General features: G+C 71.6%; 206 protein-coding genes, 3 tRNA genes and 1 pseudogene (2 of these 210 running past the window's edge). 117 read left to right on the top strand and 93 right to left on the bottom strand.

What is annotated here, in order from left to right; genetic code table 11:
• Positions 1-884, top strand: partial view of a glycine--tRNA ligase gene (locus tag FLP10_RS07865; RefSeq protein WP_149160364.1) — the 3' portion only. It extends 502 nt beyond the left edge of the window; the window shows 884 of its 1,386 coding nt (coding positions 503-1,386); the start codon falls outside the window, past its left edge; the stop codon is at positions 882-884.
• A gap of 107 nt (positions 885-991) precedes the next feature.
• On the opposite strand, the gene FLP10_RS07860 is transcribed toward FLP10_RS07865, so the two are convergent.
• The 4 genes from FLP10_RS07860 to FLP10_RS07845 form a co-directional block, all read right to left on the bottom strand.
• A complete protein-coding gene (locus FLP10_RS07860) occupies positions 992-1,486 on the bottom strand; it encodes an FBP domain-containing protein (protein ID WP_149160363.1) in 495 nt (164 codons plus the stop codon).
• Positions 1,487-1,802: 316 nt separating this feature from the next.
• Positions 1,803-2,444 carry a GNAT family N-acetyltransferase gene (locus tag FLP10_RS07855; RefSeq protein ID WP_149160362.1) on the bottom strand — a complete coding sequence of 214 codons (642 nt, stop codon included), beginning with the start codon at positions 2,442-2,444 and terminating at the stop codon, positions 1,803-1,805.
• 164 nt (positions 2,445-2,608) lie between these two features.
• A complete protein-coding gene (locus FLP10_RS07850; RefSeq protein WP_149160361.1) occupies positions 2,609-3,976 on the bottom strand; it encodes a glutamyl-tRNA reductase in 1,368 nt (455 codons plus the stop codon).
• 51 nt (positions 3,977-4,027) lie between these two features.
• Positions 4,028-4,762 carry a hypothetical protein gene (locus FLP10_RS07845; RefSeq protein ID WP_149160360.1) on the bottom strand — a complete coding sequence of 245 codons (735 nt, stop codon included), beginning with the start codon at positions 4,760-4,762 and terminating at the stop codon, positions 4,028-4,030.
• Positions 4,763-4,915: 153 nt separating this feature from the next.
• On the opposite strand from FLP10_RS07845, the gene hemE reads away from it, so the two are divergent.
• The 6 genes from hemE to FLP10_RS07815 all read left to right on the top strand — a co-directional run bounded on the left by hemE (position 4,916) and on the right by FLP10_RS07815 (position 9,832).
• Positions 4,916-6,061 carry a uroporphyrinogen decarboxylase gene (hemE, locus tag FLP10_RS07840; RefSeq protein ID WP_168209134.1) on the top strand — a complete coding sequence of 382 codons (1,146 nt, stop codon included), beginning with the start codon at positions 4,916-4,918 and terminating at the stop codon, positions 6,059-6,061.
• Positions 6,058-7,677: a protoporphyrinogen/coproporphyrinogen oxidase gene (locus tag FLP10_RS07835; RefSeq protein WP_210418505.1), complete on the top strand. Its 1,620-nt coding sequence runs from the start codon at positions 6,058-6,060 to the stop codon at positions 7,675-7,677. Before hemE ends, FLP10_RS07835 begins: the two co-directional genes overlap by 4 nt.
• A 153-nt stretch (positions 7,678-7,830) precedes the next feature.
• Positions 7,831-8,334, top strand: coding sequence for a hypothetical protein (locus FLP10_RS17555; RefSeq protein WP_210418504.1), 504 nt, complete (start codon positions 7,831-7,833; stop codon positions 8,332-8,334).
• 72 nt (positions 8,335-8,406) lie between these two features.
• Positions 8,407-8,811 (top strand): phage holin family protein, encoded by a 405-nt coding sequence (locus FLP10_RS07825; protein WP_149160357.1) that lies wholly within the window; start codon positions 8,407-8,409, stop codon positions 8,809-8,811.
• Positions 8,798-9,115 carry a DUF3618 domain-containing protein gene (locus FLP10_RS07820; protein WP_149160356.1) on the top strand — a complete coding sequence of 106 codons (318 nt, stop codon included), beginning with the start codon at positions 8,798-8,800 and terminating at the stop codon, positions 9,113-9,115. The genes FLP10_RS07825 and FLP10_RS07820 overlap by 14 nt, the downstream gene beginning before the upstream one ends.
• A 9-nt stretch (positions 9,116-9,124) precedes the next feature.
• Positions 9,125-9,832: a GntR family transcriptional regulator gene (locus FLP10_RS07815; protein WP_149160355.1), complete on the top strand. Its 708-nt coding sequence runs from the start codon at positions 9,125-9,127 to the stop codon at positions 9,830-9,832.
• Positions 9,833-9,880: 48 nt separating this feature from the next.
• On the opposite strand, the gene FLP10_RS07810 is transcribed toward FLP10_RS07815, so the two are convergent.
• From FLP10_RS07810 to idi, 8 genes are all read right to left on the bottom strand, one after another.
• Positions 9,881-10,663, bottom strand: coding sequence for a CPBP family intramembrane glutamic endopeptidase (locus FLP10_RS07810; protein ID WP_168209133.1), 783 nt, complete (start codon positions 10,661-10,663; stop codon positions 9,881-9,883).
• A gap of 191 nt (positions 10,664-10,854) precedes the next feature.
• Positions 10,855-11,760, bottom strand: a complete 906-nt coding sequence (locus FLP10_RS07805) for a prenyltransferase (protein ID WP_149160353.1) — start codon at positions 11,758-11,760, stop codon at positions 10,855-10,857.
• On the bottom strand, positions 11,750-12,067 hold the full coding sequence (locus FLP10_RS07800; protein ID WP_149160352.1) for a lycopene cyclase domain-containing protein: 318 nt from the start codon (positions 12,065-12,067) through the stop codon (positions 11,750-11,752). Before FLP10_RS07800 ends, FLP10_RS07805 begins: the two co-directional genes overlap by 11 nt.
• A complete protein-coding gene (locus FLP10_RS07795) occupies positions 12,064-12,456 on the bottom strand; it encodes a lycopene cyclase domain-containing protein (RefSeq protein ID WP_149160351.1) in 393 nt (130 codons plus the stop codon). The genes FLP10_RS07800 and FLP10_RS07795 overlap by 4 nt, the downstream gene beginning before the upstream one ends.
• The gene (crtI, locus tag FLP10_RS07790; protein ID WP_149160350.1) at positions 12,453-14,021 is read right to left on the bottom strand and encodes a phytoene desaturase family protein; all 1,569 of its coding nucleotides are present in this window, start codon (positions 14,019-14,021) and stop codon (positions 12,453-12,455) included. The genes FLP10_RS07795 and crtI overlap by 4 nt, the downstream gene beginning before the upstream one ends.
• The gene (locus FLP10_RS07785; RefSeq protein ID WP_149160349.1) at positions 14,018-14,971 is read right to left on the bottom strand and encodes a phytoene/squalene synthase family protein; all 954 of its coding nucleotides are present in this window, start codon (positions 14,969-14,971) and stop codon (positions 14,018-14,020) included. Before FLP10_RS07785 ends, crtI begins: the two co-directional genes overlap by 4 nt.
• A complete protein-coding gene (locus FLP10_RS07780; protein WP_149160348.1) occupies positions 14,968-16,032 on the bottom strand; it encodes a polyprenyl synthetase family protein in 1,065 nt (354 codons plus the stop codon). The genes FLP10_RS07785 and FLP10_RS07780 overlap by 4 nt, the downstream gene beginning before the upstream one ends.
• Positions 16,029-16,634 (bottom strand): isopentenyl-diphosphate Delta-isomerase, encoded by a 606-nt coding sequence (idi, locus tag FLP10_RS07775; RefSeq protein WP_149160347.1) that lies wholly within the window; start codon positions 16,632-16,634, stop codon positions 16,029-16,031. The genes FLP10_RS07780 and idi overlap by 4 nt, the downstream gene beginning before the upstream one ends.
• A 91-nt stretch (positions 16,635-16,725) precedes the next feature.
• On the opposite strand from idi, the gene FLP10_RS07770 reads away from it, so the two are divergent.
• The 8 genes from FLP10_RS07770 to FLP10_RS07735 all read left to right on the top strand — a co-directional run bounded on the left by FLP10_RS07770 (position 16,726) and on the right by FLP10_RS07735 (position 24,156).
• Positions 16,726-17,277 (top strand): MarR family winged helix-turn-helix transcriptional regulator, encoded by a 552-nt coding sequence (locus tag FLP10_RS07770; protein WP_246150285.1) that lies wholly within the window; start codon positions 16,726-16,728, stop codon positions 17,275-17,277.
• A 74-nt stretch (positions 17,278-17,351) separates the two neighbouring features.
• On the top strand, positions 17,352-18,089 hold the full coding sequence (gene hemQ / locus FLP10_RS07765) for a hydrogen peroxide-dependent heme synthase (protein ID WP_149160346.1): 738 nt from the start codon (positions 17,352-17,354) through the stop codon (positions 18,087-18,089).
• Positions 18,089-19,171 carry a ferrochelatase gene (locus tag FLP10_RS07760; protein ID WP_149160345.1) on the top strand — a complete coding sequence of 361 codons (1,083 nt, stop codon included), beginning with the start codon at positions 18,089-18,091 and terminating at the stop codon, positions 19,169-19,171. Before hemQ ends, FLP10_RS07760 begins: the two co-directional genes overlap by 1 nt.
• Complete coding sequence (gene hemC, locus FLP10_RS07755; RefSeq protein ID WP_149160344.1) at positions 19,168-20,118, top strand: hydroxymethylbilane synthase; 951 nt, start codon at positions 19,168-19,170, stop codon at positions 20,116-20,118. The genes FLP10_RS07760 and hemC overlap by 4 nt, the downstream gene beginning before the upstream one ends.
• A 14-nt stretch (positions 20,119-20,132) precedes the next feature.
• Positions 20,133-20,930, top strand: a complete 798-nt coding sequence (locus tag FLP10_RS07750) for a uroporphyrinogen-III synthase (protein ID WP_149162150.1) — start codon at positions 20,133-20,135, stop codon at positions 20,928-20,930.
• A 247-nt stretch (positions 20,931-21,177) separates the two neighbouring features.
• Positions 21,178-22,173, top strand: coding sequence for a porphobilinogen synthase (gene hemB, locus FLP10_RS07745; protein WP_281286469.1), 996 nt, complete (start codon positions 21,178-21,180; stop codon positions 22,171-22,173).
• Positions 22,170-23,516, top strand: a complete 1,347-nt coding sequence (gene hemL, locus FLP10_RS07740; RefSeq protein WP_149160343.1) for a glutamate-1-semialdehyde 2,1-aminomutase — start codon at positions 22,170-22,172, stop codon at positions 23,514-23,516. Before hemB ends, hemL begins: the two co-directional genes overlap by 4 nt.
• A 265-nt stretch (positions 23,517-23,781) precedes the next feature.
• Positions 23,782-24,156 (top strand): hypothetical protein, encoded by a 375-nt coding sequence (locus FLP10_RS07735; RefSeq protein WP_149160342.1) that lies wholly within the window; start codon positions 23,782-23,784, stop codon positions 24,154-24,156.
• Between the two features lie 101 nt (positions 24,157-24,257).
• Here FLP10_RS07735 and FLP10_RS07730 read toward each other — a convergent pair whose 3' ends face one another.
• The 9 genes from FLP10_RS07730 to FLP10_RS07685 form a co-directional block, all read right to left on the bottom strand.
• The gene (locus FLP10_RS07730; RefSeq protein ID WP_149160341.1) at positions 24,258-24,638 is read right to left on the bottom strand and encodes a DUF1304 domain-containing protein; all 381 of its coding nucleotides are present in this window, start codon (positions 24,636-24,638) and stop codon (positions 24,258-24,260) included.
• Positions 24,639-24,724: 86 nt separating this feature from the next.
• Positions 24,725-26,167, bottom strand: a complete 1,443-nt coding sequence (locus FLP10_RS07725) for an MATE family efflux transporter (protein ID WP_149160340.1) — start codon at positions 26,165-26,167, stop codon at positions 24,725-24,727.
• Positions 26,168-26,254: 87 nt separating this feature from the next.
• Positions 26,255-26,719, bottom strand: coding sequence for a MarR family winged helix-turn-helix transcriptional regulator (locus FLP10_RS07720; protein WP_149160339.1), 465 nt, complete (start codon positions 26,717-26,719; stop codon positions 26,255-26,257).
• A 32-nt stretch (positions 26,720-26,751) separates the two neighbouring features.
• On the bottom strand, positions 26,752-27,888 hold the full coding sequence (locus FLP10_RS07715) for a winged helix DNA-binding domain-containing protein (RefSeq protein WP_168209132.1): 1,137 nt from the start codon (positions 27,886-27,888) through the stop codon (positions 26,752-26,754).
• Positions 27,889-27,975: 87 nt separating this feature from the next.
• Positions 27,976-28,806 carry an ABC-2 transporter permease gene (locus FLP10_RS07710; RefSeq protein ID WP_149160337.1) on the bottom strand — a complete coding sequence of 277 codons (831 nt, stop codon included), beginning with the start codon at positions 28,804-28,806 and terminating at the stop codon, positions 27,976-27,978.
• A gap of 1 nt (position 28,807) precedes the next feature.
• Positions 28,808-29,896, bottom strand: coding sequence for an ABC transporter ATP-binding protein (locus FLP10_RS07705; RefSeq protein WP_149160336.1), 1,089 nt, complete (start codon positions 29,894-29,896; stop codon positions 28,808-28,810).
• A 500-nt stretch (positions 29,897-30,396) separates the two neighbouring features.
• Positions 30,397-31,194 (bottom strand): isocitrate lyase/PEP mutase family protein, encoded by a 798-nt coding sequence (locus tag FLP10_RS07695; RefSeq protein WP_149160334.1) that lies wholly within the window; start codon positions 31,192-31,194, stop codon positions 30,397-30,399.
• Positions 31,191-32,408: a cysteine desulfurase-like protein gene (locus FLP10_RS07690; RefSeq protein ID WP_149160333.1), complete on the bottom strand. Its 1,218-nt coding sequence runs from the start codon at positions 32,406-32,408 to the stop codon at positions 31,191-31,193. The genes FLP10_RS07695 and FLP10_RS07690 overlap by 4 nt, the downstream gene beginning before the upstream one ends.
• Positions 32,409-32,521: 113 nt before the next feature.
• A complete protein-coding gene (locus FLP10_RS07685; protein WP_149160332.1) occupies positions 32,522-33,799 on the bottom strand; it encodes an FAD-dependent monooxygenase in 1,278 nt (425 codons plus the stop codon).
• 122 nt (positions 33,800-33,921) lie between these two features.
• On the opposite strand from FLP10_RS07685, the gene FLP10_RS07680 reads away from it, so the two are divergent.
• The 3 genes from FLP10_RS07680 to FLP10_RS07670 are packed head-to-tail and all read left to right on the top strand — an operon-like array spanning position 33,922 to position 35,981.
• Positions 33,922-34,506 carry a TetR/AcrR family transcriptional regulator gene (locus FLP10_RS07680; protein WP_149160331.1) on the top strand — a complete coding sequence of 195 codons (585 nt, stop codon included), beginning with the start codon at positions 33,922-33,924 and terminating at the stop codon, positions 34,504-34,506.
• A 9-nt stretch (positions 34,507-34,515) separates the two neighbouring features.
• Complete coding sequence (locus FLP10_RS07675) at positions 34,516-35,454, top strand: LssY C-terminal domain-containing protein (RefSeq protein ID WP_149160330.1); 939 nt, start codon at positions 34,516-34,518, stop codon at positions 35,452-35,454.
• On the top strand, positions 35,451-35,981 hold the full coding sequence (locus FLP10_RS07670; RefSeq protein WP_149160329.1) for a hypothetical protein: 531 nt from the start codon (positions 35,451-35,453) through the stop codon (positions 35,979-35,981). Before FLP10_RS07675 ends, FLP10_RS07670 begins: the two co-directional genes overlap by 4 nt.
• 231 nt (positions 35,982-36,212) lie before the next feature.
• Here the strand turns inward: FLP10_RS07670 and trhO are convergent, their stop codons facing one another.
• Positions 36,213-37,127, bottom strand: coding sequence for an oxygen-dependent tRNA uridine(34) hydroxylase TrhO (trhO, locus tag FLP10_RS07665; protein ID WP_149160328.1), 915 nt, complete (start codon positions 37,125-37,127; stop codon positions 36,213-36,215).
• Between the two features lie 113 nt (positions 37,128-37,240).
• On the opposite strand from trhO, the gene FLP10_RS07660 reads away from it, so the two are divergent.
• A complete protein-coding gene (locus FLP10_RS07660; RefSeq protein WP_149160327.1) occupies positions 37,241-37,786 on the top strand; it encodes a YbhB/YbcL family Raf kinase inhibitor-like protein in 546 nt (181 codons plus the stop codon).
• A 146-nt stretch (positions 37,787-37,932) separates the two neighbouring features.
• Here the strand turns inward: FLP10_RS07660 and FLP10_RS07655 are convergent, their stop codons facing one another.
• Complete coding sequence (locus FLP10_RS07655; protein ID WP_149160326.1) at positions 37,933-38,568, bottom strand: LysE family translocator; 636 nt, start codon at positions 38,566-38,568, stop codon at positions 37,933-37,935.
• A 176-nt stretch (positions 38,569-38,744) separates the two neighbouring features.
• Here FLP10_RS07655 and FLP10_RS07650 point away from each other — a divergent pair, with 176 nt between their 5' ends.
• Positions 38,745-39,791: an enoyl-CoA hydratase/isomerase family protein gene (locus FLP10_RS07650; protein ID WP_149160325.1), complete on the top strand. Its 1,047-nt coding sequence runs from the start codon at positions 38,745-38,747 to the stop codon at positions 39,789-39,791.
• Between the two features lie 18 nt (positions 39,792-39,809).
• On the opposite strand, the gene sufU is transcribed toward FLP10_RS07650, so the two are convergent.
• Both sufU and FLP10_RS07640 read right to left on the bottom strand, forming a co-directional pair.
• A complete protein-coding gene (gene sufU / locus FLP10_RS07645; protein ID WP_149160324.1) occupies positions 39,810-40,274 on the bottom strand; it encodes a Fe-S cluster assembly sulfur transfer protein SufU in 465 nt (154 codons plus the stop codon).
• Positions 40,271-41,566, bottom strand: coding sequence for an aminotransferase class V-fold PLP-dependent enzyme (locus FLP10_RS07640; RefSeq protein WP_246150276.1), 1,296 nt, complete (start codon positions 41,564-41,566; stop codon positions 40,271-40,273). The genes sufU and FLP10_RS07640 overlap by 4 nt, the downstream gene beginning before the upstream one ends.
• A gap of 78 nt (positions 41,567-41,644) precedes the next feature.
• On the opposite strand from FLP10_RS07640, the gene FLP10_RS07635 reads away from it, so the two are divergent.
• Positions 41,645-43,180 carry an MmgE/PrpD family protein gene (locus FLP10_RS07635; protein WP_149160322.1) on the top strand — a complete coding sequence of 512 codons (1,536 nt, stop codon included), beginning with the start codon at positions 41,645-41,647 and terminating at the stop codon, positions 43,178-43,180.
• 84 nt (positions 43,181-43,264) lie between these two features.
• Positions 43,265-44,164 carry a methylisocitrate lyase gene (gene prpB, locus FLP10_RS07630; protein ID WP_149160321.1) on the top strand — a complete coding sequence of 300 codons (900 nt, stop codon included), beginning with the start codon at positions 43,265-43,267 and terminating at the stop codon, positions 44,162-44,164.
• 121 nt (positions 44,165-44,285) lie between these two features.
• Here the strand turns inward: prpB and FLP10_RS07625 are convergent, their stop codons facing one another.
• Positions 44,286-45,158 (bottom strand): hypothetical protein, encoded by an 873-nt coding sequence (locus FLP10_RS07625; protein ID WP_149160320.1) that lies wholly within the window; start codon positions 45,156-45,158, stop codon positions 44,286-44,288.
• A gap of 365 nt (positions 45,159-45,523) precedes the next feature.
• Between FLP10_RS07625 and FLP10_RS07620 the strand changes: the two genes are divergently transcribed.
• The 3 genes from FLP10_RS07620 (at position 45,524) to FLP10_RS07610 (ending at position 48,125) form a co-directional block, all read left to right on the top strand.
• Positions 45,524-46,660, top strand: a complete 1,137-nt coding sequence (locus FLP10_RS07620; protein ID WP_149160319.1) for a bifunctional 2-methylcitrate synthase/citrate synthase — start codon at positions 45,524-45,526, stop codon at positions 46,658-46,660.
• A 119-nt stretch (positions 46,661-46,779) separates the two neighbouring features.
• Positions 46,780-47,499, top strand: a complete 720-nt coding sequence (locus tag FLP10_RS07615) for a hypothetical protein (RefSeq protein WP_246150275.1) — start codon at positions 46,780-46,782, stop codon at positions 47,497-47,499.
• Positions 47,496-48,125 carry a DUF4352 domain-containing protein gene (locus tag FLP10_RS07610; protein ID WP_210418503.1) on the top strand — a complete coding sequence of 210 codons (630 nt, stop codon included), beginning with the start codon at positions 47,496-47,498 and terminating at the stop codon, positions 48,123-48,125. Before FLP10_RS07615 ends, FLP10_RS07610 begins: the two co-directional genes overlap by 4 nt.
• A gap of 383 nt (positions 48,126-48,508) precedes the next feature.
• Here the strand turns inward: FLP10_RS07610 and FLP10_RS07605 are convergent, their stop codons facing one another.
• Positions 48,509-49,873, bottom strand: a complete 1,365-nt coding sequence (locus tag FLP10_RS07605) for a hypothetical protein (protein ID WP_149160318.1) — start codon at positions 49,871-49,873, stop codon at positions 48,509-48,511.
• A gap of 174 nt (positions 49,874-50,047) precedes the next feature.
• Between FLP10_RS07605 and FLP10_RS07600 the strand changes: the two genes are divergently transcribed.
• Positions 50,048-50,614, top strand: a complete 567-nt coding sequence (locus tag FLP10_RS07600) for an acyl-CoA thioesterase (RefSeq protein ID WP_149160317.1) — start codon at positions 50,048-50,050, stop codon at positions 50,612-50,614.
• A gap of 18 nt (positions 50,615-50,632) precedes the next feature.
• On the opposite strand, the gene FLP10_RS07595 is transcribed toward FLP10_RS07600, so the two are convergent.
• Complete coding sequence (locus FLP10_RS07595) at positions 50,633-51,238, bottom strand: TetR/AcrR family transcriptional regulator (RefSeq protein WP_149160316.1); 606 nt, start codon at positions 51,236-51,238, stop codon at positions 50,633-50,635.
• A gap of 106 nt (positions 51,239-51,344) precedes the next feature.
• On the opposite strand from FLP10_RS07595, the gene FLP10_RS07590 reads away from it, so the two are divergent.
• Positions 51,345-52,820: a DHA2 family efflux MFS transporter permease subunit gene (locus FLP10_RS07590; protein ID WP_149160315.1), complete on the top strand. Its 1,476-nt coding sequence runs from the start codon at positions 51,345-51,347 to the stop codon at positions 52,818-52,820.
• Positions 52,821-52,856: 36 nt separating this feature from the next.
• On the opposite strand, the gene FLP10_RS07585 is transcribed toward FLP10_RS07590, so the two are convergent.
• Entirely contained in the window at positions 52,857-53,951 is a 1,095-nt protein-coding gene (locus FLP10_RS07585) for an AI-2E family transporter (RefSeq protein WP_149160314.1), read from the bottom strand.
• The gene (locus FLP10_RS07580; protein ID WP_149160313.1) at positions 53,948-54,463 is read right to left on the bottom strand and encodes an SRPBCC domain-containing protein; all 516 of its coding nucleotides are present in this window, start codon (positions 54,461-54,463) and stop codon (positions 53,948-53,950) included. Before FLP10_RS07580 ends, FLP10_RS07585 begins: the two co-directional genes overlap by 4 nt.
• A gap of 72 nt (positions 54,464-54,535) precedes the next feature.
• Between FLP10_RS07580 and FLP10_RS07575 the strand changes: the two genes are divergently transcribed.
• Complete coding sequence (locus FLP10_RS07575; protein WP_149160312.1) at positions 54,536-54,904, top strand: hypothetical protein; 369 nt, start codon at positions 54,536-54,538, stop codon at positions 54,902-54,904.
• Positions 54,905-54,938: 34 nt separating this feature from the next.
• Here the strand turns inward: FLP10_RS07575 and FLP10_RS07570 are convergent, their stop codons facing one another.
• Positions 54,939-56,645: a phytoene desaturase family protein gene (locus FLP10_RS07570; RefSeq protein ID WP_149160311.1), complete on the bottom strand. Its 1,707-nt coding sequence runs from the start codon at positions 56,643-56,645 to the stop codon at positions 54,939-54,941.
• 312 nt (positions 56,646-56,957) lie between these two features.
• Here FLP10_RS07570 and FLP10_RS07565 point away from each other — a divergent pair, with 312 nt between their 5' ends.
• A complete protein-coding gene (locus FLP10_RS07565) occupies positions 56,958-59,816 on the top strand; it encodes an OmpL47-type beta-barrel domain-containing protein (protein ID WP_210418502.1) in 2,859 nt (952 codons plus the stop codon).
• Between the two features lie 97 nt (positions 59,817-59,913).
• Here the strand turns inward: FLP10_RS07565 and FLP10_RS17685 are convergent, their stop codons facing one another.
• Entirely contained in the window at positions 59,914-60,639 is a 726-nt protein-coding gene (locus FLP10_RS17685; RefSeq protein ID WP_246150274.1) for an META domain-containing protein, read from the bottom strand.
• 61 nt (positions 60,640-60,700) lie between these two features.
• A complete protein-coding gene (locus FLP10_RS07555) occupies positions 60,701-61,672 on the bottom strand; it encodes a LysR family transcriptional regulator (RefSeq protein ID WP_149160310.1) in 972 nt (323 codons plus the stop codon).
• Between the two features lie 169 nt (positions 61,673-61,841).
• On the opposite strand from FLP10_RS07555, the gene FLP10_RS07550 reads away from it, so the two are divergent.
• A complete protein-coding gene (locus FLP10_RS07550) occupies positions 61,842-65,528 on the top strand; it encodes a proline dehydrogenase family protein (RefSeq protein WP_149160309.1) in 3,687 nt (1,228 codons plus the stop codon).
• Between the two features lie 201 nt (positions 65,529-65,729).
• Here the strand turns inward: FLP10_RS07550 and FLP10_RS07545 are convergent, their stop codons facing one another.
• Both FLP10_RS07545 and FLP10_RS07540 read right to left on the bottom strand, forming a co-directional pair.
• Complete coding sequence (locus FLP10_RS07545; RefSeq protein WP_149160308.1) at positions 65,730-66,956, bottom strand: sensor histidine kinase; 1,227 nt, start codon at positions 66,954-66,956, stop codon at positions 65,730-65,732.
• Between the two features lie 2 nt (positions 66,957-66,958).
• Positions 66,959-67,618, bottom strand: a complete 660-nt coding sequence (locus FLP10_RS07540) for a response regulator transcription factor (RefSeq protein ID WP_149160307.1) — start codon at positions 67,616-67,618, stop codon at positions 66,959-66,961.
• Positions 67,619-67,743: 125 nt separating this feature from the next.
• Between FLP10_RS07540 and FLP10_RS07535 the strand changes: the two genes are divergently transcribed.
• The 4 genes from FLP10_RS07535 to FLP10_RS07520 are packed head-to-tail and all read left to right on the top strand — an operon-like array spanning position 67,744 to position 71,595.
• Positions 67,744-68,496, top strand: a complete 753-nt coding sequence (locus tag FLP10_RS07535) for a hypothetical protein (protein ID WP_149160306.1) — start codon at positions 67,744-67,746, stop codon at positions 68,494-68,496.
• Positions 68,496-69,671 (top strand): peptidoglycan-binding protein, encoded by a 1,176-nt coding sequence (locus FLP10_RS07530; RefSeq protein WP_149160305.1) that lies wholly within the window; start codon positions 68,496-68,498, stop codon positions 69,669-69,671. The genes FLP10_RS07535 and FLP10_RS07530 overlap by 1 nt, the downstream gene beginning before the upstream one ends.
• Positions 69,668-70,357 carry an ABC transporter ATP-binding protein gene (locus tag FLP10_RS07525; RefSeq protein ID WP_210418501.1) on the top strand — a complete coding sequence of 230 codons (690 nt, stop codon included), beginning with the start codon at positions 69,668-69,670 and terminating at the stop codon, positions 70,355-70,357. The genes FLP10_RS07530 and FLP10_RS07525 overlap by 4 nt, the downstream gene beginning before the upstream one ends.
• A complete protein-coding gene (locus tag FLP10_RS07520) occupies positions 70,354-71,595 on the top strand; it encodes an ABC transporter permease (protein ID WP_149160304.1) in 1,242 nt (413 codons plus the stop codon). Before FLP10_RS07525 ends, FLP10_RS07520 begins: the two co-directional genes overlap by 4 nt.
• An 87-nt stretch (positions 71,596-71,682) precedes the next feature.
• On the opposite strand, the gene FLP10_RS07515 is transcribed toward FLP10_RS07520, so the two are convergent.
• Positions 71,683-72,165, bottom strand: coding sequence for an ATP-dependent zinc protease family protein (locus FLP10_RS07515; protein ID WP_210418500.1), 483 nt, complete (start codon positions 72,163-72,165; stop codon positions 71,683-71,685).
• Positions 72,166-72,191: 26 nt separating this feature from the next.
• Here FLP10_RS07515 and FLP10_RS07510 point away from each other — a divergent pair, with 26 nt between their 5' ends.
• Positions 72,192-73,382, top strand: a complete 1,191-nt coding sequence (locus FLP10_RS07510) for a RimK family alpha-L-glutamate ligase (protein ID WP_149160302.1) — start codon at positions 72,192-72,194, stop codon at positions 73,380-73,382.
• A 153-nt stretch (positions 73,383-73,535) separates the two neighbouring features.
• Here the strand turns inward: FLP10_RS07510 and FLP10_RS07505 are convergent, their stop codons facing one another.
• Together FLP10_RS07505 and FLP10_RS07500 are read right to left on the bottom strand one after the other, a co-directional pair.
• On the bottom strand, positions 73,536-73,898 hold the full coding sequence (locus FLP10_RS07505) for a GntR family transcriptional regulator (protein ID WP_149160301.1): 363 nt from the start codon (positions 73,896-73,898) through the stop codon (positions 73,536-73,538).
• A 7-nt stretch (positions 73,899-73,905) separates the two neighbouring features.
• On the bottom strand, positions 73,906-74,343 hold the full coding sequence (locus FLP10_RS07500) for an Lrp/AsnC family transcriptional regulator (RefSeq protein WP_149160300.1): 438 nt from the start codon (positions 74,341-74,343) through the stop codon (positions 73,906-73,908).
• Positions 74,344-74,577: 234 nt separating this feature from the next.
• Between FLP10_RS07500 and FLP10_RS07495 the strand changes: the two genes are divergently transcribed.
• Positions 74,578-75,378 (top strand): LLM class F420-dependent oxidoreductase, encoded by an 801-nt coding sequence (locus tag FLP10_RS07495; protein ID WP_149160299.1) that lies wholly within the window; start codon positions 74,578-74,580, stop codon positions 75,376-75,378.
• A gap of 6 nt (positions 75,379-75,384) precedes the next feature.
• Here FLP10_RS07495 and FLP10_RS07490 read toward each other — a convergent pair whose 3' ends face one another.
• Complete coding sequence (locus FLP10_RS07490; RefSeq protein ID WP_149160298.1) at positions 75,385-76,125, bottom strand: DUF4097 family beta strand repeat-containing protein; 741 nt, start codon at positions 76,123-76,125, stop codon at positions 75,385-75,387.
• A 133-nt stretch (positions 76,126-76,258) separates the two neighbouring features.
• On the opposite strand from FLP10_RS07490, the gene FLP10_RS07485 reads away from it, so the two are divergent.
• The 3 genes from FLP10_RS07485 to FLP10_RS07475 all read left to right on the top strand — a co-directional run bounded on the left by FLP10_RS07485 (position 76,259) and on the right by FLP10_RS07475 (position 81,049).
• The gene (locus FLP10_RS07485; protein ID WP_425457634.1) at positions 76,259-77,749 is read left to right on the top strand and encodes a peptide MFS transporter; all 1,491 of its coding nucleotides are present in this window, start codon (positions 76,259-76,261) and stop codon (positions 77,747-77,749) included.
• Between the two features lie 96 nt (positions 77,750-77,845).
• Complete coding sequence (locus FLP10_RS07480; RefSeq protein WP_149160297.1) at positions 77,846-78,622, top strand: polyprenol monophosphomannose synthase; 777 nt, start codon at positions 77,846-77,848, stop codon at positions 78,620-78,622.
• 108 nt (positions 78,623-78,730) lie between these two features.
• Positions 78,731-81,049 carry a glycoside hydrolase family 3 C-terminal domain-containing protein gene (locus tag FLP10_RS07475; RefSeq protein ID WP_149160296.1) on the top strand — a complete coding sequence of 773 codons (2,319 nt, stop codon included), beginning with the start codon at positions 78,731-78,733 and terminating at the stop codon, positions 81,047-81,049.
• A gap of 20 nt (positions 81,050-81,069) precedes the next feature.
• Here the strand turns inward: FLP10_RS07475 and FLP10_RS07470 are convergent, their stop codons facing one another.
• The gene (locus FLP10_RS07470; protein ID WP_149160295.1) at positions 81,070-81,672 is read right to left on the bottom strand and encodes a TetR/AcrR family transcriptional regulator; all 603 of its coding nucleotides are present in this window, start codon (positions 81,670-81,672) and stop codon (positions 81,070-81,072) included.
• A 71-nt stretch (positions 81,673-81,743) separates the two neighbouring features.
• Between FLP10_RS07470 and FLP10_RS07465 the strand changes: the two genes are divergently transcribed.
• Positions 81,744-82,322 carry a dihydrofolate reductase family protein gene (locus FLP10_RS07465; RefSeq protein WP_342780560.1) on the top strand — a complete coding sequence of 193 codons (579 nt, stop codon included), beginning with the start codon at positions 81,744-81,746 and terminating at the stop codon, positions 82,320-82,322.
• Between the two features lie 13 nt (positions 82,323-82,335).
• Here FLP10_RS07465 and FLP10_RS07460 read toward each other — a convergent pair whose 3' ends face one another.
• Positions 82,336-83,565: an ROK family transcriptional regulator gene (locus FLP10_RS07460; protein ID WP_149160294.1), complete on the bottom strand. Its 1,230-nt coding sequence runs from the start codon at positions 83,563-83,565 to the stop codon at positions 82,336-82,338.
• A gap of 288 nt (positions 83,566-83,853) precedes the next feature.
• On the opposite strand from FLP10_RS07460, the gene FLP10_RS07455 reads away from it, so the two are divergent.
• The 3 genes from FLP10_RS07455 to FLP10_RS07445 all read left to right on the top strand — a co-directional run bounded on the left by FLP10_RS07455 (position 83,854) and on the right by FLP10_RS07445 (position 85,740).
• Positions 83,854-84,408, top strand: coding sequence for a hypothetical protein (locus FLP10_RS07455; RefSeq protein ID WP_149160293.1), 555 nt, complete (start codon positions 83,854-83,856; stop codon positions 84,406-84,408).
• A gap of 10 nt (positions 84,409-84,418) precedes the next feature.
• Positions 84,419-84,724, top strand: a complete 306-nt coding sequence (locus FLP10_RS07450) for a DUF6412 domain-containing protein (RefSeq protein WP_149160292.1) — start codon at positions 84,419-84,421, stop codon at positions 84,722-84,724.
• Between the two features lie 203 nt (positions 84,725-84,927).
• Entirely contained in the window at positions 84,928-85,740 is an 813-nt protein-coding gene (locus FLP10_RS07445; RefSeq protein WP_149160291.1) for a YidC/Oxa1 family membrane protein insertase, read from the top strand.
• Positions 85,741-85,874: 134 nt separating this feature from the next.
• On the opposite strand, the gene FLP10_RS07440 is transcribed toward FLP10_RS07445, so the two are convergent.
• Both FLP10_RS07440 and FLP10_RS07435 read right to left on the bottom strand, forming a co-directional pair.
• On the bottom strand, positions 85,875-87,278 hold the full coding sequence (locus FLP10_RS07440; RefSeq protein ID WP_149160290.1) for an alpha-hydroxy acid oxidase: 1,404 nt from the start codon (positions 87,276-87,278) through the stop codon (positions 85,875-85,877).
• A complete protein-coding gene (locus FLP10_RS07435; RefSeq protein ID WP_149160289.1) occupies positions 87,272-88,075 on the bottom strand; it encodes a FadR/GntR family transcriptional regulator in 804 nt (267 codons plus the stop codon). Before FLP10_RS07435 ends, FLP10_RS07440 begins: the two co-directional genes overlap by 7 nt.
• Positions 88,076-88,334: 259 nt before the next feature.
• Here FLP10_RS07435 and gdhA point away from each other — a divergent pair, with 259 nt between their 5' ends.
• Positions 88,335-89,690 carry an NADP-specific glutamate dehydrogenase gene (gene gdhA / locus FLP10_RS07430; RefSeq protein ID WP_149160288.1) on the top strand — a complete coding sequence of 452 codons (1,356 nt, stop codon included), beginning with the start codon at positions 88,335-88,337 and terminating at the stop codon, positions 89,688-89,690.
• A gap of 146 nt (positions 89,691-89,836) precedes the next feature.
• On the opposite strand, the gene FLP10_RS07425 is transcribed toward gdhA, so the two are convergent.
• Entirely contained in the window at positions 89,837-90,874 is a 1,038-nt protein-coding gene (locus FLP10_RS07425) for an NYN domain-containing protein (protein ID WP_149160287.1), read from the bottom strand.
• A gap of 65 nt (positions 90,875-90,939) precedes the next feature.
• On the opposite strand from FLP10_RS07425, the gene FLP10_RS07420 reads away from it, so the two are divergent.
• Positions 90,940-91,383 (top strand): DUF1707 SHOCT-like domain-containing protein, encoded by a 444-nt coding sequence (locus FLP10_RS07420; protein ID WP_149160286.1) that lies wholly within the window; start codon positions 90,940-90,942, stop codon positions 91,381-91,383.
• Positions 91,384-91,405: 22 nt separating this feature from the next.
• On the opposite strand, the gene FLP10_RS07415 is transcribed toward FLP10_RS07420, so the two are convergent.
• Entirely contained in the window at positions 91,406-91,981 is a 576-nt protein-coding gene (locus tag FLP10_RS07415) for a DJ-1/PfpI family protein (RefSeq protein WP_149160285.1), read from the bottom strand.
• Between the two features lie 136 nt (positions 91,982-92,117).
• Between FLP10_RS07415 and FLP10_RS07410 the strand changes: the two genes are divergently transcribed.
• Positions 92,118-92,888, top strand: coding sequence for an IclR family transcriptional regulator (locus FLP10_RS07410; RefSeq protein WP_168209131.1), 771 nt, complete (start codon positions 92,118-92,120; stop codon positions 92,886-92,888).
• 108 nt (positions 92,889-92,996) lie between these two features.
• Complete coding sequence (locus tag FLP10_RS07405; protein ID WP_149160283.1) at positions 92,997-93,965, top strand: aldo/keto reductase; 969 nt, start codon at positions 92,997-92,999, stop codon at positions 93,963-93,965.
• Between the two features lie 175 nt (positions 93,966-94,140).
• On the opposite strand, the gene FLP10_RS07400 is transcribed toward FLP10_RS07405, so the two are convergent.
• The 5 genes from FLP10_RS07400 to FLP10_RS07380 form a co-directional block, all read right to left on the bottom strand.
• Complete coding sequence (locus FLP10_RS07400; protein ID WP_149160282.1) at positions 94,141-95,256, bottom strand: ABC transporter ATP-binding protein; 1,116 nt, start codon at positions 95,254-95,256, stop codon at positions 94,141-94,143.
• Entirely contained in the window at positions 95,253-96,077 is an 825-nt protein-coding gene (locus tag FLP10_RS07395) for an ABC transporter permease (protein WP_246150273.1), read from the bottom strand. Before FLP10_RS07395 ends, FLP10_RS07400 begins: the two co-directional genes overlap by 4 nt.
• Entirely contained in the window at positions 96,065-96,988 is a 924-nt protein-coding gene (locus tag FLP10_RS07390) for an ABC transporter permease (protein ID WP_149160281.1), read from the bottom strand. Before FLP10_RS07390 ends, FLP10_RS07395 begins: the two co-directional genes overlap by 13 nt.
• Positions 96,988-98,118: an ABC transporter substrate-binding protein gene (locus tag FLP10_RS07385; RefSeq protein ID WP_149160280.1), complete on the bottom strand. Its 1,131-nt coding sequence runs from the start codon at positions 98,116-98,118 to the stop codon at positions 96,988-96,990. Before FLP10_RS07385 ends, FLP10_RS07390 begins: the two co-directional genes overlap by 1 nt.
• A gap of 176 nt (positions 98,119-98,294) precedes the next feature.
• On the bottom strand, positions 98,295-99,224 hold the full coding sequence (locus FLP10_RS07380; protein WP_149160279.1) for a 2-hydroxyacid dehydrogenase: 930 nt from the start codon (positions 99,222-99,224) through the stop codon (positions 98,295-98,297).
• A 61-nt stretch (positions 99,225-99,285) separates the two neighbouring features.
• Here FLP10_RS07380 and FLP10_RS07375 point away from each other — a divergent pair, with 61 nt between their 5' ends.
• From FLP10_RS07375 to FLP10_RS07365, 3 genes are all read left to right on the top strand, one after another.
• On the top strand, positions 99,286-100,239 hold the full coding sequence (locus FLP10_RS07375; protein WP_149160278.1) for a 1-phosphofructokinase family hexose kinase: 954 nt from the start codon (positions 99,286-99,288) through the stop codon (positions 100,237-100,239).
• Positions 100,240-100,431: 192 nt separating this feature from the next.
• The gene (locus FLP10_RS07370; RefSeq protein ID WP_149160277.1) at positions 100,432-100,713 is read left to right on the top strand and encodes a hypothetical protein; all 282 of its coding nucleotides are present in this window, start codon (positions 100,432-100,434) and stop codon (positions 100,711-100,713) included.
• Between the two features lie 157 nt (positions 100,714-100,870).
• Complete coding sequence (locus tag FLP10_RS07365) at positions 100,871-102,100, top strand: MFS transporter (RefSeq protein ID WP_149160276.1); 1,230 nt, start codon at positions 100,871-100,873, stop codon at positions 102,098-102,100.
• Positions 102,101-102,137: 37 nt separating this feature from the next.
• Here the strand turns inward: FLP10_RS07365 and FLP10_RS07360 are convergent, their stop codons facing one another.
• The 3 genes and pseudogenes from FLP10_RS07360 to FLP10_RS07350 form a co-directional block, all read right to left on the bottom strand.
• Positions 102,138-102,995, bottom strand: a complete 858-nt coding sequence (locus FLP10_RS07360) for a helix-turn-helix domain-containing protein (RefSeq protein WP_149160275.1) — start codon at positions 102,993-102,995, stop codon at positions 102,138-102,140.
• 79 nt (positions 102,996-103,074) lie between these two features.
• Positions 103,075-103,683 carry a histidine phosphatase family protein gene (locus FLP10_RS07355; protein ID WP_149160274.1) on the bottom strand — a complete coding sequence of 203 codons (609 nt, stop codon included), beginning with the start codon at positions 103,681-103,683 and terminating at the stop codon, positions 103,075-103,077.
• Positions 103,680-104,048 (bottom strand): annotated as a pseudogene (locus FLP10_RS07350) (FGGY-family carbohydrate kinase); the annotation flags it as partial. The gene FLP10_RS07355 and the pseudogene FLP10_RS07350, both read right to left, overlap by 4 nt.
• Before the next feature lie 35 nt (positions 104,049-104,083).
• Here FLP10_RS07350 and FLP10_RS07345 point away from each other — a divergent pair.
• Entirely contained in the window at positions 104,084-104,677 is a 594-nt protein-coding gene (locus FLP10_RS07345; protein WP_210418499.1) for an ABC transporter permease, read from the top strand.
• Positions 104,674-105,447: a class II aldolase/adducin family protein gene (locus FLP10_RS07340; RefSeq protein WP_149160271.1), complete on the top strand. Its 774-nt coding sequence runs from the start codon at positions 104,674-104,676 to the stop codon at positions 105,445-105,447. Before FLP10_RS07345 ends, FLP10_RS07340 begins: the two co-directional genes overlap by 4 nt.
• 21 nt (positions 105,448-105,468) lie before the next feature.
• Here the strand turns inward: FLP10_RS07340 and FLP10_RS07335 are convergent, their stop codons facing one another.
• Together FLP10_RS07335 and FLP10_RS07330 are read right to left on the bottom strand one after the other, a co-directional pair.
• The gene (locus tag FLP10_RS07335; protein ID WP_149162143.1) at positions 105,469-106,863 is read right to left on the bottom strand and encodes an MFS transporter; all 1,395 of its coding nucleotides are present in this window, start codon (positions 106,861-106,863) and stop codon (positions 105,469-105,471) included.
• A 5-nt stretch (positions 106,864-106,868) separates the two neighbouring features.
• The gene (locus FLP10_RS07330) at positions 106,869-107,306 is read right to left on the bottom strand and encodes a MarR family winged helix-turn-helix transcriptional regulator (protein WP_246150265.1); all 438 of its coding nucleotides are present in this window, start codon (positions 107,304-107,306) and stop codon (positions 106,869-106,871) included.
• Between the two features lie 210 nt (positions 107,307-107,516).
• Here FLP10_RS07330 and FLP10_RS07325 point away from each other — a divergent pair, with 210 nt between their 5' ends.
• Genes FLP10_RS07325 through FLP10_RS07310 form a run of 4 tightly spaced genes read left to right on the top strand, consistent with a single transcriptional unit; the run spans position 107,517 to position 111,927 of the window.
• Complete coding sequence (locus FLP10_RS07325) at positions 107,517-109,265, top strand: circularly permuted type 2 ATP-grasp protein (RefSeq protein ID WP_149160270.1); 1,749 nt, start codon at positions 107,517-107,519, stop codon at positions 109,263-109,265.
• Positions 109,259-110,188, top strand: a complete 930-nt coding sequence (locus FLP10_RS07320; protein ID WP_149160269.1) for an alpha-E domain-containing protein — start codon at positions 109,259-109,261, stop codon at positions 110,186-110,188. The genes FLP10_RS07325 and FLP10_RS07320 overlap by 7 nt, the downstream gene beginning before the upstream one ends.
• Entirely contained in the window at positions 110,185-111,033 is an 849-nt protein-coding gene (locus FLP10_RS07315) for a transglutaminase family protein (RefSeq protein ID WP_149160268.1), read from the top strand. The genes FLP10_RS07320 and FLP10_RS07315 overlap by 4 nt, the downstream gene beginning before the upstream one ends.
• 36 nt (positions 111,034-111,069) lie before the next feature.
• Positions 111,070-111,927 carry an alpha/beta fold hydrolase gene (locus FLP10_RS07310; protein WP_149160267.1) on the top strand — a complete coding sequence of 286 codons (858 nt, stop codon included), beginning with the start codon at positions 111,070-111,072 and terminating at the stop codon, positions 111,925-111,927.
• A 28-nt stretch (positions 111,928-111,955) separates the two neighbouring features.
• Here the strand turns inward: FLP10_RS07310 and FLP10_RS07305 are convergent, their stop codons facing one another.
• Positions 111,956-112,612 carry a histidine phosphatase family protein gene (locus tag FLP10_RS07305; protein ID WP_149160266.1) on the bottom strand — a complete coding sequence of 219 codons (657 nt, stop codon included), beginning with the start codon at positions 112,610-112,612 and terminating at the stop codon, positions 111,956-111,958.
• A gap of 194 nt (positions 112,613-112,806) precedes the next feature.
• Here FLP10_RS07305 and FLP10_RS07300 point away from each other — a divergent pair, with 194 nt between their 5' ends.
• Positions 112,807-114,369 carry a glycoside hydrolase family 6 protein gene (locus FLP10_RS07300; RefSeq protein ID WP_149160265.1) on the top strand — a complete coding sequence of 521 codons (1,563 nt, stop codon included), beginning with the start codon at positions 112,807-112,809 and terminating at the stop codon, positions 114,367-114,369.
• 186 nt (positions 114,370-114,555) lie between these two features.
• Here FLP10_RS07300 and FLP10_RS07295 read toward each other — a convergent pair whose 3' ends face one another.
• Positions 114,556-115,275, bottom strand: a complete 720-nt coding sequence (locus tag FLP10_RS07295) for a TetR/AcrR family transcriptional regulator (protein WP_149160264.1) — start codon at positions 115,273-115,275, stop codon at positions 114,556-114,558.
• A gap of 91 nt (positions 115,276-115,366) precedes the next feature.
• On the opposite strand from FLP10_RS07295, the gene FLP10_RS07290 reads away from it, so the two are divergent.
• From FLP10_RS07290 to FLP10_RS07280, 3 genes are all read left to right on the top strand, one after another.
• Complete coding sequence (locus FLP10_RS07290; RefSeq protein ID WP_149160263.1) at positions 115,367-116,602, top strand: FAD-dependent monooxygenase; 1,236 nt, start codon at positions 115,367-115,369, stop codon at positions 116,600-116,602.
• Positions 116,603-116,675: 73 nt separating this feature from the next.
• Positions 116,676-117,734 carry a lipoate-protein ligase LplAB gene (gene lplAB / locus FLP10_RS07285; RefSeq protein WP_149160262.1) on the top strand — a complete coding sequence of 353 codons (1,059 nt, stop codon included), beginning with the start codon at positions 116,676-116,678 and terminating at the stop codon, positions 117,732-117,734.
• Positions 117,735-117,894: 160 nt separating this feature from the next.
• Complete coding sequence (locus tag FLP10_RS07280) at positions 117,895-118,209, top strand: hypothetical protein (protein WP_149160261.1); 315 nt, start codon at positions 117,895-117,897, stop codon at positions 118,207-118,209.
• 26 nt (positions 118,210-118,235) lie between these two features.
• Here the strand turns inward: FLP10_RS07280 and FLP10_RS07275 are convergent, their stop codons facing one another.
• Together FLP10_RS07275 and FLP10_RS07270 are read right to left on the bottom strand one after the other, a co-directional pair.
• A complete protein-coding gene (locus FLP10_RS07275) occupies positions 118,236-118,748 on the bottom strand; it encodes a hypothetical protein (RefSeq protein ID WP_149160260.1) in 513 nt (170 codons plus the stop codon).
• Between the two features lie 28 nt (positions 118,749-118,776).
• Positions 118,777-119,328 carry a flavodoxin family protein gene (locus FLP10_RS07270; protein ID WP_246150262.1) on the bottom strand — a complete coding sequence of 184 codons (552 nt, stop codon included), beginning with the start codon at positions 119,326-119,328 and terminating at the stop codon, positions 118,777-118,779.
• Here FLP10_RS07270 and FLP10_RS07265 point away from each other — a divergent pair.
• Together FLP10_RS07265 and FLP10_RS07260 are read left to right on the top strand one after the other, a co-directional pair.
• Positions 119,322-120,278, top strand: coding sequence for a DNA-methyltransferase (locus tag FLP10_RS07265; protein WP_149160259.1), 957 nt, complete (start codon positions 119,322-119,324; stop codon positions 120,276-120,278). The two genes, FLP10_RS07270 and FLP10_RS07265, sit on opposite strands and share 7 nt — an antisense overlap.
• 175 nt (positions 120,279-120,453) lie before the next feature.
• Positions 120,454-121,374, top strand: coding sequence for an LLM class F420-dependent oxidoreductase (locus FLP10_RS07260; RefSeq protein ID WP_149160258.1), 921 nt, complete (start codon positions 120,454-120,456; stop codon positions 121,372-121,374).
• A gap of 119 nt (positions 121,375-121,493) precedes the next feature.
• Here the strand turns inward: FLP10_RS07260 and FLP10_RS07255 are convergent, their stop codons facing one another.
• From FLP10_RS07255 to FLP10_RS07235, 5 genes are all read right to left on the bottom strand, one after another.
• Positions 121,494-122,513, bottom strand: coding sequence for a LacI family DNA-binding transcriptional regulator (locus tag FLP10_RS07255; RefSeq protein ID WP_149160257.1), 1,020 nt, complete (start codon positions 122,511-122,513; stop codon positions 121,494-121,496).
• A gap of 24 nt (positions 122,514-122,537) precedes the next feature.
• Positions 122,538-124,010 carry a glycoside hydrolase family 1 protein gene (locus FLP10_RS07250; protein ID WP_149160256.1) on the bottom strand — a complete coding sequence of 491 codons (1,473 nt, stop codon included), beginning with the start codon at positions 124,008-124,010 and terminating at the stop codon, positions 122,538-122,540.
• An 8-nt stretch (positions 124,011-124,018) separates the two neighbouring features.
• Positions 124,019-124,978, bottom strand: a complete 960-nt coding sequence (locus tag FLP10_RS07245; RefSeq protein ID WP_149160255.1) for a carbohydrate ABC transporter permease — start codon at positions 124,976-124,978, stop codon at positions 124,019-124,021.
• Positions 124,975-126,015, bottom strand: coding sequence for a carbohydrate ABC transporter permease (locus tag FLP10_RS07240; RefSeq protein WP_149160254.1), 1,041 nt, complete (start codon positions 126,013-126,015; stop codon positions 124,975-124,977). The genes FLP10_RS07245 and FLP10_RS07240 overlap by 4 nt, the downstream gene beginning before the upstream one ends.
• Positions 126,016-126,106: 91 nt before the next feature.
• Positions 126,107-127,414, bottom strand: coding sequence for an ABC transporter substrate-binding protein (locus FLP10_RS07235; protein ID WP_149160253.1), 1,308 nt, complete (start codon positions 127,412-127,414; stop codon positions 126,107-126,109).
• 189 nt (positions 127,415-127,603) lie between these two features.
• Between FLP10_RS07235 and FLP10_RS07230 the strand changes: the two genes are divergently transcribed.
• From FLP10_RS07230 to FLP10_RS07220, 3 genes are all read left to right on the top strand, one after another.
• Positions 127,604-128,473, top strand: coding sequence for a M15 family metallopeptidase (locus tag FLP10_RS07230; protein WP_149160252.1), 870 nt, complete (start codon positions 127,604-127,606; stop codon positions 128,471-128,473).
• A 19-nt stretch (positions 128,474-128,492) separates the two neighbouring features.
• Positions 128,493-129,830, top strand: coding sequence for an MFS transporter (locus tag FLP10_RS07225; protein WP_149160251.1), 1,338 nt, complete (start codon positions 128,493-128,495; stop codon positions 129,828-129,830).
• Between the two features lie 106 nt (positions 129,831-129,936).
• Positions 129,937-131,334, top strand: coding sequence for an amidase domain-containing protein (locus FLP10_RS07220; RefSeq protein ID WP_149160250.1), 1,398 nt, complete (start codon positions 129,937-129,939; stop codon positions 131,332-131,334).
• Positions 131,335-131,508: 174 nt separating this feature from the next.
• Here the strand turns inward: FLP10_RS07220 and pgm are convergent, their stop codons facing one another.
• Both pgm and FLP10_RS07210 read right to left on the bottom strand, forming a co-directional pair.
• On the bottom strand, positions 131,509-133,137 hold the full coding sequence (gene pgm / locus FLP10_RS07215; RefSeq protein ID WP_149160249.1) for a phosphoglucomutase (alpha-D-glucose-1,6-bisphosphate-dependent): 1,629 nt from the start codon (positions 133,135-133,137) through the stop codon (positions 131,509-131,511).
• A gap of 151 nt (positions 133,138-133,288) precedes the next feature.
• Complete coding sequence (locus tag FLP10_RS07210) at positions 133,289-134,605, bottom strand: DUF445 domain-containing protein (RefSeq protein ID WP_149160248.1); 1,317 nt, start codon at positions 134,603-134,605, stop codon at positions 133,289-133,291.
• Between the two features lie 50 nt (positions 134,606-134,655).
• Here FLP10_RS07210 and pheA point away from each other — a divergent pair, with 50 nt between their 5' ends.
• The 8 genes from pheA to FLP10_RS07170 all read left to right on the top strand — a co-directional run bounded on the left by pheA (position 134,656) and on the right by FLP10_RS07170 (position 143,430).
• A complete protein-coding gene (pheA, locus tag FLP10_RS07205; RefSeq protein ID WP_149160247.1) occupies positions 134,656-135,615 on the top strand; it encodes a prephenate dehydratase in 960 nt (319 codons plus the stop codon).
• A 554-nt stretch (positions 135,616-136,169) separates the two neighbouring features.
• On the top strand, positions 136,170-137,492 hold the full coding sequence (locus FLP10_RS07200) for an extracellular solute-binding protein (RefSeq protein ID WP_149160246.1): 1,323 nt from the start codon (positions 136,170-136,172) through the stop codon (positions 137,490-137,492).
• Between the two features lie 4 nt (positions 137,493-137,496).
• Positions 137,497-138,564, top strand: a complete 1,068-nt coding sequence (locus tag FLP10_RS07195; RefSeq protein WP_210418498.1) for a carbohydrate ABC transporter permease — start codon at positions 137,497-137,499, stop codon at positions 138,562-138,564.
• The gene (locus FLP10_RS07190) at positions 138,561-139,442 is read left to right on the top strand and encodes a carbohydrate ABC transporter permease (protein ID WP_210418497.1); all 882 of its coding nucleotides are present in this window, start codon (positions 138,561-138,563) and stop codon (positions 139,440-139,442) included. The genes FLP10_RS07195 and FLP10_RS07190 overlap by 4 nt, the downstream gene beginning before the upstream one ends.
• A 3-nt stretch (positions 139,443-139,445) precedes the next feature.
• Entirely contained in the window at positions 139,446-141,104 is a 1,659-nt protein-coding gene (locus FLP10_RS07185; RefSeq protein ID WP_149160245.1) for a beta-N-acetylhexosaminidase, read from the top strand.
• A 59-nt stretch (positions 141,105-141,163) separates the two neighbouring features.
• Positions 141,164-142,288: an ROK family transcriptional regulator gene (locus FLP10_RS07180; RefSeq protein ID WP_168209130.1), complete on the top strand. Its 1,125-nt coding sequence runs from the start codon at positions 141,164-141,166 to the stop codon at positions 142,286-142,288.
• A gap of 51 nt (positions 142,289-142,339) precedes the next feature.
• Positions 142,340-143,050 carry a hypothetical protein gene (locus FLP10_RS07175; RefSeq protein WP_149160243.1) on the top strand — a complete coding sequence of 237 codons (711 nt, stop codon included), beginning with the start codon at positions 142,340-142,342 and terminating at the stop codon, positions 143,048-143,050.
• Positions 143,047-143,430, top strand: a complete 384-nt coding sequence (locus FLP10_RS07170; RefSeq protein WP_149160242.1) for a hypothetical protein — start codon at positions 143,047-143,049, stop codon at positions 143,428-143,430. Before FLP10_RS07175 ends, FLP10_RS07170 begins: the two co-directional genes overlap by 4 nt.
• Here the strand turns inward: FLP10_RS07170 and FLP10_RS07165 are convergent.
• Positions 143,408-144,415 carry a diacylglycerol/lipid kinase family protein gene (locus tag FLP10_RS07165; RefSeq protein WP_246150260.1) on the bottom strand — a complete coding sequence of 336 codons (1,008 nt, stop codon included), beginning with the start codon at positions 144,413-144,415 and terminating at the stop codon, positions 143,408-143,410. The two genes, FLP10_RS07170 and FLP10_RS07165, sit on opposite strands and share 23 nt — an antisense overlap.
• Positions 144,416-144,446: 31 nt before the next feature.
• Between FLP10_RS07165 and serS the strand changes: the two genes are divergently transcribed.
• The 13 genes from serS (at position 144,447) to FLP10_RS07100 (ending at position 159,216) form a co-directional block, all read left to right on the top strand.
• Positions 144,447-145,712: a serine--tRNA ligase gene (serS, locus tag FLP10_RS07160; protein WP_149160240.1), complete on the top strand. Its 1,266-nt coding sequence runs from the start codon at positions 144,447-144,449 to the stop codon at positions 145,710-145,712.
• On the top strand, positions 145,709-146,530 hold the full coding sequence (locus FLP10_RS07155) for an HAD family hydrolase (protein WP_149160239.1): 822 nt from the start codon (positions 145,709-145,711) through the stop codon (positions 146,528-146,530). The genes serS and FLP10_RS07155 overlap by 4 nt, the downstream gene beginning before the upstream one ends.
• A 150-nt stretch (positions 146,531-146,680) precedes the next feature.
• A tRNA-Ser gene (locus tag FLP10_RS07150) sits at positions 146,681-146,765 on the top strand.
• Between the two features lie 37 nt (positions 146,766-146,802).
• On the top strand, positions 146,803-148,116 hold the full coding sequence (locus FLP10_RS07145) for an LCP family protein (RefSeq protein WP_246150258.1): 1,314 nt from the start codon (positions 146,803-146,805) through the stop codon (positions 148,114-148,116).
• A 90-nt stretch (positions 148,117-148,206) separates the two neighbouring features.
• Positions 148,207-148,295: transfer RNA gene (locus FLP10_RS07140), tRNA-Ser, on the top strand.
• 272 nt (positions 148,296-148,567) lie between these two features.
• The gene (locus FLP10_RS07135; protein ID WP_149160237.1) at positions 148,568-149,509 is read left to right on the top strand and encodes an ABC transporter permease; all 942 of its coding nucleotides are present in this window, start codon (positions 148,568-148,570) and stop codon (positions 149,507-149,509) included.
• On the top strand, positions 149,496-150,479 hold the full coding sequence (locus FLP10_RS07130) for a carbohydrate ABC transporter permease (protein WP_149160236.1): 984 nt from the start codon (positions 149,496-149,498) through the stop codon (positions 150,477-150,479). Before FLP10_RS07135 ends, FLP10_RS07130 begins: the two co-directional genes overlap by 14 nt.
• Before the next feature lie 117 nt (positions 150,480-150,596).
• Complete coding sequence (locus FLP10_RS07125) at positions 150,597-152,150, top strand: ABC transporter substrate-binding protein (RefSeq protein ID WP_149160235.1); 1,554 nt, start codon at positions 150,597-150,599, stop codon at positions 152,148-152,150.
• A 136-nt stretch (positions 152,151-152,286) separates the two neighbouring features.
• A complete protein-coding gene (locus tag FLP10_RS07120) occupies positions 152,287-152,868 on the top strand; it encodes a YesL family protein (protein ID WP_168209129.1) in 582 nt (193 codons plus the stop codon).
• Between the two features lie 30 nt (positions 152,869-152,898).
• Positions 152,899-155,280: a glycoside hydrolase family 2 TIM barrel-domain containing protein gene (locus FLP10_RS07115; protein WP_210418496.1), complete on the top strand. Its 2,382-nt coding sequence runs from the start codon at positions 152,899-152,901 to the stop codon at positions 155,278-155,280.
• Between the two features lie 89 nt (positions 155,281-155,369).
• Positions 155,370-156,602, top strand: a complete 1,233-nt coding sequence (locus FLP10_RS07110; RefSeq protein ID WP_149160232.1) for an ROK family transcriptional regulator — start codon at positions 155,370-155,372, stop codon at positions 156,600-156,602.
• A gap of 91 nt (positions 156,603-156,693) precedes the next feature.
• Positions 156,694-157,707: a LacI family DNA-binding transcriptional regulator gene (locus FLP10_RS07105; protein ID WP_210418495.1), complete on the top strand. Its 1,014-nt coding sequence runs from the start codon at positions 156,694-156,696 to the stop codon at positions 157,705-157,707.
• Between the two features lie 48 nt (positions 157,708-157,755).
• On the top strand, positions 157,756-159,216 hold the full coding sequence (locus FLP10_RS07100; protein ID WP_246150255.1) for an alpha-N-arabinofuranosidase: 1,461 nt from the start codon (positions 157,756-157,758) through the stop codon (positions 159,214-159,216).
• A gap of 90 nt (positions 159,217-159,306) precedes the next feature.
• On the opposite strand, the gene FLP10_RS07095 is transcribed toward FLP10_RS07100, so the two are convergent.
• Positions 159,307-160,083, bottom strand: coding sequence for an ABC transporter permease (locus tag FLP10_RS07095; protein WP_149160230.1), 777 nt, complete (start codon positions 160,081-160,083; stop codon positions 159,307-159,309).
• Between the two features lie 61 nt (positions 160,084-160,144).
• Positions 160,145-161,878: a cation:proton antiporter gene (locus FLP10_RS07090; protein ID WP_149160229.1), complete on the bottom strand. Its 1,734-nt coding sequence runs from the start codon at positions 161,876-161,878 to the stop codon at positions 160,145-160,147.
• Between the two features lie 928 nt (positions 161,879-162,806).
• On the opposite strand from FLP10_RS07090, the gene FLP10_RS07085 reads away from it, so the two are divergent.
• The 3 genes from FLP10_RS07085 to FLP10_RS07075 all read left to right on the top strand — a co-directional run bounded on the left by FLP10_RS07085 (position 162,807) and on the right by FLP10_RS07075 (position 167,449).
• Complete coding sequence (locus tag FLP10_RS07085) at positions 162,807-165,509, top strand: beta-N-acetylhexosaminidase (protein WP_168209128.1); 2,703 nt, start codon at positions 162,807-162,809, stop codon at positions 165,507-165,509.
• A 138-nt stretch (positions 165,510-165,647) separates the two neighbouring features.
• Entirely contained in the window at positions 165,648-166,265 is a 618-nt protein-coding gene (locus tag FLP10_RS07080; RefSeq protein ID WP_149160227.1) for a hypothetical protein, read from the top strand.
• Between the two features lie 65 nt (positions 166,266-166,330).
• The gene (locus FLP10_RS07075) at positions 166,331-167,449 is read left to right on the top strand and encodes a DUF916 domain-containing protein (RefSeq protein WP_149160226.1); all 1,119 of its coding nucleotides are present in this window, start codon (positions 166,331-166,333) and stop codon (positions 167,447-167,449) included.
• Between the two features lie 76 nt (positions 167,450-167,525).
• Here the strand turns inward: FLP10_RS07075 and FLP10_RS07070 are convergent, their stop codons facing one another.
• Entirely contained in the window at positions 167,526-168,302 is a 777-nt protein-coding gene (locus tag FLP10_RS07070; protein ID WP_149160225.1) for a beta/alpha barrel domain-containing protein, read from the bottom strand.
• A gap of 378 nt (positions 168,303-168,680) precedes the next feature.
• Between FLP10_RS07070 and FLP10_RS07065 the strand changes: the two genes are divergently transcribed.
• The 3 genes from FLP10_RS07065 (at position 168,681) to FLP10_RS07055 (ending at position 173,257) form a co-directional block, all read left to right on the top strand.
• Positions 168,681-170,663, top strand: coding sequence for a glycosyl hydrolase family 18 protein (locus FLP10_RS07065; RefSeq protein ID WP_149160224.1), 1,983 nt, complete (start codon positions 168,681-168,683; stop codon positions 170,661-170,663).
• Between the two features lie 78 nt (positions 170,664-170,741).
• Positions 170,742-171,887: a hypothetical protein gene (locus FLP10_RS07060; protein ID WP_149160223.1), complete on the top strand. Its 1,146-nt coding sequence runs from the start codon at positions 170,742-170,744 to the stop codon at positions 171,885-171,887.
• A gap of 251 nt (positions 171,888-172,138) precedes the next feature.
• Entirely contained in the window at positions 172,139-173,257 is a 1,119-nt protein-coding gene (locus FLP10_RS07055) for an ROK family protein (protein WP_168209127.1), read from the top strand.
• An 89-nt stretch (positions 173,258-173,346) separates the two neighbouring features.
• Here the strand turns inward: FLP10_RS07055 and FLP10_RS07050 are convergent, their stop codons facing one another.
• Genes FLP10_RS07050 through FLP10_RS07040 form a run of 3 tightly spaced genes read right to left on the bottom strand, consistent with a single transcriptional unit; the run spans position 173,347 to position 176,574 of the window.
• Positions 173,347-174,255: a carbohydrate ABC transporter permease gene (locus FLP10_RS07050; RefSeq protein ID WP_210418494.1), complete on the bottom strand. Its 909-nt coding sequence runs from the start codon at positions 174,253-174,255 to the stop codon at positions 173,347-173,349.
• Positions 174,256-174,258: 3 nt separating this feature from the next.
• Entirely contained in the window at positions 174,259-175,272 is a 1,014-nt protein-coding gene (locus FLP10_RS07045) for a carbohydrate ABC transporter permease (protein ID WP_149160221.1), read from the bottom strand.
• A 51-nt stretch (positions 175,273-175,323) separates the two neighbouring features.
• Complete coding sequence (locus FLP10_RS07040; RefSeq protein ID WP_149160220.1) at positions 175,324-176,574, bottom strand: extracellular solute-binding protein; 1,251 nt, start codon at positions 176,572-176,574, stop codon at positions 175,324-175,326.
• A 333-nt stretch (positions 176,575-176,907) separates the two neighbouring features.
• Between FLP10_RS07040 and FLP10_RS07035 the strand changes: the two genes are divergently transcribed.
• From FLP10_RS07035 to FLP10_RS07010, 6 genes are all read left to right on the top strand, one after another.
• Positions 176,908-177,804 carry an SIS domain-containing protein gene (locus FLP10_RS07035; RefSeq protein WP_149160219.1) on the top strand — a complete coding sequence of 299 codons (897 nt, stop codon included), beginning with the start codon at positions 176,908-176,910 and terminating at the stop codon, positions 177,802-177,804.
• Entirely contained in the window at positions 177,801-178,751 is a 951-nt protein-coding gene (locus tag FLP10_RS07030) for an ROK family protein (protein ID WP_246150253.1), read from the top strand. The genes FLP10_RS07035 and FLP10_RS07030 overlap by 4 nt, the downstream gene beginning before the upstream one ends.
• Positions 178,748-179,743: a 1-phosphofructokinase family hexose kinase gene (locus FLP10_RS07025; RefSeq protein ID WP_149160218.1), complete on the top strand. Its 996-nt coding sequence runs from the start codon at positions 178,748-178,750 to the stop codon at positions 179,741-179,743. The genes FLP10_RS07030 and FLP10_RS07025 overlap by 4 nt, the downstream gene beginning before the upstream one ends.
• Positions 179,740-180,588, top strand: coding sequence for a class II fructose-bisphosphate aldolase (locus FLP10_RS07020; RefSeq protein ID WP_149160217.1), 849 nt, complete (start codon positions 179,740-179,742; stop codon positions 180,586-180,588). Before FLP10_RS07025 ends, FLP10_RS07020 begins: the two co-directional genes overlap by 4 nt.
• A complete protein-coding gene (locus tag FLP10_RS07015; protein ID WP_149160216.1) occupies positions 180,585-181,370 on the top strand; it encodes a DeoR/GlpR family DNA-binding transcription regulator in 786 nt (261 codons plus the stop codon). The genes FLP10_RS07020 and FLP10_RS07015 overlap by 4 nt, the downstream gene beginning before the upstream one ends.
• A gap of 130 nt (positions 181,371-181,500) precedes the next feature.
• On the top strand, positions 181,501-181,935 hold the full coding sequence (locus tag FLP10_RS07010) for a hypothetical protein (protein WP_149160215.1): 435 nt from the start codon (positions 181,501-181,503) through the stop codon (positions 181,933-181,935).
• A gap of 69 nt (positions 181,936-182,004) precedes the next feature.
• On the opposite strand, the gene ku is transcribed toward FLP10_RS07010, so the two are convergent.
• The gene (gene ku / locus FLP10_RS07005) at positions 182,005-182,964 is read right to left on the bottom strand and encodes a non-homologous end joining protein Ku (RefSeq protein ID WP_149160214.1); all 960 of its coding nucleotides are present in this window, start codon (positions 182,962-182,964) and stop codon (positions 182,005-182,007) included.
• Between the two features lie 198 nt (positions 182,965-183,162).
• Here ku and FLP10_RS07000 point away from each other — a divergent pair, with 198 nt between their 5' ends.
• Complete coding sequence (locus FLP10_RS07000) at positions 183,163-185,598, top strand: ATP-dependent DNA ligase (RefSeq protein ID WP_149160213.1); 2,436 nt, start codon at positions 183,163-183,165, stop codon at positions 185,596-185,598.
• 101 nt (positions 185,599-185,699) lie between these two features.
• Positions 185,700-186,101 carry a DUF7882 family protein gene (locus FLP10_RS06995; protein WP_246150251.1) on the top strand — a complete coding sequence of 134 codons (402 nt, stop codon included), beginning with the start codon at positions 185,700-185,702 and terminating at the stop codon, positions 186,099-186,101.
• A 22-nt stretch (positions 186,102-186,123) separates the two neighbouring features.
• Here FLP10_RS06995 and FLP10_RS06990 read toward each other — a convergent pair whose 3' ends face one another.
• The 3 genes from FLP10_RS06990 to FLP10_RS06980 are packed head-to-tail and all read right to left on the bottom strand — an operon-like array spanning position 186,124 to position 188,325.
• The gene (locus FLP10_RS06990; RefSeq protein WP_246150249.1) at positions 186,124-187,128 is read right to left on the bottom strand and encodes a DNA topoisomerase IB; all 1,005 of its coding nucleotides are present in this window, start codon (positions 187,126-187,128) and stop codon (positions 186,124-186,126) included.
• 4 nt (positions 187,129-187,132) lie between these two features.
• The gene (locus FLP10_RS06985) at positions 187,133-187,399 is read right to left on the bottom strand and encodes a DUF7218 family protein (protein WP_149160211.1); all 267 of its coding nucleotides are present in this window, start codon (positions 187,397-187,399) and stop codon (positions 187,133-187,135) included.
• Positions 187,400-187,440: 41 nt separating this feature from the next.
• Positions 187,441-188,325: an SDR family oxidoreductase gene (locus FLP10_RS06980; RefSeq protein WP_149160210.1), complete on the bottom strand. Its 885-nt coding sequence runs from the start codon at positions 188,323-188,325 to the stop codon at positions 187,441-187,443.
• A gap of 270 nt (positions 188,326-188,595) precedes the next feature.
• Between FLP10_RS06980 and FLP10_RS17385 the strand changes: the two genes are divergently transcribed.
• Positions 188,596-188,763 carry a hypothetical protein gene (locus FLP10_RS17385; protein WP_168209126.1) on the top strand — a complete coding sequence of 56 codons (168 nt, stop codon included), beginning with the start codon at positions 188,596-188,598 and terminating at the stop codon, positions 188,761-188,763.
• A 127-nt stretch (positions 188,764-188,890) separates the two neighbouring features.
• On the opposite strand, the gene FLP10_RS06975 is transcribed toward FLP10_RS17385, so the two are convergent.
• Positions 188,891-189,214, bottom strand: a complete 324-nt coding sequence (locus FLP10_RS06975; protein ID WP_149160209.1) for a DUF7882 family protein — start codon at positions 189,212-189,214, stop codon at positions 188,891-188,893.
• 108 nt (positions 189,215-189,322) lie between these two features.
• On the opposite strand from FLP10_RS06975, the gene FLP10_RS06970 reads away from it, so the two are divergent.
• From FLP10_RS06970 to FLP10_RS06945, 6 genes are all read left to right on the top strand, one after another.
• Positions 189,323-190,330 carry a LacI family DNA-binding transcriptional regulator gene (locus FLP10_RS06970; protein WP_246150247.1) on the top strand — a complete coding sequence of 336 codons (1,008 nt, stop codon included), beginning with the start codon at positions 189,323-189,325 and terminating at the stop codon, positions 190,328-190,330.
• Positions 190,331-190,731: 401 nt separating this feature from the next.
• The gene (locus FLP10_RS06965; RefSeq protein WP_149162135.1) at positions 190,732-192,411 is read left to right on the top strand and encodes a glycoside hydrolase family 13 protein; all 1,680 of its coding nucleotides are present in this window, start codon (positions 190,732-190,734) and stop codon (positions 192,409-192,411) included.
• Between the two features lie 72 nt (positions 192,412-192,483).
• Entirely contained in the window at positions 192,484-193,851 is a 1,368-nt protein-coding gene (locus FLP10_RS06960) for an ABC transporter substrate-binding protein (RefSeq protein WP_149160207.1), read from the top strand.
• Positions 193,852-193,926: 75 nt separating this feature from the next.
• Entirely contained in the window at positions 193,927-194,901 is a 975-nt protein-coding gene (locus tag FLP10_RS06955) for a carbohydrate ABC transporter permease (protein WP_210418493.1), read from the top strand.
• The gene (locus FLP10_RS06950; protein WP_149160206.1) at positions 194,898-195,890 is read left to right on the top strand and encodes a carbohydrate ABC transporter permease; all 993 of its coding nucleotides are present in this window, start codon (positions 194,898-194,900) and stop codon (positions 195,888-195,890) included. Before FLP10_RS06955 ends, FLP10_RS06950 begins: the two co-directional genes overlap by 4 nt.
• Before the next feature lie 271 nt (positions 195,891-196,161).
• Positions 196,162-196,234, top strand: a tRNA-Arg gene (locus tag FLP10_RS06945).
• 78 nt (positions 196,235-196,312) lie between these two features.
• On the opposite strand, the gene FLP10_RS06940 is transcribed toward FLP10_RS06945, so the two are convergent.
• Both FLP10_RS06940 and FLP10_RS06935 read right to left on the bottom strand, forming a co-directional pair.
• Positions 196,313-197,374: an acyltransferase family protein gene (locus FLP10_RS06940; protein WP_149160205.1), complete on the bottom strand. Its 1,062-nt coding sequence runs from the start codon at positions 197,372-197,374 to the stop codon at positions 196,313-196,315.
• A gap of 11 nt (positions 197,375-197,385) precedes the next feature.
• Positions 197,386-198,876, bottom strand: a complete 1,491-nt coding sequence (locus tag FLP10_RS06935) for a sugar transferase (RefSeq protein ID WP_246150245.1) — start codon at positions 198,874-198,876, stop codon at positions 197,386-197,388.
• Between the two features lie 264 nt (positions 198,877-199,140).
• On the opposite strand from FLP10_RS06935, the gene FLP10_RS06930 reads away from it, so the two are divergent.
• The 6 genes from FLP10_RS06930 (at position 199,141) to FLP10_RS06905 (ending at position 206,513) form a co-directional block, all read left to right on the top strand.
• Positions 199,141-200,064 carry an alpha/beta hydrolase gene (locus FLP10_RS06930; RefSeq protein ID WP_246150358.1) on the top strand — a complete coding sequence of 308 codons (924 nt, stop codon included), beginning with the start codon at positions 199,141-199,143 and terminating at the stop codon, positions 200,062-200,064.
• Positions 200,065-200,113: 49 nt separating this feature from the next.
• A complete protein-coding gene (locus FLP10_RS06925) occupies positions 200,114-201,496 on the top strand; it encodes a Wzz/FepE/Etk N-terminal domain-containing protein (RefSeq protein ID WP_149160203.1) in 1,383 nt (460 codons plus the stop codon).
• A gap of 13 nt (positions 201,497-201,509) precedes the next feature.
• Positions 201,510-203,051 carry a hypothetical protein gene (locus tag FLP10_RS06920; RefSeq protein ID WP_149160202.1) on the top strand — a complete coding sequence of 514 codons (1,542 nt, stop codon included), beginning with the start codon at positions 201,510-201,512 and terminating at the stop codon, positions 203,049-203,051.
• Between the two features lie 24 nt (positions 203,052-203,075).
• Entirely contained in the window at positions 203,076-204,755 is a 1,680-nt protein-coding gene (locus tag FLP10_RS06915; protein WP_149160201.1) for a pectate lyase family protein, read from the top strand.
• Entirely contained in the window at positions 204,752-205,258 is a 507-nt protein-coding gene (locus tag FLP10_RS06910; RefSeq protein ID WP_149160200.1) for a VanZ family protein, read from the top strand. Before FLP10_RS06915 ends, FLP10_RS06910 begins: the two co-directional genes overlap by 4 nt.
• A 106-nt stretch (positions 205,259-205,364) precedes the next feature.
• On the top strand, positions 205,365-206,513 hold the full coding sequence (locus tag FLP10_RS06905) for a hypothetical protein (protein ID WP_149160199.1): 1,149 nt from the start codon (positions 205,365-205,367) through the stop codon (positions 206,511-206,513).
• A gap of 65 nt (positions 206,514-206,578) precedes the next feature.
• Here FLP10_RS06905 and FLP10_RS06900 read toward each other — a convergent pair whose 3' ends face one another.
• Genes FLP10_RS06900 through FLP10_RS06880 form a run of 5 tightly spaced genes read right to left on the bottom strand, consistent with a single transcriptional unit; the run spans position 206,579 to position 212,104 of the window.
• Positions 206,579-207,730 (bottom strand): glycosyltransferase, encoded by a 1,152-nt coding sequence (locus FLP10_RS06900; protein ID WP_168209124.1) that lies wholly within the window; start codon positions 207,728-207,730, stop codon positions 206,579-206,581.
• Positions 207,727-209,028 (bottom strand): UDP-glucose dehydrogenase family protein, encoded by a 1,302-nt coding sequence (locus FLP10_RS06895; RefSeq protein ID WP_149160197.1) that lies wholly within the window; start codon positions 209,026-209,028, stop codon positions 207,727-207,729. Before FLP10_RS06895 ends, FLP10_RS06900 begins: the two co-directional genes overlap by 4 nt.
• The gene (locus FLP10_RS06890) at positions 209,025-210,044 is read right to left on the bottom strand and encodes a glycosyltransferase family 4 protein (protein WP_149160196.1); all 1,020 of its coding nucleotides are present in this window, start codon (positions 210,042-210,044) and stop codon (positions 209,025-209,027) included. Before FLP10_RS06890 ends, FLP10_RS06895 begins: the two co-directional genes overlap by 4 nt.
• Complete coding sequence (locus tag FLP10_RS06885; RefSeq protein ID WP_149160195.1) at positions 210,041-211,144, bottom strand: hypothetical protein; 1,104 nt, start codon at positions 211,142-211,144, stop codon at positions 210,041-210,043. Before FLP10_RS06885 ends, FLP10_RS06890 begins: the two co-directional genes overlap by 4 nt.
• On the bottom strand, positions 211,145-212,104 hold the full coding sequence (locus FLP10_RS06880; protein WP_168209123.1) for a glycosyltransferase: 960 nt from the start codon (positions 212,102-212,104) through the stop codon (positions 211,145-211,147). It abuts the gene before it with no gap.
• A gap of 202 nt (positions 212,105-212,306) precedes the next feature.
• On the opposite strand from FLP10_RS06880, the gene FLP10_RS06875 reads away from it, so the two are divergent.
• Positions 212,307-213,620 (top strand): LCP family protein, encoded by a 1,314-nt coding sequence (locus tag FLP10_RS06875; protein WP_149160193.1) that lies wholly within the window; start codon positions 212,307-212,309, stop codon positions 213,618-213,620.
• A gap of 39 nt (positions 213,621-213,659) precedes the next feature.
• On the opposite strand, the gene FLP10_RS06870 is transcribed toward FLP10_RS06875, so the two are convergent.
• Genes FLP10_RS06870 through FLP10_RS06840 form a run of 7 tightly spaced genes read right to left on the bottom strand, consistent with a single transcriptional unit; the run spans position 213,660 to position 221,751 of the window.
• Complete coding sequence (locus FLP10_RS06870) at positions 213,660-214,661, bottom strand: glycosyltransferase family 2 protein (protein ID WP_149160192.1); 1,002 nt, start codon at positions 214,659-214,661, stop codon at positions 213,660-213,662.
• A gap of 5 nt (positions 214,662-214,666) precedes the next feature.
• The gene (locus FLP10_RS06865; protein WP_342780566.1) at positions 214,667-215,743 is read right to left on the bottom strand and encodes a polysaccharide pyruvyl transferase family protein; all 1,077 of its coding nucleotides are present in this window, start codon (positions 215,741-215,743) and stop codon (positions 214,667-214,669) included.
• Entirely contained in the window at positions 215,743-216,846 is a 1,104-nt protein-coding gene (locus FLP10_RS06860; protein WP_149160190.1) for an acyltransferase family protein, read from the bottom strand. Before FLP10_RS06860 ends, FLP10_RS06865 begins: the two co-directional genes overlap by 1 nt.
• A gap of 1 nt (position 216,847) precedes the next feature.
• The gene (locus FLP10_RS06855; protein WP_149160189.1) at positions 216,848-217,744 is read right to left on the bottom strand and encodes a hypothetical protein; all 897 of its coding nucleotides are present in this window, start codon (positions 217,742-217,744) and stop codon (positions 216,848-216,850) included.
• Between the two features lie 16 nt (positions 217,745-217,760).
• The gene (locus FLP10_RS06850; RefSeq protein ID WP_149160188.1) at positions 217,761-219,188 is read right to left on the bottom strand and encodes a polysaccharide pyruvyl transferase family protein; all 1,428 of its coding nucleotides are present in this window, start codon (positions 219,186-219,188) and stop codon (positions 217,761-217,763) included.
• On the bottom strand, positions 219,185-220,684 hold the full coding sequence (locus tag FLP10_RS06845; protein ID WP_149160187.1) for a lipopolysaccharide biosynthesis protein: 1,500 nt from the start codon (positions 220,682-220,684) through the stop codon (positions 219,185-219,187). Before FLP10_RS06845 ends, FLP10_RS06850 begins: the two co-directional genes overlap by 4 nt.
• Positions 220,684-221,751 carry a glycosyltransferase gene (locus tag FLP10_RS06840; RefSeq protein ID WP_149160186.1) on the bottom strand — a complete coding sequence of 356 codons (1,068 nt, stop codon included), beginning with the start codon at positions 221,749-221,751 and terminating at the stop codon, positions 220,684-220,686. Before FLP10_RS06840 ends, FLP10_RS06845 begins: the two co-directional genes overlap by 1 nt.
• A gap of 220 nt (positions 221,752-221,971) precedes the next feature.
• Between FLP10_RS06840 and FLP10_RS06835 the strand changes: the two genes are divergently transcribed.
• The 3 genes from FLP10_RS06835 to FLP10_RS06825 all read left to right on the top strand — a co-directional run bounded on the left by FLP10_RS06835 (position 221,972) and on the right by FLP10_RS06825 (position 225,201).
• Positions 221,972-223,393 (top strand): Coenzyme F420 hydrogenase/dehydrogenase, beta subunit C-terminal domain, encoded by a 1,422-nt coding sequence (locus FLP10_RS06835; RefSeq protein WP_168209121.1) that lies wholly within the window; start codon positions 221,972-221,974, stop codon positions 223,391-223,393.
• 212 nt (positions 223,394-223,605) lie between these two features.
• Positions 223,606-224,829, top strand: a complete 1,224-nt coding sequence (locus FLP10_RS06830; RefSeq protein ID WP_149160184.1) for a DUF998 domain-containing protein — start codon at positions 223,606-223,608, stop codon at positions 224,827-224,829.
• A gap of 78 nt (positions 224,830-224,907) precedes the next feature.
• A complete protein-coding gene (locus FLP10_RS06825; protein ID WP_149160183.1) occupies positions 224,908-225,201 on the top strand; it encodes a GNAT family N-acetyltransferase in 294 nt (97 codons plus the stop codon).
• A 289-nt stretch (positions 225,202-225,490) separates the two neighbouring features.
• On the opposite strand, the gene FLP10_RS06820 is transcribed toward FLP10_RS06825, so the two are convergent.
• Positions 225,491-225,724, bottom strand: the 3' portion of a protein-coding gene (locus FLP10_RS06820; protein WP_425457633.1) for a MarR family winged helix-turn-helix transcriptional regulator. 216 nt of this gene lie beyond the right edge of the window; the window shows 234 of its 450 coding nt (coding positions 217-450); its start codon lies beyond the right edge, outside the window; its stop codon occupies positions 225,491-225,493.

Genomic DNA, 225,724 nt, shown 5'->3' with positions numbered 1-225,724 from the left:
TCTTCGTGAACTTCGCGAACGTGCTGCAGGCGGCGCGCATGAAGCCGCCGTTCGGCATCGGTCAGATCGGCAAGAGCTTCCGCAACGAGATCACGCCCGGCAATTTCATCTTCCGAACCCGCGAGTTCGAGCAGATGGAGATGGAGTTCTTCGTCGAACCCGGCACCGACGAACAGTGGCACCAGTACTGGATCGACCAGCGCTTCGCCTGGTACGTCGACCTCGGCATCGACCCCGAGAATCTGCGCCTCTTCGAGCACCCGAAAGAGAAGCTCAGCCACTACTCGAAGCGCACCGTCGACATCGAGTACAAATTCGGATTCGCCGGCGGCGACTGGGGCGAGCTCGAGGGTGTCGCGAACCGCACCGACTTCGACCTGACCACCCACTCGCAGCACTCGGGCAAAGACCTGTCGTACTTCGATCAGGCCAAGAACGAGCGCTGGGTGCCGTACGTGATCGAGCCCGCGGCGGGCCTGACCCGCTCGCTCATGGCGTTCCTCGTCGACGCGTATCACGTCGAGGAGGTGCCGAACGCGAAGGGCGGCACCGACACCCGCACCGTCTTGAAGCTCGACCCGCGCCTCGCGCCGGTGAAGGCGGCTGTGCTGCCGCTCAGCCGCAACGAGCGGCTCTCGCCGGTCGCCCGCGAGCTCGCCGCGAACCTGCGCAAGTACTGGAACGTCGACTTCGACGACGCCGGCGCGATCGGCCGCCGCTACCGCCGCCAAGACGAGATCGGCACCCCGTTCTGCATCACCGTCGACTTCGACTCGCTCGACGATCACGCGGTCACCGTGCGCGGCCGCGACACCATGCAGCAGGAGCGCGTGCCGCTCGACGGCCTGCAGGCCTTTCTCGCCACGCGCCTCATCGGCGCGTAGCGCGGCGGGGCGCCCCCGCCCGCGCGACGGAGGCAGATTTGCGCGACCGAGCCCGTTTCGTTCGAGCCTCAGTCGCGCAAATCTGCTTCAGTGCGGCACGTGCCCGCTCAGCGCACGCCGTCGCGCACGTCGCGCACGAACGCCGTGACATGCTCGCGCAGCGCCTCGATGCGCCGCTGCCGTGCCGCCTCGCGGTCGAACCCGGTGTACGCGAGCGGCGGCAGCTTGCGTACGTTGCGCGAGCACTCGAACCCGGCGCACACGAGCGTGCCGATGGTGTCGCCGCGGCGCCCGGCCTCGCCCGCGCGCCTCGCCGTGTAGAACACGACGTCGTTCGGCAGGTGCACGTCTTCGCACCACGAACACTGCGGCCGGGTGCGGATGCGGCCGTCGGCCAGCCGCAGCAGGATGCCGACCGGCTCGCCGTCGATGATCGCGACGACGTACGCCTGCTGCGGCAGCTTGCGGTCGCGCCAGCCGAGGTAGTCGAGTCGGTCCCACTCGAGTTCGGCGAAGCCCTCGGGCAGGGTCAGGATGCTGCGTTCGCGCTTGGAGGCGTTCACGAACGATGCGCGGATGGTCGCTTCGGTGATGGCGTGCATGGATGTCTCTCCGGCGGCCGTGGCGGCGCGCCTCTCTCTCGTCGGTCGGAAGGGATGCCCCGGCGCGGGCGTGCGGGCGCGCGGCGGGTACGCGAACGAGGCCGCGCCTCAGGCGCAGCCCCGGGGCGCGGTCATCTCAGGTCGGCGCGGACGCCGACGACCTCCTGACGAACGGATGCATGCACAGAGGAGACCCTACACGGCCGGCTGCACGGCCACCCTCGCAATCAAGGTCGATTTGTGCGACCGAGTGCCGGGCAGAGGCGCCTCGCTGACGCGAATCGACCTTGGTCGGGGGTGTGGGGCGGGGGTGGGGTCAGCGCCGGGGGAGCCACTCGCGGCGGAGGAGGGCGTAGACCGAGGTGTCCTCCCACTCGCCGTCGTGGTACTCCTCTTCGCGGAGGGTCGCCTCGTGCCGCATGCCGAGTCGTTCGCAGAGGCGCGCGGATGCCTCGTTGCGGGCGTCGAGCTGCGCGTGCACCCGGTGGGCGCGCAGATCTCGGAAGGCGATGTCGAGGATCGCGCCGGCCGCCTCGGCCGCCAACCCGCGGCCCTGGAAGTCGGGATGCACGACCCACCCGATCTCGAGCTGGGCGTGCTGCACGTTCGAGAGCCGCAGCATGACGTCGCCGATCACGCGGTCTCGGGCGGCGTCACCGGCGGCGGGGTCGGTCGTCGCCTCGCCGACGAGCTCCATCGCGAAGAACACGGCGTCTTCGTCGCGCTCGAGCCGGCGCACGCCTGCGCGCTTGGCGGTGTGGGCGAAGCCCTCGTCGCGGGTGCGCTCGGGCCACGGGATGTACCGCAGCACCTCGGGAAGCCGCTGGTACTGCCATACGTCCCATGCGTCGGATTCGCCGAGCGGGCGCAGCACGAGCCGTTCGGTGCGCAGCGGTGCCTCGAACAACACCGTCGCGTCGTAGGGCAGGCGCAGGTCGGGGGCGTCGGTCGAGGGCATCCCTCGACGCTACCGCGCACCGCCGACCCACGCGCCGCGGACCGCGCCGCGGCCCCCGCAGTTGCATCGCGCAGGAGATCAGGACCCAGGGGTGCTGCCCACCCAGGAAGCAGCCCGATCTCCTGCGCCAGGCAACGGCATGGGCGCGGGGCGAGCGCGGCGGGTCAGGAGGCGTCGCGGCGGGGGTGGCGGTCGGCTTGCTCGGATGCCTCGGCGGGGCCGGCGGCATCCGATTCGGCGGCGCGCACACCGAAGAGCGCCTCGACCGCGTCGATGAACGCCCGCTGCTCGCCGTCGCGCGCGTACTCGCGCGACCGCACCATCGGCGTGTGCAGCAGGCGGCCGGCCATATGCCGCAGTGCCTCTTCGACCCGGCCGTCGACGTCGCCGCGCGAGCGGGCGCGCTCGATCTCGCCGTCGAGCAGGTCGAACACGTGCGAGCGCAGCGCGACCACGGTGGGAGCGAGATCGAGCTCTTCGGCCACGTCGCCGAACTTGCGGGCGGCGCGGGTGACGATCTCGCGCGCCTCGTCGGTGGAGCCGAACTCCTCCATCGGGGCGTGGAACTTGATCGTCTCGAGGTCGAGCAGTTCGACGCCGACGATCTCGGCGATGTCGGCTGCGACGTTGCGGGGCAGACCGAGGTCGATCACGAGCTGGCGCCGTTCGATCTCGGGCGCGACGTCGACGGCGCCGATGGTGGGCAGCGACGTCTCGCGGGCGAGCAGTTCGCGGCCCTCGGCGAGGACGGCGCGGTCGAGCACGTGCGTGTCGGCGGTGGTGCAGGTGACGATCACCTCGGCCGCCGCGGCGGCGCGGGCGTAGTCGTCGGCGGCGACGACGGGCAGGTCGTGCGAGTGCGCGAACTTCGCACCGCGACCAGAGGGCGAGTACACCGAGACATCCGTGACCCCGCGATCGCGCAGCGCGGCCAGCGAGGCGCCCGCGTACCGGCCGGTTCCGACCAGCAGAACCCGGGTCTTCGCCCAGTCGGTGACCCGGCTCTCGGCGAGCTCGAGCGCGAGGCGCACGAGCGAGCGGCCCTCGCGGCCGATGCCGGTGCGGTTCTTCACCTTGCGCGAGGTCTGCGATGCGCGCTGGAACAGCCGCTCGAGTTCGGGCGTGGTCGTGCCGTCGCGGCGGGCGGACTCGAGCGAGCGGCGCACCTGGCCGGCGATCTCGCCCTCGCCGACGACGACGGACTCGAGCCCGGATGCCACGGCGAACAGATGCGCGGCGACGGCGTTGCCGTGCGCGAAGCCGAAGGTGGTTCGCAGCGCCTCGGCCTCGAGCCCTGCCGCCTCGCCGACGGCTCGGATGGCGCCGTGCACCGCGTCGACCGGCGACTCGCCTTCGGGGCGGTCGAGGTCGAGGTAGGCCTCGAACCGGTTGCAGGTCGCCACGACGACGGCGCCCTGCACCGCGTCGTGGCCGGTGACCATACGGCGCGCTGCGCCGTCTGCCGTCGCAGAGAGACGCTCGAGCAGATCGAACCCGGCGTTCTTGTGACTCGCGGTGAAGCAGATGAGCACCGGACGATTCTACAAGCTGTGGAAAGCGCTGCTGAACAGGGTCACGGCCGGTCAGCGACGCATGCCGCCGGCGGCGGCGGCCGCGAGCTGCTCGGGCGTGATGATCGGGATCGGCGACGTGAGCGGGGGCAGCTCGAGCCCCTCGGCGGCGAGCGCGGCGCGGTGCTCCGCCTTCCAGCCGCGAACGGTCGCGAAGAACGCCTCGTCGGGCAGGGCGAACCCGAACGCGCGTTCGCTCGCCAGCAGCAGTGGCACCTCGAGGCTCGAGCCGCCGCGACGGACGCGCAGCACGGCGACCGGTACGCTGCGGGCTCCGGCCGCGATGCGATCGCACCGGATGCTCCGGATCTCGCGCCACGCGAACGCGCCAACTCGGCGGGGGCGTCGGCCGCCGCGCCAGAACGCGATGCCCGTGGCATCCGCGACGATCGAGAAGTGCGGACCGACCCGGCCGTGCTCGCCCCCGAGCTCGTCGAGCGCGGCCGTGAGCATCGGGGTGCGCAGGCTGGTGGTGACGGTCGCGCCGAGCGACGATTCGAGCGCGCGACGGCGTGTGCGGTCGCGGGCGTGCAGCCGCAGCCGTCGCAGGGCGAGCAGCACGAGCACCAGGGCGGATGCCGCGACGAGCAGCAGGCCGACCCGGTTCGACGGCACGCCCGGAAGCTGGGCGATCGCCCGCTCGACGGTGGGGCCGGCTCCGATGAGCACGGCGATGAGCCCGGCAGCGGCCAGGCCGATGGCGATGACGGGCAATGCTCGTCGCGCGGGTGACACGTCTTCGGTCACGATGGTCTCCGGGGGATTCGGAGGCGCGCGGCTGGGGCGGCCGCACGTCGTCGTGTGGGGAGCACGACCTTCCCGACTGTAGACCCCTGAGGCCCGGTTCGTACACCTTCTCGACGAACTCGTGCTCTCAGCGCGGTAGGCGAGAATGTGCGGGTGATCCTTCCTCCGCAGCATCCGCTCTCGGCCGGCCTCACCTCGGATTCGCGACTCGTGCGCGCCTATCGCGGCGAGCGCAGCGACACGACCCCGGTCTGGTTCATGCGTCAGGCGGGCCGGTCGCTGCCCGAGTACCGCGACCTGCGGGTCGGCACGCGGATGCTCGACGCGTGCCTCGACCCGGCGATGGCGGCCGAGATCACGCTGCAGCCGGTGCGTCGGCACCGCGTCGATGCGGGCATCTTCTTCAGCGACATCGTGGTGCCCCTGAAGCTGGTCGGCGTCGACGTCGAGATCCAGCCGGGTCGCGGCCCGGTCTTCGGCACGGGCTACGCGGATGCCGCGGCGATCGCCGAACTCACCGCCATCGATCCGGCGAGCCTCGACGAGAAGGCCGCTCCGATCACCGAGGCCGTCGAGCGCACGATCGCCGAGCTGAACACGACGGCCCCCGCCGGTCGCGAGACCGGCGCGACGGCCCTGATCGGATTCGCGGGCGCCCCTTTCACCCTGGCCGCGTACCTCGTCGAGGGCGGGCCCTCGAAAGACCACCTCGCTGCCCGCACGCTCATGCACGCCGACCCGGGCGCGTGGCGCGACCTCATGCACTGGACTGCCGAGCTCACCGGTCGGTTCCTGCGCACCCAGGTGCTCGCCGGCGCCTCGGCTGCGCAACTCTTCGACTCGTGGGCCGGCGGGCTGTCGCTCGCCGACTACGAGCAGCACGTCGCACCCGCCTCGGCGCGGGCGCTCTCGTTCGTGCACGACCTCGCGTACGAGACGACGGATGCCTCGGGTGAGGCCATCACCCGGAACGTCCCCGTGATCCACTTCGGCGTCGGAACCGGCGAGCTGCTCGGTGCGATGCGCGGCGTCGGCGCCGATGCGGTCGGCGTCGACTACCGGGTGCCGCTCGATGTCGCCGCGTCACGTGTGGGCGACGGGGTCCCGCTGCAGGGCAACCTCGACCCGGCGCTGCTCGCCGCCCCGTGGCCGGTCCTCGACGCGGCGGTGCGCGATGTGCTGCGCCGCGGTCGGGTCGCCCCCGGCCACGTCTTCAATCTCGGGCACGGGGTGCCGCCCGAAACCGACCCGACCGTATTGACCCGGGTGGTCGAGCTCGTGCACGAGGCGGGCGCGTGAGCGAGGCATCCGAGGCATCCGACGCATCGCGGCCCGCCGAGCCGACTGAGCCCGCCGAGCCCGACCACCGCTCGGCCGACGTGGTCGTCGTGGGCGGCGGCGCTGCCGGCCTGGTCGCCGCGCTCGAGTGCGCGCGCATCGGGCTGCGTGTCACGGTGCTCGAGCGCCGCGACCGGCTGGGCGGATGCGTCGCGCGGATCGATCTCGACGGGCTCGCGCTCGACGCCGGCGCCGAGTCGTTCGCGACCCGCAACGGCTCGGTCGCCGAGCTCGTCGAACGTCTCGGTCTCGGCGGCCGGGTCGAGTCGCCGAACCCCGTGGGCGCCTGGCTGGTCTGGGGGCGCGGCGACGAGGTCGCTGCGGCGCCGCTGCCCAAGACGGGCATGCTCGGAATCCCGGCGAACCCGCTCGGCGACGACGTGCGGGCCATCATCGGCTGGGGCGGCGCGTGGCGCGCATATGCCGATCGGGTCATGCCGATCCTGCGGATCGGCCGTGCCCGCAGCCTCGGTCGACTCGTGCGCTCGCGCATGGGTGCGGCCGTGCTCGACCGCCTGGTGACGCCGATCTCAGCAGGCGTCTACTCGGCGAACCCCGACGACCTCGACCTCGACGTCGTCGCACCCGGACTCAACGAGGCGATGACCCGCACCGGGTCGCTCTCGGGCGGCGTCGCCCAGCTCGTCGCTTCACGCCGTGCGGGCAGCGCGGTGCTCGGGCTGCGAGGCGGCGTGCACACGCTCGTCGATGCGCTCGTGGCCGAGCTCGACCGGTTCGGCGTCGAGGTCGTCACCGGTGCCGAAGTCACGAGTCTCGAACGGCATCGAGGGGATGACGCGACCGCCGATGGCACGACCGAGGCCTCCGGCGGCACGAGCACGACCCGCGGCGCGGCGACCGCCCCCCGCGAGGCGGGCACCGCGTCGAACGCCGGGGCCGGGTGGCGCGTCCGCGCGATCGCGCCCGATCGCGATGTCGTCGTCGACGCGCGGTACGCGATCCTCGCCGCGCCCGCCCGAACCTCGCGGCGGCTCCTCACCGACGCGGTCGAGGGCTGGGCCGACGCGAGCGACTGGCCGGCCGCGGCATCCGTCGAGCTCGTGACCCTCGTGCTCGACGCGCCCGCCCTCGATTCCGCGCCGCGTGGAACCGGCGTGCTCGTCGCCGAGGGCACGCCCGGGGTCTCGGCCAAAGCGCTGACGCACGCTTCGGCGAAGTGGCCCTGGCTCGCCGAGGCCGCCGGCGGCCGCCAGGTCGTGCGCCTGTCGTACGGTCGCGCGGGCGGCGCGAACCCCCTCGACGGACTCGATGACGACGCCGTCGCCGCACTCGCGCTGGCCGACGCGTCGGCGCTGCTCGGCGTGCCGCTCGACGCCTCGATGCTGCGGGCATCGGGGCGCACCGCCTGGCGCGACGCGCTCTCGCACGCCGCACTCGGGCAGCGCGAACGCGTGCGCGCCCTCGAGGACGCGCTCGCCGCCGAGCCGGGCATCGAGGCGACGGGCTCGTGGATCTCGGGCACCGGGCTGGCCTCGGTGGTGCCGCACGCCCGCGAGGCGGCCGGGCGCATCCGTCAGCTCGCCGTGCAGGACGGCCACGCCCCGACCGCCGACTGACGCACGCGTACCCGCGAACGGCGCGCAGGGCGCGCACGGCGCGTGCATTGCCGCGGCGGCATATGAATCCGCGCAACCCCCTTGCACAGCGTGGTGCGGGGTCTACGCTGGAGAGACGTCGCCGTTCCCCTGGGCGGCGGGATTGGGGTGGACATGAAGGGCAAGATCCTCTTCGTCGTCGGGCTCGGCGTCGGGTACGTGCTCGGCACCCGAGCGGGCCGCGAACGCTACGAGCAGATCAAGCGCGCGGCCGAGGGCGTCTGGAACCAGCCCACCGTGCAGCAGGGCGTCGGCACGGTCAAAGACTTCGCGATGTCGAAGGTCGGCGACCTGAGCGACACCGTCCTCGACAACGTCAAGCAGCTCATCGGGGCGGCCACCAAGCCGAGCGGGGGCGGCGCCTCCGACTTCCGGCGCGCGGCCCAGAAGGCGGCCACGGGTGTGTCGGATGCCGCCACGCGCGCCGCCGACACCGTTTCGGATGCGGTCGAGGATGCCGCGGACGCGGTCGACGACGCTGCAGAAAAGGCAGAGAAGGCGCAGAAGGCGCAGAAGGCCAGGTCGACCGGCCGCTCCACCGCCTCGAAGTCCACGACGTCGTCGACGAGCAGCGCGAAGCGAACGAGCCGCGCCAAGCCCGCCGCATCCGACGGCTGACGCCCGAAGCTGGTTCACTGAGACATCCGCGATCCACTGACATCTGCGACCCAGACCACCGGAGGTGACCGCATGGCCGCACCCACCGAGGACGAGCGTTCGCTGTTCACACTGATCGGCGAGCTGCCCGACCGGGTGTCCACCCTCGTGCGCGCCGAGATCGATCAGATCAAGGCCGAGCTCAGCTACAAGGCGAAGCACTTCGGCATCGGCGCCGGTCTCATGGCCGCCGCCGCGTTCGTCGGCCTCTTCCTGCTCGGCACGCTCATCGCAACCGGCATCCTCGCCCTCGCCCTCGTGATGCCGGCTTGGGCGGCTGCGCTCACCGTCTCGGGCATCCTGCTGCTGATCATCGCCGTCCTCGTGTGGATCGGCATCGTCAGCTTCAAGCGCGGCGCCGAGCCGCTCGAGTCGATCGAATCGCTCAAGCGCGACGTCGACATGGTGAAGGGGGCGGGCGAGTATGACCACCGTTGACCGCGGTGCGGGCGCGGCGAACCTGCCCAAGCGCGACGCGAAGGCGCACGAACGCAACCTCACCCGGTTGCAGGCACGGCTGCAGGTCGAGCGGGCGCGCGCCGATTTCGCCGGCACGCTGAACGCGCTCGAAGACAAGCTGAACGTGCCGAAGCAGGTCGGTCGGGCGACCGATCGGGCCAGGGTGCGTCTGCGTCGGTTCGCGAACGAGCAGCCGGTCGCCGCCGCGGCGGCCGCGGTCGGCGTCGTGCTCGTCGCGGGCGGAATCGTGTGGCTCGTGGTGCGCAACGCCACCAAGTCCTGACCCGCCCGCATGCGTGCCGAGTCCCGCGGCCGCGCCGACCGCTCCACCGCGGTCGGACGCGTCGCGGCGCACCTGCGCGGTGAGATCCTGACCGGCGCACTCGATCCCGGCACCCCGCTGCGCGAAGAGCAACTCGCCGCCCGCTTCGGCGCCTCGCGGCACACGGTGCGCGCGGCGCTCGCCCGGCTGGCCGCCGAACGGCTCGCGGTCGCCGCCCCCTACCGGGGCGTGCGCGTGACGAGCTTCGACGGCGACGACATCCTCGCGCTGCAGCACCTGCGCATGGCGCTCGAGTGCGAGGCGGTGCGGCTCGCCGGCGAGCGGCACGGCTCGGTCTGGCCGGCCGAGGCGCTCGCCCCGGCGGAGGCGGCGCTCGACACGCTGGCGGCGCTGGCCGGGCAAGCCGGCCTCGATGCGGATGCCTCGGGCGAGTCGGACCCCGACTGGCTCGACGTCGAGACCGCCCACGCCGACTTCCACCGGGCGCTCGTCGAAGCATCCGGCAGCCCCCGCATCATCGAAGCGCACGCCGCGCTGGGCAGCGAGCTGCGCCTGTTCCTGCTGCACGTGCGCCCGCACTACACCGTCGACGCGCTGCTGGCCGAGCACCGCGACCTGCTCGAGGCGGTGCAGCGCCGCGGCGCCGAGGCGCTGCGCGAGCACCTCGCGCGCTCGGCCGCGCTGCTCGTCGACGGCCGCGCGTCGCCGTCGGCCTGAGCGCCCGGCCTGAGCGCCCGGTCGGTGCGGCCGGCTCGGCCGGGCCGGCTAGGCCGCAGCCGTCGTGCGCGCGGCCTTGTCGGCGCGGCTCTCCCTGCGGGTCAGGACGATGGCGACGATGACCGCCGCGATGCCGATGGCGAGACCGCCGAAGCCGGCGAAGTCGGTCGCCTTCGCGGCGGCGAAGGTCGAGAAATCCCACAGCCCGTGCAGCACCATCGCGAAGATGAGCGTGCCGCTGACGCGGCGCAGCAGGTAGAACACGCTGCCGATGAGGAAGGTGATGCCGACCTGCGAGATGCCCGCGACCCCCGTGCCGAACAGCGTGTTGGGCAGGTGGATCAAGCCGAAGAGCAGGGTGCTGAAGAACCACACGCCGAGTTCGCCGAACCGGCTGCGCAACGCGACGACGAGTTGCCCGCGGGTGACGAGCTCTTCGTTGAACCCCACGAGCACGCTGCCGGCGACGAGCAGCAGCAGCATGGTGGGCGTGAGACGCGAGGTGTCGCCCGCGAAGAGGTTGGCGACGGCGGCCAGGGCGAGCAGGCCCGGCAGGATCCACACCCACCCGGGAAGGCGCTTGCGGGTCTCGAAGAGCGAGGGACGCCACCAGCCGTAGATCGACACGACGATCGTGATCACGATCGTTCCCGCGAGCAGCGGAGCGAAGTACCACTTGAAGAGGGTGTCTTCGTCGTCGCCGATGTGCAGGTAGTCGATGCCGTTGAAGATCCAGACGCCGTAGAAGACGGCCAGGTAGATCACCAGCGCCAGTACGCCGAGCCAGACGCGGGGCGCGACGCGCAGGGTGGGTTCGGAAGTCGTCGTCATCGTTCGTTCCTCACGGGTTCGGGTGCCATCGAGTGGCTCCAGCGTGCTCGTGTTCGTGCTCGCGCAAACGCGACCCCCCGGCCCCAGCCGGATCGCCCCAGCGACTCCGGTCGTGAGCATCATCCTGTCGGACACCCGGGGGAGGGGGCAAGCACTCGGGCCGGGTCGCCGACGCATTCCTTCCGCTGGTCTTATTCGACCGGCGGAGTGAGCGCGGCGTACCAGACGAGCAGCATGGTGACGAGGAATCCGACCGCGTAGTTGATGCCCAGGAACCGGCGCCATCCGGCGTTCGCGGCCCCCGACGAGGCATCCGACACCCCGCGATACGGCCACGCCGTCGCGAGGTAGGGCAGCACCAGCACCGCGGCGAGCGGCCCGGGCCACGCGGTGACCAGCATGAGCAGCCCGGCAGCGCCCCAGGCAGCGATCGCGAAGCGCACGGTGGCGTGTGCTCCGAGCACGGTCGCGATCGAGGCGATGCCGCCCTCGCGGTCGGGCACCACGTCTTGCACGGCGCCGAACGCGTGGCTCGCGACGCCCCAGGCGAAGAACGCGGCGATGAGCGCGATCAGCTGCGGGGTGACGGATGCCCCCGCGAGTGCGAGCCCGTACACCGCGGGCGAGACGAAGTGCGTGCTCGAGGTGACCGAGTCGAGGAACGGCACCTCTTTGAACCGCAGGCCCGGCATCGAGTAGGCGGCGACCGCGAACAGGCTCACGGCGAGCACCAACCACGAGACCGGGCTGCCGAGCAGCACGAGCGCCACCACGAACGGCACGCACGCCGCGGGCGCCGCGATCAGCGTCGCACGGTGCCGCGCCGGGCCGAGCAGTGCGCCCTCGACGCCGCCCTTGCGCGGGTTCTGCGCGTCGGACGCGTAGTCGAACACGTCGTTGATGCCGTACATCGCGAGGTTGTACGGCACGAGGAAGAACAGTGTGCCGATCACGAGCGGCGCGTCGATCTCGCGGGTCGCGAGCAGGTAGGCGGCGGCGAACGGGAACGCGGTGTTGATCCAGCTCAGCGGGCGCGACGCGGTGAGCAGGTCGGCGGCCAGGCTGCGCGGCCGGGTGCGCGATCGGTCAACGGCCATCGGATGCCTCGGTTTCCGCCGGAACCAGCAGGTTCCACGCCGCGCTCGCGAGCAGCAGCGCGGCGATCGGGTAGGCGAAGTCCTCGATCGGGGCGAGCCCGAGGTGCGGCCCGGCGAGGTGCTCGTCGGCGTAGGCGAACAGGCCGGCTGCGATCATGACCGTGTCGAACACCGCGGTGAGTACGACGAGCGCCGCAGCCGCGATCGCGAGTGCGGCGGCGTGACCTCGGGGTGCGCGCGGCCAGGCGATCGCGGCCACGATTCCGGATGCCGCGAGGAACAGCAGGCACAGCGCGAGGTAGGTCATCGGGGGTTCCTCTCGGCGTGCTCTGCGGCATCCGACCGGGGTTGCGAAGCCCGGGTCGGCGCGGCCCGGCCCGCCCGCCGGGCGGCGAGCAGCCGCAGCGCGCCCGTGTACAGCACCATCGCGAGGTAGGCGAGGAACAGCAGGAACACCGGCTCCTCGAGGGGCAGCTCGGGCGCGAGCACGATGCCCGTCGAAATGGCGTTGTCGACCCGGAAGAAGACGCCCAGGGCGATGCCCGCGGCATCCCACCCGAGCAGGAACGCGAGGGTGATGCCGAGCACTGCTGCCGCCCGCCGGGGCGCACGCCACACGAACAACCGGAACCGCGCGTCGACTGTCGCCACCCCCGCGAGCGACACCGCGAGCGCGCTCAGGTAGACGACGCTCATGCGCCGACCCTTCGCACCACGGGCTCGGCCAGCGGGCCGCAGCTCGCGTCGCCGCGCACCGCCTTCGCGACGAGTTCGGCGCTGATCAGGCACATCGGCAGACCGATGCCGGGAATCGTCGTCGCGCCCGCGAAGTAGAGGCCGTCGGCGCTCGCCGACGCGGTGCGCCCGCGCAGGAACGCACTCTGGCGCAGGGTGTGCGCAGGGCCGAGCGCGCCGCCGCGGTCGGCATTGAACCAGGTCGCGAAGTCGTCGGGTCCGATGGTGCGGCGCACCACGATGCGTTCGGCGAGGTCGGGGATGCCGGCCCACGAGGCGAGCTGGGTGATCGCCGCGTCGGCCGTGCGCTCGACGAGCGGGTCGCCCTGGCCGTCGACGCCGCCGGCGCCGATCGACGGGTCGGCGGGTACCGGCACGAGCAGGAACAGGTTCTCGTGATCGGGCGGCGCGACCGACGGGTCGGTGGCGCTCGGCTTGCAGGCGTACATCGACGCCGGGTCGGGCACGCGCGGGGTCGCGCCGAAGATGTCGCCGAAGTTGCGGTTCCAGTCGGCGCTGAACAGCAGGTTGTGGTGGGCGAGCTGCGGCAGGCGTCCGCGCACGCCGAGCAGAGCGAGCACCGCGCCCGGCCCCGGGTCGCTGCGGGCCCAGGCCGCATCGGGCCGGGTGCGGTGCTGGGGCGGCAGCAGGTCGGCGTCGGTGTGGCGCCCGTCGGCGGCCGACACCACGAGGTCGGCGCGAAGCTCGCGTTCGGCGCCGGTCGCGGCATCCGTCACGTGCACCCCGACCGCACGCCCGCGCTCGACGAGGATGCGCGTGACCGGTGTACGCGTCTGCAGCGAGGCGCCCGCGCGTCGCGCGACGCGCGCGACCGCGTCGATGAGCTCGCCGAACCCGCCCATCGGGTAGCGCACGCCGTCGTCGAGGTCGTAGCGGCTCATCAGGTGGTACATGCTCGGCACCCTCGACGGCGAGGTGCCGAGGAACACCGCCGGATACCCGAGCACCTGCCGCAGCCGGCGGTCGGCGAAGCGGCGGCCGACGAACCGGTCGAGCGGCTGCAGCAGCAGCGTCGTGAGTCGGCCGACCCGCCGCAGCAGGTCGGGCGACAGCAGCGCGCGGGGCGACGCGAAGTCGGTGTAGAGGAAGCGTTGGAGTGCAAGGCGGGCGGTCTCGTCGGCCGAGTCGAGGTACGCGTCGAGCACGGCGCCGGCACCCGGCTCGATCGCCTCGAACGCGGCCATCGCGGCGGCGCGGTCGCTGCGCAGCTCGAGCGGATCGGGCTCGCCCTCGAAGAACACCCGGTACGCCGGGTCGAGCCGAACCAGGTCGAGCTCGGCCTCGGTCGACGTGCCCATCAGCCGGAAGAAGTGGTCGAAGACCTCGGGCATGAGGTACCAGGACGGGCCCGTGTCGAATCGGAACCCCGCAGCATCCCAGCGCCCCGCGCGACCGCCGAGCTGCGCGCGCGCCTCGAGCAGGGTGACCCGATGCCCGTCCCGCGCGAGCAGCGCGGCGGTCGCGAGGCCCGCGATGCCGCCCCCGACGACGATGGCGTCGCTCATGCGGGTGCCCCGCTCGCGCGCGATGCCCCGGTTCGGGTTGCACCCGCCTCGCGCGACGAGCGGTTCGGATGCCTCGGGCGCACGACCCGACCCGTCGACGCGCGCGCCAGCAGCACCAGCTTGCGGGCCGTCGGCACGCTCACCCGCGCGACGAGCAGGCCGTCGGCGGGGGTGCGACGGATGCGGGCGGCGAGCTCGCCGAACAGGGCGTGCGCCGCGGCGACCGCCCGGCGGCAGCCGGCGGGCAGTTCGGGGATGACCTCGCCGGCGATCCGCAGGTCGGCGTCGATGTCGTCGAGCAGGGCGTGCTTCTGCACCTCGGTGATCGCGTGCGGATCGACGCCCGGGAAGTACGAGCGGCCGAGCACGTCGGCGTCGGCGCCGAGGTCGCGCAGGAAGTTCACCTTCTGGAACGCGGCACCCAGGTGGCGGGCGCCGCGCTGCCAGCGTGCGTCGCGATCGGGATCGGCCCGCATGCCGAGCGTGAACGCACGCAGGCACATGAGCCCGACGACCTCGGCGGATCCGTGCACGTACTCGTCGAACTCGGCGCGGTCGGCGAAGTCCACGGGCGCCAGGTCGCGCCGCATCGACGCGAAGAACGGTCGCGTGCACTCGACGCCGAATCCCGTCGCGCGCGCGGTGCGCGCGAACGCGTGCACCACGAGGTTCGCGCTGTATCCGCTCGCCATCGCCCGCTCGGTCTCGGCCTCGAGTTCGTCGAGCAGTGCGCGGCGCTGCGCCGGACCGAGCCCGGCCTCCTCGGCCGGGCCGTCGACGAGCTCATCGGCGATGCGCACCAGCGCGTAGACGTCGGCCACATGGGTTCGGATGTCTCGCGAGCAGAGCCGGCTCGCCAAGCCGAACGACGTCGAATACGCGCCGATGAGGTGCGCCGACCCGCGGCGGGCGGTGCGATCGTACAGGGCGAGCCCGGTCGTCTCGGTCATCGCGCACGCTCGATCCCGGTGGCGACCAGCCGTGCGAGCACGGATTCGAGCCGCTCGGGCAGCGCGGCCGTGGCGATCGACTCGAGCGCGAGCCGCGCCTCGAGGCGGATGCGCCCCTCGACACGGCGTCGCGCACCGCTGGACTCGATCGCGGCGCGCAGCCGCTCGGCGCCCGGCTCGTCGAGGTCGGGCCGGCCGAACCCGTCGGATGCCGCCTGCCACGCGGCATCCGATCGCGCGTACGCCACCAGCAGCGTCGCCTTGCCCTCGCGCAGGTCGCCGATCGCGCTCTTGCCTGTGACCTGTTCGACGCCGAAGACGCCGAGCACGTCGTCGCGCAACTGGAACGCGATGCCGAGGTGGCGGCCGATCTCGCCGAGCCGCTCGACCGCGACCGGGTCGGCGCCGGCCAGCAGCGCGCCCGCCTGCAGCGGCGCGCTGAACGAGTACGACGCCGTCTTGTCTTCGATCACGGCGAGGATGTCGCGCTCCTCGGCCTGCACGCCGGTGGAGTGCCGCACGTCGGCGTGCTCGCCCGCGGCGGCCGCGAACACGCACCCGTCGACGACGTCGAGCACCGCCCGCCGGGTCGCGGCCGGAGCATCCAGGCTCGCCGCCACCGAGTACGCGCCCGCGATGAGGAGGTCGCCGGCGAGGATCGCCGAGGCCCGACCGTACTCGTCGGCCCGGGCGGGCGAAAGGCCGCGGCGCCCCGCGTCGAGCACGAACCGCCCCGCGACGTTCGGCTCGCCCCGGCGCACGAGGTCGTGGTCGATGACGTCGTCGTGCATGAGGAACGCCGTGTGCAGCAGTTCGAACGCGCCGGCGAGCCGAACCGCATCGGGCGACCGGCCGTCGGCCGTGAACGCGTCGTGCGCGGCGAGCACGAGTCGGGGGCGGATGCGCTTGCCGCCGTCGGCCGCGTCTCGTGCCGCCTCCCAGAGGAGGCGGTAGTCAGGCCCGTGCGCCTCGGCCCGGGCGACGGCGTCGGCGAAGAACGCGGCGAGGAACGCGTCGACGTCGCGATCGGTGCCGGTGGGCGCCTCGATCGCGAGGCTCATGACGCGAGCGCGATCGGGGCGGGCTGGGCGACCTGTGGTGCTTGGGCGGCCGGTGCCGCCTCGGCGCCCGGATGCCCGCCGAGGTACGGCAGCAGTCGTGCCTGGAGCACCAGCCACGGGCTGAACGCCCACGGCGCGCTGCGCAGCCCCTGCGCGAGGGTGTCGGGCGCGACCCACGCGAAGTCCATCACCTCGGCGGGATGGGGCACCGGGTCGGTGGCGACGCGGGCCGTATACACCGGGCAGATCTCGTTCTCGACGACGCCCGACGCATCGACCGCGCGGTAGCGGAAGAACGGCAGCACCGGCTCGATCTCGCGGAGCTCGAGGCCGAGCTCGAACTCGGCACGGCGGCGCAGCGCGTGCACGAGCGTCTCGGCAGGTTGCGGGTGACCGCAGAACGAATTGGTCCAGACGCCTGGCCAGGCCTGCTTGACGAGTGCGCGGCGCGTGACGAGCACGTCGCCGTCGTCGTTGAAGACGTGGCAGGAGAACGCCAGATGCAGCGCGGTGTCGGCGCCGTGCACGCTCGCCTTCGGCGCGGTCTCGATGGGTCGGCCGTCGGCGTCGAGCAGTACGACCAGTTCGGTCTCGGGCGGCATCGGCGGACCTCCTTCGTTGATCATCGATAATCACTTGCTTGGCTAGAGATTAGCTTAGCGAGATTCTTACGTCGAGGGCTAGAATCGCGACGTGGCAGACGACGGCGAGGGCGTGGCACAAGTGGCCGCGGGCATGCTCGACCCCCGCATCGCCGACCGCGACAGCGACCTCGTCGATCGCGCCGGCCTCGACGACGCAGACGTCGAGCAGATCGTGCACGTCATGCGCAGCCTGCAGGCGTGGCACCACGCGGCCGATCGCATGAGCGAGGCATCCCGTCGCTACATGAAGCTCAACCAGACCGACATGCGCGCCCTGCGATTCCTCATCGCGACCCGTGCGCAGGGGGTCATCGCGACGCCCGGTGCGATGTCGGAGTACCTCGGCATCTCGAGTGCGTCGACCACGAAACTGCTCGACCGGCTCGAGCGCGGCGGGCACATCGTGCGCTCGCCGCACCCGACCGACCGCCGCGCGCTCGCCATCGCGATCACCGACCACACGCGCCGCGACGCGCGAGAGACCGTCGGCCGTCAGCACGCTCGGCGGTTCGCGGTCGCCGCCGCGCTCAGCCCCGACGAGCGCGAGGTCGTGATCCGCTTCCTCGACGCGCTCGCCGCGACGGCCGACCCCGAGCAGTAGCGCCAGCCGGTCGCGCCGCCCCGCGGCATCCGGCCTGTTTTGGCCGATCAGCCGCGAAGGGGGAGACTGGAGGCATGTCTTCCCCCGCTGCTGAAGCGGCAGCCGACGCGCCCAGAACCGAATCCGACACCGCGCCCGAGCCCTCGGGCTTCACGCTCTTCGCGGTGTTCCGCCGCGACCCGGCACGACCCGACGACTTCGACGGGCACGACGTGCCGCGCGTCGTCAAAGACCTCGACGGGGTCGTCTCGCTCATCGAGGGCGAGGGCATCGTGGTGCGCGGCATCTACGACGTATCGGGCCTGCGCGCCGACGCCGACGTCATGCTGTGGCTGCACGGCGAAACCGCCGAGGGGCTGCAGTGGGCGCTGCGCGAGCTGCGTCGGGCGCGCCTGCTCAAGGCGCTGCTGCCGACCTGGAACGCGATGGGCGTGCACCGCGCCGCCGAGTTCAACCGCGCCCATGTCCCCGGATTCCTCCGGGGCATCGAGGCCAAGAACTGGCTCACGGTCTACCCGTTCAACCGGTCGTACGACTGGTACGTGCTCGACCCGGCCGAACGCAGCCGCATGCTCGCCGAGCACGGCCGCAAGGGCGCGGCCTTCCGCGGCGTGGTCGCCAACACCGTGGCCGCCTTCGCCCTCGGCGACTACGAGTGGCTGCTGCCCATGGAGGCCGACGAGCTCACCGACCTCGTCGACATGATGCGCGAGCTGCGCGCCACCGACGCGCGCCTGCATGTGCGCGAAGAGATTCCGTTCTACACCGGCCGGCGCATCACGACGGCCGAACTCGTGGAGGTCCTGCAGTAATGACGCACTACGACGCGATCCTGCTGTCGTCGTTCGGAGGTCCCGAGGGGCAAGACGACGTGATCCCGTTCCTGCGGAACGTCACCGCGGGTCGCGGCATCCCCGACGAGCGGCTCGAAGAGGTCGCCCACCACTACCGCCACTTCGGCGGTGTGAGCCCGATCAACGAGCAGAACCGGCAGCTGAAGGCCGCGCTCGAGGCCGAGCTCGCCGCGCGCGGCATCGACCTGCCGGTCTACTGGGGCAACCGCAACTGGGCGCCCTACTTCGGCGACGTGGTACGCGAAGCCGAGGCGAACGGGCACACCGAGCTGCTGGGCCTCGTCACCAGCGCCTACACGTCGTACTCGGGCGTCGGCCAGTACCGCGAGGACTTCGAGAAGGCCACGGATGGTACGGGCGTGTCGATCGACCGCATCCGCGAGTACTTCGACCACCCGGGCTTCGTGCAGCCGTTCGTCGAGGGCGTGACCGACGCGATCGCGTCGCTCGGCGCCGAGGGCGTCGCGCCCGAGCGCATCCACGTCATGTACGTGACGCACTCGATCCCGACGGCGGCGGCCGTGGCATCCGGTCCTGATTTCGGCGGGGGCGGCGCGTACGTCGCGCAGCACCTCGCCGTGGCATCCGTCATCAACGAGGCCGCCGCACCCGCCTCGCCCTGGTCGCTCAGCTACCAGTCGCGCTCGGGCGACCCCCGCACACCGTGGCTCGAGCCCGACATCAACGACGCGATCGCCGAGCTCGCCGCAGGCGGGCTCACCGACGCGATCGTGATCGTGCCGTTCGGCTTCGTCAGCGACCACATGGAGGTCATGTGGGACCTCGACAACGAGGCCGTCGAGACGGCCGGCGAGCACGGCCTGAAGGTGCGGCGCGCGCCGACGCCCGGGGTCCACCCGGCCTACGTCGCGGGCCTCGTCGACCTCGTGCTCGAGCGCGTGAACGACGTTCCCGACGCCGAGCGCCCCCACCTCACCGACCTCGGGCCCTGGCCCGACCACGCGCGCATCCGCTCGGGTGAAGAGGTCGCGGATGTCTCGGCCTCGGCGCCCTCGTCACCCGGAGCCGCAGCGCGATGAGCGTCATCAGGGTCGGCACGCGGGGCAGCGCCCTCGCGACGGCGCAGACGCGCTGGATCGCCGAGCGCATCGGCAAGGCCGCGAAGGCCGAGATCGAGCTCGTCGAGGTGACCACGCACGGCGACACGTCGAGGGCGTCGCTCAGCGAGATCGGCGGCGAGGGCGTGTTCGCCGCGGCGCTGCGCGAGACCCTGCTCGCGGGCGACTGCGACCTGATCGTGCACTCCCTGAAAGACCTGCCCACCGCCGACCTGCCCGGCCTGCGCCTCGGTGCCGTGCCCAAGCGCGCCGACGCGCGCGACGCGCTCTGCGCCCGAGACGCGCTCACGCTCGAGACGCTGCCCGAGGGTGCCCGCGTCGGCACCGGCTCGCCGCGTCGCATCGCGCAGCTGCGCGCCGCCCGCCCCGACCTCGAGGTCGTCGACCTGCGCGGCAACGTCGACACGCGTCTCGGCAAGGTCGCGTCGGGCGAGCTCGACGCGGTGCTCCTCGCGGCCGCGGGGCTCGGCCGGCTCGGCCGCAGCGAGGCGATCACCGAGTTGTTCGAGCTCGATGCCTGGCCCACCGCGCCCGGCCAGGGCGCGCTCGCCATCGAGGTGCGCAGCGGGCGGCTCGACCGGTCGCTCGAGCAGGCGCTCGAGGCCGTCGACCACCGGTCGACTCGCGCCGCGGTGCTCGCCGAGCGGCTGGTGCTCGCCGGCCTCGAGGCGGGCTGCACCGCCCCCGTCGCGGCACATGCCTTCATCGACGACGAACTGCTGTTCCTCTCGGCGACGGTGTACAGTGCCGATGGAACGCGGCGGGTGACGAGCTCGCACGCCGCGACCCCCGACAGCCGCTCGGCAGACGACCTCGCCGAGGCGGCACGCGACGTCGCATCCCGTGCCGTCGCGGAACTCCTCGGCAACGGTGCCGCCGACCTTGCACCCACCGAGGAGGCACCGTGACCGAATTCGAACCCATGACCGGCGCGATCAGCCTGCCCGGAAGCGTCGAGGGCAAGCCGCTCGCCGGGTGGCGCGTGCTCGTGCCGCGCGGCGGCCCCTGGGGCGACAGCGTCGCGGCGTCGCTGCGCGCCCGCGGCGCGTCGCCCGTCATCGCGCCCATGATCAACTTCGCGCCGACCGACGACCAGCCCGCCCTCGAAGAGGCGCTGCGCAAGCTCGCCGCCGGCGAATTCGACTGGCTCACGGTCACGAGCGCCACCACGGTCGACGTGCTCGCGTCCTACCACGCGGTGATTCCGGCGAGCACGAAGGTCGCCGCGGTCGGCGAGACCACAGCCGCGGCGCTCGTCGCTGCCGGGTACCGCGCCGACATCGTGCCGAGTGAAGACAACTCGGCCAAGGGCCTGCTCGAGGAGTGGGAGGCGGCGACCGAGGGGCAGAAGGGCCTGCGCGTGCTCGCGCTGCGGTCGGCGATCGCGAAGCAGATCCTGTCGGTCGGGCTCGCGCGCATCGGGCATCACGTCGAGGCGGTCGTCGCGTACCGCACCGTGGGTGTGCCCGTCGCGCAGAAGGTCGTCGACGATGTGCGCGCCGGTCGGGTGAACGCGGTGCTCGTCACCTCGGGCAGCGTCGCCGAGCAGGTGCAGTTGCAGCTCGGGCCGATCCCCGAGCACACGCTCATCGCCGCGATCGGCCCCCAGACCCAGAAGGATGCCGCGCACTTCGGCCTGCGCGTCGACGTGGTCGCAACCGAGCGCAGCGCCGAGTCGCTCATCGACGCGGTCGTGAACGCGGCGCTCGCCAGCGCCTGACGCCGCTCCGCGGCATCCGCTCGTTGCGCTGTCCTGCGCTGCGCTGCGCGGTGGTGCGCTGTCCTGCGCTGTCGTGCGCTGTGGTGCGCTTTTCAGGAACGACGCGCCGAAACGCGCGTTTCTCAGGAAGACACGCCGGTGCAGACGCCGACCCGACCCATTACGCCTGAAAAACGCACCGAGGGGCGGGCGGCCGCGAGGCAGCCGCGCTGAGAAAAGCCACAGCAGCGGGTCGTAGGGTGGTTCGGTGACCGCGACTCCGCATCCCGTCATCCGCCCCCGCCGCCTTCGCTCGGGCCCTGCCATGCGCCGGCTCGTGTCGGAGACGCGGCTGCACCCCGCCGACCTCGTGCTGCCCGTGTTCGTACGCGAGGGCGTGACCGAGCCGGTGCCGATCGGCTCGATGCCGGGCGTCGTGCAGCACTCGCTCGACAGCCTGCCCGCCGCGATCGCCGAGGCTGCGGCCGTCGGCGTCGGCGGCGTGATGCTCTTCGGCGTGCCCGAGTCGCGCGACGCGCTGGGGTCTGGGGCGACCGATCCCGACGGCATTCTGAACGTCGCGACACGCGTCGCGCGCGAGGCGGCCGGCGACGCGCTCGTCGTGCAGACCGACCTCTGCCTCGACGAGTTCACCGACCACGGGCACTGCGGCGTCCTCGACGACGAGGGCCGGGTCGACAACGATGCGACGCTCGAGCGGTACACCGCGATGGCCCTCGAGCAGGCGCGTGCCGGGTCGCAGCTGCTGGGGCTCAGCGGCATGATGGACGGCCAGACCGCGGCCGTGCGCCAGGCGCTCGATGACGGCGGGTACCAGGATGTCGCGCTGCTGGCGTATGCGGCGAAGTACGCGAGCGCCTTCTACGGCCCGTTCCGCGATGCGGTCGAGTCGCAGCTCGAGGGCGACCGTCGCACGTACCAGCTCGATCCCGGCAACCGGCGCGAGGGCGTGCGCGAGGCGATGCTCGACATCGACGAGGGCGCCGACATCGTCATGGTGAAGCCCGCGGGCAGCTACCTCGACGTGCTCGCCGACGTGGCCGCCGCGAGCGATGTGCCCGTCTGGGCCTATCAGGTCTCGGGCGAGTACGCCATGATCGAGGCCGCCGCGGCGCACGGCTGGATCGACCGGGGTCGCGCGATCGTCGAGTCGGTGCGCGGCATCCGTCGCGCGGGGGCCGACGTGGTGTTGACGTACTGGGCGACCGAGCTCGCCGGCTGGCTGAAGGGCGGACTGGAATGACGCACCTCACCAACGACGAGCTCTTCGACCGCGCGCGGCGCGCGATCCCGGGCGGGGTGAACTCGCCGGTGCGCGCGTTCGGCTCGGTCGGCGGCACGCCGCGGTTCCTCGTGTCGGCCCGCGGGCCGTACGTCACCGACGCCGAGGGGCGCGAGTACGTCGACCTGGTCGCCGGGTGGGGGCCCGCGATCCTGGGTCACGCGGATCCGCGGGTCGTCGAAGCGGTGCAGGATGCCGCGGGCCGAGGCCTCTCGTTCGGCGCATCCACTCCCGCCGAGACCGAGCTGGCCGAACTCGTCGAGCAGCGGGTCGGCCCGGTCGAACGGCTCAGGCTGGTGTCGACCGGCACCGAGGCGACGATGAGCGCCATCCGGCTCGCGCGCGGATTCACGGGCCGCGACCTGCTGGTGAAGTTCGCGGGGCATTACCACGGGCACTCCGACGGGCTGCTCGCCGAGGCCGGATCGGGCCTCGCGACCTTCGCACTGCCCGGTTCGGCGGGCGTTCCCGCCGAGATCGCGGCGCTCACCCTCGTGATTCCCTACAACGACCTCGACGCGGTGCGCGCGGTGTTCGCCGAGCACGGCGACCGCATCGCGGCCGTCATCGTCGAGGCCGCCGCGGCGAACATGGGCGTCGTGCCGCCGCTGCCGGGCTTCAATCGCGCTCTCGTCGAGCTCGCTCACGCGCACGGCGCGCTCGTCATCAGCGACGAGGTGCTGACGGGCTTCCGGGTATCCGCCGCCGGATGGTGGGGTCTCGAGGCGCCGTTCGAGGCGGCGGCGTACACGCCCGACCTCATGACGTTCGGCAAGGTCATCGGCGGAGGCATGCCCGTCGCGGCCCTCGGCGGTCGCGCCGACATCCTCGACCGGCTCGCACCGCTCGGCCCGGTCTACCAGGCGGGCACGCTGTCGGGCAATCCGGTCGCGGTCGCCGCAGGTGTCGCCACGCTCAGGGCAGCGGATGCCTCGGTGTACGCGCGTCTCGACGAGGCATCCGTCATCGTGGCCGACGCGGTTTCGGCAGCGCTCGCTGCCGAGGGGGTCGCGCATGCGGTGCAGCACGCGGGCAGCCTGTTCAGCTTCCTGTTCGGCGAGTCGGTCGCCGGCGGCGCGCGCGACTACGCGACCGTGCAGCGGCAGGAGTCGTGGCGATACCCGCCGTTCTTCCACGCGATGCTCGACGCCGGGGTCTCGCTGCCGCCGAGCGTGTTCGAGGCGTGGTTCGTGACCGCGGCACACGACGACGCCGCGATCGCCCGCATCGTCGACGCGCTCCCGGCCGCGGCCCGCGCCGCTGCCGCGGCGAAGCCGCCCGTCCCCGGCGCTTCCCAGGCGTAGCGCGTCGGGTCGGCGTCGGCGGAGCACCGCCGTGCGTCGCGCTTCAACCGGAACAGGTCGGCCCGCGCGTCGGCGTGCCTGACGTTTTTCACGCGTAATGGGTCGGTTCGGCGACGGCGACGGCGTGTCTTCCTGAGAAACGTGCGATTCGGCCGAGTGCTCCTGAGAAAAGCGTGCGGGGTTGGGCGGGGCGTGCACGGATCGGGGTCGGCCTTTGTGGAGCGTCGACAGCGTGGCATCCGAAAGTCTCGGGCAGGATGGGAGCATGGCGAATCTGCGTGTGCATGCCGATCGGATCGAGGTGCATCTCACCCCGACCGAGCGCGCGCTCGCGCTGCGCAGCGCCGACGTGGTCATCCAGCGCGACGACATCCGCTCGGCGACGATCACGGATGACCCGTGGATCTGGGTCCGGGGGATCCGCCGCCGGGGCACCGAAGTGCCGCTCGTCGTCGCCGCCGGCACGTGGAAGTACCATGGCGGCCTCGACTTCGTCGCGGTGAAGGGCAAGCGCCAGGCGGTCGTGCTCGAGCTGGCCGGCGGCGAGTTCGCCCGGCTCATCCTGTCGACGAGCCACGCGGCCGAACTCATCGACCGGCTGAAGCTCTCGGCCGAGGAGACGCCGGCAGCCGAAGACTGACCGTCTGCCGGTCGAGGAGCGAGCGCCAGCGAGCGTATCGCGACCAGGTGACGCGTTGTTGCGGGTCTCGATGCGCTCGCGCTACTCGATCGGCCCGCGTGTCACGCGAGCGCGAACAGCACGAAGCCGACCAGCGGCAGGGTGCCCTGCACGAGCGCGGCCTTCCAGTAGCCGCGACCGGTCGTCGTGAGCACGAGCGCCGCGAGGGCCATGCAGGCCGTGGTGAACAGCACCAGCGCCTCGCCCGGCGCGACCGCGCCCGCCCAGAACAGCACGAGCCCGACCGCTGCGCCGATGCCGAGGAACAGGTTGTAGAAGCCCTGGTTGTACGCCATCGGCTTCGTGGCATCCGCCTGCGCCTGGTCGGCGACGCCGAACCGCTTCCAGGTCGCCGGTCGCGACCACCAGACGCTCTCCATCAGGAAGATGTAGCCGTGCAGCAGGGCGGCGAGGGCGACGAACACGCTGGCGATGACGGCCATGCCGCGAGACTAGCGGGTCGTCGTCCACGCCGACGGGATCTGGCGCCGACGGGATCTGGCGCCGACGGGATCTGGCGCCGACGGGATCAGGCGCCGACGGTGATCGCGTCGGCGGCAGTACCCTCGGCGTCGCGAACGTCGACGGTCTCGACTGCCCCGGCCGACGGCGCCGCGCTCAGCGCCCTTCGTGAGGCGACGAGCAGCCAGATCGCGAGCGCGAAAGTCAGCACTTCGGTCACGGTCATCGACCAGATCACCCCGTCGAGGCCGAAGACCGCGTTGCCGATCAGCAGCACCGGGATGAACAGCACGCCCTGCGCGATCGACATGATCGTCGCGTTGCGCATCTGCTCGGTGGCCTGGAAGACCGCGATGCCGAGCCCGGTGAACCCGTTGAAGATCGTCGAGACGAGCATCGCCGTGAGCACGAGCGTGCCGTCGGTCAGCACTGCGGGGTCGGCGCTGAACAGTGCGAACACCTGGTCGCGGAACACGAACACGAGGGTTGAGAACACCACCGTGATGCCGGCGATCGCGATCGCCGCGCCCGCGATGCCGCGGCGCAGCCGGGCGTGGTTGCGCGCGCCGAACGCGTAGGCGAACAACGGGATCGCGCCGATGAACACGCCCATGCACATCATCTCGGGCAGTTGCGAGATGCGCAGCGCGAGCCCCATCGAGGCGAGCAGCGCGTCGCCGTAGCCGATCGCGATCCAATTCATGACGAGTGTGGTGACGATGAGGAACGACGACTGCAGCAGCTCGGACACGCCGATGCCGAAGACCGACTTCAGCATGATGCGATCGGCGCGGAACCAGCGTGGTGCGAGCGAGACCGTCTCGCTGCGCCGGCTCAGCCACCAGATGTAGTAGCCGACCATGACCACGTTCGCGAGGCCGACCGCGATGCCCGCGCCGAGCACGCCCCAGCCGAGCACGAGGATGAAGAGCACATCGAACAGCAGGTTCGCCACGGTCGAGGCGATGACCCCGGTCATGGATGCCACGGAGGCGCCCTCGGCACGCACGATCTGCTCGAGCGCGAAGCACGCGACGAGCACCGGAGCGAAGGCGAACATCGCGCCGATGTACTGCGCGGTCGGCGTGAGCGACGCCCCGGTGGCCCCGACCGCGGCGGCCAGGGGTGTCGCGAAGGCCACGCCGATGACGCCGACGATCACGCCGGTGGCGAGCGAACCCCAGAGTGTGAACGACGAGATCTGCTTGATGCGATCGGCTGCGGCCGAGGCATCCGTCCCGGCGTCCTCTTGCGAACCGAGGAGGCGCGAGATGTAGGTGCCGCCGCCGACCCCGAATACGCCGCCGATGGCCATGATGAGCGCGTACGCCGGCAGCGAGAACGTCAGTGCGGCCAGCAGCGGTGTCGAGTGGAGTGCGCCGACGAACCCGGCGTTGATGATGTTGTAGACGGTGCCGACCGAGAAGCCGGCGATCATCGGGATGCACAGGTGCACCAGTGAGCGCCAGATCGGCGCAGAGGCGAGGAAGAAGCGGTTGTTCGAAGACATGGTGAAACCTCCGTCACGTCGAACGGCTTTGCAGCGAAGCAGGGGGAGACCCTGAGGCGCGTTTGAGGCCTCAGGCGATGGTGCGGATCAGCGGTCGCGTCGGCGCGGCGGGGGAGGCCCGACGGGCTCGATGTCGGCGGTCACGCGTTCGAGCAGGCTGAGCAAGGTCTGCTGCTCGTCGGGCGTGAGCACCGCGAAGGGCTGCTCTTGTGCTGCGATCATCGCGTCCTCGAATCCCTCGGTGAGGCGGGATGCGGCGGGCGTGACGCGCAGCAGCTTGACGCGCGAGTCATCGGGTGATGGCGTGCGCGTGACGAGGCCGCGCTCTTCGAGCCCCTGCAGCAGGCTCGCGACGGATGCGGCGGTGGTACCGGATATCTCGGCCAGTTCGCGGGCGATCACGCCGCGGTCCTGGTGTTCTTCGATGTAGCCGATGGTGAACGCCTGCTGCCGGGTGAGTCCGCTCTCGCGGACCCACTCGTCGGCCGAGCTTCGCTGGGCGAAGCCCAATGCCCGGATCGCCGCGTTGATGCGCGCCAGTCGATCGTTCATAGTTAGAACTCTAACAGTATGAGTTCGAACTATCAAGTCTCGTCGTGAACGAACTCGACCGGCACCCCGAGGAACGCCTCGACCTGGGCGATCGCGACGTCGCGCGAGCGCGCCTCGGCGGGGGACATGTGCCGCCAGGGCACGAGGCGCACGGTCGCGCGCCGCCCCTGCACCGTCGGCGCCCAGCGCCCGCACATCACCCCGCCGACCATCATCGCGTGCAGCGGGAACTCGGCGATGATCGCCGCGTCGATGCCGTCCGGCTGCAGGTGGGGCCGGGGTGTCGCATAGCCCATGATGTACTCGTCGTACGCCTGCAACAGGTCGACCCGGCTCGGGTCGTCGTCGCTCGTCGCAGCGTCGGGCGGGCGCGCCGCCCACGCGGCCGAGACGGATGCATCGTGCCACAGCTCGTCGGCGCCGCCGGTGGCGCCGGCGCCGCCCGTGTCACCTGTGGCATCGGAGGCGAGCGGGGCGATCCGCCCGCCCGTGCGATCGGCCGCATCCGCGAGCGCCTGCCGCGCGTCCCCGAGCGTGAACCCCGACCAGGTCGCGAGATCGCGGGCCGATGCAGGGGAGCGGGTCAGCAGGTACCGCTCGGCGAGCTCGGCCAGCGCGTCGGCTCGATCGCGTTCAGGGCCCGACGGCACTCGCTCGTCGAACGCGGCGTACGTGCGCTGCGCGCCCACCGAGGCCCCCGAGATGATCACACGCTCGAGCTCGGCGTACATGATCAGGTGCGCCAGCGACGGACCCGACAGCTCGACGCCCGCATGTGCGAGGGCGGTCTGCACCTCGACGCGCGTGCGATGCCCGCCCGCCACCTCGCGGGCGACGACGTCGAGACCGGTCGCGAGCAGTCGGCCCTCGATGCCGCCGCGCCGGTACATCGTGCCGTTCTGCCGGTGCACGCGTTCGGCCGACAGGCCGACGAGCCACCGCGCGTCGTCGGGATGCACGAAGTGCCACGTCGGCCGAAGCACGTGCGTGCGCAGGATCACGCCGTCGTCGATCTGCGCCGCGATCTCGGCTCGACCCGGCCGGCCCGCGAGGGGAAGGCGCTGGGCCAGCCCCCACTGCGCCGGAAGGTACTCCTGCGACTGCACCGCCAGCGCGTCGCGCACGAGATCGGCGGGCGAGGCATCCGCCCCCGCTGCGCCTGCGTCCAACGGGCTCGCTCCCGCTGCGCGCGCCGACCCGCCCGCCCGTAGCCGCTGCGCGAACAGCCGCCGCGATCGAAGCTCGGCGAGCTCCACCTACGAGACGTCTCCGCGCCAGGTCGTGAGCCCACCGATGATCGACAGTACGGCGGCGAAGCCGGCGAGCACGAGCCCGCCCTGCCACCACTCGAGCGCCACGACGCCGCCTCCACCCATCGCGACCGAATAGAACGACGCCCCGACGAGCGCATCGCTCGCCGCCCCGGGCAGGAACTGCCCGATCCGGGCGGTGATGTCGGAGAGCGATGCCATCAGTCGCAGCACGGGCTCGACGAACTGGGTGAACGCGATCACGATCACGATCGCGGCGACCTGGTTCGGCACGACCGATCCCAGCCCCACGCCGATCGCGCCCCACAGCGCCATCGCGAGGATGCCGCGGCCGACCATCGCCCACGTGTCGGACTGGTCGAGCCCGGTCTCGACGCCGAAGGCTGCGAGCGCGCCGGACCCCGCGCCGACCGACGCCGCGAACGCGAGCACGCCGAGCACGCCGCCGATGATGAGTTGCGACACGAGCTTGCCGGTGAGCACGACGCCGCGGTTCGGCGTGGCGAGGAATGTGGGCGTGAGCGTGCGATGCCGGAACTCGCTCGTGACCGCGAGCGCGCCGAGCAGCACGGGGAACACGTACCCGATCGAGGTCGCGAAGCTGTAGACGAGCGGCCACGGTTGCGCGCCGGGCGGCAGCAGCGCGCCGCCTCCGCTGCTCGCCTCGGCGGCCTGTTCGGGGTTGCCGATCGCCCAGCCGAGGAACGCGCCGAACCCGCCGGCGAGCAGGGCGATGTATGCGACGAGCAGGATGGCGAGCAGCCACCACATGCGGGTGGTCAGCGTCTTCTGGAACTCGGAGGCGATCGCGCGCATGTCAGGCCTCCGATTCGGTCGTCGCGGCGGGCGGGGCGTCGGGTGCGTCGGGTTGGTCGGCCGGGCCGGATGCCTCGGGCTGGGCGGATGCCTCGGGCCCACCGGATGCCTTGGGCCCACCGGATGCCTCGGGCCCGCCGGATGCCTCGGCTGCGGCGGTGCCCGTCGCGGCAGGCTCGAGGCCCGTGGCATCCGGGCCGTTCGGTTCGCCGACCAGTTGGAGGAAGGATTCTTCGAGCCCGCTGCGCAGCCGGTGCAGCGAGTTCAGCTCGACCTGCGCGACGAACGCGACGTGACCGACCCGGCCGGGCTCGGGCTCGTCGACGATGAAGCCCTGTCGGCCCGGGGTGTACTCGAGCCCGGCGGTGTCGAGCGCCGTCGCGAGCGCCGACCTGTCGGGCGAGTCGACGACCGTGCGCGGTGCGGAATCGAGTTCGAGGCTCGAGAGGGTGCCGGTCTTCACGAGTCGGCCGCGCGAGATGATGACGACCTCGTCGACCGTCTGCTGCACCTCGCTCAGCAGGTGGGAGCTGACGAGGATGGTGCGCCCCTCGCGGGCGAGGCCCTGCAGGAAGATGCGGATCCAGCGGATGCCCTCGGGGTCGAGCCCGTTGATCGGCTCGTCGAGCACGAGCACGCCGGGGTCGCCCAGCAGCGTGTACGCGAGGGCGAGCCGCTGCCGCATGCCGAGCGAGAAGCCGCCGACCCGGCGGTTCGCGTACTCGGCGATGCCCACCTGCTCGAGCACCACGTCGACCCGGGCCTTCGCGATGCCCGACGCGGTCGCGTACACACGCAGGTGGTCGCGCGCGGTGCGCCCGGGGTGGAACGCCGCGTCGAGGGCCGCGCCGACCGTCTCGAGCGGGCGTTCGAGCTTCGCGTACGGGGTGCCGTCGAAGGTGGCGGTGCCCGCGGTCGGCTTCACGAGGCCGAGGAGGCTGCGCAGCGTGGTGGTCTTGCCGGCGCCGTTCGGGCCGAGGAACCCGGTCACGCGCCCGGGCTCGACGGTGAAGCTCAGGTCGTCGACCGCCGTCACATGGCCGAATCGCTTCGTGAGCCCTGAGATCTCGATGGGGATGCCGCTCGCCATGGGCGCTCCTCGTCTCCGGCGGGCGTTGCCGCCACTCGTCACCCTATCGAGGGGGCCCGACACGCAGCATCCGTCACGCGGGGGATTCGCGGATTCGCCGCGCTCTCCCGCCACCCCTCCTCCCGCCACCCCTCCTCCCGCCACCCCTCCTCGCGCCACCCCTCCTCGCGCCACCCCTCCTCGCGCCACCCCTCCTCGCGCCACCCCTCCTCGCGCCACCCCTCCTCGCGCCACCCCTTCCTCGCGCCACCCCTTCCTCGCGCCACCCTCCTCGCGCCACCCCTCCTCTCCTCCCGCCGAGTGTTTCCGTTGGCGCACCGTGTTTCCGTACGAACGGGAACAGCGTGCGCGAACGGAAACACTCGGCGACGGGCGACGGGCGACGGGCGACGGGCGACGGGCGGGCGGGCGGACGGGCGGCGGGCGACGGGCGGCGGGCGGGCGGACGGGCGGCGAACGGAAACACTCGCCGACCGGTCAACGCGGGTCGGGTGGTGCGCTCAGTTCAGGTCGCGGATGACTCGGGGCAGCACGCCGCCCGCATACAGCGACGCGGTGAGGTCGTCGAGGGCGCCGAGCGCGACCCGCTGCGTCGTCGGGCCGTACGACACCCGTGCGACGCCGAGCTCTTCGAGCCGGCCGGGCGCCGGCAGTGCGGGCAGGCCGATCACGCTCACGCGTCGCTCGCCGATGCCGTCGACGAGGGCCGCCACGACGTCCTCGCCGAAGTTGCCGGGCACGAACACGCACGTCGCGCCTGCGTCGATGTATGCGCGACCGCGTGCGATCGCGTCGCTCAGCGAGTCGGCGAACGGGCGGTCGCCGGCGAGCAGAAAGGCGTCGGTGCGCGCATTGAGCGCGAACGGCACCCCCTCGGTCTCGGCGGCCGCCACGACCGCGCGCACGACGTCGATCGACTCATCGAGCGGGCGCAGGCGGTCCTCGATGTTCGCGCCGACGGCGCCGACGCCGATCGCGCGCCGCACGGTCTCGGCCGCATCGCCGTGGCCGTCGTCGAGGTCGGCGCTCACGGGCACGTCGACCGCTGCGGCGATCCGGCCGATCATGTCGAGCATCAGGTGGATCGGGATCTCGCCGTCGGCATAGCCGAAGCTCGCGGCGATCGAATGCCCGGCCGTCGCGAGCGCGCGGGTCTCTGGATGCGCGGCGACGACCTTCGCGCTGACGACGTCCCACACGTTGACGACCTGCAGCAGTTCGGGGGCAGTATGCAGTCGTCGCAGTTCGGCGCCGCGCTCGGCGCCCGTGGCGTTCGTCGTGCCGGATTCCGTAGTCATGCGATGGCCTCCTTCAGCCCGTCGATGAGTCGCTGGATGTCGTCGGCGTCGGTGTACGGCGCGAGCCCGACGCGCAGCCCGCCCGCCTCGCCGAGGCCGAGCCGACGCGAAGCCTCGAGCGCGTAGAAGTTGTCGCTCGGCGCGAGGATGCGCCGCGAAGCGAGCGCCGCCGTCACCGACGCCGCCTCGCGTCCCTCGAAGGTGAGCAGCAGGGTAGGCGTGCGCCGCGTGGCGCGCGAGTGCACCGTCACGCGGGGCAGGTCGGCCAGCGCGGCCTCCAGTTCGGCGAGCAGGGCCGACTCGTGCGCGTGCAGCGCCCGGTACGAGGCATCCAGTCGATCTCGTCGCGAACCGGATGCCACGCCCTGGTCGGGCGCAGTATCGAGGCCCGCGAGCACGTCGACGGCGGCCGTCACCCCGGCGAGCAGCTCGTACGGCAGCGTGCCGAACTCGAACCGCTCGGGCACGACGTTCGTCGACGGCGCGAGCTTGTCGGGGCGGATCGTCTCGAGCAGCGCCGGGTCGCCCGCGAGCACGCCGCAGTGCGGCCCGAGGAACTTGTACGGCGAGCAGGTGAACAGGTCGGCGCCGAGCGCGCCGAGCGCCGGCAGCTCATGCGCGGTGAAGTGCACGCCGTCGACGAACACGAGCGCGCCGACGGCGTGCGCGGCCTCGGCGATGGCCGCGACATCCGGCATCGTGCCCAGCAGGTTCGACGCGGCCGTGACCGCGACCACCCGAGTGCGCTCCGAGAGCAGATCGGCGATCGCGGCGACCGGCAGCTCGGCGGTGGCGGGGTCGAAGTCGGCCCACCGCACGGTCGCGCCGGTGCGCTCGGCGGCCTGCACCCACGGCCGCACGTTCGAGTCGTGGTCGAGCCGGGTGACGATCACTTCGTCGCCGGGGCCCCAGTCGCGTGACAAGTGCCGCGAGAAGTCGTAGACGAGCTGGGTCGCGCTGCGGCCGTGCACGATGCCGCGCGGGTGCGCGTCGAGCAGGTCGGCCATCGCGAGGCGGAATCCGGCCACGGCATCCTCGGCGCGCTGCTCGCTCGGGCTCGTGGTGCCGCGGTTCGACAGCGGCCCCGTGAGGGTCGCGGCGATCGCCTCGCCGACCGCGCGCGGGGTCTGCGTGCCGCCGGGCCCGTCGAACTGCGCCCATCCGGTCTCGAGCGCGGGGAACAGCGCACGGATGCGCGAGACGTCGTAGGCCATGACGACGAGCCTAACCGCGGCCGGATCGTGCCCGGCCGCGGTTCGGCTCGTGGATCGCGCCGCGGACGGCGCCGCGGACGGCGCGGCCTCTCGCGCCGCGGACGGCGCCGTCGTCAGGCGGCGCTCACGCGGTCGAGGGCGGCGTCGGCGGAGGTTGCGGGAAGGTCGAGCTCGGCGCCCTGGCCGGCGAGGAACATCCGCTTCATGAGCGGTCGCAGCGGGCGCGACAGCATCACCTTCACGTTGGCCTTCGACAGCGCCGAGAGCAGCTTCGTGCGCGGCAGCATCGTCGAAAGGCTGCCGCCGGGGATCTTCTTCGCCTGCTCGAGGAACGGCGCGATCGCCGCCCCGTACCGTGCGATGGCGGCCGCGGGGTCGCCGGGGGTCGCGGCGAGTTCGGCGGCGAGCACGTACGCGCCGACGAGCGCCATCGCGGTGCCCATGCCGGTCAGCGGCGAGCCCGAGTACCCGGCGTCGCCGACGAGGGTGACCCGGCCGGCGGCGAGATCGGGCACGTCGACGCGCACGAGCTCGTCGAAGTAGAAGTCGTCGGCTTCCTCCATCGCGGCGAGCACCGCGTCGGCGTGCCATCCGGCCCCCTGGATCGCCTGGCGCACGACCTCCTGCTGGGCCGCGCGGTCGCGCCGGAGCGACGGGTCGTGCGGGCCGCGCACGGTGAGGATCGCCTTCGAGGTCGCGGGGTCGGCGTCGGGCCGGATGCCGAGCATCGCGCCCGGCACGAGCCGCATCGAGAACCAGTCGGGCTCGAGGTCGGCGGGGCTCGGCATGGTGAAGAACGCGCCGTACCCGCCGAGCGGGGTCGCGTACCGCTCTTCGGGGCCGAATGCGAGTCGGCGGGTCGCGGAGTGCACGCCGTCGGCGCCGACGACGAGGTCGAACCGGCGCGAGCGGCCCGAGGTGAAGCGGATGTCGACGCCGTCGGCGTCCTGCGTCAGCGACGCGATCGCGTCGTCGTAGCGCAGGTCGAGCAGCGGCTCGCCGGCCTCGTCGACGGCGAGGGCGGATGCCTCGGCCAGCGCCTCGGCGATGACCTCGACGAGGTCGCCGCGGGTGATCTCGATCTCGGCGACGGCGCCCTGGCCGTCGAAGTCCTCCATCGCCATGCGGCCGTAGCCGCGGCCGTGGGCATCGACGTAGATGAGTCCTTCCTCCTGGAGCTGGTGGCGGGTGATGCCGGGCATGAGGCCCATGCGCTCGGCGGCCTCGCGGCTCGGGCCGCGCAGGTCGACGGCCTGGCCGCCGGGCCGGGGAGCGGCGGCGCGCTCGATGACCGTGGTGCGGATGCCGCTGCGGATGAGCTGCAGTGCGAGCGCGGTGCCGGCGATGCCGGCGCCCGAGACGAGGACGTGGGGGGTGGGGCGGGTGGTCATGGCGATTCCTTCATGGAGGGCGGCGGATGCTTCGTGAAACGTATGTCTTAGACAGATGTTCTACTCCGGATTCAGACGAATGTCTAGTACAGATGTCTCAGACGCTCCGCTACCATGGGGTCATGGGCAACCGTGAAGACCTCCTGGCCGGCGCGCGGCGCGTCATCCTCGAGCGCGGCGTCGCCAAGGCGACCGCCCGCGACATCGCCGCCGAGGCGGGGGTGAGCCTCGCCGCGATCGGGTACCACTTCGGCTCGAAAGACCGGCTCGTCACCGAGGCGCTCGTCGAAGCACTCGGCTCGGGCATCGGCGACGACATCGAGGCGCTCGTGCTCGACGCCCGCGAGCAGCCGCTGCTCGACGGATTCGCCGACCGATGGAACCGTATGCCCGAGGTCTTCGCCGACCACCGCGAAGCGCTCATCGCGAGCGTCGAGAACACCCTGCGCGTGCTGCGCGACCCCGACTCGAACGAGACCCGGCACCTTCGCCAAGCGATCGCGGCGGGCCACCTCGGCATGGCCGAGAACCTCCGCGCAGCCCACCCCGACCTCCCCGACGCGCAGATCGAGGCGATCGCCCAGCTCGAGTTCGTGCTCGTCCAGGGGCTCGGCCTGCTGTGGCTCATCAGCCCCGACGGCGAGGTGCCGAGCGGCGATGCGCTCGCGCGCGCGGTCGCCGCGCTCGCGGGACTGCCGCCCCGCTAGTCTTTCGACATGCCCGAGGCGACGGGGGAGCGCCGGCGAGCACCGCGCGTGAGGCGGTTCTCGGTCAACGCCGTGCTCGACGGATTCTTCTTCGTCTACGCGGGCGTCGCGTCGCTGTGGCTCGCGTACCTGCTGCTCACGGAGTCGTTCGCATTCGGCTGGTGGGGCATCCTGCTGTTCCTCGCGTTCTGGGTGCTGCTCGCCTACCTGGTGCTGCCGCGGTTCCACCGCATCCTCACCACCATCTACGTGCCCGACTACTTCATGGGGCGCACTCGCACGAGCGACGGCCTGCTCGGCGACCCGGTGAACCTCGCACTGCTCGGCGATGAGGCGCAACTGCACCGGGTGCTCGCCGAGGCGGGCTGGACCCGCGCCGACGACATCACCCTCGCGTCGAGCTGGCGCATCATCGCCTCGACCCTCACCCGTCGCAGTTACGACGAGGCGCCGGTGAGCCCGCTGTTCCTGTTCGGGCGCCAGCAGGACTTCGCGTACCAGCAGGAGGTCGCCGGCAACCCGGCCAAGCGCCACCACGTGCGCTTCTGGCGCACCCCCGACGACTGGCTGCTGCCCGGCGGCGCCCGAGTCGACTGGCTCGCCGCCGGCACGTTCGACCGCGCGGTCGGCTTCTCGCTGTTCACGCTGCAGATCACACACAAGATCGACGCGAACACCGACGTCGAGCGCGACCACATCGTGCGGTCGCTGCAGGGTGCGGATGCCGCGGTGCGCGTCGCGGTCATCGAGAAGTTCTCCGCCGGCTATCACTCGCGCAACGGCGGCGGGGACACGATCACGACCGACGGCGACCTGCCGATCGTCGATCTGCGAGCGGTTCTCGAGACCGACGCGACCCAGCGCACGTCACAGGGTCTCGATACGCGCACTCCTTCGTCGGGCGCTGCTCGACCCGCGGAGGCGTCGGCGGGCGGAGCGCTGCCATGACCGAGGTGGGCAAGCGGCCCGCGTTCGAGGCGCCGAGCGACCTCGCCCGACCGGTGCGGCCCGATCCGCGGATGCGGCGCCCCGCGGCGACGACGGTCGGGGCGGTCCTCGTGCTGCTGCGCGTGCTCGCCGGTGTGGCGGTGCTCGTCGCGATCGCGGTCGAGTGGCGGAACGTGCTGTCCGCAGAGTTCGATGACCTCGACCCCGCAGACCTCGGCGAGGCGAGCGACGCGGCGCTCGCCGTCGTCATCGTCGTCGGCGCGGTCGTGCTCGCGGTGCAGCTCGCGCTGGCCGTGTTCATCTTCGTCGGCTGGAACTGGCCGCGCATCCTCGTGATGGTCTTCGCGACCGTCAGCATCAGCCTGACCTTCGCCGCCTGGTGGGCGGGCGACCAGCGGATCACCATCGACGAGACCCTTGCCACGCTCGCCCTCGACATCCTCATCATGCTCGCGCTGTCGAGCCGGCCGGCGCGCGCGTACGCGCGGCGACCGAGGGAGCGGCCCAGTCAGGGACGACCCCGATGACGGAGGGCTCGCCGCCCCTCTCGCGTCGAGCCCATGCGCTCACCCGGTCTTCGCGCCGCCGCCTGCCGCTCGGCCGAACCGTCGACCCTCGGCGCGTATGCGTCGCTGCGCATCGACTGCACCGCCGGAACCGCGGTGATCGTGCTGGCGAACCGCGGCGAACCGATCGACGATGTCGGGGTCAGCCTGATGACCCGGTACCTCGACTGGGTCGCCTCGGCCGAGCCGTCGCTACGCGACGCGGTGAGCGGATGCCTCGCCGGCATGCGCCTCGCACGCGATCGCGTCGCACGACTCGCAGACCACGAACTGCACGCGGCACGAGGCATCCGGGCAGTTCGCGGTGCGCTTGGTCGCGGCGCCGCACCCGCCGCACCGCCCGATCACCGCGGCGTGGTCGCTGAAGTCGACCGAGCCGCGCCCGTCGAAGACGTAGAGCGACCCCTCCCAGAGCCCGTCGTCGCCGAACGCCTCGCCGTACCGCACGATGCCGCCGTCGAGCTGGTACACCTCGCCGAAGCCGCGGTCGCGCATGAGGCTCGACAGCACCTCGCATCGGATGCCGCCGGTGCAGTACGTCACGACCGGCCGGCCTTTCAGGTCGTCGTAGCGGCCGCTGTCGAGCTCGGCGACGAAGTCGCGCGTGGTCTCGACGTCGGGCACGATCGCGTCGCGGAACCGGCCGATCTCGGCCTCGAGCGCGTTGCGCCCGTCGAAGAACACGACCTCCTCGCCGCGGATCGACACCAGCGCATGCAGTGCTTCGGGGCTGAGCTTGCGACCGCCGCCGACCACGCCGTGCTCGTCGACGCGCAGCTCGCCGGGTGCGCCGAACGACACGATCTCGTCGCGGACCTTCACGCTGAGCTTCGGGAAGTCGAGGCTCGCCCCGGATGCATCGAGGCCGGTGCCCTGGCTCCACTTGAAGTCGATCGTCTGGAAGGGGGCGTACTCGCGAGTCGTCCGCACGTACCGTTTGAGGGCGGAGAGTTCGCCGCCGAGGGTGCCGTTCAGGCCGTCTTTCGAGATGAGGATGCGCCCGCGCAGGCCGAGCGACTCGGCGAGGTCGCGCTGCCACAGCCGGATCGCCTCGGGGTCGGCCAACGGCGTGAAGACGTAGTAGAGCAGGATCTTGGCGAGCGGCACGGGCCGATCGTACGTGCGCAGGTTGAGCGGATGCCCATAGCCTGAGGTGAGGATCCTGCCCGTTGGCGGCGGGGTTGCTGAGGACGCCCGTATATGCCCCGAAGGAGGCGACGATGCTCGATCTCGACCCGTACGCGGCCCTGCAGAAGCTGAGGCCGGTCGGCTCGTTCGAGCTGACCAGTACCGACTTCGCCGACGGCGAGCCGCTCCCGCTCGCGCTGCGCGCCTCGGGTCAGGGGGCGGGCGACCGATCGCCGCAGCTGTCGTGGTCGGGGTTCCCCGGCGAGACGCAGAGCTTCACGGTCACCTGCTACGACCCCGATGCGCCGACCGGGTCGGGGTGGTGGCACTGGGCGGTCGCGAACCTTCCCGCGTCGGTCACGTCGCTGCCCGCGGGTGCCGGCGAGGCGGGCGGGTTGAAGCTGCCGCCCGGCGCGCTCGTGCTCGGCAACGAGAGCGGCGAGCACCGCTACGCGGGCTCGGCGCCGCCGGCGGGGTCGGGCGTGCACCGGTACTTCTTCGTCGTCACCGCGCTGGACGTCGCGAGGCTCGACCTCGACCCGGATGCCACGCCCGCCGTGCTGGGCGGACGCAGCTTTCCGCACGCGCTCGCGCGGGGCATCCTCGTCGGCACGGCGGTGAACCCGGCCGACGCCTGACCGGCCCGCGCTCGCCCGTCGGCCCGCGCTCGCCGGCCCGCCCCCGCCCCACCTACCCCTCCCGCTGCGCCACTTCCGCGTCGGTTGCGCCAGATGAGGTGGCGCGGAGCGCGCGCACGTGGCGCAGAGGCGGGCGGGGGCCCGGCTCAGGCGTTGCTCGAGAAGGCGAGGATCCCGCCGAGTCCGAGCATCATGACCCCGCCGGTTCCGGCGAGCCGTTCGGCACGCTTCGGCGACTTCACGAACCAGTCGCGGGCGGCGCCGGCGGCGAGCGCCCACGTGCTGTCGCCGATGATCGCCAGCACGAAGAACACGAGCCCGAGCTCGAGCATCTGCAGCACCGCCGACCCGGCCTCGAGCGACACGAACTGCGGCAGCACGGCCACGAAGAACGCGATCGTCTTCGGGTTGGTCACGCCGACGACGAAGCCCTGCCCGAGCTGGCGCCAGCGCGAGACGCGTACGACCTCACCGGTGAGGGCGGCGCCGGCGGCCCTGCGATGCCGGATCGCCTGGATGCCGAGGTACACGAGGTAGAGCGCCCCGGCGATCTTGATGATCGTGAAGAGCACGACCGACTTCGCGACGAACGCGCCGACACCGAGCGCGACGGCGACGATGATCGGCAGCAGCCCGAGCGCGTTGCCGAGCACGCTCAGCAGCCCGCCGACACGCCCGAGCACGAGCGCCCGCCCCACCGAGAACAGCACGCTCGGGCCGGGGATGGCGATCAGCACGATCGACGCCACGGCGAACGCGATGAGACTCTCGACCGGGACCACCCGCCGATCCTACGTCCCCGGCGGCGCTCGTCGACGCGCCGCGCCGGATCCGGGTACCGAACGGTCGCCCCCGCACCGTCGATTGGACGCGATTCGGCGGACGCTCGGGCGGAGGGGTGCCGAATCGCGTCCAATCGACAGGTCGGGGTCGGGGGCGACGCGCTAGCGTGACATCCGTGAGCGAACCCATCGACGCGACCGTCGCCGACGGGGTCGGCCATGTCACGCTCAACCGGCCGAAGGCGATCAACGCGCTGAGCTACGAGATGATCGGGCTGCTCACCGGCGTGTTCGACGCGTGGCGCGACGATTCCGAGGTGGGGCTGGTCGTGCTCGACGGCGCCGGCGACCGCGGATTCTGCGCCGGCGGCGACATCCGCGAGCTCCACGAGATGGCCACGAGCGACCGGCACGAGGACGCCCACCGCTTCTTCCGCGAGGAGTACCGGTTGGATGCCGCGATCGCGCGCTACCCGAAACCGGTCGTCGCGATCATGGACGGCATCACCATGGGCGGTGGCATCGGGCTCGCGGGGCACGCGTCGATCCGGGTCGTCACCGAGCGGTCGAAGCTCGCGATGCCCGAGACCCGCATCGGGTTCACGCCAGACGTCGGCGGCACCTGGCTGCTCGCGTCGGCGCCGGGCGAGCTCGGCGTGCACCTCGCACTCAACTCGCGCACCATGGACGCCGCCGACGCGCTGTACGCCGGCTTCGCCGACGCGTACGTGCCGAGCGAGCACCTGCCGCACCTGCTGCAGGCGCTCGCCGAACGCGCCGACCCCGGCACGCCGAGCGAGATCGTCATGCTCTTCGACGAGACCCCCGGGCGATCGAAGCTCGCGCTCGCGCGCGACTGGGTCGACGCGTGCTTCTCGGCGCCCACGGTCGACGAGATCATCGAACGGCTGCGCACTGCGGAGCATCCGGATGCCTCGGCCGCCGCCGATGAACTCGAAACCCTGTCGCCCACCGCGCTGACCGTCACGCTCGAAGCCGTGCGTCGCGCGCGCACCCTGCCGAGGCTCGAAGACGCGCTCGAGCAGGAGTTCCGTGCGGTGACGTGGTTCATCGAGCAGCACGATCTCGCCGAGGGAATCCGGGCGCAGGTGATCGACAAGGACCGCGCGCCGAAGTGGAACCCCGCGCGCCTCGCCGACGTGCCCGCCGACCTCGCGGCGCGGGTGCTCGACGAGCAGCGGTACCCCGGCGTGTGGGGCTGACCCGACCGGCGAGGGCGATCAGTGGGCGGCTGCCGCCTGCTTCACCGCAGCTTCGAGCGCGACCCACGGGAGCATCGCGCACTTCACGCGCATGACGTATTTCGAGACGCCGTGGAACGCCACGGCATCGCCGAGCAGCTCCTCGTCGGGCTCGCCCGCGCCCTTCGAGCGCAGCATCGTGCGGAACGCCTCGGCCCGCGCGAGCGACTCCTCGATGGATGCTCCGGCGACGAGATCCACGAGCACCGACGTCGAGGCCATCGAGATGGAGCATCCGTCGCCCTGCCAGGCGACCGCCTCGATGCGCTCGCCGTCGTCGGCGAGACGCACCTGCAGGGTCAGCTCGTCGCCGCAGCTCGGGTTGAGCTCGTGATGCGAGGCATCCGCGTGGTCGAGCACGCCCTCGCCGTGCCGCGCCTTCGAATGTTCGAGGATGAGCTGCTGGTACAGCCCCTCGAGACCCGAACCCGACAGCCCGCTCATGCCGCCACCCCGAAGAACCGGCGCGCCTCGGCGAGCGCGGCGACGAACCGGTCGGCCTCGTCGCCGGTCGTGTAGACGTGCGACGACGCGCGCGTCGACGCGGTGAGTCCGAGAGCCCGGTGCAACGGCTGCGCGCAGTGGTGCCCGGTGCGCACCACCACGCCCGACTCGTCGAGGAACTGCCCCACGTCGTGGGCGTGCACCCCCTCGATGGCGACGCTCACGAGCCCCGCCCGCGGCGCGCCCGCCTGCGGTCCGAGCACCCGCACCCCGGGCAGCGCCGCGACCCCGTCGATCACCCGCTCGGCGAACGCCGCCTCGTGCGACGCCACCGACTCCATGCCGATCGCGTCGAGGTATCGCACCGCCTCGGCGAGGGCGACCGCCTGCGACACCGGCTGCGTTCCGGCCTCGAATCGCTGCGGCGACGGCAGGAAGTCGGCGTGCTCGAGCGTGACGAGCGTGATCGTCGACCCGCCGGTGCGAGCGGGCGGCAGCGCGTCGAGCAGTTCGGCGCGGCCGTACAGCGCGCCGATACCGTTCGGCCCGAGCATCTTGTGGCCCGAGAACGCGGCGAAGTCGACGCCGGCGGCGGCGAAGTCGACCGGGCGGTGCGGCACCGACTGGCACGCGTCGAGCACGACGAGGGCGCCGTGCCGATGCGCCAGCTCCGCGACATCCGCGACCGGCGCGAGGTACCCCGTCACGTTCGAGATCTCGGCGAACGCGACCACCCGCGTGCGCTCGTTGAGCACCGAACGCATCGCGTCGATCGACCACAGGCCGTGCTGGTCGACGCGCACCGGGACGAGCGTCGCGCCCGTGCGCGCGGCGAGCCGCTGCCAGGGGATCAGGTTCGCATGGTGCTCGGCCTCGGTCACCACGATCTCGTCGCCCGGCCCGAGCGAGAAGACGGATGCCTCGGGCCCGCCGAGTCCGGCCGAGGCATCCGCCATGCCGAGCGCGACGATGTTCAGCGCATCGGTGGCGTTCTCGGCCCAGACCAGCTCGCGCTCGCCGGCGCCCACGAATCGCGCGACCGTCTCGCGCGCGTCCTCGAAGAACGAGGTCGACTCGCCGACCGCGGCGCTCGTGCCGCGGTGGACCGCGGCGAGGTGGTGCTCGAGGTAATCGCGTTCGGCGTCGAGCACCTGCCGCGGGCGCTGCGAGGTCGCCGCGGAATCGAGGTACGTGCGGGGGGCTGCGCCGTCGACCGGGTCGAAGGCGGGGAAGTCGCGGCGGATGTCGGCGACCCGACGGCCGCCGACCGTGTCGGTGTCGAACGAAGTCATCCCCTCCATCGTCCCACGCATTGGAAGGGCGACGCCCGGCCCGGGACATCCGGCACCCCACCCGGTACCGTTGAGCGGGTGAAGACCCACCACGTGCGCACCCACCGAAGCGATGAGCACCTCGCCCGCGAGGGCCAGCTCGCCTGGCAACTCGCGGCGCTCGCGACCGATCCCGTCGAACTCGACGACGACGTGGTCGAGATGGTCGTGAACCGCGTGATCGACAACGCGGCGGTGGCCGCGGCATCCATCGCCCGGAAGCCGGTCGTGTCGGCGCGCAGCCAGGCGCTCGCGCACCCCGTGTCGATCGGCGGCGACGGCGCGACGGTGTTCGGCGCCGATGCGGCCCGACGCACCAGCCCCGAGTGGGCGGCGTGGGCCAACGGGGTCGCGGTGCGCGAGCTCGACTTCCACGACACGTTCCTCGCGGCGGAGTACTCGCACCCGGGCGACAACATCCCGCCGATCGTCGCGGTCGCGCAGCACCTCGCTGCGTCGCGCGGACTCACCGGGCGCGACGTCGTGCGCGGCATCGCGACCGGGTACGAGATCCAGATCGACCTGGCCAAGGGCATCAGCCTGCACCAGCACAAGATCGACCACGTCGCGCACCTCGGGCCGTCGGCTGCGGCCGGCATCGGCACCCTGCTCGGCCTCGATCAAGAGACGATCTTCCAGGCCATCGGGCAGGCGCTGCACACGACCACGGCGACCCGCCAGTCGCGCAAGGGCGAGATCTCGACCTGGAAGGCGCACGCGCCCGCGTTCGCCGGCAAGATGGCCGTCGAGGCCGTCGACCGCGCGATGCGCGGCGAGACCAGCCCGGTGCCGATCTACGAGGGCGAGGACGGCGTCATCGCGTGGCTGCTCGGCGGCCCCGAGGCATCCTACGAAGTGCCGCTGCCCGACGCGGGCGAAGCGAAGCGGGCCATCCTCGACTCCTACACGAAGGAGCACTCCGCCGAGTACCAGGCCCAGGCCTGGATCGACCTGGCGCGCAAGCTGCACGACGCGTATCCGTTGATCATCAACCCCGACCTGGTCGAGTCGATCACGCTGCACACGTCGCACCACACGCACTACGTCATCGGATCGGGCGCGAACGACCCGCAGAAGTACGACCCCGATGCCTCGCGCGAGACGCTCGACCACTCGATCCCGTACATCTTCACCGTCGCCCTGCAGGACGGCGCCTGGAACCACGAGACGTCGTACTCGCCCGAGCGGGCGCACCAGCCCGACACGATCGCGCTGTGGAAGAAGGTGACCACCGTCGAAGACCCCGAGTGGACGCGCCGCTACCACTCGCTCGACATCGCCGAGAAGGCGTTCGGCGGGCGCGTGGTGATCAAGCTCGCCGACGGCGGCGAGATCGTCGACGAGATCGCGGTCGCGGATGCGCACCCGCTCGGTGCCCGCCCGTTCGGTCGCGACGACTACGTGAAGAAGTTCCGCACACTCGCCGAGTGGGCGCTCGAGCCCGCCGAGATCGAGCGGTTCCTCGACCTCGCGCAGCGGCTGCCCGAGCTCTCGCCCGACGAGCTCGGCGGCCTCACCTTCACGGCGGCACCGGGTGTGCTGGCCGCGACCGAGGTGCCGACCGGGTTGTTCTGACCCCCCTGCATCTGCTCTGATCCATCTGCTCTGATCCATCTGTCGGCCGGCGCTCCGTGCCGGTCGGCCTCTGAGGAGGCATCCATGCTGTATGCGAAGACCCCGGCGCACGAGAAGCGGCGCGCGTTCCGCGAGCGACTCGCCACGGGCGAGCTGCTGCGGTTCCCCGGCGCGTTCAACCCGCTGTCGGCACGGCTCATCGAGCAGCGCGGGTTCGAGGGCGTATACGTGTCGGGTGCGGTGCTCGCGGCCGATCTCGGGCTGCCCGACATCGGGCTCACGACGCTCAGCGAGGTCGCCGGTCGCGGTCGGCAGATCGCGCGGATGACCGAACTGCCCGCGATCATCGACGCCGACACCGGGTTCGGCGAGCCCATGAACGTCGCCCGCACCGTGCAGGAACTCGAGGACGCCGGCCTCGCCGGCCTGCACATCGAAGACCAGGTGAACCCGAAGCGCTGCGGGCACCTCGACGGCAAGCAGGTCGTCGATGAGCACACCGCGCTGCAGCGCATCGCCGCGGCAGTCGACGCGCGGCGCGACCCGAACTTCCTGATCATGGCGCGCACCGATATCCGCGCGGTCGACGGGCTCGACGCCGCGATCGACCGAGCGAAGGCGCTCGTCGATGCGGGCGCCGACGCGATCTTCCCCGAGGCGATGGCGACGCTCGCCGAGTTCGAGGCGGTGCGGGCGGCCGTGGACGTGCCGCTGCTGGCGAACATGACCGAGTTCGGCAAGAGCGAGCTGTTCACGGTCGACCAGCTGCGCGATGTCGGCATGAACATCGTCATCTGGCCCGTGTCGCTGCTGCGCCTCGCGATGGGCTCGGCGATGCGCGGACTCGACGAGCTGGCGGCCGAGGGATCGTTGCAGGCCAAACTCGGCGAGATGCAGCACCGCGCCGAGCTCTACGACCTCGTCGACTACGAGGGCTACAACCACTTCGACACCGGGATCTTCAACTTCACCATCTCGCGCTGAGCGGCGCCCCCCTCCCCGTTCTCCTTCCGCGCCGTTTGGACGCGATTCGGCGGGCTGGCGGCACTCGCCTCAGCCGAATCCCGTCCAAACGATGGGGGAGACCGGGCGCTGCGGGCGGGCGTCAGAGCCGCAGGGTGCCACGCCATCCCCGGCGGGCGAGGTTCCTCGCGATTCGGCGCAGGAGCGCAGGCGGATCGCGGAGGTCGTCGGCGGCGACCTCGGTCACGTGCAGGCCGAGCGACTCGAGTTCGGACTCGCGGGTGCGGTCGCGCCGCCACTGCCGTCGATCGGTGCGGTGGTGGTCGCCGTGGTACTCGAGGATCTCGCCGTACTCCTCGAACAGCAGGTCGACGCGCGCGACGAACCGCCCGTGCTCGTCGCGGATCTCGGCGTTCGCCCGCGGTGCCGGCAGCCCGGCGCGCACCACCAGCACCCGCAGCTCCGACTCCTTCGGCGATTCTGACGCGGGATCGAGCAGGTCGAGGGCCTCGCGGATCACCCGGATGCCTCGTCGATCGGCGCGTTCGTCGGCCACCCGCGCGAGCTCGTCGGTGGTGCACAGGCGGAGGCGGAGCATCCGGTCGCCCGCCGCGACCAGCTCGGGCAGGCTGAGGCGCGTGGCGAGATCGCACCAGGTGCGTGCGGGGCGGGTCGTCGCCAGGTGCAACCAGCGCGTGACGTGATGGGGTGGCAATTGCAGCACTGAGCCGGTGATGCCGGCACGACGAACGGCGCGGCTTCCCGCAGGAAGTGCGAGGTGGATCGGCGTGAGCGGGCCCGGCCGGTGCCGCGCCGGCAACGGGAGGCCGAACAGCGCGGCGGAGGTCGGGCCGCAGAGCACGGCCTCCGGGCCCGAGACGAGCAGCGCCGCTTCGCAGCGGGTGTGGAAGTCGTCTGAGAACGCCGCCGGCGCCCGCACGCCGCCGAACGGCGCAGCCAGGTCCGATCGGTCGAGCCGATCGCGGCCGACGCCGATGTCGAGGGCGGATCCCACGGTGAAGACGCGCCCGCGGAGCGGGGAGGGCAGCGGTTGCGGCGATGGCACCGCGCCAGCTTGTCCGCGAGCGACGGCTCCGAGGCACGGATGCCCCTGAACGGTGCACTGCGCCTGGCGCTTGCGCGCAGGGGAGGAGTACTCGCGTCCGAGCCGCTTCGCCGTTCGGACGCGATTCGGCGCCCGCCGCCCCGCACCCCGGCCGAATCGCGTCCAATCGGCGTCGTGGGTGGGTGGTGGGTGGCGGGCGGGCCGCGGCGGCCGCGCTTCCGGTGAGTGGCAGCGCGAACGCTTCGGCGACGGAGGGGATGGCTAGGCTGGATGGGCGGTCGCGCTGGGGCGGCCGCCGACCCACGAGGAGCACGATGAGCGATCAGCAGCCCGAGATCTACAAGGGTCTGGCCGGGGTTCCGGTCGACTACACCGCGATCTCGAAGGTCAACCCCGAGACCAATTCGCTGCTGTACCGCGGGTACCCCGTGCAGGATCTCGCCGCGGCCGTCACCTTCGAAGAGGTCGCCTACCTGCTGTGGCACGGCGAGCTGCCGAACGACGAGGAGCTCGCCGAGTTCGAGCAGGTCGAGCGGGCGCACCGGCACCTCGATCCGGTGGTCAAGCGCGTGATCGACGAGCTGCCGACGACCGCGCATCCGATGGACGTCGTGCGTACGGCGGTCAGTGCGATCGGCGCTCGCGACGACGAAGCGGCGGATGACTCGCCAGAGGCCGAACTGCGCAAGGCGAAGCGCCTGTTCGCGGCGATCCCGGCCGTTGTCGCGTACGACCAGCGCCGCAGGCGAGGGCTCGACCTGGTCGAACCGCGCGACGATCTCGGCTACTCGGCGAACTTCCTGTTCATGACGTTCGACGAAGTGCCCGAGCTGCCGGTGGTCGACGCGTTCGACGTGTCGATGATCCTGTACGCCGAGCACTCGTTCAACGCCTCGACGTTCACCGCGCGCGTGATCACGAGCACGTTGAGCGACCTGCACTCGGCGGTCGTCGGCGCGATCGCCGCCCTCAAGGGTCCGCTGCACGGCGGCGCGAACGAAGCGGTCATGCACACGTTCGACGAGATCGGCGAGGCGGCCAACGTGTCGGCCTGGCTCGACGACGCGCTCGCCCAGAAGCGCAAGATCATGGGCTTCGGGCACCGGGTCTACAAGCACGGCGACTCGCGCGTGCCGACCATGAAGACGGCGCTCGACAGCCTGGTCGGCTACTACGAGCGTCCCGACATCCTCGACCTGTACAACGCGCTCGCCGACGAGTTCGTCGCGCGCAAGGGCATCCACCCGAACCTCGACTACCCGTCGGGGCCGGCTTACCACCTGATCGGGTTCGACACCGAGCTGTTCACGCCGATCTTCGTCGCCTCGCGCGTCGTCGGCTGGACGGCGCACATCATGGAGCAGCGCGCCTCGAACGCGTTGATCCGCCCGCTGTCGGTGTACAACGGCGTCGATCAGCGCGAGGTTCCGGCACGCGAACCGGTCGAGTAGCGGGCCGGATCACGCGTCGGGTCGCGGGCCGGGTCGGGTCGCGCGTCGGGTCGCGGGCGACGGAACGGGGCGTCGCAGCGACGCGCAAGCCGGCGTGCGGCCCCCTATGCTTGCTCCCCGTGAGCACCCAGCGGTCGGGCGAGCCGGCTTCGGAGAGCGCGGCCGCCGCGTCGGCTCGGTCGCGTCGGGCCGCTCGCGCGGAGCGGCGGTCGTCGCAGCGGTTCGGATGGCTCAGAGCCGCGAGCGACCGCGTGCCCACGTCGTGGTTCGCCGGCATCGCGACGGCGATCGTGCTGATCGCGACCGCGGCGTTCGGCGGCATTGCGACCGTCGAGGCGGCACCGCTGCCCGAACTCGAACCGGGTGAACCGCATGTGAACGACCAGTTCTCGACGACGGTGCGGCGCGCGGTGCTCATCGACGACCTGCCGGGCTCCGGGGTGTTCCCCGAGGCAGGCCAGCGCGTGCTGTCGCTCGTGGTCGACGCCGAGAACCGGTGGACGCGGCCGCTGTCGTCGATCGGCGAGGGCGGGATGTCGCGGCTCGTCGAGCTCGCCGACCTGCCGGGAGTCGCTGCCGAGGGGGTCGCCCGCTACGACGACGCGACGGCATCGCCCTGGCTGCAGCCCGAGGTTCCGGCGACGCTCGTGCTTTCGTGGGCGGTCGACGCGAACCGGTTCGGCGACGGCGACGAACTCGTCGTGCGGCTGAGCGACGCCTCGCTCTTCACGGGCACGATGGTCGTCGACGATGTGTACTGGGCCGAGCCCATCGCAGCCGCCACGGTTCGGGTGCGCGTCGAAGATGTCGGGTCGGGAAGCGGCGGGGAGACCCGATGACCACCACGACCGAGCACGCGCCGTCCCCTGCGCCCACGAGCCCCCGCTCGCGCACTGCGCGCCCTGCGCTCACCTCGCGCACGGCGCTCGCCTGGCTCGTCGGCGTCGGCCTGGTGGCCGCAGCCTGGGTGGTCGCGCTCGTCACGCCCGGCGCCGACGCCGTCCAATCGCCGTTCCCGGTCGAGGCGTCGATCGGCGAGCGCGTCGAGGGCCGGAACCTCGCGGTCACCGTCACCGACGTCCGCGCGGCCGAGGAGGTCGAGATCGACGGATGGTCCGCCGAGGGCACGTGGATCGTGGTCGACCTCGAAGCCGAGGCCGTGGTGACCGAGGAGTTCGCCCGCCTCGCGCTCGCGACCATCGAGCAGGGCGGTCGTACGTTCTCGGCGAGCGAGCGCCCGACCACTTCGCTGCGCAACTCTGAGCTCTCGGTCGGCGTGCCGCGCGCGGGCGCCCTCGCGTTCGAGGTGCCGGCCGACGTGCTCGACGGCGGGCCTGCGACGCTGCGGCTCGGCCTCGACCCCGACTCGCGCCTCGACTCGGTGATCGAGCTGCGGTTCGATCCGGGCGGCCTCGACGTCGAGGCATCCGTGGCTGTGGCCCCGACCGAGTGGGCGCGATCGTGACGCGCGGCTGGTGGCGGCGCAACGCGGTCGCGCTCGCCGCGGTCGTGGTGCTGGTTCCGGCCACGTTCGGCGCGATCACCTGGAACGACTGGAGCGCGGTCCGCGCCGGCACGCCGACCGACGCGGTCGTGGTCGAGCACGCGGCATCCGTCGAGTTCGGCGGTGCGACCTGGCGCGACGCGCGGCTCGAGCCCGTCGCCGACGTGCACGACCTCGACGTGCCGACCGGTGCGCGACTGCTGCGCGCGACGATCGCGATCGAGCCCGATGCCGACGCACCGAGCTGCCTGCCGCCGACGCTGCGCGAGACATCCGGTGCGGGTCGCGACTGGTCCGAGGCGTCCTCCGAGGTCGGAGCCGACTACGACCCGGATGCCCCGACCTCATGCGCCGGCGCCGGAACCCAGCCGTTCGAGCTCGTCGCCCTCTTCCTCGTGCCCGACGACGCGACCGGGCCCTTCGCCCTCGACGTGGTCGACGCCGACGCCCTGCCCCGATTCCTGCGGTTCCGCGTCGGCAGCGCCGCCGCCGACTGAGTCGGCGGGCACCAGCCGGGCCAGCGTGGCGTCGTACGCGCTCGCCACCAGTGCGACCCTGATCGGTTCGACGAGCACCACCGGCAGCAGCAACAGCGCCGTGTCGGCGATGAGCCAGAACGCCTGCACGTCGTGCGGGCCCACGACCCGCGTGACGGCGAAGGTCAGCGCGCCCTCGAGCCAGAGCACGACCGTGTACAGCAGCACGTACCCGCCGATCAGCACCGGGCCGGCCCGCCACATCAGCACGATCGCCCGGCCGATCGGGGTGAACCGCGACGCGAAGTCCGACCAGAGGTCGCCCAGGCGCTTGCGCACCGCCTCGGGCACGCGCGAGTAGCGGTCGCGCGCACGCTCGACGACGGCTCCGCCCAGGCGCGGCGCCTGCGCCGCGACCGCCTGGCCGTAGACGACACCGGCGATGGTGAGCCACGCGACCGGCAGCAGCACGATGCCGCCCGCCTCGCCGAGGAGCCACTCGACCCCGCCCCACAGCCACCCCACCACCTCGAGCCGCGCATCGACCCATGCTCGGGCGTCGCCGATCCAGACGATCGCCTGCCGGGTCTCGATCCAGGCGCTCACCCACCCGAGCACCTGCGACACGAGCGTCACCGACAGGAACACCCACACCGCCTCGAGGTACACCGAGACGACGGCGAGCCACCGCGGCAGTCGCTCGCGGTACCGCTTCAGCGCCCAGCGGCCGGCGTAGGCGACGACGATGAGGGCCACGGTGATCGGCTCGAACACGAGGTTGTCGAGCGTCGCGGCGGTGTCGACCGTCTCGCCCGTCAGAGCCGATTCGATGATGCGGCCCGACTGCACCTCGAGGCCGCGAGCGAGGTAGGCGGCCATGTCCTCGCGCAGGTAGCCCCACGCCGCGTAGAACGCGAAGAACGGCAGGATGCCCGCGAGCACCGCGTCGGCGAACGACCGTCGCGCGGCGGCCGGATCGGCGGGAACCGGGGCGAGGGTGCCGAGCCGGCGCATCCCGCCGCGCAGCACGAGCAGCATCGCGACGAACGCGACCAGGCGCGCGAGGATCGCGATCGGCATGAGCAGCAGGCCGCCGAGGGCGGTGGATGCTCCGACGAACCCCGCGAGCTGGATCATGAGGTACCGCGCGAGCGTGCCCGCGAGGTACCAGGCGAGCAGCTGCGGCCAGGTCGCCGCGAGCAGCCGCCCGGTGGTCGAGATCACGGATCGCACGGCACCACGGTAGTGGGTCGGATGCGGCGGATGTCGCGCAGGGACCAGGGCACCGCGACGCCCGCCGGTTTCGGTGCAAGCCCACAACGCGGGCCCGAGGCATCCGACCGGTGCATTGTCAGCAAGCGACAAGCGGATGACCACGGTGGCGGATGCCTCGTACCCTCGTGGATTATGCACATGCTCTTCCGCACGCTGCTCCACGTCCTGTTCCTGTCGCGCCGCAAGCCCGACCTCGGGCACTGGGACGTCGCCGAGACCCGGTTCATCGTGCTGCCGACCGATCTCGACATCAACCGGCACATGAACAACGGCGTCTACTTCTCGATCATGGACGTCGCCCGGTTCGACATGCTGGTGCGCAACGGCATCTGGAAGACCATGATGCAGAAGGGCTGGTACCCGGTCGTCGCGAGCGAGACGATCACGTTCCGCAAGTCGCTGAACCCCTGGCAGCGGTTCACGATCGAGTCGCGGGTGATCGGCTTCGACGAGAAGTCGGTGTACGTCGAGCAGCGGTTCGTGCGGCCCGGCCCCGACGGCGAGCCCGAGATCTACGCGCAGGGGTTCATCCGCGGGCGGTTCCTGCGCAGGACGGGCGGCACGGTGCCGGTTCCCGAGCTCATCGAGGCGTTCGGCACCGACCCGTCGGGCCAGGAGCTGCCCGAGTGGATCCACCGCTGGGGCGAGGATGTCGCGCTGCCCGCGACCCGTGCGGCGGCGCCGTCGGTCTGGAACTGACCCCGGGTCGTTCCCGCTTCACGCGTCGCGGGCGAGCCCGTCGACGACGATGCCGAGCTTGTCGCCGAAGGTGCAGGCGAGCAGTTCGTCGACGTTCTCCTGGTGCTGCTGCACCTGGCTGAGCAGCCCCGACGCGATGAGCGTGTTGATGAGCATTCCCTGGGCCATGAAGCTCATCGCCTCTTCGGGCTCGAACACCGTGCGCAGCCGGTCGTAGATGCGCATGAATCCGCGCCGGGCGACCGGCCCGATGCCGGCGTCGTGGCCGAGGATGAACCCCTGCATGAGCGCGAGCAGGATCCCGCGGTCGGTCTCGACGAGCTCGACATACGCCTCGCCGACGCGCGACTGCACGCTGCGCTCGTCGTCGGTGGCCCGGATGGCCTCGTCGAACGCGCCGAGGATGCGTTCGCACGTGCGCTCGAGCACCTCGATGAACAGCTGCTCCTTCGTGCCGAACATGCGCACCACGTACGGCTGGCTGATGCCCGCGGCCCGTGCGACCTTGTCGGTCGTGGCGCCCGCGTAGCCGAGGTCGCCGAAGACGCGCGTGGCCGCCTCGAGGATCAACTCGCGCCGCTCCGTTGCGGGGATGCGATCCATCTTCGTCTGCATGCTTGACATGTTATCAGTCGATTACTACAGTGCCTCGAGGGAGGTAATCAGTCGATTACCACAGCGGTCCGGCCCGCCGACGAATCCACCAGCACCGAACCCAGAAGGAGCATCCATGTCCGCCACCGCACGCCGTGTCCCGGTGTGGCTCGCCGTCGTCGCGGCATCCCTGCCCATGTTCATGGCCACGCTCGACAACCTCGTCGTGACCAACGCCCTGCCCGCCATGCGGGCCGACCTCGGCGCTTCGATCGAGGAACTCCAGTGGTTCGTCAACGCGTTCACCCTCGCGTTCGCGACGTTCATCCTCGCGGCCGCCGCGCTCGGCGACCGGCTCGGCCGCCGGAACGTCTTCCTCGCAGGCATCGGCGTGTTCACCATCGCGAGCGCACTCGCCGCCTTCTCGACCGAGCCGTGGATGCTCATCGCCTCACGCGCCGTCCAGGGCGTCGGCGCCGCGGGAATCATGCCGCTCTCGCTCACGCTCATCGCCGGATCCGTGCCCGCGCGGCTCCGACCCGCGGCGATCGGCATCTGGGGCGGGGTCGCCGGCCTCGGCGTCGCACTCGGCCCGCTCATCGGCGGCGCCGTCGTCGAGGGCTGGAACTGGCAGGCCATCTTCTGGCTCAACGTGCCCATCGGCGTGGTCGCGATCCCGCTGGCGCTGGCCGCCCTGCCGAACTCGCTCGGCGCACGGGTGCGCATCGACGTGCCCGGCGTCGCCCTCGCAGGCCTCGGCGTGCTCGGCCTCGTCTACGGAATCGTCCGCGGCAACGACGCCGGCTGGGACAGCGCCGAGGTGCTCGCCGCGCTCGCCGCCGGCACCGTGCTGCTCGTCGTGTTCGTGCTCTGGGAGCGCCGGGCGACGGCGCCTCTTCTGCCGCTGCGCCTCTTCCGCGACCGCAGCTTCTCGGTGGCCAACCTCGTCGGCTTCGCCTTCAGCTTCGGCATGTTCGGCGCCGTGTTCATCCTCATCCAGTTCCTGCAGGTGGTGCAGGGCGCGAGCCCGCTCGAAGCCGGCGTGCAGACCATGCCGTGGACGCTCGCGCCGATGTTCATCGCCCCGATCGCGGGGGCGATCGCACCGCGCGTCGGCACTCGCGCGCTCATGGTCGCCGGTCTCGCCATGCAGACGGTCGCACTCACCTGGCTCGCGCTCGTGATGGACGCGAACGTCGCCTACGGCGTGCTCGTCGCACCGTTCCTCATCGCCGGCGTGGGCATGGCCTTCGTCTTCGCGCCGATGTCGACCGCGGTGCTCGCGAACATGGCCGACGACGACCACGCCAAGGCGTCGGGCACGAACTCGACGCTTCGCGAACTCGGCGTCGCCCTGGGCATCGCGGTGCTCACCGCCGTGTTCACGGGCGCGGGCGGCCAGCTCACGCCGACGGGCTACGTGGATGCCGCGGTGCCGGCGATCCTCGTCGGTGCGGGTGCGCTCGCGCTCGCGTTCGTCGCGGCGCTGTTCCTTCCGGCAGGGCGTGCCGGCGAGGCATCCGATCGTGCTTCGGGCGAAGCATCCGACCGGATGATCGCGCCGACCGACCGGGCGACCGACCTGCCCGAGCCCGAGCTCGCCGCTCGCTGAGCGGGCCGGGCCGATCGTGATCCCGGGGCGGGCGCGCTAGGTGCGCGCCTGCTTCGGGATCACGATCTCGCGGATGATCAGCAGGATGCCCGCCGAGATGGGGATCGCCACGAGCGCGCCGAGCAGACCGAGCAGAGTGCCGCCCGCCAGCGCCGAGATGAGCACGATCGTGCCGGGCACCTGCACCGCCTTGCCCATCACCCTCGGCGTCAGCACGTACGCCTCGATCTGCATGTAGACGAGCATCGCGAGCAGCACGATGAGCCCCGCGGTCGGCGAGACGAAGAGCGAGAAGATCGTCATGATCGCCGTGGTCAGCACGGTTCCGATCAGCGGGATCAGCGTGACGAACAAGGCGATCACGCCGAACAGCAGCGCGAACGGCACCCGCACGATCGTGAGCAGCAGCGTCGAGAACACCGCGTTGAAGAACGCCAGCACCACCATGCCGCTCAGGTACTTGCCGACCGAGTTCATGATGCGCTCCGAGTACGAGACGACCTGCTCGCGGTGCGACGCCTTCACGAGCTGGTACACCGCGTGCTTGGTCATGTCGAGCGTCGCGATGAAGTAGATCGACAGCACGACCACGAACACGCCGGTCGACACCGCGCCGATGATCGAGGCACCGAACGCGAGCGCACCGCCGCCGATGGTGGCCCACAGGTTCGGGTCGCTCAGGATCTGCTGCACGCCGGCGAGCAGGTCGGTGAGCAGGCCGTTCGTCGCCGCGTTGACCTCGTCGTACCAGTTCGCGTCCTCGGCACGCTGCACGAGCTCGGGGATGCCCCGGAAGAGCGCCGTGATCTGTTCGACCAGCGGCGGGATCACGACCCAGACGATCGCCACCACGACGCCGAGGAACAACAGGATCACGACCAGGATCGCGAGGCCACGGCTCATTCCGCGTCGTTGGAACCAGCGGATCAGCGGGTCGAGCCCGAGGGCGACGAAGGCCGCGATGAACACCGACAGGATGACGCTCTGCAGGTTCACCGCGGCGACCGCGAGCAGCAGCGCGAGCAGCACGCCGAGCGTGACGATGAATCCCCAGCGGAACGGCTGGGCCGACATCATCGAGGTGCGGTCCTCGGTCTGCTGCCGGCGGCGGAGCCGGTCGACCGACCTCACCGGGTCGCCGTTCGGGGCACCGGCATATCGCGGTAGTGGTCGCGGAACACGGGGTAGTAGTCGCCCCAGTCGGGCGTCGACTGCCCGGCCCGCGCCGCCTGCAGGCGGTCGAGGTAGTAGTCCCAGCCGGGACCGATCTCGCCGACCACCGACGGGTCGACGATGCGTTCTTGGAAGACGAGGGTGGTGAGCCCGCCTGCGGCCTCGCGCACGTGGCAGTGCAGACGACGGGTCGCGTCGCCCGAACCGATGTGCAGGCGGAACTTGTGCGGCGGCTCGCACTCGAGCACCGAGACGCTCATCCAGTCGGCGTCGGGGTCTTCGGCGGTCATCTTGAACAGGATGCCGCCGGTCGATGGACTGCCCGTCCAGGTGCCGATCCAGCCGGCCGTCGCGGTGGGGTTCGTCAGGCTGTACCAGACGTCCTCGATGGGGGCGTGGAACAGTCGGTCGAACTGGAGTCGGAGCTCGTCGCCCTTGGTGACGTAGTGGCCGGTCGGCTTGGCGTTCATCGTCGATCCCCCTGTCGATCCCCTGCGATTCAGGCTAATCGGGGAGAGGGGATGGCGGCTAGAGTCGGTGCCATGACTTCCAAGGGTGGGCAGGGAACGAAGCACCAGGAGACACTCGATCTGGGCGAGGGCAAGTCGGGACTCTGGGGGGCGCTCGCCGGCCTCATCGTCGCGGCGCTCATCGCGGTTCCGCTGTCGGCGGCGTTCGCGTTCGCGACCCACCCGCACAGCCAGCAGCTCTTCGGCGGCCGGCTCGAGGAGGCATCGGCCGGCGGCTACCAGGCGTTCTGGTGGATCGTGACCATCCTGCTGGCCGCCCTGCCGTTCCTGGTCGGCTTCGGCGTCGCGAAGCTCTCGGCGCGCTCGCTCGTGATCGTGGGTGCGATCGTGATCATCTTCGTCGTGCTGATCGTGATCCTCGGGCAGCTCTTCGTCTTCTAGCCCGGGCGCCCTGTGCCGGCGCGGAGCGGACCGGTCAGCCGCGCGACTCGAGCACGGCCATCGCGGCGTTGTGCCCGCCGATGCCGCTGACTGCGCCACCGCGCACGGCACCCGAGCCGCACAGCAGCACGCTCGGGTGCGCGGTCGCGACGCCCCAGCGCGCTGCGGGCGTGTCGAGTGCGGCGCCGGGCTCGGCCCACGGCCACGACAGCGGGCCGTGGAAGATGTTGCCACCGGGCATCGCGAGGGCCTCTTCGAGATCGTGCGTGGTCTTCACCTCGATGCACGGGCGGCCCGAGGCATCCGTCATGATGACGTCGCGGATCGGCTCGGCGAGCACGCGGTCGAGCGACGCGAGCACGGCCTCTTCGAGGCGGGCGCGCAACTCGTCGTTGCCGAAGCGCTCGACGAGCCGGTCGGGCACGTGCAGGCCGAAGACGGTGAGCGTGTGCGCGCCGCTCGCGACGAGCTCGGGGGACAGGATCGACGGGTCGCTGAGCGTGTGGCAGTAGATCTCGCACGGCAGCGGGTCGGGAATCGCGCCGCGCGCGGCGGTGCGGTACGCCGCGTCGAGCTGCGTCTCGAGCTCGTTGATGTGGAACGTGCCGGCGAACGCCTGCTCGGGGCGCACCGACGCGTCGCGCAGCCGCGGCAGGCGGGTGAGCAGCAGGTTCACCTTGACCTGCGCACCCTCGGGCGTGGCGAGGTGGCGCAGCCGCTCGCGCACCACGGCCGGGATGGGCACGGGCACGTCATCGGCGGGGAAGCCGTGACGCGGGGCGACACCGGCCGAGGAGGTTGCGCGCTCGCGCCGCGCATCCGCACCGGCCGCGATCAGGCGGTCGAGCACGGCGGGTGCGACGTTCGCGAGCATGGTCGGGGCGGATGCCTCGTGCTCGACGCCGTCGGAGCGCCAGCGCACGAGCGCGCCCGCCGGTGAAGCCGACGCCCCGCCGACGGTCGCCTCGACCGCCACGACCTCGGCCTCGGTCACGAGCACCGCGCCCGCCTCGCGAGCGGCCCGGGCGAGCTCGGCGGTGACGGCCCCCATGCCGCCGACCGGTACGTCCCAATCCCCGGTGCCGCCGCCGATCACGTGGTACAGGAAGCATCGGTTCGCCTCGAGCGACGGGTCGTCGAGCTCGGCGAACGTGCCGATGAGCCCGTCGGTGGCGACGACGCCGCGCACCAGGTCGTCGCCGAAGCATCGGTCGATCGTCTCGCCGAGCGGGCGCTCGACGAACGCGTTCCACACCCGGTCGTCGGCAACCAGCGCCTTGGCGTCGTCGCGCGTCGGCAGCGGCTCGGTGAGGGTCGGGAACAGCGCCTCGGCGACCCGCGCAGTGTCGTGGTAGAAGGCGTCCCAGGCGGTCGCGTCGGCCTCAGCGCCGACGCGTGCGAAGGCGGCGACGGATGCCTCGGGGCCGGCCTCGGTGTCGACGAGCAGGCCACGCGACGGATCGCGGGGGTCGGGCGTGTACGACGAGAACCGCCGACGTACGAGCCGGATGTCGAGCCCCAGGTCGTCGATGATGCGCTGCGGCAGCAGGCTGACGAGGTACGAGTAGCGGCTGAGGCGGGCCTCGACGCCCTCGAACGCCTGCGCCGAGACGGCCGCGCCGCCGAGGTGGTCGTCGCGCTCGAGCAGCAGTACGTCGAGGCCGGCGCGGGCGAGGTACGCGGCAGCGGTCAGCCCGTTGTGGCCGCCGCCGACGATCACGACGTCGTGGGTCTGAGGCATCCATCGAGCGTAGCCGTCGCCCGCCGCCCGCAACCTGCAACCCGCACCTCGAGCCATGTCGGGGACGCTCGTTGTCGCTCGCCGGCCGCCGAAGCGACCACAAGCGACCCCGAGGAACGCCGAAGCGACCCCGAGCGACCCCGAGCCCGCCACCCTGCGCATTGCGCCGGAAATGTTACTGACAAGTCAGTAAGCATTCCGCTATAGTGACGAGCACGTCCGCGCCGCCGTCGGCGCGGGTCGAGCACCACTCGCACTGACCGGTCGACCGGCGGCGCGACGGCCGCCGGCCCCTCGTTCAAAGGAGAACCTGTGACGCATCCGTTCCGGGCGGAGCATCCGCCCGCCCGCCTCGCCCGCCGCATCGGCGCCGGGGCGGCCATCACCGCCCTCGCCCTCGGAGGAACCGTCATCACCGCCGCAGCACCCGCCGCCGCTGCCGACGGCGACGATCTTTTCGGCCCGAACGTCACGATCTTCGACGAGACGTGGTCGGTCGACGACATCAACGCCGCCCTGCAGGCCGCCTCGCACGAGGAGGAGTTCAGCCTCAACCGGCACCAGTTCTTCTTCAAGCCTGGCACCTACGGCTCGGCCGCGGGCCAGGACGACCCGCTGACCGCGACCGACATCATCAATTCCGAGCTCGGGTACTACCAGTCGGTCTCGGGTCTCGGCGCCTCGCCCGAGGACGTGCGCATCAACGGCGCGATCCACGTCGAGCCGGTGCGCGCCTGCGAGCCGAACCCGTGGGACTGCCAGCAGCCCGGGTCGCTCACCCGGTTCTGGCGCTCGATGTCGAACCTCACGTTCAACCCGATCCAGCAGCCCGTCGGCATCGACGCCGACCGGCCGTTCCCGAGCGGCATCACCTCGCCGCACGAGATGCGGTTCGCCGTGTCGCAGGCCGCGCCGCTGCGCCGCATCAACATCGAGGGCTCGCTCACGGTGTTCGGCCGGGTCGGCGAATACGCCTCGGGCGGATACCTCGCGAACTCGAACGTCGACGGCACGATCGTGACCGGGTCGCAGCAGCAGTGGTTCACCCGCAACTCGACCGTCGGCACGTGGGACGGCGGCGTCTGGAACATGGTGTTCTCTGGCGTCGAGGGCGCACCCGCGCACGACTTCGGCCCGATCGAGGGCGGCGGCACCGGCAACAAGACGGTCGTCGACGAGACGCCGATCAACCGCGAGTCGCCGTTCCTGTACCTCGACGGCGACGACTACAAGGTGTTCGTGCCGAAGGCGAAGGCCGACACGCGCGGGCACGACTGGTCGACGGATGCCTCGGCCGGCGACTCGATCGCGATCGGCGACTTCTTCATCGCGAAGCAGGGCGCGACCGCCGCCGAGCTCAACGCGGCCCTCGCGACCGGCAAGCACCTGCTCATCACCCCCGGCGTCTACGAGCTGGATGCTCCGCTGCACGTCGACCGCGCCGACACCGTCGTGCTCGGCCTGGGGTACGCCTCGCTCGTGCCGACCGCCGGCACCGCCGCGATCGAGGTCGGCGACGTCGCCGGCGTGAAGATCGCGGGTCTCACCGTCGACGCGGGCCTCGAGAACTCCGACGTGCTCGTGCAGGTCGGGCCTCGCGGGGCATCCGTGGCGGATGCGGCCGACCCGACCACCCTCACCGACGTCTTCATCCGCGTCGGCGGGCCGTGGGCCGGCAAGGCGACCACCTCGATCGAGGTGAACAGCCCGAACACGCTGCTCGACCACATCTGGGCGTGGCGCGCCGACCACGGCGACGGCGTCGCGTGGGACTCGAACACCGGCGACCACGGCGTCATCGTGAACGGCGACGACGTCACCGCGCTCGGCCTGTTCGTCGAGCATTACCAGAAGAACCAGGTGATCTGGAACGGCGACGGCGGTCGCACGATCTTCTACCAGAGCGAGATCCCGTACGACCCGCCGACGCAGGCCGCCTTCATGGACGGCGACCGGCTCGGCTTCGCGTCGTACCGCGTCGGCGACGGCGTCACCTCGCACCTGGCCCAGGGGCTCGGCGTGTACTCGTTCTTCGACCAGACGATCAACGGCGGGCAGGACATCCGCGTCGAGAGCGGCATCCAGACGCCGAGGTCGAAGAATGTGCGGTTCGAGTCGATGACGAGCGTGTTCCTGAACGGCACGGGCGGCATCAACCGCATCATCAACGACGCCGGCGAGCCGGCCGTCGGGTCGTTCGCTTCCCCGCAGCTGGTGTCGTACCCGCCGGCCGACACGACGGCGCCGACGATCTCGGCCGTCGTCGACGGCGCGCAGGCGAACGGCTGGTACCGCGGCGCCACCCTCACCGCGACCGCGACGGATGACTTCACGCCGCCGCCGGCGGTCGAGGTGCGCATCGGCTCGGGCGACTGGCAGGCGTACACCGCGCCGGTCGCGCTGCCCGACGGCGACCTCGCCGTCGAGGTGCGCGCCACCGACGACTCGGGCAACGTCGCCTCGACCACCTGGTCGGGCAAGGTCGACGCCACCGCACCGGTCGTCGTCGCCACGGTCGACGCCGAGGCCGGCACGGTTGCGCTCGACGCGACCGACGCGCTCTCGGGCGTCGCGTCGCTCGAGTACGCGCTCTGGTCGACGGTCGCGGGCGACGACGCCGACTGGCAGGCCTACACGGAGCCGGTCGAGCTGCAGCCGGGTGCGCGGGTGGTCAGCTTCCGGGCTGCGGATGTCGCGGGCAACGTGTCGGCGATCGACAGCGCCGGGTCGGCGAACCCGAACGAGCCGAGCATCGCCATCGACGTGTCGGGCGACCTCGAGGTCGGTGACGAGGTCGAGCTGACCGGGTCGGATGTCCCGGCGGGGGCCTACACCGTGGTGTTCCGCTCCGATCCGATCGAGGTCGCGCAGGCCGCGGTGGGTGTCGACGGTGAACTGGTCGTCACGTTCACCGTGCCCGAGGTCGAAGCGGGCGAGCACACCATCGAGCTCGTCGGCCCCGATGGGGCGGTCGTGGCGAGCCTTGAGGTGACGGTCGCGGCGGCACCCGGCTCGGGTGGCGGTTCGGGCGGTTCGGGCGGTGGCTCGGGCGCGGCCGGCGGCCTCGCATCGACCGGGTTCGGGGGCGGCCTCGCCGCACTCGGCGCCCTGGCACTGCTCGTCGCGGGCGGCGTGACGCTCGTCATCCGTCGCCGGGCCGCGCGCGCCTGACGCTCCCTCGACGAGAGCACCCCGCCGGGGTCGCTTGTGGTCGCCCGCAACACGCGGAAGCGACCACAAGCGGCCCCGGCAGGGGAGTGTGAGCTGGTCAGGCCGTGCGCGTGAGCGTGACGAGCACCACGTCGTCGTCGTCGAGCACGGTGAGGGTGTCGCCGTCGACGGTCGCCGAGTCGAGGCGGTTCAGCGACTGGTCGACCCCCTCGCACGCCATCAGCGTGGATGCGACGCCCTCGAACTCGATACCGCCGCCGTCATCGGGCTCCCAGGTGCCGGTGAGCCGGTTGCACCCGTCGCTGCCCGTGACGGTGCCGTCGTCGGCGATGACGAGGAACGGCTCGCCCGTGGCATCCGTGCCCCAGGTCCCGATGAAGCCCTCTCCGGCCGCGGCCGGGGTCGGCTGGACCGTGGTCGGCGTCGACGAGGTGCGGGCGAGCGTGCCGATCTCGGCATCGTCGTCGCCGAGCACGGTCATGGTGTCGCCGTCGATGCGCGCCGCCTCGGCGCCCGACAACCACGTGTCGACGCCCTGGCAGAACATGCGCGTCGCAGCGAGGCCGCTGAAGTCGACGATGCCGTCGTCGTCGCGCTCCCACGTGCCGCGCAGGCTGTTGCAGCCGTCGTTGCCGGTGAGTACGCCGTCGTCCGCCAACGAGAGCCATGGCTCGCCCGTCGCCGCCGGGTCGCCCCACGTGCCGATCGGGTCGCCGCCCTGCCCGCCCGACGAGCCGGCGCCCGCGCACCCGGCGAGTGCGAGTGCGGCAGCCGCGGCGGCGACGAGTGCGGACGTGACGATGGCGCTGCGATTCCCCCACATGAGGCCGAGCCTACGCCCGGGTCCATCCGCGCGAGCCGCGGCCCGCGGGCGGGCCGAGAGGTCAGGCTTGCGACACCGCGCTCGGGTCGGCCGCGCGCGCGAGGGCCGCACGCACCGCCACCACGGCGGGCCGAGCCGCACTCGCCAGCCGCGCCGACGAGAACACCTCGCGGTGCGGTTCGCCGGGCAGCGCCGCGAGCATCAGCCGCGGTGCGTCGCCGGCCCACACCAGGTCGGGCAGCAGCCCGACCGCGTTGCCCGACTCGATGAGGCGGATGTGCGCCATCAGGTCGGCGGTCTCGAAGCGCACGTCGGGCTCGAACCCCGCCGACCGGCAGAGCTGTTCGGCCCACTCGCGCGACGCGGTGCCGCGCGGCTCGAGCACCCACGGTCGGGTCGCCGCCCAGGCCAGCGCCTGGGCGGGGCTCGCGGCGTCGCCGCCGGCGAGGTCGGCCGGCGTCGCCGGTCGGGCGAGCGCGCCCACGCCGATGGCGGCGGCTTCGGCGGGCAGCGCGAGCCGGATCGCGTCGGCGGCGAGCGGCACCAGGTCGAGGCCCGGGTGTCGCGGCCGAGTGCGGCCCGGATACTGTTCGGCGAGCACGAGGTCGAAGTCGCGGGCGGCGACCTCGAACAGGCCGGCTTCGGGTTCGCGCTCGGTGATCTCGACGCGCAGCGTCGGATGCTCCGCGGCGAGCGTCGTGAGCGCGCGCGGCACCACCGCGTGCGCGGCCGATTGGAAGACGGCGACCCGCACCGTGCCGCCGACGTCGGTGAGCGAGCGGGCCACCTCGGCCTCGGCGGCCTCGAGTCGGTCGAGGATCGCGGCAGCGTGCTCGACGAGCACCTCGGCCTGCGGCGTGAGCTGCACGCGCCGGCCCGCCGGCACGAGCAGGGTCACGCCGACCTCGCGTTCGAGCTGGTCGAGCTGCTGCGACACGGTGGAGGGGCTGTACGAGAGCGCTTCGGCGACCGCTGAGAGCGTGCCGCGACGGTGCAACTCGACCAGCAGGCGCAGGCGTCGGACATCGAGCATGAGGCCTCCGTGGCATCCGAATATATTGGTCGGTTTCATCGAAGAGTATCAGTCGAATTCATCCGATTGACCGAACAGATTGCGTGTTGGAGGATGCTGCGCGGGCGCACGTGCGCCACCCCGGGCGCCGCCGTGGGCGCAACAAGAGAAGAGAAGTACCGTCGTGAGCATGACCACCGTCGACTCGACCGTGAGCACCGACCAGGTCGTCGCCCTCGTGCGACGCTGGCTCGCCGAGAGCCGCACCTACCCCACCGACCCCTCGGCCGAGCGCCTCGCCGGTGTGCTGAAGGATCCGAACGGGCTCGCCTTCACCGTCGGATTCGTCGACGGCGTCATGCGCCCCGAAGACCTGCGCGTCGCCGGCCGCAACCTCGAGCGGGTCGCGAAGCTCACGCCGAGGTTCTTGCCGTGGTACCTGCGCGGCGCGGTGCGCCTCGGCGGCGTGCTGGCGCCCGCGTTCCCGTGGATCGTCATCCCGATCGCCCGCCGTGTGCTCCGCGCGATGGTCGGCCACCTCGTGCTCGACGCCACGCCGTCGAAGCTCGGCCCCGCGATCGCGAAGCTGCGCGAGTCGGGCAACCGTCTCAACCTCAACCTCCTCGGCGAGGCCGTGCTCGGCGAACAGGAGGCCGACCGCCGACTCGAGGGCACCTACGAGTTCCTCGCCCGCGACGACGTCGACTACGTCTCGATCAAGGTGTCGAGCGTGGTCAGCCAGCTCTCGATGTGGTCGTTCGACGAGGCCGTCGAGAAGGTCGTCGCCAAGCTCACCCCGCTCTACGAGCTGGCGGCACGTTCGTCCGCCGACGGCAAGCCCAAGTTCATCAACCTCGACATGGAGGAGTACCGCGACCTCGACCTGACGATCGCGGTCTTCACGACGCTGCTCGACCGCCCGTCGCTGCAGGGTCTCGAGGCCGGCATCGTGCTGCAGACCTACCTGCCCGACGCGCTCGGCGCGATGCAGGAGCTGAACGCGTGGGCTCGCACCCGCCGCGCCGCGGGCGGTGCGCCGATCAAGGTGCGCGTCGTGAAGGGCGCGAACCTCGCGATGGAGCACGTCGACGCCGCCATCCACGACTGGCCCGTCGCGACGTACGGCACCAAGCAGGACTCCGACACCAACTACAAGCGCGTGCTCGACTGGGCGCTCACGCCCGAGCGGGTCGACGCGGTGCGCCTCGGCGTCGCCGGCCACAACCTGTTCGACATCGCGCACGCGTGGCTGCTCGCCAGCGACCGCGGCGTGAACTCGGCCGTCGAGTTCGAGATGCTGCTCGGCATGGCCACCGGCCAGGCGGCGGCCGTGCGCGGCGACGTCGGCCGCCTGCTGCTGTACACGCCGGTCGTGAACCCGAGCGAGTTCGACGTGGCGATCGCCTACCTGATCCGCCGCCTCGAAGAGAACGCCAGCCAGGACAACTTCATGTCGGCTGTGTTCGACCTCGACGACGAACGGCTGTTCGCGCGCGAGCGCGACCGGTACCTCGCCTCACTGGCGGCGCTCGCGGGCGAGACGGATGCCACGCCGGCACCGCGCCCGAACCGCACCCAGAACCGCCGCACCGAGTGGCAGGGCCGCACGCCCATCGCCGACCTGCCGCACGCGGGCGCTCCTGCGCCCGGTCCCGAGCACGACCAGGAGTCGCTGACCGTCGCGGTGCTCGACATCGCGCGCGGGTCGAGCGGCCCGGATGCCTCGACCGGCACGGGCGCCGACCAGGCCGCCGTGCTCGACGCGATCGAGGCCGTGCTCGACGGACAGCCCGTCGCCGCGGCATCCGAGCCCGAGCCTGCGGGGCCTGGCACCACCCCGGGCTTCCGCAACGAACCCGACACCGACCCGGCCCTCGCGGCCAACCGCGAGTGGGGCCGTCGCATCCTCGCCCGCGTACCCGACTCGGCGCTCGGCGTCGAGACGATCCGCGCCGCGCGCATCGACGACGCCGGCGAGCTCGCCGCACTGCTCGCGAGCGTGCGCGCCGCGGGTGAGGCGTGGGGCCGGCGCCCCGCCGCCGAGCGCGCTGCGATCCTGCACCGGGCCGGCCTTTCGCTCGCCGCCAACCGCGACCGCCTCATCGAGGTGATGGCGTCCGAGACGGGCAAGACCATCGCCGAGGCCGACCCCGAGGTGAGCGAGGCCATCGACTTCGCGCACTACTACGCCGAGCGCGCCCGCGAGCTCGACCACGTGCGCGGCGCCCGGTTCGTGCCGTCGAAGCTGACCGTCGTGACGCCGCCGTGGAACTTCCCCGTCGCGATCCCCGCGGGCGGCGTGCTCGCCGCGCTCGCCGCGGGATCGGGCGTGGTGATCAAGCCCGCCGGGCTGGCCCAGCGCGCCGGCGCGGTCATGGTCGAAGCGCTGTGGGAGGCCGGTGTGCCCCGCGACGTGCTCGCCCTGCTCGACGTGGGCGAGCGCGAGCTCGGGCGTCAGCTCATCGCGAGCCCGCTCGTCGATCGTGTGATCCTCACTGGCGCCTACGAGACGGCCGAGCTGTTCCGCTCGTTCCGCGAGGACCTGCCGCTGCTGGCCGAGACCAGCGGCAAGAACGCGATCATCGTGACGCCGTCGGCCGACCTCGACCTCGCGGCATCCGATGTCGTGAAGAGCGCCTTCGGCCACGCCGGCCAGAAGTGCTCGGCGGCGTCGCTGGTCATCCTCGTTGGGTCGGTGGCCAAGAGCGAGCGGTTCCGCCGCCAGCTCGTCGACGCGGCGACGTCGATGCGCGTCGGGTACCCCGAGGACGCGACGAGCCAGATCGGCCCGATCATCGAACCCGCGTCGGGCAAGCTCTTGAGCGCGCTCACCGAGCTCGGCATCGGCGAGGAGTGGCTGGTCGAGCCGCGCCAGCTCGACGCGACCGGCCGGCTGTGGTCGCCGGGTATCCGCACGGGCGTGGCGCCCGGGTCGTACTTCCACCTCACCGAGTTCTTCGGGCCGGTGCTCGGCGTCATGCACGCGAAGGACCTCGACGAGGCGATCCGCCTGCAGAACGCGGTCGACTACGGCCTGACCGCGGGCCTGCACTCGCTCGACGCCGACGAGCTCGCCACCTGGCTCGACCGGGTCGAGGCCGGCAACCTGTACGTCAACCGGGGCATCACCGGCGCGATCGTGCAGCGCCAGCCGTTCGGCGGCTGGAAGAAGTCGGCCGTCGGCGCGGGCGCCAAGGCCGGCGGGCCGAACTACCTGTTCGGCCTCGGCGACTGGGAGCCCGCCGACGACCGCCAGTCGACCTCGCTGCACCTGCGCGGACTCGAGCGTCGGGTCACGGAGCTCATCGAGGCGTCGCAGTCGTCGCTCGACTACGAGCAGTTCGAGCTGCTGCGCCGGGGTGCCCTGTCGGACGAGATCGCCTGGGCCGAAGAGTACGGCGTCGTGAAGGATGTCTCGGGCCTCGGGGTCGAGCGCAACGTGTTCCGGTACCGGCCGACGCCGGTGGCCGTGCGCATCGCCGAGGGCGGCACGCTCGTCGACGGGTTGCGGGTCATCGCTGCGGCCACGCTCGCGAAGTCGCCGATCTCGGTGTCGACGGCGCATCCGCTGCCCAAGCGCGTGCGCACGCTGCTCGAGGCACGTGACATCCGGGTGCGACGCGAGGACGACCGCGGATGGCTCGAGCACCTCGCCGCGCAGGGCGCCGGCGCCGGCGCCGACCGCATCCGACTCGTCGGCGCCGACCCGGCCTCGGTCACGGCCGCGTTGCACGGCCGCCCCGATGTCGCCGTGTGGGCGCACCCGGTCACCCCGTCCGGGCGGGTCGAACTGCTGCCGTTCCTGCGAGAGCAGGCCGTGTCGATCACGAACCACCGCTTCGGCAACCCGACCGACCTCTCCACCGCCGTCATCTAACCCCCCCGCCCCGCCCCCTCCCGCCCGCCCCGCCCCCCCCGCCCCTCCGCCCCCCTCCCGCCCCCCGCTCCACGCGCGAACAAGGTCGATTTGTGCGACTGAGGATGGCGCAAGCCGCCCTCATTCGCACAAATCGACCTTGTTCGTGAGGAGCGGGGGGAGGGGAGGGACGGGAGGGGGAGGGAGGGGGGGCGGGCGGGGTTAGGGGAGGGAGAGGGTGGCGACCAGGCCGCCGCCGGGGCGCGGCCTGAGCACCAACTCGCCGCCGTGCGCGGCCGCGACGGCGCGCACGATCGACAGCCCGAGCCCGTACCCGTCGCGGTCGGCACTCCGCGACGCCTCACCCCGGTGGAACGGCTCGCCGAGCGCGGCCACCTCGGCGTCGCCGAGTTCGCGCCCGGTGTTCTCGACGGTGAACCCGGGGCGTTCGGCGTCGATCCGCACGATGACGACCCCGCGTTCGTCGTTGTAGCGCACCGCGTTGTCGAGCAGGTTGCGCGCGGCGAGCTCGAGCAGCTGCGCATCACCGTCGACGGTTGCGCCCGCGGCGGGCTCGTCGTACGACACCTCGACCCCGAGCGCCGCCGCCTCATCCGCGACCTCGGCGACCGCAGCCGCGAGCGGAGTGCCGAGCTCGACCGGCACCCGTTCGTCGATGCGGCCCCGCCCACGGGCGAGCACCAGCAACGACCCGATGAGCCGCTCGCTGTGCGCGTTCGCCGCGAGCGCGCGACGCACGGCGGGCTGCAGCTCGGCGGGCACCCGGCCCTGTTCGAGCGGGATCTCGAGTGCGGCGCGCGTCACCGTGAGCGGGGTGCGCAGCTCGTGCGACGCGTTCTGGACGAAGCGGTCCTGCGCCTCGAATGCGGTGTGCAGCCGGTCGAGCATGCCGTCGATGGTGTCGCCGAGCTCCTTCACCTCGTCGTCGGGCCCAGCCAGGTCGAGCCTGCGGTCGAGGTCGTCGGTCGTGATACGCCGGGTCAGCTCCGTCACCTCGGCGATGCGGCGCAGCGAGCGGCGGGCGAGCCAGCCGGCCAGCAGCACGGCGATGATCGCGAAGACGGCGAGCACTACGACGGATGCCACGAGCAGGCTCCCGAGCACATCCTGCGAGAGTGCGCCCGAGTACTCGTCGAAGGCGGCCTCGAGCGCCTCGCGAGGAATCTGGGCGCCGGGCGGATGATCCGCATCGCCGAGCCCGGTGCCGGTCATCACGTAGCAATTCGTGGACATCGCCGGCCCAGAGGCATCCGGCCCTCGAACCTCCGAGCAGATCGTGGCGCTCGATGCCGCGCGGAAGAAGCTCTGCACGAGCAGGTACTGCACGGCGAGCAGGCCGACGCCGGCAGCGACGAAGATCGCTGCGATCGTGACGGTGAGCCGGGTGCGGAAGCTCCACCGGCGGCGCAGGGGTCTCGAGTCGTCCATGGTCACTCGATCCGATAGCCGAGGCCGGGCGAGTTGTCGATCAGCCACGGATGCCCCAGCTTCTTGCGTAGGGTGTGCACCGCGAGCCGCACGGTCGCGGCGGTGTGATCGCCCGGTTCGTCCCAGGCGAGGCCGAGCAGGCGCTGCGGGGTGAGGTAGCCGCCGTCAGCGGCCAGCAGTGCCTCGAGCACCGCGAGTTCGCGCCGGGTCAGTCGCACGGGGCGGCCGTCGCGTTCGGCCGTGCGGCGCACGGGGTCGAGGCGCACCCCGCCGCGTTCGAGCACGGCGTCGGCCGGGGCATCCCCCCGCCGTCGGCCGAGCGCGCGGATGCGGGCCAGCAGCTCGACGTACGCGAACGGCTTGGCCAGGTAGTCGTCGGCGCCGAGGTCGAGTCCGCGCACCCGGTCGCCGACCGCGCCGGCCGCGGTGAGCATCAGGATGCGAGCCGGATGCCCCTGGGCCGCGAGCGTGCGGCACACCGCGTCGCCCGACAGCACGGGAAGATCGCGGTCGAGCAGCACGACGTCGAAGTCACCGTCGGAGAGGCGCTGCAGCGCGGCCGCACCGTCATGCACGACGCCGACGCCGAACCCGTCGAGGCGCAGGCCCTCGGCGAGCGTCTCGGCGAGCTCGCGCTCGTCCTCCACGATCAGCACGCGCATGACACCTCCGCTCCTCCACCCCGATTGTGCACCGCAGCCCGTTTGTCGCGCGTTTGCCGGCCGGCGACGCGGCCCCAACGCCCCCGAGCCTAGAACTGGTCGAAACCGACCATGAGGAGACCGGCATGTCCCGTTCCATCCACACTCGATCCGTCGCAGCCCTCACCGCGACCGCGCTCGCCGCGGGCTGCGTGAGCCTGCTCGCGGCGTGCTCCGCGGCATCCCCCGAGTCGACCGCGCGGGGGCTCGACGCCGCCACCGAACGTTTCATCGCCTGCCTGCAGGCGGGCGGGCTCGACACCCGCACGACCGAGAACGGGCGGGTGCTGGTGAAGGTACCGATCGAGGTCGACGCCGACGGGATCCCCGAGCCGGTCGCACCGCCCGAGGGCGAGCCGGGAGGCGAGGTCAGCCTCGAGGTGATCGACGGCGCCGTCTACCAGAGCGTCGACGACCCCGCCGACTTCGCCGATGACTGGGGGATCGAGCCGATCTACGCCGACTGCCTCGCCGAGGTGCCCGACTTCGAACAGGCGTCGAACGATTTCGGGGCGCCCGACGACGACCTCGATCCCGAGGTCGCGGCCGCGCAGACCGAACTGCTGCTCGCGTTCGCCGAGTGCGCGCGCGAGCAGGGTGTCACCGACTTCCCCGACCCCGAACAGGGCTCGATGGTCGTGCCCGCCTCGGTCGACGAGGACACGCTGCGAAGCATCCTCGACGCCTGCAGCAGCGATCTCGCCGACAGCGAAGCGCCGCTCTCGGTGCGGATGGAGGCGATCCCGGATGCCCCGGGCGGCGACCTCGGGCGGGTGTTCGAGGACTATCCCGAGCTCACCGACCACGGGCTCATGGTCACCGTGGGGGCGAGCCGCTGATGACGCGTCGGTTCGAGCCGGTGGAATCGGCGGCGCCGGCGCGGCGAACCCGGCATCGCGTCGTCGCGCTCGCCGCGACCGCCGTGATCCTCGGCCTCGCGGGCGCCGGCCTGGTCGGCTGGATGCAGGCTGTGTCGCCCAGCGGGTTCGGTGCGTCGGGCGAGCCCGGGTCGGGTGGGTCCGGCGAGCCCGGCGGAGCATCCGATCGCCCCGTGACCCGACCCGCCGAGCGCGTAACGCTCACGAGCGGCCTGCTGCTGGCGGGAACGCTGAGCTACGGCGACCCGATGCCGCTGCAGGGCGCCGGCTGGGGCATGGTGACCGCGCTGCCCGTCGCGGGCGAGGTGATCGGCATCGGCGGGCGGCTCTACGAGGCGAACGGCGTGCCGATCGTGCTGTTCCGCGGGGCGAGGCCGTTCTGGCGTCCGCTCGAACTCGGCGTGACCGACGGGCCGGACGTGCGCCAACTCGAGCAGAACCTCGCCGACCTCGGGTTCACGGCCGGGCTCGACCTCGACGTCGATGACACGTTCACCGCGAACACGGCGGCCGCGGTCAAGGCGTGGCAGGCGGCGCTGGGAGTGGAGCGCACCGGCTCGGTCGCGCTCGGCGCGGTGATCGCAGTGGATGCCCCGTCGATCCGCGTCGACTCGCTCGCGAAGACCCTCGGCGAACCCGACGGCGGCGCGGTGCTGGAATACACGAAGACCGAGCTGCACGGGTACGCCGACCTGACCGACGCGCAGGAACGCGAGATCGCCACCGGCACCCCGGTGACCGTCACGCTGAAGGACGGCACCGAGGTCGCCGGCACCGTCGCGGCCGTCGAGCCGTCGGTGCCGGCGCTCGACGACACGGCGAAGGCCACCCCCGCTCGGGCCGTGGTCGACCTCACGGCGCCCGACGGCCAGCAGGTCGTCGCCGCGGTCGGGCCATCGACCGTGCGCCTGAAGCTGGGCGACCAGACCGTCGACGACGCCCTCGTCGTGCCGGTGACCGCGCTCGTCGCCGACGGCGACGACGGCTACGCCCTCGATGTGCTGCGCGACGGCGAGGTCGTGCGGATCCCCGTCGAGATCGGGCTCATCGCCGACGCACGCGTGCAGATCACGTCGAGCGGAGGCGGGGGAGCCGACCCGCTCGAGGCCGGCGACGCGGTGGTGGTCGCATCGTGACCGCCCCCGTGCTCGAGCTGCGCGGGGTGGGCAAGACCTACCCGGGCCATCCGCCCGTCCACGCGCTGCAGGATGTCTCGCTGCAGGTGCACGCGGGCGAGCTCACGGCGGTCGTCGGCGCGTCGGGGTCGGGCAAGACCACGATGCTCTCGATCATGGGCACCCTCGATACGCCCACCTCTGGCGAGGTGTTCGTCGGCGGCGTCGACACCGGTCGGCTCGACGACGCCGGGCGTGCCGCGCTGCGCGCCGAGCGGTTCGGGTTCGTGTTCCAGCAGTTCTTCCTGCTGCCCGCGGTGGATGCGCTCGACAACGTGGCGACGGGCCTCCTCTACGCGGGCGTGGGCCTCGCCGAGCGTCGGCGTCGCGCGCGCGAGGCGCTCGAGCGCGTCGGGCTGGGGCATCGCCTGCACCATCGGCCGGGCGAGCTGTCGGGCGGTGAGCAGCAGCGCGTCGCGATCGCGCGCGCGATGGTCGGATGCCCCGACGTGCTGTTCGCCGACGAGCCGACGGGGGCGCTCGACTCGACGACCGGCGCGGGCATCGTCGACCTGCTGCGCGGTGCCGCCGCCGACGGCGCCGCGGTCGTCGTGATCACCCACGATGAGCAGATCGCCGCCTCGCTCGACCACCGGCTCGGGTTGCACGACGGGCGCGTGGTCGCCGGGCAAGGGGTGGCGTCGTGACCGGGGTGCCGGCGCGCTCGCCGCGTCGCCGCCTCAGTGCGCTCGAGCTGGCGCGCACCGCCGTGGCCGGCCCGCGTTCGCGGCCACTGCGCACCGCGCTGTCGGCGCTCGGCATCGCGATCGGCATCGCGTCCCTGACGGCGATCACCGGCATCGCGGCATCCGACCGCGCGCAGCTGCTCGCCGAACTCGACCGGCAGGGTGCGAACCTGCTCGTCGTGCAACCCGGCAGCGATCCGCAGGGCGAGCCCGTCGGCATCCCGGCCACCGCGCCGGGCATGCTCGAACGCGTCGACGGAGTCACCGCCGTCGGCGTCGTGGAGCGGATCGACGCGGCCGCCGCCGTGTACCGCACGTCGATCGTGCCCGCGGCCCAGACCGGCGGGCTCGGGGTGCGGGCTGCCGACCTCGGGCTGCTCGACGCGCTCGATGGTGCGCTCGCCGACGGCGAGTGGTTCGACGAAGCGAGCGCCTCGCTGCCGACGACCGTGCTCGGCTCGACCGCGGCGGCTCGGCTCGGCGCCGAGATCGGCCAGCGGGTGTGGATCGGCGGCGAGTGGCACGTCGTGATCGGGGTGCTCGAACCCCTCGGGCTCGCGGCCGAACTCGATTCGATGGCGTTCGTCGGAGCCGAGTGGGCCGACGCCCGCTGGCCGGCCGACGAGGTCGACCCCGCCCGGCTCATCGACCCCGACCAGACCTCGCGCATCGAGTCGATCTACGTGCGCAGCCTGCCCGGCGCCGTCGAGTCGGTGCGCCCGATGCTCGCCCGCACGGCGAACCCGTACTCGCCGTACCTGGGCGTCTCGAAGCTGTCGGAACTCGTCGGCGCCCGCGCCATCGCCGACGCGACGCTCTCGTCGCTCGCGATCGGGCTCGCCGCGATCGCCCTGCTGGTCGGCGGCATCGGCATCGCGAACACGATGGTGGTCGCGGCACTCGAACGGCGCGGCGAGATCGGCCTGCGCCGGGCACTGGGGGCCCGCAGCGGGCAGATCGCGAGCCAGTTCCTCACCGAGGCGGCGATCCTCGCGCTCATCGGCGGCGTCGCGGGGCTCGGCATCGGAGCGCTCGTCGTCGCCGGCTACGCCGCTGTGAACCGCAGCGTCGTCGTACTGCCGATCGAGGTGATCCTCGGCGGCCCCGTCGCGGCGCTGGTCGTCGGTGTCGTGGCCGGCATCTACCCGGCGCTGCGCTCGGCGCGGCTCCCGCCGACCGAAGCGTTGCGCGCGGTGTGAGCGGGTCGCCCCACCAGCCGCTTGTGCTGCGCCACGCTCCTTGGCGCAGAGCCGGGTGCGGGTCGGCGCGGGCGCCCCGCTGCCGCGTCAGATCCGCCCGCGGTTGCGGCGGCGCATGGCCTTCGGCGCCCGGCCGCCCACGAACGAGCGCGCCGAGTCGACGAGGAACCCCTGCTTCAGCGCCTCGCGCCCGATGAGCATGCGGAACCCCATCTGGTCGCGATTCGACAGGGTGACCTCGACCGGCACGGTGCGCCCGAGCAGCACGAGCTCCATCAGCACCACGATGCGGTGCTGCACGTGGCCCGACGAACTGCGCACCGTTCGTCGGTCGTGCACGGGGCACTCGACGACGACCGCGTCGGCGTCGGACTCCTGCCACGGACGCACACTGAATCGCACCCACTCGGCGCCCCGCCGGCGGTACACCTTCACGTCGAACGCGTGGATCGCGGACGTGCGTGCGCCGGTGTCGAGTTTCGCCTTGATCCAGGGCACGCCGATGGCCGGCAGGCTCACCCATTCGCGCCATCCGGCGACGGCGGTGTTCGCATAGGCTGGCTCGGTCATCCCACCCATCTTGTCAGGGGCTCTCCATGAAACTCGCGATCCTGTCGCGCGCTCCCCAGGCGTACTCCACCCAGCGTTTCCGAACTGCAGCGCAGCAGCGCGGTCACGACGTGAAGGTCCTCAACACCCTGCGATTCGGCATCGACCTGTCGGCCGACGAGCCCGACCTGCAGTACCGCGGGCGCCGGCTCAGCGACTACGACGCGATCCTGCCGCGCATCGGCAACTCGATCACCTACTTCGGCACCGCTGTCGTCCGCCAGTTCGAGCAGATGGACGTCTACACGCCGAACACCGCGAACGGCATCTCGAACGCGCGCGACAAGCTGCGCGCGACGCAGATCCTCTCGCGGCACAACATCGGCATGCCGGCCACGACGTTCGTGCGCAACCGCGCCGACCTGCGGCCGGCGATCGAACGGGTCGGCGGCGCGCCCGTCGTCATCAAGCTGCTCGAGGGCACGCAGGGCATCGGCGTCATCCTCGCGCCCGAGGTGAAGGTCGCCGAGGCGATCATCGAGACCCTGCACTCGACGAAGCAGAACGTGCTGATCCAGCGCTTCATCGCCGAGAGCCGGGGTCGTGACATCCGTGCCCTGGTCGTCGGCGATCGCGTGGTCGCCGCGATGCGCCGGGTCGCGAACGGCGACGAGTTCCGCTCGAATGTGCACCGCGGCGGCACCGTCGAACCGGTCGAGCTCACGCCCGAGTACGAGCAGGCCGCGGTGCGGTCGGCGCAGATCATGGGGCTCAAGGTCGCGGGCGTCGACATGCTGGAGGGCGACGAGGGTCCCCTCGTCATGGAGGTGAACTCCTCGCCCGGGCTGCAGGGCATCGAGACGGCGACGAAGCTGGACGTCGCGGGCGCGATCATCGACTACATCGCCAACCAGGTAGCGTTCCCCGAGATCGATGTACGGCAGCGCCTCACGGTCTCGACGGGGTACGGCGTTGCCGAACTGCTCGTGCACACCAACGCCGACCTGGTGGGCAAGACGCTGGGCGAATCGGGCCTGTGGGAGCGCGACATCACGGTGCTCACCCTGCACCGGGGTGCGAACGTCATCCCCAACCCGCGCAAGGGCGTGCTGCTCGAGTCGGGTGACCGGCTGCTGTGCTTCGGAAAGCTCGAGGAGATGCGCTCGATGATCCCCGAGCGGCGCCGGCGTCGTGCCAAGGTGCGCCGCCTGCCGAAGCAGCCCATCCCGGTCGAGTAGCGCCTCGGCGCCGGCCTCTCCCGGCGCTTCGCTCTGTCCAAGGTCGATTTGCGCGACCGAGGTCGGCGGAGGCGTACCGCATTGACGCGAATCGACCTTGGACAGAGCGAAGCGGCAGGGGAGACGCGCGGCAGGGGAGACGCCCGGCGGAGCTCAGGTGCCGATCCGCAGTGCCGCCTCGACGAGATCGACGGCGTCGTCGATCGGTACGCCGAGGCGTCGGACGAGCGCGGCGTACTCAGCCGCGGCCTCCTGTGCGCGCCGGTGCGCGGGGTCGCCGTGCACGGCGACGAAACTGCCCGCGCGCCCGCGGGTCTCGATGAGGTGGTCGTGCTCGAGTTCGCGGTACGCGCGTGCGACGGTGTTCGCGGCCAGCCCCAGCTGGTCGGCCAGGGCCCGCACCGTCGGCAGACGTTCGCCGGGCACGAGCCGGCCCTCGCGCACCGCCTCCAGCACCTGCGCGCGAAGCTGCTCGTACGGCGGAGCATCCGATTCGGGGTCGATCGCGAACTTCACGGCTGCCTCACTCCCGGTCGCGGTTCACGAGTCGCGACAGCACGATCGCGCTGCGCGTGTGGTCGACGTTCGGCGCGATGCGCACGCGCTCGAGCGCGTCCTCGAGCGAGGTGATGTCGCGGGCGCGCATCTGCACGATCGCGTCGGCGCTGCCGGTCACGGTTCCGGCGTAGACCACCTCGGGCACGTCCTGCAGGATGCGCCGCAGTTCCTCGGGCGCGACGGTGCCCCGGCAGAACAGTTCGACGTACGCCTCGGTGCTCATGCCGTCGACCGCGGGATCGACCTGGATCGTGAACGAACGGATCACCCCGTCGCCGACGAGCTTGTCGACCCGTCGCTTCACGGCCGACGCGCTCAGTCCCACCGACGAGCCGATGTCGCCGTACCCCGCGCGCGAGTTCTGGCGCAGCAGGTCGAGAATCGCGCGGTCGAGGTTGTCCATGCTCGGGAGTGTACGGGGGATCCTTGCGTTATCGCACCCCTGAGCGCGGGTTTCGTGCGCGCAGCGGACGAGACACGGCCTCGAAGACGTACGTGTCGCGCCTGATCATCCACCTCGGCCTGCGCGATCGCGTGCGCCCGGCGGTGCTCGCGTACGAGACGGACCTGGTGCGTCGCGGCGTGCAGGGTGATCCGTACGGGTGGTGCCGGCTGTTGCTCCACCTAGGCTTGAGCGGTGACCTTCGATTCCCCCGTTCGCATCGGCGTACAGGTGCAGCCGCAGCACGCGACCTACCAGACCATCCGTGACACCGTTCTGCGCATCGAAGACCTCGGCGCCGACGTCGTCTTCAACTGGGACCACTTCTTCCCGCTGTCGGGCGAGCCCGACGGCCTGCATTTCGAAGCCTGGACGATGCTCGGCGCCTGGGCCGAGCAGACCGAGCGCATCGAATTCGGATGCCTCGTCGGCTGCAATTCGTACCGCAATGCCGACCTGCAGGCCGACATGGCCCGCACCATCGACCACATCTCGGCGAAGGGCTCGGGTGTCGGCCGGTTCGTCTTCGGCACGGGCGCCGGGTGGTTCGAGCGCGACTACGACGAGTACGGCTACGAGTTCGGCACCCCGGGCACCCGCCTGAACGCCCTCGCCGGCGCGCTGCCGCGGGTGCGCGACCGCTGGGCGAAGCTCAACCCGCCGCCGACCCGCGACATCCCCATCATGATCGGCGGCAAGGGAGAGCAGAAGACGCTGCGCATCGTCGCCGAGCACGCCGACATCTGGCACTCGTTCGTGCAGCCCGACGAGATCGCGCACAAGCTGGACGTGCTGCGCCGCTGGGGCGACGAGGTCGGGCGGGATGTCTCGCAGATCACCGTCTCGAACGAGCTCGGTCGTCGCGGCGACGACGAGCGCGCCGAGGCGCTGCACGCCGCGGGCACGCGCCTGTTCACGGTCGGCATCTCGGGGCCCGACTACGACCTGGCGCCGGTCGAGCACTGGCTCGCCTGGCGCGACGCGAAGAACGGCTGAGGCCCGTTACCGCGGCTCGACGGTGATCGAGCCGTTCGACGTGCGCAGCAGGAGGGCGAACTCGCCGGCAGGGTCGTCGACGACGTCGACGGTGGTGCGACCGTTCGAGGTCTCGGCGTCGACGCGGTACGACGCGTCGGGCACGGTGAGGCGGATCGCGCCGTTCGAGGTCGTCGCGCGTACGTCGCGCGGTTCGTCGAACTCGAGCTCGATGGCGCCGTTCGAGGTCTCGACCACGATCGGCTCGTCGCCCGTGAGGCCCTGACCGTCGATCTTCCCGTTGCTCGTGGTCGCCGTGATCGCGCCCGTCACGTCGTCGAGGTCGATACGCCCGTTGTTCGTCGAGACGTCGACCTCGGACACGCCGGCGAGCTCGATCGAGCCGTTCGACGTGCGGCCCGACACCTCGACGCCGAGGGGCACGTCGAGCACGTAGTCGATCGCGCAGTTTCGGCCGCAGTCGTCGAGTACGAGCTCGTCACCCGAGACCCGGTGGGTCTCGCCGATCTCGCGTTCCGCGCCGCGGTACTTGACGGTGCGCTCGAGCGAGACGGAGTCGGCGCCGGCGACCCCGCGAACCGTGACGCTCCCGTCGTTCGAGTCGATCACGATGCGCGCGATGTCCTGGTCGATGGACGCGGAATCCTCGAACACGTGGCGCGGCGCGAGGAACGCGCAACCGCTCAGTGAGGCGGCGATGAGGGCTACGACGGCGAGTGCGCCGACGCGCGAAGCTGTGGTGGTCATGTCGATTCCCTTCACGTCCTCGACGCTATCGCCGGGTACGGCGAGCGTCACGGGGGCTCCCCACCCGTCTCACGGTGGACAGCCCCCGGCTGCGTCGAGTACGCCGAACCGGGGCGAGGAGTACCCTTTCGCCATGGGGGATGGCGGTGACGGCGCCGACGTGCGCATGACCGGTGAACACGACACACGGAACGATCACGGCTTCTTCGGGCAGCCGCGGGCGCTCGTGCACCTGTTCGGTGTGGAGATGTGGGAGCGGTTCAGCTTCTACGGCATGCAGGGCATCCTGCTCATCTACCTGTACTACTCGGCGACCCGCGGCGGCCTCGGCATGGACGAGGTCTCGGCTGCCGGCATCGTCGGCGCGTACGGCGGGGCGGTGTACCTCTCGACGATCCTCGGCGCGTGGATCGCCGACCGGCTGCTCGGCAGCGAGAGGGTGCTGTTCTTCAGCGCGATCGTCATCATGGCCGGGCACATCGCGCTCGCGCTGCTGCCGGGGTTCCTCGGCGTCGGCGTGGGTCTCGTGCTCGTCGCATTCGGATCCGGCGGGCTGAAGGCGAACGCGACGAGCGTCGTCGGCACGTTGTACGACGAGCACGATCCGCGGCGCGACGCCGGTTTCAGCGTCTTCTACCTCGGCATCAACCTGGGTGCGTTCCTCGGCCCGATCCTCACCGGCCTTGCGCAGACCACGCTCGGCTTCCACTGGGGATTCGGGCTGGCCGCGGTCGGCATGGCGATCGGGCTCGTGCAGTACGCCTTCGGCCGCAAGCACCTTCCGCCCGAGGCATCCGTGGTGCCCAACCCGCTGCCGCGCGAACGCCGCCCGCTCGTGATCGGCATCGCGATCGCGGCCGTGGTGCTCGTCGCGGTGCTCGTGCTCACCGGCCTGGTGAACGCGCAGAACCTGGTGCTCTGGATCATCGGCGGCACGATCGTCGCCGCGATCGCCTACTTCGCGGTCATCCTCGCGAGCCGGGCGATCAGCACGGTCGAACGACACCGCGTGTACGGGTTCATCCCGTTGTTCGTGGCATCCGTCGCGTTCTGGTCGCTGTACCAGCAGCAGTTCACGGTGCTCACGATCTACAGCGACAAGCAGCTGAACCGCGACCTGTTCGGCTGGGAGATGCCGGTGTCGTGGGTGCAGTCGATCAACCCGATCTTCATCATCGTGCTGTCGGGCGTGTTCGCCGCGATCTGGACGAAGCTCGGCGACCGCCAGCCGTCGACGCCGATCAAGTTCGCGCTCGGCACGATGATCATGGGCGTCGCGTTCCTGCTGTTCATCCCGTTCGCCGGCGGTGGCCCGAACTCGACGCCGCTGCTGGCCATCGTCGGCATCCTGCTGGTCTTCACGGTCGCCGAACTGCTGCTCTCGCCGGTCGGCCTGTCGGTGGCGACGAAGCTCGCGCCGAAGGTGTTCCATACGCAGATGGTCGCGCTGTTCTTCCTCTCGGTCGCGCTCGGCACCGCGATCTCGGGTCGGCTCGCCGAGTTCTACTCGGCCCAGAACGAGGTGGTGTACTTCGGGGTGCTCGGCGGCATCGCGATCGTGCTGGGTGTCGCGCTCGCCCTCGGCAGCCGCGGGGTGCTGAAGCTCATGTCGGGTGTGCGGTAGTCGCGCGCCGAGCGTTTCCGGTCGCGCAGAGCGCGTCTCTTCGGGCGGAAACGCGGTGTCCGAACGGAAACACTCGACGCGGGTACGATTCACGGGATGCCCGAACCGCTGGTGGTGATTCCCACCTACAACGAGCGCGAGAACCTCGCCGAGATCGTCGCTCGTGTGCGCGGCGCGGTGCCCGAGGCATCCGTGCTCGTCATCGACGACGCCTCGCCCGACGGAACCGGCGCACTCGCCGATGAGCTCGCGGCAGCAGACCCGGCCGTGCGGGTGCGCCACCGGCCCGCCAAGCAGGGGCTCGGTGCGGCGTACCTCGACGCCTTCGGCTGGGCGCTCGAGCACGGGTACGACCCGATCGTGCAACTCGACGCCGACGGATCGCACCGGCCCGAAGACCTTCCGGCGATGCTCGCGGCGCTCGCGGGCGGCGCGGCCGCGTCGCACGGCGGCGGTGCGGATGCCACGGAGCCGGCCGATCTCGTCATCGGTTCGCGGTGGGTGCCCGGCGGATCGGTCGTGAACTGGCCGCGTCGACGCGAATGGCTCTCGCGGGCGGGCAGCGCGTACGCGCGCACGTTGCTGCGGCTGCCCGCGCGGGACGCGACGGCGGGGTTCCGGGCGTTTCGTGCCGACGCGCTGCGGCGCATCCGCCTCGACGACGTGCACACCCGCGGGTACGGGTTCCAGGTCGACATGCTGTGGCACGCGCGCGACGTCGGGCTGCGCATCGTCGAGGTGCCGGTCACGTTCGTCGAACGGGTGCACGGGCGATCGAAGATGACGTTCGGCATCGTGCTCGAGGCGATCGTGCGGGTCACGGCGTGGGGGGTCGCGGCCCGGATGCCGCGACCGAACCGACGCACCCGATAACACCGGGCGATCGAAGGGGCGCTTCCGACCTCCCACGGGGAGGGTACCCACCGATGCCGGGATCGCTCGTCTACAGTGTTCGCACTGCCTCAGCGTCGAAGGAGCGAGATGTCCGACACCCCGAACCACGCGACATCCCGACCGCTCGATCGGCCGGCGGGCGACCTCGTCGCCGACCTGACCCTCGCCGAGAAGGCGTCCCTGACGAGCGGCGCGAGCTTCTGGGGCACGAAGCCGGTCGACCGAGCCGGGATCCCCGGCATCGTGCTCACCGACGGGCCGCACGGCGTGCGCCTGCAGCGCGGCAGCGCCGACCACCTCGGCATCGGCGACAGCGTGCCGGCGACGTGCTTCCCGCCGGCCGTGGCACTCGGCTCGACGTTCGACCCCGAACTGCTCGAGCGGGTGGGCCGTGCCCTCGGCGAGGAGGCGCGCGCACTCGGCGTCGGCGTGCTGCTCGGCCCCGGCATCAACATCAAGCGCTCGCCGCTGTGCGGCCGCAACTTCGAGTACCTCTCCGAGGACCCCCTCGTCTCCGGCGAGCTCGGCGCGGCGCTCGTGCGCGGGCTGCAATCGCAGGGCGTCGGCGCTTCGCTGAAGCACTTCGCCGCGAACAACCAGGAGTCCGATCGCATGCGCGTCTCGGCCGACGTCGACCCTCGGCCGCTGCGCGAGATCTACCTCCGCGGGTTCCAGCGCGTCGTCGAGGACGCCCGGCCGTGGACGGTCATGTGCTCGTACAACCGCATCAACGGCGTCTACGCGAGCGAGGATCCGTGGCTGCTCACGCGGGTGCTGCGCGACGAGTGGGGGTTCGAAGGGCTCGTGGTCAGCGACTGGGGTGCGGTGAACGACCGCGTCGAGGGCCTGGCCGCCGGACTCGACCTCGAGATGCCGGCTTCGGGCGGCCGCACCGACCAGCAGCTCATCGACGCCGTCGAAGCGGGACGACTGGATGTCTCGCACCTCGACCTCGCCGCGAAACGCGCCGTCGAACTCGTGCAGAAGGCCGTCGCGGGCGCCGACCCCGGCGCGAGCGGCGAGGTGCCCGCCCGGGACGTCGAGGCGCACCACGCGCTCGCCCGTGAAGCCGCCGCGCGCGGCGCCGTGCTGCTGAAGAACGACGACGGCATCCTGCCCGTCGCACCCGGCCGCCGAATCGCCGTCATCGGCGAGTTCGCGCGCACCCCTCGATACCAGGGCGCCGGATCGTCGCTCATCAGTCCGACCAGGCTCGACACCGCGCTCGCCGAGATCGAGCGGATCGCGGGCGCCGGGCGGGTCGCGTTCGCGCCCGGCTTCGCGCTCGGCGGCGATGTCTCGGATGCCTCGGAGCAGCGCGTGCTCGTCGACGAGGCGCTGGCCGCGGCATCCGCAGCCGAAGTGGTGCTGCTCTTCCTCGGCCTGCCCGCCGCCGCCGAGTCGGAGGGCTTCGACCGCGAGCACCTGCGTCTGCCCGCCTCGCAGCTCGAACTGCTCGACGCCGTGCGCGCAGCGAACCCCGACGTCGTCGTCGTGCTCGCGAACGGCGGTGTCGTCGAGCTGCCGTTCGCCGACGACGTGCCCGCGATCGTCGAGAGCTGGCTCGGCGGACAGGCGGGCGGCGGCGGCATCGCCGACGTGTTGTTCGGCATCGTGAACCCGTCGGGGCGGCTCGCCGAGACCATCCCGCACCGTCTCGAGGACACCCCCGCGTACCTCGACTTCCCGGGCGAGTTCGGGCACGTGCGCTACGGCGAGGGGCTGTTCGTCGGATACCGGTGGTACGACGCGCGCGACGCCGTGGTGCGCTACCCGTTCGGCCACGGGCTCTCGTACACGGCGTTCGAGTACTCGGGCCCGACCGTCTCGACTGCCGCCGACGGCGGGCTGGACGTGCGGATCACGGTCACGAACACCGGTGACCGCGCCGGCCGCGAGGTCGTGCAGGTGTACACCGGGCTCGCCGCGTCGCGCGTGCAGCGGGCGCCGCGCTCGCTCGCCGGCTTCGCGTCGGTCGAGATCGAGGCGGGCGCCTCGCGTGAGGTCGTCGTGCACGTGCGCCGTGCCGACCTCGCCTACTGGGACGTGCGCGTCGACCGCTGGGTGGTCGAGGGCGGGGACTACGAGGTCTCGGTCGGCGCGTCCAGTCGCGACATCCGACTCACCGCGACCGCGGCGGTCGTCGGCGACGAGGTGCGCCTGCCGCTTTCGTTCGAGTCATCCGTCGCCGATCTGATGGCCGACCCCGTCGCCGGGCCGATCGTCGCGCAGGCGATGGCCGGGCTCGCGAGCGGACTCGGCGACACCGACGTGTTCAGCGACGACGGGATGGCGAAGATGATGGCGTCGTTCCCCGTGGGGCGGCTCGTGTCGTTCCCGGGCGTGCCGGTCGCGCGCGAACAGCTCGAGCAGCTCATCGCGGCCGCGAACGCCGCGCGAGGGTAGTCGTCGTCGCGATTCAGGCGCTACTCGATTGCCGGACCTGCGGGTGCCCCCGTGCCGCTGCCGAGCAGGCCCCGTACCAGGTCATCGACGATGTCGTCGGTCGCGGTGCCGGGGTCGATCGATGTCGTCAGCCGATCGAGCATGAGTCCGTCGATCGCGTAGTGCAGCAGGGCGATCTCGCGCGCGCCGCCCGGCAGCCCCGCCGCTTCGTTGAACGCGACATCGGCCGCGAACCCGTCGCGCTGCCAGGCTTCGAGCACCTCGGCGAGTTCGGGTCGGCGTGCGGCTTCGAGGCGCAGCTCCATCAGCGCGAGGGTGACCTCGCGGTGATCGGTGAGGCGCCGCACGATGTCGCGGATGTACGCCGCGAACAGCTCGCGCCCGGGCGGCTCGGCGGCGCGACGTTCGAGGTCTTCGGGGGTGGGCGCGAGTCGCTCGCCGATGCGCGTGACGAGGCCGCCGATGAGCGCATCGCGACTGCGGAAGTAGTTGGACGTCGTGCCCACGGGCACACCCGCCGCCTCGTCGACGGCGCGGTGCGTGAGCCCTCGCGACCCCTCGCGTGCGAGCACCGCGAGGCCGGCGTCGGCGATCGTCCGTCGTCGTGTGTCGTTCTTCGCCATGCTCGAAGACTAGCGCGATCACTACACCTGTTGTACTCTCTCAATCACTACAGATGTTGTGAATAAGGAGCATGATGCGAGAACTCGTGTACTACGTCGCCGTCAGCCTCGACGGATTCATCGCCGGCCCGAACGGCGAGTTCGACGCGTTCCCGATCGAGGGCGACCACATGGACGCCATCAACGAGCGGTTCGCCGACGCCATCCCCACCGACCTCGCGGCGGCGATCGGCGTCGAGCAGGACGGGTCGAGGTTCGACACCGTGCTGATGGGGTGGAACACCTATGCCGTCGGCCTGCCGATGGGCGTGACGAGCCCGTACCGGCACCTGCGGCAACTCGTCTTCTCGCGCTCGCACGAGGCCGAGGGCGAAGGCATCGAGATCACCGCCGACGACCCCGTCGACGTGGTGCGCCGCCTGAAAGCCGAGCCCGGGGCATCCATCTGGCTCTGCGGCGGCGGCGCGCTCGCCGCGACGCTCGCCGACGAAATCGACCGACTCGTGCTGAAGCGCAGCCCCGTGCTCTTCGGAGCGGGCATCCCGCTGTTCGGCGCACGGCCCTACTCGCCCGAGCGTCTCGACGAGGTCACGACGACGGCGTACCGATCGGGCGTGGTCTTCTCGGAGTACGTGCGCCGGGCAGCGTAGTCGCCCCCGCCGGTCAGCCCGCGAGGAGGATGGGGTCGGCGATGAGGCGGTCGCGTGCGAGTCGGCGCGCGCCCACCAGGGCCGCGTCGGCATCGGCGACCGCGTGCTCGATCCGAGGCACCCGCGTCAGCGCACCGCTCGCGATGGTCGGCCGATTGCTGCGGAAGCTCGTGTCGATCTCATCGAGCAGGTCTCCCCAGTAGCCGGCGGCCACGATGACCGGCGGGTCGAGCACCGGCACCACGACCTGGAGCGCTCGTCCGATCCAGTGCGCGGCGTCGAGCCACGCCCACCGCGCCCGATCGTCGGCGGCGTCGATGCGGCGCACGAGTTCATCGAGCGCGGGCGTGCGGCCCGCGCTCGCGTCGAGGTCGCCGAGCCCGGCATGCTCGAGCACGTGGCGGGCCGACGCGAGGTTCGCGAGGCATCCGCGCTGTCCGCACGTGCATCGCGGGCCGTTCGGCTCGATCGGCAGGTGCGCGAGGGATCCGGCGAGCCCGTGCGCTCCGACGCGCGCGACGCCGCCGTCGACGACCGCGCTGTCGATGCCGCCGTCGCCGTCGAGGTAGAGCAGGTCGGGTTCGCCGCGAGCCTCGCACTCGGCGACCGCCGCGGCCTGCCCGGCCGGCACCAGCCGAGCCGACCGGCCGCCGTGCTCCACCTCGTCGAGGGCGGGCACCAGCCGGCGCAGCTCGCCGAGCAGGTCGAACGGTTCGGCTCCGAGGCGCTCGCTGCCCACCACCACGGCGGGTCGGCCGGCGACCTGGCCGTCGACCACGACGGTGAGGTCGGCGACCGGATGCCCCGCCCGCACCGCGTGCGCGAGCGCCCGTGTCAGCACGGTGGCGAGCAGATCGACGGGAGCGGCCGGCTCGCCGTCACGCGCGAACGGCTCGGCGAACCGTGCCCCCTCCTCGCCGTTCAAGGCGGCGACCGTCGCGACGGCGGCGTCGGGGGCGAGCCACGCGGTCACGAGCACATGGTGGGCCGCCGACAGGGCGAGGGGCACTGCACGACCGTCGTCCGAGGCATCCGCCTGCTCGACGAGCACGCCCGCGTCGATGAGCCGTGCTGCGATACCGGCGATCGCGCTGCGTCCGAGCCCCGTCGCCGACGCGAGCTCGCTTCGCGTGGTCGGCCCGTGGGCGACCAGGTGGTCGAGCAATGCGATCGAGTGGTGCGCGCGCATGCCGTCGACCGGGGTGCGGTCGAATGCCGGAGACGAAGAGTCGAACGGCCTCATGGGCCAAGCATGGGGTGCACGGGGCATCCGGTCACGTACCCCGTTCGGGGGACGCGTTCGTTCGGGGCCGTTCACGGAGGGCAACCTCGAGCCGATCGGGTGCGTCGCGCCGGGACCCGGACGCGTGCCCGCCGCGCCGGGACCCGAACGCGTGCCCGCGCGTGGGGCGGGCCGGCTGATCCGCGAGGGAGGCATCCGTATACCGGCGCAAGCCCTCGGTACCGGCGCAACCCCTCGGTACCGGCGCAACCCCTTGCCACGCAGGCACGGCGGGCGTAGACCGGAGCCATGACCGCGAGAATCGGAGGCTTCGCGCGAGACCTCGCGCGCCGTGACGACCGCGCCGCACGCGACGCCATCCGCGCCGCGAAGCGCACCGAGCACGAGGCCCGCGGTCTGGCGAAGGTGCTCACCGACCGCGCGCAGCGCACGCGCCTCGAAGCGGCGATCGCCGACGCCCGTCGCACGCGCCGGGCGGCTCGAAGAGTGCGCAGGCACGACCCGCGGGGCGCGGCCCGGGACGCCGCCCACGCCGCCGCACTGCTCGAACGCCAGGCGATTCGCGTCGGACCTGGTGGGCGCACCCTGCCGGTCCGGCCCGAACTCTACGGCGGCGGGCGACCGCTCGCCGCCGCGACCCATGAGGCGAGAGCCCGGGTCAAGGCCCACGAACGCACCGTGAAGCGACGCCGCAAGCGCGTCGAGCAGGTGCGCAAGATGTCGGACTTCGTCGCCGCGCATGTCCTCGCCCAGACGACTGTCGCGCCCACCGACGTAGAGCTCGACCGCTCCATCGCGAAGTCGGGCAAGCGTGTGCAGCGTGCCGTCAGATCACGCGGGTAGACTCCCCGGCATGTCCACGGTCGTCCTCGCCGCCTTCCTGCAGCTGGTCGCTGCCGTGGCGCAGGGCGTCGTTTCTGCGGGCGACGCGGTCGCCGCCACCGCCGCGACCGGCAGCCCCGCGATGGTGCTGCTCATCGTCGGCGCGCTCGGTGTCGCAGCCGTCGCGTTCGTCGCGCTGCGCGTGCTCGTGCCTGCCGAGCCCGACCCCGCGGCCTCCGTGCACCGCGGGCAGACCGTCGACGTCTCGCGCCTGCTCTCGCAGAGCGACCCCGACGCACCGGGGCGCACCCGCCCGCGAGCCCCGACCGCCGCCTGACCGGCCGCGCTGTCGTCCGCTGAGACGGGCGACACTGCGGCGGGGCATCCGATCGCTGCGTAGTGCTGTGCGCCCGGTGCGCGTCCCTGCGCTCGCCGCCCGGGGCATCCGCCCGGGGCATCCGCTCGGGGCATCGCAGCGACCCGACCACCCCCGCCGCCCGCGGCCGAACGGACCCGCATCCCTTCGACCGTCAGGACACCATGAACCTCTACGCATTCCCGCCCATCGCCGCCGTCATCGACGGCGCCTACGCCGTGCTCGCCTGGCTCGCAAGCACGCTCGAACCCCTCGCCGGAGCGGGCAGCGCCGCGCTCGCGGTGGTCGTGCTCACGCTCGCGGTGCGCGCCGCCCTCATCCCGACCGCGATCTCGCAGGCGCGCGCCGAACGCGCCAGGATGCGCCTCGCGCCCAAACTCGCCGAACTGCAGCGGCGCCACGCGAAGAACCCCGAGAAGCTGCAGCGGGCCATGATGGACCTCTATGCGCGCGAGAAGGTCTCACCGCTCGCCGGATGCCTGCCGACGCTCGTGCAGGCGCCCGTGATCTCGGTGGTCTACGCGCTGTTCATCCTGCCGACGATCAACGGGCACGCGAACGCGATGCTCGCGCACACCATGTTCGGCGTGCCGCTCGGCTCGTCGTTCGCGGGCGCGGTCGCCGGCGGAACCCTCACGCCTGCGCTCGTCGCAGTGACGGTCGCGCTGGTCGCGATCGCGCTGGTCGTCGGCGAACTCACCCGGCGGATGGCACGAGCCGGTGCCGCGGTGACACCTGCGCCGACCGCCGCCGCCGGCTCGGCTCCCGGCCTGGCGGCGCTGACCCGCGTCGCGGCGGTGCTGCCGTTCCTGACCGCGGTGATCGTGCCGTTCGTGCCGCTCGCCGCGGGGCTCTACCTCGCCGTCACGATCACCTGGACCCTCGGCCAGCGGATCGTGCTGCGCCGCACCGTGATCGACCCGCCCGCCGCAGGTGCGGATGGTGCAGGAGCGGGTGCGCCCAGCCCGGTCGCCTGAGGCGCGCCCGCGCCGGTGCGAAAACAGGATGAGGTGGTCTATGGGGTCTGGTGGGGCGGGATGTCTCGGCTCATCCTGTTTTCGCGAGCGGAGCGCTGGCGGCCGGCCGAGGCGGCAGATGCCGCTCGCCCGCCTCAGGCCTTCGGGGTCGCCCTGCGCGCCGCCGGCTTGGCCGCCGCCGGTTTGGCCGCCGCCACCGCTTTGGCCGCCGCCGGCTTCGCGGAAGCGGAAGCAGAAGACGCACCCGCCCGCGAGCCGCGCGGCTTCGGGGTCGCCGCGGCGCGCTCCGCGGCATCCGCCACTTCGCGACGAATGGGCTGCAGGCGGGTGAGCTGCGTGACGTGCTGGGGGCCGAGCTCGTCGAGGGTCGCGACCTCGAGCAGCTTCATGGTGCGCTCGATCTCTCCGCGCAGGATCTCGATGGTGCGGTCGACGCCGCGGCGCCCGCCGGCCATGAGGCCGTAGAGGTAGGCGCGGCCGATGAGGGTGAAGTCGGCTCCGAGCGCGATGGATGCCACGATGTCGGCGCCGTTCATGATGCCGGTGTCGATCATGACGGTGAGGTCGCGCCCGACCTCGCGCGCCACGTCGGGCAGCAGGTGGAACGGGATCGGCGCCCGGTCGAGCTGGCGGCCGCCGTGGTTCGAGAGCACGATGCCGTCGACGCCGCGGTCGGCGAGGGCGCGGGCGTCGGCGATGGTCTGCACGCCCTTGACGACGATCTTGCCGTTCCACATCGAGCGGATGATGTCGAGGTCGTCGAACGAGATGGTCGGGTCCATGGCGGCGTCGAGCAGTTCGCCGACGGTGCCGCCGGTGGAGGACAGCGACGCGAATTCGAGCTTGGGGGTGGTGAGGAAGTTGATCCACCATTCGGGCCGCGGGATCGCGTTGATGACGGTCGCGGGCGTGAGCTGCGGCGGGATCGAGAACCCGTTGCGCTTGTCGCGCAGCCGCGCGCCGGCGACGGGCGTGTCGACGGTGAAGAAGATCGTGTCGAACCCGGCGGCCTCGGCGCGGCGCACGAGATCGTACGAGATCTCGCGCCGGCGCATGACGTAGAGCTGGAACCAGTTGCGCCCGGTCGGGTTCGCGGCCTTCACATTCTCGATGGAGGTGGTGCCGAGGGTCGACAGCGTGAACGGGATGCCTGCCGCACCCGCTGCGCCGGCCCCGGCGATCTCGCCCTCGGTCTGCATGAGGCGCGTGAACCCGGTGGGCGCGATGCCGAACGGCAGCGCGCTGGGCCCGTCGAGCACCGTCGTGGACGTGTCGACCACGGGCACGCTCCGCAGGATCGACGGGTGGAACTCGACGTCCTCGAACGCCTGGCGAGCACGCGCGAGCGACAGTTCGCCCTCGGCGGCGCCCTCGGTGTAGTCGAACGCGGCCTTCGGGGTGCGGCGCTTCGCGATCGTGCGCAGGTCGGCGATCGTGAGCGCCTGGGCCAGGCGGCGATCGGTGGCGTTCCAGGTGGGGCGTTTGAACTGCATGAGTTCGAACACGTCGCGCGGGTTCGGGAACTGGCGCTTCACCATGAGCGGATCTCCTTCGAAACGGGGGGAGCGGGGATCGGAGCGGCCGGCCGGGCGGTCGGGGGAGCGGATGTCTCGGCCAGCGTCTCGGCGTAGTAGCCGGCGATGTGGTCGCGGATGAGGGTGCGCGCCAGCGTGGCATCCGATGCGCGGATCGCCTCGAGCACGCCCCGATGCTCGTGTCGCAGCCGCGCCGAGGTCGCGCCCCAGTCGGCGAGCCGGGCGACGCCGGCTCGCGCGTACCCTTCGATGCCACTGCGCAGGCCGGCCATGGTGGCGGCGATCACCTGGTTGCCGGATGCCTCGGCGAGTCCCAGGTGGAACGCGGCGTCGAGCGCGAGGAAGTCGTCGGGGGCGAGGTCGCGTGCGTCCATCGCATCGAGCAGACGGGTCAGTTCGGCGAGGGAGGGCACGGGGTCGGCCCCGGCGAGCTCTTCCACGACGGATGCCTCGAGCACGAGCCGTGTGCGCACGATGTCGGCGACCGGGAACCCGCGGGCGGCGACCTGCAGCCGCATGAGCGCGCCCATCGCGCCGGCGGGGGTGGCGACGATGATGGCGCCGGCGGTGGGGCCTGACCCGGTGGCGGTGCGCACGAGCCCCATCGCCTCGAGCACGCGCAGCGCCTCGCGCACGCTCGATCGGCCGACGCCGAGGTCGGTCGAGAGCTGGCGTTCGCCGGGCAGCCGGTCGCCGGCAGCGAGCTCGCCCGAGAGCAATTGCGCCTCGATGTGCTCGAGCACGGCCTGCCACGCGCGCGGCGTCGCCGAGGGCCGTTCGTATGCGGCGGTGCGCGCCATCGTGCCCCCTCGGCGGTGCGGATGTGGTCAGACCACAGTAGCACGGGGTATCGAAGTGGTCAGACCACAGGAAACACCGAGTTCACATGGGTTAGGGTGAATGCGGCGACGGGTCGACGAAGTCCCCAGCTATTGGCAAGACCAAGTCCCCGCGCCCGTTCGGCGCACCCCCGCGCACCACCCCGGCGCGGAGTTCCCAGCCGCCTCCGCCGACTCCCTCGGCGTGCGGAATCCCTCAATCCGCCGTTGGAGTTTCACCATGGCCGAGAACGGCACCATCGCCGACATCTTCCAGAGCGTCCTCGTCCGCAACCCGGGCGAAACCGAGTTCCACCAGGCGGTGGGCGAGGTCTTCGAATCGCTCGACCGCGTGCTCGACAAGCACCCCGAGTACGTCGAGGCATCCATCCTCGAGCGCGTCTGCGAGCCCGAGCGACAGATCATCTTCCGCGTGCCGTGGGTCGACGACCGCGGGCGCGTGCAGATCAACCGTGGGTTCCGCGTGCAGTTCAACTCGGCGCTCGGCCCGTACAAGGGCGGGCTGCGGTTCCACCCGAGCGTGCTGCTCGGCACCGTGAAGTTCCTCGGCTTCGAGCAGATCTTCAAGAACGCCCTCACCGGCATGCCCATCGGCGGCGGCAAGGGCGGCAGCGACTTCGACCCGAAGGGCAAGAGCGACGCCGAGGTCATGCGGTTCTGCCAGTCGTTCATGACCGAACTGCACCGCCACATCGGCGAGTACACCGACGTGCCCGCCGGCGACATCGGCGTGGGCCGCCGCGAGATCGGCTACCTCTTCGGCCAGTACAAGCGCATCACCAACCGCTACGAGTCGGGCGTGCTCACGGGCAAGGGCATCACCTGGGGCGGCTCGCTCATGCGCACCGAGGCCACCGGCTACGGCGCGGTCTACTTCACCCAGCACATGCTCGAAACCCGCGGCATGTCGTTCGACGGGCTCGACGTGCTCGTCTCGGGGTCGGGCAACGTGGCGATCTACTCGATCGAGAAGGTGCACGCGCTCGGCGGCAAGGTCGTCGGCGCCTCCGACTCGTCGGGCTCGGTCTACGACCCCGCCGGCATCGACGTCGAGCTGCTGCGCGACGTCAAAGAGCAGCGCCGCGCCCGCATCGACCAGTACGTCGCCGAGCGCCCCGGTGCGACGTTCCTGCCGGGCGAGCGCGTGTGGCAGATCGCCCGCGAGCACCGGGTCTCGGTCGCGCTGCCGTCGGCCACCCAGAACGAGCTCGACGATGCCGACGCGAAGCTGCTCATCGACGCGGGCGTCGTCGCCGTCGCCGAGGGCGCGAACATGCCCACGACGCCGGCGGCGACCGCGCTGTTCCGCCAGGCGGGCGTGCTGTTCGGCCCGGGCAAGGCCGCGAACGCGGGCGGTGTCGCGACCTCGGCGCTCGAGATGCAGCAGAACGCGTCGCGCGACTCGTGGGGCGCCGAGTACACCGACGCGCGCCTCGCCGAGATCATGCAGGGCATCCACGAGCGCTGCGCCGAGACCGCCGACGAGTACGGCGCACCCGGCGACTACGTGCTCGGTGCGAACATCGCGGGCTTCCTGCGGGTGGCCGATGCGATGCTCGCTCTCGGCGTGATCTGACGCGCCCGCGCTCCGCTCGCGCGCCCGGCGGCCTCGGCCTCGGTCATCGCCGTTTGGACGAGTTTCGGCGGGTGGGTCGGGGTGCCGGCGCCGAATCGCGTCCAAACGGGAGAAGTGGCGGGCGCACGCGGGCGCGCGCGCCGGGGTCAGGGCTTCTTCGGGCGGAGCCGGATGCGGTTCGCCTGTTCGTCGAGCTCGACGACGCCGCCGCGCGACTTGAGGAACTCGGTGAACGACGCGAACCCGAGCCGGCGCTCCTGGAACGACGGATCCATACGCAGCATCTGGTTCTTCACCGAGCCCGACGGCTGCCACTCCTCGTCGTTCTTCGCGCGCAGCAGCTCGAGCGCCTTCAGCAGCAGCCGGCCGGGGTTGCGCGACGGCGGGTTCGACTCGCCGGCCGCGACCGGTGGCTGGAACGCGACCGCGAGACCGGCGGCCTTGGGCGGTTCGGGCGCGTCGGCCTGCGCGGACGCGTCGGATGCCTCGGAGGTATCGGATGCCTCGGGCTTCACCGTCTCGGACGTCGCCCGGCGCCCGCGACCTCGCGATGACTTCGCGGGCGGCGTGGCGGGCGCCGCCTGCGCGGCCGGCGGAGCATCCGTTTCGTCATCGTCGACCGAGGCATCCGTCGTGAGCAGCGCGTCGTAGTCGGCGTATTCGTCGCACGAGGCGGTGAGCGCCCGGCTCGTGCCGCCAGCGACGCCGATGCCCACGACGTAGCGCCCGAGGCGTTTGGCCTTCTGCGCGAGGGCGACGTAGTCGCTGTCGCCGGCGACGATCACGATGTGCGTGAGATCGTCGAGACGGAACAGGTCTTCCACCGCGTCGACCGCGAGCCGGATGTCGGCGCCGTTCTTGGTGGCTGACAGCGGGAACAGCTGCACCAGGTCGACCGCGCGGTCGATGAGCTGCCCGCGGTAGCTCGCGTTGACCGGTGTCGACCAGTCGGCGTATGCGCGAGCGAGCGCGATGGTGCCGAACGTCGCCGCGAAGTCGAGTACCGCGTCGACGTCGACGGTCGCCTCGACGAGCCGTTCGGCGGTCTTGGTGCCCGCCGAGGGCGTCTTGGAGCGGGAGGTGTCCTTGCGGTACGCGCCGTCGCCGTGAAGCTGGTCGTATCTGGAGATGACGATGTTGTCGAAGTCGAAGTAGAGCGCGACCCGGGGTTCTGCGCTTGCCATCCTCCGAGCCTACCCGCTGGTCGGCGGGCCTTCCGTAGCGGGCGGTCGCCGAGCATGCTGGGGGAATGGTCGATTTCGCGAATCCCGTCCGCCCGTCCGAACGCATCGGCAACGCCGACCGAGACGCCGCAGTCGGCGCGCTCACCCAGGCACGGGAGGAGGGGCGGCTGAGCCCGGTCGAGTTCGAGGAACGCGTGGCCTCCGCCCGCAGCGCGATCACCTGGGGCGACCTCGCACCGCTGTTCTCCGACCTGCCGCGCTCGGTCAGCGCGGGCGGAGGCCGCGCCGGGTCGGGGCCGGCCGACGACAACTGGGGCTCCAGCCGCGCCCTCGGCGGCGGGTGGGGCGCGACGATCATGGCGTTCGTGCCGTTCCTCGCCCTCGGCCTGTTCTTCATCGCCGGGTTCGCGTGGGGCGGTTGGGCGTGGTCGTGGCTGTTCTTCCTGCTCGTGCCGATCGCGGGCGTCATCATCTACGGACCGGCGTCGCAGCAGCGCGGGCGGCGCTGACCGCCCGCGCTGCCGGTCGCGGTCAGGCGGCTTCGGCGGCGGATGCCTCGTGGGCGGCGAGCACCTCGAGGAACGCCTTCATCCAGGTGCCGTTGTCGGGCCAGGCGCGGGCGGTGACGAGCGCCCCGTCGACGACTCCGCCGCCGTTCTCGAAGACGCCGCCGGCCGTCTCGACGTCGATCGCGAGCTCGGGGTATGCACTCGAGGTGCGGCCCTCGAGCACGCCCGCGGCGCCCAGCAGCAGCGGGCCGTGGCAGGTCGCGGCGATCGGCGCGTCCTGTGCGGCGAAGTAGCGGACGATGCGCTTGGCGTCCTCGTTGTTGCGCAGGTACTCGGGGGCGCGGCCGCCGGGCACCACGATGGCGACGTAGTCGGCCGGGTCGACGTCGGCGAGCGCGATGTCGGCGTCCCACGTGTGGCCGAGCTTCTCGGTGTAGGTGTCGAATCCGTCGACGAAGTCGTGCACGACGAACTGCAGCTTGCGCTTGGCCGGTGCGCCGAGGTGCACCTCGTACCCGGCCTCCTGCAGGCGGTGGTACGGGTAGAAGACCTCGAGCGTCTCGGCCGCGTCGCCGGTGATGATGAGGATCTTGGACATCGGGGGTACCTCCATGTACTCCGGGGGATGGTCGGGAGTCAGGTTCGATCGGATGCCGCGACCTCCGCGACCCCGATTCGCACGATGTGCGAAACGGGTGCGGACACGGCCGCACGAGATGCCTAGACTCGGCGGCATGACGTCGCAGGGCAGCGCGGACACCGGCCTCCAGTCGGTGTCGCGTGTGCTGCGCGTGCTCGACGCGATCGGGGACTCGCCGTCGGGCCTGACCGCCGCCGAGGTGGCCGAGCGCCTGGGGCTCGGGCAGGCGACGACGTACCGGCTGCTGCAGACCCTGCACGCCGCCGACTACATCGGCCGCCAGCCCGACGAGCACCGGTACATCCTGGGCCGCGCGGTCGATCGGCTCGGCCGATCGGTGCAAGCGCAGCTCGTCGTGACCCCGCCGGTGCGGGCGGCACTGCGCACGGTGCACGACGACGCGCATGCGCCTGCCTACCTCACCGTCTTCCGCGGCGACGACATCGCGGTCGCGCACATCGAGGACTCGCCGCAGCATCCGCAGATCACCCAACTGCACGTGGGCTTCAGCGAGGCATCCCATGTGACCGCCTTCGGCAAGCTGATGCTCGCCTCGAAAGACGAGGCGCAGCTCTCGCGCTATCTGGCGAGGCACGGTGCGCGGGCGCTCACCCATCAGAGCGTGACGGATGCCGCGAAGCTGCGTGAGCAGCTCGACGAAGTGCGGGCGCAGCAGCTCGCGGTCGAGATCGAGGAGTACCTGCCGAAGCTCGCGTGCATCGCCGCCCCGGTGCGCAACGCCGCGGGCCGGCTCGTCGGAGCGGTGTCGGTTTCGGTGCAGGCGAAGGACTTCGACTCGCGCGCCTACGGCCTCGAGCGGGCCGTGCGGCGCGGCGCCTGGCAGGTCGCCGCCGTGCTGCGCTGAGTGCGCCTGCTCCTGCCGCTTGCTTCTGTCACCGTTCGCCACAGCGGAGATCGTCGCGCTCGGCGGGGGTAGCGTCGAAGGTCGCCGCACTCGTAGAAGGAGCCCCCCATGACCGAGCCCGCCCAGACCGCCGACCGCGCTCGTATCGGGGCATCCGACCTCGAGATCGCCCCGCTCGCACTGGGCACGAACGTGTTCGGCTGGACGACCGACCGCGACGCGACCTTCGCCGTGCTCGACGCGTTCACCGCGGGCGGCGGCGACTTCGTCGACACCGCCGACGGGTACTCGCACTGGGTGCAGGGTCACTCGGGCGGCGAGAGCGAGCGACTCATCGGCGAGTGGATCGCCGCGCGCGGCGCGCGCGACCGGCTCGTCATCGCCACCAAGGTCAGTACGCACCCGTCGTTCACGGGTCTCGCGGCGGCGAACATCGCGGCCGCGGCGGATGCCTCGCTGCAGCGCCTCGGCACCGACGTGATCGACCTCTACTACGCGCACTTCGACGACGAGTCGGTTCCGCTGGAGGAGACGATCGGCGCGCTCTCGGCGCTCGTCGACGCCGGCAAGGTGCGTGCGATCGGCATCTCGAACTACACGCCCGAGCGCATCGACGAGTGGTTCCGCGTGACCGAGGAGGGCGGGTTCCACCGCGCGGTCGCGCTGCAGCCGCATTACAACCTCGTCGAGCGCGGGTTCGAGCACGGGCTGCGCGAGCGGGCCGAGCGCGAGGGGCTCGCGGTGTTCCCGTACTTCTCGCTCGCGAAGGGGTTCCTCTCGGGCAAGTACCGGTCGGCCGAGCAGGTCGCGGCCGAGGGCGCGAGCGTGCGGGCGCGGGCGGCCGGCGCGTACGTCGACGAGCGCGGCCTGCGGGTGCTCGCGGCGCTCGACGCGGTGGCCGCGGCGCACGGGGCGGCCGTGGCGTCCGTCTCGCTCGCCTGGCTGCGGCAGCAGCCGACCGTGGTCGCGCCGATCGCGAGCGCGCGCAGCGTGGGCCAGCTCGGCGACCTGCTCGCCTCGATCGACCTCGTGCTCACCGACGACGAGCTCGCGGCGCTCGCCGCGGCATCCGCCTGACCCGCCTACCCGCTGCCGCCGCCCACCCGCCCACCCGCCGCCTGCCGCCGCTCGTCCCGTCGGCCGTCGGCCGATGCTTTTTTCAGGAGTCGCCCCGCGTTTCGCGCCGTTTCTCAGGAGGACACGCCGTCGCGGCCCGAGATCCGTCACCGGATCTCCTGAGAAAAGCGCTTGGTCAGGGGGCGGATGGGTCGGTGCTGCGCACCGCCACGGGTGCGGGCGCCAGGGCGACGTGCACCCGGTCACCGAACTCGAGCCGCTCGTCGGCGTCGTGCTGCAGGCGCAGCGCGGTGCCGTCGGCGGTCGTGACCAGCGTGCGGCGGAAGCTGCCGAGGAACGTGCTCTCCTGCACGGTCGCCGCGATGCCGTCGTCGCCGGCGAGCCGCACGTTCTCGGGGCGCACGAACACCTCGGCCGAGCCGTCGGGCGCGTCGCCGAGCACGGGGACGCGGGTGCCGAAGAGTTCGGCGAACCCGCCGCTGATCGTCGCCGGCACGAGCGAGCTGAGCCCCACGAAGGCGGCCACGATCGGCGAGGCGGGCCGCAGGTAGAGCTCTTCGGGGGTGCCGACCTGCTCGATGCCGCCGCGGTCCATCACGGCAATGCGGTCGGAGACGGCCAGGGCCTCCTCCTGGTCGTGCGTGACGAAGACGGTCGTGATGCCGAGTCGCAGCTGGATCCGGCGAATCTCGTCGCGGAGCTGCACCCGCACCTTCGCGTCGAGCGCCGACAGCGGCTCGTCGAGCAGCAGCACGCGCGGCTCGGTGACGATGGCGCGGGCGAGCGCGACCCGCTGCTGCTGCCCGCCCGACAGCTGGTGCGGGTACCGGTCGGCGAGGTGCCCGAGCCCGACGAGTTCGAGCGCGTCGAGCGCTCGCGCTCGCGCGTTGGCCTTCGCAACCCGGCGCATCCGCAGCCCGAAGAGGGTGTTGCCGAGCACCGTGAGGTGCGGGAACAGCGAGTACGACTGGAACACCATCCCGAGGTCGCGCCGGTTGGTCGGCACCCGCGAGACATCCTCGCCGCCGATGCGCACCACCCCGTCGGTCGAGGTCTCGAGTCCGGCGAGCACGCGCAGCGCCGTCGTCTTGCCGCAGCCCGACGGCCCGAGCAGCGAGACGAACTCGCCGGCCTCGATCTCGAGCGTGAAGTCGTGCAGCACCGGGCCCGAGCCGTAGTCCTTCACGACCCGGTCGAACGCGACGGCGACGCCTTCGCCGCGGCCGGCGAGCACCAGGTTGCGCTCGGTGGGGATGACGGCCGAGGCGGCCGATTCGCGGGTGACGGTCATGAACGGGCCTTTCGGGCGGTGGGGGTGCTCGCGCGTCCGATGACGAGCAGCAGGGCGAACGCGAACGCGAGCGCGAGCAGCGAGAAGACGACGGCGACGTAGGCGTCCTGCTTGCCGACGACGACGAGCGCGGTCTGGAGGTTCTGGCGGGCGAGCAGCGACGCGATGGTGTATTCGCCGAGCACCACCGCGACCGAGATGAGGGATGCCGCGAGCAGCCCCGCGCGCAGGTTCGGCGCGAGCACCCGGAACAGCACGTCGCTCCAGCTCGCGCCGAGCGAGCGGGCGGCCTCGGCGAGGGTGCGCACGTCGGTCGCATCGATCGAGGCCTGGATGGCTCGGTACGCGTACGGGAGCACGGTGATGCCGTACGCGAACGCGAGCGACCAGATGCCGGTGCCGAAGGTGCGGCCGATGACGAGGTACACGGGCGCGAGCCCGACGACGAGCACGATCGCGGGGATCGAGATCGGCAGCAGCGCGATGAACTCGAGCGGCCGGCTGAGGCGCGGGAACCGCAGGGTTACGAGGATCATCGTGGGTGCGAGCAGCAGCAGCACGATCGCGATCGTGACGACCGCGAGGATCAGCGAGTTCGTCAGGCCCTGCCAGATCGGCTGGTACTTCGGGGCGTTGGCGGGGTCGAACAGGCCGGTCCAGTGCACGAACGAGTGGCCGCCGTCGCGGTCGCGCAGCGTGAACTCGATCATCGCGATGATCGGAATCGAGAAGACGCCCGCGATCAGGATGCCGATGATCCAGCGGGCGGTGCGGCCCGGCGCGAAGCCGGTGCTCGCCGCCGCCCGGCTCACCGCTGCCACCGGGCCGCCCGCCGCTGCACGAGCGAGTACAGCCACATCACGACGGCCATGATCACGATCATGCCGAGCGCGAGCGTACCCGCCAGGTTCGAGCGCCCCAGGATGGTTTTCTCGCTGGTCAGCGCCGCGCGGATCTGCAGCGGCACGATCTGCGACCCCTGGCTCGCGAGCGCGGCCGCCGTCGCGTACGACGAGAACGCGTTCGCGAACAGCAGCAGCAGGCTCGCCAGGAAACTCGGTGCGAGCACGGGCATGCCGATGCGCAGCCAGAACCCGGTGCGCGACCCGCCGAGCGTCAGGTTCGCCTCGGCCCACTGCGGTTTCAGCGCCGACACCGCGGGCATGAACGTGATCACCATGAGCGGCACCTGGAAGTAGATGTACGGCAGGATCAGCCCGGGCAGGCTGTAGACCCACGCCCCCTCGGCGAAGATGTCGACGCCGAACACGTTCTGCAGCCAGAGCGTGATCATGCCCTGCAGCCCGATCGTCGCGATGAACGCGAACGCGAGCATCACTCCACCGAACTGCGCCAGCACCCCCGCGACGGCGTCGACGGTCGAGCGCACCCGGCTCGTCGACGGCAGGCCCAGTAGCGCGTAGCAGGCGAGTGCGCCGATGATCGCGCCGGCGACGGCGGTGAGCGCCGACAGCCAGATCGAGTTGACGAAGGTCTGCACGATCACGGGGTCGCCGAGCGCGATGAGGTTGTCGAGTGTGAAGGCGCCGTCGTCGTCGAAGAACCCGCTGACGACGGCGAGCAGCGTCGGCAGCGCGAGGAAGACCAGCACGTACGCGGCGAAGGGCACGAGGCCCAGCGCCGCAGGTGTCGAGACGGAGGCCGCGCCGCGGCGGGACGGAGCCGGCGTGGCATCCGTCCCGCCGCTGACCGCGGGAGCGATGGCGGTCATTACTGAACCGCAGCCGCCCACTTCTGGCCGAGCAATTCGCCGGCAGCGGTGCTCTGGTCCTGCGTGGGAATGGCGATGTCATCGGGCACGGCGGGCAGCGCGTTCCAGAGCTTCTCGTCGATGGTGCCCGCGGCTGCCATCGCCTCGGCGCGCACCGGGCGCGCGCCGCCCTTCAGCCACAGGTTCTGCGCGTCGTCGCTGTAGAGGAACTCCTGCCAGAGACGCGCGGCGGCGGGGTGCGGGGCATCGACGTTGATCGCCTGGTTGTAGTACCCGGCGTACCCGGTGCCCGGGAACACCACGACCTTCCAGTTCGGGTTGTCGGCGACGTGGCTCGCGTTCAGGTAGTCCCAGTCGAACACGACGGGCGTCTCGCCCGACGCGACCGTGGCGGTCGTGACATCCACCTTCAGCAGGTTGCCCGCCTGCTGCAGCTCGCCGAAGAAATCGATGCCCGGCTGGAAGTCGTCGAGCGTGCCGCCCGACTGCACCGTCGCGAGGCCGACCGCGGCGAAGGCCGCACCGGCCTGCGTGGGGTCGCCGTTGATCGCGACGGCGCCCGTGTAGTCGGCCCCGAGCAGGTCGTCGAGCGTCTTCGGCGCCGGGTACTTCGACGAGTCGTAGCCGACCGACATGAACCCGCCGTAGTCGCCGACGTAGAGGCCGCTCGGCTCCTTGAGGTCGTCGGGGATGTCGTCCCATGTCTGAACCTGGTACGGCGCGAACTGGTCGGTGTTCTGCAGCGTGACGGTGAGGCCGAGATCGAAGACGTCGGGCGCCGTGTCGAGGCCCGCGTTGGTCTTGGCGGCCTCGATCTCCTCGGCGCTCGAGGCATCGGGCGTGATCTCGTTGACCGTGATCTCGGGGTACCGGGCCGTGAACGCGTCGATGATCTCGCCGTAGTTGGCCCAGTCGCGCGGCAGCGCGATGACGTTCAGCGCGCCTTCGGACTTCGCGGCGGCCTCGAGGTCGGCGAACGTGCCGAAGTCGGCGACGCTGGTCGCGGTGGCCGCGTCGACGCCGCCGGCGTCGTCGGACGAGGCGTCGGCGGATGCGCAGCCGCTGAGTGCGAGCGCGGCGGCGCCCAGCAGGGCGACCGCGGCGAGCGTGCGTGTGCGGGTGGCGTGCACAGGAGGTCCTCTCTCGGGTGGGGTGGCCCGAGGAGGTCGCACCAGGCGGCGCGATGGGGTGCTCCCGGGTCATTCGGGAGCGTACGAGCGAGCGGTGAACGGGCGGCCTGCCCGGGGTGAACGGACGAAGACGGTCGGATGTCGCAGGCGGCCGCCGCCTCGACCGCCGGCCGCGCTCAGCTCTCGAGCACCACGTTGAGCGGCTGCTCGCCGGCGAGCAACCGATCGATCTGACGGCGCACGAGCCGGGCCATCCGCGGCATCATCGCGGTCGAGGCGCCCCCGACGTGCGGCGAGATGAGCACGTTCGGCAGTCCGAACAGCGGGTGGTGCTCGGGCAGCGGCTCGGGGTCGGTGACATCGAGGGCGAAGCGCAGCCGGCCGCTCGCGGCCTCGGCGAGGATCGCGTCGGTGTCGGCCACCCTGCCGCGAGCGATGTTCACCACGAGCGCCCCGTCGGGCAGGGCGGCGAGGAACTCCGCGTCGACGAGCCCGGTCGTGGCATCCGTCAGCGGAACCCCGACGATCACGATCTCGGCCTCGGGCAGCAGCGACGGCAGTTCGTCGATGCCGTGGATGCGGCCGTGCTCGTCGTCGCGAGCGCGGCTCGCGACGCGCGTGACCTCGACCTCGAACGGTTCGAGCCGCGCCTCGATCGCCCGGCCCACGCCGCCGTAGCCGACCAGCAGCACGCGGCGGTCGGCGAGGCTCGCGGCGCGGATCGGAGCCCAGCGCCCCTGCTCGGCGGCGCGCACGAACCCCGGGATGCCGCGCTGCGCCGCCAGCACGAGCGCGAGGGTGAGCTCGGCGGTCGAGGTCTCGTGCACGCTCGCGGCGTTCGCGAACACCTGCCCGGGCGGGAGGTGCTCGGGCACGTCGTCGTACCCGATCGACTGCGACTGCACGAGCCGGGTGCGCACGCCCTGCAGCGCCGCGAGTTTCGGCGAGGCGCCCATGTACGGCGGCACGACGAGGTCGATGGCGTCGGCGGGTGCGGGGGAGTCGAGATCCCAGAGCACGAGCTCGACGCCCTCGGGCAGCGGACCCAGCGCGAGCACCGCGTCACGCAGGGTCGCACCGGGCAGGGTCACGAGGAGGCGAGGCATGTTCCCATCCTGCCGCGCCGCGACCTGTCCGCAGCCCCGGCGCGTGCCTAAGCTCGGGAACATGGTCGCGACCCAGTCCCCGATCCTCACGCTCACGATGAACCCGGCGCTCGACGTGGCATCGACGACCGAACGGGTCGAGCCCGAGCACAAGCTGCGATGCGGGCCCACCAAGCTCTCGCCGGGCGGCGGAGGAGTGAACGCGACCCGCACGATCAACGCGCTCGGCGGATGGTCGGTCGGCGTCTACCCCCTCGGCGGACCGACGGGGCACGCCTATCGCGAGCTGCTCGAGGCCGAGGGCATCGCGGGTCAGGTCGTGCGCATCGGCGGCAGCACGCGGGAGTGCGTGACGATCGTCGAGACCTCGACCGGCGAGGAGTACCGGTTCGTGCTGCAGGGTCCGCCGCTTCGCGAACCCGAGTGGCGTGCCTGCCTGTCGACCGTCGGCGACTCGCTGCCGGTCGGCGGCTACCTCATCGCGAGCGGCAGCCTGCCGCCCGGGGTTCCCGACGACTTCTACGCCCAGGTGTCGCGGATCTGCCGCGAGCACGAGGTGCGCTGCGTGGTGGATGCCTCGGGGCCGGCGCTGGAGGCGGCGCTCGACGAGGGCGTGTTCCTCATCAAGCCCAGCCTGCGCGAGCTCGGCGAACTCGTCGGGCACGAGGGCGAGCTCGCGCCCGACCAGCAGGTCGCCGCAGCACAGGAGCTCGTGACATCCGCTCGTAGCGAGGCGGTCGCCCTCACGCTGGGCGGGCGCGGCGCGGTGCTCGTGACCGCCGACGCGGTGGTGCGACTGCCGGCGCCGCAGATCACGGTGCACAGCGCGGTCGGCGCGGGCGACGCGTTCCTCGCCGCGATGGTGCTGCGGCTCGCGCAGGGCGTGCCGATCGAGCGCGCGTTCCGCACCGCGCTCGCCGCCGGCAGCGCGACGGCCATGCGCCCGCCCGCCGAGCTGTGCCGCGCTGAGGACGTGGTCCGGCTCGAGGCCGAGCTCGACGCCGCGCTGGCGTGACGCCCCCCCCCGGGGTCTGTTCATCCCGACTGACGGGAACACATTCGAGGATGGGGAACACCTCTCCCGCAGAACGTCCTCCGCATCGTCGAATGTGTTCCCCACCGTACGTGCAGGGCAGGGCTGTAGCGTCTGGGCGGCGCCTGCGGGTCAGGGCAGCTGGGCGACCTGGGCGCGGATGGTTCGAAGCGGGTGTGGTTCCTGCCCTGGATCCGCATCCCCGCCGCCACGATCACCTTCTCGGGCGTCGCCGAGCCCGTTCCGGTCGCCGACCTCGCACCCGACGTCGCGAACGTGCTGCTGCACGGGCTCGAGTTCACCGACGAGGAGGCGCAGAGCATCACCGGCTTCGCGGTGCGCCCTCGCGGCGACTTCGTCACCTACGGCGTCGGCGTCTCGGCGATGGGCATGCGCGACACCGAGCTCGCCCGCGGGCGGGTCGCGGCCGAGCCCGAGGCATCCGTGTTCGCCTGAACGCCGGGCCCGACGCATCCGTGCCTGATCGCCGAGCGCGAGGCATCCGCGCCCGCCCGACCTCCGGTTCCGGCGGATCGGTCGGATGATACCGACGCGCGGTCGGATCGACGCCGCCCGACGTCGCGTTGCCCCAGGGGAGACCTGAAGGAGCAGCATGACGAACACGTCCTCCGTGCCCGCGGCGCCGATCGCGACCGCCACCACGTCACCCGTCGACGGCGCACTCGGCGCCCCGCCCGAGCGCACCCGCGCGGCGTGGGCGGGCGTCGTGTCGATCGGCCTCGCGATCTTCACGATGGTCGCGAGCGAGTTCCTTCCGGCGAGCCTGCTCTCGCCGATCGCCGCCGACCTCGGACTCACCGAGGGCGCCGCGGGCCAACTCGTCACCGCGACGAGTCTCGCCGGCATCGTCGGCGGGCCGCTCGTGGTCGCCGTCGTGCCGCGCGTCGACCGCCGCCTCGTGGTGATGGGACTCACCGCGCTCGCCGTGCTGTCGAACGTGCTCGTCGCCGTCGTGCCGTCGTTCGGCGGCATGCTCGCGGCGCGCCTGCTGCTCGGCCTCGCGATCTCGGGCACCTGGGCGCTCTCGCTCGCGGTCACCGCGCAGCTCGTGCCCGCCGACCGGATCGGTCGGGCGATGACCATCGTCAACACCGGCATGACGCTTGCGACCATCGCCGCAGTGCCGGCCGGCGCCTACCTCGGCGAGGTGCTCGGATGGCGTGCGGTGTTCCTGCTCGCCGCGGCGGCCGCGGTCGTGGCGCTCATCTTCCAGGCGGTGACCCTCCCGTCGGTGACGCCGACCGGAGCCCCCGGCGTGCGTTCGCTGCTGCAGACCGCGGTTCGCCCCGTCGTGGCGCTCGGCGTGCTCGCGATCGTGCTGCTCGCGGGCGGCCACTTCATGGGATTCACCTACCTGCGGCCCGCGTTCGAGTCGATCGTCGGGATGTCGCCGGCCCTGCTGGCGGGCCTGCTCGTGGTGTTCGGGGTGGCGAGCTTCATCGGCAACCTCGTCGCCGGTCCGATCGCCGACCGTCGACTCGGGGTGCTGCTGTTCGCCGTGCCGTTCGCGATCGGCGTCGGCACCGCGACGCTGGCCCTCAGCGGCTCGGGCCTCTGGCTCGTCGCGGTGAGCGTCTTCGTGTGGGGCGTGGGGTTCGGGGCGGTGCCGACGACCGTGCAGGCGTGGATCGCGCGCGTCGCGCCCGACCGGCTCGAGAGCGCCGGCGGGCTCGTGGTCTCGGCATTCCAGATCGCGATCGCGGCCGGCGCCGCCGTCGGCGGGCTCATCGTCGACTCGGCCGGCGTGCAGGCGGCGCTCATCGCGGGCGGAATCTCGGCGGTCGCCGGTGGGGTCGTGCTCATGCTGGCCGGGCGGCGGTAGCCGGACCGGGCGTCCGACGTTCCGGCGTGCGCGGTCGTCAGGCGGTCGCCCTCCAGAGGCTCGGCGGCGCACCCGCGTGCCGCCGGAACGCGCGACTGAACCCCTCATCGCTGTCGTAGCCGAGCGCTGCGGCGGCCTCGGTCACGCTGACGCCGGCCCGGAGCATCCGCTCGGCCCGCTCCATGCGCAGCCGGGTGAGATACCTCGCGGGCGTCTCGCCGACCGACCGCCGGAACTGCTCGGCGAACTGCGACCGCGAAGCCCGCGCGAGGCGCGCGAGGGCCTCGACGGTCCAGCGCCCGCCAGGGTCGGCGTGCATCGCGTCGATGGCCCGGCCCAGGTTCGGGTCGCGAAGGCCGATGAGCCAGGCCCTCGGATCGCCGCATCCGCGCTCGAACCACACGCGAAGCGCGGCGGATGCCACGAGGTCGGCGATGCGGCGCGCGACCGATTCCCGGCCCGCGCGCTCGCCGTCGGCCTCGCGGTGGAGCGTCTCGAGCAGGGAGGCGAACGCCGGCTCGTGCGTGCGGAACCCGCAGGCGAACAGCACCGCGGGCATCAGCCCGAGCGCGACGCCGCTCTCGAGCTCGAGGTGCAGCGATCCGCTGACGAGTCGGGTCGGGCCGTCGGCGCGCAGCGTCGCGTCGCCGCGCGCGAGCAGCACGAAGTCGCCCGCCCGCAGCTCGATCGCGCCGCCGGCGCAGCTGATCGCCACGGTTCCGCTCGCGACGTAGTGGAACCGGATGCCCCGACCCGGGTCGGCCCGGGTCATGCCCGGAACCAGCGAGTAGTCGGCGAAGTCGAGCACGCGCCAGCGCAGGCGCTCGAGCACGGCGTCGATGCTCGCCGCGTCGATCATGGCGCCCGGCGAGGCGGTCGCAGGCGGATTCCCCATGCGTGATGCAAGCGCGTCGCGCGCCGGATGATTCCCCGGGACCGTGCACGGATCGGCTCGGCAGCGACCGCCGGCGGTGTCAGAGCGGCACGTTGTACCCGAGCAGAGCCGCGGGTCGTCGGGCCTCGGTCGCCGGGCGCACCGTCGTCAGCGCGGCGTTCCCGACGGCGGGGAAGACCTCGCGGTAGCGATCGGGGTCGAGCCCCAGCAGGGCGCACAGCACGAGCCGGATCACGGTGTTGTGCGTCACGACCAGCACCCGCCCGTCGGGGTGCGCGTCGCGCAGTTCGCCGAGCGCCGGCAGCGCCCGCTCGAGCGCGGCGCGCCCCGACTCGCCGCCGGGCAACGCGGTCGTCGCCGGCGACCGGAGGAACGCGGCCCGCTCCTCGGGGAAGCGCTCGGCCATCTCGGCAGCGGTGAGGCCCTCGGCCAGCCCGAACGACACCTCGCGCAGCCGCGGGTCGACGGTCGGCGCGATCCCGGTGGCCTGCGCGGCGGGGTCCGCCGTGGCCACGGCCCGCGCCAGCGGCGACGTGACGATCGCGTCGAGGTCGGCCGTGCGCGCCCATGTCCCGAGCCGGGCGGCCTGTGCCACCCCGAGGGGGCTGAGCGCGAGGTCGGTGTCGCCGGCGTACCGGCCGTCACCCCATTCGGTCTGGCCGTGTCGCACCAGGAAGAGCGTCGTCATCGGGGCATCCATCCCATCTCGCCGAGCTGCGCGCGGAACCGACCGTAGTGCTCTTCCAGTCGAGCCGCGAGGGCGGGCTCGGGGTCGACGACCGTGCGGACCCGGCTCATCCGACGCGCGATCTCGAGCAGGCCGGATGCCTCGCCGCCCGCCGGGCGCTGCGCGCCGCTGTGGCCCCACGCGGCCAGCAGCGCCATGCCGAGCGATGCTTCCGCGGATTCCGGGAGGGCGAGGGCGCGGCCGAGCAGGCTCGCCCGCACGCGATTCCAGAGCAGGCTGTGTGTGCCGCCGCCGGATGAGCTGAACCGGCCCGACAGCGGTGCGCCGAGCTGGGCCAGTCGATCGAAGCAGAGCCGTTCCACGCACGCGACGCCGACGGTACCGCTCGATCGCGCTGGTCGTGAGCGGTCAGCGACCGATCAACTCGCCGCAGATCCAGGAGTTCTACGATGCGGCGCGGGCGATCGAGCTGCCGGTCATCGGCCAGTACCTGCCGCTGTTCCCGCTCGGCCTGTTCACGTTCCTGATCCCCACGATCGTGATCGTGTGGCTGCTGCTGAACAAGACGACGTGGGGTCGGCGCATCTACGCGATCGGCACGAACGACACGGCCGCGGTGTGGGCGGGCATCGGCACGAAGTCGACCCGCGCGAGCGCCTACGTGCTCTCGGGCGTCATCTCGGCGCTCGTCGCCGTCTACACCGTCGCCCAGTTCGCGTCGGCCCGCCCCGACGCCGGCACGTCGGGCAACGGCATGGCGCTGCCCGCCATCACCATCGCGGTGCTCGGCGGCGTCGCCATCACCGGCGGCGTCGGCCGGGTGAGCGGCGTCGTGCTCGCGACCCTGCTCATCGTCTGGCTCAACGCGGGCATCCTGCTCGCCTTCCCCGGCAACGACGGCACCCAGTTCCAGCTGCTCGCGCTCGGCACGGTGCTGGTCTTCGCCGCCCTGCTCAACTCGCTCACCAAGCGCCGCTACGGAGGACTCCGATGACCGCACGCTGGGAGCCCGAGCGCGTCGCGCCCGAGCTCGTCGAACTCACGCGGGCCCTCGGCGACCCGGCGCGCGACCTCGTCATCCTCGCCGAGGGCAACACCTCCGAGGCGTTCGAGGACGGCACCATCGCCGTCAAGGCCTCGGGTGCGCGGATGGATGCGGCGGGACCCGACGACTTCGTCGTCGTCGACGTCGCCGAACTGGTCTCGCTCATGCTCGCGGACGATGCCGACCAGGCCGTTCTCACCGCGGCGCTCGACGCCGGCGAGCACGCGGGCGCACGGCGTCGTGCATCGATCGAGACGCTCGTGCACGTCGCCGTGCGCCACTTCGCGCCCGTGCGCTACGTGGCCCACACCCACCCGACCGCGGTCGTGTCGCTGCTGGCGAGCGTGCACGCCGAGCACGCGTTCGACGAGACCGTCTACTCCGACGAGCTCGTCGTGCTCGGCACGCCGCTGTTCGTGCCGTACGCGCAACCCGGCATCGCGCTGGGGCGCGAGTTCTTCGAGCGGCTGCGCGGGCACGTCGACGCGCACGGCGCGCTGCCGTCGCTCGTGCTGCTCGGCAACCACGGCATCGTGGCGATCTCCGAGAGCTCGGCGGGGGCGCTCGCCGTCTCCGAGATGGCGGTGAAGAGCGCGCGTGTGCGAACGGGGGCACTGGCGGTCGGCGGCATCGCCGGTCTCAGCGCGCAGTCGACCGCCGCCTACTTCGACCGCGAGGACTTCCGCGAACGGCGCTCGGGCCTGGCCGGCCGGGTCTGACGAGGCATCCTCACCGGGGCCTCAGGCCGTCGCCGGGCGCTGCGCGGCCGTCGGATGCTCGGCCGAGAGCGCGGGCTCGAGCTCGTCGCCCGGGGGTGGCGGCGTGAGGGTGTCGTCGCGCACGATCGGCACCGCACGCGTCGGCACGACCGCGATGGCGGCGGTCGGAGCATCCGCGAAGGTCAGGCGAGCCGACCAGCGGCGCTGCGGATGCCTCGCCAGTCGCATGCCGCGCGCGACCACGAGCCATCCGATGCCGACGATCGCTGCGAGGCCGCCCGCGATCGCCGCGACCCCGAGGCCCCAGCGCGGACCCCACGAGTTCGCGACCGCGCCGACGATCGGGGCGCCGATCGGCGTGCCGCCCGACAGGATCGCCATGTACAGCGCCATCACCCGCCCGCGCAGCATGGGCTCGGTGGTGGTCTGCACATAGCCGTTGGCGGTGGTGAGCAGGGTCACCGCGCCCAGCCCGATGAGCACGGTCGAGGCGGCGAAGGTCCAGTAGGTGGGCATCACCGCCGACAGCAGTGCCGAGACGCCGAAGAACCCCGCGGCGACGATGACCACGCGCATGCGCGCGCGGTCGCGACGGGCCGCCAGGAGTGCGCCTGTCAGCGAGCCGATCGCGAGGATCGAGTTGAGCACGCCGTACTCGCCGGCGCCGCGCCCGAACTCGACCGCCATCGTCGACGAGAAGATCGGGAAGTTCATGCCGAACGCGCCGATGAGGAACACGATCACGAACACCACGAGCAGGTCGGGTCGGCCGAGCACGTACCTGAACCCCGCGACGAACGCACCCCGCGCTCGCGGCGCTCGCGGCGTGCGGCGCATCGGGCGGCGCATGAGCGCGACCAGGGCGGCGATGACCGCGAGGAACGTCGCCGCGTTGATGAGGAACACCCAGCCCGAGCCGACCAGCACGATGAGCAGTCCCGCGACCGCCGGTCCGATCATGCGCGCCGCGTTGAACGACGCCGAGTTCAGCGCGACCGCGTTCGACATGTCGGAGGACGCGACCAGGTCGGTGACGAACGTCTGCCGCGCCGGGGTGTCGACCGCGTTCACGATGCCGAGCAGCCCGGCGAACAGGTAGAGGTGCCACAGCTCGGCGTGGCCGAGCAGCAGGAGCAGGCCGAGCCCGATGCCGAGCGCCATCAGTGCCGTCTGGGTGCACAGCAGGATGATGCGCCGATCGAACCGGTCGGCGATGAGCCCGGTGATCGGCACGAGCAGCAGTTGCGGTGCGAACTGCAACGCCATCGTGACGCCGACGGCCAGTGCGTCGTTCTCGGTCAGCTCGGTGAGCACGACCCAGTTCTGGGTGGTCGACTGCATCCAGGTGCCCACGTTCGAGACGAGGGCGCCGACGAACCAGATGCGGTAGTCGACGTGCGCGAGCGATCGGAACATGTTGGTCACTGGTCGGCGAACCTCCTGAGGATGTCGGTGGCGGAGACGAGCACGGCGCGCTCGTCGGGCGAGAGGGCGGCGAACCGCTTCGCGAACCAGGTCTCGCGGCGGCGCAGGGTCTCGCGTACGACTGCGGTGCCCTGGTCGGTCGCGCGGAGGAGCACCTTGCGGCCGTCGTCGGGTGAGCCCTCGCGCGTGACGAGGCCGGCCTCGGCGAGGCAGTTCACGGTGCGGTTCATCGAGGGCGGGGTGACTTGCTCGACCTCGGCCAGCCGGCCGGGTGTCATGGGGCCTTCGGCGACGACCCAGCTGAGTGCCGAGAACTGCGTGGCGCTGAGTTCGGCGTCGCGCTGCAGGCGCATCCGGCGGGCGAGTCGCATGATCGCGATGCGGAGCTCGGTGCTCTGCTCGGCCATCGGCTTGCGCCGAGACGGTTCGGTCATCTCATTAGCCTAACAAATTAGTCTCGCTAACTATTCTCTTTTCAGGAGGATCGGCCCGAAACGGGCCGTTCTCAGGAGAATTCGGCCGAATCAGCTCGGTTCGCGCGAAAAACTCCTGAGAAAAGCACACAGGGTGGGGGAGGGGCGGATGTCGCGGGCACGACGTCTGCCGGAAACAGCATCGAAACCGCAGGCTGCGAACCTTCGGGAATGGGCACGCTCTTCGACGGCTACGCGACCACGTCGGTCGGCACCGCTCGGCAGGGCGCCCGGCCGTGGGACGAGATGTTCCCGGCGGACGACCCCGCCGTGCGCGATCCGTACCGCGAGCTCTACCCGGCGCTCGCGCGCATGACCCAGGACGAGCTGCGCGGCCGCACCGAAGCTCTCGCGAGCTCGTACCTCGCGCAGGGCGTCACGTTCGACTTCGCCGGAGAAGAGCGCCCGTTCCCGCTCGACGCCGTGCCGCGGGTGATCGCCGCCGACGACTGGGCGCACGTCGAAGCCGGCGTCGCGCAGCGGGTTCGAGCGCTCGAGGCGTTCCTCTCGGACGTGTACGGGCCGCAGCGTGCGGTCGCCGACGGCGTCATTCCGGCCGCACTCGTGAGCTCGTCGACGCACTACCACCGCCAGGCCGCGGGCATCGTGAGTGCGAACGGTGTGCGCATCCAGGTCGCCGGCATCGATCTGATCCGCGACGAACTCGGCGAGTGGCGCGTGCTCGAAGACAATGTGCGCGTGCCGAGCGGCGTGAGCTACGTGGTCTCGAACCGGCGGGTGATGGCGCAGACCCTGCCCGAGCTGTTCACGAGCATGCGGGTGCGACCCGTCGGCGACTACCCGAACCGGCTGCTGCAGGCGCTGCGCGCGAGCGCGCCCGAGGGCGTCGAAGACCCGACGGTCGTCGTGCTCACGCCCGGCGTCTACAACTCGGCGTACTACGAGCACACCCTGCTCGCCCGGCTCATGGGCGTCGAACTCGTCGAGGGGCGCGACCTGTTCTGTTCGGGCGGCCGGGTCTGGATGCGCACCACCGCCGGCCCGACCCGCGTCGACGTCATCTACCGGCGCGTGGACGACGAGTTCCTCGATCCGCAGCAGTTCCGGCCCGACTCGGTGCTCGGTGCGCCCGGGCTCATGCTCGCCGCTCGCCTCGGGCACGTTACGATCGCGAACGCCGTCGGCAACGGCGTCGCCGACGACAAGCTCGTCTACACCTATGTGCCCGACCTCATCCGCTACTACCTGGCCGAACAGCCCATCCTGCCGAACGTCGACACCTGGCGGCTCGAGGAGCCCGACGCGCTCGCCGAGGTGCTCGACCGCCTCGACGAGCTGGTGGTCAAGCCGGTCGACGGGTCGGGTGGCAAGGGGCTGGTGGTCGGTCCGGATGCCTCGCGGCGCGAGCTCGACGAACTGCGCTCGCGACTCGTGGCCGACCCCCGCGGGTGGATCGCCCAACCGGTGGTGCAGCTCTCGACGATCCCGACGCTCGTGGAAGACGGCCTGCGGCCGCGGCACGCCGACCTTCGCCCGTTCGCGGTCAACGACGGCGACGAGGTGTGGGTGCTGCCGGGCGGGTTGACCCGCGTGGCGTTGCCCGAGGGGCAGCTCGTGGTGAACTCGAGCCAGGGCGGCGGCTCGAAGGACACCTGGGTGCTCGGCGGCGATCCGCCGTCTGGGCCGACCACCGGGTCGTCGCCCGCGCAGACCCGCCTGGCATCGGGGTCGTTGGTCGCGCATCAGGCGGCTCCGAAGACGGGTGCGATGCCGGTGGTGGGTGCGGATGCCCCGAACCCGGGCGTGCACCGCCTCGAGTCGTCGCCGCAGGACGACGAGGCGCCCGTGCGACAGCAACAGCAGCAACAGCAGCAACAGCAGCAACAGCAGCAACAGCAGCAACAGCAGCAACAGCAACAGGCTCACCGACCGACGAATGCCGAGGCCCCCTCATGCTGAGCCGCATCGCCGAGTCGCTCTTCTGGATCGGCCGCTACCTCGAGCGCAGCGACGGCACCGCGCGCATCCTCGACGTGCACCTGCAGCTGCTCCTCGAGGACCCGTGGATCGACGAGGACACCGCGTGCCGCGCACTCATGTCGGTCATGGGCAGTGTGCCCGCCGACGATGTGCACCTGACGCCGGCCGACCTGATCGCCCTGCTCGGCGTCGACCGGAGCCATCCGGCGTCGATCGCGCACGCCGTGGCATCCGCTCGTGAGAACGCCCGGCGCGCCCGCGAGATCGTCTCGACCGAGCTGTGGGAGGCGCTGAACGAGACCAATGCGCGGATGCCCCGTCGAGTGGCGACCGACAAGACGCACGAGTTCTTCCGGTGGGTGCGCGACCGCACGGCACTCGCGCTGGGTGTCGTCGACTCGGCGTCGAGCCGCGACGAGGCGTGGCAGTTCTTCTCGCTCGGCCGCGCGATCGAACGCGCCGACATGACGGCTCGACTGCTCGCCACACGCGAGCTCACCGAGGCATCCGGCCCCAGCTGGACGACCCTGCTGCGCAGCTGCGGCGGCTACGAGTCGTACCTGCGCAGCTATCGGGGCCTGCCGTCGACGCAGTCGGCGGCCGAGTTCCTGCTGCTCGACCGGCTGTTCCCTCGATCGGTGATCGCGAGCGTCATCCGCGCCGAGGAGTCGTTGCGCGAGATCGACCCGCGTGCCGGCCGGGTCGGCGTCACCGACCAGGCGCAGCGACTGCTCGGGCAGATCCGATCCGAGCTCGAGTACCGGCCGATCACCGAGATCATCGACGAGCTGAGCGACGAGATGGAGCACGTGCAGGCCGTGGTGTCGGGCGCGAGCGAGGCGATCCGGCGCAGGTACTTCCCGGCGAGCGCCGTGCCGGTCTGGACGGGGGAGGTGTCATGAGCCGGCTTCGCATCGTGCACCGCACCGGCTTCGGCTACGCCGAACCGGCGACCGCGTCGTACAACGAGGCGCGCATGCTGCCGCACTCGGGCGGCGAGCAGTTCGTGCTGCAGGCGGGCCTCGACATACGCCCGGGCGCGACGCAGCACGCGTACCTCGACTACTGGGGCACGCGGGTCTCGACGTTCGAAGTGCTGACCCCGCACCGCGAGCTGTCGGTCACGGCGACGAGCCTCGTCGAGGTGCAGCCGACACCGCACCGGCGTGCGCCCGAACTGCACTGGGAAGCCCTCGAGCGGGCGCGCCGCAGCACCGTCTCACTGGTCGAGTTCTCGACGCAGACGGCGGCGACCGCGCCACCCGACGAGCTCGCGGCGCTCGCCGCGACCATCGCCGCCGAGGGGCTGCCGGTCGCCGAGACCGCGCTCGAGGTGTGCCGGGCGGTCGGCGAGGCGGTCGAGTACGTGACCGGGGCGACCGGGGTGCACTCGACCGCGCGCGAGGCGTGGGCCGAGCGCAAGGGCGTCTGCCAGGACATGGCGCACCTCGCGGTCGGGGCGCTGCGCGCGATCGGCGTTCCGGCGAGGTACGTGTCGGGCTACCTGCATCCCGACCCGTCGGCGGGCGTCGGGGTCACCGTCACGGGCGAGTCGCACGCCTGGGTCGAGTGGTTCGACGGCGACTGGCGCGGCTACGACCCGACGAACCTCTCGCAGGTCGGCGACCTGCATGTCCTGGTCGGTCGCGGACGCGACTACACGGATGTCTCGCCGCTGCGCGGGGTGTACGCCGGCCCCGGGGCATCCGAACTGTTCGTCTCGGTCGAGGTCACCCGCGAGGCCTGACCGCTCGCGCGGCCCGCGACCTGTCACACTTGCCGCATGCCCACGTTCACCGACGATCACGGCGTCCGCATCCACTACGAGGCGCACCGGGTGCCTGACCCGGCCGCGGTGATCCAGCTGGCGCACGGCGTGGGCGACCACATCGGCCGGTACCGCGAGCTGATCGCCGCGCTCAACGAGGCGGGGTACTCGGTGTGGGCCGACGACCATCGCGGCCATGGGCAGACCGGCTTCGAGCAGCACGGCGGCGATCTCGATCGCATGGGCCGGCTCGGGCCGGGCGGCCTGCGCGCGACGATTGCGGCGGTCGAACGGTTCACCGATGTCATCCGCGAGACGGAGGGCGACGACGTGCCGCTCGTGCTGCTCGGACACTCGTGGGGCTCGTTGATGGCGCAGATCATCCTCAACCGCAGCGCAGCGCGCTACGACGGGGCGGTACTCACCGGCACGGCCTATCGAACGCTGCGCTGGATGGATCCGGGCGAGCGCCTCAATCGTCGCCACAAGCACCTCGGCAGCACGGGGGCCGAATGGCTCAGCCGCGACCCGGCCGTCGCCGAGGCGTTCGTCGCCGACCCGTACACGACCACCACCCCGCTGCGGAAGCTGTTCGGCACCCTCGACGCGGTGCGGCTGCTGGGGCGTCCGGCGCCGGCGCCGGCGATTCCGAGCGAGCTGCCGTTGCTCATCATGGTCGGCTCCGACGACACGCTCGGCGGCGAGGAGAGCGCGCGTCGGCTCGCGCAGGCGTACGTGTCGCGTTCGGGGCTGGTCGACGTCGAGGTCATCGTGTACGCCGACGCCAGGCACGAGGTCTTCAACGAGCTGAATCGGCTGGAAGTGCGCGACGACCTGGTCGGATGGCTCGACGAGCGCTACGCGGTCGACTGAGCGGATGCCTCGCGGCGGGTGCTTGCCGTCAGTCGACGACGCTCGCGCGGTCGGGCGGGACGTCGAACCCGAGCAGGCGCATCCGCGGATGGTTCGGATGCGCCGCCGTCGACTCGGTGAGCCACGGGTACACGATCGTGGTGACGCTGCAGTTGCCGAGCACGGGCAGCAGGTCGCGGTAGCCGTCGGGGTCCATGCCCGCGAGTTCGCAGAACAGCAGGCGGATGAGCGTCGCGTGGGCGACGATGAGCACGCGCCCGTCGGGGAACTCCGCGACGAGTTCGTCGAGCACGGGCAGCGCCCTGGCGATGCCGGCACGACCGGATTCGCCGTCGGGCAGCGGGCTCGACGCCGGTGCCCGGCAGAAGGCCGTCCACTCCGCCGGGTAGCCGTCGGCGATCTCCTCGGGTGTGAGCCCTTCGCCCACGCCGAAGTCGATCTCGACGAGCCGGTCGTCGATCCGCAGCGCGAGGCCGGTCGTCTCGACCGAGGGTGCGGCCGAGCGGCGGGCGCGGCTGAGGGGTGACGACACGATCGCGTCGAGCCGTGCGTCCACGGCCCAGGCCGCGAGTGCGGCCGCCTGACCGAGTCCGTGCCGGGTGAGCCCGACATCGGAGTTGCCGGCGTACCGGTGATCGGCATGCCATTCGGTCTCGCCGTGACGCGCGAGGAAGAAGGTGGTCACACCGCGATCGTATCCCCGCTCGCACGCCGGCCCCGGGACATCCGTCTGCTTCGCTCTTGACAGCCGTCCCGCGGTCGTGCCATTTTGAACTCGCGTCCGTGAGAGCGCTCTCACGAATCGATGCGAACCCGCACCACCGAACGGTCCACGACGAAGTCGACCGAGGTCGACGACGACCAACTGGAGTAGCGAACATGACCCCACGACCACTTCCGCGCGCGGTCGCGCTGGCCGCCGCGACCGTCGCGATCTGCGCGATCGGCGGCATCACCGCAGCCCCGGCGAACGCCGCCGCCGACGACGGTGCCCTGCAGGGAGCCGAGCTCTACCGCAACCCGTACAGCACCACGCTCGAAGCGGCGCAGTCGCTGAGCGGGCGGGCCCGCGCCGACGCGCAGCTGCTCGGCAGCATCCCGTCGGCCGACTGGATCACGAAGGGCACGCCCGCCGAGGCGCAGACCGCCGTCGACGAGATCGTCGACGCCGCCGCCGCGCTCGGGCAGGTGCCGACGATCGTCGTCTACAACCTGCCGTTCCGCGACTGCGCGCAGTACTCGGCGGGCGGCGCAGCGGACACCGCCGAATACCTGGCCTGGGTCGACGGTGTCGCCGCCGGCATCGGCGACCGCGACGCGATCGTCATCCTCGAGCCCGACGGGCTCGGAATCATCCCCTGGAACACCGACGGCAACGGCAACGCCGAGTGGTGCCAGCCCGCCGAGCTCGACCCGGCGACCGCGGCCGACGACCGGTACGTGCAGGTGAACGGCGCGGTCGACCGGCTCACCGCGCTCGCCGGCACGCACGTCTACCTCGACGGCACCCATACCGGATGGCTCGGCGTGGGCGACATCTCGGCGCGACTCATCCGGGCGGGCGTCGAACGCACCGACGGGTTCTTCCTGAACGCGTCGAACTACGAGGAGACCCGCAAGCTCGAGAAGTACGGCACCTGGATCTCGGAGTGCATCCACCTCTCGCAGAACTCGTGGTGGGAGCCCGCGTGGTGCGGCAGCCAGTACTACCCGGCCAACCCAGCCGACTTCGACACCTGGACGGCGACCGACGCGACCTACGACCAGGCCTACGCCGACACCGGGCTCACGCGCGACCCCGCCGCTCAGGCGCACTTCGTGATCGACACGAGCCGCAACGGCCAGGGCCCGTGGACTGCGCCCGCAGGCGTCTACCCCGACCCCGAGGTGTGGTGCAACCCGCCCGACCGCGGCATCGGCGAACGTCCGACGACCGACACCGGCACGGCGCTCATCGACGCCTTCCTCTGGATCAAGGTGCCCGGCGAGAGCGACGGCAAGTGCTTCCGCGGCACCGGCGGCCCACTCGACCCCGTGCGCGGCATCGAAGACCCGGCTGCGGGCGTGTGGTTCCCGCAGCAGGCGCGCGAACTCGTCGCCCTCGCGAACCCGCCGATCGCGGCGCAGGCGTGCACGATCGAGTACCTCGTGCACGGCACGTGGCCGGGGGGCTTCAACACGCAGATCTGGGTCGAGAACACCGGCACGACGCCGATCAACGGGTGGGCCCTCGAGTGGACCTTCCGCGGCGACCTCGGCATCGGCAACGGCTGGAGCGCGGACTGGTCGCAGCAGGGCCAGGTGGTGACGGCCTCGTCGCTGTCGTGGAACGCCGCGCTCGCCCCCGGCGCCCGCACGACCATCGGGTTCATCGGGAAGGGCGCCGACCCGGCGACCGTGCCCTGGCTCTTCGAGCTGAACGGAGCACCCTGCACGAGCTGACCCGCGCCGCCCGGCGCATGTCCGTGAGTTCGTAGGACGCTGCAGGGAGGGTTGGTAGGTCAACGCAGGGAATGCAGGTCGCGCACGCTGCTGCGCGACCTGCATTCCGGCGTTTGTCCTACCAACGCCGGGGATGCGCGCGGGCGCAGACGCCGGGCGCGCGCGGGCGCGGCGCGGGCGGGGTGGTCAGCCGCGCGCGGCGACCAGGGCGGCGATGCCGGCGATGATGCGGTCGAGGCCGTACTCCAGTGCGGCGTCCTGGGCCGTGTCCGTCGCCGCGTCGGCGAAGGCGGCGGCCGCGAGCGGATACGCGTCGGCGTTCGCCGTCAGCACGGCGCCGAGCGTCTCGGCGAGCTGCGCCTCGAGGTCGGGCTGCGTCTCCTGCTGCACGAGCCCGCGCACGTGCGCGCTCACCAGCGTGAGCGTGTCGAGCCGCTCACCCGCGGTCAGCGGCAGCTCCTCGAGCACGCCGAGCCCGGCCTCCGTCCAGCTCAGCTCGTTCGGCCCGAACACGCGCGCGCCGACCGCCGCGGTCAGCAGCCAGCGATGGGCGGCGAACACGTCGTGCACGGCGTGCGCCCAGGCGCGCAGGCGCGGCTGCCAGGACGCCGGCGAGGCATCCGGATCATCCGCTCGTTTCGGAGCGCTCACCGGCCCCATGGCGGTGTCGACCATCAGTGCGATGAGCGCGTCGCGGTTCGGCACGTACCGGTAGAGCGCCATCTTGGTGACGCCGACCTCGTCGGCGACGCGCTGCATGGATGCCGCGTCGAGCCCCTCGGCGTCGGCGAGGCGGATACCCGTGGCGACGAGCTCGGCGAGCGTCACACGTGGGCGCGGTCCCCGGCGCGTCGCGGTGCCGCTCGCCGGCGCCCAGAGCAGGTCGGCCGCGGTGGGCTCGGACATCGTTCCTCCCGGTTCGAGCGTGGGTCTTGACTTTCTGTGTCTACCAGACACTAATATGTGTCGGGTAGACACAGAAACGAAGGGAACGATCATGAAGGTCCTCATCTCAGGTGCGAGCATCGCCGGCCCCGCGGTCGCGTTCTGGCTCGCGCGCACCGGTCACGACATCACCGTGGTGGAGCAAGCGTCCTCCCTGCGCCCCGGCGGCCAGGCCGTCGACTTCAAGGGGGCGACCCACCGCCGGGTGCTCGAGCAGATGGGGCTGTGGCACGAGATCAACGCCCAGCGCACCCCCGCCGTCGACGCGCACTTCGTCGACGCGACCGGGCGCACGAACGCCGTCATGCCCCACACGTTCAGCGGCGGCGACGTCGAGATCGCCCGCGGCGACCTCGCGAAGCTGCTGTACGAGCACACCGCCGACCGCGTCGAGTACGTCTTCGGCGACCGCATCGAGCGCATGCACGAGCACGCCGACGGCATCGACGTCGAGTTCCGCAGCGGACGCACCGGCCGGTTCGACCTCGTGGTCGGCGCAGACGGCGTGCACTCGGGCGTGCGGCGGCTCGCGTTCGGGCCCGAGCGGCAATTCGTGAAGTACCTCGGGTACTCGTACGCCGTGGTCGGCGGCGCGAAGGCGGCGGCCGAGGCATCCGATCGCCCTGTCGGAGACGCACCGGACGCGCCCGATGCGCCCGGCGTGCCCGGCGTGCCCACTCAGCCGGGCCTCTGGTACAACGAACCGGGCAGGCTCGCCGTCATCGGCGGCCCGAAGGCGCCCGACTTCTTCGTCTTCGCCTCCGACGACCCCGGCGCCCTCCGGCACGACGTCGACGCCCAGAAGCGCCTGATCGCCGACGCGTACGCCGGCGCGGGCTGGCGCGTGCCCGAGATGCTCGAGCGACTCGCGACCGCCGATGAGTTCTACCTCGACGGCCTGAACCGCGTGCACCTCGACCGGTTCACGAGCGGGCGGGTCGTGCTCGTCGGCGACGCCGGGTACGCGAACACCCTCGGCGGATTCGGCACCGGGCTCTCGATCGTCGGCGCATACGTGCTGGCCGGCGAGCTCGCTGCCGCCGGCGGCGACCACCGGGTCACGTTCGCGAACTACGACGAGCGGATGCTCCGCTACTCGAAGGTCGCCCGCAGCGGCAACGCCGGGCCGTTCCTCGCGCCGCCGAGCCGGTGGCGCATCGCGATGCGCGACCTCACCTTCAAGAACCGCCTCATGCTCGCCGGCATGATGAAGCTCACCGACATGTTCGCCAACGACATCGCGTTGCCCGAGTACCGCGAGCTCGCGGCGGTCGCGCCGGTTCGCTGACGATCGGATGTCTCGGGTCGGCGTCGTGCGCGAACCGGCGCTACCCGGGGCATCCAGTCGTAGGCTGTCGCCCATGCCCCCATTCCACGGCGAGTACAAGGTTCCCGGCGGCAAGCTCGTGGTCGTCGATTTCGATGTCGTCGACGACGTGATCCGCTCCCCGCGCGTCGCGGGCGACTTCTTCCTCGAGCCCGACGAGGCGCTGGGCGACATCGACGCCGCGCTCGAGGGCCTGCCCGCGGCCTCCGATGCGAAGCAGATCGCGGCCGCGATCTCGGCGGGCCTGCGCGACGGAGCCGTGATGCTGGGCTTCTCGGCCGAGGCCGTCGCGGTCGCGGTGCGTCGCGCGCTCACCGATGCCCGCAGCTGGACCGACTACGAGTGGGAGATCGTGCACGACGCGGCCGTGCCGCCGCGCCTGCATCTCGCGCTCGACGAGGTGCTCGCCACGCGCGTCGGCGAGGGGCGCCGCAAGCCGACCCTGCGGTTCTGGGAGTGGGACGAGTCGGCCGTGGTGATCGGGTCGTTCCAGTCGGTGAAGAACGAGGTCGACCCCGAGGGCGCCGAGAAGTACGGCTTCGAGGTCGTGCGACGCATCTCGGGGGGCGGCGCGATGATGATGGAGAAGGGCAACGTCGTCACCTACTCGCTGTATGTGCCGGCCGAGCTTGTGCAGGGGCTGAGCTTCGCCGACTCGTATGCGTTCCTCGACGATTGGGTGTTGCAGGGGCTTCGCTCGATCGGCGTCGAGGCGACGTACCAGCCGCTGAACGACATCGCGTCGCCGCTGGGCAAGATCGGCGGTGCCGCGCAGAAGCGCCTCGGCTCGGGCGGTGTGCTGCATCACGTGACGATGGCGTACGACCTCGACAACGAGAAGATGCTCGAGGTGCTGCGCATCGGCCGCGAGAAGATCAGCGACAAGGGCATCGCGTCGGCGGCCAAGCGCGTCGACCCGCTGCGCTCGCAGACCGGTCTCAGCCGGGCGGCGATCATCGAGGCGCTGAAGCACACGTTCGCTTCCCTCTACGGCGCGAAGGCCGGCGCGGTCACCGCCGACGAGCTCGCCGAGGCCGAGGCGCTCGTCGCCTCGAAGTTCTCCACCCCCGACTGGCTGTACCGGGTGCCCTGACCCCCGTCTCTTTCCCGAGGCGGCCCCTGACCCCCCCGTTCTTTTTTCAGGAACCGCGGCCCGAATCGCGCGGTATTCAGGACGACACGCCGCATCGCGCCCGCCGCCACCGCAAGATCTCCTGAGAAAAGCTCGGGGCGGCGTCGGTAGACTCGGCGGGATGGAGTGGTGGGTGTGGCTGGTGATCGCGGGTGCGGTCGTCGGCATCGGATGGCTCGCGCAGCGCGCGGGATTCATCGACCTCTCCGACAAGACGAAGCGCGGTGGCGGGGGTTCCGGCGGCGTCATGATGATCGGCGACGAGGTCTTCGCGCCGCGCAAGTACGAGGCGGCCGTCGAACAGGATCGGCAGAGCCGGCTGCCCGCGCCCGCACCGCTGCCGGGCGACGGCGACAAGGGCATCGCGTTCGCGTCGGATGCCCCCGACGACGACGACCCCGAACGGTTCCAGGGGCGGATTCGACTCGACGTCTGAGCGCGGCCCTCGCCTCCGCGAGCCGCTCAGAGCGTGTGGAGCAGCGCGACCGTGAGGTCACGGCCCCACTCGCGGGCGCGATAGCGCTCGCCGTCGAGCAGCGGCCCGTCGAGCTCGCGCACCCAGAACGTCATCGGCTCGGCGATCGGGTCGAACCCCCGTCGCGAGAGCCGTCTCGTCGCGAGCGTCGCGGCCGAACCGGGGAACTCGGGCGTTCGCGTGCGGGTGTCGAACACGGCGACGGGGATCCGGGTCGGCGGCCGCTCGACCGCCTTGATCCACTCGCGAATGCCCCGCTCGGGCACCGTCGGCGCACCGCGCTCGGCCGCGGTTCGTCGGGTCTCGGGCGTCGACATCGAGAAGGCATGGGTCGGGCCGCCGACGACGAGCAGGTCGAGGTCGGGGGGAAGGCGACCGGGCGCGGCATCCGTTTCGACCACGGCCACCCGCACCGCGGAGGCCGCAAGTCCGTCGGCGATCGCGCGCCCGATCGTCGAGGTGTGCCCCCAGAACGATTCCACGACGACGAGCGCGTGCACGAGACCTCCCGCCGCAGGCAGTCGCGGTTCAGGCCAGCCGGCCGGCGAGCGTGCGACCCCACTGCTCGGCGCGCGCGACCTCGCCCTCTTCGAGCGGGCCGCTGTAGCCGTACACGCCGAACGACTCGGCCGCCGCGAGCGGTTCGTACCCGAGCTTGACCAGCCGCTTCATGGCCTTCTTCGCGGCCGAGCCGGGGAGGCGCGGGGCGACGCTGCGGGTGTCGAACGTCGCGACGCGAGTGCCGCGGGGCGGGGTGCCGAGCTTGCCGATCCACTCGCGGATGCCGAGTCGCGGCACGCGCGTCGCCCCCTGGTCCTTCGCCGCCTTGCGGGTGTCGACGCGCGACATCGAGAAGGCGTGGGTCGGGCCGCCGACGACGAGCAGGTCGAGACCCGCCGGCAGCACGTCGGGTGCCGCATCGATGCGCACCACCTCGGCGCCCGCGCCGAGCCCCGCGCCGATCGCGACGGCGATCGCCTCGGTGTTGCCCCAGATCGACTCCACCACGATGAGCGCCTTCACGCCGACCACCCCCTGCCCGCCAGCGTAGCCGCGACTGGCAGACTTGGCAGGTGGCATCCGAGGAGTCGAATCGCGTCATCCACGCCGACAACCTCGACGTGCTGCCCGCGTTGCCCGACGGCGCGTTCACGCTGGTCTACCTGGACCCGCCGTTCAACACCGGCCGGTCGCAGGCGCGACAGGCCCTGCGGCACGTTCGGGTTCGCGACGCGGTCGACGTCGGGCCGGAGGCATCCGGTCTCGCAGGGTCGGATTCAGCAGCAGAACCGGATGCCGCGCTCGCCGCACCCCGTACCATCACCGGGTTCGCCGGCAAGCAGTACGAGCGCATCCGCGGCGACCTGCTGCGCTTCGACGACCGCTTCGACGACTACTGGGCGTTCCTCGAGCCGCGCATCGACGAGGCGTGGCGGCTGCTCGCCGACGACGGCACGCTGTACCTGCACCTCGACTACCGCGAGGCGCACTACGCGAAGGTGCTGCTCGACGCGAGGTTCGGGCGCGAATGCTTCCTCAACGAGATCATCTGGGCGTACGACTACGGCGCGAAGGCGAAGCGGCGCTGGCCGACGAAGCACGACACGATCCTCGTCTACGTGAAGAATCCCGCAACGTACTGGTTCGACTCGTCGGCCGTCGACCGCGAGCCGTACATGGCGCCCGGGCTCGTCACGCCCGAGAAGGCGGCGGCCGGCAAGCTGCCGACCGACGTCTGGTGGCACACGATCGTGTCGCCGACGGGGCGCGAGAAGACGGGGTATCCGACGCAGAAGCCCGAGGGTGTGCTGCGCCGCATCGTGCAGGCGTCGACCCGCCCCGGCGACTGGGTGCTCGACTTCTTCGCCGGCTCGGGCACGACGGGTGCGGTCGCGGCCGCGCTCGGGCGCCGGTTCGTGCTCGTCGACGAGCACCCCGACGCGATCGCCGTGATGCGCCGCCGCTTCGCGGACCTGCCGGATGTCTCGTTCGAGACATCCGCCCCTGCTGCGCCTGACGCACCCACCTGACCCACCCACCCTGACCCACCCACCTGACCCACCCGCCTGACCCACCCACCCTGACCACCCATCCCGCCGAATGTTTCCGTTCGCACCGGGGGGTTCCGCACGAACGGACACGGTCGGTGCGAACGGAAACACTCGGCCGCACGTCCACGGACAGACCACAGAAAGTAGGACAGAGATGAAGTTCCGGATCTTCACCGAACCGCAGCAGGGCGCGACCTACGGGCAGCAGGTGCGCATGGCCCAGGCCGCCGAGCGACTCGGGTTCGACGCGTGGTTCCGCAGCGACCACTTCCTCGCGATGGGCGTCGACGGGCGCCCCGGCCCGACCGACTCGTGGGTCACGCTCGGCGCGATCGCGCGCGAGACGTCGACGATCCGGCTCGGCACGCTGGTGTCCAGCGCGACGTTCCGGCACCCGTCGCTGCTCGCGATCCAGGTCGCGCAGGTCGACGAGATGAGCGGCGGGCGCATCGAGCTCGGGCTCGGAACCGGATGGTTCGAGGCCGAACACGCGGCGTACGGGTTCGGGTTCCCGCAGGCGCGGTTCGGCATCCTCGAGGAGCAGCTCGAGGTGGTCACCGGACTCTGGTCGACTCCGCTCGGTGAGACGTTCACGCACGCGGGCGAGAACTACGCACTGACGGATGCTCCGGCGCTGCCGAAGCCCGTGCAGCAGCCGCTGCCCGTGATCGTCGGGGGAGCGGGCCCGAAGCGCACGCCCGCGATCGCGGCGCGGTTCGCGAGCGAGTACAACGTGGCGTTCCGCTCGAACGACGAGATCGCGGCGGGCTTCGCGCGTGTGCGCGCGGCGGTGTCGGATGCCGGCCGTGCGCCCGAGTCGATGGTCTACTCGGCCGCGCTCACCTCGACGGTCGGCGCGACCGAGGCCGAGTACCGCCGCCGGGCCGAGGCGATCGGCCGCGACCCCGAAGAGCTGCGCCGCGCCGGCGTCGCCGGCACCCCGCAGGAGTTGGTCGACCGCCTCGGCGTGCTCGCCGGGCTGGGCGTCGAGACGATCTACCTGCAGGTGCTCGACTTCGACGACCTCGACGTGCTCGAGCTCCTCGCGAGCGAGGTCGTGCCGCACGTGCGGTGACGCGGGCCCGCTCGTCGCTGCGCCACTTCGGCCGGGTCTGCGCCAGCCGAGGTGGCGCGGAGGGCGCGTACGTGGCGCAGAGCGGGCTGAGAGCGCGGCGGCGCGCTACCGTGCCGCCGTCAGCTCGACTGCCGCACCACGAGCCGGGTCGGCAGCAGCGTCGTGGCGGGGACATCGTCACCGGCGATGAGCCGCACGAGCGTGCGTGCCATGACCTCGCCCATCTCGAGCGACGGCTGGTGCACGGTGGTGAGCGGCGGCACCGCCATCGCCGCGTACTGGTCGTTGTCGAAGCCGACCACCGCCACGTCGCCCGGGATCGACCGCCCGGTCTCGAGAATCGCGGTGTACGCGCCGATCGCCATCTGGTCGTTCGCAGCGAACACGCCGTCGATCTCGGGCTCGCGCGCGAGCAGGCGACGCATCGCCTCGGCGCCCGAGGCGGGGCTGAAGTCGCCGTATTCGACGAGGCCGATGGGGAGGGCGGCACGCTCGAGCGAACGTTGCCAGCCGCGCAACCGGTCGACGCCGGGCGGCATGTCCTGGGGGCCGGCGATCGCGGCGATGCGGCGGCGGCCGCGCTCGACGAGGTGGTCGCCGGCGAGTTCTGCGCCGTGGGCGTTGTCGACGTCGACGGTGTGGTTCACCTGCTCGCTCGGGTCGAGCGGGCGCCCGCCGAACACCACCGGCAGCGACCGGCTCACGTGCGCGTACGAGTGGTCGCCGGTGTGGTGCGACGCCACGAGGGCGCCGTCGACGTTGCCGCCGAGCAGGTAGCGCCGGGTCTTGTCGAACGCCGCCTCGGATTCGATGAGCATCGACAGCGTGTACTCGGTGTCGGCGAGCGCGAGCCCGATGCCCTGCACGAGGGTCGCGAAGAACGGGTCGTTGAACACCTTCGCCGTCGACTCGGGCACGACGAGCGCGATCGCCTGGGTGCGCCGGCTCGCGAGCGAGCGGGCGGCGCGATTCGGCACGTAGTTCAGCGCCGCGATCGCCTCTTGCACAACGGCGACCACGTCGGGGCTGACCTTCGGCGACCCGTTGACGACGCGCGAGACGGTCGCACGCGACACGCCCGCGCGCGCGGCGACCATCTCCAACGTCGGCGCGGAGCCGGCGCTCGGGATCCCAGCCATCGGGCCCCCTCTCGTTGCTCCGGATTACCCCACGATAGCCGCAGCGCCGGTTGCGCCCGCAGCGCCAGCGACCCCCGCCGCGGCCTTCGCCTCGGCGATGAGCTGCGCGTACGCGAGCGCACTGTCCTTCGGGGTGCGCACGAGCGTGTCGTAGTCGACGTGCACGATGCCGAACCGCTTCGCATACCCCCACGCCCACTCGAAGTTGTCGAGCAGCGACCACACGAAGTAGCCGCGCACGTCGGCGCCGCGTTCGATCGCCCGGCCGACGGCGGCGACGTGGTCGAGGATGTACCGGGTGCGCTCGACGTCGTGCACGTGCCCGTCGTCGCTCAGCACGTCGTCGTACGACGCGCCGTTCTCGGTGATGTAGAGCGGCGGCAGGGTGTCGTACTCGCGGCCGAGCCGCACGAGCAGCTCCTCGAGCCCGGCGGGGTTGACCTCCCAGTCCATCGCGGTGCGCGGCAGTCCACGCGACGGGAAGCTCACGTGCTCTGAGCCCGGGAACGGCGAGCGGCCGGGCTTGTCGGTCGGGCGCAGCCCGGTGGGCGCCCCGTCGGGAAGCGGATGCCCCGACACGTTGTCGTCGTGGTAGTGGTTGACGCCGAGGAAGTCGATCGGCTGCGAGATGACCTCGAGGTCGCCGGGCAGGATCCGGTCGGCGAGCCCGAACTCGCGCACGTCTTCGAGCAGGTCGGTCGGGTAGGCCCCGAGCAGCAGCGGCTCCAGGAACATGCGGTTCCAGAGGGCGTCGATGCGGCGTGCGGCTTCGAGGTCGACAGGATCGGCCGGATGGTTCGGCACCGCGTTCGTGAGGTTGAGCGTGATGCCCAGCCGGATGTCGCGCTGCGAGTCATCCGTCGAAGAAGCCGTGGCGAGCTCGCGAAGCCGCCTGACCGCGAGACCGTGCGCGAGGTGCTGGTGGTGCACTGCGGCGAGGCCCGCGACCGGGTCGTTGAGTCCGGGCGCGTGCTCGCCGCCGATGTAGGCGATGAGCGACGAGCAGAGCGGTTCGTTGAACGTGGTCCAGTGCGAGACACGGTCGCCGAGCGCGCCGTAGACGGCCTCGGCGTAGTCGGCGAATCGGTACGCGGTGTCGCGGTTCGCCCATCCGCCGCGCTCCTGCAGGGCCTGCGGCAGGTCCCAGTGGTAGAGCGTGAGCCAGGGCAGCACGCCCTGCTCGAGCAGTTCGTCGACGAGCCGTGAGTAGAAGTCGAGGCCCTTCGGGTTGACCGTGCGTCCACCGGGGACCACGCGCGCCCACGAGGTCGAGAACCGGTACGAGTCGAGGCCGAGGCGCTGCATGAGCGCGACGTCCTCGGGGTAGCGATGGTAGTGGTCGACGGCCCGTTCGGGGGTGTCGCCGCCCGCGATCGCGTTCGGCACGCGCGCGTACGCGTCCCAGATCGAGTCTTCCTTCCCGCCCTCGTGGGCGGCGCCCTCGATCTGGGCCGCCGCGGTCGCGGAGCCCCAGATGAAGCCCTTGGGGAAACGCATTGTCGAGGTCAACCCTTCACTGCTCCTGCCATGATTCCCGAGATGAGCTGCTTGCCCGCGATGACGAACAGGATGAGCAGCGGGATGGTCGCCATGACCGCGCCCGTGAGCACGACCGAGTAGTCGATGTAGTAGCCCGACTGCAGCTGGCTGAGCGCCGTCTGCAGGGTCGGGTTCGACGGGCTCAGCACGATGAGCGGCCAGAGGTAGTCGGTCCAGGCCGTCATGAACGTGAACAGGCCGAGGATCGCCATCGCCGGCCGCGCCGCCGGCAGGCCCACCGTGAGGAAGGTGCGGAACTGGTTCGCGCCGTCGACGCGGGCCGCCTCAATGAGTTCGTCGGGGATGACGTCGACGAGGTACTGGCGCATGAAGAACACGCCGAACGCGGTGACCAGCATCGGCACGATGACCGCACCGATCGTGCCCGTCCAGCCGAGCTCCTTCATCACCATGAAGAGGGGGATGATGCCGAGCTGGGTCGGGATCGCGAGGGTCGCCACCACGAACACCATGAGCCCGTCGCGGCCGCGGAAGCGGAGTTTCGCGAACGCGTAGCCGGCGAGCGTCGAGAACGTGACGACCGAGATCGTGATGATCGACGAGATGAGCACCGAGTTCCACAGCGCCAGCCAGAACGGGATGGCGTCGAACACTCGCTGCGCGTTCGCGGCGAAGTTGCCGCCGGGAATGAGGGGGAGCGTCTCGCCTCGGGTCGCGTTCGTGCCGCTGCCGACGACGAACGACCACCACAGCGGGTAGGCGCTGCCGATGAGGAAGGCAGTCAGCAGCCCGTAGGTGAGGAAGCCGGGGCGGCTGCCGATGCCGGCGAGACCGCTGCCGCGACCGCGGCGCGGGCGCCCGGAACCGCGGCCGCCGCGGCCGACGACATCGGGATGAGCGGCCGTGTCGGGGGCGACGACGTCGACCTGCACGGCGGGGATGGGGTCGGGGATCGCGGTGCTCATCGTTCGGCTCCTCGGGCGGCGGCGCGGCGGGTTCGTCGGTTCCTCTGCTTCGAGGCATCCCCCGTGGCGATGCGGCGCGAGATGAGGAAGTTGATCAACCCGAACCCGACGATCAGGAGGAACAGCAGCCAGGCGACCGCTGCCGCCTCGCCGAAGTCGCGGCGGAAGAAGGCGAGCTCCCACATGAACAGCACGGTGGTCTGGAACTGCCGGTCGCTGCCGCCGATGCCGCCCGCGGTCGACACGTCGAACAGCCGCGGCTCGGCGAAGATCTGCAGGCCGCCGATGGTGGCCGTGATGATCACGAAGATCAGGGTCGGACGGATCGTGGGGATCGTGATCGAGAAGAAGCGGCGGGCGCTGCCGGCGCCGTCGATCGCCGCCGACTCGTAGAGGTCGCGCGGCACGGCCTGCATGGCCGCCAGCAGGATGAGGGCGTTGTACCCCGTCCAGCGGAAGTTCACCATCGTCGCGATCGCGAGGTGGCTGAGGAAGGTGTCGTGCTTCCACTGCTGGTCGGGGATGCCGAAGAGGTTGAGCAGGTTGTTCGCCAGGCCGTCGGCCTCGTTGAAGACGCTCGAGAAGATCAGTGCGACGGCCACCGGGGTGACGACGAACGGCAGCAGCACGCCCATGCGCCAGATGGTGGGAGCGCGAAGGCCCTGGTCGAGCAGGTAGGCGACGACGATCGCCACGACGAGCTGGGGGATCGCCGACAGCAGGAAAATGCTGACGGTGTTGAAGATCGAGTTCCAGAACATGCGGTCGCCGAGGATCTCGACGAAGTTGTCGAACCCGACGAACGGCCCCTGGCCCTTCAAGAGGTCCCACTCGTGCAGTGAGACGACGAAGGTGTAGCCGAGCGGGAACAGCCCGACGAGCGCGAAGAGGATGAAGAACGGCGAGACGTAGAAGTACGGGGAGGCCTTGACGTCGAACCTCGACAACCGGTGCCGGAAGGAGGGCTTCGGCTGGGAGCGGCGGCGGCGTCGGTCGGCCGGCGGTGCGTCGGCCGGCGTCTGGAGCGTGGTGGTCATGTCGGGCCGTTCAGCTGGAGATCGGGTGCGGATGGATCGCCGGTCGAGTAGCGCCTGTCGACGCTACTCGACCAGCGAGCAGGGGGTGTGATCAGTCGACGAGCTCGTGGAGCAGCTCGATGGCCTGGTCCCACGCCGTGGCCGTGTCGACCTCGCCGCGGTCGAGCGCCGAGAGCGGCGGACCGAACACGTTCTCCTGGATGACCGAGTCATCCGGACCCTTGAACTGAGCGACGACGCCTTCGGCGCGACCCGCGAGGATCTGGCCGACGGGGGCGTCGTTGAAGAACTCGTTGGGCGTGGGGTTCGCCGCGAGCTCCTCCTGTGCCTTGACGGTCGACGGGAAGGTGCCGGCAGCCTCGAACTGCTTCACCTGCTGCTCGGGCTGGGTCAGCCAGTCGGCGAGGGCCGCCGCGGCCTCCTTGTGAGCGCTGGTCTCGGGAACCGAGAGGAACGCGCCGCCCCAGTTGCCGGCTCCGCCGGGGAACACGTCGGCGAAGTCCCAGCCGGTGGTGGCGTCGCCGCCGCCGGCCTCGGTGTTGCCCTGCACGACGCCGAGCATCCAGCCGGGGCAGACGAAGGTCGCGAAGGTGCCGTCGACGAACGACTTGCCGCCGTTCCAGTCCCAGGCCGACTGCGCGGCCGAGAGGCCGTCGCCGATGGCCGAGCCCAGCAGGTCGAAGTTCTCCTTGAGCTCGGCGTTGTCTTCGACGTTCAGTTCGCCGTCGGAGGTGTAGTACCCCTCGGGGAGCTGGTTGACGATCGAGTTCCAGACGAAGCCGGAGTGGTCGTACCAGGCCTTGCCGGTCGCCTGCTGGTACTGGCGGCCGATGTCGAAGTAGTGCGCCCAGTCGCCCTCGAGGAGGGTGGCGACCTCTTCGCGGTCGCTCGGCAGGCCGGCGGCTTCGAACAGCTTGCCGTTATAGCAGATGCCGGTGGGGCCGATGTCGGTGCCGTAGCCGATGACCCGGCCGTCGGGGTCGGTCGCCTGCTCGTACTTCCAGTCGACCCAATCGGCCTTGCGGTCCTCGATGCCGAAGTCGCGCAGGTCGACGAACTGGTCGGAGACCTCCATGATGGCGCCGAGCCAGCCCTCCTCGATCGCGACGATGTCGCTGAGGCCTGAGCCCGCGGCGATCTTCGTGAACGCGTCGGTGCGGGCGTTGCCGCCGGTGTCGATGTTGGTCGCCTCGATCTTCACCCCGGGGTTGGCGGCCTCGTACTCCTTGTACAGGTCGTCGTACCCGAAGGTGCCGAACGTGGTGATGGTGAGGGTCACTTCCTCACCCTCACCACCGCCCTCGCCGCCGCCCCCGTTGGAGCAGGCGGTCGCAAGGAGGGCGATGGATGCCGCGCCGGCGACGGCGGCGACAGCCCGGGTGCGTCGTGAGAGCTTCACGGTCACTCCTTTGTGCGTGTGTGTGATGGATTCGGTGCGGTGCTGTGGGAGCGCTCTCCCAGCGACATGTGAGAGCGCTCTCACACTGTCGGGAGAGACTTTGGCACGTCATTGGGGACGCTGTCAAGAGAGCGCTCTCACGATTGGGACGATCGGCTCGCTCGAAGGAGCCGCGATTACACTCGGCACATGCCCGATCCCCACGACACGTTGAGCGAGCCCGTGCAGCGACGGCGCATGACGGTCGCGCTCGCGCTCACCGCGCTGCTCGTGGGCATCGCCGCCGTCGTGGTCGGTGGGGTGACAGGTGCCCAGGCCGGCGCGGCGCCGACGAGTTCGACTCCGAGCACCGCCGACGCCGGCGAGCCGAGCAGCACCCCCCGCAGCAGCCCGAGCACCACCCCGAACGCGGAGCCGAGCGACGAGCCGACCGAGGCGGCGCGCCCCGAGCCGAGCGCGCCTCCGGCGGCGGCGCCGGTCGGGTTCGACAAGGCGGCCCGCTCGCTCGACGACCCGATGAGCATCTGGGTGGTCGTCAACCGCGACCGACCGCTCAACCCCGAAGACTTCGTCCCGCCCGACCTGGTCCCGGTGCCGGTGGCCCACAGCTGGGAGCCCGAACTCCGGCAGGAGGCATCCGATGCCGTGGTCGCGATGTTCCAGGCCGCGGCCGACGAGGCCGGCTTCTTCCTCGCCTCCAATAGCGCGTACCGCAGCTACTCGACCCAGGTCGACCTGTACGGCGACGGCAGCGATCCCACCACCGCGCCGCCGGGTCGCAGCGAGCACCAGACGGGTCTCGGCATCGACATCGGCACCGAGCGGGGCTGCACGTTCGAATGCATGGAGGACAGCCCCGAGGGGCAGTGGCTGCGCGACAACGCCTACCGGTTCGGGTTCCTGCTGCGGTACCCCGCCGACAAGGTCGACATCACCGGCTACCCCCACGAGGCCTGGCACTACCGGTACATCGGCGTCGACCTCGCGACCGAGATGCACAACACGGGCTCCACCACCCTCGAGGAGTTCTTCGGGCTTCCGGCGGCACCCCAGGTGTGAGCGCGGGCGGGCGGCGGCGGTGAGCGAACGGAAGCCACGTCGCGGCCTGTCGCTCGCCGTGCTCATCGTCAACCAACTGCTGGCCGGCGTGGGCGTGGCCAGCGGCATCGCGGTCGCGGCGCTGCTCGTCGAGAGCCTGACCGGCACCGCCATCCTCGCGGGGCTCAGCCAGACCTGCGCGGTGCTCGGCGCAGGCCTGGCCGCGGTGCCGCTCGCCCGGCTCGCCGTCGCGCGGGGGCGGCACATCGCCCTCGCGTGCGGCTACGTGCTCGCGGTGCTCGGCGCCGGCCTCGTGATCACCGCGGCGACGAGCGGATTCGTCGTGCTCGCGTTCCTCGGGCTCACGGCGTTCGGCGCCGGCACGGCGGCCGGCCTGCAGGCGAGGTTCGCCGCCGCCGAGATCGCCGCACCCGGGTTCGAGGCCCGGTCGCTCTCGCTGGTGCTGTGGGCGACCACGCTCGGGTCGGTCGCCGGACCGAACCTGTCGGAGTTCGGCGACGGGCTCGGACAGGCGATCGGGCTGCCGCCGCTGGTCGGGCCGTTCGTCGTCTCGGGTGCGGTGTTCGCGCTGTCGACGCTGCTCGTGGCGACCCTGCTGCGCCTGCCCCGGCCGGGGACGCTGGCCGCAGACGCCGAGCCCACGGCATCCGGGGAGCCCGACGCATCCGCCCCGGCCGCGGCACAGCTCGCCGGGGCCGCTCGTGGTCGCTCCGCGGCCGTGGAAGCGGCAACGAGCGTCCCCGATGAGGTGGGGGAGCCCGGCGCGTGGCGTGCGCTGCGCGTCGCGGTGCGCGACCCGCAGGCCCTGCTCGCTCTGCTCGCGATCGTGTGCTCGCACACGATCATGGTCGCCGTGATGGTGATGACCCCCGTGCACCTGCACGCGCACGGCGCCACGCTCGGGGTCGTGGGCCTCGTGCTCAGCATCCACATCCTCGGCATGTACGGCGCGAGCCCCGTGATGGGCTGGCTCGTCGACCGGGTCGGCACCGCGTCGGTCATCGCCGCGGGCGGGGTCATCCTGTTCGCCGCGGTGGTGATCGGCATCCTCGCGCCGGCCGACGACCTGTTGCTCGTGCCGGTCGCGCTCGGCCTGCTCGGCCTCGGCTGGTCGGCCGGCATGATCGGCGGCTCGGCACTGCTGACCAGATCGGTCGCGCCTGCGCTGCGGGTACCGCTGCAGGGCGCGTCGGATGCCTCGATGAACTTCGCCGCGGCGATCGCCTCGGCGTTCTCGGGGCTGCTGCTGGGGCTCGGCGGATTCGCGGCGGTGAACACCGCGGCGGCGTTCCTGCTCGTCCCGCTCGCGGTCGTGTGGGCTCGCGCGGTGCTCGTGGGGCCGCGCGTCTCGGCCTGATCGAGTGGTCGCGCTCTCACGCGGCTCCCAGCATTCGGAAGGAATCCTCACATACTCGCGTGATGCAGTGGGAAGTCCCCCCGAACCCGACCCGGATCGCTTCCTCGTGCCTTCAGCAGAACCCACCACCCCCGCGCGCCACCGTTCGACCTACCGCCCCCCGGTCCCGGCCCCCGCACCCGAATCCGAGCGCCCCGCCGCCGCGGAACCGCGCCGCCGCGCCCGCCACCGCGCCGAGCCGCAGGGCAACCGCCGGCTCTCCGCCGGCCGCACCGGCGCGCGTCGCGTCACCGCGCTCACCGGCCTGACCGCCATGCTCGGCCTCGGTGCGCTCGGCGCCGCAGCCGCCCACGCCGACCCGCGCGCCACGAGCCATGCCCATCGCGCCGTCTCGACGGTCGCGACGCCGAAACTCACGAAGAAGACCCGCGACACGATCGCCCCGGCGGCCGAGCCCGCCGTCACCGGCCCGCTCTCGACGAGCGAGGTGCCCTTCACGGGCGGCGCGCAGGTCACCGTCGAGGGCGACGACCTCGACGACGTCGCCTCGGTCACGGTCGGCGGCGCACCGGCCACGATCGTCGCCGCCGACGAACACCAGCTCACGTTCGCGGTGCCCGCGACCTCGCCGACCGCGCTCGGGGCGGTCGAGGTCGCGTTCGCCGACCAGGCCGGCGCACCCGTCGACGTCTACGCGCCGGCGGTCGATTCCGCGTCGGGCGAGGCATCCGCCGTGGCGGCCGCCACCGACGCAACTGCCGCTCCCGCGGCACCCGCGGCTCCCGCCGCGCTCGGCGCGCCGCGCCCGGTCATCGACGCCATCACGCATGCGCCCGATGCATCCGCGCCCGACGACGAACTCACCGCGCCGTTCGTCGCGCCGTCGGCACCGGTTCCCGGCGTGGCATCCGTCACCGCCCTGGCCGGCTCGACCGAGACGGCCGCCGCGACCAGCGGAGGCGACCGCGCGACCACCGCGGCCGCTCGCGCGACCGAGCCGCGCGAGCGCACCGTGCTCACGCTCACGTACACGAGCGACCCGCGCATCGATGCGCAGGTGAACTACGTGCTCAGCTACTGGCAGAACTACAACCGCGACCAATTCATGGTGATCGAGGGCTACGACTGCGCGAACTTCACCAGCCAGTCGCTGCTGCAGCGGGGCTGGGCGATGGACGGCGCGTGGTGGTACGACTTCGCCACCGGCGCCTCCTCGCCCACCTGGACGAGCTCGACCGCGATGCGCGACTGGCTGTACTCGCGGCCCGACCTCGCGACCCCGCTCGACGACTCGCAGCGCGCCGCCGTCAAGGTCGGCGACATCGCGCAGTTCGACTGGGACAACAGCGGCGACCGCGACCACACCGCCGTCGTCACGCGCGTCGAGCAGATCGACGCCGGCACGAAGGTCTGGGTCGGCGGCCACACCAAGGACGCCGACTACTGGGACGTCGACACCGCACTCGCCGGCGGCGGCTCGGTGTACTACTTCTCGCTGCGCTGACCCGCCTCCACCCGCCAACCCCGCCCCTCCCCGCCCATCACCGAGAACGCGACTCAGGTCGGGACGCGTGTCACAAGCGCCCGGCCTGCCGCCGCGACACGACGTGTGCGAGCCTGCCTGCGTTCAGGGGCAGGGGCTGGACGACGCCGGAGGGGCGCGGTCTCGGGTGACGCCTCAGCCGGCGAGCGCCTCGCCGACGATGCGCTGCGCCTCGGCCTGCACCTCGCGCAGGTGCTCTGGCCCGCGGAACGACTCGGCGTAGATCTTGTACACGTCCTCGGTGCCGCTCGGGCGGGCGGCGAACCAGGCGTCCTCGGTCACGACCTTGACTCCGCCGACCGCCGCGTCGTTGCCGGGCGCGCGCGACAGCTTCGCCGTGATCGGTTCACCCGCGAGGTCGGTCGCCGCGATCGCGTCGCCGTCGAGCTTGGCAAGGCGCGCCTTCTGCTCGGCGGAGGCGGGGGCATCCGTGCGCTCGTAGGCGGGGTCGCCGAACCGCTCGACCAGCGAGCGGTACAGCTCCGACGGCGACTTCCCGGTGACCGCGCGGATCTCGGAGGCGAGCAGGCACAGCAGGATGCCGTCCTTGTCGGTCGTCCACACCGTGCCGTCGAACCGCAGGAACGACGCGCCCGCGCTCTCCTCGCCCCCGAACGCGACCGACCCGTCGATGAGCCCCGGCACGAACCACTTGAACCCGACCGGCACCTCCCAGAGCCGCCGGTCCAGTGACGAAGCGACCCGGTCGATCATCGACGACGACACCAGGGTCTTGCCGATCGCGGCGTCGTCGCGCCAGCCCGGCCGGTGCGCGAACAGGTACTCGATCGCAACGGCCAGGTAGTGATTGGGGTTCATGAGCCCGCCGTCGGGCGTGACGATGCCGTGCCGGTCGGCGTCGGCGTCGTTGCCGGTCAGGATGTCGTAGTCGCCCGCGTGCTCGAGCACCGAGGCCATCGCGCTCGGCGACGACGGGTCCATGCGGATCTTGCCGTCCCAGTCGAGCGTCATGAACGACCAGGTCGGGTCGACGCGCTCGTTCACGACGGTGAGGTCGAGCCCGTAGCGGTCGCGGATGGCGGCCCAGTACGACACGGATGCTCCGCCCAGCGGGTCGGCGCCGATCTTGATGCCCGAGCGTTTGATCGCGTCGAGGTCGATGATGTTCGCCAGGTCGTCGACGTAGTTCGTGCGGAAGTCGTACGTCTCGACACCGCTCGGCTCGGCCTGGTTCACTTCGCGCAGGCCGCCCTCGATGAGCTCGTTCGCGCGGTTCGCGATCCATGTCGTCGCGTCGGAGTCGGCGGGGCCGCCGTGCGGCGGGTTGTACTTGAAGCCGCCGTCGGCGGGCGGGTTGTGCGACGGCGTGATCACGATGCCGTCGGCCTCGCCCTCGGCGCGCTTGGCGGGGTCGTCGTTCCACTTCAGGATCGCGTGCGAGACGGCCGGCGTCGGCACGAAGTCGTCGAACTCGTCGACGAGCACGCGCACGCCGTTCGCGACGAGCACGTCGAGCGCGGTGGTCTGCGCGGGGGCGCTCAGCGCGTGCGTGTCGGCGCCGATGAACAGCGGACCGGTGGTGCCCTGCGCCGCCCGGTACTCGCAGATCGCCTGGGTGATGGCGAGGATGTGGTCTTCGTTGAACGCGGTCTTCAGCGACGACCCCCGGTGCCCCGAGGTGCCGAACGCGACGCGCTGCGTCGGCTGCGAGGCATCCGGTTTCAGCTCGTAATAGGCCCTGACGAGCCCTTCGACGTCGATGAGATCGTCTGCCGTCGCCGTGGTGCCCGCTCGCTCATGCATCCCCCCAGTCTGCCCCGCCCCCGCCCACCCCACGAGACCCTTTTCAGGAACTCCTGCCCGAATCGCACGTTTCTCAGCAAGACACGCCGGTTGCGACGCGGTTCCGACCGATGACGCCTGAGAAAGGTCAGGGGGTCGAGAGTCAGTGCGGTCAGAGGAGGGCGCGGGCGGCGGTCGCGATCGTGAAGATCGCCAGGCCCGCGAGTGCGCCGACGACCGTGCCGTTGATGCGGATGAACTGCAGGTCGCGACCGACCTGCAGCTCGAGCTTCGCGGACGCCTCGGCCGGATCCCAGCGCTCGACGGTCTCGGCGATGACGCCGGCGAGGTCGTGCCGGTACGTGCGCACGAGGGAGGCCGCGGCATCCGCCACCCAGTCGTCGACCTTCGCCTGCAGCGAGACATCCGTCGCGAGCCGACCGCCGATCTCGGCGACCGCGGCGCGCAGACCGGCCCGCAGCTCGCTGTCGGGCTCGTCGAGCGCCGACTCGAGCGTCGTGCGCACCGTCGACCACGCCTCGGCGGCGAACTCGCGCACCCGAGGGCTGTCGAGCAGGTCGAGCTTCAGCGCCTCGACGCGGGCGATGAGCGCGGGGTCGTGCTGCAGACGCTCGGCGAACTCGGCGAGCCAGGCATCGATCGCGAGGCGGGCCGGATGCTGCGGATCATCGCGAACCGCACGCACGAAGCCGAGCACCTCGCGGTGGGCGCGCTCGTCGACGAACCGATCGACGACCGACGGCACCCACTTCGGCAGCCGGCGCGACACCATCGACCCGAACGCCTCGGGGTGGGCGGCGAGCCACGCCTCGGCCTGTTCGGCGACGGCATCGACGGCGTTCCGCTGTTGGTCGGCCGCGACGAGTCGCGCCCCGACCCGGCCGATCGCCGGACCCCATTCGGGCGCGAACAGGTGCCGGCGGGCGAGTTGGTCGATGACCCGTTCGACATCGTCGTCGGCGAGCAGGCGCAGCACCGCGCGCGCGCCGGCGGCGGCCTCGCCCGTGAGCCGCTCGGCGTTCGCCGGAACCCGCAGCCATTCGCCCAGCCGTCGGGCGAGGTCGACCGAGCGCAGCTTGCCGAGCACCACGTCGTCGGACAGGAACTCGAGCTCGACGAAGTCGCCCAGGGTGCGGCCGATCTCGTCCTTCCGGGTCGGGATGATCGCCGTGTGCGGGATGCGCAGCCCCAGCGGATGCCGGAACAACGCGGTCACCGCGAACCAGTCCGCGAGCGCGCCGACCATCGCACCCTCGGCGGCCGCGCGCACGTACCCGAGCCACGGGTACGCGTCCTGCAGGGCGAACGCGAACGCGAACACGACGGCCGCGGCGATCAGCAGCCAGGTCGCGAGCGCCTTCATCCGGCGCAGCGCGATGCGGCGTGCGGCGTCGGTGAGTCGTGGCGCGCCGGCCGAGGCATCCGACGCGCCCGCCTGCTGCGCGGCGAGCCGCGGGGCATCCGTCATGCCCGTCACCGTACGCCGTCGGCTGCGACCCGCTGGCTAGGCTGGCCTGCATGACCGCAACCGGCGACGCCCGACCCTCGGAGACCTACTCCTACCTGGGGCCGGCCGGCACCTTCACCGAGGCGGCGCTGAAGCAGGTGCCCGAGGCGCAGGGCAAGATCTGGCGGTCGGTCAACAACGTGGGCGAGGCGCTGGCGGATGTCACGACCGGGCGCTCGACCGCGGCCATGATCGCGATCGAGAACTCGATCGAGGGCGGGGTCTCCGCGGCGCAGGACGCGCTCGCCACCGTGCCCGGGCTGCGGATCGTGGGCGAGTACCTCGTGCCGGTGAACTTCGTGCTCGTCGCGCGGCCCGGCACTGCGCTCGCCGATGTGCGTGTCGTCAACGCGCACCCCGTCGCGTACGCGCAGACGCGCGGATGGCTCGAACGACACCTGCCCGACCACGGGCACATTCCCGCGGCGAGCAACGTGCAGGCCGCGACGTCGCTCTTCGCCGACGACAGCAACGCCGACGCGGCGGTCGCCCCGCCCGGCATCGTCGACCAGCTCGACGTCGACGTGCTCGCCGAGGGCATCGGCGACAACCCCAACGCGGTCACGCGGTTCGTGCTGGTGAGCCGGTCGCTGCGCATCCCGCCGCGAACCGGAGCCGACAAGACGAGCGTCATCGTCGAGCTGCCCGACGACGAACCGGGCTCGCTGCTCGCGATGCTCGAGCAGTTCTCGACGCGCGGGGTCAACATGTCGCTGCTCGAGTCGCGGCCGATCGGCGACGAGCTCGGCCGGTACCGCTTCGTCATGGACCTCGACGGGCACATCGAAGACGAACGGGTCGCCGACGCCCTGCTCGGTCTGCGCCGGTTCAGCCCCGGCGTCATCTACCTCGGGTCGTACCCCCGCGCCGATCGGCGCGAGGTCGAGTACCACTCGAAGTACGACGACGAGGTCTACATCGAAGCGCGCGACTGGCTGCGCGGCATCCTGAGCGGCGAACCCGAGGTCTGACGCGGGCCGCCGCGCCCACCGCACCGCGCTGCCCCTCTCGGCGCGTGCGCGCGCCTACGCCGCATCGCGCGCCCACCGCATCCGCCGCTGCGCCACCTGCGCGCCGTCTGCGCCAGCCGATGTGGCGCGGAGAGCGCGCAGGTGGCGCAGCGCGCCGCGAGCCTGCCGTGCGCACCGCATTGCCTGCGCTGGCTTCCCATGAACCCGTCGCGGCGTGCCCCCGGCCCGCCGTTGCGCCACGTCGGCGTGCTCTGCGCCAGTCGATGTGGCGCGGAGGGCGCGCAGATGGCACAGCGCGCGGCGCGGCCGCGGAGGGGCGGGCGGTCGCGTCGCGCAGTTTTCCAAACGAATTGCGTAATGGATGCCACGTGCGTCGCGCCGTCTCGGCTGATTCGGCCTGCCGGGGCTGCGAACTGCCTCTTGACAGCAGAGTTATGCAAAGCGTTTACTAAATGCGTTCCGCACCGCACCTGCCCCACCACACACCACGCACCACGCACCCGCAGTCACTCATCCACGCGGCATCGTCGCCGCCCACCTCCCCAGGAGAGAACATGCGCATCACACGAATCACCGCCCTCGGGGCGCTCGCCGCGGTCGCGGCGCTCACGCTCGCCTCGTGCGCCGGCACCGGCGCGACCGCAGGCGCCGACGGTCCGCAGCCCGTGCCCACCACGAAGGGCGACGGCGAGACGCTCGTCGTCTGGGCGATGGAGGGCGACTACCAGGACGCCACGCTCGAGGCGATCAACGCCGCGTTCACCGAGCAGACCGGCGCCGAGGTCGACCTGCAGATCCAGCAGTGGGACGGCATCACGACCAAGATCAGCACGGCGCTCGCGACGTCGAACCCGCCCGACATCATCGACATCGGCAACACGCAGGTGCCGGGCTACGCCGCGAACGGCGGTCTGCTCGACCTCACGAACTACGAGGACGACCTGAAGCAGGGCGCGACCTGGCTCGCCGGCCTCGAGGACCCGGCCCGCATCGACGGCTCGCTCTACGCGGTGCCCGGCTTCGCGGGCGCCCGCGCCGTCATCTACAACACGGCGATGTGGGCCGACGCCGGCGTCACCGAGGTGCCGACCACGCACGACGAACTCACCGCCGCCCTCGACGCGGTCGCCGCGGCGCACCCCGAGCCCGACTTCGCGCCGTTCTACCTGCCGGGCCAGTACTGGCAGTCGAGCATGCAGTTCGTGTGGGATGCGGGCGCCGAGATCGCGACCAGCGAGGGCGGCGAGTGGACGGGCGGGTTCTCGACGCCCGAGGGCATCGAGGGGCTCGAGCAGTTCGCCGAGTTCCAGAACACGTACTCGACCGGGGCATCCGCGACGCTCGACAACATCACGCCCGACCAGAACCAGATCTTCGCCGACGGCAAGACGTCGGCGATCCTGAGCACGGGCGGCTCGATCGCGGGCATCACGAAGGCGAACCCCGACATCACCGCCGACCAGCTCGGCACCTTCCCGCTGCCCGGTCTCTCGCGGCAGAACCAGCCCGCGATGCTCGGCGGCTCGGTCTGGGGTATCTCAGCCAAGTCGCAGCACCGCGACCTCGCACTGCAGTGGGCGAAAATCGCGGGCAGCCCCGAGACCCAGAAGGACTACGTGTTCGGCGTCGACGGCTGGATCCCGAACAGCACGCAGGCCGTCGAAGCGGCCCAGGCGAGCGGCCTGACCCCGCAGCAGGAGGGCTTCTTCGCCGCGGCGCTCAACTCGAAGGCGACTCCGGCGGCCGCGAACTGGCCGACGATCGAGGGCGACAAGAGCATCGCCGAGCTGTTCGGCGCCGTCGCGTCGGGCTCGAAGTCGGCCGAGGACGCCGCGAAGGCGATGGACGAGCACCTCGCCGACGTGCTCAACGGCTGAGGTCGTGACCGTCGTCGATCCGGCCGCGCGAGCGCGGGCCGCCGGGCAGGACGCTCCTGCCCGGCGGCCCGGCCCGCCCGCGGTCGACCAGCAGGCCGGCGGGAGCGCCGGCCCGAGGCATCCGGATGCTTCGAAGCGGCCCCGCTCGAAGCGACCCGCCGGCCCGGAGCATCCGACCGCCCGCCGCCGGGATCGCGCCCCCCTCTGGCTGCTGAGCCCCGCCGGGCTCGTGATGACCGTCGTGACGGCCGCACCGATCGTGCTGCTCGTCGGCATCTCGTTCACCGACTTCGACCAGCGGTCGCTGTTCACGGGCGCGTTCTCGTTCGTCGGACTGGAGCAGTACGCGACGGTCTTCGCCGACCCCGACTTCTGGCTCGCCCTCGCCCGCACCGTCGTCTTCACCGCGGTGATGGTGGCGGGCAGCGTGCTCGTCGGCATGGGCGTCGCCCACCTCATGACGCTGCTGCGCCCGGGCATGCGCTACCTGGTCACGGTCGTGCTGATCTGCGCGTGGGCGATGCCGAACGTGGCATCCTCGCTGGTCTGGAACTGGCTGTTCCAGCCCGGCTACGGCGTGGTCAACTGGCTCCTCACCCAGGTGCGGGTCTTCGGTGATCTGACGGATGTCGCGTGGTCGCAGCATCCCGTACTCGCGGCGACGAGCATCTGGGCGCTCATCGTCTGGCAGGCGGTGCCGTTCATCGCGCTCACCCTCTACGCGGCGCAGGTGCAGATCCCGACCGAGTACTACGAGGCCGCCCGCCTCGACGGCGCGAGCGAATGGCGGGTCTACCGATCGATCACGCTCGTGTTCCTGCGCCCGACGCTGGGGCTCATCACCATCCTCTCGATCATCTGGGACTACAACGTGTTCAACCAGATCTGGCTCGTCTCGCAGGGCGGCCCCGACCAGGCGACGACGACGCTCGGCATCTTCACGTACAAGACGGCGTTCGTCGGGTTCGAGCTCGGTGCGGGTTCGGCGATCTCGGTCGTGACCACGCTCATCCTGCTCGTGCTCACGGCTGTCTATATCCGCAGCCTCGTGCGATCGGGGGAGGACCTGTGAGCGCCGCAGCCGACACCACACCACCGGTCGCCGCCCGCCGGCGCCGCCGCACCGCCCGCGGGCGGCGCGTCATCCCGAACCTCGTCGCGATCGTCTTCTGCGCCGTCTGGATCTTCCCCGTCTACTGGATGGTGAACACGGCGTTCAAGCCGCGCAGCGAGATCCTGACCGCGACGCCGATCTTCTTCCCGCAGCATCCGTCGATCGACAACTTCATCGTGGCGATCACGCAGACCGGCTTCCTGACCGACCTGCGCAACAGCCTCATCGTCGTCACCGGCACGGTGCTGCTGTCGATCGTGCTCGGGTTCTTCGCGGCGGCGGCGCTGTCGCGGTTCCGCTTCCGCGGCCGGCGTGCGGTGCTCGTCGCGATCCTGGCGGTGCAGATGCTGCCGGGCACGGCGCTGCTCATCCCGACGTTCCTGATGTTCAACAGCCTGAACCTGCTCGGCACGTTCGCCGGGCTCGTGCTCGCCTACGTCGCCGCGGTGCTGCCGTTCTCGATCTGGGTCATGCGCGGGTTCTTCGTCGCGATCCCCGCCGAGATCGAGGAGGCGGCGCGCATCGACGGCGCGGGCACCTGGGCGGTGCTGCTGCGCATCTGGTTCCCGCTCGTCGGGCCGGGTGTCATCGCGACGAGCATTTTCGCGTTCATCGCCGCGTGGAACGACTACCTCGTCGCGTACACGTTCATGAAGGACCAGGCGATGTACACCCTGCCCGTCTGGCTCGCCTCGTTCACGACGCCGACGACCGGCACCGACTTCGGCGGGCAGATGGCCGGCTCGGTGCTGTTCTCGCTCCCGGTGATCGTCTTCTTCCTCCTCATCCAACGCAACCTGGTCACCGGCCTGTCGGCCGGCGCCGTGAAGGGCTGATCAATGCTCGTTCCCCGACCGCGCCGCGTCGCACCCGCCGGCCCGTCGAGCGGCGGCGCCGCCGGTGCCGGCCGCGCCGGCTTCGAGCTCACCGCGTCGAGCGCGATCACCGCCGACGCCGAGCTCGCGCCGGTCGCCGTCTGGCTGCAGGGCGCGCTGCGCCCGCCGACCGGGTTCGCGCTGCCGGTTCGGCCGATCGCGGGCCGGCTCAGCGGGTCGATCCGGTTGGCGATCGACGATGCGCTGCCGGCGGAGGGATATCGGCTGCGGGTCGACGCCGACGGCGTCGACGTGATCGGCGGAGGTGCGGCCGGGGTCTTCTCCGGATGCCAGTCGCTGCTGCAGCTCTTCCCGCCGGCCATCCACCGGCGGGCGAGGGTGACGGATGCCGCGTGGCGGCTGCCGGCCGTCGAGATCGACGATGCGCCGCGGTTCGCGTGGCGGGGTGCGATGCTCGACGTCGCCCGGCACTTCCTGCCGGTGCGGGACGTGCTGCGGTTCATCGACCTGATGGCCGCGCACAAGCTCAACCGGCTGCACTTCCACCTCACCGACGACCAGGGGTGGCGCATCGAGATCCCGCGGTACCCGCGGCTCACCGAGGTGGGCGCGTGGCGGCACGAGAGCCAGGTCGGCGCCGCCCCCGGCGCACCCGGCGACGGCCGGCCGCACGGCGGCTACTACACGCAGGACGACCTGCGCGAGATCGTGGCGTACGCCGCCGAACGGTTCGTCACGATCGTGCCCGAGATCGAGTCGCCCGGGCACGTGCAGGCGGCGATCGCGGCGTACCCCGAGTTGGGCGTCGACCGCCCCGACGTCGACGTCTGGACGGGGTGGGGAATCAGCGAGTACGTGCTGAACGCCGAGGAGTCGACGGTGCGGTTCTTCTGCGATGTGCTCGACGACGTGATGGACCTCTTCCCCGGTCCGTACATCGGCATCGGCGGCGACGAGTGCCCGCGCGTGCAGTGGCGGGGGAGCGCACGCGTGCAGCAGCGCATGGGCGAGCTCGGCCTCGCCGACGAGGGCGAGGTGCAGGGCTGGTTCACGGGCCGGCTCGCCGAGCACCTGCGGGCCCGCGGGCGGCGGGCGTTCGGCTGGGACGAGCTGCTCGAAGGCGAACCGCCGCACGACGTCGTGGTGGCGTCGTGGCGGGGCTCGGCGGGCATCACGATCGCCGCGCGGCTCGGGTACGACGTGGTCGCCTGCCCCGACGACGTCGCCTACCTCGACTACCGGCAGTCCGACGGCCCCGACGAGCCGATCCCGGTGTCGGTGCCGGTCACGGTCGTCGACGCGTTCCGGTTCGACCCCGTGCCGCCGGGGCTCTCGCCCGAGGAGGCCGCCCACGTGCTCGGCGGGCAGGCCAACCTGTGGAGCGAGTACATGGACTCGCCGCGCACCGTCGACTTCTTCGCCTTCCCGCGGCTCGCGGCGATCGCCGAGGCGCTCTGGTCGGGCTCGGGCGGCGACGAGGCCGACTTCCTGCGCCGGCTCGACGCGCACCTGGCCCGCCTGGACGCGATGGGCGTCGAGTACCGGCGTGCCGACGGGCCGCGCCCGTGGCAGCGTCGCCCCGGCATCCCGGGCCGGCCCGAGACCCGCGCCGAGCGCGAGGCGAACATCGCCGCACTGGTCGCGCAGCTGCCGCGCGTGTGACCGACGGACGGGCCAAGATGGGAGGGCACGCCGTCGCGCGGGCGGGGAGGAGCACCCGGATGAACCGGCAGGTCGGCAGCGGCGGCGCGGGCCTGCGGAGCATGAACGCCCGCGACGTGCTCGCCGCGCTGCACGGCTCCGACGAGGCGCGCACCGTCGCGGATCTCGCGGGCGAGGTGCGGCTGACCCGGCCGACCGTCGAGGCCGCGCTCGCCGAGCTGGTGCAGATGGGCTGGGTGCAGGAGGTGCCGCCCGAGGCGGTGCCGAATCGGGCGGGCCGGCGGGCGCGCCGGTTCCGGTTCCACGCGGCGGCCGGGCTGCTCATGGGCGTGGATGTCGGGCCTCACGCCGTGACCTGCCTCATCTCCGACCTCGCCGGCGCCGTCGTGCACTCCGAGGAGGAGCGGTACGACGACCACGGTGACGCGGCGACGGCGTGGGCGGTGATCCGCGCGGTCGTCGAGCGGGCGCTCGACGCGGTATCGGCGACCCGCGTGCTCGCGACGACGGTGGGGGTGCCGGCGGTCGTCGGCCCCGATGGCGTCATCGCGTACTCGGTCGTCGTGCCCGGCTGGCTGCGCGCCGGCATCCCGTCGCTCATCTCGTCGTCGTTCCCGTCGGACGCGACCTTCTTCGACAACGACGTGAAGCTCGCGACCCTTGCCGAGGCCGAGTGGGGCGGGCTGCGCGACGCGCGACACGCGATCTTCCTGCTCGCCGGCCGGCAGATCGGCGCGGGGCTCATCGTGAACGGCGAGCTCACCCGGGGTGCGAACGGCGCGGCGGGCGAGATCGGCGGGCTCGACTCGGTCGACTGGGCGTCGGCGCCCGTGGGGCTGACCGACTCGTTCGACCCGCCCCTGGCCATCGAGCAGATCTTCGAACGGGCGGCCGAGGCCGATCCGGCGGCGGTCGGCGCCGTCGCCGTGTTCGCCCGCGACATCGCCGAGGGCGTCGCGGCGCTGGCGCTCACGGTCGACCCCGAGGTCGTCGTCGTGGCCGGCGAAGCGGTGCTCGCCGGCGACGCGTTCCTCGTGCCGCTGCGGCGCGCGCTCTCGTCGCTCTGCCTGTCGACGCCGCGCATCGAGCCGACCTCGCTCGGCACGCGCGCGGTCGCGCTCGGCGCCCTCGCCCGCTCGCTCGAGCACGTCCGCGACGCCGTGCTGGAACTGCCGCGGCCCTGAGCGCGCGGGTGCATCGCGGCTAGGCTGTCGCCACCCGACGAAGGAGCCGGCATGACCGAGACGAAGCCGAACTTCGACCCGCGCTACGACCCGCGGTTCCAGCGGGGCTGGGTCGAGCCCGAGGGCGGTGCGGATGCCCCGCCCCACGTCGACCCGCCGTCGCACCGGCAGGCACCGCAGCAGGCGCGACCCGCGCGGCTCGCCCCGGAGTCCGCCGAGGATCCCGCCCACGATCCTGCTCCGGCGCGGGCCGAGGACCTGTTCGCCGAACTCATCGCCCCCGAGTCCTCCGAGCCCCGCGACCCCCGCGACCCCCGTGGCGGCCGCGAACAGTCGCAGCTCGCGCCGCGGGGCGGGGCCGGGCTGCCCGAGGTGCAGGTCGCGGGCTTCGCGCCGTCGTCGAACGGCGTGCCGGTCGAGGCATCCGACCTGGTGCCGCCCGAGTCGGTGCGGCGCGTGACCGCCCGCTGGCTATGGCTCGTGCTCGGGCTCTCGGTCGTGTTCGTGGTCGTCGGCGCGCTCGCGTACTGGCAGTCGATCACGCAGCAGAACCCGTACACCGGGGCGATCTCGAGCATGGACCAGGCGACGCTGCTCATCCTCAGCCAGGTCGCGCCGGGCGCGGTCGAGATCGGCGTGATCGGCATCGTCGCGAGCCTGGTCGGCTGGGTGATCATCGGTCAGGCGGCGGGCTCGCGCCGGGCGGGCGAGACGTCGACGGCAGCGGATGCCGCGGCTCCGGGCCGGCAGGTCGACCCATGATCACGCATCGCGCCGGTCGGATCACCGCCGCTCGGGTCGCGTTGATCGCACTCGCGGTGTGCCTCGTCGTCGGCGTCCTGCTGGTGCAGCAATCGGCGTCGATCGCCACCGACTCGAACAGCATCGTCTGGGACTGGTCGGGCGAGCCGACTCCCGAGGTGATCGCGCAGATGCAGACGCAGCAGTTCATGTGGGCGCTCGCGGTGCCGGCATCCGCCACGCTCGTCGTCGCATCCGCGTTCGGGCTGCTCGTGATCGGCTGCCGTGCGCTCGCCGTGCGCTGGTCGCACCGGGCCGTCGAACGCGCCGCGCAGCGCGCCGCCGATCACGCGGCCGACGTGGCCGACACCCTGCGGCCTATTCGGCCACCCGCACGATGAGCGCGCCGGGGTCGACCCGGAAGTCGGCGGACGTCACCGATCCGAACTCGTCGCCGTCGATCTGGAACTCCTCGGCGTCGCCGTCGATGCGGATGGACACCGACCGCCCGCGCCCGTAGACGATCTCGCGTCGCCGGTCGCCCCCGGTGAGGTCGAGGAACTGCCGCCCGACGGCGGTCTTGCGCAGCACGGGGTTCTCCCACGTCACCCGCCGCCAGATGAACAGCCAGCCGAGCAGGTTCCGCGGCTGCAGCACGACGACGTCGAGACGGCCGTCGTCGATCTCGGCGTCGGGGATCAACTCGATGTTGCCCGGCAGGTAGCCGAGGTTCGCGACCAGGATGCTCGAGGCCCGGGGCCGATGGACCCGGCCCTGGTCGATGCGGTACCTCACCCGGAACGGCTTCGACGCGGGCAGCACGCGCAGCCCGGCGTCGACGTACGCGAGCCAGCCGACCCGCTTCTTCAGGTCGGAGTTCGTGTTCGCGATCATCGACGCGTCGATGCCGACGCCCGCCATCACGAGCGACGAATGCGACTCCTCGGTGCCATCGGCTCGGCGGATGTCGCTGACGAGGACGTCGACGGTCCGGTCGATGCCGACGAACGCGAGCACGACGGCGTCGGCGAGATCGTTGACCGGAATCCCGATGTTGCGTGCGAAGAGGTTGCCGGTGCCGAGCGGCACGATGCCCATCGGCACCCCGCTGCCGCGCAGCCCCGCCGCGACCGATCGGACGGTGCCGTCGCCGCCCGCGGCGATCACGAGATCGGCCCCCTGCGCGAGCGCTTCGCGGGTCTGCCGTTTGCCCGGATCCTCGACGGTCGTGTCGATCCACAGGCTCGGCGCGAAGCCCTGCCGTCGCTCGGTCTCCTCGACGGCCGCGCGCAACCGGTCGTACCCCTGCTTCGACGGGTTCGCGACGATCGCCGCACGCGCCCCGCCCGAGGCATCCACCCCTCGACCGCCCTCATCCCCGCCCACGCTGCAACCGTACGACATCTAGACTTGCAGGGTGATCGACCCCGTGCTCCTTCGCGAGAACCCAGACCTGGTCAAGCGTTCGCAAGAGCTGCGCGGCGAACCGACCTCCCACGTCGACGACGCCGTCGCGGCCGACGCCGAGCGGCGCGCGGCGATCTCGGCATTCGAGAACCTGCGCGCCGAGCAGAACGCATTCGGCAAGCGGGTGGCCCAGGCATCCAAAGACGACAAGCCGGCGCTCGTCGCGCAGGCGCAGCAGCTCGCCGCCGACGTCAAGGCCGCAAACCAGCGCGCGACCGACGCCGAGGCGGCGTTGACCGCCGCCGTGCAGAAGCTCGGCAACGTGGTCATCGACGGCGTCCCCGCCGGCGGCGAAGACGACTTCGTCGTGCTGCGCGAGGTCGGCGAGAAGCCCGTGTTCGACTTCGAGCCGCGCGACCACCTCGCACTCGGCGAGCTGCTCGACGCGATCGACATGCCGCGCGGCGCGAAGGTTTCCGGCGCGCGGTTCTCGTACCTGAAGGGCGTCGGCGCGCGACTGCAGCTCGCGCTCATGAACATGGGCCTCGACCGCGCGATCGCCGCGGGGTTCACGCCGCTCATCACGCCCACGCTCGTGCGGCCGGAGGTCATGCAGGGCACCGGGTTCCTCGGCGCGCACGCCGAAGAGGTCTACTACCTGCCCGACGACGAGCTCTACCTCGTGGGCACCAGCGAGGTCGCGCTCGCCGGGTACCACCAGGGCGAGATCCTGGATGTCTCGAACGGCCCGATCCGGTACGCCGGCTGGTCGACCTGCTACCGGCGCGAGGCCGGCAGCCACGGCAAGGACACGCGCGGCATCATCCGGGTGCACCAGTTCGACAAGCTCGAGATGTTCTCGTACATCGACCCGGCCGACGCCGAGGCCGAGCACCAGCGCCTGCTCGCCTGGCAGGAGGGCATGATGCGCGACCTCGGGCTCGCGTACCGCGTCATCGACACGGCCGCGGGCGACCTCGGCTCGAGCGCCGCGCGCAAGTTCGACATCGAGGCGTGGGTGCCGACGCAGGGCACGTACCGCGAGCTCACGTCGACGTCGAACTGCACGACGTTCCAGGCGCGCCGACTCGACATCCGCCACCGCGGCGATGGTGGCAAGACCTCGCCGGTCGCGACCCTGAACGGCACGCTGGCCACGACGCGCTGGCTGGTCGCGATCCTCGAGACCCACCAGCGGGCGGATGGTTCGGTGCTGGTGCCCGAGGTCCTGCGCGGGTACCTCGGCGGGCTCGAGGTGCTCGAGCCGATCGCATGAGCACCGACGACGCCGTGCACTCCGACCCGTGGTTCGTCGCGCTCGACGTCGACGGCACGATCATGCACGAAGACGAGTCGATCGACGCCGTCGTCGTCGACGCCGTCGCATCCGCGCGTGATCGCGGCCACTTCGTGACGCTCGCGACCGGCCGGTCGTGGGCGGGCACCTCACCGGTGCTCGGCCGGCTCGGGCTGAACCCCGACTACGTGGTGTGTTCGAACGGCGCCGTCACGCTCGCGCGCAACGACGCGGTCGAGGGCGGATACGAGCGCGTGCACGTCGAGACCTTCGACCCGACCGGCGTGCTCGAACGCATCCGCGGTGTGCTGCCGGCCGGCAACTTCATGGTCGAACTCCCCGACGGGTTCCGGCTCTACACCGCGACGATGGGCGACTGGGCGCTCGAGAACGCGCGCGAGGTCGTCTTCGACGAACTGCTCGACCAGCGTGCGACGCGCGTCGTCGTCACCAGCGACCAACACGACCTCGACGGGTTCTTCGACATCGTCGATCGCATGGGCCTGCACCACGTGTCGTACGCGATCGGGTGGACGGCCTGGCTCGACATCGCCCCCGACGGCGTCAACAAGGCGACCGCGCTCGAGCGGGTGCGCGGATGGCTCGACCACCCGCTCGACCGCGTGATCGCCGTGGGCGACGGGCGCAACGACATCGAGATGTTCACCTGGGCGAGCGCCGCGGGGCGGGCGGTCGCGATGGGGCAGGCCCCCGACGAGGTCAGGGCGGCGGCGAACGAGAGCACTGCCACGGTGCACGAGGCGGGCCTCGCCACCGTGCTCGACTCGTTGCCGTAGAGGCCTTCGCGAGGCATCCGCCCGGCCGATTCAGCGCCTTCTCAGGCGTCGCTGGAAGGCTGGTGAAGTTGCGTTTCGGCTAGACTCTGAGCCAAACCGCCCGAAGACGAGCTCCGCGAACACCATCGCGGAGGTCGATGCGTGCGGCAGGGAGGGCTGTCCGAGCGGCCGATGGAGCTGGTCTTGAAAACCAGTGGGCAGCAATGCCTCGTGGGTTCGAATCCCACGCCCTCCGCGCAACTGCCGATACGACGACTGACGGAAGGAGCCCGGTGAACGACGAGTTGCGACCCACTTCGCGCCGAGCCGCGAAGTCGCCGTCGGTGGCCCGTCACGGTCGCTTGAAGCGCCACTCGCTGTGGAAGACGCTCGCCAAGGGCGCCGCCTCGGTGCTGGCCGTGGTCATGGTGTCCGGCGTCTCGGTCGCCGCGTACGCGGCGATGAACCTGGTGCAGACGGCGAAGCCCACGGTCACGCTCGACAGCGAGAAGGTGCTCGAGGGCGTGCCCGACATCGGGGCGATCGACGGCGGCGTGAACCTGCTGCTCATCGGCAGCGACAGCCGCGAAGGTCAGGGCGACGGGTTCGGCGATCCCGACGAAGAGACCGCCGTGCTCAACGACGTGACGATGCTCCTGCACATCTCGCAGGACCACACGCACGCCGAGGTCATCAGCTTCCCCCGCGACATGCTCGTCTCGGTGCCCGAGTGCACCGACCCCGAGGACCCCGAGGATACGCTTTCGGCGCTCTCGAGCGTGAAGATCAACACGGTGCTCTCGTACGGTGGCATGGACTGCGTCGTGAAGACCGTCAGCAACGAACTCGGCATCACCATTCCGTTCGCCGGCGTCGTGCAGTTCCTCGGCGTCGCCGGGCTGTCCGAGGCGGTGGGCGGCGTGCAGGTGTGCGTCGCCGAGCGCATCGAGGACGAGCACACCGACCTCTATCTCGATCCCGGCGTGCAGGAGCTGCGCGGCCTGCAGGCGCTGCAGTTCCTCCGCACGCGACACGGTGTCGGCGACGGCTCCGACCTCGGCCGCATCTCGAACCAGCAGGTGTTCATGTCGGCGCTCGCCCGGAAGGTGCAGTCCGACGGCACCCTGACCGATCCGGTGAAGCTGTTCGGCATCGCCAAGGCCGCGCTCGCCAATATGCAGCTGTCGAGTGCACTCGCGAACCCCACCACGATGGTCTCGATCGCGAAGGCGATGCAGGACATCGACCTCTCGAAGCTGGCGTTCATCCAGTACCCGACGTCGTACGTCGAGGGCGGTGGCGCTCTCGAGCCCGACTGGCGTGCCGAGTCGGTGAACCTCGCCCTGCAGCAGGACGTGCCCGTCGTGCTGCCGACCGAACAGGATTCGCCGTTCTCATCCGTGGCCGACCCGAATGCGCCGCCACCTGCCGAGGCCCCCGTCGAGGAGGCCCCCGTCGAGGAGCCTCCGGCCGAGGAGGCCCCGGCCGAGGAAGCGCCGCCTGCCGACACGACCGCTCCGGCCCCCGGTGTCGTGCTCGAGGGCGTGCCGGGCCAGACGGCAGCCGACGTGCGCTGCTCGGCCGGCCGCACCCTCGACGACCAGTAGAGCTCAGGCATTCACCCGACGCCCGCCCGAATCGTGTTTCGGGCGGGCGTCGGGTTATGATGGCAACCGCGTGCGCTGAGGCTCACGCATGGAGACGTCGCATAGTCCGGTCGAGTGCACCACCCTGCTAAGGTGGAGTCCCCTCACGGGGACCGCGGGTTCAAATCCCGCCGTCTCCGCTCGGTGAATCGCCCCGCTTCCAGGCCCTCGGCCGGAAGGCGGGGCGATCGTCGTTCGGGTGGGGTATGCGCTGAGCCGGCGGACGCGCCGCACCGGGGTGCGGCTGCCGCTCATTCGGGATGAATCGGCCCGATGACGAGCGTCGAAAACAGTTCTTGTATCGCTACACCCTTCCGATGTACTCTCATGCACAGTTTCATCGACGGTTAGTTTTAGCCCCGATGACAGCCGTCGGCAACGAGGCCGACGCGCAACCGCAGAGAGGCGGAGGATGTCCCGGACCGACGCGCCGCAGCGACGGAAGTCGCTGATCAAGAACATCTCGAACAGCAGGATGCTGCTGCTCATGTGCGTTCCGGCGATCGCGTTCTTCGTCGTCTTCAACTACTGCCCGATGCCCGGGGCCTGGATCGCGTTCACGAACTTCAACTACACCGATGGCATCTTCGGCAGCCCATTCGTCGGGTTCAAGAACTTCGAGTTCCTGATCAAGTCGGGCCAGCTGTGGCTGCTCACGCGGAACACGATCCTCTACAACATCGCGTTCATCGTGCTGGGCAACATCCTGCAGATCGCGCTCGCGATCATGCTCAACGAGATCCGCATGAAGCACTTCAAGAAGATCAGCCAGACCGTGATGTTCCTGCCCTACTTCATCTCGGTCGTGCTCGTCGGAGTCATCGCCTTCAACCTGCTGAACTACGACACCGGAGCGCTCAACGCCCTCATCGAGCAGACCGGTGGCGACCCGATCAAGATCTACAGCGCGGCCGGGCTGTGGCCGATCATCATCATCCTGGTGCATCTCTGGCAGAGCACCGGCTACGGCTCGATCGTCTACTTCGCCGCGATCATGGGCATCGATCGAGGACTGTTCGAGGCTGCGGCCATCGACGGCGCCTCGGCCTGGCAGCGCATCCGCTACGTCATCCTCCCGAGCCTCAAGCCGACGTTCGTGATCCTGCTGCTGTTCTCCATGGGCGGCATCATGCACGGCAACTTCGGGCTGTTCTGGAACCTCGTCGGCAACAACGCCGCCCTCTTCCAGACGACCGACATCATCGAGACCTCGGTCTACCGCATGGTGCTCTCGCAGAACAACTTCACGACCTCCACCGCCGTGGGTCTCTATCAGTCGCTGTTCGGATTCGCCCTCGTCATGCTGGCGAACTGGATCGTACGAAGGATCAACAAGGACTATGCGCTCTTCTGACCTCACCGTCGCTCGCACCGTGACCGAGGCCGTCACGGCCCTGCCCCGCAAGCGGCGGGCGGCCGTCGCGAATCCGCCACGCGCGATCAGGCTCGATCGCAGCGACCTCGTGCTGCGGGCGATCTCGTACACCTCGATCACCCTCTTCGCACTGTTCTGCGCGCTGCCGTTCGCCATGATCATCTCGGCGTCGTTCTCGAGCGAGGCCGAGATCATGCGCAGCGGGTTCGGGCTGTTTCCGAAGGACTTCACGCTCACCGCGTACGAGTACATCTTCAAAGCGCCGCAGCAGATCATCGGGTCGTACGTCGTCACGATCGTGATGACGGTGACCGGCACGGCGATCGGCCTGTTCGTGATCGCGATGACCGGGTTCGCGCTTTACCGGAAGGATTTCCCCTTCCGCAACTACATCTCGTTCTTCATCTACTTCACGACGCTGTTCTCGGCAGGTCTGGCGCCCACGTTCCTCTGGGTCGCGCGCGATCTCGGCCTGCGGGGCAGCTACCTCGCGGTCTTCCTGCAGCTGCTCATGACGCCGTGGCTGATCATCCTGATGAAGAACTTCATGCGCACCGTGCCCTACGAGGTCATCGAATCCGGCAAGGTCGACGGGGCGGGCGACTTCCGTATCTTCGCCCAGCTGAGCCTGCCGATGATGAAGCCGGCGCTGGCCACCGTCGGCCTGTTCCTCGCGCTGGCCTACTGGAACGAGTGGTACCTGTCGTCGCTGTACCTCGGCAGCACGGTCGAGTTCAAGCCGCTCCAATACCACCTCTACAACGTGATCAACACCGCAAACGCGTTGAGGAACTCGGTCGCCGGTTCGAACGTCAGCATCACGGAACTGCCGAGCAACACCCTGAAGATGGCGAGCGCGGTCGTGGCCACCGGCCCGATCCTGCTGCTCTACCCCTTCGTGCAGAAGTACTTCGTCAGCGGCATCACCATCGGAGCGGTGAAGGGATGACCCCCGACGCTGACGACGCGCGACCGTTCGCCGACGACCGGTTGCGTCTCGAGAAGGCCTCGACCCGAGGCGGTACCGCAGGAAGCACCAAGTGAACACAATGCGAAGGAGCATCACATGAAACGAACGATCGTCAGGGCGGGGGCGGCAATGCTGGCGCTCGGCCTGAGCGCAACGGCACTGGTCGGATGCACCGCGGCCGAGGACACCGGAGGGCCGACCGAGATCACCATGCTCGTGCTCGGCGACAAACCGAGCAATGGTCGTCTCGAGGCGATGCTCGAACAGCTCAACGAGCGACTCACGAAGCAGGCGAACGCCACCCTCGATCTCTTCTACATCGAATGGGCCGACTGGCAGACGCAGTACAACGTGCAGCTGCTGTCGGGCGATGACAACGTCGACCTCATCACCACCGCCACCGACTGGCTGTACGCGTGGGAGAACGCCGAGAAGGGCGCGTTCCTCCCACTGTCGGAGGAGATGCTGCAGGAGCACGCGCCGAAGACCTGGGCGCAGGTCGACGCCGAAGGGCACTGGGACCTCACGAAGCTCGACGACGGCCAGATCTACTTCATTCCCGAGGACAACTACACCCAGTACACGAACCACGGGTTCTTCTACCGCGGAGACTGGGCCACGGCGGCCGGCCTGCCGAACGGCGAGGTCACGAAGTTCGAGGACTTCACGACGTACTTCACGTGGGTCAAGGCCAACAAGCCCGAGGCGTACCCGTGGGATGTCGCGCTCGCCAACGAGTCGGCCCTCACGGGCTACCTGCAGGGCCACACCGACCTGCAGACGATCCAGCAGGTGAGTGCGGGCAACTACTACCCGTTCCAGACCTCCGAGGCCGACCCCTACACCGTGACCTCGTGGTACATGGAGGGCGACGAATTGGTCGAGGCCGCCGAGCTGGCCAGGAAGTGGAACGAGATCGGCGTGTGGCGCGAAGACGCGCTCAACTACGACGGCGACCCGAGGGAAGAGTTCTACGCCGGGCTCTCGGGCGCCGACCAGCACCACACGCAGACGTTCGTCACGCAGATCGTCGACAACATGAACAAGAAGCAACCCGGGTCGGACCCGAAGTTCTTCTACTGGGGTCAGGAGAACGGCAACTTCTTCAAGGACATCCTGACGCACGGCGCCATGGCGGTCAGCGCGAACTCCAAGCACCCTGAGAAGGCGCTCGAGGTGTACGACCTGCTGCGGAACGACAAGGAGGACTACATGCTCCTGAACTTCGGCATCGAGGGCACCGACTACATCATCACCGACGACGGCAAGCTGGGCTATCCCGAGGGCTACGACTCGTCGACTGATGCGCTCGGCTCGAATTTCTGGGCCGGCCGCATGGACGAGTACGAGCTGTCGAAGGTCACGGACGCTCCCGACAAGGAGCAGATCTACGCCGAACTCGACGCGGTCGCGAAGGAGTACCCGTACTCGACGCTGATCCTCAACAAGGACGCGATCGATCCGACGCTCGCGGCGATGAGCGGTGTGCTCTCCGAGTACATCCCGCAACTGCAGTACGGCAAGTTCGACGATCCGGCCGCAGCCGTCGAGGAGATGCGTGAGAAGCTGCGCGACGTCGGCTATGAGGACGCCCGCGCGTCCATCCAGGCGGACATCGACGCCTGGGCGGAGGCGCGCGGCCTCGATTGAGCACCGCACCCAGGCCGGGTGCGTCCGCGCGCAGTGCGCGGGCGCACCCGGCCCTTCGAGACAGGACGGACGAATGCGCAGCTTCTTCGCAGCGGATTCCGCGCTCATGCGGACCCTGAGCAGGGTCGCGGATCTGATGATCCTCAACCTGGTGTTCATCGCCACCTGCCTTCCGGTCGTGACGATCGGCGCGTCGCTCACCGCCCTGAACTTCGCCTCGATGCGAATCGCGACGGGCATGTGCGACTCCGTCACGAGCGACTACGCGCGGTCGTTCCGGCGGAACCTGCGTCAGGCCACCGTGCTCGGTCTCGTGCTCGTGCTGCTGGCGGGCGTGCTCGCCGCGTGGTTCGTCGTGCTCACGAACCTCGCGCTCGGTGCGATCGTCGAGCTCATCCTGCTGGTGGTCTGGTACATCGTCGCGTTCACCTTCGTCATGACCGCGCTGTACGTGTTTCCGTACCTCGCGAAGTTCGAGGGACGAACCCGCGAGGTGCTGCGCAACGCACGGCTGCTGTCGTGGAAGCATCCCGTGGGGTCGTTGACCGTGCTCTCGGTCATCGCGCTCAGCGTCGCCGTCACCGTCTTCACCCCGCAGGCGACGGGGTATGGTCTGCTCTGGCTCGTCATCGGGTTCGCGGGTGTCGCCACCGTCAACGGTCTCGTGTTCGCGCGCATCTTCAGCAAGTACACCGCGTCGACATCGGTCGAGGAATAGGGGGCCGACGGCTCAATGCACACTTTCGAGATGCGCCGGTGGGCGTTCGCGCTCGCCGACGAACCCGATGCTTGGGCGAAGGGCTTCGACGACTCGTCGTGGCGCACGGTCGCCGTGCCGCACGACTGGAGCGTCGAACAGGACTTCTCGCCGAGCTGGTCGAGCGGCACCGGATACCTGCCCGGCGGCGTGGGCTGGTATCGCGCCCATGTGCCGCTGAGCGAACTCGGCGCGGCGCAGGGGAGCCACGTCCGGCTGGTCTTCGACGGCGTGTACAAGAACGCACGGGTGTGGGCGAACGGCTACCACCTGGGCGGCCGGCCCTCGGGATACGCCGGCTTCTCGTTCGATCTCACGGAGGTGCTGTCGTACGCGCCCGACGACGACCTCGTCATCAGCGTCCGGGTGGAGCACACCGACGTCTCCGACTCCCGCTGGTACAACGGCTCGGGCATCACGCGGGGCGTGCGGCTCGAAGTGCACGAGCAGGTGCGCGTGCGCGAGCACGGCACGGCGTTCACGACGCTGTCGGCGGACCCGTCGGAGGCGACGATCAGCATCACCCAGGTGCTGGTCAACGACACCGCCGAGCACCTGACGGTGCGCGCGCTCCACGAACTGCGGTCGCTGACCTCGGGTCGCGTGCACACGTTCACGACCTGCGAGGAGGTGGGTGCCGGGGCATCCGTCGAGTCCGTGATCACCGCGCAGGTGCCGCAGCCCGAGCTGTGGTCCGATTCCGCCCCGCAGCTGTACCGCCTCGCGACGACGCTCAGCTGGGTGCAGCGGGGCGTCGAGCAGCGGGCTCGCTCCGAGCAGACCGTCGGCATCCGCACGTTCCGGTTCGACCCCGACCTGGGCTTCTCGATCAATGGCGAGGCGCGCGACCTCAAGGGTGTGTGCCTGCACGAGGACGCCGGCAGCTTCGGAACCGCCGTGCCCGTGACCGTGTGGCTTCGCCGGCTGCTCAAGCTGAAGGAGCTGGGATGCAACGCCGTGCGCATGGCGCACAACCCGCACGCGCCGGAGCTGTACGCGCTCTGCGACCTGCTCGGCTTGTTCGTCATCGACGAGGCGTTCGACGAATGGGAGAACCCGAAGAACAAGTGGTGGCAGGGGCACAATGTCTACCCGCCGCGCCACGAGGGGTACGCGAAGGACTTCCCCGTGTGGCACGAGCGCGACCTCGCCGCCATGATCGACGCCCATCGCAACCATCCGTCGATCATCGCGTGGAGCATCGGCAATGAGATCGACTACCCGAACGATCCCTACGCCAGCCCGCTCTACGCCGAGATGACCGGCAACAACGATGCGAACAAGCCAGCGGCCGAGCGAGTCTACGACCCCGACCGGCCCGACGTGCGACGGCTGACGACGATCGCGAATCGGCTGGTGCAGATCGTCAAGGAACTCGATCCGACGCGGCCCGTCACGCTCGCAGCCGCGTTCCCAGAGCTGTCGGGCTCCACGGGCCTGCTCGATCGGCTCGACCTCGTCGGCTACAACTACAAGGAGCACCTTTACGAAGCGGACCACCGCCGGTACCCCGACAAACCCTTCATCGGAAGCGAGAACTCGCACGGCTACGGCCACTGGCTGGACGTCGTGCGGAACGAGTACGTCGCAGGGCAGTTCCTGTGGACGGGCATCGACTACCTGGGCGAGGCACGAGGCTGGCCGATCCACGGCTCCCCGGCGGGCCTGCTCACCCTCGCGGGCTTCGAGAAGCACGCGTGGCATCTCCGTCGCAGCTGGTGGTCGGACGCGCCGGTCGCCTACCTCGTGACCCGCCCGCTCGGCGACGACGACAGCGGGCAGCGGACGTTCGGGACGCATCCGGTCTCGCGCGACTGGGATGCCGCGGGCGAGTCATCGGTCGAGGTGTTGTGCTTCGGCAACGGCGACGAACTGCGACTGACCTGCGGCGGCGACGAGATCCCGGTCGAACGCGACGAGGGCAACGGCTATTGGAGCGCCGTGACGCGCCCGCGCACCGAGCCGCTGGTGCTGGAGACCCGCCGCTCCGGCCGGGTCGTCGCGCGCGACGAGCTTCGCGCCAGGGGTGAGGCGGTGCGTATCGACGCGGCGACGTGGCAGGCGCCTGCCGGAGTGGTGCGGCGGTGCGCCGACGCAGCGTTCGAACTCGACGGCGTGGTGCAGCTCGAGTGCATCCTGCGCGACGAGCACGATGGCATCGCCCGCGACGAGCGGATCGTGACGGCGGACGTCGAGGGCGGGGAGCTGCTCGGGCTCGAGAACGGCGACCTCGGCGACGTCACCCCCTATCGTGCGCCCTGGCGGCGGACGCTCGATGGTCGGCTGATCGTGTACGTCCGCCCCCGAGGGCGGGCGACCGTGCGGCTGAGCGCGCCGGGCCTGCCCGACGTCAGAGTGGAGTGCGGTTCGTGACATACTTGGCCGGTTCGATGGATGATCCTTCCAGTGGGTCCGAACCGGCGTTCGGGCGGCGGCCGGTCGTCGGGGGATCGGGGGTGGGCATGGGTGTGCTGAGGCGGACGTCGCGAGACATCCGCAGTGATTCCCGCCTCGATGTGCTCCACGCGGTCCTGTCCGCCGGCGAGACCACGCGGAACGAGATCGCGCAGGCGACGGGGCTCAGCACGGCGACCGTCGCGACCGTCGTCGGCGAGCTGATCGCCGAGGGCATCGTCGCCGAGACGAAGGTCACGGTCGGGCGCATCGGGCGGCCGACCGCAACGCTCGGAATGAACGCCGACCGCGGCCGCGTCGTGGGCATCGATGTCGCTGAGACGTACGTGAGCGCGGTCATGTTCGACACGGCGCTGAACCAGATCGCGTCCGTGGAGGATACGCGAGACGAACAGGATCAGGATCCCGACTCCGTCGTCGAGGGCATCGGTCGAGTCCTCGATCGAGTGCTCGAGGAGAACGGGGTTTCCCGGCGGGACGTGCTCGGCGTCGGCGTCGCGCTACCCGGACTCGTACAGGGGCCGTCGGGCGTCTCGGTCGTCGTGCCGCACTGGACGTGGCACAGGGTCGAGCTCGACCGCCTGCGCGAGCGACTCGGCCTGCCCCTGGTGATCGACAATCCGCTCAGGGTGATCGCGACCGCGGAGCTGTGGCTCGGTCGCGGCCGCTACTGCTCGAGCATGGCGACGATCAATCTCGGGACCGGCGTGGGCGCGGGCATCGTGCTGGAGGGCAGAGTGCTGCGCGGTGCGACGAACTCGGCCGGCGAATGGGGGCACTCGCTGCTCGTGCTCGACGGCCGGCCGTGCCGATGCGGGCGACGTGGTTGCGTCGAGGCGTACATCGGTGCGCCGGGCATCCAGCAGACGCTGCGCGAGATCGATCCGACGCATCCGCTCGCCGATCTGGAGCTCCAGCGTGACTTCATCGCCGCGATGGCGGAGGCCGCCGACGGGCCCGAACCCGATCCCGCCGTGCGCGAGACGATCGCCCGGACGGCCTACTACCTCGGATCGGCGCTCGCCGACCTCGTGGCCGTCGTGAACCCCGAGATCGTCACGCTGACGGGTTGGACGACCTGGGCGCTCGGAGATCACCTGTTGCTGCCCACCCGCGAGCACGTGCGCGAACAGGCGCCCGGCCGCTCGGCGCACGACCTGCAGTTGGTGGTCTCCACCGTCGGCGGCAACTCGGTGGCGACCGGCGTCGCGACGATCGCCCTCGAGCGATTCCTGGCCGACGCAGGGCTTCTCACCACGCAGATCCCGATCGCGCTCTGAGCCCGGCCAGGTGCTTCCGCAGTCTCTGTTACGGTGCAGAAACGGCGCAACGGCGAGGAGGGGGCCGAGTCTCGTGACGACGATGCAGGACGTGGCGCGCCGCGCTGGTGTCTCACCGATGACGGTGTCGAACGTCGTCAACGGCCACCCGCACGTCCGCCCGGCGACGCGACAGCGGGTGCTCGAGGCGATCGCGGCGCTCGACTACCACGTCAACACGACCGCGCGCAGCCTTCGGCAGGGGCGCACCGGGGTCATCGGCCTCGCGGTGCCGAATCTCGACCACCCGTACTTCGGCCTGCTCGCGCGACTGCTCGTCGAGCGCGCCGCGGCCGAGGGGTACGACGTCGTCGTCGAGCAGACCGGCGCGCGGCGTGAGGGTGAGCTCGGTGCGATCACGCGCTCACGCCTGCGCAGCTATGACGGCGTCGTGCTGCACGCCAGCGAGCTCGCGAACGCCGACGCCGAGCTGCTGCGCGGCGAGTACCCCATCGTGGTCATGGGGGAGCGCGCCTACGACGAGCCGGTCGATCACGTGCTGATGGGCAACGAGGAAGGCGCTCGGCTTGCGACCCGGCATCTCATCGAACGGGGCTGCCGGCGCATCGCGATCATCGGCGGACGCCTCGGCTCGCCCGACGACATCGACGTGTCCACGCTCCGCACGCGCGGGTACCTGCGTGCGCTCGACGAGGCCGGCATCGCCCGCGACGATCGGCTCGTGCGCGTCGCAGTACTCGGGTTCGAGGGAGGCCGATCGGGTGTGCATGCGCTGCTGGATGAGGTCGGCCCGGTCGACGGCATCGTGGGCGCGACCGATCAGGTCGCCGTCGGAGTGCTGCGCGGTCTTCGCGAGCGCGCTGTCTCGGTGCCCGACGAGGTGCGGGTCGTCGGCTTCGACGATATTCCCGTGGCTGCGTTCACCGTTCCGTCGCTCACCACGATCGAGCCCGATCACGACGGCATGGCGGACGCGGTCGTTCGGCTGCTGCTGGAGCGCATCTCGGGCGAGCGGAGGGCGGACGACTACCGAGAGATCGTCAGCGGCGTGTGGCTCGTCGAGCGCGAGTCGACCGCGGGGGTGGTGCGGATCGCTCTTGCATGACCGATCAAACTGATGTTTGTATCGATACATCAAGGCGAGGAGGCCGGAGTGATCATCGTCGACGACGACGCAGCGAGGCACCGCATCGACCGACGCATCTACGGGCAGTTCGCCGAGCACCTCGGTCGGTGCATCCAGGAGGGGGTGTGGGTCGGGACCGATTCGCCGATCCCGAACAAGAACGGCATCCGCAGCGATGTCGTCGCGGCGCTTCGCCGCATCAGGGTTCCTGTCGTGCGCTGGCCCGGCGGGTGCTTCGCCGACGACTACCACTGGATGAAGGGCATCGGGCCCGAGCGTCAGCCGATGGTCAATACGCACTGGGGCGGCGTCATCGAACCGAACGAGTTCGGCACACACGAGTACTTCGAACTCCTCGATCAGCTCGACGCCGAGGCCTACATCAACGGCAACGTCGGCAGCGGCACGGTCGCCGAGATGCAGGACTGGGTCGAGTACATGACGCTCGACTCGGTCTCGCCCATGGCCGAGCTGCGCAAACGCCACGGGCGCGAGCAGCCGTGGAAGCTCGAGTTCTTCGGCGTCGGCAACGAGAGCTGGGGATGCGGCGGCAACATGATGCCGCTCGAGTACGCGAACCAGTACCGCCGGTTCCAGACCTACGTGCGCACCTACGGCGAGCACCCGATCGCGAAGATCGCATGCGGGGCGAACGCCGACGACTACGAGTGGACCGAGGTGCTCATGGCACGCGCCGCGGGCCACATGGACGGCCTGAGCCTGCACTACTACACCATTCCCACCGGCGAATGGGATGCCAAGGGCTCAGCGACCGGCTTCGACGACGACACCTGGTACGCAACGATCGGGCGAGCGCGGAAGATGGAGGAGCTTCTGACGCGTCACGGCGCGATCATGGACCGGTACGACCCCCAGCGCCGCGTCGGACTCGTCGTCGACGAGTGGGGCACGTGGTACGACGTCGAACCGGGCACCGAACCGGGCTTCCTCCACCAGCAGAGCACCATGCGAGATGCGGTCGTCGCGGCAATCACGCTCAACGCCTTCCACCGTCACGCGTCGCGCGTGCGCATGGCCAATGTCGCGCAGATGGTCAACGTGCTGCAGGCGATGATCCTCACCGACGGACCCGACCTGGTCACGACCCCGACCTACCACGTGTTCGACCTGTACCAGGACCACCAGGACGCCGTGCACGTGGAGGCGATCGGCGAGCCCGGTGAGCGGCCCGGCGGGCTGGGCACGCACGGCGACTACACGATCTCGAGAACGGGGCGCGGCTACACCGTCAGCATGGCGAACGCCGGGCTCGAGCACGAGGTGAGTGCGGTCTTCGCCTTCCCTTCGGCCATCACCGACATCCCCTCCGCGCGCATCCTCGCCGCAGCGGACGCCGACAGCCACAACACGTTCGAGCGGCCCCACGAGGTGGCGCCCGCCGACTTCGTGGACTACCGGGTCGACGGCGTGACGCTGAGCGTGACGCTGCCGCCCCGCAGCGTCGCGACCGTCCGGGTGGCGCAGTGACCGCCACGACCGACACGGCGCTGCCGCCCGGTCACGTCGCCATCGTCGCCGAAGCGATCGAACTCCTCGTCGCCCCCAGCAGCCCGACGGCTACCTCAACGCCTGCGCCGCTCGCTCGACGGGCCGCGGCCGCGTGCGCACCGGCCCGAGGCCGACGGCCACGAGCACGCCCGTGATCGCGCCGGCCGCGAGAATCGACGCCAGCACGATGAGCTGGAACCGCCCCGCCTCGACCGGCGAGATGCCGGCGAAGATCGCGCCGACGAACGCGCCGGGCAGCACGACGAGCCCGGTCGTTCGGGTCTGGTCGACGGTGGGCACGAGCGCCTCGCGCACCGCGTCGCGGGCGAGCGCCAGGGTCGACTGGCGCGGGGTCGCTCCGAGCGACAGCCACGCCTCGACCTCGTCCCACCGTTCGCCGACCGCGCCGACGAACCGGCGGCCGGTGAGGGTCGCGATCGACATCGCGTTGCCGATCACGATCGCCCCGAGCGCGAGCACGTACCGGGTCGAGAACTCCAGTGCACCGGTCGCGAACACGGCGACGCCCGCGACGGCCACTCCGGCGGCGATCGACCCGCCGATCGTCACGGCATGCGGCACGGACCATCCGATGCGGCCGGTCGCGACCGCCATCGCGACCGCGACCATCACGCCCAGCGCGACCGCGATCCAGCCCGGGCTCGAGATGATGCCGGTGAGGATGAGGCTCACCGCCGCGAGCTGAACCGCGGCACGCAGGATCGCGATCGCCGGAGCCCACCTGGCGCGGACCCGGAACCACCACAGCGCAGCCGTCGCGATCGCGGCCAGCACCACGACGCCCGCGATCGTGGGGGTGAGCTGCGCGGCGAGATCGTCGGCCATGCGGGAAGCGTAGCCGGGCGGGGCATCCGAGCGTGAGGATGCTCCGCTCAGTGCCCGTCGCTCAGTGCCCCTCGCGGGCCGGCCGCAGGCGGGTCTCCTCCAGGTCGAGCATGGACTGCGCCTGCGCGAGGATCCGCGACGGGTAGGCGCCGTGACTGCGCGCCTCGGCGAGTGCGGCGCGTTCGGCGTCGACGATCGCGAGGCGAAGCTGCCGGTACTCGTGGTGCGGGGCGGTGGCGAGCACGTCGACGCCGTCTTGGTCGTCGTGCGCCGCTTCCCACGCCGATTCGGCGCGCAGGAACGACGCCTGCCGGGCGCGCTCGATCACGTCGGGTGCCGGGTCGACCCCGGCGTTCGCCAGGGGGTCGTCGAGCGCGGCGAGCCCCGCGTATCCGAGCTCGTCGAGCAGGCTCGCGAGGGATCGGCGGTCTTCGAGCTCGTCGCGTCCGCTGATGCGCAGCAGTCGGATGAGCAGCGGCAGGGTGCCGCCCTGCACCACGACCGTGAGCACCGCGACGGTGAACGCGATGAGCACGAGCTGTTCGCGGTACGGCGTCGACGGCGGCAGCGACTGCGCCGCGGCGAGCGTGACGACCCCGCGCATGCCCGACCAGCCGAGCACGACGCCGCCGCGCCAGTCGATGTGCTCCCGGCGCAGCTCGTCGAGATCGGCGCGCCGGCGTTCGTAGAACCGGCGGGCGCGTTCGCGGCGGCGCGCCTCGGCCGCGTTCGCGGGCGGGTGGTCGCGAGCGGCCAGCAGCGCCAGATGCATCCGATAGACCGAAACCTCGGCCCGCTGCGCATCCCGGCCCATGAAGAAGAGCATCGGGAACACCCAGGCGAACCGCACGGCGGCCAGGATGACCGAGATGATGGCTCCCACGCCGATGGCCGCCCACACCCCGAACTCCGCCGAATGCACGTGCTCGACGAGCGAGCGGATCTCGAGCCCGATGAGCAGGAACACCGCGTTCTCGAGCACGAACTGGATGGTGCGCCAATTGATGCGGTCGCTGATGCGTGCCTGGGCCGAGAACGCCGTGGGGCTCGCGTGCCCCGTGTAGAGGCCCGCGACCACGACCGCGAGCACACCCGATGCATGCAGTTGCTCGGTGGGCATGAACGCGACGAACGGCACGACGATCGACACCGCGGTGTCGAGCACCGGATCGACGAATCGGCTGCGCACCCGCACCGTGAGCCAGCCGACCGCGAGACCGATCACGACCGCGACGACGACCGCGTAGAGGAAGTCGATGCTGATCTCCCACGGGCTGAGCATGCCGCCCGCCGCCGCGGCGACGGCCGAGCGCAGCAGCACGAGCGCGGTCGCGTCGTTCACGAGCCCCTCGCCCTCGAGCACCGTGAGGATGCGCGGCGGCAGGCCCAGCCGGCGACCGATCGAGGTCGCGGCGACCGCGTCGGGCGGGCTCACGATCGCGCCGACGGCCAGCGCGACCGCGAAGCCGACGGGGATGATCGCGTTGAGCACGAGGCCGATCACGAACGCGGACACGATGACGAGCGCGACCGAGAGGCTCGCGATCGTCGAGAAGTTGCGGCGGAAGTCGATCGTCGGCACCGAGATCGCGGCCGCATAGAGGATGGGCGGTAGCAGCCCGTCGAGGATGAGTTCGTGCGGCACCTCGAACGACGGCAGCGTGGGGATGTACGAGATGCCGATGCCCACGAGCACGAGGATGATGGGCGCCGCGATGCCGAGGCGTTTCGAGAAGGCCGTGACCGCCACGATCACGGCGACGCCGAGTACCGCGATCACACCGAAGTCGAGCATGCCTTCGACGGTATCGACAGATCGGGCTGCGCGCCGAATCGGGCGCGGCACGCTGACACCGGCTCGACGTCGCCGCGCATCCGGCCCGCCGACGGGTCGAAGCGTGTCAGTCGACCGATTTCGTCAGCGTCTTCGCCACGCACGGCTCGGGGCAGGTGACCAGACGAGCCGGTGGCGAGTGGTGGCCGGTGCGGACCGCGGGGCTCACGGCCCGCACCGGATCCTCGGCACCACCGGTTCGATCCGGTGGCGGGTCACTGCGCGGTGCGACCGCGGACGCGGAGCAACGGGGGCGCCGGGCGGGCCGGTGCCGACCCTTCGAGGTCGAGTCGCCGAGCGTGACGTTCGCGTACTCGCCCAGGCGGGCGAAGCCGCCATGACGGTCCCATGTGGCCCGAGTGCTTCATGATCCCCCGATCAGCAGGTACTTCCCACGCGCCATGAGTGCTTCGAGCAGGCCGACGTCGACGTCGAGCCTGACCGCGTGGCTATCTTCTGGGACTAAATGAAGAAAGTCAAGAAAATCCCTTGACACCCCGGATGGGGGTGCGCCAGTCTCGACACAATCTTCGGCAGTCCGCTCGCGTGGACACCCCTCGCGAACGGCCGCGGTGGCCGATATCGGCCGCATACCGATGGGGCAACGTGCCACGAGCACCTGCGCCGAACCTGAAGATGTCGCAGTGGATGAGGGCTCGCTGCGAAGCTGCATCGCCATGATCGAGCATCCGACCCGGGTGCCCGCCCGGCACACCGGGCAGGCAGGGCAGCCGGACCGCGACCCGAAACCGGCGGGCAGCGCACGAGCTGGGTTGTGCCGGGCTCGTCAGGTCGGCGTCGTGCCGTGATGCGCACCGCCGATGTCGATGGTCCCTCGCGCTCCGCCGTGCGTCGTAATTCCCCGATTCGATCTGGAGGAACACCTCGCATGAAACTGCACGCACACCGGCGTCACGGCCTGATCGCCGTGGTCGCCGCCGTGGCGCTCGCCGGCCCGCTTCTCGCGAGCCAAGCCGCCGCCTCGCCCCGCGCGATTCCCTTGGAACCCGCGCAGGCCACCGCCGAGAGCGTGAACCTCGCGCTCGCCGACGGCGCCGTCGCCTCCGCTCGCTCCCAGCGGCAGACCGCACCCGCGCTGACCTATGCGCCCGCTAATGCGACGGATGTCTTCGTGCACAACGGCTGGACGTCCAACTACGCATCGGTCGGCGCCGGCTACGACCCCACCGACGACTGGTTCCAGGTCGAACTCGCCGAACCGGCGCCCGTCTTCGAGGTGTTCATCCTCTGGTCGGGCACGTCGAAGCCGTCGACCTACGACCTGCTCATCGCGAGCGACGCGGACTGCAGCATCTGGACGCCGGTCGCCCACGTCGTCGACCCGCCCAACCAGGACTCGCACGTCATCGACCGTTCCGAGCCGATTTCGTGCGTGCGCATGCAGGCCAGTGCGACCAACTCGACGACCGGCTACACGATCAACGAGTTCGAGATCTGGTCGGGCCCGAAGCCGGCTCCGGTCGTGGGCGAGGTCATCCCGGTTCCCGTCAGCCAGACCGCCGGCACCGGATCCCCGTTCGAGTTGACCGCAGATTCGCGGCTGGTGATCTCGGACGACGAACTCGCCGGAACGGCGGAACTGCTGGCGCAGACGCTGCGGCCGGCCACCGGCTTCGCGCTCCCGGTCGAGGGAGGTGTCGGCGCATCAGCCAACGACATCGAGCTCACGATCGGCGACGTCGACGGGCTTCCGGCGGGCGACGAGGTAGCCGAGGCCGAGGCCTACACGCTCGACGCCTCGGCGAACGGGGTCGAGATCGTCGCGCCCTCGGCGCACGGCGTCTTCAACGGCTTCCAGTCGCTGCGGCAGCTCCTGCCCGCCGCCATCTCATCGGCGGCGCCGTCGGTCGGACCCTGGACGATCGACCCGATCAGCATCTTCGACTACCCGAGGTATGCGCACCGCGGGCTGCAACTCGACCCGGCTCGCAACTTCCTGACGGTCGACGAAACGAAGGCGATGATCGACCAGTTCGCCGCCCTCAAGGGTTCGCGGCTCCACCTGCACCTGAGCGACAGCCAGTCCTGGAGACTCGAGGTCAAGGGGTATCCGGCGCTCGACGGGCGAGGGTGCAACGGCTCGGGATGCATCGCCGGCTTCTACACCCAGGACGACTTCGCCGACATCGTGGCGTACGCGAACGAGCGGTTCATCGAAGTGGTGCCCGAGCTCGAGTCGCCCGCGCACGCGACCGCGGCCGTCACCGCGCTCGGCGGCATCTCGGTCGTGGGCTGCACCGGCCAGACGCAGACCGACCGCTTCTGCACCGACCCGAACGACCCCGCCTCGCAGCGTGCGCTCGAGTTCTGGCGTGAGGCGATCCGTCAGCTGGCCGAGATCTCGCCCGGTCCGATCATCCACATCGGAGGCGACGAGGCGATCGGCATGAACCACGACAACTACAAGTGGTGGATCCGGCAGATGGAGATCATCGTCAACGACAACGGCAAGACGATGATGGGCTGGAACCCGGCACTCGAGGGCTACGATCCCGACTCCACGTCGATCAACCACTACTGGTCGGACTACACGGGCGGCGGCCCGGCGCTCATCAAGCCCGAGTGGTTCGACCACGGTCGCGATGTGATCGTCACGCCCGAGTACAACGCCTATCTCGACTTCGGGTACGACACCTCGCCCGGGCGCACGCCGCGCACCGAGTTGCTGCAGTCCTATTCGTGGGATCCGGAATGGGTCTACGAGAAGTACCGCAGCGTGTGGGCTCAGCCCGCCTACGGAGGCCCTCGCGCGGAGGACATCCTCGGACTCGAGGCCCCGATCTGGGGTGAGCAGATGCGCGGTCTCGGCACGAACCAGTACATGGTGTTCCCGCGACTCGCGGGAATCCTCGAGAAGGCGTGGTCGCCGAAGGTCCTCACGCAGGACTACGACGCCTACCGTCAGCGGCTGGCGGTCGCGGGCGCACGCTGGGCCTTCGCCGACGTGAACTACGGCACGATCTCGCAGGTCGCGTGGGGGACCTCGACGGCGGGCAGCGTGGTCGAGTACGGCGTCGACCGCACCGTCACGGCGGCCACGGTCGCCCGTCTGGCGGCCGGTGCCCTCTCGCCGACGGCGGTCTCGGCCGTCATCGACTGGGGCGACGGGTCGGCGGCCGAGGCGGCGGCGATCACGGGTCGCGACTACACGCCCGCCCAGCGGCAGGGTCGCGATCCGATCGCGGCGAGCGGGACCCACACGTTCCCGGCCGAGGCGGTCTACCACGGCACGGTCATGTTCACGGCGGGGGATCAGTCCTGGAGCGTCCCGTTCCGGGCCGAGCCGTACTCGATCGACCTCGCCGTCACCGCCGAGGTCCGCTGCATCGCGAACAACGCGTACGTCGCCGTCCGAGCCGTGAACCTGCGGCCGGAGCCGGTCGGCATCGAACTCGAGACGCCGTTCGGCAGCCGCACCGTGGCGAACGTCGCAGCGAACGGATCCGCCTTCCAGACGTTCAACGTCAGGGCGACGTCGGTCGAGGTCGGCACCGCCGTGGTGACCGGCACCCGCGGCGGCGACAGCCGCACCATCGAGGTCTCCTACCCTGCCACCGCCTGCGGAGGGTAGACGCCGCTCCCGCCGCCGGGGCGTTCATGGGAGTCCCGGCGGCGGCCCCGCCTGCCGGAGCGGCGGGCGGCGGGCGGCGGGACATCCGCATCTCGTACACCAACCCGAGCACCACCGAACGAAGGACACAGGAACACGATGAACAGACGCAACACCACCAGCGCCGCAACCGTGGTCGCGGCCGGGCTCGCCCTCTCGGGCGCACTCGGATTCGCCACCGCGGCGGCGGCGGCCGACGACGACTCCGCCGGCATCGACGTGTCGGTCGACGTCGAGGAGATCGTGCCGCCCGGCACGCTGGCACTGACGGTCGCCCCGAACGACGGCGTCGTCCTGACCGAGCACGACTCCGACCAGACCGTGCGCCAGTTCACGGGCGCCCTGCCGACCGTGACCGTGACCGACTCGCGCACGACGGAGGAGATCCCGCCGGGCTCGTACTGGGCGGTCACCGGTCAGGCCTCGGCGTTCACCGCGGACGGACTCGCGCCGATCGACGCCTCCCGGCTCGGCTGGTCGCCGCGATTGCTCTCGCCGGCCGAGGGCATCGTCGCACCGGGTGAGCCGGTGCTCGGATCGCTCGACGGCGGGCCCGGCATCGACTCCGGCAGCGACCTGCTGGTGTCGACCTGGGAGCCGGGAGCCGACGCATCGGCCGTCAACGTCACCGCGGACCTCACCCTGAAGATCCCCGCGGAGACCCCGGCCGGACAGTACCGTTCGACCATCACCCTCTCGCTGTTCGAGAACAACTGAGCAGATGCCCGGGCAGGTCGACGACGACCTGCCCGGGCTTCGCCTGCCTCCGAGGAGCCGCATCGATGACGCCCCCGCGTTCCCTGGCCGTACGGGCCCTCACCGCGATGCTGGTCGCGATCGCCCCGACCGCGGTCGGCGCCGCCGCATTCGCCTCGGAGGCACCCGACCCGCCCGGCTCGCTGGTCACCTGGACCGTCGTCCCGGCCGATGCGAACGGTCCCGACGGCCGTCGGGTGGTCGATCTCGAGCTCGCTCCGGGCGAGTCCGCGACCGAGCACATCGCCGTGACCAACCTCTCGGACGAGGCGGTCGAGTTCGCACTGAGCGCGAACGACGGCTTCCTCACCAGCGGCGGCAACTTCGACATGCTGCCGTCGGCGACGCCGCCGAGCGATGGCGGAACCTGGATCTCGGTTCCGCCCGCGGTGCTCGTCGCTGCCGACGAGACCGTCGTGGTTCCGGTGGACGTCACCGCGCCGGAGGAGGCGCTGCCCGGTGATCATCCTGCCGGCGTCGCCGCGTCCATCGTGAGCGGCACGGAGGTCGCGTTCGAAGCGCGCGTGGGCGTTCGGTTCAACCTTCGGGCACCCGGTGCGGTCGTGGCCTCGCTGCGGACCGAGATCATCGACGCGGGGTACGAGCCGAGTCCGAATCCGTTCGCTCCGGGCGCGGTCGTGGTCCGGTACGCCGTCGTCAACGACGGCGTGCTCGGCTTGGATGTCTCGGCGCGGGCGCGTGCCGACGGCTGGCCGGGGGGCGCGAGATCGGAGTCGCCGGCGGATCCGGAGGAGGTGCTGCCGGGAGGCCGGATCGAACGGGTCGTCCGGCTGACGGGCGTCTGGGCGGTCGGGGCCGTGCAGGTCGTCGTCGACGCGAGCGGCGCCGTGCGCCCGAATGCGCCCGAGGGTGCTTCGGCCGCCGAGCCGTCGTTCGCGACGCAGACGGTGGTCGCGGTACCGTGGGCGCAGCTCGCGACCCTGCTCACCGCAGCGCTGCTCGTCGTCGCCTTCGTCGTGGTCCGTCGCCGCCGTCGCGCCGCGCTCGAGCGCATGCTCGAGCAGGCGCGCCGGGAGGGCGCCGACCGCGCCCGCAGAGAGGCCGGCGCCCAGACGGGAGCCGCGACATCCGCCCAGGCCTCGCCGGCACCGGGCGGCCGTGTGCCGGCCGAGCGCGGCGCCTGAGGCGTCGGTGCGCCGTCCTGGGGCGCCGACCTGGGCGCCGACCGGGCCCGCCGACCGGGCCCGCCGAACGAGCCGCTCAGCGAGCCTCGACGGCGTGCCCCTCGTTCGCGTCCTGCGGGTCCTCGGCGGCGATCCCGGTCAGCGCGGTCGCGTAGGTCCAGGTGAGCCGCATCGGGTCGGTGATCCCGGCCCCGATGACGACGCCGTGCGCGCCGAGACGAAGACTGGCAGCGGCCACCTCCGGCGCGTCCGCGTCATGGTCGACGATCGTGGGCGTGGCCGCTCCGACCGCGTCGAGCAGCGCATGGATGACGGGTGCACCGGCTCCGCCGCGGACCGGCGGCGCGAACACGATCGCACCCGCTCCGGCGTCGACCGCGGCCGTCGCGAGGCGCCGCCGGTCGACCCGGGCGGCGATGCGGAATCCGTCGAACGTCGCTTGCGACACGAGGGCGAGCGACGCCGCGTCGTCGACGTCGATCTCGACGAGATCGGCGCCGCTGAGACCCATCGCGGCGATCTCGTCCACGCCGGCGACGAGATCGAAGCCGTCAGGGGAGGTATGCCGGGCGATGATCGGCAGGCCCGGCACGGTCATCCGGACCGCACGGACGGCGGTCGCGCTGCCCACTCGCACGGCGACGGCACCGCCCGCGTCGGCGGCGATCGCGAGTCGCGCGATGTCGTCGGGGCGCGACCACGGGGAAGTCGGGGTCGGCAGCAGCGAGACGACGAGTCCTCGGCGGAACGGCTCGGTACGGCGCACCTGTCGATCGCCGGCAGCGTGGTGCGCGTCTTCGGCGGGGCGGCCCCGGCCGATCCGGCGGTCGGCGACTTCGGTGGGGATGAGCATGGTTCCTCCAGACGGGGTCCGGTGCGGAGGCGGGCCCGATTCGGTTCCGAGACCGCCGGTCAGCGGGTACCCGTGAGCCGGGAATTCGCGTCGATGCGATCCGAATTCATTCTTTTGGTGACAAACGAAGAAAGTCAAGTATGCTGAGCGAGAACCGACGCTCGAACCCGTTCGGCCCGAAGCGCGCAACGAGGCGCTGCAGCCGTACGTCCCACGGCGTTGCCGAGGCCCGGGGGTCGGTTCGCTTCGTAGTGCCACCCGCGGGAGACGCCCGTCCGGGTCGTCTCCTCCTGCTCGGAAGGACGGATCCACTTGCGATACACATCACCACCTCGAACGCGGGCGAGAGCCCGTACGGGTCGCGCGATCGCGACCCTGTTGGCCGCGGGGGCGGTCACCGCCTCGCTGCTCACCGCGCCGGCCGCATTCGCGGACTCCGGCGCGGGTGAGGAAGTGCCGGCGCCCACCACGCCGATCATCGGCGGCTACCTCCTGCAGACGGTGCCGAACTTCGCGCCGATCGAGATGGACCTGGTCACGCACTTCTACTGGGCCTTCTCGACGATCCGCGACGGGAAGTGCACGACCGCGAGCCAAGCCGGAATCGACGCCGTGAAGGCGGAGCGAGCCAAGCGCCCCGACCTGAAGATCATCCGGTCGATCGGCGGATGGGGCGCCGGCGGGTTCTCCGACGCCGCAGCGACGCCCGCATCGCGCGAGGCGTTCGTGAAGTCGTGCATGGACGCGTTCATCGCGAACGGTGCGGTCGACGGGTTCGACATCGACTGGGAGTTCCCGGTCAGCGGCGGACTCAACAACATCGGGTACCGTGCCGAGGACCGCGAGAACGTGAACCTGCTGGTCGACGAGTTCCGGCGGCAGCTGAACGCGTACGCTGACGCGAACGGCCGCGACCGTCGCGACTTCCTGCTCGCGGCGGCGCTGCCGGCCGGTCGTTGGCAGGACTCGGGCAACAACGTCACCGGTGCGCCGTACGACGTGCTCAAGAGCTTCGACCTCGAGTACCTCGGCCGAACTCTCGACACCATCAACATCATGACGTACGACATGGGCACCGGGTATTCGCCGGTCTCGATGTTCAACCAGCCGTTGTACAACCACCCGCTCGACAACACGGGCGACCCGTACAACAGCATCGACGCGGCCGTGAAGCTCTACCTCTCGGAGGGCGTGCCCGCCGAGAAGATCACCCTGGGGGCCGAGTTCACCCTCCAGCGTGGCTTCCTCGTGACGAGCACCGAGAACAACGGGCTGTTCCAGACGTGGACGGCGACCGGCTGCGGCTCGGCCACGATGGCCAACGCGCTCAACCCGGCGGCATCCGCGCTCATCAACTGGGATGCCGACGTGTACTCGCCGTACATCTGGGATCCCGCCGCCAAGCGTCTGTGCAGCTTCGAGAACGCCCAGTCGCTCGAGATCCGGGCCGAGTACGCGAAGCGGATGGGCTTGAACGGGTTCTTCTCGTGGGAGCTCCGCGGCGACGCGCAGAACAGCCAGCTGCGCGCGGTAGCGCGTGGGTTCCTCGGTGACGACGCGGTGAACGCCGCGCCCGCGCCGACCGTGACGGGTGCCTCCGTGGCAGCCGTCGCCGGCCAGGAGTTCACCGCCGAGGTCGCTCGCGTGACGGGCAGCTCCGCCGCGAACCTGACCGCGGTGATCAACTGGGGCGACAACACGACGGGCGTGGCCACGGTCAAGTCGATCGGCGGTGGGGTGTTCTCGATCGAGGGCACGCACACCTACGGCGCGACGGGCAGCTACCCGCTGACGGTCGCGGTCGTCGACCCCGACCCGATCAACTCGCGCATGGTGAACGCGTCGGTCTCGGTGGGCACGGTGCTGCCCGAGCAGCAGACGATCACGGTCGATGTCAACGGCGGTCAGCTGTCGCTCGACGTCACCGACACGTCGCCGATCGACCTCGGTGCGATCACATTGAACGGCGAGGACCAGACCGTCGACGGCGCCCTGCACGCGGTGTCGGTGTTCGATGGCCGCGGCACGAACCAGGGGTGGACGCTCACCGGACAGGTGACCGACTTCCGTGGTTCGCTGCAGGGATCGATCGCCGCCGACAACCTCGGGTGGACCCCGTCGTCGTCGGTCGTCGACCGCGCGTCGCTCGGCCTCGTGCACACCAACCTCACGCAGCCGGTCGTCGTGACCGGCCCGGAGCAGAAGCCTGGAACCGGCCTCGGAACGCCGCGCACGTTGTGCAACGGCGGGGTTGGTGCCAGCTCGGGCGGGTTCACGTGCGGTGGCGGCCTCAAGCTGGGTGTCCCCTACGACACTCCGGCTGGAACATACACTGGCGTGCTGACGCTGACGCTCATCTGATCGAGGCTCCGGGGAGGGGCGGGCTCCTCCGCCCCTCCCCGGCGCTCGGTCCCGGTCTTCGACGACGAAGGGTTCCACATGTCCATCGCACTTCGCTGGAGCGGCCCGATCTCCATCGCAGCAGCACTGCTCATGGCCTCCGTCTCGATCGCGCCGGCCGAGGCCGTCGTCCGTGCCGAGGACGAGGCCGGGATCCGCTGGGCCGTCGCGCCGGCGCCGGCCGCCGACGGGGGCGCACGCCAGGTGCTCCTCATCGACGCGCAGCCAGGCGAGACGCTGTCCGACACGGTCGACGTCTCGAACCTCGGCGCCTCCGCGTTGACGCTCGACGTCTACGCCACGGACGCGCTCAACACCGAGTCGGGGGACTTCACGTTGCTTCCGGCGTCGGAACCGCCGCAGGATGCCGGCACCTGGATCTCGCTCGATGCCGGGCGCGTCGAGGTGGCTCCCGCGACCGCCGTGCGGATCCCAATCACCATCAGCGTCCCGGACGACGCGACGCCCGGCGATCACGCTGCCGGGATCGTCGCCAGCCGTTTCGTCGCGGGCCCCGCCGGCGGCTCGGGGCTCGCGGTCGACCAACGCGTCGGCACCCGGGTCTTCGTCCGCGTCGCCGGGGCGCTCGCGCCGGGATTCGAGCTGACGATCAGCGGTGTCGACTACAACCCGTGGCTCTTCCCGGTCGCGAATCCCGCGGCGCGCGTCGACTACGAGATCCGCAACACGGGGAACGTCGCGCTGGGCGGCGACCTCGGCGGCCGGCTCACCGGACCATTCGGGCTGCCGCTCGGAGGCGGGCCTTCGGCGCCGGTTCCGCTCGTATTGCCCGGGCAGTCGGTGCACGGCACCCTCTCCTCGAGCGACGCGCTGCCGATCGGACTCCTCGACGCCGCCGTGACGCTCACCTCCGACACCGAGACCCCGTTCGGAACGGTGGACGCGGTGATCGTCGAGACGTCGCAGCGCGTGCCGGCCGTGCCATGGGTGGTCGTGGTGATCCTCCTCGCGGGCGTGGCAGCACTCGTCGTGCGGGGCGTCCGCCGTCGGCGGCGCCGGCGATCGACCGCCGGGGCCCCGGCCGACGCCGCGGCCCCGGCCGCCGCGGCCCCGGCTGACGCCGCGGACCCGGTTGGCGAGGTCGCGGAAGCCGCGCCCGACAGTGTCGACCGGACGGGTGGCGACCTCCTCGACGACCCCGCCGCGGCCGACCGCGTTCACTGAAGAATCCGTCCCGATCCCACCGTCGACGTGCGCGCACGGACACGTGCGCGTACTAAGATGTGCTGTCGCTCAGGCAGGTCGCCGGATCCCCGGCGATCACGCGGGGCATGCATGTCCGGACACGGGCCAGGAGGGACCGAATGTTTGGAGCATCGACGAGCTTGCTGTACCCCGAAGAACGCGTGCAATGGGGGTCGGCCTCCAATGCCGATGTCCGGAAGCGGAACCTCACCATTGCACTGCAACACGTCATGCTGCACGACGGAGAGAGCACCCGTGCCGAGATCGTGCGAGTCACGAGCCTGACCTCGGCCACGGTGTCGTCCCTGCTCGCGCAGCTCATCGCCGACGGATACGTCGAAGATGCCGGCCAGGCCGAGAGCACCGGCGGCAAACGCCCCACCACGCTGCGCATCAACCGTCATCGCCACGGCATCCTCTCGATCGTCGCGCGCCCGCGACGTCTGCGCGGAGCCGTCCTCGACCTCACCGGCACCATCGTCGAGGTCATCGAGCGCCGGCTCGACCACGCGCTCCAGCCGTCAGACGTCGACGCGTTCACGACCGAGCTGATCGGGAGCACCTCGCTCCATCCGATCGCCATCGCGCTCCAGGTGCCCGGCACCACGAACCGCACCGAGGTGCTCGAGAGCGTGCAGCTCAAGTGGGAGAACGTCGGGCTCGACAGCCTGCTCGGCTCGCACGCGGGCATTCCGGCATTCCTCGTCAACGACGCCGACGCAGGGTCGATCGCCGAGGGGGTGCAGGGCGGCGATCCGAGCGAGAACTCGGTGTTCGTGCACCTCGGCGAGGGCGTGGGCATCGCGGTGATGCTCGCCGGTCGGCTCCTGCACGGTCCGGCTGCGAGCGCGGGCGAGATCGGCCACGTGCGCGTCCAGTTCGGCGAGGAGCAGATCAGGTGCCGATGCGGTCGCTACGGATGCCTCGAGGCGGTGAGCTCGCTCGCGGCGATGCTCGGGTCGAGCTTCTCCGACGACCTCGAACCTGACGAGATCCGCTCGATCGTCGAGTCGGCGGAGACCCGGGGCATCATCGAGCTCGGTGCGCTCACGCTCGCACGCACGCTCCAGATGGTCTGCGCGACGCTGAACGTGCGCTCCATCGTGATCGGCGGCGCGGGTGTGTACCTCGGAGACGCGTTCATCGACGTCCTCAACGACGAGCTCGAGCACGAGCCCGGCCGGGGCGCCACGCCTCCGACCGCCCGCTACGCCGTCAACTCCGACATCTTCCTCGGCGGTGCGCAGTACGCGCTGGCGGAGACGCTCGGCGTTCGCTGGCGTCGCATCGAGTCGGGCGACGTCGAGGTTCCCGAACCCGACGAGGCGTCCGAGGCGCTCGCGGGCTGACGCCGCGGCGCCGCCCCGAGGCATCCGCCCGACGCCGACGACGAGGGGCCGACCCGCCGCGTCGGCCGCCTGAGACCGGCCGTACCCGCCTACTTCACGCTGCCCGCCGTCAGCCCGCCGACGAGTCGCTTCTCGATGAGCATGAAGAGCACCACGACGGGGATGATCGCCACGATCGACACGCCGAACACGTACTGCCAGCTCGTCTCGTACTGGCCGACGAACTTCGTGAGGGCCACCGACAGCGGCTGGTTGCCCGCGGTCGAGAGGATCACGAGCGACGCGGCGAACTCGTTCCAGCAGGCGACGAAGGTGAACACGATCGCGGTCACGATGCCGGGCCAGACGAGCGGCAGGTTGATGCGGAACAGCACCGTGAGGCGGCCGGCTCCGTCGATCTGCGCGGCCTCGTCGACCTCCTTCGGGATGCCGGCGAAGAACGAGTGCATGATCCACACCGCGAACGACAGGTTGAACGCGGCGTTGATGAAGATCATCGCGCCCCAGGTGTCGATCATGCCGAGCGCGAGGAACTGGCGGAACAGACCGGAGGTCAACACCGCCGGCTGCAGCATCTGGGTCACGATGACGAGGAAGAGGAACACCATGCGACCCGGGAACCGGAATCGGGCGGTGTAGTACGCCGCGGGCATCGCGACGGCGAGGACGAGCAGCGTTGCGAACACCGAGATGACGATCGTCGAGATGAGGTTCTGCACGAGCGGCGTCTCGGGCGTCGACCACATCGTGAGGTAGTTCTCCCAGTGCCACTCGGTCGGGAAGTAGGTGGGGTCGACCGAGCGGATCTGCGACTTCGTCTTCACCGAGCCGAAGAACATGATCGAGTACGGCAGGATGAACACGCCGAGCACGATGAGCCCCGCGAGCATGCGCAGCAGCACGCGCCCGATGGGCACCTGATCCTCGGTGTAGCGGCGACGCCGGCGGGACGCCGCGGGCGGCGCGATGGTCTCGAAGGCGGGGGCGGTGACGGCCATCGCTCAGACCTCCTTCATGGGCTTGACGACCCGCACGTACACCGCGACGATCACGATGACGATGATGAAGGCGACGACCGACAGCGCGCTGGCGACGTCGATCTTGTGCTGGTTCTGGATGTACTTGAAGATCATCGTCATGATCGTGTCGGCGTCGTAGCCGGGTATCGATCCGGTCATCACCTTCAGGATCGGCAGCGAGTTGAAGACGTTGATGATGTTGATGAGCACGGCGACGCTGAGCGCGCTGCGCAGCTGGGGCAGCACGACGCCGAAGTAGGTGCGCACCGGGCCGGCGCCGTCCATCTTGGCGGCTTCGAGCACGTCGCCCGGAACGGTCGCGAGGCCCGCGAGGATCGTGTAGGTCGTGAACGGCAGTGAGACGAAGATCGCGACCACGATCGACCAGGCGAACGCCGTGGCGGGGTTGCGGGTCCAGCCGTACCCCTCGGGGGTGGTCACGAGCCCGATGTCGACGAGGAACGTGTTGATGATGCCGAAGTACGGCTCGAGGCCGTAGTAGACGACCATCGTCGTCATGACGACGGACGCGGCCCAGGGGATGATCACCGCGAGCCGCACGATGCGGCGACCCGGGAAGGCCTTGTCGAGGATCTGCGCGAGCCCGAGCGAGATGAGCACCGTCACGCCCACGACCACCACGACCCAGATGATGGTGCGGCCGAAGATCGGCCAGAAGTAGGGGAACGAGAAGACCTCGACGTAGTTCGCGAATCCGATGCCGCCCCGGTCGACACCGGACTGCGAGATGTCGCGCGTCGAGTTGAAGAACATCACGCCGGCGGGGAAGAACACCACGCCGACGATGAGCAGCAGGGCGGGCCCGATCCAGGGCAGCGCGTGGAGCAGGTCGCGCCCGCCGGGGCGGCGCTGGGCGGGCCCCGCGGATGCTCCGGAGCCGGATGTCCCGGAGTCGCCGCCGCGACGCCCCGCGGAGCGGGGGCGGCCCGAGGCCGCCCCCGCCGGGGTCGATGAGGTGCCGGTCGTGGTGCTCATGAGTCGATCGTCACCGATCCCTTTCCGTGGAACGTGGCTGGCGCGGCCGGGTCAGCTCGCGTCGACCTGGGCCTGGATCTCGGTCAGCACGTCCTGCGCCGGCTTCGTCTGGATCTGGCCGAACAGCGCCTTGAACGCGCCATCGGTCGCCTGCCACTGCGGGTTGGTCGACGGGTAGAACTGCGCATCGGGGAGCACCTCGAGGAACGGCGCGAGCGCCTCCTCGCCCGACAGCGCGTCAGCGCCCGACTTCGTCACCGGCAGGAAGCCCTCGGTCTGCACCCACGGCACGTACACGTCGGCCGAGTAGTAGTAGTCGAAGAACTTGGTGATCGCGTCCTGCTTGTCCCCGTCGTTCTTGAACGCCATCAGCTGGTCCATGACGCCCAGCGTGAAGGCCGAGCCGTCCTGTGTGGGGATCGGCACGATCGAGTAGTCGAGGTCGGGGTTGTTGTCGGCGATCTGGCCGACCGTCGGCGGCAGGCCGACCTGCATGCCGATCTTGCCCTGGATGAAGATGTCCATGAGCGGCGAGCGGTTGGTCGAGCCCGGGTCGGCCTGAGTGGCGCCCGCGTCGATCATCTTCTTGATCTGCTCGGCGCCGGGCAGGTTCGACGGGTCGTCGACGGTGATCGCGTCGGCGTCGCCGAACGTGCCGCCGCCGCCCCACAGCCATACGGCCGCCTCGGCCTGCGCCTCCTCCGAGCCGAGCGGCATGCCGTAGCCGGCGATGCCGTTGCCGAGCGCCGAGATCTTGGTGGCGGCGTCGAGCAGCTCGTCCCACGTCGTGGGCGGCTGGGCGACACCGGCCTGCTCGAGCAGCGCGTTGTTCACGAACAGCGCGCGGGCCGAGGCGATGAGGGGCAGCGCGTAGGCGGTGCCGTCGACCTCGGCGTTGGCCAGGAACGAGTCCTGGAAGTCGCTGAGCGTGTCGGCCGACACGACGTCCTCGACGGGGTAGAGCAGGTCGTCGGCCGCGAAGCCGGCGAACGGGCCGCCGTTGTAGATGTCGGGGGCTTCGCCGCCCTGCACCTTGGTGGCGATGACCGATTCGAGGTTGTCCCACGACTGCACCTCGAGCTTGACGGTGATGTCGGGGTTCTCGGCCTCGAACCCGTCGACCACGTCCTCCCAGAGACCCTGGGTGTTGTCGGAGTAGCTGGGCACGAGCAGGTCGAGGGTGGTCTTGCCCTCGGCGTCACCGCCGTCGGTCGAGCCGCCGCCGAAGCCGCAGGACGAGAGCGTCAGCGAGGCCGCCGCGGCGAGCGCGATGGCGGCGCTGTACCGCACAGTCTTCTTCATCGATGTGTTCCTCACTCTGGTGGATGGTGCACCGCAGCGAGTGGTTCGTCGCGTCGGTGCGGCGGCTCAGGTCCCGCCGGTCGCCACACAACCAGCCTGACGTTTCCTGAACGTTTCGGCGATGAAATGATCAGTTTCATTCACCCGGGGTGAATCTAGGCGCATCGGTCGACTCGCGTCAACCGCTCTGCCCGATTCGTTATCGGATTTTGTTCAGAGTCCTGCCTTACCTTCGACTTTGTCAAGTGGAAGCTTGAACGTGATTGATAGACAGATCAAACAATCATCTGCAATCATCGATGCCATCACCACCACGACCTCGCAGGAGCCGCAATGACCGACGCCCGACCCGACTCGCACATGGCCGCCGAGCTTGCGAGCCAACCCGACCTCTGGCAGCGTGCGGCCGACGCGACCGACCTGCAGGCTCGCCTGCCCGAGCGCGGCGCACGGGTCGCCGTCATCGGCTGCGGCACATCGTGGTTCATCGCGCAGGCCTACGCCTGGTTGCGCGAGGCGGGCGGATACGGCGAGACCGACGCGTTCGCGGCATCCGAGGCCCCGGTCGACCGCGACTACGACGCCGTCGTCGCGCTCACCCGCTCGGGCACCACGACCGAAGTGCTCGACTTCGTGACCCGCCTGAACGGCAGCGTGCGCACCATCGGCGTCATCGGCGACGAGGAGTCGCCGCTCGTCGCCCGGGTCGACGACGCGATCACCTTGCCGTTCGCCGACGAGCAGTCGGTCGTGCAGACCCGGTTCGCCACGACGGCGCTCGCCCTGTTCCGCGCGTCGCTCGGGGAGTCGCTCGACGGCGCGGTCGCCGATGCTCGCACGGCGCTCGCCGAGGAGCTCGCGCCCGAGCTGGTCGACGCCGAGCAGTACACCTTCCTCGGCCGTGGCTGGTCGTACGGCCTCGCCCAGGAGGCGGCGCTCAAGATGCGCGAGGCGTCGCAGTCGTGGACCGAGTCGTACCCGTCGATGGAGTACCGCCACGGGCCGCTCGCGATCGCCGCGCCCGGCCGGGTGACCTGGCAGTTCGGCGCGGCGCCCGAGGGCCTCGCCGCCGATGTCGCCGCCACCGGCGCCCGCTTCGAACAGGGCCGCCTCGACCCGATGGCCGAACTCGTCCGCGTCCACCGCGTCGCCCTCGCCCGGGCCGAAGCGCGCGGCCTCGACCCCGACCGCCCGCGCAGCCTCACGCGCTCGGTCATCCTCGGCTCGTGACCGACCGGCCCGACGCTCCGCTCGGCGACGGGCCGGTCGTGCTCGCGGCCGACGTCGGCGGCACCGACACCAAGTCGGCCCTCGTCGACGCGTCGGGGCGCGTGCTCGGCCTCCGGCGCACGCGCACCCCGCGCGACGCGTCCGACCCGGCGGGGGCGATCGTCGCCCACCTCGCGCGGCTCGCCGAGGGGTACCGAGCACAGTTCCCCGACGTCCGGCCGGTCGCGGCCGGGCTCAGCGTGCCGGGGCTGGTCGACGAGACGTCGGGCACAGCGGTGTTCTCGAGCAACCTCGGCTGGCGCGACGCGCCGATGCGGGCGCTGGCGGAGTCGACGCTCGGGCTTCCGACGGCCTTCGGCCACGACGTGCGCGCCGCGGGCGACGCCGAGCACCGGCTGGGCGCCGCCCGCGGATTCGACGACGCCATCGTGGTGGTGATCGGCACCGGCATCGCGGGGGCCATCATCGTCGACGGCCGCCCCCACGCGAGCGGTGGCTACGCGGGCGAGATCGGGCACTCGCTGAGCGATCCGGCCGGCGAGCGCTGCGCGTGCGGCGCGGTCGGATGCCTCGAGACCATCGCGTCGGCCAGTGCCGTCGCCCGGCGGTACGCGAGCCGGTCGGGCATCGGCGTGCCCGGCGCCCGCGAGGTGCTCGCCGCGGCGAGCTCGGGCGACGCGATCGCCGCCGCGGTGTGGGACGAGGCGGTCGACGCGCTCGCCGAGCAGTTCGCGCGGCTCGTCGCGACGCTCGCGCCCGAGGCGATCGTGATCGGCGGCGGGCTCGCCGAGGCCGGCTCCGCCCTCTTCGACCCGCTCGGGCAGCGGCTCGACGCGCTGCTGTCGTTCCACCGCCGGCCGGTGCTCGTCCGCGCCGCGCTCGGTGACGACGCGGGGCTGCTCGGCACCGCGCTCGCCGCCCGCGATCTCGTCGGGCAGGGCGCATGATCCTCACGGTCACGCCGAACCCGGCCCTCGACCTGACCTGGCACGCCGATCGGCTCGAGCCCGGGCGCACGCACCGGGTGCCGCCCGGCGCCGTGCGGGCGGGCGGCAAGGGGCTCAACGTCGCACGCGTGCTGCACGCCCAGGGCATCGACGTGGTCGCGCTCGCGACCGCGGGCGGCGCGAGCGGCGCCGAGCTCGCGGCCGACCTCGAGCGCACCGGCATCCGCCACAGGCTCGTTCCCGTGGCGGGCGCGACCCGGCGCAGCCTCGCGATCGTGGACGACCACGCGGGGGAGGCGACCGTGCTCAACGAGTCGGGAGCGCCGCTCGCGCCCGACGAGGTCGCCGCACTGCTCGACGAGGCCGTGCGGCTCGCGGCCGAGGCATCCGTCGTCGCCGTCTCGGGCAGCCTGCCGCCCGGCCTCGCGCCCGAGGCGCTCGGCGACGCGGTCGCACGCTGGGTCGCGACGGGCGCGACCGTGGTCGCGGATGTCGCGGGGCCGGCGCTGCTCGCAGCGGCCCGCGCGCGGGCCGCAGTGCTGAAGCCGAATCGCGACGAACTCGCCGAGGCGCTCGGCGACGGCGACCCCGAGGCCGGTGCCCGACGGCTCCTCGAACTCGGCGCGGGGCTCGTCGTCGTTTCGCTCGGCGCGGACGGCCTGCTCGTCGTCGCGCCCGACCGGCCGCCGGTGCGCGCGAGGCTCGGGCGCGCGCTGCGCGGCAACGCCACCGGCGCGGGCGACGCGGCCGTCGCGGCGATCACCTCGGTGCTCGCCGAGAGTCTCGACGACGCGCGCGCCGAGCGGGGCGCCGCAGCCGGCCGCGCCGACACCGCCGTGCCGCTCGACGCAGCGGTGCTGCGCCGGCTCGCCCGTCGCGCCGTCGCCTGGTCGGCATCGGCGGTGCTGATGCCGCTCGCCGGCGACCTGCATCCGTCGCACGTCGATCTCGAACCCGAGGTTCTCCTCAGCCCCGACCAGGAGCCCGCATGACCCGCACCCCCACCATCGATCTGCTCGCCGAGGCCGCGCGCGACGGCCGCGCCGTCGGCGCCTTCAACGTGCTGCACCTCGAGACCGCCGAGGCGCTCGTCACCGCCGCCGAGCGCACGGGGCTGCCGGTGATCCTGCAGCTGTCCGAGAACTGCGTGCGATACCACGGCGCGCTCGAGCCCATCGGGCTCGCGACGCTCGCCATCGCCGACGCGTCGAGCGCGCGCGTGGCCGTGCATCTCGACCACGCCGAGGATCCCGCTCTCGCACTCGCCGCGATCGGCCTCGGCTTCGGATCGGTCATGTACGACGGCGCGAAGCTGCCGTTCGACGAGAACGTCGCGACCACGCAGCGCGTGGTCGCCGCTGCGCAGGCGGCCGGCGTCGCCGTCGAGGCCGAGCTCGGCGAGATCGGCGGAAAAGACGGTGCGCACGCACCCGGCGTGCGCACCGATCCCGACGAGGCCGCCCGGTTCGTCGCCGAGACCGGGGTCGACGCTCTCGCCGTCGCGGTCGGTTCGTCGCATGCCATGACCGAGCGCACCGCCGCCCTCGACCTCGAGCTCATCGCGCGCCTGCGCGACGCCGTGCCGGTGCCGCTCGTGCTGCACGGATCGTCGGGCGTGCCCGACGACACGCTCGTGCGGGGCATCCGTGCCGGACTCGTGAAGGTGAACGTGTCGACCCACCTGAACGTGCAGTTCACCGGCGCGGTGCGCGAGTACCTCGCGGAGCATCCGTCGACCGTAGACTCGCGGAAGATCCTCGCCGCCGGCCGCGCCGCTGTGGCCGACGAGGCGGCCCGCCTGCTCACCCTCTTCGCCGCGAAGGGAACCGACGGATGAATCGTGCCGAGCGCCTGAGCGCCATCCTCGACCTGCTCGCCGATGAGGGGCAGCTCGAGGTCGACGGACTCGTCGCCCAGCTCGGGATCTCGCCCGCGACCGCGCGCCGCGACCTCGACGCGCTCGCCGAGCAGCAGCTGCTCTCGCGCACCCGCGGCGGCGCCGTCGCGCACTCGGTCGCGTACGACCTGCCGATCCGCTACAAGCGTCAGCAGAACGCCGATGCGAAGGTCGCGATCGCGCGGGCCGCGAGCGAGCTCATCCCGCGCGGGTCGATCATCGGCCTGTGCGGCGGCACCACCGCGACGGCGATCGCCGACGCACTGATGGCGCGCGCCGACCTCATGGAGCCCGCGCCCGAGCCGAACCTCACCGTCGTGACCAACGCGATCAACATCGCCATGCAGCTCGCGATGCGCCCCCAGATCAAGACCGTCGTCACGGGCGGCGTGGTGCACGCCAGGTCGTACGAACTCGTCGGCGCCTACGCCGACGGCGTGCTCGAGGGGGTCAGCCTCGACCTCGCCTTCATCGGCGTGAACGGCATCGATCCCGAGTTCGGGCCGACCTCGCACGACGAGCGCGAGGCCGCGGTCAACGCGCAGATGGCCGCGCGCGCGACGCGCGCCGTGGTCGTGGCCGACTCGAGCAAGATCGACAAGCGGGCGTTCGCCGCGATCGGGCGGCCGCGGCTCTTCCAGACGCTCATCACCGACGACGGCGTCACCGACGAGCAGCGGGTGCGGCTGGTCGAGGCCGGGTTCGAGGTCGTCGTCGCCTGACGATCGCGCTGCGCCGGCGAGGTCGGATGCCTCGCGGCTGACGCGTCATGCGGATGCCTCGCCGTCTGCGCAACCCCCATGTCGGGGGTCACGGATAGACTGAGCCCAAACCACAACCTGGGAGACCAATATGCATCGGTTCACCATGCCCGCAGCCGCCGCCGCGATCGCGGGCGCCCTGCTGCTCGCCGGATGCGCTTCGACCGACGGATCGTCGGAGGCGAGCTCGTGCGACGTGATCAAGGTCGAGGTCCGCGACATCTCGAACGGCGCGCAGAACACCCTCGCCGCCGAGAGCGACCCCGCCGCCCTGTCCGACTATCTGTCGGGCCTGTCCGAGCGCGTCACCACGCTCGAGGGCGAGGCGCCGAACGACGACGTGAAGTCGGCCCTCGGCGACCTGAGCACGAGCATCGAGAACGCGGCCGGCTGGGCCGACGAGCAGCCGACCCCCGACCCCGAGGCCGAAGAGCCCGAGGGCCTCGACGCCGACGGCATCGCCGCCCAGCAGGAGTCCATCCAGGCCGCGGCCGTCAAGGTCACCGAGGTCTGCACGACCGACTGACGCACCGTCGGCGGGTGGCGGGCGGCGTGGTGCCGCCTGCCGCCCGGTCACGGCGAAGCGGGCCGCGTCCTAGGACGCGGCCTTCTTCTTCGCCGCGGGCTTGCGCTTCGGCGCGGGCTCGCCCGCGGCATCCGATCGCTTCGAGGACTTCGACGAGGTCGAGGTCTTCTTCTTCGTCGCCGAGCGCTTCGGTTGCGCGCCCTCATCCTCGGCGCCGCCCTCCTCGCCGGCCGCACCGCCGCTGCCGCCGCGCTTCGCGGCGATCGAGCGCCGCAGCGCCTCCATCAGGTCGATGACCTCGGCGCCGCCCTCCTCGGGCCGCTCGCCGAACGTCGCGGCCGTGTCGATCGCGTCGCCCTGCTCGAGCTTCGCCTGAATGAGGGTGCGCAGTTCCTGCTGGTACTCGTCGACGTACTGCGTCGGATCGAAGTCGGAGACCAGGCTCTCGACCAACTGCTTCGAGAGTTTCAGCTCGTTGTCCGAGATCTTGACCTTCTCGTCGAGGGCCGGGAACTCGGCGGCGCGCACCTCGTCGCTCCAGAGCAACGTCTGCACCATGAGCACGTCGCCGTGCACGCGCAGCGCCGCGAGCCGGGTCTTCTGCCGCAGGGCCATCCGCACGATCGCGGTTCGGTCGGTCGACTCGAGCGTCTCGCGCAGCAGCACGTACGCCTTCGACGACGCCGAGTCGGGTTCGAGGTAGTAGCTGCGGTCGAACATGATCGGGTCGATCTGCGCGGTCGGCACGAACTCGACGACCTCGATCTCGCGGCTGCGCTCGGCGGGCAGCTGCTTCAGATCCTGGTCGGTGATGACGACGGTGCGCTCGCCGTCGTCGTAGGCCTTGTCGATGTCCTGGTAGGCGACGACCTCGCCGTCGATCTCGCACACGCGCTGGTACCGGATGCGTCCGCCGTCGGCGGCGTGCACCTGATGCAGGCTCACGTCATGATCTTCGGTGGCGCTGTACAGCTTGACGGGCACATTGACGAGGCCGAATGTGACCGCCCCCTTCCAGACGGCTCGCATCCACCCAGTACACACCTCGGCGCGCCGCTCCGAAACCCCTTGCGGCCCGCCGCCCGCCCGCCCCGGTACGCAACTCAGGTACGGAGGTGTGTCGCGCGGCGATTCGAGCTCCGGGAGGACGACGCGCCGAGGGGAAGCCCGAACGGCGCACGTGATGGCCGGGCGCGGCGGGGCGGGTGCGGGTGCGAGGATGGGCGCATGGCTGCCGGGGAGGAACGCCAGACGGTCGAGGTCGATGGGCGGATGCTTCGCCTCACGAACCTCGGCAAGGTCATGTATCCGTCCACGGGCATGACCAAGGGCGAGGTGGTGTCGTACTACGCCGAGGTCGCGCCGGCCATGGTTCCGGTGGTCGCGGGGCGGCCGGTGACGCGCAAGCGCTGGGTGCACGGGGTCGGAACGGCGGATGCCCCGGGGGAGGTCTTCTTCGAGAAGAACCTCGCCGAGCACGCACCCGAGTGGGTGCGCCGCGGCACGATCCGCCACTCCGACGGGCCGAAGGACTACCCGATCGCCGACGACCGGGCGACGCTGGTGTGGCTCGCCCAGCAGGCGTCGCTCGAGGTGCACGTGCCGCAGTGGCGGTTCCTGCCCGACGGGTCGGCGGGCCACCCCGACCGGTTGGTGTTCGACCTCGATCCGGGCGAGGGCATGGGTTTGGTCGAGTGCGCCGAGGTGGCGCGGCTCGTGCGAGACATCCTGCAGCCCATCGGGCTCGACCCGATCCCGGTGACCAGCGGCAGCAAGGGCATCCACCTCTATGCGGCGCTCGACGGGTCGCAGACCTCGCAGCAGGCGTCGGAGGTCGCGCACGAGCTCGCCCGCGCGCTCGAGGCCGACCACCCCGACCTCATCGTGTCGAGCATGCGCAAGACGCTGCGCACCGGCCGGGTGCTCATCGACTGGAGTCAGAACAACGCCAACAAGACCACCATCGCGCCGTATTCGCTGCGCGGGCGCTTCCGGCCGACCGTCGCGGCGCCGCGCACGTGGGACGAGCTCGCCGACCCCGACCTGCGCCACCTCGAGTGGACCGAGGTGCTCGCCCGGCTGGCCGACGGTGTCGACCCCTTCGCGCCGATCTCACGTGCGAGCGGCGCCGGCCCGCTCGCCGCGTACCTCTCGATGCGCAGCGCGGATGCCACGCCCGAACCCATGCCCGCATCGGCATGGGCCGTGCCGGCCGACGGAACCCCCAGGTTCGTCATCCAGGATCACCACGCACGGGCCGACCACCACGACCTGCGGCTCGAACGCGACGGCGTGCTGCGCAGCTGGGCGGTGCCCAAGGGCGTGCCCGAGACATCCGGAGTGAACCATCTCGCGGTGCAGACCGAAGACCACCCGATCGAGTACCTGACGTTCGAAGGCAGTATTCCGAAGGGGGAGTACGGGGCGGGCTCGATGACCATCTGGGACACCGGCACCTACTCGGTCGAGAAGTGGCGCGACGACGAGATCATCGCGACGCTGACGGGTCGGCCGGGAGGCCCGCTCGGTTCGGTGCGGGTGGCGCTCATCCGCACGAACGGCGACGGCGAGAAGTCGAACTGGCTGCTGCACCGCATGAAGGACCAGCGAGCGGATGCCTCGGCCCCGGCGACGCACTCCTCAGGAACGTCGGCACGCGATTCAGGTGCGGCTCCTGAGACGAGCACAGCGGCTCCGGAGAGAAGCAATCTGCGGCCGATGCTCGCGACGCCGGGCACGGCGGGGCTCGTCGGCGGCGAGGACTGGGCGCTCGAGTGGAAATGGGACGGCATCCGCGTGCTCGCCCGCGTCGACGACGGTGTCGTGCGCCTCACGAGTCGCAGCGGCCGCGACGAGACCGCGCGCTACCCCGAGCTCGCCGGGCTCGCGAGCGCACTGCGTGCCGACGCGGTCGTCGACGGCGAGCTCGTCGCCCTCGACGAGCAGGGGCGGCCGAGCTTCGAGCTCATGCAGCCCCGCATGAACCTCGTCGACCCTCGCGAGATCGCCGGGCTCGCGGCGTCCGTGCCGGTGCGCCTCCTGCTCTTCGACGTGCTCGACGTCGCGGGTGTGCCGACCATCGACGAGCCCTATGAGCAGCGCCGCGTCCGTCTCGAGAGGTTGCTGCGGCCGGGAACCGAGCTGCCCGTCGAGGTGCCGCCGCTCGCCGAAGGAACCCCCGCCGAGGCGCTCGAAGGGGCCGAGCGTCGCGGGTACGAGGGCGTCGTCGCGAAACGGCTCGGGTCGCGGTACCGCCCGGGCGTGCGCAGCCCCGACTGGGTGAAGCTGAAGCTCAGCCGCACGCAGGAGGTCGTCGTCGGCGGGTACCGGCGCGGCGTCGGCTCCCGCACGGGGCTGATCCGCTCGCTGCTGGTCGGCATTCCCGGTGCCGACGGCCGGCTCGAGTACGCCGGCAGGGTCGGCAGCGGCATCGGCGAGCGGCAGGGTCGCGCCCTGCTCCAGGCGCTGCGCGAGATCGAGACGGATGTCTCGCCCTTCGTCGAGGTGCCCGCAGCCGACGCCTCCGACGCGCAATGGGTCGAACCGCGGCTCGTCGGCGAGCTCGAGTTCGGCGAGTGGACGAGTACCGGGGTGGCGAGGCATCCGCGCTGGCGGGGTCTGCGGCCCGACAAGTCGCCCGGCGACGTCGTGCGCGAGGCCTGACCCCCCCCGAACGGGCGGGAAGAGGTGATCGAACCACACCGCAGTCGTCCGCTTTCGAATCGGGGACAGATGTTCGGATGTCGCGGGGGTACGATTCGCATATGGGTACCCTCTACTACGGCGATTCCGGCACCCCGATCGGTATCGAAGATCGGGCGCTGGCGCATGTCAAGGTCGCCATCGTCACCAAGCTCCGCCGGGGGGAAGCCTTCACGCTCTCGTGGCGGCACCCCGAAGACCAGCCGCGTGGCCGCAGCACACTGTGGATCCACCAGTCCATCCCGCTGCGATTCGTGTTCGACACGCCCGAGACACCCGAGCTGAGCCGGGAGTGGATCGAAGACCTGATGCGGTCGGCGAACTCCACCGGCGGCATCCAGCTCATCGAGCAGCACATCGACACCGAGCCGATCCCGGCTGTCGAGACCCAGCCGGTGCTGTCGACCGGCGCGCCCGACACCCCCGTGGGCCTGGTCGCCGTCGACCCGGCGGCCAGCGCGTAGGACGCGGCTGCATCCATCGGGCTCAGCCTCCGCGGGCGGACTCCGTCTCGACCGGCGCGGGGTCGACCGCGAGCAGGTCGAGCAGCGCCCGCTCGGGCGCACGGCGCCCCGACAGCACGCGGCCCTGTTCATAGGCCGTGACGATGCGCGGGTCCACGTAGCTCGCCTTCGCGATCGCCGGCGTGTTGCCGAGCGCCGTGGCGGCCGCGACGATCGCCTCGCGCACCGCGGCCGCCCGGGCCCGCCCGGTGCCCGCGGTGCCGAGCTCGGCGAGCTGCTGCGCGGCCACGATCGTGCCCCGCAGCGTGCGGAAGTCCTTCGCCGTGAAGTCTCCGCCCGTGCGCATGCGGATGTCGTCGTTCACGTCGGCCGCGCCGAGTGCGCGCGCCCGCCTGGCCGTCTCGACGCGCCACGCGTACAGCCGCGAGGCGGGCGAACGCTCGCCCGACCGCTCCACGTAGGCCGCGAGCGGGGCGTCGGCGAGCTGCACGCGCTGGGCGATGCCGCCCTTCGCGCGGAACCGCAGCTCGACGTGCTCGCCGTCGACCGCGGCATTGCGCACCAGCAGGGTCGTGAGCCCGCGGCTGCGCGCCTCGGCGAGCGATTCCTCCGATCCGATGCGGATCCCGCCGAGGTCGAGCGTGCGGAACGCCGCGGCCAGCGCACGCTCGCGCGGCAGTTCGTCGAGCGAGAGGTCGCGTGTCACCGTGCGGCGCGCCGCCGGGAGGGCGAGCGCGAGGCGAGTCATCCGCTCGAACTTCTCGAGATCCTGCCGCTCGCGCCACGCGGGGTGGTAGAGGTACTGGCGCCGCCCTGCCGCATCGACTCCGACCGCCAGCAGGTGCGCGTTCGGGGCATCCGAGATCCACACCTCGGTCCACGCCGGCGGTACCGCCAGCTCGGCGATGCGCGCCCGCTCGGCGCGACCGGCCAGCCCGCCGTCGGCGTGCACATATGCGAACCCGGCGCCGCGCCGCACCCTGCGGTAGCCCGGCGAGGCGTACGGCTCGACCCGGCGGAGGCGCACCACCTCAGTGGTTGCGCAGTGCGCTGATCAGCTCGGACTTGCGCTTCGAGCTGTAGCCCGTCAAGCCGAGCTCCTTCGCGCGTTTCTTCAGCTGGTCGACGGTCCAATCCTCGTAGTCGCCCGACTTGCCGCCCTTGCGGCCGACGGCGCTGCGCCCCCTCGCGGCGGCAGCGTTCGAGATGCGCGCCGCCTTCTCCTTCGAGTCGCCCTCGTCGCGGAGCTTCTCGTAGAGCTCGGGATCCTTCAGCGAACGGTTGCGTGAACCTGGCATGGTGTCCTCCTTCGTGCTCGCCGTCGTGGTGACGTCGCTCTTCAGAGCGGACGCCCGCCCGTGACCGGCAGGATCGCGCCCGACACGTACGACGCGTCATCCGACGCGAGGTAGACGTAGGCGCCCGCGAGTTCGGCGGGCTGTCCCGCCCGACCCAGCGGAGTGTTGTGCCCGAACTCGGGCAGTTTGTCGGGCCACCCGGTCGCCGGGATCAGCGGCGTCCAGATCGGGCCCGGCGCGACCGCGTTCACCCGGATGCCTCGGGGCCCGAGCTCCTCGGCCAGCGCCTTCGTGAAGGCGACCAGCGCGGCCTTGGTCATCGCGTAGTCGACGAGCGAACTCGAGGGGTCGAACCCCTGGATGGAGGTCGTCGTGATGATCGAGGACCCGCCGCGCAGGTGCGGCACCGCCGCCCGGGTCAGGAAGATCGGCGCGAACAGGTTCACCCGCATGACCGTCTCGAAGTCGTCGGTCGGGATCTCGTCGATGCCGCCCCGGTTGCGCTGGTGGGCCGCGTTCAGCACGAGCAGGTCGAGACCGCCGAACGTCGAGCGCACGCGCCCGATCAGGTCGTTGCAGAACGACTCGTCGCGCAGGTCGCCGGGCATCATGAGCGGCATCCGGCCGGCGTCCTCGATCCAGCGGGCGGTCTCCTCCGCGTCGGAGTCCTCCTCGGGCAGGTACGAGATGGCGACATCCGCGCCCTCGCGTGCGAACGCGATCGCGATTGCCCGACCGATACCGGAGTCGCCGCCCGTGATGAGCGCCTTGCGCCCCACCAGGCGGTTCGCGCCTCGATAGCTCTGCTCGCCGTGATCGGGCAGCGGATGCATCTGGTCGGTCAGGCCCGGAGGCCGCTGCTCCTGGCGCGGGAACGGGTCGGTCGTGTGCTTCGTGGTGGGATCGATGAGGTGGTCATTGTGCATGGCAGACCTTCCTTCCCATGCCCTCGACGGTAGGCCCCGACATCCGCTGCCCTCAAAGGGTTGACAGCACCCGGCCCGACGGATGCCATGCCCGCGCGGCGCGATCGCGCCCACGGCTAGCACCGCGCGCACATGGCGGTCAAGGCCTATCCGCGGGGGCACCGACCTCCGTAGCGTCGAGGACGTGGGAGCTGAACGCGTCCCTCCGCCCGGCCCGTGCGGCCGGCCCGCGCCGCTCAACCCGGCCCGGGACTTCCCAAGGAGAATGCCATGAACATCCTCATCGCCATCATCGCCATCGTCGCCATCGTGCTGCTCTTCACGGGCGGTTTCGTGCAGTCCCTGAACTTCCTGCTCTGGGTCGGCATCGCGCTGCTGGTGATCGCTGCGATCGTGTTCCTCGTGCGCTACATCTCAGGCGGCAAGAAGGCGGTGTAACCACCGCCCAGGGTCGTCGACCCGCGCAGACGCTCGAAGGGGCGCCCCGTCAGGGGCGCCCCTTCGTCATGCCGCCAAGGCCCTCATGCCGCCGCGGCGCTCGTGCGCGGCATCCGTGATCGAGGATTCAGTCGCCCTCGAACTCCTCCTGCTGCTCGGGCTCGGGCACCCAGTGCAGGCCCGCCGTGCTGTTGGCCGTCAGCAGGAACTGCTCGACCCAGAGCCGATTCAGCTTCGGCTGGCGGTTGCCGCTGAACACGAACTGCAGCGGGATCGACTCGTGCAGCCAGATCGTCGTGCGCCCGCTGCCGTTCTCGAGTCCGTGCTCCCAGGTCATGGCGAAGCTCTCGGAGCGGCGCAGTTTGTTCAGGATCGCCACCCGCAAGTGAGCGAGCGTGCGGTCGTCGATCTCGAGCTCGCGCGCGGAGGAGTTGTAGATGAGCTTGCCCATGCAGGAAGCGTAGTTCGTCGCGATGCGCGACGGCGCAGCCATGGGGGAGCGCCCGTACCCGGAGCCCGATTGTCGTGTTCTTGCGTCCAGCGTCCTACGATTGCAGCCATGTCGAGACGACTTGCGGATGTCGCGCGGAAGGTCGGAGTCAGCGAGGCCACGGTCAGCCGCGTGCTGAACGGCAAGCCCGGGGTCTCCGCCTCCACCCGCGAAGCGGTGCTCACCGCGCTCGACGTGCTCGGCTACGAACGACCCACGAAGCTGCGTGGTGAACGCGCCCGCCTGGTCGGGCTGGTGATGCCCGAGCTGCAGAACCCGATCTTCCCCGCGCTCGCCGAGGCGATCGGCGGCGGGCTCGCGCAGAACGGCTTCACCCCGGTGCTGTGCATCCAGACGGCCGGCGGCATCTCGGAGTCGGACTACGTCGAGCTGCTGCTGCACCAGCAGGTGTCGGGCGTGATCTTCGCGGGCGGCGCGTACACGCAGGCGGACGCCGGCCACGAGCACTACGAGCGGCTGCGCGAGCTGAAGCTGCCGACCGTGCTCGTCAGTGCGCCCATCGACGAGATCGGTTTCGCGACGGTCTCGTGCGACGACGTCGTGTCGATGGAGCAGGCCTTCGGGCACCTGGTGCAGCTCGGCCACGAGCGCATCGGCATCCTGCTCGGGCCGAGCGACCACATGCCCTCGCGGCGCAAGCACGAAGCGGCGCTGCGCATGGCGGAGCGGCACGGAATCGAGCTCGGCGACGACCGGGTGGTGCACTCGTTCTATTCGCTCGAGTCGGGCCAGACCGCGGCGACGAAGCTGCTCGCGGCCGGAGTGACCGGCATCGTATGCGCGAGCGACCCGATGGCGCTCGGGGCCGTGCGGGCGGTGCGCCGCGCCGGATTGCGCGTACCCGAGGACGTCTCGGTCATCGGCTACGACGACTCGGCGCTCATGAATTGCACCGAGCCCCCGCTCACCACGGTGCGCCAACCCATCGAGGCGATGGGCAAGATGGTGATCGAGCTGCTCATGCGCCAGATGTCGAGCGACCGCCGCATCGGCGACGAGGTGCTCTTCGCCCCCGAGCTCGTGGTGCGGGCGTCGACGGCACCGGCGCCGCGCTGACGCCCTTCCCTCCGCCACACCGCTTCCTCCGCCACGCGCCCTCCTCCGCCCCAGGCTCAGCCGCCGCCCCCACCTTCTCGCCTCGCCACGGGAACACATTCGAGGCTAGGGAGGACGTTCCCCGACAGAAGTGTTCCCAATCCTCCAACGTGTTCCGTGGCAGGCAGGGGCAGGGGCAGGGGCAGGGGCAGGGGCAGGGAGGTGGGAGGTGGGAGGGGTGGCTTGCGCGGAATCTGCAAGTGACATCCGCAAGTTCACGCAAGTCGTCGCAAACTGATGCCTGATTGTTGAATAGTTGCATCATTCTGTTGCTCTCATTACGTTGACGGACATCGACGCCGTCGTCCTCCGATCGGTGTCGCGCGAACGCCATCCGACACGAGGAGCAACCCAGCGTGACCATGCCACTCACCGGTGCCCGACCGGTTCCCCCGGCCCTCACCGAGGACCCGCTGTGGTGGCGCAGCGCCGTGATCTACCAGGTGTACGTGCGCAGCTTCGCGGACTCCGACGGCGACGGCACGGGCGACCTGCGCGGCGTGCGCAGCCGGCTCGGCTATCTCAAGGAGCTCGGCGTCGACGCGCTCTGGTTCAACCCGTGGTACCCCTCGCCGCTCGCCGACGGGGGCTACGACGTCGCCGACTACCGTGACATCCACCCCGCCTTCGGCACCCTCGAAGACGCCGAGCAGCTCATCGCCGAGGCGCTCGAGCTCGGCATCCGCACCATCATCGACGTGGTGCCCAACCACATCAGCGACCAGCACCCGTGGTTCCAGGCCGCTCTCGAAGCCGGCCCCGGCAGCCCCGAGCGCGAGCGCTTCTGGTTCCGGCCCGGCCGGGGCGAGCACGGCGAGGAGCCCCCGAACGAGTGGGTCTCCGAGTTCAAGGGCGTGCCGTGGACCCGCACCACCAACCCCGACGGCACGCCCGGCGACTGGTACCTGCACCTGTTCACCCCCGAACAGCCCGACCTGAACTGGAACCACCCCGACGTGCGCCGCGAGCACGAGGACATCCTGCGGTTCTGGTTCGACCGCGGCGTCGCGGGCGTGCGCATCGACTCGGCCGCACAGGTCATGAAGCACCCCGACCTGCCCGACTACCCCGAACAGGCCGGCCCGGGCGAGCACCCGCACATCGACCGCGACGAGGTGCACGAGGTCTACCGCGCCTGGCGGCGCATCGCCGACGAGTACGACGGCACCCGCGTGCTCGTCGGCGAGGTCTGGCTGCCCGACGCAGAGCGTTTCGCCGCGTACCTCCGGCCCGACGAGATGCACACCGCGTTCAACTTCGACTTCATGTCGCGAGCGTGGGACGCCTCGGAGCTGCGCGCCTCGATCGACCTGATGCTCGCCGCGCACGCACCGGTCGGCGCCCCCAGCACCTGGGTGCTCTCGAACCACGACGTGACCCGGGCCGTCACCCGGTACGGCCGCGAGGACTCCTCGTTCGCGTTCGCGAAGAAGCGGTTCGACACGCCGACCGACCTCGAGCTCGGCTCGCGCCGGGCGCGCGCCGCCGCCCTGCTCACGGCGGCCCTGCCCGGTTCGCTGTACCTCTACCAGGGCGACGAGCTCGGCCTGCCCGAGGTCGAGCTGCCGCGCGACGTGCTCGAAGACCCGATGCACTTCCGTTCGGGCGGGGTCGACCCCGGACGCGACGGATGCCGCGTGCCGCTGCCCTGGCGCGGGTCGTCGGCGCCGTTCGGGTTCAGCCCCGACCGCACGCCCGAAGGCGAAGCATCCGCGCAGCCCTGGCTGCCCCAACCCGACGCCTGGGCCGCGCTCAGCGTGCAGGCGCAGGAGGCCGACCCGTCCTCGATGCTGTGGCTCTACCGCCAGGCCCTGCGCATCCGCAAGCGCGAGGCCGCGCTCGGCGACGGCGCCCTCGTGTGGCTCGACACCGCGCCCGACGTGCTCGCGTTCCGCCGTGGCGACGACGTCGTCTCGATCACGAACCTCGGTGCCGAGCCGATCGACCTGCCCGACCACGAGAGCATCCTGCTCTCCAGCACGCCGCTCGCCGGCGGCCTGCTGCCCACCGACTCGACGGTCTGGCTCCGAACCCGGAGCTGACCGGCGAGGCCGCGGATCGCCGCGGCTGCACCCCGCAACACCACCTCAACACAGCACCGAAAGGACTGGACAATGAAGTCACCACGCAAGGTCGCGATCGCGGGGCTCACCGCGCTCGTGATGGCGGGCACGCTCGCCGCGTGCAGCCAGGGCGGCGACGACGCGTCGAGCGGGAAGACCGAGCTGCGCGTCGCGACGTTCCCGCCCGGGGCCGACGCCGCCGCATACGAGGCCTTCGCCGAACAGGAGAAGCAGTTCGAAGAGGCCAACCCCGACATCGACATCGTCGGCGTCGAGTACGAGTGGGAGGGCCCGACGTTCGCCGTGCAGCTCGCCGGCGGCAGCCTGCCCGACGTGTTCACCGTGCCGTTCACCGACTCGAAGACCCTGCTCGAGAACGGCCAGCTCATGGACGTGACCGACGAGATCACCGAGCTGGGCTACGCCGACTCGTTCAACCCGATCATCATCGAGGAGGTCACCGACTCGAACGGCCACATCTTCGGGTTCCCGCGGCAGGCCTACGCCATGGGTCTGCACTACAACCGCGACCTCTTCACCGAGGCCGGGCTCGACCCCGACAGCCCGCCCACCACGTGGGACGAGGTGCGCGCGGCGGCGAAGACCATCGCCGAGAAGACCGGCAAGGCCGGGTACGCCCAGATGGCGATGAACAACACGGGCGGCTGGCAGCTCACCGCGGCGACCGCCGCGCGCGGCGGCCGGATCCAGGAGGCGAACGGCGACGGCACCTACACGTCGACGATCGACAACGACGCCACGAAGGCGGCGCTGCAGTTCCTGCACGACCTGCGCTGGGAGGACAACTCGTTCGGGGCGAAGTTCGACCTGGACTGGGGCACCATCAACCAGGAGTTCGCGGCGGGCAACATCGGCATGTACACCTCGGGCTCCGACGTCTACACCGCCCTCGTGCGCGACTTCGGCATGCCCTCCGAGCAGTACGGCCTCACCGTCGTGCCGCTCGAGGGCGACGACCCGGGCACGCTCGGCGGCGGCGACATCGCCGTTCTGAGCCCGACGCTCGACGACGCGACCAAGGCCGCGGGCGTCAAGTGGATCGACTGGTACTACATGCAGAAGCTCCTGAACGAGGATGCCGCCGTGCTTGACGCCCAGACGCTCGCCGCGAGCGACCAGGCGGTCGGCACCCCGCTGCTGCCGGTCGTCAGCCGTGAGCAGTACGAGCAGTCGCTCATCTGGATCGAGGACTACATCAACGTGCCTCGCGACCAGATGGCGCCGTTCATCGAGGGCATCTGGGATCAGACCCCCGTGGGTGAGCCGAAGGGCAAGACCCAGGAGATCTACGCCCTGCTCGACCCGGTGGTGCAGGCTGTGCTCACCGACCAGAACGCCGACATCGACGCCCTGCTCACGCAGGTCAACGACGAGGCGCAGGCGCTGCTCGACAACTAGCGCAGTGAGACGGATGTCGCGGGCCGGCCTCGAACGCAGGCCCGCGACATCCGCCCGACCGCGAAGGAACCCGACATGACCCTCACCGAAACGCCTCCGGCGGCCGAGCCGGCCGCCGGCCCCGCCGCCCCGCCGCCGCCCTCGAAGCCGAGGCGCAGCCGCAACCCGCGCACCTGGGTGCAGGGCGGGGGACTCGCGAACCTGGTGTTCGTGCTGCCGATGCTCGTCGTGTTCGGCATCTTCAGCTGGTCGCCGATCGTGCAGTCGGTGATCATGAGCTTCCAGAAGACGAACCTCATCACCAGCGAGTTCGTCGGGCTCGACAACTTCATCAACGTGCTCGAGGACCCGCTGCTCGGTCGCGCGGTGCTCAACACCCTGTACTTCGCGGTGCTCGCTCTGCTGTTCGGGTTCCCGCTGCCGATCTTCATGGCCGTGCTGATGAGCGAGGTCAAGCGCGGCAAGGGCCTGTACTCGGCGCTCGCGTACCTGCCCGTCGTGGTGCCGCCCGTCGTCGCGGTGCTGCTGTGGAAGGTCTTCTACGACGCCAGCCCCACCGGCGTGTTCAACACGGTGCTCGGCTGGGTCGGCATCCCGCCGCAGCCGTGGCTGCAGAGCCCCGACACCGCGATGCCCTCGCTCGTGCTCGAGGCGACCTGGGCCGCTGCCGGCGGATCGATCATCATCTACCTGGCCGCACTGCTCGCCGTGCCGCCCGAGCTCTACGACGCCGCCGAGGTCGACGGCGCCACGATCTGGCAGAAGATCTGGCACGTCACGCTGCCGCAGCTGCGGGGCATCCTCTTCATCATGCTCATCCTGCAGGTCATCGCGACCGCGCAGGTGTTCCTCGAGCCGTTCCTGTTCACGGGCGGCGGGCCGAATAACGCGACCGTCACCGTGCTGCTGCTCATCTACCGCTACGCGTTCCAGAACTCGCTGGGTGGCAATTACGGCGAGGCGACCGCGCTGTCGGTGATGCTCGCCATCGTGCTGGCCCTGCTGAGCTGGCTGTACTTCAAGCTGACCGACCGCTGGAGCACCTCATGACGACCACCACCTCCACGTCGGAGCTCGCCCGCAAGGAGGGCTCGCGGCGCTCGCTGGCTGCGCTGCGGCCCCGCCGCCGCCCCAAGCGCGTCGACCCCGACTCGGTCGGCGACCGCGGCATCGTCTCGGAGTTCGACCGCCGCAAGGGCTCGACCCGGGTCGGTATGTCGGTGGTGCACGTGTTCCTGCTCGTCGGGCTCGTGGTCGCCGGCCTCGGGCCGATCCTGTGGCTTGCGAAGGCCGCGGTCACCCCCACGCAGGACACGCTGCGTCAGCCATTCGCGCTCTGGCCGAACGGCATCGACTGGGCGAACCTCGAGACCGCGTGGAACGACATCCACATCGACCAGTACTTCTTCAACACGCTCGTGATCGCGGCCGGCGCCTGGTTCTTCCAGCTGCTCGTCGCGACGACGGCCGGCTATGCGCTCTCGGTGCTGCGGCCCGCGTACGCGAAGGTGCTGAACGGCCTCGTGCTCGCGACGCTGTTCATCCCGTCGGTGGTGCTGCTCGTGCCGCTCTACCTCACGATCGTGAACCCGCCGCTGTTCGGCCGCGATTTCTCGCTGCTGAACAACTACGCGGCGGTGTGGCTGCCGATGGCGGCGAACGCGTTCAACATCCTGCTCGTGAAGCGGTTCTTCGACGGGCTGCCGCGCGAGGTGTTCGAGGCGGCGCGCACGGATGGCGCGGGCCCGTTCCGGTTGTTCTGGTCGGTGGTGCTGCCGATGTCGAAGCCGATCCTCGGCGTCGTCTCGGTGTTCGCCGTGATCGCCGCCTGGAAGGACTACCTCTGGCCGATGCTGGTGCTGCCGAACCCCGCCGTGCAGCCGCTGTCGGTGCGGCTGCCGGCGGTGCAGTCGCAGACCGAGCTCGACGTGTTCCTGGCCGCGCTGGCGATCGCGACGATCATCCCGATCGCGCTGTTCCTGGTGTTCCAGGGGGTGTTCCTGCGCTCGGCCGGGCTCGGCGGGGCGGTCAAGGGGTAGGGTGCCGCGCCGGGTGCGGTTCCTGGCGCGTTCGGCGGCGGCGTGTGCGCTGCGAAAACAGGATGAGCCGGGTCATCCGTCTTCCACAGACGGCATGACCCGGCTCATCCTGTTTTCCGACCGGTTCGGGGCATCCGGCCGGGCAGAACGGCGAGCGGATGCCTCGTCAGGATGCTTCGCCGGCGCGTCGGCGCCGATTCGCGTTCACCGCTGGAGTGGGTTAGACTCACGTGGTTGCCTGATCGCGATTGAAGCGGCAGGCACATCCCATGCGCCCGTAGCTCAATGGATAGAGCATCTGACTACGGATCAGAAGGTTGGGGGTTCGAGTCCCTCCGGGCGCGCACTGTGTTGAGACAGTAAACGAATGGCCTGCGAAAGCGGGCCATTCGTGTTTCTGTGGATTCATCGCGGTTCCGGCGTCACGCCGACTCGGGCTCGGGCTCGCGACGTGCGCGCCAGCGGACGAGGCTGCGTGCGAGGGGGTGCGGCAGGTTGAACACGCCGCCGATCGGGCCGAGCCAGCGGTACAACCCGAGCGGGATCACGACGCCGAGCCCCACCAGCACGAGCACCGCGACCCACGAGATCACCGCGTCGGCGGGAGCCAGCGGCACGAGCGCCGCGAGCAGCATGGCGTGCACGACATAGATCGGCAGGGTGCGCCCGCCAATGTATACGAACGTTCGTGCGAAGGGTTCCCAGCGCGCCACGGCGGCGGCGATGACGACGCAGGCGGCGACCGAGGCGACCGACAGCGCGATCCGGCCGACGCCGAGCAGGGGTGCGGGCAGCAGCGTGAATCCGATCACGCCCAGCGGGATCGCCACCGCCGCCGGCACCGCCCACCACACGCGGGTGCGCGCGGCGAGGTCGCGCCACATCCGGCTGCCGTGCACGCCGAGCATGAAGAACAGTCCGTACATCGCGATCGAGTTCCAGGTCCACGTCCAGGCGCTCGCGCCGCCGGCGAGCCACGCCACGACACCGTATGCGGCGGCGACCGAGAGTGCGGCGAACAACGCGATGACCATCCACCGCGGCCAGCGCAGGGTGAGCTTCGCGAGCACGAGGTACAGGATCAGCGCGTACAGGAACCACAGCCCGTTCGTCGGCCACACGGGCGCGACCGCGAGGGCGAGCCACGGCGGCACGTCGTCGAGCGGCCATGGCACGACGCTGAACCAGATCGCGCGCACCAGCATCCAGAGCAGGTAGACGTAGGCGAGCAGCGCGAGCCGCGACGAGAACAGCCCGGGCCAGCTGCGCCGCACCGCGCGCGCGGCGAACACGCCCGAGATGAGGAAGAACAGGGGCATCCGGATCGCGGTCAGGTACGTGTTCGCGGGGTCGAGCCATCCGAGCGTCCATCCGTATGCGTCGAGCAGTTGCACCGCGTGCGCGAACACGACGAGGATCATCGCCCCGCCCCGGGCGAGGTCGGCCCAGGCGAGTCGCGAGGCCGGCGTAGGGTTCGACCGCATCGGATGCTCCGTCAGTAGGCGCCGTCTCTGGCGAACACGGCCTTGGCCGTGCGCCAGAGGATCATCAGGTCTCCGGTCATGGTCCAGTTCTCGACGTAGAAGAGGTCGAGCCGCACCGATTCGTCCCAGTCGAGGTTCGAGCGCCCGCTCACCTGCCACAGCCCGGTCACCCCGGGCTTGACGAGGAATCGCCGGTGCACGTGCTGGGCGTACTTGGCGACCTCGCGTTCGAGCGACGGCCGCGGACCGACGAGCGACATCGAGCCGAGCAGCACGTTGAACAGCTGCGGCAGTTCGTCGAGGCTGTATCGCCGCAGGATGCGCCCGATCGGGGTCACCCTGGGGTCGTCGCGCATCTTGAAGAGCACCCGGTTGCCGGCGGTGCGGTCGTCGTCCGTGGTCGAGGTGGCCAGCTCGTCGAGCCGGTGCTCGGCGTCGACGTACATCGAGCGGAACTTGAACATGCGGAACGGCTCGCCGCGCAGGCCGATCCGCTCCTGCGCGAAGATCACGCCGCCCGGTGAGCTGAGCCGAACCGCCAGGGCGATGACGGCGAGCACCGGCGCGAGCAGCGCCACGAGCACCGCGGCACCCACGGCGTCGAGGATGCGCTTCGCGTAGATCTTGCCGCCGTCGTAGCGCGGCGTCTCGACGTGCACGAGCGGGAGCCCTGCGACCGGTCGGGTGTGCAGTCGGGGGCCGCCGATGTCGGTGAGGCTCGGCGCGAGCACCAGGTGCTGGCGTCCGGGTTCGAGCTGCCAGCTCAGGGCCCGCACGCGGTCGGGCGGCAACTCGTCGGCGCTCGTGATCACGACGGTGTCGGCGTCGACCGACTCGAGCGCCTCGATGAGGCGGTCGATGCTGCCCGACATCGGGATCTCGGTGCCGGGGATCACGCCGGCCACGCGCGTGGTCGGCGTGCACGCGCCCACCACGCGGAATCCGGCCTGCGGCGCGCGTTCCAGGTCGCGGGCCACGGACGCGACGGATGCCTCGGAGCCGACGAGCAGCGCGCGATGCGACATGAGTCCCTGTCGCCGCTTCGCGGCGAGCCACTTTCGCCAGACCCACCGGTCGACGAGCAGGAGGCCGGTGCCGATCGGCAGCAGTACGGCGAGGAATCCCTGCAAGCCGTCGATGCCGAGCACGTACGCGCTGAGCCCGGCGACGCCGACGACGACGAATCCGACGTGGATGATGCGCCGGTACTCGGTGACGCCGGTGCCGACGATGCGGCGCGACCTGCTGCCGCTGGCCGACAGCGCGGCCATCCAGAGCGTCACGAGCGCGGCCGACGAGACGAACGTCGGCGAGAGGCCGAGGATCTCGGGCAATCCTCCGTGCACCGCCGCGACGCGGCCGATCACGAGCGCCAGGCAGACGCTGACGATGACGACGAGGAGGTCGGTCGAGACCAGCAGCTGCACGTAGAGTTCTGACCACTTCAGCTGTCGGGTCTGCCGCGAACTCCCCGCCGCGATGGTGGTTGCGGCGTGAGTCACGTTCTCCCCCTTGAACGGAACCAGAGCGTAGCGAGGGCCATCGGGGGCGGCTACGGATGTCGCGGGGAATTAACACGCCCGTCACGTGACGTCCGCCTGGCCGGGGGAGGGTGGGGGGAACGCATCCGACGCGCTCGCATCCGTGGCGACCGCACCATCGGGTGCGTCGCCGTTGTCGAGGGGAGACGGATGCGGGGATCGGTTCGCAGCGTGCGTCGGGCGAGGCGTGGCAATCGTCGTGATCGGCACGGATGGTTCGTGCCGATGGTCGCGGTGAGCGTGCTGCTGCTCGCGGGATGCGCGTCGTCGAACGCGACCGAGCGCCGACCCGACGCCTCCGAGCCCGCCGGATCACCCGGATCGAACGCGACACCCGCGACGCCCGAGGCGACCGCGCCTCCTGCTGGGCGCCAGCGCGACCTCGTGTACTGGGAGGGCGACGGGGGCCCGCTGCGACTCGACGCCTGCCTGCCCGAACGCGACGGCGACGACGCGGTGCCGGCCGTCGTGCTCATCCACGGCGGCGGGTTCGTGTCGGGTGGCAAGTCGGCGCTGGGCGGGCTCTGCGACGAGCTCGCCGTCGAGGGCTACGCCGCGTTCACCATCGACTACCGCCTGGCGCCCGCGTTCGTGTTCCCGAGTCAGGTCGATGATGTGCGGGCAGCCGTCGACTGGTTGCGCGAGCCCGAGCAGGTCGCGCAGTTCGGCATCGACCCGGCGCGTGTCGGCCTGGTCGGCAGCTCGGCGGGCGCGATCCTCGCGCAGTGGGTCGGCACCGCTGGGGAGGGCGACCGCACCACCGGGGGTCGGGTCGCTGCGGTCGCCTCGCTGTCGGGGCCGAGCGTGTTCACCGAGCAGGCGCTGACCCTCGGCACCCCGACCCGCGACGGCGCGGCGATGGTGCTCGCCTACCTGAATTGCACGCCGACCACCCCCGATGCCTGCCCGCAGGCTGCTGCGGCGTCGCCGATCACGGCGATCGATGCGACGGATCCGCCGTTCCTGCTCGTGAACTCGACGGCCGAGATCGTGCCGATCGAGCAGGCGAGGGCGATGCGCGATGCCCTGACCGCCGCCGGGGTGCCGGTGCAGCTCGTCGAGGTGCCCGGTGCTCGGCACGGGGTCGACGTGCTGCAGGTCGACGGTCGGCCGCAACTGCTGGCGTTCCTCGCGGAGACGCTCGGATGAGCACGCGAGGTACGCGCCGGGAACGGAACGCGCGAGGGGAAGGCGACTGATGGAACTGCGAGAGAGCCTGCGGGTGGTGCGACGCAACTGGGCGGTGATCGCCGTGATCGTACTGGTCGGCACGGTCGGCGGCCTCGCTGCGACCTGGATCATCCCCGAGGCGTGGGAGTCGAAGACCACGGTCGCCTTCGAGGCGGTGCAGTCGGGCGGGTCGATGCAGGACGAGTTGCAGGCGAACAACCTGATCGCCCAGCAGCTGCCGACCTACGCCCAGCTCGCGCTCACGAGCGAGGTACTGCAGCCCGTGATCGAGGAGCTCGGACTCGACGTGCCGTCGTACGAGCTCGCGAAGGACCTGACGGTCGAACCGTCGGCGACGGGCGGCGCACTCATCACCATCACGGCCGGCGCCGACACGGGGGAAGAGGCGGCCGCGCTCGCCGGCGCGATCGCCGACGAACTGATCTCCGCCGTCTCGACCACGGTCACAGGCCCCGACGGCCAGTCGGGCGGCATCACCGGCCGCGTCGTCGACCCGGCGTTCGTGCCCGATGTGCGCGCCGTGCCGATCCTGTGGCTCGACCTCGTCATCGGGTTCGGTGCCGGCCTCGTGATCGCGTTCACCGTGGTCGCCGTGCGCGAAGTGCTCAACCGGCGCATCCGCGGCCCGCGCGACCTCGACCGCGCCGACCTGCCGCCGCTCATCGGCACGGTGCCCAGGCAGCGTCGGCTCGCGCCGGCCGACCTGGTCGGGCTCGCGGAGACGCCCGCGCTCGCCGATGCGTTCCAGCGGCTGCGGATCGCGATCGGCGCGTCCGCGCGCGCGGCCTCCGAAGCGCAGCGGCCGGACGCCTCGCGAGCAGCCCCGGATGCCTCGCCGGCGACGCGCGTGATCGTGGTCGTGGCCGTCGAGCCGCGCGCCGGCGCCACGACCGTCGCCGCGGGCCTGGCGACCGCGGCCGCTGACTCGGGGCAGCGGGTCGCTCTCGTCGACGCGGACCTGCGGGCGCCCGCGATCGGCGCCCTCGAGACCGAGCCCGTCGAGGGCGGCGGACTCGCGGGATTCCTCGACGGCACCGGGTCGGCGGCGGGCCTGGCCACCGAGGTCGCGCCGGGCCTGCGGCTCGTTCGCACCGCTCCGGCCGCCGAGGGCGGCAGCGAGGCACTCGGATCCACCCGCATGGCGGCCGCGCTCGACGCGCTCGCGCGCGACGCCGACCTCATCGTGATCGACGGCGGTGCGGTCACCGCGGTCGCCGACCCGCTGCTGCTCGCGCCGTTCGCCGATGCGTACCTGGTGGTCGCGCGGGCCGGTTCGAGCACCGTCGACGAGCTCGCCGCCGCGACCCGCGCGGTGCTGTCGGCCGGCGCAACGGTGGCGGGGGTGGTGCTCAACCGGGTGCCCGCTCGCGGACCCGACGCGGCGGCGTAGCCGGAGGCATCCGATGACCGCGACGACCGAGCGCACCGGGCCCGCCCGGCCCGACCGGCCCCGCGCGGGGCACGGCCGGCCGGCGCGCCGCCGGCGCGCCGTGCCCTCGTGGCTCGGCGCGCTCGGCTGGGCAGCGCTCGGGGCCATCGTGGTCGCCGTCTTCATCCCCACGATGGTCATCGAGCCGATGCTGCCCGTGCTCGGCGCGATGGGGCTCGCGCTGCTGCTCGTCGCGGCGTTCCTGCCTCGCGCGTTCGCACTGATCGCGCTCGCGACCATCGTGCTGTCGGTGCCGCTGCAGGGGGCGCTCGGCCCGGTGGGTCGCAACGCCGACGAACTCGTCGTCATGGTCGCGCTGGTCGCGTTCACGGCGCGCCGGTTCGTCACCGAGCGGCGCATCGTCGGCCTGCCTGGCTGGCCGTGGTTCGCGGTGTTCGCGGTCGCCGGCGTGGCGAGCAGCCTGCTGCGCGAGATTCCCGGCGAGGTGTGGAGCGAGGGGTTGCTGCTCGCGGTGAAGGGGCTGCTCTTCGCGTTCGCGCTCGCACAGGTCGAATGGCGCGACCGCGACCTGCGCGTGCTCGTGCGCGCCGGCGTGGTGGCGATCGTGCTGCTCGCGCTCACCGCCGTCGGCAACCTCGTGATGCCGGTGCAGTGGGCCACCACCTTCACCGGTCGGCCCCCGGTCGACTACTACGGCGGCATTCCGTCGCTCAGCGGCCCGTTCCAGCATCCGGCGGCGTTCGGCCGGCTCGCGGCGGTGTTCGCGGTCGCCGTGTTCGCGTACCGGTACGCGGTGCGCAGCTCGGCGTGGAACGCGGTGCTGCTCGTGCTGTCGGCCGGGATGGCGCTGCTCACGTTCCGGGTGAAGTCGCTGGTCGGCCTGATCGCCGCGATCGGCGCGCTCGCACTGCGGTTCGCGCGGCCGAACCTGATCTGGGTGGTGCTGGCGTTCGGTCCGTTGCTCGCGCTCGTGCTGGTGCCGCCGCTGCTGGAGTTCGTCGGCGCCGACGTCGACCTCTACCTCGTCGAGGACTCGGCGCGCGGCACGATCACGATGGGCTCGCTCGACGTTGCCGCCGGGTACTTCCCGTTCGGCGCGGGTTTCGGGCGGTACGGCAGCTTCACCGCGTCCGAGGTGTACAGCCCCGAGTACGTGATCCGCGGGTTCGACCACATCTACGGGCTCGGGCGGGGAGCCGACGGCCGGTTCCTCAACGACACCCAATGGCCCGCGATCATCGGCGAGACCGGGTGGGTGGGCACGATCGGCTTCGCTATCGGCGTGGCGGTGGCCGGGTGGTCGTTGTTGCGTCCCGTCGCGGGTGAGTCGTCGTTGGTGCGTTGGGTGCGGCTGTGCGGGGTCGGATGGCTCGTGCTGCTGATCACCGAGTCGATCGCGGCGCCCGTCTTCGGCTCGGCGCCCGCGTATCCGTTCGTATTCGGCGCGGTGGGGGTCATCGCGTCGATCCGTCGGTCGAAGTCGGCGCCCGCGGCGATCGACCTCGAGCCGGGGTCGGCCTTCGGCCAGGGGAGGTCGCCGGGGCCGATCGCCTGATCGCCCGGTGAGAAGGGGGAGACCATGCCCGACACCCGACGCGCGTTCCTCGCGCTCACCGCGTTCGGCGGGCTCGGCGCGGTCGCCGCAGCGCGGGCGCCCGAGGCATCCGCGCAGGCCGGTTCCACCATGCGGGGCGGCGCGCCGGGGCGGGGTCGCCCCGGGGCATCCGTCACTGCGGCCGATGCCGGTCTGGTCGGCGACGGCGCGACCGACGACGCACCCGCGATCCAGGCGGCCTTCGACGCGGGAGCCGGCGCGATCGACTTCGAGGCCGGCCGCACCTACCTACTCGACTCGCCGGTCTTCCTCGACCGCGGAACGTACGACCAGTTCGTGCTCAACCTCGACGGGGCGACGCTGAAGCTCGGACCGAACCTGCCGAGCACCGATGCGTTCTGGCGCGAGCCCGAAGTGCGATGGGCGGTGTTTCCGAACACCAAGCGCGGCGCGTGGTCGCCCGCGCGCGGCACGGTGACGGTGGATGCCTCGACCCGCGCCAGCGGCAAGTCGGTGGGGGCGCTCGTCTCGCTCACGGTGCGCGCCGGCACGATCGACGGCGACGGCGGCAACACGGGGTTCAGCTTCGCGAATCGCACGGGCTCGCGGTTCGAGGGCGTCGTGCTGCTCGCCGGTCGCGCCCTGCTGTCATGGGCCGACTACAGCGACCTGAACGTCTTCGTGCAGTGCCACAATCGCGCCGGCGGGCCCGCGAACGCGGTGCTCGTCGAGCAGATCTCATCGGGCGACGGGCTGCTGATGGCGTCGTGCAAGGCCGACGGGTCGGTGTGGTTGGCGCGGCTGAAGTACTCGCGCGGCGCTGAGATCACGGGTACCGTCACGGGGCGCATCGAGCTCGATTCGTGCGCCGGGGTGCGGATCGGCGCAGCCCACCAGGAGGCGCCCGTGTCGAACGCGACGATGCTCGCGATCCGCGGCTCAAAGGTCACGGTCGACACGTCGGTGCTCTACCTCACCCGCGGCAAGTCGGCGCAGCCGCCCGCGATCACGATCGACGACTCGACGACCGACGAGCACACCGAGCTCGTGCTGCGCGACTCGCAGGAGCTGCGCGCGCTCGCGAGCGAGGACGTGCCGCTCGGCGCGCTCGTCTCGGTCGTCAAGCCCGCCGAGTCGACCACGGTCACCGCGCGCGGCCTGACCGCGCTCACCACCGCGCCGGGAACGGGCGGGGTATGGCTCGCGTCGCCGGGCGTGGCGATCGGCGGCAGCGACGAGATCGCTGCGGCGATCGCCGCCGCACCCGCGGTGGTCGCGACCGGCGATTGGGTGCTCGCGCGCCGCGGCGGTGTGTGGACGGTGCAGCCGCTCGCGGCGGCGCCCGCGCCCGGCCTGAAGCGCCCCGAGCTTCTGCGGGCGCAGGGCTCGAGTGGGGATGTCTCGGGCGGCACGCTGCCGGCCGCGACGTCGCTCAGCTACGTCGTGATGGCTCGGAACGCCGCGGGCGAGACGAGTGCCCGGTCGCCGATCGCACCGGCCATGGCCGGGCAGGCACGCACGGTGAAGCTGGTCGTGCGCATCGATGCGGCGCCGTGCGAGCTGCGCATCTGGCGGTACCGGGGCGGTTCCACGACGCCTGACGCGTACCTGTCCATCCCGTGCGCGCGACCGAAGGTCACGCTCTACGACTTCGGCGCGCACCTGTCGGGGTACGCATGGCTGCCTGGTGAGGCGGGGCGATGAGTCGCGCGACGAGCTCGGCGAGCCCGGCCAGGCGCCCGCCGCGTGGGCTGCGCGCCGCGCGCATCGTGCTCTGGGCCCTCGTCGCCGTCGCGGCCGTGGCGGTGCTCGCGCCGATCCCGCTCGACGCCGGCAACGGCGGCGTGGTCTGGCACCTGCTGCGCGTGCTGCGCCGCGCCGGCCTGCCGGGCTTCGTCACCTACGACGTGCTCGAGTTCATCGCGAACGTCGTGCTGTTCGTGCCGGTCGGTGCGCTGCTCGCACTCGAGCTGCCGGCCCGTCGGTGGGGGCTCGCGGTCGCGGTCGCGGCCGCAGCGTCGGTCGCGATCGAGGCGGTGCAGGCGATCGTGCTGGTCGCGCGGGTGTCCTCGATCGCGGATGTCGCGGCCAACGTCGTCGGTGCGCTGATCGGTGCACTCATCGTGCGGGCGGTTCGGCGACGAGGAGGACTCATTCGAAACCCGGTGCGCTCGACGGCGACCTCGTCGAGCACCGGCCCAGGGTAGCCCCGAAGTGGGGGCTGCCCGGCCTGCAGCGCCGTGTGAGAATAGGCTGCCTTTCCGTCGGCCCCCTTCTCGGCTGGTGCGCAAGGCCATTTCCGAGGAGACCCGAATGCACGACGCCGGCGAGCCGATCCACCCTGCACCGGAACCCGTTCCAGGTGAGCCCGCGTTGGTGTCCGACGCCGACCTGTGGGCTGCCGCGTACGCGGCGGTTCACAACGGTGCTGTCCCGCCGGACGGGTGGACCGTGCCAGCGTTCCGTGCGGTCGTCGACGACGGCACCGGCCTAGGGGCCACCCCGGTGCAGTGCCCGTTCTGCCGTGAGCAGATCCGCTCGGACGCGGTCGTCTGCAAGCACTGCCGCCGCGATGTCGCCCCTCAGCTTCCCGAACTCCTCGAGGCATACCACCTGCACACCCAATACCGGCGGCTCCGATCCGAGCAGGAGGACGCCGCAGAGGAGGCGGCCCGTCTCGCGGACGCCGAAGCCCGCGCCGCGAAGCGAGCGCGGAGGCGGCAACGGAACCGGGTGGTCATACCCGCCGTCGTCATCGCCGCCGTGTTGGTCATCGGCGGAGGGGTCGGAGCAGGGTTCGCGATCGCAGGGGAAGCCGAGCGGGAGGCGCAGTCGAAGGCCGCCGCCGAGGAGGCCGAACGCGTAGCCGCGGAGGAAGCGAAGGTCGCAGCCGAGGAAGCGAAGGCCGCTGCGGACGCGGAAGCCGAGCAGGCGGAGAAGGAAGCGAAGGCGCAGCTGGCCGCACAGAACAGACCCGCCGCGATTGCGGCATGCCGGTCCGTGTACGACACCGAGGAAGGGTGGAAGTCCCTTTCCCCGCACGGTCACTCGCTCGAATCGATCTGCGACAGGATGACGGACTCGTCGGTCATGCGCTGGGTCGATCCTGAGTACGCGGCACGTGTCGGAGACGGGTTGCGTGGCGGGGTGGGTGTCGACGGGTTCTGGAAGTACCTGAACAGCAACACCCTCAGCGGGAAGTGGCTCGACAGGGAAGATCCTGGCTTCGGATGCGACGGGCTCGACCGTTGCTTCAACCTGCTGGTCCGGACGACCAGGGAATGCCCCGGCGGTGTGGCGGTGGAGATGTCCGTGAACCAGGCGAACACGGGTGTGGTGCTCAGCCGACCGGTGAACCTCACTCCGCCGCTCGGTGCGGGCGAGACCGCGAAGCTGGTGTTCGGCATCCCGCCGGAGTCTGGAGAGGTGTCCGGGCACATTTCCGACATGGACTGCCTCTGACCGGCGCCGACACCAGCCGGCGCCGGCCGCACCCTCCGGGTCCGGTTCGAGCCGTCTCAGCCGAGCTACGCTGAGAAGTCCACGGGCGACTCCGCGGCCGGGCGCCCCGCCGGCACCCACGCCGACTTCCGCCGCACGGCGGCCCGGCGCAGCGCCGCCAGCAGTGCCGCCGAGCTCGCCGCGGGTGTGAAGCGGTCGAGCCAGGCGTCGAGCCCGGGCACCTCGAGCTCGGCCGCGGCGAGGATCGCGTCGGCCAGCGCGTCGGGGTCGTCGCCCGCGGCGAGCTCGCCCGTCACACCGGGCACGATCGCGTCGGCGACGCCGAGCGCACCCGACACGGCGACCGACGGCACGCCGACCGCGGCCGCCTCGACGAGCACGTTGCCGAACCCCTCGCGCAGCGACGGCAGCAGCACGACCGAGTTCGGTTCGAACGCGGCGAACCAGTTCTCGACCCAGCCATGCGCGACGAACGGCACGTCGACGTCGCGTGCGGCTGCCCTGACCTCTTCGAGCATCGGGCCGCCGCCGAACGAGATCAACCGCGCCTCGACCCCGCGTTCGCGCAGCCGTCGCACGGCGGCGACCGCGAGCAGCGGCCGCTTCTGCGGCACGAGCCGACCCGCGAGCACGACGTCGACGCCGTCGGCGACGCCTGGCCGCCGCGCCACGCGCACGCCCGTCGTCTTCGCGAGGGCCGGGTTCGGCACGACGGCGAGCCGGTCGCCCGGTACCCCGAAGCCGGCGACCAGCTCGGCGCCGACGGGGTGCGAGCAGGCGATCACGAGATCGGCGTGGCGGTAGCTGCGACGGGCGAGCGCGATCTTCGCGCGGTGGCCCGCCGACGAGCCGGGCAGCCCCAGAGTGATGAGGTTGTGCTCGCTGACCGCGATGACCGGGCGCGCGTCACGTTCGAGGCCCGCGACCGCGGCGAGGGCGACGAGCGACGGGTAGGTCTGCAGCGCGACGAGCGCGTCGGGCCGGGTGTCGCGGATGACTCGCCGCAGACCCGCGACGGTCGCCGCGTGTCCGGTGCGCCCGAGGTCGTGCAGCGCCACCCCGTCGGGGAGTCGGTCTGCGGGCCGGTCCGAGACCAGCACCGCCGACACCTCGGCCACGGCCGCCAGCGAGCGCATCCACTGCACCCCGACCTGCTCCGCTCCGCCGCCGTGCAGCGAGGTGACGACGAACGCGATCCGTCGCATCCGCTCGGTCATGGCCGCCCCAATCCTCGATAGGTCCATCCGGCGGCGCGCCAGGCGGTCGGGTCGAGCACGTTGCGTGCGTCGATGATGCGGCGGGCGGTGACGTGGCGGGCGGTCTCGGTGGGGTCGAGGGCGCGGAACGCGTGCCACTCGGTGACGAGTACGACGAGGTCGGCGCCGGTGAGGGCGTGGTCGAGTGAGGTGGTGTAGTCGAGCTGTGGGTGCCTGGCCTGCGCGTTGGCGATCGCTTCGGGGTCGGTGGCGATCACCCGGGCGCCGAGGCCGCGCAGTTGCACGGCCACGTCGAGCGCGGGCGAGTCGCGCACGTCGTCGGAGTCGGGCTTGAACGCCAGGCCCAGCACCGCGACGGTGCGCCCGTACACCGAGCCGCCGAGCAGTTCCAGCGCGAGCTCGACGACGCGGCGGCGGCGGCGCAGGTTGATCGCGTCGACCTCTTTCAGGAACGCCACCGACTCGCCCCGCCCGAGCTCTTCAGCGCGCGCGGTGAACGCCCGGATGTCCTTCGGCAGGCAGCCGCCGCCGAACCCGACGCCGGCGTTCAGGAATCTCCGCCCGATGCGGGCGTCGTGCCCGATCGCGTCGGCGAGCTTCGTGACATCCGCCCCGCTGACCTCGGCGATCTCGGCCATCGCGTTGATGAACGAGATCTTCGTCGCGAGAAACGCGTTCGCCGCGACCTTGACGAGCTCGGCGGTCGCGTAGTCGGTCTCGATCCGCGGCGCACCGGCCTCGACGGCCGCACGGTACACCTGGTCGAGCAGCCGGGTCGACTCGGGGTCATCGACACCGTAGACGAGCCGGTCGGGCTCGAGGGTGTCTTTCACAGCGAACCCCTCACGCAGGAACTCGGGGTTCCACGCGAGCCGCGCGTGCGGGGCGGTCTCGGCGAGCCGGGCCGCGAGCCGGGCCGCCGTGCCCACCGGCACGGTCGACTTGCCCACCACGAGAGCGCCATCAGCGAGGTACGGCACCAGCGCGTCGAACGCGGCATCGACATACGACACGTCGGCCGCGTAGCCGTTCGCCGACTGCGGCGTGCCGACCGCGATGAAATGCACCCGCGCATCCGCGGCATCCGCCATCCCGGTCGAGAAACGCAACCGGCCGCTGCCGGTCGCGCTGCGCAGGATCGCACCCAGACCCGGCTCGAAGAACGGCGCCTCACCCGCGGCGAGCGCCGCGATCTTCCGCTCGTCGACATCGATACCGACGACCTCATGACCGAGCTCGGCCATCGCCGCCGCATGCACCGCGCCAAGATAACCACAGCCGATCACCGAGACCCTCATGCGGCCCGCTGCGCCGTCTCGACCCACAACCGCTCGAGACGCGGGAACACCGCGGCGGCCGAGTACCGCTCGTCGAAGACCCGCCGCCCGGCCGCGGCCAGCCGCCCGCGCGCCGCGGCGCTGCGGGTGAGGGTCGCGAGCGCGGTGGCGAGCGCGTCGACATCGCCGGGTTCGACCAGCACGCCCGCGCCGTCGCGCAGCACGGCGGGGATGCCGCCGACCCGCGTCGACACGACTGCGCAGTCGCGTGCGAGCGCCTCGAGCACGAACATCGGCATCGCCTCGTCGCGCGACGGCAGCACGGCGATCGCGGCGTCGTCGAGCACCCGCATGAGTGCGTCGTGGGCGAGCGGGCCGGCGAACTCGACACCAGAACACTCCAGCGCCAGGTCGGCCTCGGCGATGGGCCCCGCGATCACCAGCCGCCAGTCGTCGGGAGCCGCCCGCCGCCACGCCTCGAGCAGCACGTCGACGCCCTTGCGTCGGCCGACGACGCCGCCGAACACGGCGATGCGCTGCTTCACGGGTGCCGGGTGGCCCGGCGCGATGGCGTTCGGCACGAGCACGATGCGCTCGGCGTCGACGTAGCGGGCACTCACCTCGCTCGACTCGTCGGAGAGGCTCACCACGCGGTCGGCCGACCTCAGCGCCGCCGCGACCAGCCGCGGGTGGCGGTCGGCGAACGCGGCGAACTCGCTGCCGTGCAGATGGGCGACGGTGGGGATGCCGCGGGCCTTCGCGACGCGCAGCAGCGCGCCCTCCCGCACGAACGACCCGCGTTCCGACAGGTGCCCGACGACGACCTGCGGCGCACGTTTCGGCAGCCGCACCAGTTCGGCGAACGCCTGCGCCGACCGGCGCATCGCGCCCGCCATGTCGTGCGGGTCGGCGCGCGAGGTGATGACCCGCACATCGACCTCGTCGAACCTCCACGCGAGGTAGCCGTTGACGACCTGGGTCATGCCGCCCGCGTGCTCGCCCGAGCGACCGAGGTGATGCACGGTGACGCGGGTCATGCGCGCACCTCCGCGAGCGTGGACTGCACCCGCTCGCGCACCAGGCCCAGCTCGATGCGGGCGGATGCGAGCGCGTCGAACAGCTCCGTGCGTCGCGCGGCGAGTCCGTCGAGTGCCGTGGTCACCTCCGAGGCATCCGTCGCGTCGCTGCGGATCGTGACCCCGTCGACGCCGATCGTCGCGAAGTGCCGATCGATCTTGTCTGAGGCGTCGGCCAGCGTGCCGACCGGCACCGCACCCTCGGTGTACGCCGCGATCACCACGTGCAGTCGGTCGCTGAGCGCGATCGCGGTGCGGCGGTAGAGCTCGCGCAGGCGCGCCTCCTGCCGGTCGTGGTCGCGCAGCGCGTCCCACGTGAGCGCTCGCCCGCCGAGGTCGCCGGCGAGCCGGAGGCTCCGCTCGTTGTCGACGTGCACCTGCGTCACCGCCCAGATCTCGAGGCCGTGGCGTTCGGCGTAGGCGCGCACGCCCGCGAGCCACGCCTCGCTCGGGTAGACGGGCGCCGGCTCGTCGGCCCGCAGCGAAACCACGAGGACGTCGCGTGCGGCGGTGGTCGCGGCATCCGGGTCGGCGAACTCGGCGACCAGTTCGTCGGGCGCGCCCTCGCCGAACGCGAGGTCGGGCATCGGTGCACCCGCGCGCATGTACGCCGCGGTGCGGATGTCGCGCCACAGCGTGAGGTCGCTGAGCGCGATCGACGGACGCATGAGGGCCCGCGGGACCGCGGCGAAGTTGCGTGAGCCGACCCCGGCGCGCACCGCCCGCCCGCCGCGCGTGCGCAGCACGCCCAGCAGCGGCAGCACCGACAGGTGCTCCTTCATACCGACGAGGGTGAGCTGGATCTCGCCCGGCTTGAACACATAGGCGGCCCGACCCCGCGCCGCGGCGCGCAGCGCGGCGCCGTACCAGGCGAGGAACGACCGGTACACGAGGTCGCCGGGCTGGAGCCCGAGGCCTTCGTCGTACCCATCGGGAGACGCGCCGACGTAGACGTGCAGCGTGCCGTCGTCGGGCCGCACCCAGTCGAGCAGCTGGCGCCGCAGAATGATGTCGCCGACGTTCTCGTACTGGCCGCGGCCGACCGCGAAGACGCTGCGCATTCAGGCCGCCCGCCCGGCGAGAGCGGGTTCGTCGACGCGGTCGACGATCTCCCACCTGGCGGCCTCGACCATCGTGCCGGCGTCGAGGTCGTCGATCTCGACCGCGTCGGCGACGCGCAGCTCGCGCACCAGGTCGGCGATCTGCTCCTGGTGGTCGTCGACGTGCTCGCCCCGCGACGCACGCCGCACCACCAGCAGCGGGTGGATCCCCAGCTCGAGCATGCCGAGCAGGGTGCCGACGCCCGCGTGCGTGACCACGACGTCGGCCTCGAGCGCGATGCGGGCGAACTCTTCCGGGGCGAGATGCCCGTGCACCCGACCCGGAAGGTCGTCGCGGTCGGTGAAGCCGAGCTGCCAGGTGGTCTCGGGGCCGGCGAGCCCGCTGCGCAGCACCTGGTCGACGAGGGCGTCGAACCGGTACCCCTCGATCGTGCCGAGCGTGACGAAGACGCGCAGTGGGCGGTCGGGCAGCGGGCGGAGCCGGCGCGCGTAGGTGGCGAGCACGCTCGGCTGCGCGTGCCAGCGGCGACCCGCCCATGACGCATGCTGCGTGCGCAGGTCGGCGGCGTGCAGGCCCGCGAGCACCCGCCCGGTCATCGAGGGCCCGTCGACACGGCAGACGCTCTCGATGTACGTCGCGGGGATGCGGCTCATCCGCGCGACCGGCAACACCGCGAGCGCGATCGCCGAGCCCGTCGAGACAGCGACGTCGAACCGCTCACCGCGGATCGCCCCATGCACGCGACCGATCGCGCGGGCGACGCCGACGTAGTCGCGCGGGCGCACGTAGGGTACGTGCATCACGCGTCGGCCGCGCAGCAGCGAATCGGCTTGCGGGCTCTCGAACGTGACCCACAGGGAGTCGTCGCTCGGCCGCAGGTATTCGGTCTGGCGCACGAGTTCGTGCAGGTGGCCGCCAGTGGACGCGGCGAGCAGCATCTTTCGCGGTGAGTTCGGCATGACGACTTCCCCCTTGGTCGGTGTCCTGGCACCGAGGGCGGCGTCGGCCTCGCTCGGCATGAGCGTAGGCAGCCGCCGCCGGGGCCGGTAGGGGCGTTACAGAGACTTCACGAGACCTTCACACGGGGGCGGAAGCGGGCTCGTCGACGGCGGCGCCCGGCATCAGCCTCCTCCGCGAGTGCTGCGCTAGGGTTCGATCTCGATGCAGAATCTCGTGCGACGAGCGAACCCGATGCGGCACGGTCGGCTCCAGCGGCGCCGGGTGCTCACCTCCGGCCCGGTGAAAGCGGTCGCGCTCGCGCTCTGCAGCATGCTCGCGAGCACCGCGATCGTCGGTGCGTTCTTCGTGACGTCGACCTTCGCGACCGTGTCCGACAACGCCGTGGACATCGGAACCTCGGAGGAGCTCCCCGACATCGGCCTGGGCGGCGTGGAGGGCGGCTTCGACGTGCTCGTCGTCGGCGCCGACAACGATGCGAACCAGGGCGACGCGTTCGGCGAGCGCGACGGCACGCTGAACGACGTCAACATCTGGCTGCACGTGAACCAGGACCACGCTCGTGCGGTCGCCGTCAGCTTCCCGCGCGACCTGATCATCCCCCACCCCGAGTGCGCCGACCCGAACACGGGCGAAACGTTCGATGCGATGTCCGCTCAACCGTTGAACTCGGCCTTCAGCCGAGGCGGGTTGGCGTGCGTGGCGCAGACGATCTCGTCGCTCACCGGCGAGCAGTTCGAATACGCGGCATCCGTCTCGTTCAACGGCGTGATCGCGCTCAGCGATGCGGTCGGCGGGGTCCAGGTCTGCCTCGCCGACCCGATCTTCGATCCCGACGCCGACCTCGACCTGCCCGCCGGACTGGTGACGCTCCAGGGAGCTTCGGCGCTGGGGTTCCTGCGCACGCGTCACGGCATCGGCGACGGCAGCGACCTGGCTCGCATCTCGAACCAGCAGTCGTTCCTGTCGGCCCTGATGCGGCGGGTGAAGTCGGAAGCGACCCTCTCGGACCCGGGCAAGGTGGTCGGCATCGCGCGAGTGGCGGCCGATCACATGGTCCTGTCGACGTCGCTCGCGAACCCCATCACGATGGCGTCGCTCGCGATCGCCCTGAAAGACGTGCCGCTCGACCAGATCGTCTTCGTGCAGTACCCGGGCACCACCGGGTCGGCCGAGTTCCCAGGCAAGGTCGTGCCGCTCGAGGACCAGGCGGCGCAGCTGGTCTCGGCCGTCATCGCCGACCAGCCGTTCCAGTTGGGCGCGGACGCGCTGGGGCAGGGCGTCACCGTGGACCCCGCCGCCCCGGCCGAGCCGGCTCCGGCGGACCCGCCGCCGGTCGACGAGGGTGCGGCGGAACCGGCGCCCGACGAGTCCGCCCAGGAGACTCCCGACGATCCCGCCGCGCAAGCGGCTCCACCCGTCGACCCTGCCCCGCCGGCCGCACCGCCGCCGGTGATCGAGGGCCTGAAGGGGCAGGATGCATCGCAGGCGACCTGCACCGTCGGGTTCGTGGACTGAGCGTCCGCGGGTACGGCGTTGCCCAGCGGGGATCGCGGGTCACCGCTCGGCGGCGCGCAACAGGCCGCGGTAGAGCGGCAGCGAGGTCTTCGCCGCGAGGGCGAGCAACAGGCGGCGCGCGTCGCGTCGGCGGGCGAGCACCGCGAGGTCGGATGCCGCGAGCCGGCGCCGCATCGCACGTACGATGTCGCGCGACTCGGCGGGGGAGTACGGCCCCTGGACCCCGTCCTTCAAGCTCGAGAGCACGAGGAAGCGCGTGCGGAAGTACCTGAAGGCGTCGGTGTCGACGAGCGCCGGGTCGAGACGCGCAGCCGCCCGGTCGACGGCGTCGCCGATGAGTTCGAGCGACGCGGCCCGGCTCGACCGGCTGGTGATGATCGAGCCCGACCGCAGCCGGTAGTCGTAGATGGTCGCATCGAGGAATCCGACCCGCCCGGCCCGCGAGAGCGCATCGGCGACCATCGCGAGGTCGGAGTGCACCCGGGCGGGCGTGAACTCGAGGGCCGAGGCGAGCTCGCGACGGAACAGCTTGTTCCAGAGGTGCCCGCTGATGCCGCCGGTGAGCAACGCCTCGAAGGCGGTGCGCCCGTCGACCGGCCCACCCGTCGGCGCCGGCAGGGCGCGCTGCGACGAACCGCCGTCGTACACGAACCGGGCGCCGGCGACCACGACGTCGAGACGATCGCGGTCGGCCGCCTCGACGAGGCGCGCGAGCGCGTCGTCGCGCCAGTCGTCGTCGGCGTCGACGAACCAGACGTATTCGCCGCGGGCGGCGGCGACGCCCGCCTGCCGGGCGCGGGCGACGCCGCCGTTCTCGACGAGCGCGATGAGGCGCAGCCGGTCGTCGTCGGTCGCGGCGGCGCGCACGAGGTCGGCCGATCCGTCGGCCGACCCGTCGTCGACGACCACGACCTCGAACGCGTCGTGCCGCTGGGCGAGCAGGCGAGGCAGCGCGTCGGGCAGGTACCCGGCGCCGTTGAACACCGGCACGACGATGCTCGCGCGCGGCGGCTCGGATGCGGGCGGCGTGCGACGAGGCATCCGATTCACCGCCCCGCCGTCAGCTCGACCAGGCCGTCGACGACCGCATCGATCGTGCGCCGGGCCTCGACCACGCTCGCCATGATCTCGGCGTGCCGCCCGATCGCGTCGCGCGCGGTCGCGAGCGCCGTGTCGGGGTCGGCCAGGGCCCGGTCGACGCTCGTGCCGGTGATGCCGGCGGCCGCGAGCGTGCGCACCACCTTGTCATCGTCGCCGTTCGCCAGGCCGATCGGTACCGCGCCCTCGGTCGCCGCGATCACCAGCGCGTGCAGCCGATCGCTGACGACCGCGCGCGAGCCGCGGTAGACCGCGCGCAGCCGCGCCTCCTGCTTCGCGTGGTTCGGGCCGTCCCACACGACTGCCTCGGCGCCGAGGGCGTCGGCGAGCTCCTCGGCGAGCGGGCCGTCGCGTTCGATCTGCGCCACGACCACAGGCTCGAGGCCGAGCTCATCGGCGAGCGTGCCGATCGCGGCGATCCAGCGGGCATCGGGCCGGTCGCGCTCGGCGTGGCTGAGGCTCGCGCGCACCGCGATCGCGAGCGTGCGGCGGTCGGCGTCGTCGGGCGCGGCGAGCAGCACGTCCTCGGGTGCGCCGAGTGCGAACGCCCAGTCGGGCGAGACCCCGCCGACGCCCATCATGCGCCGGCTCGGCTCGTCGCGCCACGTGACCACCTGGCACAGCCGCAGCACCGCCGAGATCGGCACCCGCCACGCCGTCGGTTCGCGCACCCCGACCCCGACATGGGCCGCCGCGCCGCCGCGCAGCCGGGCCGCGACCAGCAGCGGCGCGAGCCGCAGATACCGCATCGCGAACGCGCGCTGCACCTCGGTCTCGCCCGTGTCGAACGCGTAGAGGCTGCGTTCGGCCGTGAGGGCCTTCGACAGTCGCCCGCGCCACTCGGCCGACGTGCGGTAGAGCCGGTCGCCGTCGTGCAGGCCGAGCCCGCTCAGGTGATCGTCGTCGCGGGCGCCCACGTACACGTGCAGCGGGCCCACCCGCCGCAGCGCGTCGAGGAACCCGCGCCGCAGCACCGTGTCGCCGACGTTGTCGACCTGTCCCATCGCCGACGCGTACACCTGCATCACGCCGACTCCGTGGCATCCGTGAGGGCCTTCGGCTCGGGCTCGGCCCTCCGCGACCCCCGCCGCGATCTGCCCGGCCGCACCCGGAACGGGCTCACGAACAGCCAGGTGAACCGCGACAGCAGCCGGAACAGCAGGATCGAGATCACGATCGTGAGCGTCGTCGTGACGAGCATCACGAGCCATCCGTCGTCGCCGAGGTCGTGCAGCTGCGGGAACATCGCGATCACCGCGACCAGCCCGGCGATGACGAACACGTGCAGCAGGTAGATGTCGAGCGTGCGCTTGCCGAGGTAGCTCAGGAACCCGAGCGGTCGCAGCCGCACCAGCCGCACTGCGGCCGTGAACCCGAACGCGAGCGAGGCGACCTGGGCGACGAGCGCGACACCGGGCACCTCGCGCGAGACGGGCACGAGCGCCAGCAGCGCCGACACCGCGAGGGACACGGCCAACGACGCCCACACGTGCCACGGCTTCGACTCGGCCACCGCTCGGTCGATCCGCTTCGAGAGCACGACGCCCGCCACGAAGAAGACGAGGTACTCGCCCATCCGGTTCCATCCGACGTTGTGCGTGTCGGCGAGGCCCGACGAGAACAGCACGGACACCACACCCGCCCCGGCCAGCTGCGCCCAGATCGGCGCCTTGCGCACGAGCCAGACCGCGATGGTGAACAGCAGGAGCGCGTAGATGAACCAGTAGCTCGACGTCGGCCACACGAAGATGAGCGCGAGCGCGAGCGGATCCGACGCGGTCACCCCGGCACCGTCCTCGGCGCGCACGTTCGGCACGACGAGGTAGAACGCGAACCGGATGACGCTCCAGAGCACGTACAGGTAGAGGTACTGCGCGAGCCGCCGTTTCCAGACCTCGGCGAACGTCCACTGCGGCACGCGCAGCGCGAACATGCCGGTGATCACGAAGAACGCGGGCATCGGGAACGGCTCGAATGCGATCTTCGACCGGCCGAGGCCGCCACCCTGGTAGTCGAGGGCGCGCAGGAACAGCATGGTGTGGAAGATCACCACGAGAATGATCGCGACGCCCTTGACCAGTTCCATCCAGTCCTTGCGGGCGACGTCGGTGCGGATGAGCACGGACATGTCAGCTCCTCCAGCGTTTGAAGGCCGCGATCGAATCGCTCGAGACCCAGTCGGGTTGGGTGTGGCCGAGGGTGTGGGTGCGAACGGATGCCTCGGATGCCACGGGCCCGGCCTTGTTCACGAGCGCGAGCCCGTGATCCTCGGGGGGCACGAGCGTGTCGCGCTTGGGCTCGACCGACACCACGACCCGGATGTTCGTGCCCTTCCAGGCCGACTGCGGCGCCCGGGCGGGGTTGCGCTCCTGGATGAGCTTCTCGTTGTTGCCGAACGCGGGGCCGATCGACGGGCCGCCGCCTTGCTGGTAGCACTTCCAGAGGTCGTAGACGCCGTTGCACAGGTACAGCCCCCGCACCTGCGGCATGGCCTTCGTCGCGTACACGCCGCACGCGAGCGCGCCGCCGCCCGAGGTCGCGCGCAGGAAGTTGTCGCGCACCTTGAACACCGACTTCACGTAGGTCCAGCCGTCGCGCTGCGCCTTCTCGGCGATCGAGTTCGTCCACTGGCCGCCTCCGGCGTCCTGGCAGATCGCGACCCAGCCCTGGTCGACGACGTACTCGGCGTTCCACTTGAAGCCCGCGTTCATCGCCTCGCTCGAGCTGTTCGGCGCGTGGTAGAACCACACCACGTTCGTGGTCGTCGACGACGGGGTCACCGAGTGCGGCACGAAGATGCGGGCGAGGTCGCCGTTGATGTCGACCTGGATGTTGTCGTACGGCTTCTTGCCGACGGCGGTGGTCTGGTTGCCGATGCGGGACTTCTCGCGCGGCAGCGTGGGCGTCGCGCCGTGGGCGGGCGCGGGCTGCGCGCCCCAGAGGGCGACGCCGGCGGCCAGGCCCGCGCCAGCGGTCACGAAGCCGCGGCGGCTGAGTCCCGCGCGGGGGTCGGATGTCTCGGTCATGGGTGTTCCTCCGGGTTCAGGCAGGCACGGCCCGCGGATCGGTGGGCGACGAGGGCGGAGCCGTCGGCGCGAGGTCGGCGAAGGTCACGGGAGCCGCGACGGGCGCGGCGGGCAGGGGCAAGCCGATGGTGTTGCGCTGTGCGAGCGTGCGCAGGCGGTCGTGGGCGACGCGGATGCGCGTCCGCGCCGCCGGGTCGGACTCGAGCCGCCGCGCGACGGCGAGCACGCGCTCGCCGAGGTCGGGTCCGGGTTCGACGCAGAGCTCGGGGACGCCGACGAGGCGCATGAGCCCTTCGACCTTGCCTTGGGTGGCGAGTGTGATGGCCGGCACGCCCGCCCGCAGCGCCATGATCGCCAGGTGCATGCGGCCGGTCACGACGAGTCGGGCGCGCGCGGCGAGCCCGCGGATCTCGGCAGGCGTCAGCAACCGGTCGACGAGACCCACGCCCGGGTCGTCGCCGACCGCCTCGAACACGGCGCGGCAGGCGGCGACGTCGTCGCTGCTCGGTCGCGACACGTGCGGCACGAGCAGCACCCGGTCGCCGCCGGCGCGCAGTGCGTTCACGATGCGGCGGTACTCGCCGACCTGATCGTGGTCGCGGCCGACCAACGCGCTCGCGTTCACGAGCACGACCGGCCCGTCCTCGGGCCCGAGCAGCCGGGTCGCGGCACCGGGGTCGACGTCGCGGGCGGCGAAGACGAGGTCGGCGGTATCGACGACGCCGGGGATGTCGTCGATGCGGGCGCGGGCCGCCGACACGGGGTCGCGTACGAGCGACACGACGCCCGCCGCGCCGGCGCGACGCAGGGCGGCCCGGGCTCGCCGGTGCGGGTGCGCGTTCCAGCTGAACCCGAGGATGCGGCTCGGCACGCCGGCACGCACCGCCGCCTCGGCGAGCGTGGCCCGCCGCACCGACCCGCGCGGACTGTACCGGCCGTCCATGACGTCGGCTCCGATCACCGAGCACGACCGTGCCGTGGCGAGCAGGGCGCCGAACGCCTCGAGCTCGGCACCGCGCACGTCGCCGCCGAGTCGGCCGCCCCCGAGTCGGCCGCCCCCGAACCCGCCGCCCCCGAACCCGCCGCCGTAGATCAGCTCGCCGAGCGGCACGAACGACACCCGGTCGTCGGCGCCCGGCGGCATCGCGAAGTCGCCGATCCGACGGATCACCACCACGACCGGGCCGTCGACGCGCTCGACGAACGCGTCGAGCATCGCCTGGTCGCCGATGTTGCCGGCCCCGGCCGACGCCAGCAGCAGGTGCGGCGCGGAGCCCGCGGCATCCGACCGGTTCGAAACACCGGGGGCGCCCGCCGCTCCCGCCTGTGCGCGCTGCACCGCACGCGCGATGCGCGCCCGGTCGCGCCTGGCGGCGATCGCCGACGCGGCTACGATCTCCTCGGCGCGCGCGCGTGCGCGTCGCACCAGCCTGCTCGGGTTCATCCGGCCTCCCCGGGATCGGGTTGTGCGCCACCGGCGCGGAAGTATCTGCGGATCGCGACCATGCGCCGCACGTCGTCGCGGAACGGCCGCAGCGCGAGCGCCGCGACCCCGAGCGCCCCGGCGAACGCGAGCGCGCCCACCGCGAGCCGCAGCGCCCACGCGGCATCCGGCAGCCAGGCCGTCGCGGCGAACGAGGCCGCTCCCGCCGTCGCGTGCACCGCGAACGCGCGCACGCCGTTGCGCCACAGCATGCCGACCGGCGCATCGCTCACCCGGCCCGCCCACCACAGCGCGATCGGCCAGAGCACCGCGGTGGCGATGGCGAACACCGCGGCGACCCCGAGCACCCCCCAGAACGATCCGAGCACGATCAGCCCGATCATGACCGGCCGGGTCGCGAGCGTGTACGCGAGGTGCGCCCCGGTCAACCCCTTCGAGAGGAACACCCAGTAGGTCGCATAGCCCGCCGCTTGGAAGAACCCCGCGACCGCGAGGATGCGGAAGATCGGCACCGCCGGCTCCCACTGCGCACCGAGCGCGAGATCGATGAGCGGCCCGGCCTGCGCGCACCCGAACGCGAGGATCGCTCCGACCAGGTTGAGCATGAACGCCTGCCCCAGCCCGATGAACTCGGCGTAGCGCGCGGGCGAGTCCTGCAGCCGCGAGAGCACCGGCAGCGCGACCCGGGTCGACGGCGCGTTCACCTGGTTGAGCGGCATCAGCATGAGCTGGAACGCCCGGTTGTAGAGGCCCAGCGCGGATGCTCCGACGGTCGCGCCGATCACGACCGAGTCGACGTTGCGACTCGCGTAGGCGACGAGCTGGCTCGCGACCAGGTTGCCGCCGAATCGCAGGAACCCGCGCATCGGCACCCCTCGGCTCGGCAGGCCCGGCCACCACCCGGTGACCGCGACCAGCGCGACGAGGGTCGCGGCGGCGACCACGAGCTGTTGTGCCACGAGGGCGCCGTACCCCGCCCCGCCGAGCGCGAGCCAGACGCCCACCACGAGCCCCGCGATCTGCCCGGCGATCTCGGCCGAGCTCAGCCGCATGAAGCGCATCCGCCGGTTCAGATCGGCGCGGAACTGCGTCGCCAGCCCGTTCAGCAGGAAGGTCGCCGACAGCGCGATCGCGACCGGCTGCAGGCGCGGGTCGCCGTAGAAGGCGGCGATCGGTCCGGATGCCGCGCACACCGCGACGGCGAGCAGCGCGCCGATGCCGGTGTTGATCCAGAACAGGTTCGTGCGCTGCGCGTGCGTCACCTCGCGGGCCTGCACCGCCGCGGCCGACAGGCCGAAGTCGCGGAACACCTCGCCGACGCCGATGATCGCGAGCACCATCGCGAGCACGCCGTAGTCGGCGGGGGTCAGCAGCCGCGCGAGCACCACGATGCCCGCGAGCTGCACCAGCACGCGAACGAGCTGTGCGCCGAGCGTGACGGCCGCGCCCCGCGAAGCGGAGGCCCCGAGGCTCGGCGGACGCTCGTCGATCGCCATCAGCCCGCTCGCTTCCGTTCGAGCAGTGCGCGGTAGGCGGCGGCGTGACGCCGCCCTATCTCGTCCCAGTCGCGGCCCGCGAGATCGGGCTCGCCCGGCGAATCGGCCGGCCCGGCCGCCCGCAGGGCCGCGAGCCCCAGCTCGAGCGCCGCCGCGTCGAACGCGCCGTCGTACTGGATGATCCAGCCCGGCCCGACCTCGGCGGCGATCGCCTCGTTCGCCGGGCTCCGCGGCACGAGCACCCGCCGGCCCAACGAGAGGGCGACGAGCAGCACGCCCGAGTTGTGCATCTCGGCGTAGGGCAGCACCACCAGCTGCGCCGCGGTCACCTCGCGCACGAGCTCGTCGTCGTCGACGAAGGCCAGGCGGGCGCTCACCCGGTCGGATGCCGCGACCGCCGCCTCGACGCGCGCGCGGAGCTCGGGCGACGGATTGCCGACGAGCCGCAGCTCGGTGCCCGCCGGTCGCAACTCGTCGTACACCTCGAGCAGCCGTTCGACGCCCTTGTAGGGGCGGATGATCCCGAAGTACAGCAGCCGGCCCGGCACCGTGCGACTGCGCGGGTGCGCGGCGAACCGGTCACGGTAGTGCCCGTGCGGAATGTCGACCGCCACCGCGTCGGGCCGGGCGTCCGGCGGGGCCGGGGTCGAAGGGTTCAGCCGCACGAACAGGTCGGTGCGGCGGTCGATCGCCGAGAGGAGCCGCCGCTCGGCGGCCGTGCCGGACTCGTGCGTCGCGACGTTGTGCAGCGTGCGAACGATCGGCGTGCCGGTGCGTGCGGCGCGGCGCAGCAGCATCCGCATCGCCTGGCGCTTGCCGAACCGCAGCGCCGGGGTGCGTGCGCGCAGCAGCAGCTCGGGCCAGTGCAGGTGCAGCACGTCGTACCGATCGCGCAGCGCGGCCGACCACGAGAAGTGCCGCACCTGGACTTCGGCCGGTGCGCCCGAGGTGACCTGGTCGACGTACTTCGTGGTGCCGTCGGGCGGGGCCAGCGAGTGCAGCACCGTGATCGGGGCACCCGCGCCGGCGATGCTCGCCGCACGCACCGCCGTCGCGTTCTCGCTCATCGACCGCCTCCCTCCCGTGGTCGTGTCCCCACCATCGGGCGGACGGGCGATCGGCCCGTCGGGCTCACACGGTAACCGGGTCGGCGCGGCGCCGGTACCCCACCCGGCCACCCGCAACACGATCGACCGCTGCCCGTTACCCGCCCGTCACCGGGCGGAGATACGTTCGCAGGACTCCGGGACGCCGTCGTGCCCGATTCGCCGGGCGATCGGGGGGATCATGCACCGCATCGAAGAGGTCGTGGCGCGCGGCATGTGCGTCGGCTGCGGCGCGTGCGCGGTGCGCACCGACGGAAGGGTGCCCGTCACGATCGGCGCGCGCCGTTCGTTCGAGGCCGATCTCGACGGCGTCGGCGCCGACGACCTGCGCGCCGCGAGCCGGGTCTGCCCGTTCAGCGACGAGTCCCGCGACGAAGACGCGATCGGTGCGACGAGGTACCCCGACCTGCCGCACGACGCGCGCATCGGGCGCTACTCGGGCCTGTTCGCCGGGCGCCTGCGCGACGGCGACCGCGCCCTCGGGTCGAGCTCGGGCGGGCTCACGAGCTGGGTCGCCGAGCAGCTGCTCGTACGCGGCGACGTCGACGCGATTCTGCACGTCTCCGGGGCGGAGGACCGCTCTCGGGGCCTTTTCGACTACCGCGTGACCGACGACGCGGCCGAGTTCCGCGCGCGCCGGAAGTCGTTGTACTCGGCGACCACGCTCGCCGAGGTGCTGCAGGCGGTGCGCGGAGACGGCCGGCGGTACGCGCTCATCGGCGTGCCGTGCTTCCTGAAGGCGGCGCGCCTGCTCGCCGAGGAGGACCCGGTGCTCGGCGCGCAGCTCGCGTTCTTCCTCGGCCTGGTGTGCGGGCACCTGAAGTCGCAGGCGTTCGCCGAGGCGCTCGCCTGGCAAGCGGGCGTCGCGCCCGACGACCTGCGCGACGTCGACTTCCGCGTGAAGGCCCCCGGGCGCCCGTCGAACCGGTACGACTTCGGGGCGACCGGACCCGACGGCGAGGTCGAGGTGCCGACCGCGAGCCTCGTCGGAGGCAGCTGGGGCCACGCGATGTTCCAGGTCGCCGCGTGCGACTTCTGCGACGACATCTTCGCCGAGACGGCCGACATCGCCTTCGGCGACGCGTGGCTGCCCCGGTACACCGACGACTGGCGCGGCACGAACGTGATCGTCTCGCGCCGACCCGAGCTCGACGCGCTGCTGCGCGACGCGGCCGCGGCGGGTGAACTCGACCTCGACGAGGTGTCCGTCGACGACGTCGCGGCGACCCAGGCGGGCAACTTCCGCCACCGCCGGGTCGGGCTGTCGGTTCGGCTCCACGACGATACGACGGCCGGGCTGAGCGTGCCGCGCAAGCGCGTGCCCGCGAGCCTCGACGGCATCGACCCGAAGCGGGTGGAGCTGGTGCGCCGGCGCCGGCGCATCGCGCGGCGCAGCCACGAGGCGTTCGCCCGGGCCCGCGCTGCCGGCGACCTCGAGATGTTTCTGCGGGCGATGCATCCGCTGGTCGGGGCCTACGCGCGCATCGAACGCGGCGGAGCTGTGCGTCGGTTCGCCGACGCCGTCGCTCGCCGTGCGCGGCGCATGGCCGGCGGGGCACACGGGGTTGCGCGCCGTGCGCGCGGGCTCGTCCCCGGCCTGTGAATCGGCTGAGTATTCATCGCATTCGGGTGTCATCGGGCTGCCGCCGAGTCGGGGGCGCTGGTTAGGCTCGGGGCATCTGATTCCCGGGAAGCGAGAGTCGGGTGAGGGGAATGCGCGCCGGCCGAGGCCTGCCAACGTCATCCCGGGGGATCCGCTGGCGCGGCCTCTCCTCCGGCGCAGCCGGTCGTCTGGAGCACGATCGGCCCACCGTCGTGCTCGGCGGACTCCTCGCGGTCGCGCGGCCCGTGCACTCGCTCGCGGCGCTGCGCCGCTTGCTCGCGCTGCTCATCGGCATCGGCGCGGCCACCGCGTTCACGGCCGTGCCGACGCGGCTGCTCGCGTTCGGCGCCGACGCCTCGGTCGCGTGGGGGCTTCCCATCCCCGGCGGCGTGATCGTCGCGGTGCTGCTGCTGTCGGCCTCGGCGTCGCAGGACTCCATCGCGATCATTTCCGCGCGTGGATTGCCGACGCTGCCGATCCACGCGCGCGCCGTCTCGAACGGCGTCGTCTGGGCGGGCATCGCGATGCTCGGCGTCGCCTTCACCGCGCCGGCGTTCGCGGCCGTGCCGGGCGGGCCGTTCGTCGCGGCGCTCGTGCTCGGCGTCGGTATCGGGGCGCTCACCGTGGTGCTGCACCGGTCGGCCATCGCCCACGAGTCGTACCGCACGTTCAACCTCGTGGCGATGCTGCTCGCGGTCGGCAGTCTCGCCAGCATGGCCATCACGCCGACCGGCGAATGGTGGACCGTCAACTTCTCGACCCTCGGCACCTCCGATGACCTCGCCGCCGCCTGCTTCAACGTCGCGATCGTGATCGCCGGTCTCGGCATGGCGGGGCTCGCCCCCGTGCTCAGCCGAGAGCTCGTCGGGCGGCACCACGGCCCGCGTCGCGGGGGCGCGCTCGCACTGCGAGTGCTCATCGCCGCGATCGGGTTGAGTCTCGCGGGAGTCGGGCTGGTGCCGATCGACCGCGACCCCGAGGTGCACAACGTGTTCGCATGCGCTGCTGCTGGGGCATTCGCGATCGCGACGATCGGCATGGCGTGGTGGGTGCGGCGCCCGCCGAAGCGGTTCCTCGTGTGGTCGTACGCCTCGCTCGCGATCGAGATCGCGGCGATGGTCGGGTACGACGGGCTCGACCTCTTCAACCTGACGGTGTTCGAGATCATCGCGTTCTCACTCGTCTTCGGCTGGCTGATCGCGATGGTCGCCACGACGGCCGGGCATCCGCGATCGGTTCGGCGCTCGAGTCGCGGTCGCAGTGATCGGCATCGCGCGATGAACCGGATGCCGCGTCGCGCCGCATCCCGCCCGCCGGCGTCGAACGGTCGAGGTACCCGGCCATCCCCGCGCGAGCACGCCGCTGCCCGGCGTCGCCGGATCATCCGCTCACGCGGACGACGCGAGCGCCGCGCGAGCGCTGAGGAGCCCCCTTGATCGGCCGGTACCCCACCGCATCGGGCAGGATGGAGCGCGTGGGCCCGAGCCGACCGCGGGTTCCGGTGAGGGGACGACATGAGCGACATCGTGCGCAACGACGAGCGGCATCGCTACGAGCTCCGGGTCGACGGCGACCTGGCGGGTTTCGCCGCGTTCCGTGAGGAGCCGGGCCGCATCGTGTTCACGCACACCGTCGTGCTGCCGGCGTACGAGGGTCGGGGGCTCGGCAGCCGGCTCGCGGAGTCCGCCCTCGGCGACGCCGTTTCGCGCGGACTGGTGATCGTGCCCGAGTGCCCGTTCATCGCCGCCTACGTGCGACGGCACCCCGAGTACGCCGGGTCGGTCGAACGCACGACGCCAGGGGACTGAGGCGTTCGGTTCGTCCCGATAGCGTCACCTCGATCACCGTCCCCTCAATGGGGGCGATCGAGATGAGCCCCGCTCGGATTAAGATCGAATCAGCCCGAGCCGACCCGATCGGCCGCACCGTTCATCGGTGCGCTCGTCACGATCTCGCGATCGCGATGACCGGGATCGACTCGCCGGGCTCAGTTCGGGTCGCCCGGCGAGGTGGCCTCCTGTGAGGCCGCGGCGGAGCGGGAGGTAGGGTTCCCGCTCCGCCGTCTCGCGCGGACGGCGACGGGGTCGCGGAACCGACTCAGCGGGCGTCGTCGGCGACCGAGCTGCGGATCCGGTCGCAGAGGTCGGTCAGCACGGCCAGCTCGGCATCGTCGAGCGCACCGCCGACGTGCCGGGTGATGGCGTCCATGTGCGAGATCGCGACGCCGCGGAAGAGGTCGAAGCCCTCGGGCGTGATCGCGACGATGGTGCCGCGGCCGTCGGTCGGGTCATCGGTCTTGCGTACCAGGCCGCGCGCGGCGAGCCGGTCGAC

This window comes from Agromyces intestinalis, assembly GCF_008365295.1.
In the GTDB taxonomy this organism is placed as follows: Bacteria; Actinomycetota; Actinomycetes; order Actinomycetales; family Microbacteriaceae; genus Agromyces; species Agromyces intestinalis.
The sequence above is the reverse complement of the archived record's forward strand: the minus strand, read 5'-3'. Positions and strand labels throughout refer to the sequence as shown.

What these genes read in the sequence shown, in the direction of transcription:
- FLP10_RS07860 (WP_149160363.1), bottom strand. Translation starts at nt 1,486, where the DNA reads ATGCACGCCATCACCGAAGCGACCATCCGCGCATCGTTCGTGAACGCC.
- FLP10_RS07855 (WP_149160362.1), bottom strand. Translation starts at nt 2,444, where the DNA reads ATGCCCTCGACCGACGCCCCCGACCTGCGCCTGCCCTACGACGCGACG.
- FLP10_RS17555 (WP_210418504.1), top strand. Translation starts at nt 7,831, where the DNA reads ATGAAGGGCAAGATCCTCTTCGTCGTCGGGCTCGGCGTCGGGTACGTG.
- FLP10_RS07825 (WP_149160357.1), top strand. Translation starts at nt 8,407, where the DNA reads ATGGCCGCACCCACCGAGGACGAGCGTTCGCTGTTCACACTGATCGGC.
- FLP10_RS07820 (WP_149160356.1), top strand. Translation starts at nt 8,798, where the DNA reads ATGACCACCGTTGACCGCGGTGCGGGCGCGGCGAACCTGCCCAAGCGC.
- FLP10_RS07815 (WP_149160355.1), top strand. Translation starts at nt 9,125, where the DNA reads ATGCGTGCCGAGTCCCGCGGCCGCGCCGACCGCTCCACCGCGGTCGGA.
- FLP10_RS07810 (WP_168209133.1), bottom strand. Translation starts at nt 10,663, where the DNA reads ATGACGACGACTTCCGAACCCACCCTGCGCGTCGCGCCCCGCGTCTGG.
- FLP10_RS07805 (WP_149160353.1), bottom strand. Translation starts at nt 11,760, where the DNA reads ATGGCCGTTGACCGATCGCGCACCCGGCCGCGCAGCCTGGCCGCCGAC.
- FLP10_RS07800 (WP_149160352.1), bottom strand. Translation starts at nt 12,067, where the DNA reads ATGACCTACCTCGCGCTGTGCCTGCTGTTCCTCGCGGCATCCGGAATC.
- FLP10_RS07795 (WP_149160351.1), bottom strand. Translation starts at nt 12,456, where the DNA reads ATGAGCGTCGTCTACCTGAGCGCGCTCGCGGTGTCGCTCGCGGGGGTG.
- crtI (WP_149160350.1), bottom strand. Translation starts at nt 14,021, where the DNA reads ATGAGCGACGCCATCGTCGTCGGGGGCGGCATCGCGGGCCTCGCGACC.
- FLP10_RS07785 (WP_149160349.1), bottom strand. Translation starts at nt 14,971, where the DNA reads ATGACCGAGACGACCGGGCTCGCCCTGTACGATCGCACCGCCCGCCGC.
- FLP10_RS07780 (WP_149160348.1), bottom strand. Translation starts at nt 16,032, where the DNA reads ATGAGCCTCGCGATCGAGGCGCCCACCGGCACCGATCGCGACGTCGAC.
- idi (WP_149160347.1), bottom strand. Translation starts at nt 16,634, where the DNA reads ATGCCGCCCGAGACCGAACTGGTCGTACTGCTCGACGCCGACGGCCGA.
- hemQ (WP_149160346.1), top strand. Translation starts at nt 17,352, where the DNA reads ATGTCTTCCCCCGCTGCTGAAGCGGCAGCCGACGCGCCCAGAACCGAA.
- FLP10_RS07760 (WP_149160345.1), top strand. Translation starts at nt 18,089, where the DNA reads ATGACGCACTACGACGCGATCCTGCTGTCGTCGTTCGGAGGTCCCGAG.
- hemC (WP_149160344.1), top strand. Translation starts at nt 19,168, where the DNA reads ATGAGCGTCATCAGGGTCGGCACGCGGGGCAGCGCCCTCGCGACGGCG.
- FLP10_RS07750 (WP_149162150.1), top strand. Translation starts at nt 20,133, where the DNA reads ATGACCGGCGCGATCAGCCTGCCCGGAAGCGTCGAGGGCAAGCCGCTC.
- hemL (WP_149160343.1), top strand. Translation starts at nt 22,170, where the DNA reads ATGACGCACCTCACCAACGACGAGCTCTTCGACCGCGCGCGGCGCGCG.
- FLP10_RS07735 (WP_149160342.1), top strand. Translation starts at nt 23,782, where the DNA reads ATGGCGAATCTGCGTGTGCATGCCGATCGGATCGAGGTGCATCTCACC.
- FLP10_RS07730 (WP_149160341.1), bottom strand. Translation starts at nt 24,638, where the DNA reads ATGGCCGTCATCGCCAGCGTGTTCGTCGCCCTCGCCGCCCTGCTGCAC.
- FLP10_RS07725 (WP_149160340.1), bottom strand. Translation starts at nt 26,167, where the DNA reads ATGTCTTCGAACAACCGCTTCTTCCTCGCCTCTGCGCCGATCTGGCGC.
- FLP10_RS07720 (WP_149160339.1), bottom strand. Translation starts at nt 26,719, where the DNA reads ATGAACGATCGACTGGCGCGCATCAACGCGGCGATCCGGGCATTGGGC.
- FLP10_RS07710 (WP_149160337.1), bottom strand. Translation starts at nt 28,806, where the DNA reads ATGCGCGCGATCGCCTCCGAGTTCCAGAAGACGCTGACCACCCGCATG.
- FLP10_RS07705 (WP_149160336.1), bottom strand. Translation starts at nt 29,896, where the DNA reads ATGGCGAGCGGCATCCCCATCGAGATCTCAGGGCTCACGAAGCGATTC.
- FLP10_RS07695 (WP_149160334.1), bottom strand. Translation starts at nt 31,194, where the DNA reads ATGACTACGGAATCCGGCACGACGAACGCCACGGGCGCCGAGCGCGGC.
- FLP10_RS07690 (WP_149160333.1), bottom strand. Translation starts at nt 32,408, where the DNA reads ATGGCCTACGACGTCTCGCGCATCCGTGCGCTGTTCCCCGCGCTCGAG.
- FLP10_RS07685 (WP_149160332.1), bottom strand. Translation starts at nt 33,799, where the DNA reads ATGACCACCCGCCCCACCCCCCACGTCCTCGTCTCGGGCGCCGGCATC.
- FLP10_RS07680 (WP_149160331.1), top strand. Translation starts at nt 33,922, where the DNA reads ATGGGCAACCGTGAAGACCTCCTGGCCGGCGCGCGGCGCGTCATCCTC.
- FLP10_RS07675 (WP_149160330.1), top strand. Translation starts at nt 34,516, where the DNA reads ATGCCCGAGGCGACGGGGGAGCGCCGGCGAGCACCGCGCGTGAGGCGG.
- FLP10_RS07670 (WP_149160329.1), top strand. Translation starts at nt 35,451, where the DNA reads ATGACCGAGGTGGGCAAGCGGCCCGCGTTCGAGGCGCCGAGCGACCTC.
- FLP10_RS07660 (WP_149160327.1), top strand. Translation starts at nt 37,241, where the DNA reads ATGCTCGATCTCGACCCGTACGCGGCCCTGCAGAAGCTGAGGCCGGTC.
- sufU (WP_149160324.1), bottom strand. Translation starts at nt 40,274, where the DNA reads ATGAGCGGGCTGTCGGGTTCGGGTCTCGAGGGGCTGTACCAGCAGCTC.
- FLP10_RS07640 (WP_246150276.1), bottom strand. Translation starts at nt 41,566, where the DNA reads ATGACTTCGTTCGACACCGACACGGTCGGCGGCCGTCGGGTCGCCGAC.
- prpB (WP_149160321.1), top strand. Translation starts at nt 43,265, where the DNA reads ATGCTGTATGCGAAGACCCCGGCGCACGAGAAGCGGCGCGCGTTCCGC.
- FLP10_RS07620 (WP_149160319.1), top strand. Translation starts at nt 45,524, where the DNA reads ATGAGCGATCAGCAGCCCGAGATCTACAAGGGTCTGGCCGGGGTTCCG.
- FLP10_RS07610 (WP_210418503.1), top strand. Translation starts at nt 47,496, where the DNA reads ATGACCACCACGACCGAGCACGCGCCGTCCCCTGCGCCCACGAGCCCC.
- FLP10_RS07600 (WP_149160317.1), top strand. Translation starts at nt 50,048, where the DNA reads ATGCACATGCTCTTCCGCACGCTGCTCCACGTCCTGTTCCTGTCGCGC.
- FLP10_RS07595 (WP_149160316.1), bottom strand. Translation starts at nt 51,238, where the DNA reads ATGTCAAGCATGCAGACGAAGATGGATCGCATCCCCGCAACGGAGCGG.
- FLP10_RS07590 (WP_149160315.1), top strand. Translation starts at nt 51,345, where the DNA reads ATGTCCGCCACCGCACGCCGTGTCCCGGTGTGGCTCGCCGTCGTCGCG.
- FLP10_RS07580 (WP_149160313.1), bottom strand. Translation starts at nt 54,463, where the DNA reads ATGAACGCCAAGCCGACCGGCCACTACGTCACCAAGGGCGACGAGCTC.
- FLP10_RS07575 (WP_149160312.1), top strand. Translation starts at nt 54,536, where the DNA reads ATGACTTCCAAGGGTGGGCAGGGAACGAAGCACCAGGAGACACTCGAT.
- FLP10_RS07570 (WP_149160311.1), bottom strand. Translation starts at nt 56,645, where the DNA reads ATGCCTCAGACCCACGACGTCGTGATCGTCGGCGGCGGCCACAACGGG.
- FLP10_RS17685 (WP_246150274.1), bottom strand. Translation starts at nt 60,639, where the DNA reads ATGTGGGGGAATCGCAGCGCCATCGTCACGTCCGCACTCGTCGCCGCC.
- FLP10_RS07555 (WP_149160310.1), bottom strand. Translation starts at nt 61,672, where the DNA reads ATGCTCGATGTCCGACGCCTGCGCCTGCTGGTCGAGTTGCACCGTCGC.
- FLP10_RS07550 (WP_149160309.1), top strand. Translation starts at nt 61,842, where the DNA reads ATGACCACCGTCGACTCGACCGTGAGCACCGACCAGGTCGTCGCCCTC.
- FLP10_RS07545 (WP_149160308.1), bottom strand. Translation starts at nt 66,956, where the DNA reads ATGGACGACTCGAGACCCCTGCGCCGCCGGTGGAGCTTCCGCACCCGG.
- FLP10_RS07540 (WP_149160307.1), bottom strand. Translation starts at nt 67,618, where the DNA reads ATGCGCGTGCTGATCGTGGAGGACGAGCGCGAGCTCGCCGAGACGCTC.
- FLP10_RS07535 (WP_149160306.1), top strand. Translation starts at nt 67,744, where the DNA reads ATGTCCCGTTCCATCCACACTCGATCCGTCGCAGCCCTCACCGCGACC.
- FLP10_RS07530 (WP_149160305.1), top strand. Translation starts at nt 68,496, where the DNA reads ATGACGCGTCGGTTCGAGCCGGTGGAATCGGCGGCGCCGGCGCGGCGA.
- FLP10_RS07515 (WP_210418500.1), bottom strand. Translation starts at nt 72,165, where the DNA reads ATGACCGAGCCAGCCTATGCGAACACCGCCGTCGCCGGATGGCGCGAA.
- FLP10_RS07510 (WP_149160302.1), top strand. Translation starts at nt 72,192, where the DNA reads ATGAAACTCGCGATCCTGTCGCGCGCTCCCCAGGCGTACTCCACCCAG.
- FLP10_RS07500 (WP_149160300.1), bottom strand. Translation starts at nt 74,343, where the DNA reads ATGGACAACCTCGACCGCGCGATTCTCGACCTGCTGCGCCAGAACTCG.
- FLP10_RS07490 (WP_149160298.1), bottom strand. Translation starts at nt 76,125, where the DNA reads ATGACCACCACAGCTTCGCGCGTCGGCGCACTCGCCGTCGTAGCCCTC.
- FLP10_RS07485 (WP_425457634.1), top strand. Translation starts at nt 76,259, where the DNA reads ATGGGGGATGGCGGTGACGGCGCCGACGTGCGCATGACCGGTGAACAC.
- FLP10_RS07480 (WP_149160297.1), top strand. Translation starts at nt 77,846, where the DNA reads ATGCCCGAACCGCTGGTGGTGATTCCCACCTACAACGAGCGCGAGAAC.
- FLP10_RS07475 (WP_149160296.1), top strand. Translation starts at nt 78,731, where the DNA reads ATGTCCGACACCCCGAACCACGCGACATCCCGACCGCTCGATCGGCCG.
- FLP10_RS07470 (WP_149160295.1), bottom strand. Translation starts at nt 81,672, where the DNA reads ATGGCGAAGAACGACACACGACGACGGACGATCGCCGACGCCGGCCTC.
- FLP10_RS07465 (WP_342780560.1), top strand. Translation starts at nt 81,744, where the DNA reads ATGATGCGAGAACTCGTGTACTACGTCGCCGTCAGCCTCGACGGATTC.
- FLP10_RS07460 (WP_149160294.1), bottom strand. Translation starts at nt 83,565, where the DNA reads ATGAGGCCGTTCGACTCTTCGTCTCCGGCATTCGACCGCACCCCGGTC.
- FLP10_RS07455 (WP_149160293.1), top strand. Translation starts at nt 83,854, where the DNA reads ATGACCGCGAGAATCGGAGGCTTCGCGCGAGACCTCGCGCGCCGTGAC.
- FLP10_RS07450 (WP_149160292.1), top strand. Translation starts at nt 84,419, where the DNA reads ATGTCCACGGTCGTCCTCGCCGCCTTCCTGCAGCTGGTCGCTGCCGTG.
- FLP10_RS07445 (WP_149160291.1), top strand. Translation starts at nt 84,928, where the DNA reads ATGAACCTCTACGCATTCCCGCCCATCGCCGCCGTCATCGACGGCGCC.
- FLP10_RS07440 (WP_149160290.1), bottom strand. Translation starts at nt 87,278, where the DNA reads ATGGTGAAGCGCCAGTTCCCGAACCCGCGCGACGTGTTCGAACTCATG.
- FLP10_RS07435 (WP_149160289.1), bottom strand. Translation starts at nt 88,075, where the DNA reads ATGGCGCGCACCGCCGCATACGAACGGCCCTCGGCGACGCCGCGCGCG.
- gdhA (WP_149160288.1), top strand. Translation starts at nt 88,335, where the DNA reads ATGGCCGAGAACGGCACCATCGCCGACATCTTCCAGAGCGTCCTCGTC.
- FLP10_RS07425 (WP_149160287.1), bottom strand. Translation starts at nt 90,874, where the DNA reads ATGGCAAGCGCAGAACCCCGGGTCGCGCTCTACTTCGACTTCGACAAC.
- FLP10_RS07420 (WP_149160286.1), top strand. Translation starts at nt 90,940, where the DNA reads ATGGTCGATTTCGCGAATCCCGTCCGCCCGTCCGAACGCATCGGCAAC.
- FLP10_RS07415 (WP_149160285.1), bottom strand. Translation starts at nt 91,981, where the DNA reads ATGTCCAAGATCCTCATCATCACCGGCGACGCGGCCGAGACGCTCGAG.
- FLP10_RS07410 (WP_168209131.1), top strand. Translation starts at nt 92,118, where the DNA reads ATGACGTCGCAGGGCAGCGCGGACACCGGCCTCCAGTCGGTGTCGCGT.
- FLP10_RS07405 (WP_149160283.1), top strand. Translation starts at nt 92,997, where the DNA reads ATGACCGAGCCCGCCCAGACCGCCGACCGCGCTCGTATCGGGGCATCC.
- FLP10_RS07400 (WP_149160282.1), bottom strand. Translation starts at nt 95,256, where the DNA reads ATGACCGTCACCCGCGAATCGGCCGCCTCGGCCGTCATCCCCACCGAG.
- FLP10_RS07390 (WP_149160281.1), bottom strand. Translation starts at nt 96,988, where the DNA reads ATGACCGCCATCGCTCCCGCGGTCAGCGGCGGGACGGATGCCACGCCG.
- FLP10_RS07380 (WP_149160279.1), bottom strand. Translation starts at nt 99,224, where the DNA reads ATGCCTCGCCTCCTCGTGACCCTGCCCGGTGCGACCCTGCGTGACGCG.
- FLP10_RS07375 (WP_149160278.1), top strand. Translation starts at nt 99,286, where the DNA reads ATGGTCGCGACCCAGTCCCCGATCCTCACGCTCACGATGAACCCGGCG.
- FLP10_RS07365 (WP_149160276.1), top strand. Translation starts at nt 100,871, where the DNA reads ATGACGAACACGTCCTCCGTGCCCGCGGCGCCGATCGCGACCGCCACC.
- FLP10_RS07360 (WP_149160275.1), bottom strand. Translation starts at nt 102,995, where the DNA reads ATGGGGAATCCGCCTGCGACCGCCTCGCCGGGCGCCATGATCGACGCG.
- FLP10_RS07355 (WP_149160274.1), bottom strand. Translation starts at nt 103,683, where the DNA reads ATGACGACGCTCTTCCTGGTGCGACACGGCCAGACCGAATGGGGTGAC.
- FLP10_RS07340 (WP_149160271.1), top strand. Translation starts at nt 104,674, where the DNA reads ATGACCGCACGCTGGGAGCCCGAGCGCGTCGCGCCCGAGCTCGTCGAA.
- FLP10_RS07335 (WP_149162143.1), bottom strand. Translation starts at nt 106,863, where the DNA reads ATGTTCCGATCGCTCGCGCACGTCGACTACCGCATCTGGTTCGTCGGC.
- FLP10_RS07330 (WP_246150265.1), bottom strand. Translation starts at nt 107,306, where the DNA reads ATGACCGAACCGTCTCGGCGCAAGCCGATGGCCGAGCAGAGCACCGAG.
- FLP10_RS07325 (WP_149160270.1), top strand. Translation starts at nt 107,517, where the DNA reads ATGGGCACGCTCTTCGACGGCTACGCGACCACGTCGGTCGGCACCGCT.
- FLP10_RS07320 (WP_149160269.1), top strand. Translation starts at nt 109,259, where the DNA reads ATGCTGAGCCGCATCGCCGAGTCGCTCTTCTGGATCGGCCGCTACCTC.
- FLP10_RS07315 (WP_149160268.1), top strand. Translation starts at nt 110,185, where the DNA reads ATGAGCCGGCTTCGCATCGTGCACCGCACCGGCTTCGGCTACGCCGAA.
- FLP10_RS07310 (WP_149160267.1), top strand. Translation starts at nt 111,070, where the DNA reads ATGCCCACGTTCACCGACGATCACGGCGTCCGCATCCACTACGAGGCG.
- FLP10_RS07300 (WP_149160265.1), top strand. Translation starts at nt 112,807, where the DNA reads ATGACCCCACGACCACTTCCGCGCGCGGTCGCGCTGGCCGCCGCGACC.
- FLP10_RS07295 (WP_149160264.1), bottom strand. Translation starts at nt 115,275, where the DNA reads ATGTCCGAGCCCACCGCGGCCGACCTGCTCTGGGCGCCGGCGAGCGGC.
- FLP10_RS07290 (WP_149160263.1), top strand. Translation starts at nt 115,367, where the DNA reads ATGAAGGTCCTCATCTCAGGTGCGAGCATCGCCGGCCCCGCGGTCGCG.
- lplAB (WP_149160262.1), top strand. Translation starts at nt 116,676, where the DNA reads ATGCCCCCATTCCACGGCGAGTACAAGGTTCCCGGCGGCAAGCTCGTG.
- FLP10_RS07280 (WP_149160261.1), top strand. Translation starts at nt 117,895, where the DNA reads ATGGAGTGGTGGGTGTGGCTGGTGATCGCGGGTGCGGTCGTCGGCATC.
- FLP10_RS07270 (WP_246150262.1), bottom strand. Translation starts at nt 119,328, where the DNA reads ATGCCACCTGCCAAGTCTGCCAGTCGCGGCTACGCTGGCGGGCAGGGG.
- FLP10_RS07260 (WP_149160258.1), top strand. Translation starts at nt 120,454, where the DNA reads ATGAAGTTCCGGATCTTCACCGAACCGCAGCAGGGCGCGACCTACGGG.
- FLP10_RS07255 (WP_149160257.1), bottom strand. Translation starts at nt 122,513, where the DNA reads ATGGCTGGGATCCCGAGCGCCGGCTCCGCGCCGACGTTGGAGATGGTC.
- FLP10_RS07250 (WP_149160256.1), bottom strand. Translation starts at nt 124,010, where the DNA reads ATGCGTTTCCCCAAGGGCTTCATCTGGGGCTCCGCGACCGCGGCGGCC.
- FLP10_RS07245 (WP_149160255.1), bottom strand. Translation starts at nt 124,978, where the DNA reads ATGAGCACCGCGATCCCCGACCCCATCCCCGCCGTGCAGGTCGACGTC.
- FLP10_RS07240 (WP_149160254.1), bottom strand. Translation starts at nt 126,015, where the DNA reads ATGACCACCACGCTCCAGACGCCGGCCGACGCACCGCCGGCCGACCGA.
- FLP10_RS07230 (WP_149160252.1), top strand. Translation starts at nt 127,604, where the DNA reads ATGCCCGATCCCCACGACACGTTGAGCGAGCCCGTGCAGCGACGGCGC.
- pgm (WP_149160249.1), bottom strand. Translation starts at nt 133,137, where the DNA reads ATGCATGAGCGAGCGGGCACCACGGCGACGGCAGACGATCTCATCGAC.
- FLP10_RS07210 (WP_149160248.1), bottom strand. Translation starts at nt 134,605, where the DNA reads ATGACGGATGCCCCGCGGCTCGCCGCGCAGCAGGCGGGCGCGTCGGAT.
- pheA (WP_149160247.1), top strand. Translation starts at nt 134,656, where the DNA reads ATGACCGCAACCGGCGACGCCCGACCCTCGGAGACCTACTCCTACCTG.
- FLP10_RS07200 (WP_149160246.1), top strand. Translation starts at nt 136,170, where the DNA reads ATGCGCATCACACGAATCACCGCCCTCGGGGCGCTCGCCGCGGTCGCG.
- FLP10_RS07185 (WP_149160245.1), top strand. Translation starts at nt 139,446, where the DNA reads ATGCTCGTTCCCCGACCGCGCCGCGTCGCACCCGCCGGCCCGTCGAGC.
- FLP10_RS07180 (WP_168209130.1), top strand. Translation starts at nt 141,164, where the DNA reads ATGAACCGGCAGGTCGGCAGCGGCGGCGCGGGCCTGCGGAGCATGAAC.
- FLP10_RS07175 (WP_149160243.1), top strand. Translation starts at nt 142,340, where the DNA reads ATGACCGAGACGAAGCCGAACTTCGACCCGCGCTACGACCCGCGGTTC.
- FLP10_RS07170 (WP_149160242.1), top strand. Translation starts at nt 143,047, where the DNA reads ATGATCACGCATCGCGCCGGTCGGATCACCGCCGCTCGGGTCGCGTTG.
- FLP10_RS07155 (WP_149160239.1), top strand. Translation starts at nt 145,709, where the DNA reads ATGAGCACCGACGACGCCGTGCACTCCGACCCGTGGTTCGTCGCGCTC.
- FLP10_RS07135 (WP_149160237.1), top strand. Translation starts at nt 148,568, where the DNA reads ATGTCCCGGACCGACGCGCCGCAGCGACGGAAGTCGCTGATCAAGAAC.
- FLP10_RS07130 (WP_149160236.1), top strand. Translation starts at nt 149,496, where the DNA reads ATGCGCTCTTCTGACCTCACCGTCGCTCGCACCGTGACCGAGGCCGTC.
- FLP10_RS07125 (WP_149160235.1), top strand. Translation starts at nt 150,597, where the DNA reads ATGAAACGAACGATCGTCAGGGCGGGGGCGGCAATGCTGGCGCTCGGC.
- FLP10_RS07120 (WP_168209129.1), top strand. Translation starts at nt 152,287, where the DNA reads ATGATCCTCAACCTGGTGTTCATCGCCACCTGCCTTCCGGTCGTGACG.
- FLP10_RS07115 (WP_210418496.1), top strand. Translation starts at nt 152,899, where the DNA reads ATGCGCCGGTGGGCGTTCGCGCTCGCCGACGAACCCGATGCTTGGGCG.
- FLP10_RS07110 (WP_149160232.1), top strand. Translation starts at nt 155,370, where the DNA reads ATGGGTGTGCTGAGGCGGACGTCGCGAGACATCCGCAGTGATTCCCGC.
- FLP10_RS07095 (WP_149160230.1), bottom strand. Translation starts at nt 160,083, where the DNA reads ATGGCCGACGATCTCGCCGCGCAGCTCACCCCCACGATCGCGGGCGTC.
- FLP10_RS07090 (WP_149160229.1), bottom strand. Translation starts at nt 161,878, where the DNA reads ATGCTCGACTTCGGTGTGATCGCGGTACTCGGCGTCGCCGTGATCGTG.
- FLP10_RS07085 (WP_168209128.1), top strand. Translation starts at nt 162,807, where the DNA reads ATGAAACTGCACGCACACCGGCGTCACGGCCTGATCGCCGTGGTCGCC.
- FLP10_RS07080 (WP_149160227.1), top strand. Translation starts at nt 165,648, where the DNA reads ATGAACAGACGCAACACCACCAGCGCCGCAACCGTGGTCGCGGCCGGG.
- FLP10_RS07075 (WP_149160226.1), top strand. Translation starts at nt 166,331, where the DNA reads ATGACGCCCCCGCGTTCCCTGGCCGTACGGGCCCTCACCGCGATGCTG.
- FLP10_RS07070 (WP_149160225.1), bottom strand. Translation starts at nt 168,302, where the DNA reads ATGCTCATCCCCACCGAAGTCGCCGACCGCCGGATCGGCCGGGGCCGC.
- FLP10_RS07060 (WP_149160223.1), top strand. Translation starts at nt 170,742, where the DNA reads ATGTCCATCGCACTTCGCTGGAGCGGCCCGATCTCCATCGCAGCAGCA.
- FLP10_RS07055 (WP_168209127.1), top strand. Translation starts at nt 172,139, where the DNA reads ATGCTGCACGACGGAGAGAGCACCCGTGCCGAGATCGTGCGAGTCACG.
- FLP10_RS07050 (WP_210418494.1), bottom strand. Translation starts at nt 174,255, where the DNA reads ATGGCCGTCACCGCCCCCGCCTTCGAGACCATCGCGCCGCCCGCGGCG.
- FLP10_RS07045 (WP_149160221.1), bottom strand. Translation starts at nt 175,272, where the DNA reads ATGAGCACCACGACCGGCACCTCATCGACCCCGGCGGGGGCGGCCTCG.
- FLP10_RS07040 (WP_149160220.1), bottom strand. Translation starts at nt 176,574, where the DNA reads ATGAAGAAGACTGTGCGGTACAGCGCCGCCATCGCGCTCGCCGCGGCG.
- FLP10_RS07035 (WP_149160219.1), top strand. Translation starts at nt 176,908, where the DNA reads ATGACCGACGCCCGACCCGACTCGCACATGGCCGCCGAGCTTGCGAGC.
- FLP10_RS07025 (WP_149160218.1), top strand. Translation starts at nt 178,748, where the DNA reads ATGATCCTCACGGTCACGCCGAACCCGGCCCTCGACCTGACCTGGCAC.
- FLP10_RS07020 (WP_149160217.1), top strand. Translation starts at nt 179,740, where the DNA reads ATGACCCGCACCCCCACCATCGATCTGCTCGCCGAGGCCGCGCGCGAC.
- FLP10_RS07015 (WP_149160216.1), top strand. Translation starts at nt 180,585, where the DNA reads ATGAATCGTGCCGAGCGCCTGAGCGCCATCCTCGACCTGCTCGCCGAT.
- FLP10_RS07010 (WP_149160215.1), top strand. Translation starts at nt 181,501, where the DNA reads ATGCATCGGTTCACCATGCCCGCAGCCGCCGCCGCGATCGCGGGCGCC.
- ku (WP_149160214.1), bottom strand. Translation starts at nt 182,964, where the DNA reads ATGCGAGCCGTCTGGAAGGGGGCGGTCACATTCGGCCTCGTCAATGTG.
- FLP10_RS07000 (WP_149160213.1), top strand. Translation starts at nt 183,163, where the DNA reads ATGGCTGCCGGGGAGGAACGCCAGACGGTCGAGGTCGATGGGCGGATG.
- FLP10_RS06995 (WP_246150251.1), top strand. Translation starts at nt 185,700, where the DNA reads ATGGGTACCCTCTACTACGGCGATTCCGGCACCCCGATCGGTATCGAA.
- FLP10_RS06985 (WP_149160211.1), bottom strand. Translation starts at nt 187,399, where the DNA reads ATGCCAGGTTCACGCAACCGTTCGCTGAAGGATCCCGAGCTCTACGAG.
- FLP10_RS06980 (WP_149160210.1), bottom strand. Translation starts at nt 188,325, where the DNA reads ATGCACAATGACCACCTCATCGATCCCACCACGAAGCACACGACCGAC.
- FLP10_RS17385 (WP_168209126.1), top strand. Translation starts at nt 188,596, where the DNA reads ATGAACATCCTCATCGCCATCATCGCCATCGTCGCCATCGTGCTGCTC.
- FLP10_RS06975 (WP_149160209.1), bottom strand. Translation starts at nt 189,214, where the DNA reads ATGGGCAAGCTCATCTACAACTCCTCCGCGCGCGAGCTCGAGATCGAC.
- FLP10_RS06970 (WP_246150247.1), top strand. Translation starts at nt 189,323, where the DNA reads ATGTCGAGACGACTTGCGGATGTCGCGCGGAAGGTCGGAGTCAGCGAG.
- FLP10_RS06965 (WP_149162135.1), top strand. Translation starts at nt 190,732, where the DNA reads ATGCCACTCACCGGTGCCCGACCGGTTCCCCCGGCCCTCACCGAGGAC.
- FLP10_RS06960 (WP_149160207.1), top strand. Translation starts at nt 192,484, where the DNA reads ATGAAGTCACCACGCAAGGTCGCGATCGCGGGGCTCACCGCGCTCGTG.
- FLP10_RS06955 (WP_210418493.1), top strand. Translation starts at nt 193,927, where the DNA reads ATGACCCTCACCGAAACGCCTCCGGCGGCCGAGCCGGCCGCCGGCCCC.
- FLP10_RS06950 (WP_149160206.1), top strand. Translation starts at nt 194,898, where the DNA reads ATGACGACCACCACCTCCACGTCGGAGCTCGCCCGCAAGGAGGGCTCG.
- FLP10_RS06940 (WP_149160205.1), bottom strand. Translation starts at nt 197,374, where the DNA reads ATGCGGTCGAACCCTACGCCGGCCTCGCGACTCGCCTGGGCCGACCTC.
- FLP10_RS06930 (WP_246150358.1), top strand. Translation starts at nt 199,141, where the DNA reads ATGGTCGCGGTGAGCGTGCTGCTGCTCGCGGGATGCGCGTCGTCGAAC.
- FLP10_RS06925 (WP_149160203.1), top strand. Translation starts at nt 200,114, where the DNA reads ATGGAACTGCGAGAGAGCCTGCGGGTGGTGCGACGCAACTGGGCGGTG.
- FLP10_RS06920 (WP_149160202.1), top strand. Translation starts at nt 201,510, where the DNA reads ATGACCGCGACGACCGAGCGCACCGGGCCCGCCCGGCCCGACCGGCCC.
- FLP10_RS06915 (WP_149160201.1), top strand. Translation starts at nt 203,076, where the DNA reads ATGCCCGACACCCGACGCGCGTTCCTCGCGCTCACCGCGTTCGGCGGG.
- FLP10_RS06910 (WP_149160200.1), top strand. Translation starts at nt 204,752, where the DNA reads ATGAGTCGCGCGACGAGCTCGGCGAGCCCGGCCAGGCGCCCGCCGCGT.
- FLP10_RS06905 (WP_149160199.1), top strand. Translation starts at nt 205,365, where the DNA reads ATGCACGACGCCGGCGAGCCGATCCACCCTGCACCGGAACCCGTTCCA.
- FLP10_RS06900 (WP_168209124.1), bottom strand. Translation starts at nt 207,730, where the DNA reads ATGACCGAGCGGATGCGACGGATCGCGTTCGTCGTCACCTCGCTGCAC.
- FLP10_RS06895 (WP_149160197.1), bottom strand. Translation starts at nt 209,028, where the DNA reads ATGAGGGTCTCGGTGATCGGCTGTGGTTATCTTGGCGCGGTGCATGCG.
- FLP10_RS06890 (WP_149160196.1), bottom strand. Translation starts at nt 210,044, where the DNA reads ATGACCCGCGTCACCGTGCATCACCTCGGTCGCTCGGGCGAGCACGCG.
- FLP10_RS06885 (WP_149160195.1), bottom strand. Translation starts at nt 211,144, where the DNA reads ATGCGCAGCGTCTTCGCGGTCGGCCGCGGCCAGTACGAGAACGTCGGC.
- FLP10_RS06880 (WP_168209123.1), bottom strand. Translation starts at nt 212,104, where the DNA reads ATGCCGAACTCACCGCGAAAGATGCTGCTCGCCGCGTCCACTGGCGGC.
- FLP10_RS06875 (WP_149160193.1), top strand. Translation starts at nt 212,307, where the DNA reads ATGCAGAATCTCGTGCGACGAGCGAACCCGATGCGGCACGGTCGGCTC.
- FLP10_RS06870 (WP_149160192.1), bottom strand. Translation starts at nt 214,661, where the DNA reads ATGCCTCGTCGCACGCCGCCCGCATCCGAGCCGCCGCGCGCGAGCATC.
- FLP10_RS06865 (WP_342780566.1), bottom strand. Translation starts at nt 215,743, where the DNA reads ATGCAGGTGTACGCGTCGGCGATGGGACAGGTCGACAACGTCGGCGAC.
- FLP10_RS06860 (WP_149160190.1), bottom strand. Translation starts at nt 216,846, where the DNA reads ATGTCCGTGCTCATCCGCACCGACGTCGCCCGCAAGGACTGGATGGAA.
- FLP10_RS06855 (WP_149160189.1), bottom strand. Translation starts at nt 217,744, where the DNA reads ATGACCGAGACATCCGACCCCCGCGCGGGACTCAGCCGCCGCGGCTTC.
- FLP10_RS06850 (WP_149160188.1), bottom strand. Translation starts at nt 219,188, where the DNA reads ATGAACCCGAGCAGGCTGGTGCGACGCGCACGCGCGCGCGCCGAGGAG.
- FLP10_RS06845 (WP_149160187.1), bottom strand. Translation starts at nt 220,684, where the DNA reads ATGGCGATCGACGAGCGTCCGCCGAGCCTCGGGGCCTCCGCTTCGCGG.
- FLP10_RS06840 (WP_149160186.1), bottom strand. Translation starts at nt 221,751, where the DNA reads ATGAGCGAGAACGCGACGGCGGTGCGTGCGGCGAGCATCGCCGGCGCG.
- FLP10_RS06835 (WP_168209121.1), top strand. Translation starts at nt 221,972, where the DNA reads ATGCACCGCATCGAAGAGGTCGTGGCGCGCGGCATGTGCGTCGGCTGC.
- FLP10_RS06825 (WP_149160183.1), top strand. Translation starts at nt 224,908, where the DNA reads ATGAGCGACATCGTGCGCAACGACGAGCGGCATCGCTACGAGCTCCGG.